Annotated in this window: 186 protein-coding genes, 6 tRNA genes, 1 rRNA gene, 1 pseudogene and 1 CRISPR repeat array (2 of these 195 only partly in view); of the genes and pseudogenes, 89 read left to right on the top strand and 105 right to left on the bottom strand. The window is 46.1% G+C overall.

Annotation, left to right across the window (positions count from 1 at the left end; genetic code table 11):
• Both ZMOB_RS09070 and ZMOB_RS09065 read right to left on the bottom strand, forming a co-directional pair.
• Positions 1-1,614 carry the 5' portion of an alpha-keto acid decarboxylase family protein gene (locus ZMOB_RS09070; protein WP_011241152.1) on the bottom strand. It extends 93 nt beyond the left edge of the window, so the window shows 1,614 of its 1,707 coding nt (coding positions 1-1,614); the start codon lies at positions 1,612-1,614; the stop codon falls past the left edge of the window.
• A 74-nt stretch (positions 1,615-1,688) separates the two neighbouring features.
• Positions 1,689-1,871 (bottom strand): hypothetical protein, encoded by a 183-nt coding sequence (locus ZMOB_RS09065; protein WP_014501241.1) that lies wholly within the window; start codon positions 1,869-1,871, stop codon positions 1,689-1,691.
• A 690-nt stretch (positions 1,872-2,561) separates the two neighbouring features.
• On the opposite strand from ZMOB_RS09065, the gene hemN reads away from it, so the two are divergent.
• The 8 genes from hemN (at position 2,562) to ZMOB_RS09025 (ending at position 10,850) form a co-directional block, all read left to right on the top strand.
• The gene (gene hemN / locus ZMOB_RS09050) at positions 2,562-3,923 is read left to right on the top strand and encodes an oxygen-independent coproporphyrinogen III oxidase (RefSeq protein WP_014501238.1); all 1,362 of its coding nucleotides are present in this window, start codon (positions 2,562-2,564) and stop codon (positions 3,921-3,923) included.
• A 333-nt stretch (positions 3,924-4,256) separates the two neighbouring features.
• The gene (locus ZMOB_RS10425) at positions 4,257-4,877 is read left to right on the top strand and encodes a two-component regulator propeller domain-containing protein (protein ID WP_252507282.1); all 621 of its coding nucleotides are present in this window, start codon (positions 4,257-4,259) and stop codon (positions 4,875-4,877) included.
• Positions 4,874-7,393, top strand: a complete 2,520-nt coding sequence (locus ZMOB_RS09045) for a ligand-binding sensor domain-containing diguanylate cyclase (protein ID WP_252507281.1) — start codon at positions 4,874-4,876, stop codon at positions 7,391-7,393. Before ZMOB_RS10425 ends, ZMOB_RS09045 begins: the two co-directional genes overlap by 4 nt.
• 180 nt (positions 7,394-7,573) lie before the next feature.
• Entirely contained in the window at positions 7,574-8,188 is a 615-nt protein-coding gene (rpsD, locus tag ZMOB_RS09040) for a 30S ribosomal protein S4 (protein WP_011241155.1), read from the top strand.
• A gap of 142 nt (positions 8,189-8,330) precedes the next feature.
• Positions 8,331-8,462, top strand: coding sequence for a hypothetical protein (locus tag ZMOB_RS10500; RefSeq protein ID WP_282553784.1), 132 nt, complete (start codon positions 8,331-8,333; stop codon positions 8,460-8,462).
• A 234-nt stretch (positions 8,463-8,696) separates the two neighbouring features.
• Entirely contained in the window at positions 8,697-9,677 is a 981-nt protein-coding gene (locus ZMOB_RS09035; protein ID WP_014501237.1) for an agmatine deiminase family protein, read from the top strand.
• 11 nt (positions 9,678-9,688) lie between these two features.
• Positions 9,689-10,537, top strand: a complete 849-nt coding sequence (aguB, locus tag ZMOB_RS09030) for an N-carbamoylputrescine amidase (RefSeq protein WP_011241157.1) — start codon at positions 9,689-9,691, stop codon at positions 10,535-10,537.
• A gap of 237 nt (positions 10,538-10,774) precedes the next feature.
• Positions 10,775-10,850, top strand: a tRNA-Val gene (locus ZMOB_RS09025).
• 273 nt (positions 10,851-11,123) lie between these two features.
• Here the strand turns inward: ZMOB_RS09025 and ZMOB_RS09020 are convergent.
• Entirely contained in the window at positions 11,124-11,969 is an 846-nt protein-coding gene (locus tag ZMOB_RS09020; protein WP_014501236.1) for an SDR family oxidoreductase, read from the bottom strand.
• A 443-nt stretch (positions 11,970-12,412) separates the two neighbouring features.
• On the opposite strand from ZMOB_RS09020, the gene ZMOB_RS09015 reads away from it, so the two are divergent.
• Complete coding sequence (locus tag ZMOB_RS09015) at positions 12,413-12,925, top strand: hypothetical protein (protein WP_011241159.1); 513 nt, start codon at positions 12,413-12,415, stop codon at positions 12,923-12,925.
• 284 nt (positions 12,926-13,209) lie between these two features.
• Here the strand turns inward: ZMOB_RS09015 and rnc are convergent, their stop codons facing one another.
• Positions 13,210-13,950 carry a ribonuclease III gene (rnc, locus tag ZMOB_RS09010; protein WP_011241161.1) on the bottom strand — a complete coding sequence of 247 codons (741 nt, stop codon included), beginning with the start codon at positions 13,948-13,950 and terminating at the stop codon, positions 13,210-13,212.
• A 153-nt stretch (positions 13,951-14,103) separates the two neighbouring features.
• On the opposite strand from rnc, the gene ZMOB_RS09005 reads away from it, so the two are divergent.
• Positions 14,104-14,179 (top strand) — tRNA-Thr (locus tag ZMOB_RS09005).
• Positions 14,180-14,248: 69 nt separating this feature from the next.
• On the opposite strand, the gene ZMOB_RS09000 is transcribed toward ZMOB_RS09005, so the two are convergent.
• The 4 genes from ZMOB_RS09000 to ZMOB_RS08985 form a co-directional block, all read right to left on the bottom strand.
• Entirely contained in the window at positions 14,249-15,682 is a 1,434-nt protein-coding gene (locus ZMOB_RS09000) for an outer membrane beta-barrel protein (RefSeq protein WP_014501235.1), read from the bottom strand.
• Between the two features lie 44 nt (positions 15,683-15,726).
• Complete coding sequence (gene eat / locus ZMOB_RS08995; protein WP_014501234.1) at positions 15,727-17,136, bottom strand: ethanolamine permease; 1,410 nt, start codon at positions 17,134-17,136, stop codon at positions 15,727-15,729.
• 319 nt (positions 17,137-17,455) lie between these two features.
• Complete coding sequence (gene qhpR / locus ZMOB_RS08990; protein ID WP_011241164.1) at positions 17,456-18,526, bottom strand: AraC-like transcriptional regulator QhpR; 1,071 nt, start codon at positions 18,524-18,526, stop codon at positions 17,456-17,458.
• 203 nt (positions 18,527-18,729) lie between these two features.
• The gene (locus tag ZMOB_RS08985) at positions 18,730-19,740 is read right to left on the bottom strand and encodes a phosphotransferase enzyme family protein (RefSeq protein ID WP_014501233.1); all 1,011 of its coding nucleotides are present in this window, start codon (positions 19,738-19,740) and stop codon (positions 18,730-18,732) included.
• A gap of 219 nt (positions 19,741-19,959) precedes the next feature.
• Here ZMOB_RS08985 and ZMOB_RS08980 point away from each other — a divergent pair, with 219 nt between their 5' ends.
• The 5 genes from ZMOB_RS08980 (at position 19,960) to ctrA (ending at position 25,370) form a co-directional block, all read left to right on the top strand.
• A complete protein-coding gene (locus ZMOB_RS08980; protein WP_014501232.1) occupies positions 19,960-21,300 on the top strand; it encodes an aspartate aminotransferase family protein in 1,341 nt (446 codons plus the stop codon).
• Positions 21,301-21,495: 195 nt separating this feature from the next.
• Complete coding sequence (era, locus tag ZMOB_RS08975; RefSeq protein WP_014501231.1) at positions 21,496-22,416, top strand: GTPase Era; 921 nt, start codon at positions 21,496-21,498, stop codon at positions 22,414-22,416.
• A gap of 83 nt (positions 22,417-22,499) precedes the next feature.
• A complete protein-coding gene (locus tag ZMOB_RS08970) occupies positions 22,500-23,774 on the top strand; it encodes a toxic anion resistance protein (protein WP_011241169.1) in 1,275 nt (424 codons plus the stop codon).
• 9 nt (positions 23,775-23,783) lie between these two features.
• On the top strand, positions 23,784-24,479 hold the full coding sequence (locus tag ZMOB_RS08965) for a hypothetical protein (RefSeq protein WP_014501230.1): 696 nt from the start codon (positions 23,784-23,786) through the stop codon (positions 24,477-24,479).
• Positions 24,480-24,665: 186 nt separating this feature from the next.
• Positions 24,666-25,370 (top strand): response regulator transcription factor CtrA, encoded by a 705-nt coding sequence (gene ctrA, locus ZMOB_RS08960; protein WP_011241171.1) that lies wholly within the window; start codon positions 24,666-24,668, stop codon positions 25,368-25,370.
• Positions 25,371-25,504: 134 nt separating this feature from the next.
• Here ctrA and ggt read toward each other — a convergent pair whose 3' ends face one another.
• Positions 25,505-27,196 (bottom strand): gamma-glutamyltransferase, encoded by a 1,692-nt coding sequence (gene ggt, locus ZMOB_RS08955; RefSeq protein WP_014501229.1) that lies wholly within the window; start codon positions 27,194-27,196, stop codon positions 25,505-25,507.
• A gap of 234 nt (positions 27,197-27,430) precedes the next feature.
• Between ggt and ZMOB_RS08950 the strand changes: the two genes are divergently transcribed.
• On the top strand, positions 27,431-29,611 hold the full coding sequence (locus tag ZMOB_RS08950; RefSeq protein ID WP_014501228.1) for a protein-disulfide reductase DsbD family protein: 2,181 nt from the start codon (positions 27,431-27,433) through the stop codon (positions 29,609-29,611).
• Between the two features lie 54 nt (positions 29,612-29,665).
• Here the strand turns inward: ZMOB_RS08950 and ZMOB_RS08945 are convergent, their stop codons facing one another.
• From ZMOB_RS08945 to ZMOB_RS08935, 3 genes are all read right to left on the bottom strand, one after another.
• Entirely contained in the window at positions 29,666-30,574 is a 909-nt protein-coding gene (locus tag ZMOB_RS08945; protein WP_011241174.1) for a hypothetical protein, read from the bottom strand.
• A gap of 70 nt (positions 30,575-30,644) precedes the next feature.
• The gene (locus ZMOB_RS08940) at positions 30,645-31,622 is read right to left on the bottom strand and encodes a diacylglycerol/lipid kinase family protein (RefSeq protein WP_011241175.1); all 978 of its coding nucleotides are present in this window, start codon (positions 31,620-31,622) and stop codon (positions 30,645-30,647) included.
• Complete coding sequence (locus ZMOB_RS08935) at positions 31,619-32,158, bottom strand: DUF2141 domain-containing protein (RefSeq protein ID WP_014501227.1); 540 nt, start codon at positions 32,156-32,158, stop codon at positions 31,619-31,621. Before ZMOB_RS08935 ends, ZMOB_RS08940 begins: the two co-directional genes overlap by 4 nt.
• Positions 32,159-32,285: 127 nt before the next feature.
• Between ZMOB_RS08935 and lptF the strand changes: the two genes are divergently transcribed.
• A complete protein-coding gene (gene lptF / locus ZMOB_RS08930) occupies positions 32,286-33,497 on the top strand; it encodes an LPS export ABC transporter permease LptF (protein ID WP_011241177.1) in 1,212 nt (403 codons plus the stop codon).
• The gene (gene lptG, locus ZMOB_RS08925) at positions 33,494-34,588 is read left to right on the top strand and encodes an LPS export ABC transporter permease LptG (RefSeq protein ID WP_014501226.1); all 1,095 of its coding nucleotides are present in this window, start codon (positions 33,494-33,496) and stop codon (positions 34,586-34,588) included. Before lptF ends, lptG begins: the two co-directional genes overlap by 4 nt.
• A 1-nt stretch (position 34,589) precedes the next feature.
• Here lptG and ZMOB_RS08920 read toward each other — a convergent pair whose 3' ends face one another.
• From ZMOB_RS08920 to ZMOB_RS08910, 3 genes are all read right to left on the bottom strand, one after another.
• Positions 34,590-35,435 (bottom strand): N-formylglutamate amidohydrolase, encoded by an 846-nt coding sequence (locus ZMOB_RS08920; RefSeq protein ID WP_014501225.1) that lies wholly within the window; start codon positions 35,433-35,435, stop codon positions 34,590-34,592.
• A gap of 2 nt (positions 35,436-35,437) precedes the next feature.
• Complete coding sequence (locus tag ZMOB_RS08915; protein WP_011241180.1) at positions 35,438-36,112, bottom strand: hypothetical protein; 675 nt, start codon at positions 36,110-36,112, stop codon at positions 35,438-35,440.
• Between the two features lie 329 nt (positions 36,113-36,441).
• Entirely contained in the window at positions 36,442-36,690 is a 249-nt protein-coding gene (locus tag ZMOB_RS08910; RefSeq protein ID WP_011241181.1) for a hypothetical protein, read from the bottom strand.
• A 154-nt stretch (positions 36,691-36,844) separates the two neighbouring features.
• Between ZMOB_RS08910 and ZMOB_RS08905 the strand changes: the two genes are divergently transcribed.
• Positions 36,845-37,666, top strand: coding sequence for a sterol desaturase family protein (locus tag ZMOB_RS08905; RefSeq protein ID WP_014501224.1), 822 nt, complete (start codon positions 36,845-36,847; stop codon positions 37,664-37,666).
• A gap of 135 nt (positions 37,667-37,801) precedes the next feature.
• The gene (locus tag ZMOB_RS08900; protein ID WP_011241183.1) at positions 37,802-38,959 is read left to right on the top strand and encodes a hypothetical protein; all 1,158 of its coding nucleotides are present in this window, start codon (positions 37,802-37,804) and stop codon (positions 38,957-38,959) included.
• Positions 38,960-39,037: 78 nt separating this feature from the next.
• Here the strand turns inward: ZMOB_RS08900 and xth are convergent, their stop codons facing one another.
• The 9 genes from xth to ZMOB_RS08855 all read right to left on the bottom strand — a co-directional run bounded on the left by xth (position 39,038) and on the right by ZMOB_RS08855 (position 48,566).
• Positions 39,038-39,823: an exodeoxyribonuclease III gene (gene xth, locus ZMOB_RS08895; protein ID WP_014501223.1), complete on the bottom strand. Its 786-nt coding sequence runs from the start codon at positions 39,821-39,823 to the stop codon at positions 39,038-39,040.
• The gene (locus tag ZMOB_RS08890; RefSeq protein WP_014501222.1) at positions 39,823-40,170 is read right to left on the bottom strand and encodes a HesB/IscA family protein; all 348 of its coding nucleotides are present in this window, start codon (positions 40,168-40,170) and stop codon (positions 39,823-39,825) included. The genes xth and ZMOB_RS08890 overlap by 1 nt, the downstream gene beginning before the upstream one ends.
• Positions 40,171-40,261: 91 nt before the next feature.
• Positions 40,262-41,275, bottom strand: coding sequence for a M23 family metallopeptidase (locus ZMOB_RS08885; RefSeq protein WP_014501221.1), 1,014 nt, complete (start codon positions 41,273-41,275; stop codon positions 40,262-40,264).
• 213 nt (positions 41,276-41,488) lie between these two features.
• On the bottom strand, positions 41,489-42,187 hold the full coding sequence (locus ZMOB_RS08880) for a sigma-70 family RNA polymerase sigma factor (RefSeq protein ID WP_011241187.1): 699 nt from the start codon (positions 42,185-42,187) through the stop codon (positions 41,489-41,491).
• Positions 42,188-42,254: 67 nt separating this feature from the next.
• Positions 42,255-43,049, bottom strand: coding sequence for a response regulator (locus tag ZMOB_RS08875; RefSeq protein WP_014501220.1), 795 nt, complete (start codon positions 43,047-43,049; stop codon positions 42,255-42,257).
• Between the two features lie 229 nt (positions 43,050-43,278).
• On the bottom strand, positions 43,279-44,031 hold the full coding sequence (locus tag ZMOB_RS08870) for an alpha/beta fold hydrolase (RefSeq protein WP_014501219.1): 753 nt from the start codon (positions 44,029-44,031) through the stop codon (positions 43,279-43,281).
• A gap of 217 nt (positions 44,032-44,248) precedes the next feature.
• Complete coding sequence (locus tag ZMOB_RS08865; RefSeq protein WP_011241190.1) at positions 44,249-45,274, bottom strand: aspartate-semialdehyde dehydrogenase; 1,026 nt, start codon at positions 45,272-45,274, stop codon at positions 44,249-44,251.
• 106 nt (positions 45,275-45,380) lie between these two features.
• On the bottom strand, positions 45,381-47,600 hold the full coding sequence (locus tag ZMOB_RS08860) for a S9 family peptidase (RefSeq protein ID WP_014501218.1): 2,220 nt from the start codon (positions 47,598-47,600) through the stop codon (positions 45,381-45,383).
• Between the two features lie 165 nt (positions 47,601-47,765).
• Complete coding sequence (locus tag ZMOB_RS08855) at positions 47,766-48,566, bottom strand: inositol monophosphatase family protein (RefSeq protein ID WP_011241192.1); 801 nt, start codon at positions 48,564-48,566, stop codon at positions 47,766-47,768.
• Positions 48,567-48,823: 257 nt separating this feature from the next.
• Here ZMOB_RS08855 and ZMOB_RS08850 point away from each other — a divergent pair, with 257 nt between their 5' ends.
• Complete coding sequence (locus tag ZMOB_RS08850; protein ID WP_011241193.1) at positions 48,824-48,997, top strand: (2Fe-2S)-binding protein; 174 nt, start codon at positions 48,824-48,826, stop codon at positions 48,995-48,997.
• Positions 48,998-49,108: 111 nt separating this feature from the next.
• Entirely contained in the window at positions 49,109-49,600 is a 492-nt protein-coding gene (gene bfr, locus ZMOB_RS08845) for a bacterioferritin (protein WP_014501217.1), read from the top strand.
• A 119-nt stretch (positions 49,601-49,719) separates the two neighbouring features.
• Here bfr and ZMOB_RS08840 read toward each other — a convergent pair whose 3' ends face one another.
• From ZMOB_RS08840 to ZMOB_RS08820, 5 genes are all read right to left on the bottom strand, one after another.
• Complete coding sequence (locus ZMOB_RS08840) at positions 49,720-50,151, bottom strand: Fur family transcriptional regulator (RefSeq protein WP_011241195.1); 432 nt, start codon at positions 50,149-50,151, stop codon at positions 49,720-49,722.
• Positions 50,152-50,398: 247 nt separating this feature from the next.
• Positions 50,399-50,812 (bottom strand): Ros/MucR family transcriptional regulator, encoded by a 414-nt coding sequence (locus tag ZMOB_RS08835; RefSeq protein WP_011241196.1) that lies wholly within the window; start codon positions 50,810-50,812, stop codon positions 50,399-50,401.
• 175 nt (positions 50,813-50,987) lie between these two features.
• The gene (locus ZMOB_RS08830) at positions 50,988-51,464 is read right to left on the bottom strand and encodes a GNAT family N-acetyltransferase (RefSeq protein WP_014501216.1); all 477 of its coding nucleotides are present in this window, start codon (positions 51,462-51,464) and stop codon (positions 50,988-50,990) included.
• Positions 51,461-52,087, bottom strand: a complete 627-nt coding sequence (tsaB, locus tag ZMOB_RS08825; protein WP_014501215.1) for a tRNA (adenosine(37)-N6)-threonylcarbamoyltransferase complex dimerization subunit type 1 TsaB — start codon at positions 52,085-52,087, stop codon at positions 51,461-51,463. The genes ZMOB_RS08830 and tsaB overlap by 4 nt, the downstream gene beginning before the upstream one ends.
• A complete protein-coding gene (locus ZMOB_RS08820) occupies positions 52,087-52,638 on the bottom strand; it encodes a NifU family protein (protein WP_014501214.1) in 552 nt (183 codons plus the stop codon). The genes tsaB and ZMOB_RS08820 overlap by 1 nt, the downstream gene beginning before the upstream one ends.
• A 450-nt stretch (positions 52,639-53,088) precedes the next feature.
• On the opposite strand from ZMOB_RS08820, the gene ZMOB_RS08810 reads away from it, so the two are divergent.
• On the top strand, positions 53,089-54,465 hold the full coding sequence (locus ZMOB_RS08810) for a DEAD/DEAH box helicase (protein ID WP_011241200.1): 1,377 nt from the start codon (positions 53,089-53,091) through the stop codon (positions 54,463-54,465).
• A 275-nt stretch (positions 54,466-54,740) separates the two neighbouring features.
• Here the strand turns inward: ZMOB_RS08810 and ZMOB_RS08805 are convergent, their stop codons facing one another.
• Positions 54,741-54,941 carry a hypothetical protein gene (locus tag ZMOB_RS08805; RefSeq protein WP_041573409.1) on the bottom strand — a complete coding sequence of 67 codons (201 nt, stop codon included), beginning with the start codon at positions 54,939-54,941 and terminating at the stop codon, positions 54,741-54,743.
• 82 nt (positions 54,942-55,023) lie between these two features.
• Entirely contained in the window at positions 55,024-55,980 is a 957-nt protein-coding gene (gene ubiA / locus ZMOB_RS08800) for a 4-hydroxybenzoate octaprenyltransferase (protein WP_014501213.1), read from the bottom strand.
• 236 nt (positions 55,981-56,216) lie between these two features.
• Between ubiA and purE the strand changes: the two genes are divergently transcribed.
• A complete protein-coding gene (gene purE / locus ZMOB_RS08795; RefSeq protein WP_014501212.1) occupies positions 56,217-56,756 on the top strand; it encodes a 5-(carboxyamino)imidazole ribonucleotide mutase in 540 nt (179 codons plus the stop codon).
• Complete coding sequence (locus ZMOB_RS08790) at positions 56,753-57,841, top strand: 5-(carboxyamino)imidazole ribonucleotide synthase (protein ID WP_014501211.1); 1,089 nt, start codon at positions 56,753-56,755, stop codon at positions 57,839-57,841. Before purE ends, ZMOB_RS08790 begins: the two co-directional genes overlap by 4 nt.
• Positions 57,842-57,917: 76 nt before the next feature.
• Here the strand turns inward: ZMOB_RS08790 and ZMOB_RS08785 are convergent, their stop codons facing one another.
• Both ZMOB_RS08785 and ZMOB_RS08780 read right to left on the bottom strand, forming a co-directional pair.
• The gene (locus ZMOB_RS08785; protein WP_014501210.1) at positions 57,918-60,824 is read right to left on the bottom strand and encodes a M16 family metallopeptidase; all 2,907 of its coding nucleotides are present in this window, start codon (positions 60,822-60,824) and stop codon (positions 57,918-57,920) included.
• 130 nt (positions 60,825-60,954) lie between these two features.
• The gene (locus ZMOB_RS08780; RefSeq protein WP_014501209.1) at positions 60,955-63,801 is read right to left on the bottom strand and encodes a M16 family metallopeptidase; all 2,847 of its coding nucleotides are present in this window, start codon (positions 63,799-63,801) and stop codon (positions 60,955-60,957) included.
• Positions 63,802-63,994: 193 nt separating this feature from the next.
• Here ZMOB_RS08780 and clpB point away from each other — a divergent pair, with 193 nt between their 5' ends.
• The gene (gene clpB, locus ZMOB_RS08775) at positions 63,995-66,589 is read left to right on the top strand and encodes an ATP-dependent chaperone ClpB (RefSeq protein WP_011241206.1); all 2,595 of its coding nucleotides are present in this window, start codon (positions 63,995-63,997) and stop codon (positions 66,587-66,589) included.
• Positions 66,590-66,695: 106 nt separating this feature from the next.
• On the opposite strand, the gene ZMOB_RS08770 is transcribed toward clpB, so the two are convergent.
• The gene (locus ZMOB_RS08770) at positions 66,696-67,286 is read right to left on the bottom strand and encodes a thiamine phosphate synthase (RefSeq protein ID WP_014501208.1); all 591 of its coding nucleotides are present in this window, start codon (positions 67,284-67,286) and stop codon (positions 66,696-66,698) included.
• 173 nt (positions 67,287-67,459) lie between these two features.
• On the opposite strand from ZMOB_RS08770, the gene ZMOB_RS08765 reads away from it, so the two are divergent.
• Together ZMOB_RS08765 and ZMOB_RS08760 are read left to right on the top strand one after the other, a co-directional pair.
• Positions 67,460-67,885: a JAB domain-containing protein gene (locus ZMOB_RS08765; protein WP_011241208.1), complete on the top strand. Its 426-nt coding sequence runs from the start codon at positions 67,460-67,462 to the stop codon at positions 67,883-67,885.
• A gap of 256 nt (positions 67,886-68,141) precedes the next feature.
• Positions 68,142-69,035, top strand: a complete 894-nt coding sequence (locus ZMOB_RS08760) for a diacylglycerol/lipid kinase family protein (protein ID WP_011241209.1) — start codon at positions 68,142-68,144, stop codon at positions 69,033-69,035.
• A gap of 125 nt (positions 69,036-69,160) precedes the next feature.
• Here the strand turns inward: ZMOB_RS08760 and ZMOB_RS08755 are convergent, their stop codons facing one another.
• From ZMOB_RS08755 to ZMOB_RS08715, 9 genes are all read right to left on the bottom strand, one after another.
• Positions 69,161-70,864: an efflux transporter outer membrane subunit gene (locus ZMOB_RS08755; RefSeq protein ID WP_011241210.1), complete on the bottom strand. Its 1,704-nt coding sequence runs from the start codon at positions 70,862-70,864 to the stop codon at positions 69,161-69,163.
• Positions 70,861-71,958, bottom strand: coding sequence for an efflux RND transporter periplasmic adaptor subunit (locus tag ZMOB_RS08750; RefSeq protein ID WP_011241211.1), 1,098 nt, complete (start codon positions 71,956-71,958; stop codon positions 70,861-70,863). The genes ZMOB_RS08755 and ZMOB_RS08750 overlap by 4 nt, the downstream gene beginning before the upstream one ends.
• A gap of 8 nt (positions 71,959-71,966) precedes the next feature.
• The gene (locus ZMOB_RS08745) at positions 71,967-72,200 is read right to left on the bottom strand and encodes a DUF1656 domain-containing protein (protein WP_011241212.1); all 234 of its coding nucleotides are present in this window, start codon (positions 72,198-72,200) and stop codon (positions 71,967-71,969) included.
• A complete protein-coding gene (locus ZMOB_RS08740) occupies positions 72,197-74,227 on the bottom strand; it encodes an FUSC family protein (protein WP_011241213.1) in 2,031 nt (676 codons plus the stop codon). The genes ZMOB_RS08745 and ZMOB_RS08740 overlap by 4 nt, the downstream gene beginning before the upstream one ends.
• A gap of 448 nt (positions 74,228-74,675) precedes the next feature.
• Positions 74,676-75,689: a DNA polymerase III subunit delta gene (holA, locus tag ZMOB_RS08735; protein ID WP_014501207.1), complete on the bottom strand. Its 1,014-nt coding sequence runs from the start codon at positions 75,687-75,689 to the stop codon at positions 74,676-74,678.
• A 9-nt stretch (positions 75,690-75,698) separates the two neighbouring features.
• Positions 75,699-76,298 (bottom strand): LPS assembly lipoprotein LptE, encoded by a 600-nt coding sequence (lptE, locus tag ZMOB_RS08730; protein WP_011241215.1) that lies wholly within the window; start codon positions 76,296-76,298, stop codon positions 75,699-75,701.
• A gap of 11 nt (positions 76,299-76,309) precedes the next feature.
• Complete coding sequence (leuS, locus tag ZMOB_RS08725; RefSeq protein ID WP_014501206.1) at positions 76,310-78,850, bottom strand: leucine--tRNA ligase; 2,541 nt, start codon at positions 78,848-78,850, stop codon at positions 76,310-76,312.
• A 17-nt stretch (positions 78,851-78,867) separates the two neighbouring features.
• Positions 78,868-79,308, bottom strand: a complete 441-nt coding sequence (locus ZMOB_RS08720; protein WP_011241217.1) for a DUF3576 domain-containing protein — start codon at positions 79,306-79,308, stop codon at positions 78,868-78,870.
• A 398-nt stretch (positions 79,309-79,706) separates the two neighbouring features.
• Positions 79,707-80,339: a LysE family translocator gene (locus tag ZMOB_RS08715; protein ID WP_011241218.1), complete on the bottom strand. Its 633-nt coding sequence runs from the start codon at positions 80,337-80,339 to the stop codon at positions 79,707-79,709.
• Positions 80,340-80,539: 200 nt separating this feature from the next.
• On the opposite strand from ZMOB_RS08715, the gene ZMOB_RS08710 reads away from it, so the two are divergent.
• Positions 80,540-81,001 carry an Lrp/AsnC family transcriptional regulator gene (locus ZMOB_RS08710; protein WP_011241219.1) on the top strand — a complete coding sequence of 154 codons (462 nt, stop codon included), beginning with the start codon at positions 80,540-80,542 and terminating at the stop codon, positions 80,999-81,001.
• 2 nt (positions 81,002-81,003) lie between these two features.
• On the opposite strand, the gene ZMOB_RS08705 is transcribed toward ZMOB_RS08710, so the two are convergent.
• Together ZMOB_RS08705 and ZMOB_RS08700 are read right to left on the bottom strand one after the other, a co-directional pair.
• Entirely contained in the window at positions 81,004-81,789 is a 786-nt protein-coding gene (locus tag ZMOB_RS08705; RefSeq protein ID WP_252507331.1) for a deaminated glutathione amidase, read from the bottom strand.
• A gap of 58 nt (positions 81,790-81,847) precedes the next feature.
• Positions 81,848-82,678, bottom strand: a complete 831-nt coding sequence (locus ZMOB_RS08700) for a porin (RefSeq protein WP_014501204.1) — start codon at positions 82,676-82,678, stop codon at positions 81,848-81,850.
• Between the two features lie 490 nt (positions 82,679-83,168).
• On the opposite strand from ZMOB_RS08700, the gene ZMOB_RS08695 reads away from it, so the two are divergent.
• Positions 83,169-84,266: an NAD(P)/FAD-dependent oxidoreductase gene (locus ZMOB_RS08695; protein ID WP_014501203.1), complete on the top strand. Its 1,098-nt coding sequence runs from the start codon at positions 83,169-83,171 to the stop codon at positions 84,264-84,266.
• 47 nt (positions 84,267-84,313) lie between these two features.
• Here ZMOB_RS08695 and ZMOB_RS08690 read toward each other — a convergent pair whose 3' ends face one another.
• Positions 84,314-85,207, bottom strand: coding sequence for a glucosamine inositolphosphorylceramide transferase family protein (locus ZMOB_RS08690; protein WP_014501202.1), 894 nt, complete (start codon positions 85,205-85,207; stop codon positions 84,314-84,316).
• 97 nt (positions 85,208-85,304) lie between these two features.
• Here ZMOB_RS08690 and ZMOB_RS08685 point away from each other — a divergent pair, with 97 nt between their 5' ends.
• Positions 85,305-86,708 carry a lipopolysaccharide biosynthesis protein gene (locus ZMOB_RS08685; protein ID WP_014501201.1) on the top strand — a complete coding sequence of 468 codons (1,404 nt, stop codon included), beginning with the start codon at positions 85,305-85,307 and terminating at the stop codon, positions 86,706-86,708.
• A gap of 381 nt (positions 86,709-87,089) precedes the next feature.
• On the opposite strand, the gene glyS is transcribed toward ZMOB_RS08685, so the two are convergent.
• On the bottom strand, positions 87,090-89,138 hold the full coding sequence (gene glyS, locus ZMOB_RS08680; RefSeq protein WP_011241225.1) for a glycine--tRNA ligase subunit beta: 2,049 nt from the start codon (positions 89,136-89,138) through the stop codon (positions 87,090-87,092).
• Positions 89,139-89,141: 3 nt separating this feature from the next.
• Positions 89,142-90,014, bottom strand: coding sequence for a glycine--tRNA ligase subunit alpha (locus tag ZMOB_RS08675; RefSeq protein ID WP_014501200.1), 873 nt, complete (start codon positions 90,012-90,014; stop codon positions 89,142-89,144).
• A gap of 330 nt (positions 90,015-90,344) precedes the next feature.
• Here ZMOB_RS08675 and ZMOB_RS08670 point away from each other — a divergent pair, with 330 nt between their 5' ends.
• On the top strand, positions 90,345-91,406 hold the full coding sequence (locus ZMOB_RS08670) for a TraB/GumN family protein (RefSeq protein ID WP_014501199.1): 1,062 nt from the start codon (positions 90,345-90,347) through the stop codon (positions 91,404-91,406).
• 73 nt (positions 91,407-91,479) lie between these two features.
• On the opposite strand, the gene ZMOB_RS08665 is transcribed toward ZMOB_RS08670, so the two are convergent.
• The 3 genes from ZMOB_RS08665 to ZMOB_RS08655 form a co-directional block, all read right to left on the bottom strand.
• Positions 91,480-91,556: transfer RNA gene (locus ZMOB_RS08665), tRNA-Pro, on the bottom strand.
• Between the two features lie 54 nt (positions 91,557-91,610).
• Positions 91,611-92,003 carry a hypothetical protein gene (locus tag ZMOB_RS08660; RefSeq protein ID WP_011241228.1) on the bottom strand — a complete coding sequence of 131 codons (393 nt, stop codon included), beginning with the start codon at positions 92,001-92,003 and terminating at the stop codon, positions 91,611-91,613.
• A 234-nt stretch (positions 92,004-92,237) separates the two neighbouring features.
• A complete protein-coding gene (locus ZMOB_RS08655; RefSeq protein WP_014501198.1) occupies positions 92,238-93,749 on the bottom strand; it encodes a mannitol dehydrogenase family protein in 1,512 nt (503 codons plus the stop codon).
• A gap of 418 nt (positions 93,750-94,167) precedes the next feature.
• On the opposite strand from ZMOB_RS08655, the gene ZMOB_RS08650 reads away from it, so the two are divergent.
• From ZMOB_RS08650 to ZMOB_RS08625, 6 genes are read left to right on the top strand one after another with little or no spacing between them, the layout of a single operon-like run.
• On the top strand, positions 94,168-95,571 hold the full coding sequence (locus ZMOB_RS08650; RefSeq protein WP_014501197.1) for a cryptochrome/photolyase family protein: 1,404 nt from the start codon (positions 94,168-94,170) through the stop codon (positions 95,569-95,571).
• A 37-nt stretch (positions 95,572-95,608) separates the two neighbouring features.
• Positions 95,609-96,661: a dTDP-glucose 4,6-dehydratase gene (gene rfbB, locus ZMOB_RS08645; protein ID WP_014501196.1), complete on the top strand. Its 1,053-nt coding sequence runs from the start codon at positions 95,609-95,611 to the stop codon at positions 96,659-96,661.
• Positions 96,661-97,551, top strand: a complete 891-nt coding sequence (gene rfbA, locus ZMOB_RS08640; protein WP_014501195.1) for a glucose-1-phosphate thymidylyltransferase RfbA — start codon at positions 96,661-96,663, stop codon at positions 97,549-97,551. Before rfbB ends, rfbA begins: the two co-directional genes overlap by 1 nt.
• Positions 97,552-97,565: 14 nt before the next feature.
• Positions 97,566-98,117, top strand: coding sequence for a dTDP-4-dehydrorhamnose 3,5-epimerase (gene rfbC / locus ZMOB_RS08635; RefSeq protein ID WP_014501194.1), 552 nt, complete (start codon positions 97,566-97,568; stop codon positions 98,115-98,117).
• A gap of 4 nt (positions 98,118-98,121) precedes the next feature.
• The gene (gene rfbD, locus ZMOB_RS08630; RefSeq protein WP_014501193.1) at positions 98,122-99,015 is read left to right on the top strand and encodes a dTDP-4-dehydrorhamnose reductase; all 894 of its coding nucleotides are present in this window, start codon (positions 98,122-98,124) and stop codon (positions 99,013-99,015) included.
• Between the two features lie 31 nt (positions 99,016-99,046).
• On the top strand, positions 99,047-99,856 hold the full coding sequence (locus tag ZMOB_RS08625) for an ABC transporter permease (protein WP_014501192.1): 810 nt from the start codon (positions 99,047-99,049) through the stop codon (positions 99,854-99,856).
• A gap of 13 nt (positions 99,857-99,869) precedes the next feature.
• Here ZMOB_RS08625 and ZMOB_RS08620 read toward each other — a convergent pair whose 3' ends face one another.
• Together ZMOB_RS08620 and ZMOB_RS08615 are read right to left on the bottom strand one after the other, a co-directional pair.
• A complete protein-coding gene (locus ZMOB_RS08620; protein ID WP_252507278.1) occupies positions 99,870-100,967 on the bottom strand; it encodes a purine-nucleoside phosphorylase in 1,098 nt (365 codons plus the stop codon).
• Between the two features lie 154 nt (positions 100,968-101,121).
• Positions 101,122-102,351, bottom strand: coding sequence for an MFS transporter (locus tag ZMOB_RS08615; RefSeq protein ID WP_014501190.1), 1,230 nt, complete (start codon positions 102,349-102,351; stop codon positions 101,122-101,124).
• A gap of 170 nt (positions 102,352-102,521) precedes the next feature.
• Here ZMOB_RS08615 and ZMOB_RS08610 point away from each other — a divergent pair, with 170 nt between their 5' ends.
• The 4 genes from ZMOB_RS08610 (at position 102,522) to ZMOB_RS08595 (ending at position 107,385) form a co-directional block, all read left to right on the top strand.
• Complete coding sequence (locus ZMOB_RS08610) at positions 102,522-103,118, top strand: recombinase family protein (RefSeq protein WP_011241233.1); 597 nt, start codon at positions 102,522-102,524, stop codon at positions 103,116-103,118.
• Between the two features lie 305 nt (positions 103,119-103,423).
• Positions 103,424-104,080, top strand: a complete 657-nt coding sequence (locus tag ZMOB_RS08605) for a LysE family translocator (protein WP_014501189.1) — start codon at positions 103,424-103,426, stop codon at positions 104,078-104,080.
• A gap of 217 nt (positions 104,081-104,297) precedes the next feature.
• A complete protein-coding gene (locus tag ZMOB_RS08600; RefSeq protein WP_014501188.1) occupies positions 104,298-105,572 on the top strand; it encodes an MFS transporter in 1,275 nt (424 codons plus the stop codon).
• Positions 105,573-105,672: 100 nt separating this feature from the next.
• Positions 105,673-107,385, top strand: a complete 1,713-nt coding sequence (locus tag ZMOB_RS08595) for a hypothetical protein (protein ID WP_252507277.1) — start codon at positions 105,673-105,675, stop codon at positions 107,383-107,385.
• 20 nt (positions 107,386-107,405) lie between these two features.
• On the opposite strand, the gene ZMOB_RS08590 is transcribed toward ZMOB_RS08595, so the two are convergent.
• The 5 genes from ZMOB_RS08590 to typA form a co-directional block, all read right to left on the bottom strand.
• Positions 107,406-107,591 carry a hypothetical protein gene (locus tag ZMOB_RS08590; protein ID WP_237331429.1) on the bottom strand — a complete coding sequence of 62 codons (186 nt, stop codon included), beginning with the start codon at positions 107,589-107,591 and terminating at the stop codon, positions 107,406-107,408.
• A gap of 274 nt (positions 107,592-107,865) precedes the next feature.
• Positions 107,866-109,194, bottom strand: a complete 1,329-nt coding sequence (locus ZMOB_RS08585; protein ID WP_014501186.1) for an SLC5/6 family protein — start codon at positions 109,192-109,194, stop codon at positions 107,866-107,868.
• 203 nt (positions 109,195-109,397) lie between these two features.
• On the bottom strand, positions 109,398-110,207 hold the full coding sequence (locus ZMOB_RS08580; protein ID WP_014501185.1) for an alpha/beta fold hydrolase: 810 nt from the start codon (positions 110,205-110,207) through the stop codon (positions 109,398-109,400).
• Between the two features lie 573 nt (positions 110,208-110,780).
• Positions 110,781-111,677, bottom strand: coding sequence for a transglycosylase SLT domain-containing protein (locus ZMOB_RS08575; protein WP_011241247.1), 897 nt, complete (start codon positions 111,675-111,677; stop codon positions 110,781-110,783).
• Between the two features lie 226 nt (positions 111,678-111,903).
• Complete coding sequence (typA, locus tag ZMOB_RS08570) at positions 111,904-113,721, bottom strand: translational GTPase TypA (RefSeq protein ID WP_011241248.1); 1,818 nt, start codon at positions 113,719-113,721, stop codon at positions 111,904-111,906.
• Positions 113,722-114,215: 494 nt separating this feature from the next.
• Between typA and ZMOB_RS08565 the strand changes: the two genes are divergently transcribed.
• From ZMOB_RS08565 to ZMOB_RS08555, 3 genes are all read left to right on the top strand, one after another.
• A complete protein-coding gene (locus ZMOB_RS08565; RefSeq protein ID WP_014501184.1) occupies positions 114,216-114,902 on the top strand; it encodes a DUF6624 domain-containing protein in 687 nt (228 codons plus the stop codon).
• Positions 114,903-115,395: 493 nt separating this feature from the next.
• On the top strand, positions 115,396-117,858 hold the full coding sequence (locus tag ZMOB_RS08560) for a TonB-dependent receptor plug domain-containing protein (RefSeq protein WP_014501183.1): 2,463 nt from the start codon (positions 115,396-115,398) through the stop codon (positions 117,856-117,858).
• Positions 117,859-118,204: 346 nt separating this feature from the next.
• On the top strand, positions 118,205-118,417 hold the full coding sequence (locus ZMOB_RS08555; protein ID WP_014501182.1) for a hypothetical protein: 213 nt from the start codon (positions 118,205-118,207) through the stop codon (positions 118,415-118,417).
• 69 nt (positions 118,418-118,486) lie between these two features.
• Here the strand turns inward: ZMOB_RS08555 and pgl are convergent, their stop codons facing one another.
• The 6 genes from pgl to ZMOB_RS08520 form a co-directional block, all read right to left on the bottom strand.
• Positions 118,487-119,194 (bottom strand): 6-phosphogluconolactonase, encoded by a 708-nt coding sequence (pgl, locus tag ZMOB_RS08550; protein WP_014501181.1) that lies wholly within the window; start codon positions 119,192-119,194, stop codon positions 118,487-118,489.
• A 332-nt stretch (positions 119,195-119,526) separates the two neighbouring features.
• On the bottom strand, positions 119,527-120,459 hold the full coding sequence (locus ZMOB_RS08545) for an electron transfer flavoprotein subunit alpha/FixB family protein (RefSeq protein ID WP_014501180.1): 933 nt from the start codon (positions 120,457-120,459) through the stop codon (positions 119,527-119,529).
• Entirely contained in the window at positions 120,456-121,205 is a 750-nt protein-coding gene (locus tag ZMOB_RS08540; RefSeq protein ID WP_011241255.1) for an electron transfer flavoprotein subunit beta/FixA family protein, read from the bottom strand. Before ZMOB_RS08540 ends, ZMOB_RS08545 begins: the two co-directional genes overlap by 4 nt.
• Before the next feature lie 62 nt (positions 121,206-121,267).
• Positions 121,268-122,464 (bottom strand): ADP-forming succinate--CoA ligase subunit beta, encoded by a 1,197-nt coding sequence (sucC, locus tag ZMOB_RS08535; protein ID WP_011241256.1) that lies wholly within the window; start codon positions 122,462-122,464, stop codon positions 121,268-121,270.
• 531 nt (positions 122,465-122,995) lie between these two features.
• Positions 122,996-126,196 (bottom strand): autotransporter family protein, encoded by a 3,201-nt coding sequence (locus tag ZMOB_RS08530; protein WP_014501179.1) that lies wholly within the window; start codon positions 126,194-126,196, stop codon positions 122,996-122,998.
• A gap of 305 nt (positions 126,197-126,501) precedes the next feature.
• A complete protein-coding gene (locus ZMOB_RS08520) occupies positions 126,502-129,645 on the bottom strand; it encodes a UvrD-helicase domain-containing protein (RefSeq protein WP_014501178.1) in 3,144 nt (1,047 codons plus the stop codon).
• 104 nt (positions 129,646-129,749) lie between these two features.
• On the opposite strand from ZMOB_RS08520, the gene dgt reads away from it, so the two are divergent.
• Positions 129,750-131,090, top strand: coding sequence for a dGTP triphosphohydrolase (gene dgt, locus ZMOB_RS08515; protein ID WP_014501177.1), 1,341 nt, complete (start codon positions 129,750-129,752; stop codon positions 131,088-131,090).
• A gap of 9 nt (positions 131,091-131,099) precedes the next feature.
• Here dgt and ZMOB_RS08510 read toward each other — a convergent pair.
• From ZMOB_RS08510 to kdsB, 4 genes are all read right to left on the bottom strand, one after another.
• Positions 131,100-131,189 (bottom strand) — tRNA-Ser (locus ZMOB_RS08510).
• A 220-nt stretch (positions 131,190-131,409) separates the two neighbouring features.
• Positions 131,410-132,186: an EAL domain-containing protein gene (locus ZMOB_RS08505; RefSeq protein ID WP_011241261.1), complete on the bottom strand. Its 777-nt coding sequence runs from the start codon at positions 132,184-132,186 to the stop codon at positions 131,410-131,412.
• 132 nt (positions 132,187-132,318) lie between these two features.
• Positions 132,319-133,197, bottom strand: a complete 879-nt coding sequence (kdsA, locus tag ZMOB_RS08500; protein ID WP_011241262.1) for a 3-deoxy-8-phosphooctulonate synthase — start codon at positions 133,195-133,197, stop codon at positions 132,319-132,321.
• A gap of 16 nt (positions 133,198-133,213) precedes the next feature.
• Complete coding sequence (kdsB, locus tag ZMOB_RS08495; protein WP_014501176.1) at positions 133,214-134,014, bottom strand: 3-deoxy-manno-octulosonate cytidylyltransferase; 801 nt, start codon at positions 134,012-134,014, stop codon at positions 133,214-133,216.
• A 392-nt stretch (positions 134,015-134,406) separates the two neighbouring features.
• On the opposite strand from kdsB, the gene ZMOB_RS08490 reads away from it, so the two are divergent.
• Positions 134,407-135,021 carry an outer membrane protein gene (locus tag ZMOB_RS08490; RefSeq protein ID WP_014501175.1) on the top strand — a complete coding sequence of 205 codons (615 nt, stop codon included), beginning with the start codon at positions 134,407-134,409 and terminating at the stop codon, positions 135,019-135,021.
• A gap of 294 nt (positions 135,022-135,315) precedes the next feature.
• Positions 135,316-136,128 (top strand): outer membrane protein, encoded by an 813-nt coding sequence (locus ZMOB_RS08485; RefSeq protein WP_014501174.1) that lies wholly within the window; start codon positions 135,316-135,318, stop codon positions 136,126-136,128.
• Positions 136,129-136,412: 284 nt separating this feature from the next.
• On the opposite strand, the gene ZMOB_RS09970 is transcribed toward ZMOB_RS08485, so the two are convergent.
• The 4 genes from ZMOB_RS09970 to ZMOB_RS08465 all read right to left on the bottom strand — a co-directional run bounded on the left by ZMOB_RS09970 (position 136,413) and on the right by ZMOB_RS08465 (position 139,139).
• Positions 136,413-136,595, bottom strand: coding sequence for a hypothetical protein (locus tag ZMOB_RS09970; protein ID WP_080558562.1), 183 nt, complete (start codon positions 136,593-136,595; stop codon positions 136,413-136,415).
• 336 nt (positions 136,596-136,931) lie between these two features.
• Complete coding sequence (locus ZMOB_RS08475; protein WP_014501173.1) at positions 136,932-137,510, bottom strand: YqaA family protein; 579 nt, start codon at positions 137,508-137,510, stop codon at positions 136,932-136,934.
• Between the two features lie 20 nt (positions 137,511-137,530).
• The gene (gene argB, locus ZMOB_RS08470) at positions 137,531-138,436 is read right to left on the bottom strand and encodes an acetylglutamate kinase (protein ID WP_014501172.1); all 906 of its coding nucleotides are present in this window, start codon (positions 138,434-138,436) and stop codon (positions 137,531-137,533) included.
• 133 nt (positions 138,437-138,569) lie between these two features.
• A complete protein-coding gene (locus tag ZMOB_RS08465; protein WP_011241268.1) occupies positions 138,570-139,139 on the bottom strand; it encodes a cob(I)yrinic acid a,c-diamide adenosyltransferase in 570 nt (189 codons plus the stop codon).
• A gap of 507 nt (positions 139,140-139,646) precedes the next feature.
• On the opposite strand from ZMOB_RS08465, the gene ppc reads away from it, so the two are divergent.
• Entirely contained in the window at positions 139,647-142,304 is a 2,658-nt protein-coding gene (ppc, locus tag ZMOB_RS08460; protein ID WP_014501171.1) for a phosphoenolpyruvate carboxylase, read from the top strand.
• A gap of 144 nt (positions 142,305-142,448) precedes the next feature.
• Here the strand turns inward: ppc and ZMOB_RS08455 are convergent, their stop codons facing one another.
• The 7 genes from ZMOB_RS08455 to hisB all read right to left on the bottom strand — a co-directional run bounded on the left by ZMOB_RS08455 (position 142,449) and on the right by hisB (position 148,083).
• The gene (locus tag ZMOB_RS08455) at positions 142,449-143,945 is read right to left on the bottom strand and encodes an amino acid permease (RefSeq protein ID WP_014501170.1); all 1,497 of its coding nucleotides are present in this window, start codon (positions 143,943-143,945) and stop codon (positions 142,449-142,451) included.
• Between the two features lie 331 nt (positions 143,946-144,276).
• Entirely contained in the window at positions 144,277-144,654 is a 378-nt protein-coding gene (locus ZMOB_RS08450) for a histidine triad nucleotide-binding protein (protein ID WP_014501169.1), read from the bottom strand.
• A gap of 145 nt (positions 144,655-144,799) precedes the next feature.
• Positions 144,800-145,123 (bottom strand): phosphoribosyl-ATP diphosphatase, encoded by a 324-nt coding sequence (locus ZMOB_RS08445; RefSeq protein ID WP_011241272.1) that lies wholly within the window; start codon positions 145,121-145,123, stop codon positions 144,800-144,802.
• A 105-nt stretch (positions 145,124-145,228) separates the two neighbouring features.
• Positions 145,229-145,996, bottom strand: coding sequence for an imidazole glycerol phosphate synthase subunit HisF (gene hisF, locus ZMOB_RS08440; RefSeq protein ID WP_014501168.1), 768 nt, complete (start codon positions 145,994-145,996; stop codon positions 145,229-145,231).
• Complete coding sequence (gene hisA, locus ZMOB_RS08435) at positions 145,993-146,745, bottom strand: 1-(5-phosphoribosyl)-5-[(5-phosphoribosylamino)methylideneamino]imidazole-4-carboxamide isomerase (RefSeq protein WP_011241274.1); 753 nt, start codon at positions 146,743-146,745, stop codon at positions 145,993-145,995. The genes hisF and hisA overlap by 4 nt, the downstream gene beginning before the upstream one ends.
• A 104-nt stretch (positions 146,746-146,849) precedes the next feature.
• Positions 146,850-147,491, bottom strand: a complete 642-nt coding sequence (gene hisH / locus ZMOB_RS08430) for an imidazole glycerol phosphate synthase subunit HisH (protein WP_011241275.1) — start codon at positions 147,489-147,491, stop codon at positions 146,850-146,852.
• Between the two features lies 1 nt (position 147,492).
• Positions 147,493-148,083 carry an imidazoleglycerol-phosphate dehydratase HisB gene (gene hisB, locus ZMOB_RS08425; RefSeq protein WP_014501167.1) on the bottom strand — a complete coding sequence of 197 codons (591 nt, stop codon included), beginning with the start codon at positions 148,081-148,083 and terminating at the stop codon, positions 147,493-147,495.
• A gap of 87 nt (positions 148,084-148,170) precedes the next feature.
• Between hisB and ZMOB_RS08420 the strand changes: the two genes are divergently transcribed.
• Together ZMOB_RS08420 and ZMOB_RS08410 are read left to right on the top strand one after the other, a co-directional pair.
• On the top strand, positions 148,171-148,662 hold the full coding sequence (locus ZMOB_RS08420) for an SspB family protein (RefSeq protein ID WP_011241277.1): 492 nt from the start codon (positions 148,171-148,173) through the stop codon (positions 148,660-148,662).
• A gap of 222 nt (positions 148,663-148,884) precedes the next feature.
• Positions 148,885-149,223, top strand: a complete 339-nt coding sequence (locus tag ZMOB_RS08410) for a hypothetical protein (RefSeq protein ID WP_014501166.1) — start codon at positions 148,885-148,887, stop codon at positions 149,221-149,223.
• 71 nt (positions 149,224-149,294) lie between these two features.
• Here ZMOB_RS08410 and ppa read toward each other — a convergent pair whose 3' ends face one another.
• Positions 149,295-149,828, bottom strand: coding sequence for an inorganic diphosphatase (gene ppa / locus ZMOB_RS08405; RefSeq protein WP_011241279.1), 534 nt, complete (start codon positions 149,826-149,828; stop codon positions 149,295-149,297).
• A 205-nt stretch (positions 149,829-150,033) separates the two neighbouring features.
• On the opposite strand from ppa, the gene hisS reads away from it, so the two are divergent.
• The 4 genes from hisS (at position 150,034) to ZMOB_RS08385 (ending at position 154,603) form a co-directional block, all read left to right on the top strand.
• Positions 150,034-151,293 carry a histidine--tRNA ligase gene (gene hisS, locus ZMOB_RS08400; RefSeq protein WP_014501165.1) on the top strand — a complete coding sequence of 420 codons (1,260 nt, stop codon included), beginning with the start codon at positions 150,034-150,036 and terminating at the stop codon, positions 151,291-151,293.
• Positions 151,290-152,366 (top strand): peptide chain release factor 1, encoded by a 1,077-nt coding sequence (gene prfA / locus ZMOB_RS08395; protein ID WP_011241281.1) that lies wholly within the window; start codon positions 151,290-151,292, stop codon positions 152,364-152,366. The genes hisS and prfA overlap by 4 nt, the downstream gene beginning before the upstream one ends.
• Positions 152,359-153,219, top strand: a complete 861-nt coding sequence (prmC, locus tag ZMOB_RS08390) for a peptide chain release factor N(5)-glutamine methyltransferase (RefSeq protein ID WP_014501164.1) — start codon at positions 152,359-152,361, stop codon at positions 153,217-153,219. Before prfA ends, prmC begins: the two co-directional genes overlap by 8 nt.
• A 310-nt stretch (positions 153,220-153,529) precedes the next feature.
• Positions 153,530-154,603 carry a DUF4167 domain-containing protein gene (locus tag ZMOB_RS08385; protein WP_011241283.1) on the top strand — a complete coding sequence of 358 codons (1,074 nt, stop codon included), beginning with the start codon at positions 153,530-153,532 and terminating at the stop codon, positions 154,601-154,603.
• 59 nt (positions 154,604-154,662) lie between these two features.
• Here ZMOB_RS08385 and ZMOB_RS08380 read toward each other — a convergent pair whose 3' ends face one another.
• The 9 genes from ZMOB_RS08380 to ZMOB_RS08345 form a co-directional block, all read right to left on the bottom strand.
• Positions 154,663-156,450 carry an ABCB family ABC transporter ATP-binding protein/permease gene (locus ZMOB_RS08380; protein WP_014501163.1) on the bottom strand — a complete coding sequence of 596 codons (1,788 nt, stop codon included), beginning with the start codon at positions 156,448-156,450 and terminating at the stop codon, positions 154,663-154,665.
• Between the two features lie 76 nt (positions 156,451-156,526).
• Entirely contained in the window at positions 156,527-158,896 is a 2,370-nt protein-coding gene (gene pheT, locus ZMOB_RS08375; protein ID WP_014501162.1) for a phenylalanine--tRNA ligase subunit beta, read from the bottom strand.
• Positions 158,893-159,993, bottom strand: coding sequence for a phenylalanine--tRNA ligase subunit alpha (pheS, locus tag ZMOB_RS08370; protein WP_038259188.1), 1,101 nt, complete (start codon positions 159,991-159,993; stop codon positions 158,893-158,895). Before pheS ends, pheT begins: the two co-directional genes overlap by 4 nt.
• Positions 159,994-160,281: 288 nt before the next feature.
• Positions 160,282-160,659, bottom strand: coding sequence for a 50S ribosomal protein L20 (rplT, locus tag ZMOB_RS08365; protein WP_011241288.1), 378 nt, complete (start codon positions 160,657-160,659; stop codon positions 160,282-160,284).
• A gap of 13 nt (positions 160,660-160,672) precedes the next feature.
• Positions 160,673-160,876, bottom strand: a complete 204-nt coding sequence (gene rpmI / locus ZMOB_RS09965) for a 50S ribosomal protein L35 (protein ID WP_011241289.1) — start codon at positions 160,874-160,876, stop codon at positions 160,673-160,675.
• A 145-nt stretch (positions 160,877-161,021) separates the two neighbouring features.
• The gene (locus ZMOB_RS08360) at positions 161,022-161,801 is read right to left on the bottom strand and encodes an inositol monophosphatase family protein (RefSeq protein ID WP_014501161.1); all 780 of its coding nucleotides are present in this window, start codon (positions 161,799-161,801) and stop codon (positions 161,022-161,024) included.
• A 45-nt stretch (positions 161,802-161,846) separates the two neighbouring features.
• Positions 161,847-162,782, bottom strand: a complete 936-nt coding sequence (locus tag ZMOB_RS08355; protein ID WP_011241291.1) for a ribose-phosphate pyrophosphokinase — start codon at positions 162,780-162,782, stop codon at positions 161,847-161,849.
• Positions 162,783-162,986: 204 nt separating this feature from the next.
• Entirely contained in the window at positions 162,987-163,217 is a 231-nt protein-coding gene (locus ZMOB_RS08350) for a DUF2093 domain-containing protein (protein ID WP_014501160.1), read from the bottom strand.
• Between the two features lie 148 nt (positions 163,218-163,365).
• On the bottom strand, positions 163,366-163,944 hold the full coding sequence (locus ZMOB_RS08345; RefSeq protein ID WP_014501159.1) for a hypothetical protein: 579 nt from the start codon (positions 163,942-163,944) through the stop codon (positions 163,366-163,368).
• 505 nt (positions 163,945-164,449) lie between these two features.
• Here ZMOB_RS08345 and ZMOB_RS08340 point away from each other — a divergent pair.
• On the top strand, positions 164,450-167,485 hold the full coding sequence (locus tag ZMOB_RS08340; RefSeq protein WP_014501158.1) for a TonB-dependent receptor domain-containing protein: 3,036 nt from the start codon (positions 164,450-164,452) through the stop codon (positions 167,483-167,485).
• A gap of 456 nt (positions 167,486-167,941) precedes the next feature.
• Positions 167,942-168,871 carry a DMT family transporter gene (locus ZMOB_RS08335; protein ID WP_011241295.1) on the top strand — a complete coding sequence of 310 codons (930 nt, stop codon included), beginning with the start codon at positions 167,942-167,944 and terminating at the stop codon, positions 168,869-168,871.
• Between the two features lie 68 nt (positions 168,872-168,939).
• On the opposite strand, the gene ZMOB_RS08330 is transcribed toward ZMOB_RS08335, so the two are convergent.
• The 4 genes from ZMOB_RS08330 to ZMOB_RS08315 all read right to left on the bottom strand — a co-directional run bounded on the left by ZMOB_RS08330 (position 168,940) and on the right by ZMOB_RS08315 (position 179,823).
• On the bottom strand, positions 168,940-171,939 hold the full coding sequence (locus ZMOB_RS08330; RefSeq protein ID WP_014501157.1) for an efflux transporter outer membrane subunit: 3,000 nt from the start codon (positions 171,937-171,939) through the stop codon (positions 168,940-168,942).
• Positions 171,940-172,093: 154 nt separating this feature from the next.
• Positions 172,094-175,393: an efflux RND transporter permease subunit gene (locus tag ZMOB_RS08325; protein WP_011241297.1), complete on the bottom strand. Its 3,300-nt coding sequence runs from the start codon at positions 175,391-175,393 to the stop codon at positions 172,094-172,096.
• Positions 175,390-178,488, bottom strand: coding sequence for an efflux RND transporter permease subunit (locus ZMOB_RS08320; RefSeq protein ID WP_014501156.1), 3,099 nt, complete (start codon positions 178,486-178,488; stop codon positions 175,390-175,392). Before ZMOB_RS08320 ends, ZMOB_RS08325 begins: the two co-directional genes overlap by 4 nt.
• 39 nt (positions 178,489-178,527) lie before the next feature.
• Entirely contained in the window at positions 178,528-179,823 is a 1,296-nt protein-coding gene (locus ZMOB_RS08315; protein ID WP_252507276.1) for an efflux RND transporter periplasmic adaptor subunit, read from the bottom strand.
• A gap of 481 nt (positions 179,824-180,304) precedes the next feature.
• Between ZMOB_RS08315 and ZMOB_RS08310 the strand changes: the two genes are divergently transcribed.
• The 5 genes and pseudogenes from ZMOB_RS08310 to ZMOB_RS10590 all read left to right on the top strand — a co-directional run.
• Positions 180,305-181,315 (top strand): KpsF/GutQ family sugar-phosphate isomerase, encoded by a 1,011-nt coding sequence (locus ZMOB_RS08310; RefSeq protein WP_011241300.1) that lies wholly within the window; start codon positions 180,305-180,307, stop codon positions 181,313-181,315.
• Between the two features lie 172 nt (positions 181,316-181,487).
• On the top strand, positions 181,488-181,721 hold the full coding sequence (gene purS / locus ZMOB_RS08305) for a phosphoribosylformylglycinamidine synthase subunit PurS (RefSeq protein ID WP_014501155.1): 234 nt from the start codon (positions 181,488-181,490) through the stop codon (positions 181,719-181,721).
• The gene (gene purQ, locus ZMOB_RS08300) at positions 181,721-182,386 is read left to right on the top strand and encodes a phosphoribosylformylglycinamidine synthase subunit PurQ (protein ID WP_014501154.1); all 666 of its coding nucleotides are present in this window, start codon (positions 181,721-181,723) and stop codon (positions 182,384-182,386) included. The genes purS and purQ overlap by 1 nt, the downstream gene beginning before the upstream one ends.
• Positions 182,387-182,865: 479 nt before the next feature.
• Complete coding sequence (locus tag ZMOB_RS08295) at positions 182,866-183,414, top strand: HdeD family acid-resistance protein (protein WP_041573457.1); 549 nt, start codon at positions 182,866-182,868, stop codon at positions 183,412-183,414.
• 359 nt (positions 183,415-183,773) lie between these two features.
• Positions 183,774-184,165, top strand: a pseudogene (locus ZMOB_RS10590) (transposase); the annotation flags it as partial.
• Positions 184,166-184,875: 710 nt separating this feature from the next.
• Here ZMOB_RS10590 and dnaE read toward each other — a convergent pair.
• Complete coding sequence (gene dnaE / locus ZMOB_RS08285) at positions 184,876-188,400, bottom strand: DNA polymerase III subunit alpha (RefSeq protein ID WP_014501152.1); 3,525 nt, start codon at positions 188,398-188,400, stop codon at positions 184,876-184,878.
• A gap of 353 nt (positions 188,401-188,753) precedes the next feature.
• Here dnaE and ZMOB_RS08280 point away from each other — a divergent pair, with 353 nt between their 5' ends.
• From ZMOB_RS08280 to ZMOB_RS08270, 3 genes are all read left to right on the top strand, one after another.
• Positions 188,754-189,056 carry a FeoA family protein gene (locus tag ZMOB_RS08280; protein WP_011241306.1) on the top strand — a complete coding sequence of 101 codons (303 nt, stop codon included), beginning with the start codon at positions 188,754-188,756 and terminating at the stop codon, positions 189,054-189,056.
• A gap of 5 nt (positions 189,057-189,061) precedes the next feature.
• Complete coding sequence (gene feoB, locus ZMOB_RS08275; protein ID WP_014501151.1) at positions 189,062-190,987, top strand: ferrous iron transport protein B; 1,926 nt, start codon at positions 189,062-189,064, stop codon at positions 190,985-190,987.
• Between the two features lie 94 nt (positions 190,988-191,081).
• Positions 191,082-191,576 carry a single-stranded DNA-binding protein gene (locus tag ZMOB_RS08270; protein ID WP_014501150.1) on the top strand — a complete coding sequence of 165 codons (495 nt, stop codon included), beginning with the start codon at positions 191,082-191,084 and terminating at the stop codon, positions 191,574-191,576.
• A 74-nt stretch (positions 191,577-191,650) separates the two neighbouring features.
• On the opposite strand, the gene cobT is transcribed toward ZMOB_RS08270, so the two are convergent.
• Genes cobT through ZMOB_RS08255 form a run of 3 tightly spaced genes read right to left on the bottom strand, consistent with a single transcriptional unit; the run spans position 191,651 to position 195,155 of the window.
• Positions 191,651-193,495, bottom strand: coding sequence for a cobaltochelatase subunit CobT (gene cobT, locus ZMOB_RS08265; RefSeq protein WP_041573456.1), 1,845 nt, complete (start codon positions 193,493-193,495; stop codon positions 191,651-191,653).
• Between the two features lie 24 nt (positions 193,496-193,519).
• A complete protein-coding gene (gene cobS, locus ZMOB_RS08260; protein ID WP_011241310.1) occupies positions 193,520-194,503 on the bottom strand; it encodes a cobaltochelatase subunit CobS in 984 nt (327 codons plus the stop codon).
• 28 nt (positions 194,504-194,531) lie between these two features.
• Positions 194,532-195,155 (bottom strand): J domain-containing protein, encoded by a 624-nt coding sequence (locus tag ZMOB_RS08255; RefSeq protein WP_014501148.1) that lies wholly within the window; start codon positions 195,153-195,155, stop codon positions 194,532-194,534.
• A gap of 134 nt (positions 195,156-195,289) precedes the next feature.
• Between ZMOB_RS08255 and ZMOB_RS08250 the strand changes: the two genes are divergently transcribed.
• The 10 genes from ZMOB_RS08250 to purF all read left to right on the top strand — a co-directional run bounded on the left by ZMOB_RS08250 (position 195,290) and on the right by purF (position 206,936).
• Positions 195,290-195,856 carry a TetR/AcrR family transcriptional regulator gene (locus ZMOB_RS08250; protein WP_011241312.1) on the top strand — a complete coding sequence of 189 codons (567 nt, stop codon included), beginning with the start codon at positions 195,290-195,292 and terminating at the stop codon, positions 195,854-195,856.
• Positions 195,857-195,886: 30 nt separating this feature from the next.
• Complete coding sequence (gene shc, locus ZMOB_RS08245; protein WP_185737969.1) at positions 195,887-198,049, top strand: squalene--hopene cyclase; 2,163 nt, start codon at positions 195,887-195,889, stop codon at positions 198,047-198,049.
• 369 nt (positions 198,050-198,418) lie between these two features.
• Complete coding sequence (locus tag ZMOB_RS08240; RefSeq protein ID WP_375804114.1) at positions 198,419-198,718, top strand: BolA family protein; 300 nt, start codon at positions 198,419-198,421, stop codon at positions 198,716-198,718.
• Positions 198,719-198,806: 88 nt separating this feature from the next.
• Positions 198,807-199,475 (top strand): ATP phosphoribosyltransferase, encoded by a 669-nt coding sequence (gene hisG / locus ZMOB_RS08235; protein ID WP_011241315.1) that lies wholly within the window; start codon positions 198,807-198,809, stop codon positions 199,473-199,475.
• Positions 199,465-200,757 (top strand): histidinol dehydrogenase, encoded by a 1,293-nt coding sequence (gene hisD / locus ZMOB_RS08230; RefSeq protein WP_011241316.1) that lies wholly within the window; start codon positions 199,465-199,467, stop codon positions 200,755-200,757. Before hisG ends, hisD begins: the two co-directional genes overlap by 11 nt.
• Positions 200,757-201,230, top strand: coding sequence for a transcription antitermination factor NusB (gene nusB, locus ZMOB_RS08225; protein WP_011241317.1), 474 nt, complete (start codon positions 200,757-200,759; stop codon positions 201,228-201,230). Before hisD ends, nusB begins: the two co-directional genes overlap by 1 nt.
• 18 nt (positions 201,231-201,248) lie before the next feature.
• A complete protein-coding gene (thiL, locus tag ZMOB_RS08220) occupies positions 201,249-202,214 on the top strand; it encodes a thiamine-phosphate kinase (RefSeq protein ID WP_011241318.1) in 966 nt (321 codons plus the stop codon).
• 307 nt (positions 202,215-202,521) lie between these two features.
• On the top strand, positions 202,522-203,292 hold the full coding sequence (locus tag ZMOB_RS08215) for a 16S rRNA (uracil(1498)-N(3))-methyltransferase (RefSeq protein ID WP_014501145.1): 771 nt from the start codon (positions 202,522-202,524) through the stop codon (positions 203,290-203,292).
• 306 nt (positions 203,293-203,598) lie between these two features.
• Positions 203,599-204,987: a glutamate--cysteine ligase gene (locus ZMOB_RS08210; RefSeq protein WP_014501144.1), complete on the top strand. Its 1,389-nt coding sequence runs from the start codon at positions 203,599-203,601 to the stop codon at positions 204,985-204,987.
• A 422-nt stretch (positions 204,988-205,409) separates the two neighbouring features.
• The gene (purF, locus tag ZMOB_RS08205) at positions 205,410-206,936 is read left to right on the top strand and encodes an amidophosphoribosyltransferase (RefSeq protein WP_014501143.1); all 1,527 of its coding nucleotides are present in this window, start codon (positions 205,410-205,412) and stop codon (positions 206,934-206,936) included.
• A 485-nt stretch (positions 206,937-207,421) separates the two neighbouring features.
• Here purF and ZMOB_RS09955 read toward each other — a convergent pair.
• Positions 207,422-208,185, bottom strand: a protein-coding gene (locus tag ZMOB_RS09955) for an IS5 family transposase (RefSeq protein WP_099045773.1) whose coding sequence is annotated in 2 segments (ribosomal slippage) — positions 207,422-207,852 and positions 207,852-208,185 — 765 coding nt in all. Because the reading frame shifts where the segments join, the coding sequence is not laid out codon by codon here.
• Positions 208,186-208,260: 75 nt separating this feature from the next.
• Positions 208,261-208,711: a CRISPR direct-repeat array (repeat unit 28 nt; unit sequence GTTCACTGCCGCACAGGCAGCTTAGAAA).
• A gap of 380 nt (positions 208,712-209,091) precedes the next feature.
• Between ZMOB_RS09955 and ZMOB_RS08195 the strand changes: the two genes are divergently transcribed.
• The 4 genes from ZMOB_RS08195 to ZMOB_RS08180 all read left to right on the top strand — a co-directional run bounded on the left by ZMOB_RS08195 (position 209,092) and on the right by ZMOB_RS08180 (position 211,545).
• Positions 209,092-209,796: an SDR family NAD(P)-dependent oxidoreductase gene (locus tag ZMOB_RS08195; RefSeq protein ID WP_014501142.1), complete on the top strand. Its 705-nt coding sequence runs from the start codon at positions 209,092-209,094 to the stop codon at positions 209,794-209,796.
• Positions 209,797-209,862: 66 nt separating this feature from the next.
• A complete protein-coding gene (locus ZMOB_RS08190; protein ID WP_011241323.1) occupies positions 209,863-210,330 on the top strand; it encodes an RNA pyrophosphohydrolase in 468 nt (155 codons plus the stop codon).
• Positions 210,331-210,354: 24 nt separating this feature from the next.
• Positions 210,355-211,338, top strand: a complete 984-nt coding sequence (locus ZMOB_RS08185; RefSeq protein ID WP_011241324.1) for a DUF481 domain-containing protein — start codon at positions 210,355-210,357, stop codon at positions 211,336-211,338.
• Between the two features lie 131 nt (positions 211,339-211,469).
• Positions 211,470-211,545 (top strand) — tRNA-Lys (locus ZMOB_RS08180).
• A 17-nt stretch (positions 211,546-211,562) separates the two neighbouring features.
• On the opposite strand, the gene pnuC is transcribed toward ZMOB_RS08180, so the two are convergent.
• Positions 211,563-212,129: a nicotinamide riboside transporter PnuC gene (gene pnuC / locus ZMOB_RS08175; protein ID WP_014501141.1), complete on the bottom strand. Its 567-nt coding sequence runs from the start codon at positions 212,127-212,129 to the stop codon at positions 211,563-211,565.
• A gap of 469 nt (positions 212,130-212,598) precedes the next feature.
• On the opposite strand from pnuC, the gene ZMOB_RS08170 reads away from it, so the two are divergent.
• Positions 212,599-212,922 carry a YnfA family protein gene (locus tag ZMOB_RS08170; RefSeq protein WP_011241326.1) on the top strand — a complete coding sequence of 108 codons (324 nt, stop codon included), beginning with the start codon at positions 212,599-212,601 and terminating at the stop codon, positions 212,920-212,922.
• Positions 212,923-212,928: 6 nt separating this feature from the next.
• Here the strand turns inward: ZMOB_RS08170 and ZMOB_RS08165 are convergent, their stop codons facing one another.
• The 4 genes from ZMOB_RS08165 to pflB all read right to left on the bottom strand — a co-directional run bounded on the left by ZMOB_RS08165 (position 212,929) and on the right by pflB (position 219,786).
• Positions 212,929-214,080, bottom strand: a complete 1,152-nt coding sequence (locus tag ZMOB_RS08165) for a phosphotransferase enzyme family protein (protein WP_252507274.1) — start codon at positions 214,078-214,080, stop codon at positions 212,929-212,931.
• 33 nt (positions 214,081-214,113) lie between these two features.
• The gene (locus ZMOB_RS08160) at positions 214,114-216,537 is read right to left on the bottom strand and encodes a TonB-dependent receptor (protein WP_014501139.1); all 2,424 of its coding nucleotides are present in this window, start codon (positions 216,535-216,537) and stop codon (positions 214,114-214,116) included.
• Between the two features lie 158 nt (positions 216,538-216,695).
• Entirely contained in the window at positions 216,696-217,487 is a 792-nt protein-coding gene (gene pflA / locus ZMOB_RS08155; RefSeq protein ID WP_011241329.1) for a pyruvate formate-lyase-activating protein, read from the bottom strand.
• Positions 217,471-219,786 (bottom strand): formate C-acetyltransferase, encoded by a 2,316-nt coding sequence (pflB, locus tag ZMOB_RS08150; RefSeq protein WP_014501138.1) that lies wholly within the window; start codon positions 219,784-219,786, stop codon positions 217,471-217,473. Before pflB ends, pflA begins: the two co-directional genes overlap by 17 nt.
• A 763-nt stretch (positions 219,787-220,549) precedes the next feature.
• Between pflB and ZMOB_RS08140 the strand changes: the two genes are divergently transcribed.
• From ZMOB_RS08140 to ZMOB_RS08100, 9 genes are all read left to right on the top strand, one after another.
• A complete protein-coding gene (locus ZMOB_RS08140) occupies positions 220,550-221,980 on the top strand; it encodes a cytochrome ubiquinol oxidase subunit I (RefSeq protein ID WP_011241331.1) in 1,431 nt (476 codons plus the stop codon).
• Positions 221,981-221,986: 6 nt separating this feature from the next.
• Entirely contained in the window at positions 221,987-223,009 is a 1,023-nt protein-coding gene (gene cydB / locus ZMOB_RS08135) for a cytochrome d ubiquinol oxidase subunit II (protein WP_011241332.1), read from the top strand.
• Position 223,010: 1 nt separating this feature from the next.
• Positions 223,011-223,175 carry a DUF2474 domain-containing protein gene (locus ZMOB_RS08130; RefSeq protein ID WP_224452966.1) on the top strand — a complete coding sequence of 55 codons (165 nt, stop codon included), beginning with the start codon at positions 223,011-223,013 and terminating at the stop codon, positions 223,173-223,175.
• 143 nt (positions 223,176-223,318) lie between these two features.
• On the top strand, positions 223,319-224,248 hold the full coding sequence (locus tag ZMOB_RS08125) for a Dyp-type peroxidase (protein WP_014501137.1): 930 nt from the start codon (positions 223,319-223,321) through the stop codon (positions 224,246-224,248).
• A gap of 125 nt (positions 224,249-224,373) precedes the next feature.
• Complete coding sequence (locus ZMOB_RS08120; protein ID WP_252507273.1) at positions 224,374-225,282, top strand: LysR family transcriptional regulator; 909 nt, start codon at positions 224,374-224,376, stop codon at positions 225,280-225,282.
• Positions 225,283-225,474: 192 nt separating this feature from the next.
• Positions 225,475-226,221 (top strand): SDR family oxidoreductase, encoded by a 747-nt coding sequence (locus ZMOB_RS08115; RefSeq protein WP_014501135.1) that lies wholly within the window; start codon positions 225,475-225,477, stop codon positions 226,219-226,221.
• Between the two features lie 257 nt (positions 226,222-226,478).
• Positions 226,479-227,699 (top strand): MFS transporter, encoded by a 1,221-nt coding sequence (locus ZMOB_RS08110; protein WP_014501134.1) that lies wholly within the window; start codon positions 226,479-226,481, stop codon positions 227,697-227,699.
• 46 nt (positions 227,700-227,745) lie between these two features.
• The gene (locus ZMOB_RS08105) at positions 227,746-228,510 is read left to right on the top strand and encodes a glucose 1-dehydrogenase (protein WP_014501133.1); all 765 of its coding nucleotides are present in this window, start codon (positions 227,746-227,748) and stop codon (positions 228,508-228,510) included.
• A 63-nt stretch (positions 228,511-228,573) separates the two neighbouring features.
• Positions 228,574-229,695 carry an alpha/beta hydrolase gene (locus ZMOB_RS08100; protein ID WP_014501132.1) on the top strand — a complete coding sequence of 374 codons (1,122 nt, stop codon included), beginning with the start codon at positions 228,574-228,576 and terminating at the stop codon, positions 229,693-229,695.
• A gap of 809 nt (positions 229,696-230,504) precedes the next feature.
• Here the strand turns inward: ZMOB_RS08100 and ZMOB_RS08095 are convergent.
• Both ZMOB_RS08095 and rrf read right to left on the bottom strand, forming a co-directional pair.
• Positions 230,505-230,581 (bottom strand) — tRNA-Met (locus ZMOB_RS08095).
• 68 nt (positions 230,582-230,649) lie between these two features.
• Positions 230,650-230,686, bottom strand: a 5S ribosomal RNA gene (rrf, locus tag ZMOB_RS08090); it runs 79 nt beyond the window's last position.

Here is a 230,686-nt window from a genome sequence, read left to right as displayed (position 1 = left end):
GAAGCATTCGATCAGGGTTGGGCCGTCGGTGTTTGCCAGAGCAACCTTGATAGCTTCTGCCAGTTCGCCACCGGTTTTAGCCTTCAGGCCTTTACCAGCACCGCTGTCATAACCACCGTTACCGTTGAACACTTCCATCAGACCGGCATAATCCCAGTTCTTGATGTTGTTGTACGGACCATCATGGATCATAACTTCAATGGTGTAACCATAGTTATTGATCAAGAAGATGATAACCGGCAGTTTCAGGCGAACCATCTGAGCGACTTCCTGAGCCGTCAGCTGGAAGGAACCATCACCAACCATGAGGATGTTGCGACGTTCCGGAGCACCGACGGCATAACCGAAGGCGGCAGGAACAGACCAACCAATGTGACCCCACTGCATTTCATATTCAACGCGAGCACCGTTCGGGAGCTTCATGCGCTGAGCATTGAACCAAGAGTCACCGGTTTCAGCAATAACCGTCGTGTTCGGGGTCAGAAGAGCTTCGACCTGACGGGCGATTTCTGCGTTGACCAACGGAGCACTCGGATCAGCCGGAGCGGCTTTCTTCAGTTCACCTGCATTGAGGGATTTGAAGAAGTCCAAAGCACCGGTTTTCTTGGAAACTTTCTGAGCCAAACGGGTCAGATAGTCTTTCAGATGGACGCTGGGGAAGCGAATGCCGTTAACGACGACAGAACGCGGTTCAGCGAGAACCAGTTTCTTAGGATCAGGAATATCCGTCCAACCAGTGGTGGAGTAGTCGTTGAAGACAGGAGCCAGAGCGATAACCGCATCGGCTTCTTTCATCGTCTTTTCAACGCCCGGATAGCTGACTTCACCCCATGAGGTGCCGATGTAATGCGGGTTTTCTTCTGGGAAGAAGCTTTTTGCAGCAGCCATGGTAGCAACTGCGCCACCGAGAGCATCAGCAAATTTGACAGCAGCTTCTTCAGCACCAGCTGCGCGCAGCTTGCTGCCGACGAGGACGGCAACTTTGTCGCGGTTGGCGATGAATTTCAGGGTTTCTTCAACCGCTGCATTCAAAGAAGCTTCGTCGCTGGCTTCGTCATTGAACAATGCGCTTGCCGGTCCAGGAGCGGCGCAGGGCATGGAAGCAATGTTGCAAGCGATTTCGAGATAAACCGGCTTCTTCTCACGAAGAGCAGTTTTAATCACGTGATCGATTTTAGCCGGAGCTTCTTCCGGGGTGTAAATCGCTTCAGCGGCGGCCGTGATGTTCTTGGCCATTTCCAACTGATAGTGATAGTCGGTTTTGCCAAGAGCGTGATGCAACACGTGACCAGCAGCGTGATCATTGTTGTTCGGAGCACCGGAGATCAGGATAACCGGAAGGTTTTCTGCATAGGCGCCACCGATAGCATCAAATGCGGAAAGCGCACCGACGCTGTAGGTAACGACGGCTGCTGCTGCGCCTTTGGCACGAGCATAACCTTCTGCACTGAAACCGCAGTTCAGTTCGTTACAGCAATAAACCTGCTCCATGTTTTTGTTCAAAAGCAGGTTGTCAAGAAGGACGAGGTTGTAGTCGCCCGCGACTGCGAAGTGATGCTTGAGACCAATCTGGACAAGCCGCTCCGCTAAATAGGTACCGACAGTATAACTCATTGCTTACTCCATATATTCAAAACACTATGTCTGAATCAGGATGACCCAGAAACCTCTAAAGTGTCGTTCCGGATTTAGCTATAGGCATTTTTAAAAATGCCGAATTTTTGTTCATGATGAACCTCTTCTGCCGAAGCGAAAAGACTTTTTATCTTTTTTAGAGGAAAAATATCAGAACATGCCGCGATCATGAGCGATAAACAACCATGATGGACAAAGCTAAACGCCCGTTTCTGGATTAAGTGATTATAGGACATAACCAACCTCCAAAAAGGGGAAAAAGGAACGGGACACCTTGAAAAAGGTAAACCGGGAATCAGAACCAGATGTAGAAACGTAGCCGAGACCTAAAGCAGCCGAAGACGCCTGTTTTAAAATTTTTCCGGCTGTTGTCATGAACGGCCTCATCAATTCCAAACAAGACAGGGCAGGATCAATCCAAAACTGCCCGAGGCGAGCGACCGGCTTTATCAATGAGCTGTTACAGATATTATACCGCAACACTGACAAAGCCTTTCCCTCCGTCTGAGCTATCAAAGCGGAAACGTTTCCGTAACCGGTCTGCCCCTCTGGTGATATTTTATTGTCGCCAAGTCAACCCAAAGTTGTGCATAAACAAAATTTGTTAAGCCCAAGCCAACCCTTAACCACGCCCTAAGAGAGGATAAAAAAGGGCTTCTTCTTTTGAAGGATAGCCCGTGAATCTTGTGGTCAAAACCGTTGTTTTCAGTATTTATTTTTCGCTTTCGAAAGAAGATGAAAGGGATATTCTTTGGATAAAAAAAGGTGGTCTTGTCCCGAGTAAAAACAGACTCAATTTTTTTCGATTAAAGTTAATATTTTTTCGCGACCCAAAAGAGATGAAGATCCGATATCGTCGCCGTCATCTTGTTACAGACTATTGCAAAGAGTTTGGATAGAAAAGAAATAAGGAACCGTGTGACTTTATGACAATCCAGCCGCCTACAATTTTAAAACAAAATTTTATTGACCGTTATGCCGGACGTAATGTGCCTCGCTATACTTCCTATCCGACGGCGGCTGATTTTCGTAATGACCTGACGCCCAAAGAGCATGCGATCCGAATCAAAAATATTGCGCCGGATAGTCGAATATCGGTTTACCTTCATGTCCCCTTTTGTCAGCAGCTTTGCCATTATTGTGGTTGTCACACCAAGGTTGTCCGCCGTCAGGAAATCATTACAGCCTATGTTGATACTCTGGTTAAAGAGATAGAGACTGTCGGTAATCTGGCACCTAATCATCTAAAAATAGGTCATCTCTCTTGGGGTGGTGGAACCCCGTCCATCATCGGAATTGAAGGTATCCGTAGGGTAATGAAGGCCTTGCAACGCTATTTTGATGCGGCTGAGGATATGATCCATGCGATGGAACTTGACCCGCGTTTACTGGATGCCGAATTCGCTCAAAATCTTTTTGATATTGGCATCAATCGCACCAGTCTTGGGGTTCAAGACTTTAACCCGCATATTCAAAAAGCGATCGGCCGCGTTCAACCCATCGAGCAGGTTGAAAAAGCTATTCTGGCCTTGCGACAAGCGGGCATCAGTCAGGTTAATTTTGACCTTCTCTATGGCCTGCCCCATCAAGGGTTGGATGAGATACGTCTTAATTGTCAAGAAACGCTGCGCCTGTCGCCTGACAGAATTGCCTGTTTTGGCTATGCCCATTTGCCAGAAAGGAAAGCCAATCAGAAATTGATTGATGAAAGCGCCCTGCCCCAAACCAAAGAGCGTTTTGAGCAGGCGGCTTTGATTGCCGAAATATTGCAACAAAATGGATATCAAGCAATCGGTATTGATCATTTCGCTAAAACCGATGATTTATTGGCCGTAGCTGCATGGGAAAAGAAGCTACGCCGCAACTTTCAAGGTTATACCACCGATAACGAGCCGGTATTGATCGGTTTAGGGGCATCGGCCATCTCGACTTTTTCAGATGCCTATATCCAGAATATCGCCGATATTAAAAATTATAGCCGAGCTATTGAAGAACAGGGTTTAGCGTCTTTTAGAGGTATCGATATATCGCAAGAAGATCATCTTAGAGGTGAAATCATTAGCGCCCTTATGTGTCATTTTGCGGTTGATTTAACGCCTTATGATAAAAGCCTATCTCTTGAAGATGAGAAAAGAGAACTGAGTCATCTGGAAGAAGAAGGATTGATCCAGTTTCAGCAGAACCGAATAGAGATGACTGATGCAGGACGCCCCTTTGTTCGTATCGTCGCGGCGGTGTTCGACAGTTATCGTAAGCAGAAAAAACAAGGCTTTAGCCGCGCTATCTAAAAATAATAAAAGTTACAAAATTTAACAAAATAGAATAAATCTACTAATCATATTAGGTGGAATAATTTTGACAAATTTTATTTTTATTTTTAGGAAAACAGGCGATAACACTATCAAATAAACCCGCAATTTTTTATCTATATTTTATTTTTAAGGAATTATTTTTTTAAAATATTTATGATAAATTTCTTTCTATAGAATGTTAGTTTAGTTTTTTATTACATGACACTGTTCAACATGAGAATATCGGGCAAATCGAAAAGGCCAAAATTCTATCGGTTTTTATTACCGATATTTTTATGGTGTCTTTTTTTAGGAATACCAGTTCAGGCAATGCTTGCGAATGGTCGCCCGCTATTGTCTCATTGGGAAGGCATATCTTCGCGTTCGGCGAATGAAGACGTCAAATGTCGGGCAGAAAAAACCTTTCACTTGCCCGGTGTTATCGATTCTATGCATGGTTGGCAGAATTTCCAGTCTGCTTTTTTTACCGACATGGGTGCTATCCCGAATCTGCCGCAAACAACGGTCAATGCAATTATGCAGGATTCGGATGGCTTGATATGGATCAATATTGCGAATGGCTTATTTCGCTTTGACGGGCTCCATATCCAGCTATTCAGGCCGCAAGCCAATCAGCCCCATAGTTTGCCCGATAGTATTATTCGCACGATGCGTCCCCAAAATAGTGGGGGTTTTCTATTAGGAACGGCAACAGCGGGTGTTATCCGTTTCGATCCTAAAACCAATTATTTTGATCCGATATCTTCGGATGCCCCGACCGGGCGCGGCCTATCTATCCAAGTTATTGCTTCGGATAATCACAATGGCTTTTGGGTTATTTCCGATGCCGGAATTGGACATCTGAAAGCTGGCAGTAATTCTATTCATTATGAAAAAAGCTGCCTTTTTCGGATAAGGGGGACATTCATCATATTACCGATCTTTTGGTGACAAAGGATAATCGCCTGTGGATTGCCAGTAATGATGGTCTATTTTTCCGCCGAAAAGAGAATGACGCTTTTACCGCGCTTCGTTCTTCGGAAAAGGAAATAGATACCCTTTTAACCAGCCAGATTACGGCACTCTATCAAGATCGCGACGATAGATTATGGGTTGGATCAGCCTTTCATGGTGGTCTTTATATGACTGCAGATGGCCGTTTTTATCAACCCAAACCGTTAAAAGCCTCATCACCCTATTTGAATTACAGAAGTATTCACGGCTTTGCCGAATTGCCGGATAATCATATCTGGATTGCGACCATGGGTGGCGGTATTATTGATTATGCCTTTTGGACTGCCGGAACCAAGGGGAAGTTATGTGCGCCTCCGGGAGAAGAATATACCGGATATGTCAGGACATGGACGCATAATCCGCTGAATGACCATTCTGTAAGCGGGAATAATATTCTGTCCCTTATGGCTGACCGTGATGGCGGTATCTGGATTGCAACCGATCGCGGTGTATCCAGATGGGATCCCCATCCGTCTATTGCCTTTAATCTGCCTGATATTCTGGTCGATAAAAACGGCATGATTAGCGATTCGATTGAAGCGCTGTTGGCTGATGAAAAAGGCCGTATATGGGTTGGTCTTCAAAATGGCATGATCAATATGATCGACCAACAAAGAAGCCAGATTAAAAAGATAAGCCTAAAAGGCTTACAAATGGCGCAGCCGGTCAGAGCCTTTTTACAGGCAAAGGATGGCGCTATTCTGGCCGGTTCTTTGGGTCTTGCCCGTATTGATCCGAATGATTTTTCAACGACCGCTATCATGGATGATATTTTAGGCAAGGAGACGATTACAGCCCTAGCCGAAACCAAATATAATCTTTTTATCGGAACGAATAGCGGCCTTTACGTCAAAGACAGAAGCACTGAAAAAGTTACTCATTTTACCCATAATATCGATGACAGAGACAGCCTGATTGGCGACCATATCAAAGACATTGCCGTGCGGTCAGATGAGGAAGTCTGGATTGCAACCACCGATGGTATCAGTATCCATGACACGCATCGCTCTGGATTTAATAACCTATTAGGAAAGCCGGACGATCGGCTGCTTTTTTCGCATAGTTTTGTAACATCTCTCGCTACAGACAATGATAACAGCATGTTGGTCGGTAGTTTTAATGGGATTAGCCATCTCTTTCCGACAAAAAATGGATATAATCTCAATAATATCTACCGGAAGAATAAACCTTCATCGAATGAGATTAACCGTCTGATTGTTGATAAATTCGGTCATATCTGGTCATCCAGTCCCGACGGTATTTCGGTTTTTGATTCCGTGAACAGACAAAGCCACTTTTTGGGGCAGCGTGACCATGTTTCGAGCGGTCATTTTAGCCAGAGAGCGTCTGTTTTAACCGAAGACGGGTCAATCCTTTCCGGTGGCACCAACGGGTTAACAGTTATTGCGCCGGAACAAATCCTGTTTTCGCCTGCCCAATTAGGCAATGGCGGAAATAGTGCGACGAAAATTCAGATAACAGCCCTTGATCTGAATGAAAAAACGCTGCCTTTTGGATTGTTGCCCCATACCGACCAGATGTTCGATATTCCGCCGGGAACCCGCTCGCTTCGCGTTGGCTTTATCTTGTCGGATTATAGTGCGCCTAATGATGTCAGATATAGTTACAAACTGGAAGGCATCGATTCCGAGTGGATTAGGATACCGGACAATACGCCGCCGGTGGCCATCTATACCAATTTGCCGAGTGGTCATTATGCCCTGCATATGCGGGCAGAAGTTCTTGGCCTGCATTCCTATCAGAAAGAAGCGCGTTTTCTGTTTAAAGTCGCACCGCGTTGGTATGAGCATTGGCAAATTGGGATTGCGGTCGCAGCATTGATCTTGCTGGCTTTATATTTGGCGGTCTTGTTTCGCACTTTCTTACTAGAAAGGCGCACAAGGCGACTGCAACATTTGGTTGATGGCCGCACCCATGAATTGCAGCAGGCGAATAAACAATTAAGTGAACTGGCCAATACGGATGTTTTGACGGGGCTTTTAAACCGTCGAGCCTTGATGGCTAAATTGAGCGAATTGCATCAAGATGCTTTGTTGAATGAGAATGCTATCTCAATTGCAATGCTGGATGTTGACCATTTCAAAAAAATCAATGACCGTTATGGCCATCTGGTCGGTGATGATGTCATGCGGAATGCTGCTTCAATTATTCGCAATAATATCCGTCAGGAAGATTTTGCCGGTCGCTATGGAGGCGATGAATTTATCATAGCGATTTCGGCTTCGATTGAGATGTCCCGCCATATCGCTGAACGGATACGCAATGAATTCACGAAAATAGTAATTAAAAATGGTGAAACAGAATTAAAAATTACGGTTAGCATTGGTCTTTTTGAAATAACAACAGAGGAATCCATTTCGATTGCCCTCGATAAGGCCGATAGTTTGCTTTACTGGGCCAAAAATAATGGCCGAAACAGGGTCGAATCCTAATATTTCTTGGCTGCAATCTTGACGAATAAGTTTTCGGTCGTCATAAGACATCCCGCAATTGGCTCCGCACTCCGGTGAAGCGGTAGTCCTGCCCGCCTAAGTTTCTACTTGGCAGCGCGGTTCCGGATCCGTCTTTCGGTTATTCCGAAATTTGATAACAACGCAATTGAGGTTATATCTATGTCGAAGCGTCATAGTTCAAAGTATAAAATTGACCGCCGTATGGGCGAAAACATCTGGGGTCGTCCTAAATCCCCAGTCAATCGTCGTGAATATGGCCCCGGTCAGCATGGTCAGCGTCGCCGTTCCAAAATTTCTGACTATGGTCTTCAGCTGAAAGCAAAGCAGAAGCTGAAGGGTTATTATGGCGATGTGACCGAAAAGCAGTTCCGTCGTTCTTATGATGACGCTTCCAAATTAAAGGGCGATACGTCACAGAATCTGATCGGTATTCTGGAACGTCGTCTGGATATGATTGTTTACCGCGCAAAATTCGCTCCGACCATTTTTGCTGCCCGCCAGTTGGTCAGCCATGGTCATATTCGCGTCAATGGTGTGAAGTGCAACATCGCTTCCCGTCGCGTAAATCCGGGTGATGAAATCTCCTTGGGCAGCAAAGCACAGGAAATGGCACTGGTTCTTGAAGCTCAGAGCCTCGCAGAACGCGACATTCCTGACTATGTTTTGCCTGATGGTAACACGAAAGTGACCTTCGTTCGCATCCCAACGCTGGACGAAGTACCTTATCCGGTGAAAATGGAACCGAATCTGGTCGTCGAATTCTATTCACGTTAATTTTTGGTTTTTTCCCGAAAGAAGAAGGTCAGCAGAAGTTATTCTGCTGGCCTTTTTTTATGGGCATTGAGGTTGTGGTAAAGAGGCGTTGAGCGATCGGAACAAGGCGAGAATATAATGGGGGCAATGTCAGGATGTCAGGATGTCAGGATGTCAGGATGTCAGGATGTCAGGATGTCAGGATGTCAGGATGTCAGGATGTCAGGATGTCAGGATGTCAGGATGTCAGGATGTCAGGATGTCAGGATGTCAGGATGTCAGGATGTCAGGATAATAGCCCTAAAATGATCTGGGCAAGCTCTTTTTTAATGATCCGCAATCTAACCTTCAAAAATAAAAATAATTTACTTCTGCGGGGAATCGGGTTGTAATAATGCATCTCAATAGCCGGACAGCCTATGCTAGAAACATTTCCGAATATCAGATAGATTTTATTTTTCCTGTTTTGTTATTTATTCCGTTATCTTAAAGCGCTTGTCTTTGAATTCTGTCGAGGAAGAGTTCCCTTATGCCTTACCATCAGCCTGCCGAGTGGATGCCGCATGATGCGGTTTGGATCGGTTTCCCTAGTGATGCTTCTCTTTGGCTTGAAGATTTGGAACCGGCACAAGCCGAGGTAGTTGCTTTTGCCAAGGCTGTTGCAGCGCAGGGCGAAGGGGAAAAAGTTTATCTGGTTGCCGCCCATAAAGAAGCAGCCGATCAAGCTGTAAAAATGGCGGGATCGGATATTGAGGTTATCTGCCATCCTTTCGGTGATATCTGGTTGAGAGATAACGCCCCGCTTTTCGTCAAAGAGGGTGATAAAAAGGCGCTGGCTTTATTCCGTTTCAATGGTTGGGGCGGAAAATATAATCTTGATGGCGATCAGACTATTGGACGTGATCTTGCCAAAGATACAGCCCTGCCCGTTTTAGAAAAAAATTGGGTTTTGGAAGGCGGTTCCATTGATGGTGATGGTCATGGATTGGTCGTTACAACCGAAGAATGTCTGTTAAATCCAAACCGCAATCCTGAATTATCGCGGGGCGATATTGCCCGTCATTTGCGGAATGATCTGGGTTATGATCGTGTGTTGTGGCTGAGAAAAGGCCTGCATAATGACCATACTGATGGGCATGTCGATAACCTTGCTCGTTTTGTCGGTGAAAATCATTTGGTCGTCCCTATCGCGACGGATCAGGATGATCCTAATCGGGAAGTCTATGACCAAGCGGCTCAAATCGCGACAGAGTTTGGCGTAAAAGTAACCCGCATCCCCTCAACCGGACGGATTACGATTGATGATGAAGTCGTTCCGGCTTCCTATATGAATTTCTATATTGGGAACAAGGTCGTTGTTGTTCCGGTTTATGGTGCCAAAAATGATAGCGCGATTGTTCAAGCCTTGGAAGCCTTATTCCCAAGCCGGAAAGTCGTCGCCTTGCCAGCCGGTCATATTTTGACAGGGGGTGGCAGCTTCCATTGTATTTCCCAGCAATGGCCAGCCTGAAGGAATTACTGATGACTGAAATCACTGTAGCGGCATTACAGCTGGCTTTGACGGATGATATCCAGACCAATATTGATCGTGTTTCAGTATTGGTCGAAGAAGCGGCGGCGCAAGGTGCCAAAATTATTTTACCGCCCGAATTATTTGAAGGGCATTATTTCTGTGCGACCGAAGACGAGAGCTGTTTTGCACGCGCCAAGCCAGTGGAAAAACATCCCGTTGTCTTAGCGATGCAAAAGCTAGCTAAGCGGTTGAAAGTGACTATTCCAACCAGCTTTTTTGAAAGCGATCCGCCCCATTATTATAACAGCCTTGCCATGATCAATTCAGATGGCGAGGTTATGGGCGTTTACCGGAAAAGTCATATTCCCGATGGCCCCGGCTATGAAGAAAAATTCTATTTCCGCCCCGGTAATAGCGGTTTTAAAGTCTGGGATTGTGGCGGCATCAAGATAGGTGTCGGTATCTGTTGGGATCAATGGTATCCTGAAACGGCGCGTGCCATGATGCTGATGGGTGCTGAGTTGCTCTTTTTCCCGACAGCGATTGGAAATGAGCCCCATGATCCCGATCTGGATACCAGCCGTTTGTGGCGGCGAGCTATGATTGGTCATGCCGTTTCTAATGTCGTGCCTGTCATCGCATCGAACCGGATTGGTCAGGAAGCTACGCTATCTTTTTATGGTCATAGCTTTATTGCCGATCAGCGTGGCGATTTAGTGCAAGCCTTTGGCAAAGATGAAAGCGGCGTTTTGGTCGCTCATTTTGATATTGAGCAAATAAGACAACATCGCGCGGCTTTCGGCTTTTTCCGTGATCGGCGACCAGAATTATATCATCGGATTAGCGAAGACCGCTAAATTAAAATTTAGACGTTCTATTTTGATCTGATTGGAAGAGGCTGGCATTATAGAAACAGGATGCCAGCCTTTTTTATGCAGACTATCTTCCGCCCTAGGCAGCGGGAGCGTCCGATGTCTTTTCTTCGCCTTGGCGTTCATTCAGGTAAGAATAAATTTAGCCCTAAAGCTATAATTTTTAATAATTTCTCTTGCACCAAGCGCGATAGTCTGGCATCGGGGTCTGGCAAAACGATAGGGCGATTAGCTCAGTTGGTAGAGCGCCTCCTTTACACGGAGGATGTCGGCAGTTCGAGCCTGTCATCGCCCACCAGTCCTATTTTATTTCCTTAAAATTTATCATGCAACTGCGGCTATCTATAGCGGCATCGGCTAGACTTGCTTTGTGTTGAGAGCAAAAAAAAGACCCTGCAAAAGCAGGGCCGAATTAAGAGAATTGAGAAAGCTACAACTATCTGCTTACAAAAGGGGGATATCTTTTGTAGTTCGATATTATAAAAAACTGTTATTTTTGTAAAATGGAAATATGTCCGTATTGCTTCATACTGTTTCTTAATTTTAAACCAAATTGCAGTAAATTACCGTCTTAGGCAGGCGTTCCGGGCCTTATTTGATAGGCTTTCTGCACCAGAGGATCTTTCGCGCCCCCTTCTGGATTATTTTGCAATTTATCCCAGACATGATTGATCTGTTTTTCAGTATCCTTTTCCATTTGGGCAGGCACCAGATTGCGATAATGCTTGGTTTTTCCCGTCAGAACAGAAAGCGTTGTTGTGATAACCTCTTCTGGGTCGAATTGTTCATGCGGGAAAGCAAGTTGGCTATAGTCAAAAACCCTATCTTCAGGGGTGTCGCGCCAGCTTTTCCATGTTTCAAACATCCGGTCATTGAAACCCGTTAGGAAAGGCCCCGGGTTAATAGTTGCAATTTGGATGCCAAAATATTTCAATTCTTTATCCAAGGCGATCGCAAAGGCTTCTATCGCATGTTTGGAAGCCGAATAGGCTCCCGTAAAAGGGTCAACGGTAAGACCCGCGACCGAGGACATAAAAACAATTCGGCCTTTTTTATTTTTGACCATCTCGCGAGCGAAGCCTTGCGTAAGCAAGATTGTACCTATCACATTGACTTCAAATTGTTTCCGAAGATTTTCTGCCGGAATATCGGTAACCGAACCGCCTTCGGAAATGCCAGCATTATTCAGTAAAATATCAACGTCCCATTGCCATGCTTTGGCACGATCAGCCGGATCGGTGATGTCCAGTTTTTCTATTGATAAAGAGAGGCCGCGTTTTTGCGCTTCTTGCTGCAAGGCAAATATCTGGGGCTGGATTTCGACCGCAGCAATAACGTCATGTCCTTGTTCTGCCAGACGGAAAGCAATTTCTTTCCCAAAACCGCTACCGGCACCCGTAATCAGAATATGTCCCATGATGATTATATCCTTGGTTGTTCTTCCTATAACAACAAAAGGGACAAGATTTTGAGCCAAGTGGCTGGAATGTAAGGAAACGAAACAAAATCCATTTTCAAGGCATGGGGACAGACCAAAGAAAAATGAAGAGCGGTTAGATTTTGTTTTTGATTACACGGGGATAGCTAGTTTTTGGCGAACAAAAATTCTGATTATGGGTTTCTAAATAACAAGATAATAGTCTGCGCCCAATCGTGCGAAAAAATAGATATATAACGAGAAAAAATGATCTAAATTTCATGTCATGCGTTTAACCCCATAGTAGATGTTGAAATGGTTTGGTCTTTTTTAAAAGATAATTTCGTATCTTTGTGAAGAACTTTTGTATCTGAAATTATTTGAATATTTTAAAATCAGGATAACCATTTTCATCATTATCTGTCCCTGAAAGGATCTGGATTATGGTTAACCAGACATCAGAAGCCTCTGCCTATTCCGCGAATTGTAAGGCTGTGGCTCAAGTTTTTGTTCAAACCAGCTATCATGGGGGCGAATTCGATCAGCCCATTTCCATGGATGAATTGGTTAAACGCACCGGATTATCAAAAGAAGATGTCAAAGACGGTATTGATGATTTAGGCTCTGAAATGGTGTTATTTCAGGATGATGGTCATTCCATTGCCCCCCATGCCAAATTATACGCCGTTTTTGACAGCTTTTGGATGGCATGGCGGCCAGCTGATGACGCTTTGACCTTGGCGAAAGCGATGGTCAGTGAGAAAAATTTTCCGACTGATCCATCACAAATTAGTGATTTTATGGCTTGGGAACCGCGTCGGTTAAATCCGGCAATGACCTATTTGGCTTGCCATCATCTGGCTGAAACCCATGAAAGTGGCAATGGATCGCCGTGGATCTACAATCTTTTGATGAAAAATGCGGAAACATCCCGCTATGTTCATAACATGGCATAGCCATTAAAATTTTACGAAAAATCGGCAACGAACAGCAGGCTGTCTTTTAAAAAGGCAGCCTGTTTTAATGAGCGTTATATCATACACTACTGTTGAATAAAAAGCTGTGAGTAAGCCAATATGCCCTCACCTCTGGCGTCTAATTTATTGGGCGAGATCCGGCTATAATCGGAATAAAGAAGGCAAGAATAGCCGGAAAGATAGCTTTTTACACAAGAATAGAGCTGTTCCCTTGGCCTGTATTCGGTCAATGGTAAAAGCGGGCAGGCTTTAAGCCGTCCTTGTTATTGCGCCAAAATATCCAAAAGCGCTTGAGCAGCAGCCGTTTGGGCTTCCTGCTTTGAAGAGCCTTCGGCACTGGCTTCACCGACACCGGCAATAGAAACCTGAATGGTAAAGCAAGGATTATGCTGGGGGCCTGTCCGACTGACAATTTCATAAACAGGCGGGCGGCGGTTATGGGCGGCTGCCCATTCCTGCAAAGCCGATTTCGGATGTTTCGGGGCGGATTCCTGTCCCGTCACCAAAGGCGCCCAGTATTTATGAATAAGTTTGCCTGCGGCTTCGATACCGGATTCCAAGAAGATGGCACCAATCATGGCTTCCATCACATCGCCCAAGACATTGTCAGAGGCCGCCGCGCCGTCATCGCGCGCCTGTTTTCCCAGACGGAGCCATTGAGGAAGTCCGACAATCCGCGCAATGCTGGCGCAGCTAGCCCCTGAAACAAGGCTGTTTAATCGTCGGGACAATTTGCCTTCCGGTTCGCGAGGGAACAGGTCGTATAACCAATTGGCAATGACCAATCCTAAAACACGGTCGCCTAAAAACTCTAATCTTTGATAATCGCTGTTGCCATGACTGGGATGAGTCATGGCTCGTAAAAACAAGGCCGGATCTTTAGGCCGATGGCCTAAATTTTTTTCAATCCAGCTTATGAAAGCATCATTATTCATAATCTTAGCTTTTAAAGCCTTTTCTTGATTAGGAAACGTCTTTGTTCCAAAAAAGCGTTTATCAGCCAAAAAAGATGCCTCCTCTCTCGAGGAAAATGTTTTTTATGGAGAGGAATCCTGCAACAGCTTGAAAAGTTATAAAAATTTGGAAAAAATTGATTTTTTTTGCGAAGTAGCGATTCCCTTTTCTATCAAAATGCTTTACTGGAAAGACGAATCACTGCCGGGTTGGCCGAATGGTTAGGCACCTACCTTGTAAGTAGCGACCATGGGGGTTCGAGTCCCTCACCCGGCACCATTTATTTGATACCACCTTTATTCATTATCCCCCCTTTAAATTAAGATAGATGCCCTTTCTGTTCGAAGATCAGAAACTGAGGATCGCGTCACAACTGACCCAGAACATATTTCGGGTTCCGTTTGTAACCACCGGATTCATGACCGAAGCACTTCTGTTAAAGGGATGTGTGCCGTTTAAAGATCTATCCAGTCGGAGTTCTGGCCGTAAAGTGAAAGTCCCCTTCCCCAGATGATCGTTGATAACCGGCGGTTTCCATGACACGCCAGCGGTCAGCTCGCCATAAGTGGTCGCGGGGGCGCTGTAATAAGCATAAGGCCGATTTCTGAGGTAACTTCTGTAGGAATCGCTACCAATAAATTGGGTAATGACCCCGCCAGTATTATCACGGAAGATTTCTCCACGGAAATTCAGAGTTAGGTTTTTCCGTAAATCCCATGCCACATAAGAGGTGAAGCCATAAGCGGTGTCGCGGATGGATTCATCCCGATCGACGATGATGTCTTCTGTAAAGGTGACTTTATCCGTGAAGCGATAGCTCATGCTGACTTCAACATTATATTGCATCAGTTTATTGGCAGCCGAACCGATACCAGCACTCGTCCAGCCATCAGCCGAGGTTACAGCGGTGCCGGAGTTACCCGCGGGCCCTAAATGGGAAATGGCGCGGATGGTCATTTTGTTATCCATCAGGTTTTTAAAGACGAGACCCGCATAACCTTTGGGTTGTTTATTGACGGTCGCATTACCGAAAGTAGACGCGTTACCGGAATCAATACCAAGCAGGAAATCAATATCGCGAGAGACATGCATTGTCGCGACGATCCCTACCGTTTCAAAGGGAACGATATAATCCGAACTGTAGTTGTAGCTGTAGAAGGGACGTGCAAGGGCTGGGATACCTTCGACCCCCATCAAGCCATACATCTGCCCGATTTGGAAATCGATACCATGTTTGAAAAGCCAAGGGGTATGAACATCAATATGCGCCTGAGTTGGCGCCCATTGATAGCCGCCTTTTAAAGCGCCGTCCCCCATGCCTAAGGTAGGATCGACCCGCGCATCGGAACCGTAGAGCATTTCCACAACAAAGCCGATGCCATAGCCTTTTCCGATTGGGGTTACGGGATGAGAAATAGAAGCCGTGATCTGGTTAAGCGTACCTGTATTGGATTTATCAGTAAAATACTGCCCGAAGTTGCGGCCTGAATGGGTAACAGGGTTTCCATTCGCACCCCCTTCGATCATGGCATGACCGACAAGGCCGTCCCAATAAGAAAGTTTTCCGCCTTTACTATGAAACAGATTTCCCGCTTCAAGAGCGGGTAAATCAGGGTCTTGTGACTGTTCATAGTCAGCTTTGTCAGGAGCAGCCTTTTGCAAAAGTTCGGCCGGTGGCGTTGGCGTATCGCCCGTTTGGACTTCTGCCAAGGCAGGCGATTGCACGCCGACCATGCCGATAAGACAGCAACCAAAGCAAAAAGATAAGGTGTAATAGCGCATGTCGGACATCCTTTTTTCACAAAAACAGTCGCTGCGTTGACCGCTTATTCTTCCGCCCCCTCGGCAGCGAGAATAGCAGATGTCGTGATATCGTTTTCTTCTGTTTTTTTGTTTTGGCTCCGCTTGTAGCTGTAAAGGCAAAGCGGGCAGGCAATGCACATTAAAAGCGCATAGATGAAGGAAATGCCGGCATTATAGTAAATAACGGCGGCGAGCAGGAAGAAAGCCCCAATCAGCGCCAAGGCAGGCAAGAAAGGATAAAGAGGCGCTTTGTAAGGGCGTGGTAAATCCGGCATGGTTTGACGCAAGCGGAACAGGCTGGCCATGCTCAACACATACATGGTAAGCGAGCCAAGAACCGACATTGTTACCAGAATAGCCGTCAGAGAATGACCGCCGAAAGAAAGAACATCATCGGCAAAGATAGCGGCGATACCGACTAAACCACCGGCGATAGTCGCGGCATAAGGGGTTTGCAGTTTGATATGTAATTTCCCAAGCGTTGCCGGAAGAAAACCTGCCCTTGCCAAGGCAAAAATCTGGCGACCATAGCCCATGATGATACCATGCAGGGAAGAAACTAGCCCGAACAACCCGAGGAAAACAAGCATATGCAACCAGCCGCTATGCGCGCCGACCACATGTTTCATCGCTTGAGGTAGTGGATCGTTCAAATTGGCAAGCTGATGCCAATCCATAGAACCACCAGCAAAAACCATCACACCGAAAGCAAGAGAAACCAGCGTTAAGATACCAGCGGTATAAGCGATCGGGATAGAACGGCGGGGATTTTTGGCTTCTTCAGCGGCCATAGCGACCCCTTCAATTGCCAGAAAGAACCAGATCGCAAAAGGCACAGCAGCAAATATCCCGCCAATGGCCTGAATGTCGAAATGGCTGGCAACACCCCAGCCGTCATGCAGGAATTGTTCCCATGAAAAAGCAGGTGCAACGACCCCCATGAAAACCAGTAATTCAAAAATAGCGGCAACAGTGATGAAAAGCTCGAATGTCGCGGCGATTCTGACACCCACGATATTCAAAGCCATGAAAACGATATAAGCACAGGCCGCCGCCATTTTGGGAGAAAGTGACGGAAATTGCACATTGAGATAGGAACCAATGGCTAGAGCAATAGCCGGAGGGGCGAATAAAAATTCAACCAAGGTTGCCATACCGGCAATGGCACCACCCCATTTACCTAAAGCCCGAAAGCTATAGGCGAAAGGCCCCCCTGCCTGCGGAATAGAGCAGGTGAGTTCTGTAAAGCTGAAAATGAAACTGGTATAAATAGCCGCAACAATAACCGTCGCGATCAGAAAACCCATGGTTCCCGCGGTCGCCCAGCCATAGCTCCAGCCAAAATATTCACCTGAGATCACAAGGCCAACGGCGATGCCCCAGAGATGAAAAGAGCTAAGCGTTTTTGAAAGCTTCGGAGATTTTTCTGGCATCTTGGAGGACTCTCCCCTTACCGGATTTTCTATAGTCACAAGAAAACCATATCGGCAATGAAAGCATATAAACTTGACCCTTAATGACAATTTGTTGTTTATTGAAAATAAATTTTAATCTTTCGTGATAATTTACCGTTTTTAAAGAACTCTGTCGATTAAGAGGAATAACCCAAAAGCGGCTTATCAAAAGGGTTTTCTGGTAAGTGAGAGGGACGAAATAAGGATGCGAGAGGCGGTATAAAAATTATCCCGCACGGAAAAATTCCGGTGCAGGATCAAAACAAAGCCCTATTATGTGTTATCAGCGACCTTTTATTCAGGCCTTGGCATTACTGGCATAATTTTTACGCCATGCACGGGGGCTGACACCGAACCAGCGCCGAAAAGCCCGTGAAAGCGCGCAGACCTCGGAATAGCCCAGCATAAAAGTAATATCTGAAATCGTTAGATGAGGTTGCTTCATATAGTCGATAGCCATTTCTTTGCGGACGGAATCTATCAACGTGAGAAAAGTGACATTTTCTTCTTTCAACCGCCGTTGCAAAGACCAAGGCGTCATCGCCATTTTTTCGGAAATCTTTTCAAGAGAAAAGTCGTCTTGGGGCAGCATGATACGGATGATCGCCCTCACCCGTTCAGGGAATGATTGCGGCACATTATGGCGATTTAGACGGCGGATGGTTTCCCGCATTACCGTTAATAAGACCGGTTCATAACCCGGCATCGGGCGCATCAAGTCTTTTTCAGAAAGCACAATAGAGTTGCAGGGTTGTTCAAACCAGACTGCCGCACCAAACACTTTTTCATGTTCATGTGCCTGTTCTGGCCGATAATGTTCAAAATTGACCTCTTGCGGCGTCCATTTAGAACCAAGCGCGCTGCGGATGATATTCAGAATCATCCCCATAGAAAGCTCGGCATCCTGCCGCCGTCTTGTAATGGCACCATGTCTGACCTGATATTCAAAATGCCATTGATTTTCCCGTTTTACAAAGCGGGTTAAGGTATCATGTTGGTGCCAGTGAAAATCTTTTGCAACATTGGAAAGGGCGTCACCCAATGTCGGAGAAGAGAGACCGATATAACCGATTAACCCAAGATTTTGTGGCTGGAATTGCTTGCCATAATGCAACCCGAAATTACCATTTTGGGAATCGATTGCGGCTTCTTCCATTAAGCGGCAATAATTGGTGAGGCTAAGGCTGTGTGTTGGGCGTTCCATAATCGCCGGATCCACGCCGCATGACCCAAAGACACGGTCAGCATCGCCGCCTGTTTTTTTAATAAAATCGCCAAGTCCGCTTCCAGCGGCGGCAAGAACACCATGATGGACTTCTTCAAAGGAAGAGAGGGTTTTCGAGAAAGCTGTATTTAGAGAAGATGTCATATTTCCAGACTTTCCTTGGCATGCGGTTCATCAGGATAATGAGTCTATGAATATGCCCAAAATTATATCCTAAATGGATAACATCATATTATGTCATCAAATTGCAATATAAAATTTAAAAAAATCTCTTCCTTATAAAATAGTGAAATTTTATGAAGGAAGAGATTGGAAGTCTGAAAAGAGAGTCTGGATTGGATCGTTTTTTAGGCAGCACCAAGCGGTGTTTTTCCGTCAAGATAGTCACGGCATAAGCGCACCGTATGTGCCAGCCAGTCGCCCCCTAAACTGCGCGCCATATCGGTATCCGCATGAGATCCAACCCATGCCGTCATTTGGATTCTTCTTTGGGCGAAAAGCGCTGGAAGAATATCAATTTCTTCCCGAGAAAGGGACTGAACTCGATCATAGCCTTTCAGCCAATTTTCGACCCATAAAGGCGCGGCCGGATTATGTTCTTCAAAACTGATCGCCGCAGCGAGATCATGCAGAAACCATCCAGTGCCGCAGTCATCAAAGTCAATCGCCCTTGTATCGCCTTCATGGATAAGAATATTGGTTAATCTTAAATCCGCATGGATAAGGCCGTAACGGTCGGAAGATTGGCCAAATTTTTCCAAGGATTGCCCGATTTGCTCCATAGCTTCACGCATAATGATAATGCCGTTTGAATCTAGCCCCGGAGTGGCGCGCCAATCGCCCCAATAGCCGTCGGCACCCACCATATTTTCATGATTCCAGATAAGACGTTTGAAATTATCCGGCTTTTCCCAGCGTTGGCTATGCTGATGCAGATGGGCGGTCACTTCGCCCAGTCTTTGGAACAGCGAAGGGTCAAGATCAGCCGTTGGCATTTCGCCTTCGACCCAGTTGAAAAGCACCGCATAGCGCAGCGCGCCATCGGGCGCTTTTAGGGTTTGAATCACTTCCCCATCGCGGTCAGGAATAGCTTGCGGCACCGTTAAACCGATATCTTCCTGTAACGCTTTCAGCCATGCCAATTCGCCCGTAATGCTTTGTTTATCGTGATAATGGGGACGGTGCAGGCGCAGGGCATAATTTTCACCGGAAGATGCCGCAATGTGAAAAGTCGCATTTTCCGAACGCGTTAAAAGCCGGATTTTTCCCTGATAGGCTTTAGGATAGGCCTCCATTGCTTGCGCTGCCAATTGGGAAAGAATGGAGGTGTCGAGATTATCGGCATGTCGGGAATTCATGTGGCAGACTCCTGAACGTTTATTTTCTGGAGTCATGATAAGAAGAGGTTGAGATTTATAACTTGGCTGGAGACGACCCTTTTTTGACCGCAAAGAAATAAAAGACGAAACTTTTGACATAAAAAAATTAAGAATGTCTTCTGCCGTCAAGTTTGTTTCAAGGACGACTGACATAATTGGAACATTAGTTTTCTTTTTAATCCTGAAAAGGAGAATACTGTGTCAAGTCGCTCTACCATTATGGACACGAACAGTTTTCGGGATGAACATGCCGCCGCTTTGGATGAGGCAACGCGTTCCCTGACCGAGCGCCGTAAAGATCTTTTGGGCGCATCCTATCGCCTTTTTTATCGCCGTCCTGTCCATCTGGTGCGCGGAAAAGGGGCTTATTTATGGGATGCCAATGGTGATAAATATCTGGATGTTTATAACAATGTTGCCAGCATCGGTCATTGCCATCCTGCCGTTATCGAAGCGGTTTATGAGCAGATGGGCCGGTTGAATACCCATACCCGCTATTTGCATGAAACGATCCTTGATTATTCCGAAGCGATTTTGGCAACCATGCCGGAAGAAATCAATCGCGCTATGTATATGTGCACCGGATCCGAAGCCAATGATCTGGCAATGCGGATCGCATGTGAATGGTCGGGTGGAACCGGCATTATCGTGACGCAGGAATCCTATCACGGTACCAGTTTTCTGACCTCTGGCGCATCCCCTGCCCTTGGTAGCGGTCAAAATTTGTCCCCGAATACGCGTTTGGTGCCTGCGCCTGACCATTATCGTTTGGCAGGACAAGATGCCGGTGCATGGTTTGCCGCCGAAATGCAAAAGCAGATTGATGATATGGCTGCCCATGGCATCAAATTTGCCGGATTTATGGCGGATTCGATTTTCTCTTCGGATGGTGTCTTGCCAGGTGAAGCCGGATTTTTGAAAGAGGCGATTGATGTCGTCCACAAAAATGGCGGTATTTTCATTGCCGATGAAGTGCAGCCGGGCTTTGTTAGAACCGGTGAATCTTTCTGGGGATTTGGGCGGCATGGCTTAATTCCCGATGTCGTAACAACGGGAAAACCGATGGGGAATGGTATTCCGGTTTCCGGTCTTTTCGCCCGCAAGGAAGTGATGGAAGCCTTTAGTAACCATGTCCCTTATTTCAACACATTCGGCGGCAATCCGGTTTCAATGGCGGCGGCCTCTGCCGTTTTGAATGTCATCAAGGAAGAAAATCTTCAGACCCATACCCAAAAAGTCGGGGCTGAACTTTTGGGTGAACTGAAAAAACTGCAAGATAAGCATGAATCCGTTGGAGATGTTCGGGGTGCCGGTCTGTTCATCGGTTTTGAATTGGTGAAAGATCGCAACAGCAAAGAACCGGATAAAGAATTGGCACTCGATCTGATCGAAGCGCTTCGCGACGAACATGTTCTGACCTCGGTTGCTGGGCCTTATGGTAATGTTCTGAAATTGCGGCCACCTCTGGCCTTCCAGAGTGGCGATATTGATTGGTTAACCGGAGCGCTTGATCGCAGTCTGACCAAATTAGGTCGGTAACAGTCGTCGGCTTGCTTCTATTTAATCTGAAAAGGCCGTTCTGTTGTGGCAGGCGGCCTTTTTATCAACGTCTTTGCGAAGAGAGCCTGTCATTTGAATGGTGATTATGCCTCTATCACAAATAAAAAGAGAGAAGGATAATACCGGAAAAGAAGCGGTATTCCTTTCCGTCCCGCTTCTCTCTATGAAGAAAGAATGAAAGATACGAATACGCCTTCAGAGAATACCCAGCATTGCGGTCTGGTCGCCATTGTGGGTGCGCCGAATGCTGGTAAATCAACCCTTGTTAATGCGTTGGTTGGCCAGAAAATTGCCATTATCAGCCCCAAGGCGCAGACAACCCGCGCCCGTTTAATGGGTATTGCCTTGCAGGATCAGACCCAGATCTTGTTAGTGGATACGCCCGGTATTTTTACCCCGAAAAAGCGTTTTGATCGCGCGATGGTTGCCGCCGCTTGGGGCAGTGCCGAAGGTGCCAATCTCGTGGCTTTGGTGGTGGATGCCTCTTCTGGTCTTACCCGCCGAATTGAACCTTTGGTGGAAGCTGTTGCCGCCCGTAAAGAACCCAAAGTTATTATTCTGAATAAAGTCGATATCACCCCGAAAGCTGAATTACTGGCTTTGGCACAAAAGCTTTATGAAGCGATCAAGCCGGAAGCCTTGTTTATGGTTTCGGCCACAACCGGAGATGGGGTCGCCGATCTTAAGCGTTCTTTGGCGGATATGATGCCGGAAAGCCCATGGCATTTCCCAGAAGATCAGGTGTCAGATGTCACGGATCGTATGTTGGCAGCAGAAATTACCCGCGAACAAATCTTTTTACAGCTTCATGATGAATTACCCTATGCCGCCGCAGTTGAAACCGAAAAATATGAAGAGCGGAAAGATGGTTCGGTCGCTATTCATCAGCAAATCTTGATCGCCCGCGATTCCCAAAAGGCGATTGTTGTCGGTCATCATGGTGCAAGGCTGAAAGAAATCGGCAGTAAAGCCCGTGCCGAATTATCCCAGATTTTAGGCTGCAAAGTTCATCTATTCCTGCATGTTAAAGTCAGCCCGAGATGGGATGAAGATCGCGACATTTATAATGAAATCGGTTTGGAATGGGTCAGGTAAAAGCGTTAAATTTCTTTTCGTCTCTTGAAGACCGGAAATAAAAGGCCAGATTTTACAGATGGATAGTTGGGGAGTGCCGCTTGATGGTTACAGAAAATAATGCCGCTGGTCAGAATAATGCTGATTTAAAGCTAACTCCCCCTGATCCTGTTCCACCCGTTTCGACAGAAAAAGCCGATGGTTTAGTCCCATTGGATGATGGCAAAAAAAGCCAGCTTGAAGCCAAGGTGAGCGGCTTTATTGAAGAACTGGTGGCCGAAAATCCCAATAGCCCCGAATTTGGCAAAAAAGTTGATTCTATCATCAATCTGGGACGCAATGAAATTCGGGAAGCCGCCAATCAATCTAATCGTTTTTTGGATCGTCCGGTTAAAGCCATGGATGGCAGTAGCCCCATTGGTTCCAATCTTGCCCAGTTGCGGCGGGTGATCGAAGACCTTGATCCCGGAAAACGCGGTGATTTAACGGCGCCCAAGAAGATTTTTGGTATTATTCCTTTCGGAAACAAGCTCCGCGATTATTTCGACAGCTATAAATCGGCGCAATCCCATATCGGCACCATTCTTACCAGTCTTGAAAGCGGTAAGGATGAATTGTTGAAAGATAATGCGGCGATTGACGTTGAGCGCCAGACCTTATGGGCGACGTTGGAACGTCTGGAACAGATGATTTATATGGCGAAAACGCTGGATAGCCAGTTGGAAGCCAAAAGTCATGAGCTGGACATCAGCGATCCAGCCAAAGCCAAGACCTTGCGGGAAAGCGCGCTGTTCTATGTCCGGCAACGGGTAACAGATCTTTTGACCCAATTAGCCGTGAGTGTTCAGGGCTATCTGGCATTGGATCTGGTCAGAAAGAATAATATCGAACTGATTAAAGGGGTTGATCGCGCTTCGACAACGACAGTGGCCGCCCTAAAAACAGCCGTGACCGTGGCGCAGGCTTTGACCAACCAAAAGCTTGTTCTGGAACAGATCAATGCTTTGAACAGCACGACGGCGAATATTATCGATTCCACTGGCGAAATGTTAAGAAACCAGACCGGAGAGATTCAGAAACAAGCGGCATCGGCAACGATCCCACTCGATGTTCTGAAGCGTGCCTTTAGCAATATCTATGCAACCATGGATTCTATTGACCAATATAAAGTCCAAGCCTTGTCTTCGATGAAACAGACGGTCGATGTCTTGTCTGACGAAATTGAGAAATCACGCGGTTATATTGCGCGGGCGCAAGGTTCCGGCCAAGGTCAAGACCAAGCAATGAAACAGTTGATGCAGGCAGAGGACAAAAATGCACCGCCTGCGGCGGCGGCTTCTAAAACGGTTCCGACAGGAGATCCGTTCAAGCCTTTGTAAGGGAAATAAATGGCCAGTAATCAGCAAATACTTTTGGAAGCGCAGGCTGTTTTGGCAAGGCTTCGGGATGGTCAAGAAGCAAGCCGCGCCTTTGCAAAGAAAAGCCTGTTAGGACGGCGACTAAAGCGGCTATGTGTAACGGATGCGGCGATTATACTGGCCGCCTTTATTATTGGTTTTATCCATCCGCTGGGCATTTCTGGTATTATCCTGACTTTTGCGGCCTTGGTCTTGGGGAGTATTTTGGCACCTTTGACCCTGCCCTTGCCGCGTCCGGTTAAAATTGAAAATTTGCAAAAACAGTCTTTAAAACAATTACCGTCGCAGGCCGCTTCATGGCTGTCAGCCCAGAAACAGGCTTTGCCGCCGCCTGCCCGTCCTTTGGCAGAATCGATCCTTGATAAATTATCGCATTTGTCCTCTGTCACCGAAAAACTGCCGGAAGATGATCCGACAGCGACCCAGATGCGAAAATTGGTCAGTGAAGAAATGCCGGAATTGGTTAAAGGCTATGTCGAAATACCCGTTAACTTAAGAACACAGAAACGCGCTGGTCTGGATAGCCCTGATTCACAGCTTGCAACCGGCCTAGATGTGATCAATCAGGCACTAGGTCGCATAGAAGAAGAGCTTGCCCATCATGATCTTGATAAATTGGCTACTCAGCAGCGCTTTTTAGAGTTAAAATATAAAACAGAATCTTGATCGTAAATTATTATAGATGTCAGCATTCTTCTTTTTGATCACATAATAAAAATTCATGGAATGCTGGCTTTCTTTCTTTTTCATCAAAGATACGGAGATATCTAGGAAAAAGATAGTTGATGGCAGGGGGCGTAGTTAACCTGTCAACTATAATAATAGTATGACAGCTATAACGGGGAATGGAGAATGCGTGTTTTATTGATAGAAGATGAGCCGACAACGGCGAAATCTATCGAATTGATGCTGACGAAAAAGCGTTTCAATGTCTATACGACAGACCTTGGCGAAGAAGGCATCGATCTGGGCAAGCTGTATGATTATGATATCATTTGTCTTGATCTCAATTTGCCCGATATGCATGGCTATGAAGTATTAAAGACGTTACGGACGGCGCAGGTAAAAACGCCGATCATTGTATTGTCTGGTATTGCCGAAATGGAATCCAAAGTGCGGGCTTTGGGCTTTGGGGCTGATGATTATTTGACCAAGCCTTTCCATCAGGAAGAATTGATTGCCCGTATTCAAGCCGTTGTTCGCCGTTCCCAAGGCCATTCCCAGTCAATTATTAAAACAGGCCGTTTAACCGTCAATCTTGATAGTAAAACAGTCGAGATTGATAACAAGCCTGTTCATCTGACCGGTAAAGAATATGCCATATTGGAATTGCTGTCTTTGAGAAAAGGCACCACCATCACGAAAGAAATGTTCTTGAACCATCTTTATGGTGGGATGGATGAACCGGAATTAAAAATTATTGATGTCTTTGTCTGCAAACTGCGGAAAAAGCTGAACAAAGCCTATCCTGACGAAAATTATATCGAAACGGTCTGGGGACGCGGTTACATCTTGCGCGAAGCAGAACATGCCGAATTGGAAGGCCAGCAGGCTTAAAATTTCCGTTGCGAGTGGATTTACTTTAGATCGGTTACGATAAGAATCGTATCTATCAGCAGGATATTTTGACCGATTTAAACACCCCTGTAGCCAGAGCGTTATCGCTTTGATTACAGGGGTGTTTTGATGTCTTAGAAGCCGACGGCCGTGCCTTCTCTTCTGATATCGGCACCGCCTTCGTAATAGTTACCCCGTTTGATAATCGCTTGAAGGCCGGATTCTTCATGCTCTGCCGGTGTTAGCGTAACGCCTAAATCCTTCAGGCCTTGTGATACCTTGGCAGGAAACGGGTCGGAAAGAAAAAGCGTGCCATGGGCGACCAGATTGGGAAGCGCCAAGGCTTGATCAACCGGCATATGCCAATCGAGAAGGGCCACAATCGCTTTCAGATTGTAGGCCTGAATAGAGCTGCCCCCTGGTGAACCCAAGGCAGCGACAAATTGGCCTTTCTGGTTAAAGACCAGTGTCGGTGCCATCGTTGAACGGGGACGTTTGTCACCCGCAACAGCATTCGCGGCCGGTGTATTGTCATAGGCCTGTGGCGAGAAAGAAAAATCTGTCAATTGGTTGTTTAGGAAGAAACCGCCCACCATACGACCAGAGCCAAAGATATTTTCAACCGTCGTCGTCATCGAGACAGCATTTCCCTTGCTATCGACAATAACAAGATGGGTTGTGCCGCCCGGTTCAGCCGTTGCATCCATGCTATAGCTGGGCGCGCCTTTGGGATTACCGTGGCTGGGGGCTTGGGGATTGGCTTTATCGCCAATCAATTTTGCCCTTTCGGCGATATAATGAGGGTCTAATAATCCGGTGACCGGCACTTTTACAAAATCAGGATCACCGACAAAATAATCGCGGTCAGCATAGGCAAGACGGCTAGCTTCGGCAAATTCCAACCATGCTTTCGGATCATCGGCATTGCGGCGATCAATATCGGTATGTGAGAGCAAGCCTAAAGCCTCTTGCAACCCAACGCCACCTGAAGGCGCATCGGGAGTGCAGACGACATAGAGATGATAGCCTTTACATAAAGCGGCGCTTTCTTTCGGGCGATAACCCGCAAGATCAGCCATCGTCATACTGCCCGCCAAAGGCGCTTGATGGACTTTATCTACAATCGCCTGTGCAATCGCCCCCGTGAGCAAGGCAGCCGAACCTTTTTCGGAAATGGCCTTCAAACTATTCGCATAATCAGGATTCTTTAAAATATCACCGGCCTGATAGCGTTCTCCGTTAGCTTTAACAAAATAGCGGATAGCGTCTTCGGTATAGGCTTCGGGGGAATGGCCGTTAATCATGCTGGCAAGGCGTGGCGAAACGGTAAAGCCTTGCTCGGCTAGGGCAATCGCAGGCGTAAATAATTGACGCCATGGCAAAATACCATGTTCTTTTTGTGCCAATTCCAGCATAGCAACAGCCCCCGGAACACCCGTGGCGCGACCGGAAACAACCGCCTGTTTAAACGGAATCGGGTTTTTATTATCATCCAAAAACATATCAGGCGTAGCATCAGCCGGAGCGGTTTCTCGCCCATTATAGGCCGTTACTTTATGGGTTTTGGCATCATAATAGGTCATGAAAGCACCGCCGCCGATGCCTGAACTTTGTGGTTCAACCAGCCCCAAAACGGCTTGGATAGCAACCGCTGCATCAACGGCACTGCCGCCTGCTTTCAAGACATCATATCCAGCCTTTACCGCCAAAGGATTGGCCGCCGCTACCATAGCGTGAGAGGCGGTTGATTTTTTAGGCAGATGGGCAACATCAGACCAGTCGATTTCTTTTGTGACCGTCACCGGTTTTTGGGTTTGACGTGCCATGGCCAGATGGCTGCTTGAAAAAGCAATAAGCGCAGAAAAAGCCGTCAGAAACGGACGGTGCCGAAGAGAAACCATTTTTGATCTTTCTGTCTTGGGATGGGGCTTTGAAAAACGCCGATGGGGGGAGCCTACAAGAAAGATTTCTGAACGACCAGCCCTTAATAAACTTGCGATAGAACTATCTTAAACTTGTTCTTTCTTGCTTTCATGAAAAGAAATGTTACCGTGAGGGTTATGACGATATTGGCCTCCGTTTACCGCGCCTTTGGCTGCCTTTTTTGCTGGGCTTTAGCCCTTTTCATCTATCCCCTTTCTGCCGCGACTTTGTCCGATAGCGATTTGCATATCGAGCCACAATTTATCGCAGAGACCTTAACCCCTAAAGCAGGGACAAAGGTGACCGTAGCCTTGGAAATGAAGCCCCATCAGGGCTGGCATGGTTATTGGAAAAACGGGGGTGATGCCGGACAAGAAACCGAAATAATCTGGCATTTTCCTTATAAAATTAAAACCTCGGCTATCCAGTATCCGATACCGGAAAAGATGAAAGTCGCCGGTTTAATGAGCTATGTCTATCAGCATGATTATCGCTTGTTGATTGATCTGGATATTCCGGCCGGCTTGCCTGTGGGAACAGCTTTGCCGATATCGGCGCAGTTAAATTGGTTGGCCTGCACCGATACCAGCTGTGTGCCAGAAACGGCCGAACGTCATTTGTTGCTGCATATCGGTAAGGGTGAAATTACAGCGGATAATAGCCAACTATTTCAGGCCTTTCGACGGGCTTTACCAGAAACAACTGGAAGGCAGGCTTTATTTGCCCAACAACAGAATCAAATCATTCTGAAACTGGATTATCCCGAAACCGAAAAGCTTGATACCACGATCAATGGCGTGTGGTTTTTCCCGTCACAAGATGGCGTGTTTGACTATAGTGCCGATCAACGCTTGCTTCGTGAGGGTAACGCCCTTTTTCTGACCCTGCCCTTGCGGGAAAAAGCCTCTATTCCCTCCGCTATAACCGGCGTTTTCCGTTTAAAAGACGGAAAGGGTTTCTTGGTCAATGCTCAAAAAGGCAATATCTCTCTACCGGACAAAAATCCCGTTATTTTGACGGCATCAAGTGAAGAAGGCCAAGCCAAAGCGACAGCTTCCCCGCAACAGAATACAGCACAAAATGAAACTCCCTCTGTAGGAAAAGGACATAATGGCAAGCTGTTATGGTTGGCTTTGGCAGGGGCGTTTTTGGGTGGGCTGATTTTAAATATCATGCCTTGCGTCTTTCCTATCTTGAGCCTGAAGGCCTTGAGCCTTGCCCGCACCCATGCCCCTGAAAAAGCCCATCGGTTAGAAGCCTCAGCCTATAGCGCTGGTGTGATTATGGTCTGTTTGGGATTGGGTGCGGCACTTCTTTTGTTTCGAGCGGGAGGGCATGCCGTTGGATGGGCATTCCAGTTGCAATATCCCCATATCGTTTTGGCTTTGATGGTTTTAACCGCCATGATTGGTTTTAATCTGGCCGGATTATTTGAGCTTCCGAGTTTTAACGGCGGAGCTAATCCAAAACAGGATAGCCTTTTAGGTGCCTTTACCACGGGCGCTTTGGCCGCCTTTATTGCGACCCCTTGCACGGGTCCCTTTATGGCGGCAGCGATCGGGGTTGCCTTGGTCTTGTCACCGATTGAATCCCTGATGGTTTTTGCCGGATTGGGTATTGGTATGGCACTGCCCTTTTTGGCGATTGGTTTTGTCCCGCCGATACGGAAATTATTGCCAAGACCCGGGGCATGGATGGCCACGATGCGCCATATTTTGGCTATTCCGATGTTTATCACTGCCTTGTGGTTGGGATGGACATTAGGGCATCAGATCGGAACGGATGGTTTAATTGTTGCCTTCGGTATCTGTCTGATATCGGCAACAGGGTTATGGTGGACAGGAAAACGCCAACATAAGGGAAAGAATTACAGCTTTTTACCTGCGGCGATAGCGATCCTATTTTCAGTGGTGATTGGTTCTTTTACCCCTGCCCATCCGATTGCAAGTGAGACAAATCCAAAAGTCGAAAACGCTAAAGATGCGCCGGAGATAGAGCCTTTTAGTGAACAAGCGGTTGAAGAATTACATCGCCAGAAAAAACCGCTTTTCATCTATTTTTCGGCAGATTGGTGTCTGACTTGTAAGGTCAACGAGAAAATGGCGATTGATCGTGATAGCACTCGTCAGGCTTTCCGGCAGAAGGGTATTGTTACCTTGCATGGCGATTGGACAAATGGTGATCCTGAAATTACCCGTTTTCTGTCCAAGATGCATCGTTCGGGTATTCCGCTTTATCTCTATTATCCCGCCGATGGCGAAATTCAGATATTGCCGCAAATTCTGACAACAGGCTTATTACAAAATCTTGGAAAATAAAAAAGAACCGGCTGTCTAGGCCGGTTCTTTCCATTTCAGATGCGTTTAAAGCTATTAGCGCACGGTGCCTTTGGCAAGTAAGCGGGGCAGAAGTGTTAATGCCCCAATAATCGGAAAACGGCGTTGCCAAGGCTTGATCATGATTTGAGTGCCTGCATGGCGGTTGATTTTCCATGCAAGATAATCAAGCCCACCTGCGAAGGTGAAACTAGCCTTGGCCAAGCGGAAAATACTAAGCCATTTGCCGCGCCATCTTCTTTTTGCCCATAAGCGCAAAGCCTGCTTACGGCTCGGTAAATTTCGGCTGATATGAGCGACAACCGCTTGGGTAATATGGCGGTAATATTCGGGATTGCTGTCCACGATCAGATCAGCCCGACCGTCCGATTTTTCAACCCGCAATTCGGCTTGATAGGTCAAGCGGAAGGCTTCGCGCCAGCGGTCAAGGGGATCTTTTGATCCCGAGAAGAGCGGTGCCGCTGCTTCCAAAAGAGTGGGTGCCGCACAAGCCACAACAGCGATTGTTGCGGTGACAGAATCTTTGTCTTTTGCCCAGACCAAGCGACTGGGTTGGGCAAAGCGCGCCCAGACCGAAACCGACAAGGTTTCAAGTGACGCCAGCCGCCGGAAATCCGAAAGCGTCAGCACCGCATATTTGGCGACAAAATCCTTGTAACGGAAAAGAAAAACATTAGGTGGCAGTGCTTTATTCGCCCATGCCAACCAGCGATGAGAATAAGCCTGATGATAATCATCAACAATCAGGTAAAAATCCAGCATCAGGCCATCAAGATCAGTCGCGCGTAAAGCCGAGCCGTAAAAAAGAACAGCCCGTGAAGAGCCATGCCGTGCAGCAATAGCGGCCGCCATATCGGATATTTCCGGCAAAACCGTCTTTGTCAGTTCTTCACCAATGATGCTTTTTAGGCCATGCACATCCGTATTCTTCCATTTTTGCATCATATATTTATAGCATATTATAACCGCCAAAAGCGGTTATAGTCCCCCTGCTTTTAGATCAGTGCAATAAAATTTAGACGGCGAGTTTCACAAAAGAAATCGGCTCGGTATGCCGCAAAATAACCGGATGTTCGTTATCCGCGTAAAAGACTTCGCCATCCAAGATTAAATGTGAGCGTTCACCAGCAATTCTGATTTCATCATCCTGTTTGAGATGAACGCCTTTGATACGGCTTTTCCCGAGCCGCCCCACAATACCTGCCGCCACCGCATGGATAAGATGAAACGGATTTTGGTCAACCATCATCAGTTTCATTGAGCCTTTGTCTTGCGGATCTTGTTGAAACACATGTGTCCCGACCAAGAGCCGTTCCAAAGTCGTCACAACCAAAAGAGAGAAGTTACCCTTGATCTGGCCTTGCTGCATCAAGGAAACAGAAATAGGCCGCGCTGCACGCGGTAAAAAGGATAAAGGCGCGCGAATAAACATGGATATCAGAAGCGCAAATGCCGCGATGACATGACTGATACCATTCGGTAAACCAAGCGGATAAATCGTATCACGACAATAGATGATAAGATCAGCCAGTCCTGCCCCGCCGAGAAACATCCCGAGAACCGGTGGTTTATCACTGCTATCCGATAAGGCGATCAATTCGCGTTTAACGATATGGCTGTCGAGATCACCGCGTGCAATATCCAGAATTTTTTGCAAGGCCACCACCGGGTCGCCTTCTGCCCCCAAATCCAAGGCAATCAGATTGGTTTTGCCGTTTGGTAGAACCGCAACCGGCGGCACCATATGCTTTTCAAAATATTTGCCGGTATAAAGAGCCGTCAAAACAGTTTGGACAGTGCCGTCCCCGCCATTCACGACCAAAATAGATGGCCGTGTTTGAGCGATACTGGATAACGCCTCCCCTATCTGATCCACCTCTTCCACTTCGTAATGAAAGACATCGTCTTCCTGAATACAAAAATGCCTGATGTCGGGTAACTTTGCCCGATTGCCGGTAGACTGTGGATTAGACAGCAAGGCAACTGAAGTCATCGCGTACCCTCGCTGTTCTTCTTATCGTCAAGAGACGCAATTGGTTTAAAACTTAATCCCTGAATATATTTCATAATAATTTTAATATCTAAGACGCCATTGCCAACGGTAATAGTCGAGGCTTTTAGAGGGGGTTTATGCTTTAACGCAACATCCATTAACGACATTGAAGGATTACCGGAAAAGCCGCCGCCATCTTCGCGGTCGGTATCACCATTTTTATGGCGCACCAAAACCGTGTAATCGCCTGCTTTTGGCACAGTCAGGCAGACATCAATATTACCTTCTTGGGGAAGCGGGGTTTCTACCCGCGTGAGGTATTTTCCCTTTTCAAAATAGACCTTTTGATCGGCATCATAGGCTTGCACCCGCAAGGTGCCGCTACGGTTTTTCAGGCCTTCGACATGCACCAGAATAGCGGGTTTTTGTCCGCCCTTTTGGCAGGCGGCGGCATCTGCCCCTAAAATAGCGGCATTGGCCGCATTTACGCCTATTATCAAAGGAATGGATGCGATAAAGGCTGTCAATTTCAGCATGACCTATTTACTCCGCAAAGCTATAGCCCGAAAATAACGACGCACGGTCATAAAGATTCGGCGTCTCCGTGGATGGTTACTTTTGAATGGTGATTGCGGCCATAAAATGGTGAGGAGCGCAGAAAGCTTGAGAATTTTTAATGCTATTGATCGTTATCTGATCCGTCTTATCACTGTTCCTTTGGTCACAACCCTGATTGTGTCGGCCATGTTAATGGTGCTGGACAAGATGTTAAAGCTTTTTGACTTCGTCGCCAATCAAGGAGGCCCCGTCAGTGTTGTCTGGCGGATGCTGGCGAATATGTTACCGGAATATATGTCCTTGGGCATTCCGATTGGTTTGACATTGGGTATTTTATTGGCGTTTCGCAAATTGGCCTTGCAGTCAGAGCTGGATGTGTTTCGGGCGGTCGGGATAAGTTATAGTCGGTTATTACGGATTCCCTATATTTTTGCCTTCTTCTTTGCGTTGGTTAACCTTGCGATTGTGGGCTATATTGAACCCTATTCCCATTATGCCTATGAAGATTTGCGCTATGAATTGCGGTCGGGCGCGTTGGGGGCCGCGATTAAAGTCGGTGAATTTACCAAATTAGGCACCCATATGACTTTGAGAGTTGAAGGGAGCCAAGATAGCGGCCGAAATCTTTCTGGTATTTTTGGAACCAGCGAAAATCCTGAGAATGGTCAAAAGCTGACGGTTACTGCCGATAACGGACGTTTCATGCCGTCTGATGATCCCAATGTCATTCTTTTGCGCCTCAATCATGGTTTGCTTATTCATAACCGCCCTGATTTTACGACCCCACGTGTATTGACCTTTGAAAACCACGATATGCCGATCAAATTACCGGCAGTTGAGAGTTTTCGTGGTCGCGATGGTAATCAGCAGGAAATGACCCTGACTGAATTATTTTTTATTCTTCATCAAAAGCATTTACCGAAAAAACTCCGCAATCAGCTACAGGCTAATCTCCATTTCCGTCTGGTTGAAGTGGCGACGATGTTCCTGTTACCAATGTTGGCTTTGACTTTGGCGATACCGCCCAAGCGTTCGACATCCTCTTTAGGGGTGTTTTTATCGATCCTTATTCTGGTGACCGATCATAAGCTGAACCAATATTGTCAGACTATCGGAGGATTGGGGAAGATCAATCCGGTTCTTATGATGTGGCTGCCTTTTATTTTATTCAGCCTGTTGGTTTGGCGAATGTATTATACCTTGGCGTATATTCCAGGTGGTCAGCCTATCGGTGCGCTGGAATGGTTTTTTGCCCGTATTTCGTCGCGGATTGTTCAGTTTTTCAAAAGATTTTCATCAGGAGGGGTTAAGGCATGATAAAAAGGCTTTTCGCATCACGCCAGATTGCCTTTTATCTGTCGAAGCTATTTGTTGTCAGATGTTTTGCGGTTTTGGCAGCCCTTATCTTTATTCTCCAAACCCTTGATATGTTGGGGGAATCCGCGCGTATTTTGGCGGTTAAAGGGAATGGTCAGGCTGAATTATTTCACTATGTCTTGCTAAGAACCCCCCAATTGATCGCGCGGTTTTTACCTTTTGCGGTTCTGTTGGGCGTGTTGATTACGTTAAGCACCCTGAACCAGAATAGTGAAATCATCTCCATGAAGGCGGCGGGTATCTCGGCACATCAAATTTTGATGCCGCTGATTGCCAGTTGTTTTCTGATTGGATGCGTCAGTTTCGTCTTTAATGACCGTCTTGTCACCCGCGCGACGGCAAAGCTGGATGCTTGGCAGGCTGTTGATTATGGCCAACCGCCCCCAGCCGCTACCAGCGGGGTGAATATTTGGCTTCGCGATGGCGACCATCTTATCCATGTCGATAATGTCCAAGGCTATGGCGATAATGTCCGTTTATCCGGTATTACCGTTTATAATCGCTCCCAAAAAACGCTGGTCAGTATTTTGTCTGCCGATACGGGACAGTGGACAGGGCATGGTTGGCATCTGAATAAAGTAAAATCTTTTGATGTCGCGGCTGATACCGTCACGGAAAAACCTGTTTTGGATATCAATACAGATTTACCGCCAGAACGCTTTACCCTTGCCGATGTTAAAGCCGATGAAATGGAAGTTGTGCCGTTATATCGTGCTATCAAGGCTTTGGATGCTGCCGGAAGGCCAACCGACGAATTGAAAGCCAGTCTTATCCATCGCTTTACGGGCGCCTTTGCCGCTATTTTAATGCCTATTCTGGGTTCTGTTGCTGGTTTTGGATTAGCGCGTTCAGGTCGGCTTTTTGTCCGTATCGTTATCGGAATGTCGTTGGGTTTTGCTTATTTTGTCGCGGATAACTTCGCCCTCACTATGGGGAATTTAGGAACCTATCCGCCTTTATTGGCATCATGCTCGCCTTTCATCTTATTCCTTTTAATCGGGGAAGCCGTTCTTATCAGGACAGAAGAATAATTTAGCGAGATAATTCGATATATTGGGCAACGCCTTCGGCTATATCATGGACAAGCTGCCGAATAGCCGGAAGCGAAGCCGAAGGATGATATAAATCCTCGTCCAGATAAAGGGCGCGGTCGATTTCTATTTGTAAGGCATGGCGCGAGGAAGACGGTTTTCCATGTCTGTCCACGGTATAGCCCCCTGCATAAGGCTTGTTAAAAGCCGGTTTCAGGCCATGTTTTTCGACTATTTCAGCAATGACAGCGGTTATTTCCGAAGAGGCGCTGTGTCCATAGGCCGTCCCAATGACGATATCAGCGGCTTCTCCCTTCTCATCCGGTATCAAAGGCGGCATGGAATGAATATCGAGCAAGATTGCGGAACCATAACGGGATTTTATATTGCCTAAAATATCAGCGATATGGCCATGCCACGGAGCATGATAATTTTCGATGCGATGGCGGGCTTCCTGATAAGGTAAAAGATGATGATATAGCCCGCCAAAGCCAGCAAGATAATTCGGGAATAACCCCAAGCCGTTACGCGAGCGGGACGTTAAAATAACGCTATCCAAAGGCAAAGGGGGATCAATCATCATCGGATCAATTTCCAGATGATGCCTGTTTAAATCTATTAAAGCACGGGGTGAACAGGCGACCAAGGCTGAAAAACCGGCAGAAACCGCGTTATCTACGAGAAGATCGGCAAAGCGGTCTTCAAAGATAATCAGTTTTTCCGGCTCACAGCGTAATTTTTCAAGCAAATCTTCGGGGTAGAAACGGCCTGCATGAGGAACCGTTAATAAAACCGGCCTTTTAGGTGGCCACTCTCCTAAGGGGAGAATGGCCGGCCTGTCTTTCACTTTCAGCCAGCCTGACATTTACGGCTGAGGCGATCTTTATCCCAACATTCATTATTGAAAGGCGGTAAAGGCGGCTCGGAAGTCAGTTTTACGGTCGGTGCAAGAATGTCTTTTACCGGAACGAGGCTGTTTTTAAATTCCTGCATCCGTTTTTCAGCCAGAGTGAACAGGCTGCCTTTCGGATGAATCATCGCTTCGTGAGCGATAGAAGCGGCCGTATCGCAGAAGCCCAACTGTGCCTGCATAGTTGAAAAACGGTTGTAGGTCTGGGTCGAATGCTGGTCAAATTTGACCTGACCAAAACGGCCACCTGTCCGCCGGAAATAGCCACCCAAAGCCGTATAAGCAGAGGCCAATTCCCGTTTATGCGTTGCCAAAAGCTGGTTATACACATGCGCGGTTTCGAGAATAGGGGCAAATTGGCATTGCAAAGCGGCGACATTCAACCCTGACCGCAATGTCCAGACCAGATTGGCGCGTTGTTCTGCCGGTGTAGCATTAACAAGGGGAAGAACGACCGAAGGATCATTGTCTTTGACCGGTTTACCGGAAAAATCATGCGGAGACCAAAACAGGTATCCAGTATTTGCAGAGGCCGGTGCAGAGGCCAGCAATCCGGCTGAAATAAACCCTGCCGTCAGAAAAGAGGCTATCCGACGACCGAAAGAAATGACCATAATATACGCTCTCCCGATGTAATAACGTGCTAGCCGACCTGAAACATCTTGATAGGAAAGAAGGAAGGTCGGAATAGATAAAGGCTGCTTATACAGTCTGGCTTAATAAGTGATTTATGACAGCTTTTAAAACGCTGTCCGATTTATAAACCATCTGGACAGGAAAGAACATATTTTAGCGTGTTTGGCTATTCAATTTTTTCTTTTTCGGAACAAAAAAGCTGAAAGTAACCGGAGACGAAAATATCCCCGCCTTGCCAGCTATTTTTAAGAAAATTTATTGCTTTCATCACCCCAAAAAACATCCATCATCAAGCTAATTACCGTCTTTAATTTGCAGGTAAGCTGGTGGCTTGTATGCTGTTATCGCTTTCCTCTTCAAAAATGCTCTCGCTGGCCATTTCGTCATTGATTGTTCCCAAAGCGATATCGGTATCGGGATGGAGAGTCGCATTTTGAAGATCGCGCGTTTTGTCTTTGCAACCGGAAACGGCCATATTCCCAAGCACAAGGCCAATTATGGCTGTGTTTAAAAGAACCGTTTTTGAAAGTGCAGACATGCAACGGTTGATTTTCATAATAATGCCTTTTGGAAACTTTCGGGTTTTTATTGTTTAAATTTGCCTCAAAAAGGCCTTATTGCGCCTTAATAAAAGCAACAACCTTCTGAACTTCGGTTCCGATTGTGACCCGATTTGACGGGTGTCTTTCGGATCTGCGAGGATTATGACGATGAACACAACTGATGCCAAGACATTAAAAACAGCTTCCCGATTCTGGAAAAAGTCGCATTATCTTGGACGGATGACATTGAAAGAGTTGGTTGTCGTCTATTTCCAATATTATACGATTTTGACCTATCTGACATTGGCCGCTGTTATGATCGGCCTTTATATTTGGAAGCCTGCGCCTCTTTTACCGACTATCGCCTCAATCGCTGTCGCTATTTTGGGTTTTCCATTGGTTTGGTATGTCACCCATCGCTGGATTATGCATGGTCATTGGATGTTTAAAGTCCCTTTCCTGTCGGGACTATGGAAACGGATTCACTATGACCACCATCTTGATCCCGACCATTTAGAGGTTTTATTCGGGGCGCTTTATACGACACTGCCTTCGGTTGCTTTGGCAACTGCCCTCCCCGGCTATCTTATAGGGGGTTTCGGAGGTGCCTGTATCGGTTATGCCGTTGGTTTGTTAAGCACCTGTTTCTATGAATTCTGTCATTGCATCCAGCGTTTGGGGTATAAACCCAAGAACAAAAGGCTGGCTTTGATGAAGAAACGTCATCTGGAACATCATTTCCATGATGAAGATGGTAATTTCGGTATTACCAATTTCTTTTGGGATAAATTACTCGGGACATATTACGTTCGCCGTGAGCGTCCGAACAAAAGCTCGACGGTCTTTAATTTGGGCTATACGCCAGAAATTGCCAAGAAATATCCGTGGGTTGCCGAACATTCTGGCGGTGAAGTTTTATGTAGCCCAAAAGAAAAAGACCGCTATAAAAGCTCTTTTGAAGAAGTGGATAAAATACAGGATATCCGCTGATTTCGCATCATTTCTGTGTCAGGATGCTATCGAGGGGTAGTATTCCGTTTCCGATTGTCTTTCTACCGCTTGTGCCAAGGTCAAGCCTTGCGCCTCAAAGCGTCTTTTGAAAATGAAGAGGCCTGATATATCCTTATGGCTGATCTGAAAATCTATCCTATTGGCACGAAGCAAAACCGTGACCTGAACCGCTTTATTGAAGTTGCTTATAAGCTGAATAAAGACAATCCAAACTGGATTGCGCCTTTGCGTAGCGAATTAAGAGAGCAGTTGAACAGTCAGAAAAATCCGTGGTTTGAACATGCCACGGCAGAATATTTTCTAGCTGAAAGAGATGGCGAGCCGGTGGGCAGGATATCAGCACAGATTGACCGATTGGTGCAAGAATCCCCGCCCGAGCAAGGGGGTGGCAAAGATGTCGGTATGTGGGGCATGTTTGAAGCGGCTGATGAAGAGGTTGCCTATGCCTTGCTGAAAACGGTCGAGGAATGGCACGAAAAACGCGGCAATAAAAAACTGATTGGCCCCATCAGCCTTTCGATATGGGAAGAGCCGGGTTTGCTTATCAAAGGCCATGACCATGCCCCGACTATTATGATGGGACATCAGCGTCCCGAATATCGCGGATGGATTGAATCCTACGGTTATCAGGGCATCAAAGACCTGTTTACCTATGAGCTAGATATTACCAAGCCTTTCCCTGAAATTATTCAGAAAATTGTGGCGTCAGGCGAGAAAAATCCCCGTATCCGAATCCGGCAGGCGCAGAAAAAAGACTTCATTAGTGAAGCCAAAATCCTGATGGATATTTTGAACGATGCTTGGTCAAAAAACTGGGGTTATATTCCGTTAACCGATCATGAAATCGAACATGCCCGTCATAATCTTGAGCCTATCGTTTATAACGAATTGGTGATGATTGCTGAAATTGACGGCGAACCCGCAGCCTTTATGATGACTTTGCCAGATGTGAATGAAAAACTGGCTGAGTTTAAAGGTAAGCTGTTCCCCTTCAACTTTGTTAAAATGTTGTGGTGGCTCCGACATCCTAAAGTAAGAACGATGCGCGTGCCTTTGATGGGGGTCAGAAAAAAATTTCAAGCCTCGCGTTTGGCTGGGCAGATGGCCTTTATGATGATTGAATATATCCGGCGTAATTCAGTAAAAGACTTTGGCGCGACCAGAGGCGAAATTGGCTGGATTTTGGATAATAATCAGGGAATGCGGTCGATTGCAACGGCGATTAAAAGTGAAGTGAACCGCATTTACCGTATTTATAGCAAAAGTATTTAAAACAAATCTTTCTTATCCACCCGACCGATTGTCAGGGGATAAGAAAGATTTTCCTAGAAAACAGTAATTTCTCGACGATTATTTTTTATCGTCAATTTCTATCCAGACGGGGGCGTGGTCGCTGGCCTTTTCTTGCCCTCGCATCTGGCGATCGACACCAGAATCGGTCAAGCCATCGGCCAAATCAGGCGTAAGCAAAATATGGTCGATCCGCATACCGTCATCGCGCGGCCAGCTTTGTGCCTGATAATCCCAAAAACTGTAAAGAGGTTCAGATGGGTGGCGGACACGCAAGCTATCTGTCCATCCCATGGCCAATAATTGCCGCCAATAAAAAAGGCTGTCGGGGGCTAACAGCGCATTATCGGCAAGCGCGGCAGCATTCCGAATATCTTTTATATCGAAAGACGGCACGACATTATAATCGCCAGCAAGAATAACCGATTTTTCTTGCTGCCATAAAGAACGGGCATGTGCCAAAAAGGCTTTGAACCATGCCAATTTATAGTCATATTTGGAGCTGTTGAGTGGGTTGCCATTCGGAAGATAAAGACTGGAGACCGTTAAATTATCAATCGCGGCCTCAATATAGCGTGATTGTGTCGGGTCAGGATCGTCAGGAAGGCTTGTTCTGATAAGTTTAGGCTGTTCTTTTGAAAGAATAGCGACGCCATTATAGGCTTTTTGTCCGTGATACAGGCAGTAATATCCCGTTTTTTCAATTTCTTCTTGAGGAAAACGGGCATCATCCGATTTTAATTCTTGCAGACAGAGAATATCGGGCTGAAATTTTTCAAGCCATTCTATCAATCGGGGTAAACGAGCATTGATACCGTTTACATTAAAGCTAGCAATCTTGCGCATTAGATCGAAAAACTGGAGCCACAACCACAACCGGAAACGGCATTAGGATTGTCGATTTGAAAAGCTGCACCATTGATAGATTTTACAAAATTGACGGTGGCACCTGCCAAAAGATCAAAGCTGACAGGATCGACGATAAGCAGAGAGTCACCTTGCGGTGCCTGATAATCATCAGCTTCTGGTTTATCAGCCAAATTATACTGATAACGGAAACCGGAGCATCCTCCGCCTTCTACGGATAAGCGTAATATGGCGGGCTTTTTTTGCTGATGAGCGATTTCCGCAACGCGTTCTGCGGCTTCTGGGCTGAAAATAATCGCTGCTTTGTCGGTTGGGTTGTTTGTCATTTCTTTAAAATAAGCCGGAAATCATGACAGACAAGCTGTCATGACAAGGCTATTGAAAGTGATTTTCGATCTTAGCGATATCCATTTTCGATTATTTATGATGATGGACTTTGACATCCTTGACGTCTTTTTCAGGTCCACCCTGCGCACCGGCAGAGACATTATCCAGCATAGCCATATGATAGGAATCAACAGCCAGAAAAGGCACCGGATTAACAGCTTCGCCCTGAATACGGACTTCGTAATGTAAATGGCTACCCGTGGAACGTCCCGTTGACCCCATTAAAGCGATAAGATCGCCGCGTTTGATCGCTTGGCCTTCGTGAACCATAATACGGGATAAATGGCCATAACGGGTCTGGATCATATGACCGTGGTCGATTTCCACCAGATTACCATAACCAGAAGCGCCCCCTGCCCGATCAACAACGCCATCAGCACTGGCATAAACGGGGGTACCGTAAGGAGCGGCCAAATCAACGCCCGCATGCATAGCGGCATGGCGGTGGAAAGGATCGGAACGAACCCCGAAAGGACTGGTCAGCAGGAAACGGGAATTCACCGGCGTAGCAGAAGGCACAACAGCGGCTTTTTCCGTTTGTGCCGTATCAGCCTTTGCCCATGAGACGAAAAGTTTATGATACTGGTTATCGCGATTGATGGGTTCTTCCTGAGAGGCGTTTACCATCTGAAGCGACGGGTCAATCGAAATTGGCTGGAAGCCATGATAAAAACTTCTATGAGCAACGGCATAACGGGAGGCGTTGCGCGACATAGCGTAATGGCTGCCATAACGACCGCCTTGATGCTGCGCCAAAAAAAAGTGACCCGTTTTTGAAGAAGCTGTCTTGCTTGACGAAGAAAAATGACTGGAAGAGGTATGGAAAGCAGCACTCTTTTTCTGATGAAGCGTTGCTGCATGAGAAGAAGAGTGGGAGCTGGATTTAGTCGAAGCGTGATGTTTGGATGCCAGCGCCGGAGAGGAAATCATAACCGCCAATAAACTTGCTTTTAACCAAAAACGATTATTTTCAGATTTCATACCTTTTTCATCCTGCGCGGCGACATTGGTCGCTCTATTTTTTATAGAGTCTTTGGCGATCATTACCTTCTCCCATCAGCCTTTTTATTGATACTGTTATTCAACAAATGGGCAAGGGGATGCGGTCACAGATACGCTGAATAGAAGCTCTGATGCGTTCAAATCATTTTCAGGAAAAGAGAGACGCTCTTTTTACAAAAAAAGCAGGAAAAAAGGGCATTTCCTGCGCGGAAATTTGACCTTTGTCCTGCAATTTTATTACGCCAAAAGAACGGCCTAGCGGCCGTTACTAAGGTCGCTTACTTCATCCATAATCATATCGAGCGCAGAGCGTGTTGAACTTTCGGAATTATGACGGGAAGCCAGCGTTTCACCATCCACCAATTTTTCTAAGGCTGCACGTCCGCGCGCCACCCGACTTTTGATCGTACCAACCGCACAATCGCAAATGTCAGCCGCTTCTTCGTAAGAAAAGCCCCCTGCCCCGATGAGGATCAAGGCTTCGCGTTGAGCGGTAGGAAGATGTCCCAAGGCACGCTGGATATCGCCCAAGATCAAATTCTGATCTTGTCCGGCAGAAACAACCAATTGTTTGGCAGCAGCCTCTTCATTCCATTCACTTCTGAAGCGAGAACGCCGCATTTGAGACAGGAATAGGTTACGCAAAATAATAAAAGTCCAAGCCCGCATACTGGTGCCAGCCTGAAATCTTTGACGTGCGCCCCATGCCTTTAACAGCGTTTCTTGCACCAGATCATCGGCAACGTCACGATTGCCCGAAAGTGAGCGGCCGAAAGCACGGAGATGGGGAATGACTTCGGCAAGCTGGATTCTGAAATCTTCGTCGGATAAGGAAATATGTTCCGGTTTATCGCCCGTATCATCAGTAATTGGAGAAGAATCCTTTTTGTCTTTTGCTAATTTTGAAGAATCAAAAGCCGGAGAATTTGTCTCTTTTTCATGATTTTCGATCATGCTGTCCTCCGTCAAAATCTTGAGATACGGGCGCAATAAACAAGCCTTTTTATACCCCGTCTGAAAATCAGGCGGCGAGACTTAGAGGATTACAGAATAAAGCCTGTGCAATAGTAGCCTTAATTGTATCCACTTGAAACGGTTTGGTAATCAAAAAAGTCGGCTCTGGACGTTCTCCGGTCAAAAGACGTTCGGGGAAAGCCGTGATGAAAATTACCGGAACATCAATTTCTTTCAGAATGTCTTGAACCGCATCGATACCGGAGCTGTCATCAGCGAGCTGAATGTCAGACAAAATCAATCCCGGCGGGTTCGATTTGGCCATAGAGACCGCCTCATCGCGGGTCGTTGCGATGCCAATGACATCATGTCCCAAATCGCGGACAAGACTTTCAATATCAAAGGCGATGATCGGTTCATCTTCGACAATCAGCACCTTGCTGTGAATCTGGCGATCAATTTCGGAAATTGCTTCTTGCAGCCATACGTCAATCTGATCTTCGGATACATCCATCAGATAGGCGGAATCCTTGGGCGAGAAACCTTCCATTGCCGTCAGAAGCAGAGCCTGCCGTGATTTTGGCGTAATCGGTGCAAGACGGCTGTAGGCAATACCGGCCTTGCCTTCTTCGTCATGATTGGCAGCGGAAAGGCTGGCGGTATGCTGCTGCCATAAGCGGTGGAAAACCGTATAAAGACCAAGACGCGGGTCAACATCATGCGGGAAAATTTCAGGAGCGGCAATGATGGCTTCCAAAGTAGCCCGAACCAGCCGGTCACCCGAGGTCTGATCTCCGGTAAGAGCCCGCGCATAGCGACGGAGTAAAGGGAGATATGGCGCTATTTGCTGTCCCAATGGCATAAAGATAAATACTCCTGCAAAAAAACAAAAATTGGGTAACTGAATTCATGAAGACGACATTATAAAGCCATTATATCTCTATCCGAGAGCAGCAGAATTCGCGAATCAACCATTCTAACCTAGCAAAAACAATGATTACTGTTGAGCTGTATAAAATTCATCTATCCCTGAAAAAAGTCAGTTCATTCACTTTCTGAATTTTAGAAAATCACTGATGGAAATACATCCATTATGACTTTTTCATAAAATCGACGATATCAACAGCTAAAGATCGTTGTCCAACCGCGCTCATATGATCGCCCTTTACCCATGCGATCGCCGCATTGGGTAACATGTCTTTCAGTTTGAGGGGGGAGCCGTTAAATTGATCTTGCTTCCCTGATAAGACTAATGTCTTTGCTGATATTTGTGATACCTGATCCGGCGATAGCGGGGATTGGCTTTCAAGCAAAGCGATCATGGCCTCTTTGTTACATCCGCTCTGGCGAAAAAAGCCTTGTATGAAACGTTCAATAGAGGCTTGGGGAAAATCATCCTGCTCGATCGCGCGCCGGAAAAGGTCGAGATTGAGATAGCTATTTGTTAGGCCTTCTAGTCCCATACCCGCAAGAACAAGCATTTCTGGATGGCCATTTTCCCAGTAGAAATGGGCAGAAATACGAGCGCCAAGTGAATAGCCGCCAAGAACCCAGTTTTTTAAGCCGAGCTGCTCGACCAACTGGCGACAATCCTGTGTCAGGATAGTTTTTGGCCAAGCGCCGGTTTGATAACCGCTTTCCCCATGACCTCTTAGATCAGGCATAATGACCCGAAAACCGGATTTTGCTAGAAAATCGGCATGGCCGGGTTTTATCCAATTGGTTGCGGCTGAAGAAAAAAGTCCGTGAAGCAAGACAATCGGGAAGCCATCGCCCATTTCATGCCATGCTAATTTAACGCCGTCATCGGCTGTAAAATATGCCGTTTTCAAGGAAGCGGCCATAAGATCATTCCAGTTTATAGAATAAAATCATAATAAATTATCAGGATGACTTATAGGACAAAAATAGACATTGTAACACTGCATTTCCGGTAAAACGGGAAAATATTTCTGTGTCTTTAGACTTATAGCGGGCGGTAAGTTTATCTGTAAAATAAAAGGCGGGCTATTGAGATAACCCGCCTTTTGAATAGCTATTATGGTGATAGCAAAAAGCCTATCAGCCTTTTTTCAGGTGACGACGACCCAGCAATTCAGCGATCTGAACAGCATTCAAAGCCGCACCTTTACGCAGATTGTCGGAAACAACCCAGATAACCAATCCGTTATCAACCGTCGGGTCTTCACGAATACGGCTGACATAGGTAGCAAATTCACCAACCGCTTCGACCGGCGTGATGTAACCGCCATCTTCATGTTTATCGACAACCATAACGCCCGGAGCTTCGCGCAGGATTTCGCGTGCCTGATCGGCGCTTAATTCATTTTCAAATTCGATGCTGACGGCTTCGGCATGGCTGACGAAAACCGGAACACGAGCGCAGGTCGCAACCAATTTGATTTTGGGATCAACGATCTTTTTGGTTTCAACCACCATCTTCCATTCTTCTTTGGTGAAACCATCATCAAGGAAGACATCAATATGCGGAATGATGTTGAAAGCGATCTGCTTGGTGAATTTTTTCGGTTCGATCGGGTCACCAACGAAAATCGCGCGGCTCTGCTCGAATAATTCGTCCATGCCCGCTTTACCCGCGCCAGAAACCGACTGGTAGGTCGTGACAACAACGCGTTTGATCTTTGCCGCATCGTGCAATGGCTTTAAAGCAACCACGAGCTGGGCAGTCGAGCAATTCGGGTTAGCGATGATATTCTTCTTTGTATAAAGATCAATCGCGTCTGGATTGACTTCCGGCACCACCAAAGGCACATCCGGATCCATACGGAACAAAGAAGAGTTATCAATAACCGTGCAGCCTGCTGCGGCAGCAATGGGAGCATATTTTTGGGTGGCTTCTGAACCGACGGCGAACAGCGCGATATCCCAGCCCTTCCAATCGAAATTTTCGATATTCTGGACTTTTACAACTTTGCCGCTATCGCCAAATTCGATTGGCGTACCCTGACTGCGTGCCGAAGCCAGAACAGCCAGTTCGTCAACCGGGAATTCACGTTCAGCCAGAATCGCCAACATTTCACGGCCTACGTTACCGGTAGCGCCTGCGACTACGACCCGATATCCCATTATTTTCTCCACTTATACTTATCAGTCTAAACCGTATTAACGCGCCATCCTTTATATTATTTTATCAAGGATGGAATGACCGATATAAAAAAAGAGTTAATTAGCGTTACTCACGACATTTTGTTGTTCTATCGAGAAATTTCTCAATCATATGCCAGAGGTGACGTTGTTTTTGTTCACCCGCGATTCGATGGGTTTCACCCGGATAGGCCATAAATTCGAAAGATTTATCACCTTCCTGCAATTTCGAGACCAGAGCAACCGAGTTGTCGAATACAACATTATCATCGGCCATGCCATGAATAAGCAGCATCGGATCAGATAATTTTAAGGCATCACTAAGGGCATCGGATTTTTGGTAAGGCTGTGGATCAAGAGCCGGATTGCCTAAAAAACGTTCCGTGTAATGGGTGTCATACAAGTCCCAACGGATCACCGGCGCACCGGAGACCCCTGCACTATATTGTCCGGGGGCTTTTTGAAGCAATTTTTGCACCATATAGCCGCCATATGACCAACCAAAAACAGCGATCCGTTTGGCATCGACATAGTCTTGTGATTTAAGCCAGTTGAGACCTGTTAGCTGGTCTTCGACTTCGACGGTACCCATGGCTTTGTAAATCGGTTCTTCAAAAGCCTTGCCCCGTTGTGGTGAACCACGGCCGTCTATTGAAAAGACAATCCAGCCTTTGGATACCAGATATTGATGCAAGGGGGACGTCCAGCCCTGTGTTACCTGCCGTCCGACATCAGGCCCATTATAAACCTGAATAAAGACCGGATATTTTTGACCGGCGACTCTCTTGGGTGATAAAATCTTGTAATAAAGCCTTTTGCCATCATTGGCCTTGAGGCTGCCAAATTCGGTTTTAGCATGTTCAGCCAAATAAGGCGCATAGGGATGGCGAGCATCCAGCTTGTTTTCTTCAATCCAGCTCAGCCGTTTTCCTTTGGTATCCGCAAGATAAACCTGTGGCGGCTGTGATGTATTGGAACGACCAATCAAAAGGCGGTTCGCGCCTTTATCCATAACCGCATTATTATACCATCCAGCTTCGGTAAGCTGCCGAGGTTCTGACGGGTGATGGTAATCAATAACGTAAAGATGCTGTTCGATCGGGGTCGATTTATTGGCTAGAAAATAAAGCAGGCCTTTTTTCTGATCGAGACCGACAACCCCCAAGGTCATCCAGTCACCTTGGGTCAGCGTTGTCCATTTACCTTTTTGCCAGTGATAGAGATGGCGATAGCCGCTTCTTTCCGAAGCCCATATCAGGCTGTCATCTTTTAAAATCTGGAGATCATTATTGAGATTGATCCAGCTTTTGGAGGTTTCGGAGAAGAGAAGCTGGCTTTGACCGGTATGGCTATCGACTTTTAATAAATCCAGCTGTTGCTGATCGCGGCTTTCGCGCTGGACGTAAAGCGATTGGCTATCGGGCGACCAATTAACCCGTGCCAGATAAATATCATCGTTATTGCCGAGATCGACCGTTACCTTCCTCGAGCCATCGGGATTCATCAGGTAAAGTTCAACCTTGGCATTGGGCGTGCCTGCCATAGGATAACGTTGCTGATAGGTTTGTGTCCCGTTGGCACCAATAGCCGCACGGGTAACGATATGAACCTGACTTTCATCAACCCGCGCCACGGCCAGACGACTGTCATCCGGTGACCACCAATGGCCTTTTGTCCGGCTCATTTCTTCTTGTGCGACAAATTCGGCCGAACCCCATGTCAGGCTACCGCCGCCATCCTGACTTAAGGCCTGTTCCTGATTATTTTTCAGGTCGATGACGAATAAATTCTGATCGCGAACAAAGGAAAGATAGTGGCCTGTTGCAGAAACTTGTGCATCAACTTCGGTGGCCGCCGTATGGGTGACTTGTTGCACCGAACCGTCAAGAGAGGCGAGATAAAGATCGCCGTCCAAAGGCACCAGAATAGTTTTACCATCAGGCGACCAATTATAGCTGACGATGCCGAGACTACCCCCGACCCGCGCCCTTTCCCGTCGCATTTTTTCAGCTTCGGAAATTTCGGCACCAGAGCCAACTTTTTTGGAATCAATCAGCATCCGACTTTCGCCGGTGGTGGTGTCAATCGCCCATAAATCATAACGATTAAGATCGTCAGGACGAGAACGCAGCAAAGTCGCATAACGCCCGTCAGGCGAAAGCGAAAGCGCGCGCGGCGCAGAACCAGATAAAGACGGGCTGGCAAAAACCCTGTCTAGCGTTAAACGGTCTGCTAAAGCAGGTGTGGACATCATAACAGCAGCAATAGCGCCTATCAGAATTTTGGACATGGGCATCAGGTAAAGCATGGCATTGGCCAAAACGCAATTACCTGACCTGAAATAATGGCAAAGCAGAATGAAAGCTTGTTTTTCTAAACTGTAATTTAAATAAAGATCTTGGAATCCCTATAGACAAAGCGGACTTTTAGAAAAAAGCCCGCTTTTATGCCCAGAAGCGTCAAGGATACGCTATTAACGCAGCAGGGATTCGGCCACCTGATCCCACATCGCAGGAGAATTGGCACCTAACATCCCATGACTGCAATCAGAGGTGTCATAGGCCGAGCCATCAAAGCGTGCCAATTTACCGCCCGCTTCTTCCAGAAACAGAGAACCCGGGGCATGATCCCAAGGCCAGCTACGCCAAAAAACCGCAGCATCATTTTCACCCAAAACAATGCGAGGATATTGCTCACCGGCACAAAGAGGCGATGGCGCCAAGGTGATGCCATGGCTGAGAGGGTGATGTTTATCAAAATCTGGGCGGAGATTATCAGAGGTCACCCGCGCGGACAGAGCCACCACGGGAATATCTTGTCCGGTGCTGCGCGTTGTTACCCGTTCACCATCGACAAAAGCCCCCTGCCCTTTGGAAGCATGGCACATCCTGCCGGAAACAGGGTCAAGAATCCATCCGGCCTGTGGCTCACCATCGCCTAATAGCGCGATCATCATGGCATAGGGCGTTTGGCCAGCGGCATAATTACCGGTGCCATCCAGCGGATCCACTGTCCAAGCCAAGCCTTTTTTGAGATTTTTGAGCAAGCTCGTATCGGCAGCGGTTGCTTCCTCACCCACAATATAAGCCTCTGGCAAGAATTTGGCTAATTGCTCGGTAATCCGCTTTTCTGATTCCTTATCGACCACCGTCACATAATCGCCGGGTTCTTTCTCTGCGATTTCATTTTCTGATAAATGACGGAAACGCGGGACAAGTAAATCATTCGCAACTTCATACATTAAAGTTGCAACAGCTTTATAAAGTGGGTGCATCAGCTTCCTCCGGCACATAGCCTGATCTTTTCTAGCCCTTTTCCTCTATTTTCAGGATGGCAATCAAGGAAATTATAGGGGGCAGCCCTCGTTATTTTACGGGTTAAGGCCTCATCCTTTTGGAACAAGCCGCTATTCTAAGCATCACTCTTTTAATTTTTGTTATATTTAATATTGATACTTGTTATCATTATCATGGGAGTTATATCTAAGAAGGAAGGCGATTTTAAGCCATTCGAGGATAAAGGGGTTTGAGAGTGATTATTTGCCATTGTAACACTGTAAGCGATCAAGCGATCAAAGCTGCTGTGCGACAAGGTGCGGTCACGCCGGGGCAAGCCTATAAAAAAATAGGTGTTAAATTCTGCTGTGGTAAATGCGGAAAATGTGTCCAAAAAGTTATCGCAGAAGCACAAGAAGAGACTGTTTAAAATATTATCAGACGCCCGATTTCGCGCAGAATAAAGAGAATCTGTGCAACCTGATAGCTGTTACCTCGTTTATATCCTAATTAGGGTTGTAAAAAGCAAAAGGTAGCATCCATGAAGGGCCATAAAGAGGTCATTGACCATCTTAATACGCTGTTAAAAAGCGAACTGACATCTATCAATCAGTATTTTCTGCATTATCGCATTGCTGAAGATTGGGGCATCGACAAGCTCGCTGATCTGGAACGGTCAAATTCCATTGATGAAATGAAACATGCCGACAAATTGGCCAAGCGCCTTTTGTTTTTAGAGGGCTTCCCGAATTTTCAGGATATTGGCCATCTTAGAATTGGCGAAAATGTCGAAGAGATCATTAAAGCTGATTTAGCTTTGGAAGTGGATGATGCAATTCCGCTCTATAAAGAAGCGATCCAATGCTGTGAAAAGCATAGCGATTTCGGAACAAGAGATCTTCTTTTGTCTATCTTGAAAGAAGAGGAAGGCCATGCTGATGGTCTTGATACCCAGTTAAAATTGATCGAACGGATGGGTATTCAAGGCTATATTCAGCTTAACAGCCAGACGGCTGAAGCCTCTGAAGAATAATCAGCGCTTTAAAAAGCGATAAGAAGGGCGACAGGCTGAAAAGTCTGTCGCTTTTTTAGTGCTTTTATTAAAAATCACGACGGAATCGTCATCAAAATAACTAAAACCCGATCATTATTTTATTTCGATGATTTAGGCGAACGATTCAACGGGACACCGTATAATTCCAAGCGGTGATCGACCAATTTATATCCCAAGCGTTCGGCGATTATTTTTTGCAGGCTTTCCATGTCTTCATCTGAAAATTCGATAATCTTTCCAGATTCCACATCTATAAGATGATCGTGATGATCTTCGGGGGAAGCCTCGTAACGCGCGCGGCCATCGCCAAAATCATGACGTTCAAGAATACCGGCTTCTTCAAATAAGCGCACGGTACGATAGACGGTAGCAATCGAAATACCGGAATCAATCGCAGATGCCCGTTCGTAAAGAGACTCGACATCGGGATGATCTTCGGCTTCAGATAAAACCTGAGCAATAACCCTTCTTTGACCTGTTATCCGCAGACCTTTTTGCGCACAAAGCGTTTCAATATTGATCTGCCGCACAACATTTCTCCGTCAAATTTTGAATTACCCCAGTAAAAAATCAGAGAAATCTGCGCTGTTTAAAGGCGCAGGCTCCAACTATTTCTCTTTATAAATTCACGCTTACTTTGGCAATTTAAAATCATACGTCGCCCCCAGACGTTGTGATTTTTATAAACGCCACGGATAGAGTTGCCCCTATATATAGCGAGAATTAAGCCACATTTGTGGTAATGCTTTGTTCTTTTTTATTTATCAAAGCAGGTTATTAGCGTTTGCGACGCTGGGTACCAAGACCGATTTTTTTGGCCAAAGAACGACGCTGATCAGCGTAATTCGGGGCGACCATCGGATAATCTGCCGGCAAATTCCATTTAGCGCGGTATTGTTCCGGCGTCAGCTGATAATGGGTTGCAAGATGACGTTTCAGCATTTTCAGCTTCTTACCGTCTTCGAGGCAGATGATATAATCGGGTTTAACAGAGGCGCGGACAGAGACAGCGGGTTCAGGCCGTGCTTCCGGTTCTGCGTTAGCTTCGCTTAAAGCAGAAAGTGCATGATGGACATTCTGGATAAGCTGGGGAACGTCGGCAACAGAAACGCTGTTGTTGCTGACATGGGCTGAAACGATATCAGCCGTTAAGGTAATCAAAGTTTCAGACAAAGCATTGTCATCGCTCATAGAACAATCCTTTTTTAGGAAAAAAGTGGGAGAATATTCTATCTTTCCAGAGAAGCTTTAAAGCTTTTACCTTTGGAAAGATCTCGGTTGATCTCCCAACGTTTACGGTCTTTATGATTGAACAAATTCTATAGAAAATGCAACTAAAATTATTACTTCTTCTAGGTGATTTATATTAAATAACAATGAAGCGGAGAGTTATCGCATTGTATAAGTCGCCATTTAACGATTTATAATAATTGATTCGACGGCCAACCTCTCTAAAGCCAATCTGGTAATAAAGGTTTAAGGCCGGATTTTTTTCTCTGACTTCAAGATGAAGATATTTAGTATCTTCGATTTTGGCTTTGGCGATCAGCTTTTTAAAAAGGGCTGTCGCGACCCCTTCGCGGCGGAATTCCGGTTTAACTGCTAATAATAATAGCTCGCACTCGTCAAAAACAGTACGAGATAACAAGAAACCCGCCGGTTTCCCTTCTATTGTTACAACAAGAGCATAAACGCCCGGTAACCCCATAATGCTATTACATTGATGACGATTCCACGCCTCGCCATAGAATGGGTCAAAAGCATCCGTCATGATTTCCATGACATAATCGAGAAGAGAATCACCTGTATCTACAAACGCCCAGCCATCATGATACTGTATCATGACGGTATTTTCGCATCAGGCAAACGGCCGTAAATCGGCGTAGCAGGTAGTGTCGTCGCTGTTTTTTCTAAAAAGCGGGCTTCATCCGCAAAAGGCCAAGCCTCTTCCGATTCGCCCCAGCCTCTTACCTTTATCAAATTGGCCGCCGCCGAACCGACCACGAGTGAGTCTTGCACTAAGGCAGCAGCGGCTTCGGGTCGCAAGGATTGAAGTTCTGTGGTGGTGGTCAAATGAAGTGAAGGCCGATCGCAGGAAAAAGACTGAATAAACAATTCACCATGACCGCCAATAAAAGCAACCGTCAGTTGCGACACATCGCTGTGCCGTCGGAAAGCCGAGGCCGCAACAATATCTAAGGAGCCATAACCAGAGACAGGAATATCCCATCCCAAACCTAAAGCCAGGGCAGCCGCAATCCCGACGCGGATGCCGGTAAAACTGCCGGGCCCGCAATCAACAAGGATACTATCAGCGCGACCTTGATCCGGTAAAGCAGCGACCATAGGCAAAAGTTTTTCAGCGTGACCGCGACCCACAATTTCCTTCTCGCAGGCAAGGACGCGGTCGCCTTCTATCAAAGCAACAGAACAGGCCGCTGTGGCTGTATCAATGACCAATTGCATTAAATCGCCCGAACTTCTTTAATTTCAGGGACAAAATGTTTCAGCAAGGTCTCGACCCCTTGTTTCAGGGTCGCAACAGAAGAAGGACAACCTGCGCAAGCGCCCCGCATCGACAAATAGACAATGCCGTCTTCAAATTTCTGGAAAACGATATCCCCCCCATCACGAGCAACAGCCGGACGAACGCGGCTATCGATCAGATCTTTGATCTGAAGAATGACGTCATCTTCTTCATCATGATCTTTTGTTTCATTCTTTTCGGAATTTTCTACCAATAACGGAATGTCATTATCGAAATGATCCGAAATGATCATAATGATCTTGGATTCGAGGTTAGACCATAATGAAGGTGAATCGAGGGTGACGGAAATAAAATCCCGTCCGTAGAAAACAGCCGTCACATGCTGCAAGTCAAAAAGCGCTACGGCCAAAGGCGAATCAGCGGCTTCCTCTTTATTGACAAAATAACGGGATTCACGTTCCATTACGGGACGGTGAAGCAAAAATTTAAGGGTAGCCGGATTCGGCGTCTTTTCTGTCTCGATCAGCATGTTTCTTATTTGGTGAAACCACGCCTTCCAATCAAGATTATTTATGTTGCCTTTTTATGGTTTTTTGAATGATATCTTCGATTTCTTTCAATAATTGTCCTTTTTGGCGATAATATAATAATATTTTATTCGGCAATGAGGAAAAGCCTTGCCTTTCTTCTGTCCTATGGTCATTATTAACGGATAAGCATCTGTGTCCGCGAGACTAAACGGGCATATGCACGGAATTTGCGTGTTCCACCGCACATAATATCTGACATCTATTTTTGTCATTTCGGAAGTCATAAAAAGCCTTCCTCACTATGGTGCGTTGCCAAGTATTCCTCTTTAGATGCCTAATAGCAGCAGGCTTTCCCGTTCACGCAAGCCTGTATTTTCAGGTCTTAAACGAGTTTTAACTCGTCTCTTAGTGCGCTTCATCGCGCCTATTTCAAAAACGGAAAGCCTTTTATGACGGAAACATCTGTTTCGTTCAAAACCCTTGGTCTCGACTCGTCACTTGTGCAGGCTCTGGATGGTCTCGGTTATAGTAAGCCGACCCCGATTCAGGCACAAGCTATCCCCCATTTATTAGAAGGCAAGGATCTTTGCGGTATCGCCCAGACCGGCACCGGTAAAACCGCAGCCTTTGCTCTGCCTTCTATTCATTATCTCGCAACCAACCCGCAGGCACGGCCTCAGCGTGGTTGCCGTATGCTGATTTTATCACCGACGCGCGAACTGGCCAGCCAGATTGCCCGCGCTTGCAATGACTATACCCGTCATCTGCGTATGTCGGTTAATGCCGTATTTGGTGGCGTTCCTATTGGTCGTCAGATGAGAATGCTGGATCGTGGCACCGATATTTTGGTTGCAACACCCGGTCGCTTGCTGGATTTGATCGACCAGCGCGCGCTTGTCTTAAAAGACGTCGAAGTTTTCGTCTTGGACGAAGCCGACCAGATGCTGGATCTTGGTTTTATCCATGCGTTGCGCCGCATTGACAAATTGCTGCCGAAGAACCGCCAGACTTTGTTCTTCTCGGCTACGATGCCAAAAACGATTCAGGAATTGAGCAGTCAGTTCTTGTCTGATCCGGTAACCGTTTCGGTTGCGCCCCAGTCTTCAACGGCTGAACGGGTTGAGCAATTCGGTATTTTCGTTAACCAGTCTGAAAAACAGGCTTTGTTGACGATTACGCTGAAAAATACCCCTGGCCTTGATCGGGCTTTGGTCTTTACCCGTACGAAGCATGGTGCCGATAGAGTGGTTCGCCATTTGGAAGCCGCTGGTCTGCCTGCTGCCGCCATTCATGGTAACAAAAGCCAGCCGCAGCGTGAACGCGCTTTGAATGCCTTCCGTAATGGCCGGTTAAAAATTCTGGTGGCCACCGATATTGCTGCCCGTGGTATTGACGTTCCGGGTGTCAGCCATGTCTTCAATTACGAATTGCCGAATGTCGCCGAACAATATGTCCATCGTATTGGCCGCACTGCTCGTGCTGGTCGTGATGGTCAGGCTATCAGCTTTATTGCCAATGACGAACGCTCTTACTTGCGCTCTATCGAACGTTTGACTCGTGTCAAATTGCAGATTTTGCCGCTGCCTGAAAACTTTGTCATGGAAAAAGAATTGCTGCCGCATCCGGCTCCGATGCGTCCAGAACGGGATGGCAGAGATGGTCGCGGTGGTCGTGGCGGTGGTCGCGGTCGCTTTGGCGGCGGTGCAAAACCGGGTTTCAACCACTCTCATGGTAAAGGTGATGATCGTGGTGATCGCGGTGGTGAACGTCCGCGTCGTCCGCGTCGTCCGCAGATGCGTGGTGTTCGTGCCGTTGCTCGTAGCTAATCGCTAGAGTTAGCATCTTAAAAAGAGAAAAGAGGCTTTCCCGAAAAGGGGAAGCCTCTTTTTTTATGTTGTTTTTGAGGGAGGGTATTGAAAGAATAAATGGCCTTCAATCCTTATCCATTTCGTCGTGATCCTAGGCTGTTTTCTCTCTTGGTTAGCCAAGAAATTTTTATCTATGAAGAGATTATCGTTTAATCATTTTAAGTTAGATTTTGCAGCCAGCCTTATACGTCGCAAGAGTGAGGAAATGTCAGTTCCGACATCATATAAAGGCTTTATGGGGCATTTTCACCATTACCAAAAGCTATCCAATAAAACAGAAAAACCGCAGCAGGTTGTTTCAGATGGACGCGTTCGGTTTCATTTTTATCAATTTCACTCCGAAGGCGGTCACCTATCCATGCCAGATCAGTCGCCAACCAGCGTTTTCCTAAAGCGACCAGATGTTTAAGTCGGATACAGCCATGGCTTTCCAAACGGCCATAACGACTAAAAGCCCCCGCCCCGACGTGTTATAGATAACGACAAAGGATTGCCCGATCGCGTTCTATCGCGGCATCAATATACCGAAAAATTATTAGCCATACCGATGGTTGCACAAGCCAAGAAAAGCAAGAAGCCAATCTGACGATTGGAACGGAAACGCATCAGAGCATTTTGCCCGTCATTGACATCCAATGTTGTCATTTGCCAGATGAAATGCAGGACTACAGGCAATAACGTTAGTAAAACTAAAGGCTGGGGACGCGTGAACCAGATAGCCGCGCCCCATCCCAAAACAGCTAAAACAAAAAACAAACTAACCCCAAGACGCAAATGACTTTTTAATGCCCTTGCCGAGGATTTGATACCGGCCAAGGCATCGTCTTCAATATCTTGAATAGCGTAAACAGTATCAAAACCGATTACCCAGAAGATACAACCGCCATAAAGAAAAATACCCGGCCATTCGAAACGATCCCAAATGGCAACGCTTCCAACCAAAGCCGCCCAGCTAAAAACAAGACCAAGCCAAGCCTGAGGCCACCAGCTTATCCGTTTCATGAAGGGATAAGCTGCCACTAAGGCTAGGCTAGCGATCGCTGTAAAACGGGCTATGGGATTGAAAAAGGTCAAGCAGCCCAATCCGATCAGGCAAAGAAAAGCGATAAAGAGACAAGCCGCTTTGACTGAAATAAAGCCGGAAGCTAGTGGACGGTTTCGGGTTCGAGCAACTTTTTTATCAAGATCGCGGTCAACGATGTCATTATAAACGCATCCGGCTGAACGCATCACAAAAGCCCCGATAAAGAAAGCGGGTAGTAAAAACCAATGTGAGAGAAGGCCACCTGCCAAAGCGACAGCCGCCGCCCCCGGCCAGAAAAGTAGCCAAACCCCAATAGGTCGATCCGCGCGGGCAAGCGAAATATAGGCGGCTAATTTAGGCGGCAGGCGTTTGACTATTCCCTTAGCCTCGCTATCGGACACAATTCTGGAATCTGACTCTGTTGACACGCTATTGCCTTGTTCGACCATAGGAAGGAGAAGCCCTTCTCTTTCACGAGAAAGAACTATTATCGATATAATAAGTCAAATCCCTCAAGAGAAAATGGCTTATCCATCTAGCTATTCGCTTTTTTATCGGAATATAAGACAACAATTTTGATATCAGGAATTGCCGCTTTTCGCATCTTACCGTAGAGCGTCTATTCAAATTTCACAGGATTTATCATTATTTGCCTGCACGTTCCAATTGAGAGCCGGAAAAATATATGAACAACCAGCCCCCCTCTATAGACGAATCTAGCCCTGCCCCGATCATTGCCTTGATTATGGGCAGTCAATCCGATTGGGAAACCATGCATCATGCGGCAGATGTTTTATCTGCCCTTCAAATTCCGTATGAAACGCGTATCATTTCAGCGCATAGAACCCCGAAACGGTTATATGACTATGTCGGTTCGCTGGTTTCAAAAGGGTTTAAAGCCGTTATTGCGGGTGCTGGTGGGGCGGCACATTTGCCGGGCATGTCCGCGGCTATTACAAGATTGCCTGTTTTCGGGGTGCCGGTGCAATCAAAAGCCCTAAACGGCATGGATAGCTTGCTTTCTATTGTTCAGATGCCCGCCGGAATTCCGGTTGGAACCCTTGCGATTGGCCGCGCAGGTGCTATCAATGCGGCTCTTCTTTCTGCTGCCATACTTGCCAATAATGATGATGATCTGGCCGAAAGGTTGGATCAGTGGCGGCAGCGTCAAACGGCTGATGTTCAGGATCAGCCAGATACTCTGCCAAGGATCTCTTCTTTATGACCCAGACACTTCCGCCCGGTTCTAAAATTGGCATTATTGGTAATGGCCAGTTAGGTCAGATGATGGCGATTGCGGCGACGCAATTGGGATATTTCTGTCATGTCTATGCCCCCAATCAATCGGGGCCAGCCAATGTCGTGGCTGCTAAAAGTTTCGTCGGTGCATATGATGACGGCGAGAAACTGAAAGAATTTGCGGCCTCGGTTGATGTTATCACCTATGAGTTTGAAAATATTCCAGCCGCGCCGTTAGTCGAAATTGCCAAGCGGGTTGCGGTTTATCCACCACCCCAAGCCTTGAATGTAGCGCAGGATCGTCTGACCGAAAAGAATTATGCGTCAGATTTGAAGATACGGCCTGCGCCCTTTCGGCCTGTGAGCTCGCTCCGTGAATTATCCTATGCCCTTTTGGAATTAGGTATTCCGTCTATCTTGAAGCAGCGCACTCAAGGCTATGACGGTCGCGGGCAAATGGTTGTTAAAAAAGCAACCGATTCCCATTTGGCCGAAATATGGAGTGAGCTTTCTTGTAAAGAAGCCATTCTTGAAGGCATGGTCAAATTCGAGCATGAATTTTCTGTTTTAGCTGTTCGTGATATTAAAGGTCAGTTTTTGACTTGGGATATTCCAGCCAATACCCACAATAATGGTATCTTGGATCATTCGGTCGTACCGGCGAATGACTTCATTTTACAGCAGGCAGATGCCGCGATTAAGGCCACGCAAAGAATTGCCGATTCCTTGAATTATGTCGGTGTTCTGGCCGTTGAATTTTTTGCGACCCAATTTGGCCCGATCTTTAACGAGATGGCTCCGCGTGTTCATAATAGCGGTCATTGGACGATTGAAGGCGCAGAAACCTCCCAATTTGAAAATCACATTCGTGCCGTTTGTGGTTTGCCCTTGGGCTCAACCGCTTTGACGGCGGAAAGAGTCGAGATGAAAAATTTGATCGGGGCGCAGGTCAATACATGGGAAAAAATTCTCTCTCGCCGGAATAACTATCTGCATGTTTACGGCAAAGGTACCGCCAAACCGGGACGAAAAATGGGGCATGTGACCAAATTGATTAAACGAATTATCTGATGTTTTAAAAAGTCAGATAATAAAAAAGGTGGTTCTTAACGAACCACCTTTTTTTATAACTAGAGTATCAATCCGATTATTTTACATCATCGGCTGACATGGTTTCGATCGGAAGGCCTGTTTTTTCCAATTGTGGTTTAACCACATTAGCATCGCCGACCACGACCCATAAGAATTTATTAACATCGAGCCAACGCCGTGCGGTTGTATCCAAAGTCGCCGCATTCAGGCCACGATAGCGGCTGGCGAGAGTATCAAAATAGTTATCGGAACGCCCGAATCTATTTAAAGTCATCATACCGCTTAGGACATCATCGCCGCTTTCAAAACTACCCGGAAGCTGGCGGATATCACCTGTAAGGGTACCTTCCAGTTCCTTGGCCGTAATGCCTTGATCGGTCAGGAAGCTGACCGTATCCGCTTTTAAGGCAGAAACAGAAGGACCGGTTTGGTTCGTTTGAACAGGGGCGCGGATCATAAAGGCAGAAGGCCCGACCATCCGGTAGATACGGCTGTGGACGCCATAGCTCCAACCTTTGCTTTCGCGCAGATCCATATTCAGTCGTGCCAAAAATTGGCCGCCCAGAATATCATTCGCCACCGTTAAATCGAATAACGTAGCATCATCCGCTTGCCCTTTCAGAGGAAGCGCCGAACCTGCCAAGATAAGCGATTGTGGAGAATTTGGTCGATTGACCAAAAGGATACCCGACTTCTGAGGCACCGGTGCTGCATTGATTTCTTTGACACCCGCTTCTTCTTTCGGATTTTGCCAATGACCGAAACGCGTATTCAGCAGAGGCAAAATGGCAGAAAGCGGTTGGTCGGAAACAATGAAAATATGAGCTTTATCAGGGCGCAACCACTGGTTTTTAAAGCGGATGATATCTGCCTTGGTAATCTTTTTAACAGAATCTTCCGTTCCAGAAGGCGACAAGACATGGGCATAAGGATGGTTTTCACCATAAATATTGGGGCCAATCACACGCGCGGCTAAGGGTGCCGGAGAACTATGCTCCATAGCGATGGTGGCAAGCTGTTCTGACCGGACGCGTTCCAGCTCTTTATCTGGGAAAGCGGGTGATAACAGCATCTGTGATGCCAGAGAGAGCGTTGCCCCGATATTGGGAGTTGGGCTCCGCAAGAGCATATTGGTGCGGTCGGCATCGCTATCAAAAGCGATAGTGGCGCCCAATCTTTCACGATCGACAGCCAATTCAATCGCATTTTTGCCCGGCGTGCCTTCTGTCAGCATAGAAAGCATCAGACTTTCTGTCCCGCGCAAATCCTTCAGATCAGCGGCATTACCCGCATCAAAGTTAAAGGCAATCCGCGTCAACGGCACAGCAGAGCGCTGGGCATAGCTGACTTCTACCCCATTACTTAATTTGGCATGCTCGATTGTCGGGAATTTCAGATCAGGAATAGTCCCGATTTCTGGCAAATGAGAGCGATCAATACCTGCCGAAGTCGTTTTTTCAGCCGCAGCAACCATTTCTGGCGTTGGAGCGGCGGTTGGAATCGGCTTGATAGCAATCTGGTCATTACCCGAATGACCGCCCTTTTGTGATTCCTGATAGGCTTTTCTTTCTCCCGGAAGAACGGTCAGAGCATAAACCGGACGAGAAAGCCATTTTTTCATGGTTGCCGTAACGCTGGCTGGGGTGGCCGTGGCCAAAGACACTAATTCTTTTTTATAATGATTGGGATCATTGGCATAAAGCAGGCCTTCGGCCAGCGTGGGTGCCTGACCACTGAAACCGCCAACGGTTTCTAACCCTGCGATTTCAGAAACCATCGTTTGCGTGGCAGCCCGTTTGACTTCATCGGCAGTCGGTCCCTGATTGATAAAGTCATTCAGGATTTTATCTAGCCGTTGCGAGACATATTGCGGGTTTACGCCCGGTTTTACATCTACAGTGATTTCAAAGCGGCTTTGATTTTCAAAAGGCTCTAATTCAGCGGCAACGCTGACCGCTAATTGTTCCTGCCGCACCAGAATTTGATCAAGGCGAGAAGATGCCAGCCCCCCTAGCACCTGTGCCGCGATATGAAGATCCGGCAATTCGGAACTGGCAAAACCTGGCACCGTCCATGTGCGATAAAGGCGCGCCAGCGCGACATTATCGGTTAAAACTTCGTCTTTTCTAGCTGGCAATGTCCAGATCGGGGCAGCCGGATGAACAACATCGCGACCCCGAGGAATATCACCAAAATAACGGGTAACCAGCGTTTTAGCTTTATCAATGTCAATGTCACCGGCCAGAACCAGAACGGCATTGTTGGGCCCGTAATTCTGACGGAACCAATCTTTCACCGTATCCAAGCTGGCAGCATCGAGGTCTTCCATCGAGCCGATGGTAGTATGATGATAAGGATGGCCTTCTGGTGACAAGGCTTCTGTCTGAGCATATTGCACCAAACCATAAGGCTGGTTATCGCCCTGGCGTTTTTCATTTTGGACAACGCCGCGCTGATTATCGAGCTTTTGTTGGGTAATACCGCCCAAAAGATGCCCCATCCGGTCACTTTCGAGGAACAAGGCCAGATCAAGAGCAGGCGTTGGCACCGTTTCAAAATAATTGGTGCGGTCAAACCATGTTGTGCCGTTGTCATCGGTTGCGCCCGCCTGACGCAAAGGTTCGAAAACACCGCTGGGCGCATTTTCGGAGCCATTAAACATCAGATGTTCGAAAAGATGCGCAAAACCGGTTTTGCCCGCCGGTTCATCTTTGGAACCGATATGATACCAGACCGAAACCGCGACAATCGGCGATTTATGATCGGCATGAACAATGACCTGCAAACCATTTGGCAAAGTAAATTTTTGCCATGAAAGGCTGATCTGATCGGCCAAAGTTGAAAGAGGCACTGCCGTATTTTTGTTATGGTCAGCCGTCGGTTTTGCCGCATTCGACGTTATTGGGCTGAGAGCGGTTGCGGCCAAGGCCGCCGCTGCCAGCCAACGATGATTAACCCCCATGAAAAACTCCTCGCTATCTATTGAGAAAAGACCGTGACAACAGGACGTAGCGCCGAGGAAACAACAGCCTCTTTTCAATGTCAAACACTCTTTGCATTATTTTGTTATCAATATTTATAGTATAAATATCTTATTTTATTTTATCGCTTTCCACCTGTTCTACGGAAAGGCCTCTTTTCTCGAGCTGAGGTTTGACCAGATTGGCATCCCCGACAACAACCCATGACAAAGCCTGACTGCTTAACCATTGCCGTGCAGTTTTATCCAATTCTGAAGGGGTTAAAGCGCGATATCGCTGATTAAGCGTATCATAATAATTGTCCGGTCGATTCATAAGTGCGAGATCAACCATTCCGCCCAAAATATTACTGCTTTTTTCATAAGCGGCCGGTGTCCGGTTGATAATACCGGTGACCGTTTCCCGTAATTCCGCATCGGTTATGCCTTTATCCGTCAGGAAATGATTTATATCCTCTTGAATGGCATTGATTGACGCCGCCGTCTGGTTGGTTTGCACGGGGGCTGCGAGCGAAAATTCCGAAGACAAAGTTCTGGCATTGATTTGGCTACCTACGCCGTAGCTCCAACCTTTATTCTGTCGCAAATCCATATTCAGGCGAGACAGGAAATTGCCTCCGAGAATACTGTTAGCGACATCAAGATTAAACAGCGTATCCTGATCTTCCTTCTCTTTCAGAGGAAGCACGCTTGCCGCCATAATGACAGATTGCGGTGATTGTGGGCGGTTAATCAACAAAATATCAGATAAATGTCCAGCTTTGGCTGTGGAGGTTGGCTTCAATTCTCCAGCATCATTGGGTATCTGCCAATGCCCGAAAACATTATTCAGGACGGGCAAAATCTGATCCAAAGATTGATCGGAAACAATAAATATATGGGCTTTGTAAGGCCTTATCCATTTTTGTCTGAAATCAAGCAAATTCTGGCGCGTTATCTTTTGGATATTTTCTTCGGTTACCAGATGGCGATAGGGATGGCCTTCACCATAGAGATTTTGACGGAGCGCACGGGTTGCGAGCCATGCCGGAGATTGGCGGCTGGCTGCCATATTCGCTAAGGTCGAGGCCTTTAGTCTTGCCAATTCCTTTTCAGGAAAAGTCGAGCCGAACAGCATTTCCGAAGCTAATCCCGTTGTCTGACGGAAGGTCACACTGGGGCTTAGAAAGGTCATTGAGCTGTAATCATCCCCTGCCCCGAAGCTGATGACGGCACCAAGGCGTTCTTTCTCTTTGGATAACTCGATAACGTCTTTCTCTTTTGTCCCTTCGGTCAGCATGGAGAGCATCAGACTCTCTGTCCCCGGTAAGGCCGTATCGGCCGTAATACCGCCATCAAAGCTGATTAAAACAGTCGTTAAAGGCACCGCTGGACGTTGCGCATAGCTGACAGCGATACCGTTTTTAAGCTGGCTATGGGTAATCGTTGGGAAGCGAACATCAGGGACTTTTCCAACTGCAGGCAAGGCTTCTCGGGGTGAAGCTATTTCGGAAGAGGCTGGCTGGGGCGCTGTTGGAAGGATCAGATTATTGTCAGTTTTCGGAGTGGATTTACCCGATTGGCTTTCCTGATAGGCTTGGCGTTCGCCGGGTAAAACTGTCAGAGCATAAACGGGACGGGAAAGCCATTTTTGTGTGGACTTTTGAACCGCTTCCGCTGTGCTGGTTGCGACAGCATAGAGCGCTTTTTTGTAATAATCGGGGTCTTTTGCATAGAGCAGCCCCTGAGCCAGAATGGGACCTTGAGCGCTGACAGATTCCGCGACGCTTTCTGAAAGAACATCCATCGCTGCCCGATTGACTTCATCTTGGGTCGCGCCTTTTTCAAGATACTCTGCCAAGATTTTATCCAAGCGTTGCGACACATATTGCGGGTTTACCCCCGGTTTTACCGTGACCGAGACGAGAAAGCGCCCCTGCCCTTCAAAACTTTGGGTGGTGGCGCTGACATTGACGGCAAGCTGCTCTTGATGCACCAAAATTTGATCAAGACGAGAAGAGGCTAGACCGCCTAGAACCGCCGCACTGAGATCTAAAGGAATGGAGTCAGGGTTATTATAGCTAGGGATGCTCCATGCCCGATAAATTTTCGACAGGGCAACCTTGTCCGTTATCACTTCGTCTTTACGGGTGGGTAAAGTCCAAATCGGCGTTTCTGGATGAACAATATCGCGACCACGCGGAATAGCACCGAAATAATGGTTTACCATTGTCTTGGCTTTATCAATGTCAATATCACCAGCCAAAACCAAAACGGCATTATTGGGCCCGTAATTCTCGCGGAACCAATCTTTCACTGTGTCTAAGCTGGCCGCATCAAGGTCTTCCATCGAGCCAATCGTATCGTGATGATAAGGATGACCTTCGGGCACAAGCGCTTGTGTTATCGCATAGCCGACAGTGCTATAGGGGCGATTGTCTTTTTGTCTCTTTTCATTTTGGACAACGGCGCGTTGGTTATCGAGCTTTTCCTGCGTCATGCCTTGCAGGAGATAGCCCATACGGTCGCTTTCCATGTAAAGCACCCGATCAAGCGCAGAGGTCGGAACTGTTTCGTAATAATTGGTGCGGTCAAAATTGGTTGTGCCGTTGCTGTCCGTTGCACCTGTTTCCCGCAAAGGCTTCCAGAAGCTGCCTTGGATATTTTGCGACCCTTCAAACATTAAATGTTCAAAAAGATGCGCGAAGCCGGTCTTGCCCTTGGGCTCGTCTTTGGAACCGACATGATACCAGACCGAAACACCGACTACAGGGGCTTTATGATCGGTATGCACCAGCACCCTAAGCCCATTGGGCAGCGTAAAACTTTGCCATGGTAAGTTAATCTGTTTTGCCAGTGATTGTAACAATGCTGAAGTGTTTTCAGCTTTCTTGATGGGGGGATGCGCCATGATAACAGGAGGCGTTAGCAGAGTTGAAGACAGAATACAGCATGCCAGAATACGCGTTAGTTTTTTCACCCATCCGCCCCTATTAAAGAAGAAAATATAAATAAAACAAAATAATAAGTAATTTTTATGTCGATTTATAATAAAACCATGTTTTTTATATTCAGACAATATCCATCAAATGAAATCGTAAATTTTTACATCTGAATACTTGAGATGTCGAATATCGCCCCCATCTTGCCTGTTAAGTCAGGAGACGGTCATTATGAATTTTGAGAAATTAACAGATCGAGCAAAGGGCTTTATTCAATCAGCGCAAACGGTGGCGATTCGTCTCAATCACCAGAGAATTGCGCCTGAACATCTATTAAAAGCCTTGTTGGAAGATGATCAAGGGATGGCATCCGGCCTTATTCGTCGCGCCGGTGGCGATCCCATGATAGCTGTCCGTGATACCGATGCGGCTTTGGCCAAGATTCCATCTGTCTCGGGTAGTGGTGCCAATACACCGCCGGGATTGGATAACGATACTGTCCGTCTTTTGGATCAGGCCGAGCAGATTGCAACAAAAGCCGGTGATTCCTATGTCACGGTTGAAAGATTGCTTTTGGCAATGACATTGATGCCGGAAACGCAGGTTGGAAAAATCCTCAAAGATTCAGGATTGAAAGCCGAAGCGTTGAATACGGCTATCAATGAATTGCGTTCGGGACGAACCGCCGACACCGCAACCGCCGAAGACCGTTATGACGCCTTGAAAAAATTCGCTCGTGATCTGACAGCCGCCGCCCGTGAAGGCAAGTTGGATCCGGTGATCGGTCGTGATGAAGAAATCCGCCGCACTATCCAGATTTTGGCACGTCGAACCAAAAATAATCCGGTTCTGATAGGTGAACCAGGGGTGGGTAAAACCGCGATTGTCGAAGGTTTGGCATTGCGGATTGTAAATGGCGATGTGCCGGAAGGCCTGCGCGACCGCGTTTTGATGGGGCTTGATATGGGTTCCCTGATTGCAGGTGCCAAATATCGCGGTGAATTCGAAGAACGTCTGAAGGGTGTTCTCGACGAAGTTAAACAATCGGATGGTCAGATCATCCTTTTCATCGACGAAATGCATACCCTGATCGGGGCGGGTAAATCCGATGGGGCGATGGATGCGGGTAACCTGCTGAAACCAGCTTTGGCGCGTGGTGAGCTGCATTGTATCGGTGCGACAACCCTTGCCGAATATCAGAAATATGTCGAAAAAGACCCTGCCCTACAGCGGCGTTTTCAGCCGGTTTATGTTGGTGAGCCAACGGTTGAAGACACGATTTCGATTTTGCGTGGGTTGAAAGAAAAATATGAAGCCCATCATGGGGTTCGTATTACCGATGCCGCGTTGGTATCGGCAGCGACTTTATCCAATCGCTATATCACCAATCGCTTTTTACCAGACAAAGCCATCGACCTTGTTGATGAAGCCGCCAGCCGTTTAAGAATGGAGGTCGATTCCAAACCGGAAGAAATCGAAAATCTTGATCGTCGGATTATTCAGCTCAAGATTGAACGCGAAGCGTTATTAAAAGAAAATGACGATGCTTCCCGCGATCGTTTGGCGACGCTTGAGCATGATTTAAGTGATCTCGAACAGCAATCTTCCGAATTGACGACACGTTGGAAAAACGAGCAGGATAAAATCAAAGCGGAAGCCCGCTTGAAAGAAAAGCTGGATCAGGCACGTATTGCTTTGGAGCAGGCTGAACGGTCAGGCGACCTCACCAAAGCGGGTGAAATCAGCTATGGTATTATTCCTCAGCTGGAAAAACAGTTGGCGGATGCCCAGAATGCTGCCCAAGGGGCGATGTTGCGCGAAGAAGTGACCAGCCAGGATATTGCTTCTATCGTATCGCGTTGGACGGGTATTCCGGTTGATAAAATGCTGGAAGGCGAACGTGAAAAACTCATCCATATGGAAGATTGGCTGGGTAAACGCGTTATCGGTCAGGAAGATGCGGTCAAAGCGGTCAGCCGAGCTGTTCGGCGCGCCCGTGCTGGTTTGCAAGACCCAAGTCGTCCGATAGGTTCCTTCCTGTTTTTGGGCCCGACCGGTGTCGGTAAAACCGAGTTAACCAAGGCTTTGGCCAGTTTCCTGTTTGACGATGATCGAGCGATGGTTCGTATCGATATGTCTGAATATATGGAGAAACATGCGGTTGCTCGCTTGATCGGTGCGCCTCCCGGATATGTCGGCTATGAAGAAGGCGGCGTTTTGACAGAAGCCGTGCGGCGGCGGCCTTATCAGGTCATCCTGTTTGATGAAGTCGAAAAAGCGCATCAGGATGTTTTCAATATCCTGTTGCAGGTCTTGGATGATGGTCGTCTGACAGATGGTCAGGGTCGGACAGTTGATTTTTCCAATACGCTTATCATTCTGACGTCCAATTTAGGGGCACAATATCTAGCCAATTTGGGCGAGGATGAACCCGTTGAAAGTGTCGAGCCGAAGGTTATGGAAGTCGTGAGAGCGCATTTCCGACCAGAATTTTTGAACCGGCTTGATGAAATCATCCTGTTCCACCGCTTGGGTCAGAGCCATATGGGCCCGATTGTCGATATTCAGGTTCAGCATCTTTGCCGCTTGCTGGCGGATCGGAAGATCACTTTGAAATTGAGCGACAAGGCACGGGCTTGGTTAGGACGGGTCGGTTATGATCCGGTCTATGGTGCGCGTCCGTTACGGCGTGCTGTTCAGAAATATCTTCAGGATCCTTTGGCTGAAGATTTGTTGAAAGGCACTATTCGTGATGGTCAGACGGTCGATGTCGATGAAGGCGACAGCCATCTGATCTTTAAAACTGAAGATTCAGTGTCAGCCTAAATGTAAAAAACAGCCCTTTCCTTTTTTAAGGAAGGGGCTGTTTTCGCTTTTTATACAGAAAGCCTTCGGGTTTTTGGAAAATAATCTGGATAACAAGGGCAGAATATTAGCGTTGCTGGTTCGCCCAAAAAGACCATAAGCGATGATGGCGAAATTGGTCATCTTGCCAGATATCAATACCCGAAAAACCATCACATGCGGGTAAAGCCCGAATAGTTTTGGCGTTAATTCCCCCTAAGGCAAAGACTTTTTGTCGAATTGAGCGTTTAAGCTGAAGAAATTTTACACGTCCCAAAAACGGCTTTCCGGGATGGGAACGGGTTGAAAAAAGGGGAGATAAAAAGACGAAATCAACCTTGCGGCACATAATGCTATCGCGCCTGTTATGGACGGCCTGACTGCGGAGTAAGGGGCGTGCAGTTCTCTGACTGGAAAAACGGCCATGGACACCATCCGCTTTCCATGCCGCAGCAAGACGAGCCGAACCAGCCAGAAATAAAACGAGTTTTCGTTTCTTCGCTATGCGTTGAATTTTTTCGAACAAATTTTTTCGAATTTTGAAGGGCAAGCGATAATGACGAAATACAATGCCACTACCTTGCGGTAGTTTTTTTACGGCCTCTAGCAGACCATCACCGAACCGTTCGTCTGTCATAAGCCATAGCCGTGGCCATGTATTTTTTAATTTATCATTCATCCTAGGTTCCGAAAAAATCCATTATGAAGCAAAAAATGCTGCATAAATGCAGCGCTTAAAAATAAAAAACATTATCTTTCGTCATTTTGTTAAAAAGATTTCCAAAATGGATAGTATCCTACTAGCAAATTTTTTAAGAAGACCAATAAATTAGACATAATAAATTAGACATTATGAAACTTTCATTTGCCATTGACGATCGGCATATTATGAAGCGTTATCAAGGATGCGTCCGGTGCCTTGAAGATGCGATCGATTTGTTTAAGTGGCGCTTCGTTGGGTTAGATATTGAACAGATTTATATCGCTTATCTGACCGCCGAAGGTAATATTCTTGCTGTTATCGGAGAAAATGTCGGCGACTGCCTGGCATCCTATTTGGACATCCGGAATATTTTGAGACATGCCATTATTTTGAGTGCTGATAGTCTTATTCTGGCTCATAATCACCCAAGTGGTGACCCTACGCCTAGCTATATGGATAGGGATACAACAAAAAGATTAGCCCTTGTAACGCGTATGGCCGGTATAAAATTATTGGATCATCTTATTTTTGCGAATAAAAAATGCCAGAGCTTTCATAGCATAGGTCTTTTATAAGCAGAGATAGCTTGTGATCTTATTTGAAACAAAATCACTATTTTTGAGATAGAAATAGTGAACAGCTTTTTGCATTTTTTATTCTGGATAGTGTGACGGATTAAGGTCTTTTAGCAAAACCTCTCAATAATCTTAAAATTTAACTTTTGTGGAAAGAGATAACCCATCGGGATTATATTCCACAAAATGATGAAAATTGCTTTTGATAAGAAAAAGCGGGCGTTATTGAAACCGTCAAAACGGAGTAACGTCATCAATGGTTAATCAACGGATTGCGGTTATTGTTAATCCAACCGCAGGGAAAAGACGGCATCATTCCGTGCAGCGTTTTGTTGATTATCTCGAAAAGGCAAACTGCGAAGTTCTGGTAAAAAAAACCCGTTTCCAAGGTCATGCGACTGAATTAGCGAGAGAGTTAGCGGATTCTGGAGAATACACCCATATTGTCGCCGCTGGTGGTGATGGAACGATTGCTGAAGTGGCAGAGGGTATTGTCGGTTCAGGCGTTATTCTTTGCGTGCTTCCTATTGGGACAGCCAATGTCTTTGCCCATGAATTATCCATAGCTTTTAATGAGATTCAAAATGCCGCTGATATTATCAAAGGGCATTGGGTAAGGCTTTGGCCTGCTTGTCTTTTTAATGACGGGAAACGAAGTCTTTCAATCCAAATGATTGGCATCGGCATAGATGCCCATATTGTTCACCATATTTCATCTCGATTAAAGCGGATGATCGGTAAAACAGCCTATCTGTTCCAGACGATACGCTCTCTCTGGCAATATCCCTTTTATGAAATGTTGGTATCAATAGAGGGACGCGCAACAGAGAAGGCAACGGCTGTCATTATTTCAAAAGGCGCTTTCTATGCTGGAAATTATAGATTGCTGCCTTGGTCAAAACAGAAAGAAAAAGCCTTTTCTGTCCTGTTATTTCAGTCGCCTAGCAAAATGAGCTATCTTTATGCGGTTGCCGCTTTTTTTATGGGGAAGATTGCTGATTGTAAGCATATCAAGATTGTGAAGGCTGAAAAGGTAAAGATTGAGGCTAATACAAGAATTCCAATACAAAGCGATGGCGATGCAAGAGGATGCACCCCTGCAACGATAGAAATTTCAACCAAGGCTTTGAAAGTCGCCATTCCTGCGTGATCTTGTTCTGTTTAGGCCGAAAATCCTATCAGTTTTCGAATAGAGTCTTATTGATAAAAGAAAGCCTGCCATTTTCATGGCAGGCTTTCTTTGTTGTTAGGCGAAATAACTTGAAAGAATAATGACTATTCTTTTGGTCTTTCCAATTCGCCCTCTTCATTGAGAACCCCTTGCGTATTGGTCAGAGGTTTCGGGGGCTGAACCGGTTCCGGTGCTTTGTTGCTGTTATTGGTATGAGCGTCCTTCTCGTGAGATAAGTCGCCACCCTTGCCAATTTCAGCACGAATACCCGTAATATCGCCAATTTGCTGGATGATACCCTTCGCTTTGACAATTCGAGGTGACGGCGCCGTACCCGTCTTCTGTTCGCGTTCGATCTCGGCTTTATCCCGTGACCAACCGCCACCTAATGCCAAGAAGATTCTGATCTGATCATCTGAAATCTTGCCATCAGAAGAGACGAGCTGTTGCTCATATTGTAACAGCGTCCGGTCAGCATCGAGAACGGGTAACGCATTGATACGACCAAGAGAGAAAAGACGATGGATGTCTTTATCCGCTGCCGCAGCGCGATCACGGGCTAAGGCAACCTCTGCCCGATGATCAAGATCATGGGTATAGGTTGTAAGAGCGGCTTCGGTTTCTTTCAGCGCATTTAAAACAGTCTGATCAAATTGAGCCGCAGCAATGCGGGTTTCAGATTTGGCCGCCAAAATTTCAGCGCGCGCCCGATTTCGGTTAGGCACCTGCCAGCTAAGACCCGGCCCCAAGTTAAATTCTCTGGTATGACCACCGAACATATGGCTGGCCATACCGGTTGAGCCTGCGGTGGCGCCTAGAGTAATTTTAGGCCACATTTCACCCATAGCGACGCCAATTTCAGCCGTGGCTGATCTTAAGCGATATTCAGCACTGCGAATATCGGGGCGACGATTAAGCAGGCTTTCACCATCACCAACCGGTATTGGTTGACGCAAAATCGGCTCTTCTTCGCAATTCGCGACTTCTGCCGGAAATTCTGCCGGTGGACGACCGGTTAAGACGGCAAGACTGAAAAGAGCGACCTGTTTTCTAGCAACCTGTTGCGGCAAGGCAGCCTTGATTTGGGCTTCCTGTGCCATCTGCCGTCTGACATCCGTGGTCATAGCGCGCCCTTCCGAGCGCATACGGGCAATCAACGCGGTTGAACGTTCAGCAAGAGCAATCAGCTCTTTGGTAATCGCAATATCATGACCCGTGGCACAAACCTCGACATAGGCCTGTGCCGTATTCGCGGCTACCGTAACACGCGCCATATCATAGGCAGAACGGACGGCTTCTTCATCAGCATTCGCCGCTTCAATAGCGCGATGCAGCTGACCGAGATAGTCAACCTGATAAGAGATAATAGCGTCTAAAGAAGTAGCAAAGGCATCGGGGATATGCGGTCGATTAACACTATTGACCAAATATCGTTGATCCGAAAATTCGATATAATTTGCCCATGTGTTCAGATTGGTGCCGATGCGTTTGGCATCACGCGCCCGTGCCAAGGCGGCCGTTGAACGCGTAATATCGGCGGCCGCCACCTTCAGATCATTATTATGGGCAAAGGCTTCTTCGATAAGCTTATCTAATTGAGGCTCGTCATAAAGATGCCACCAATGATCCGGCAAATCCGGCATTCTTGTCAGCGCTTTATTCTGGCTACTGACAAAATTGCCTTTGGCTGTCGGACGTTCAATAGCCGCATTTTGTGAACGCTTGTATTTAGGCCCCAGAATACATCCGGCTGTCAGTGACGCCAAGACGGTTACTGTCAGCAGTGATGATAGCCGCCGCAATTTCACCTTGCATGCTCCTCAGTTTTTTTCACTGTCTTTTGGACAGTGGTTACCTGGCGGCTGGGAGCCTGCGTTTGCGCCGTTTTTGGGTCTACCGTTACCTTGGTTTCCGAAGTGTTGGTGACAGTTTCAGTCGCATTATTTTCAAGCGTCTTGACCACACTATCAGAGACAGTTCTGTCTTCTAACACTTCAGGCACACCACCTGTAATAGAAGGCGGCAAAATCGGCCGAATATGTGAGTTATAGTGAACGGAGACAGTCGCCGTTCTACCTGCGACCAAACGAATACCTTCCGGCACATGGTCGATAGCAATACGAACAGGAATACGTTGCGGCAAACGAACCCATGTAAAGGTTGGGTTGACGTTAGCCATCAAAGATGAAGTGGGGTTAAGTTCACGGTCAGCAATACCGCGAGCCAGTGAATCCACATGGCCTTCGATGATCTTCTTTTCACCCATCAAGCGGATGGAAACTTTATCACCGACACGGATACGGGGTAATTTGGTTTCTTCAAAATAACCGACAACACGCAAAGAATGGCGATCCAAAAGCGCGAATTCAGGCCGGCCTGACGTAGCATAGTTACCGGGGCGAAGGGAGAAATTCGTGATCCAGCCATCAACAGAGGCGCGAACAACTGAACGAACCACATTAACGCGAGCCGTATTGAGATTGGCTTTGGCTCTTTCGAGTTCAGCAGCCAGCTCATCGACCTTGGAAGCGCCTTGTTCCAGAATTTCGGTCGAGACCAAATCGCCAAGCCGGATATTACGCCGGTTTTCACGTTCAGCCTGTTCGAGACGGGAAGCGACATTGGCAACTTCGGCCTCGGCGGCTTCTAAGGCCAAACGAAAACGAACCCGATCAACGATAAAGAGTGGCGTTCCTGCTGTCACATATTGGTTTTCACGGACAAGGACATCCGTGACCAAACCGGAAACATCGGGCGTCACATTTTCAACATCGACCTGCACGCGACCATCGCGTGTCCATGGTTCACGTTCATAGTAGAACCACATTCGCAGGCTGACCCAAACGGCCACTAAAACGACAAACAGCGTTACAAGAACGCGTAGGACGGATCTCCGATCCATGCCTCCCCCTACAAGCGAAAAAAAGCCATAGGGTTACCGGCCACAGCAATATAGCCGGTAATTATACCCCAAACAACGATCAGCATTGCGGTATCAAATAAACCGCGATGCCAGACGAAACGATAAAGATTTAGTTTACTGAGCAACAAAGTAAGAAGCTGAGTAATCATGATCGCAATAGCGGCGCCTACGACAAGTGGGTGCATATAAACACCCACAATATCAAATTCTCCCGTTATCATGCCGGACTCCGTTGTTTTATGAACCCTGGTGCATCAGGAAACATATTGCGACGTAAGCTGACCAAGGCGGTCAGCCCTTCGCGGCGATCGATTGAATTATGTAGATCCACAAAGCTATCAATAACACGATCGATATCTGTCAAAATGATATCCGAAGATTCAGCATTCGGTGACCGTGACAATTCGTCATAATAGCCAGCAATGGCTTGCGCCAAAGTGGATATTTGATGACGGACATTTTCATCAACACGAGCAGCCAGCTGCCGCAAGCGCAGCATACAGATACCGATACGCAAATCGCGAATACCATCATCGCGGATAACATTCTGATCTGTCCCTGTTGCTGAAACGCGCGGTGCCATAAGACCGATACGATCGAGCATACGGCTTGACCAATCAACGATATCGGGCGCGCCCGGTCGTTTTAAGGTTGCCGAAAGATCACGCCACCCAGATTGCAGAAGCCTTCTGACCATCACATCGGCACCGATAACGCGCATTACTTTGAAACCGACAAGGGAGATGCCGCAGCCGGTAATAATGGCCAAACCATTGTTAAAATAAAGCTCGAAATCGGCAGAATAAGCCGGATGGATTGCCATTGTTAGGTTGAAGACAACCATAAAGGGTCGAACAATCGGCAGGTAGTTCTGATCGGCAGTAAGATAGCCGATAATAAACAGCACAGGGAACATCGTCAGCATGACCAATTCAAATTCATGAATTTGTGTCATGATGGCAAACACATAAAAACCAGCGACAATCACCCCGATGACAGCCCCGAGGAGATAATGCCCTTGTTGTTTAACAGGGTCACCTGCCTGGGCCGACAGACCGAATGACATCGCCGCCAAAAGGCAACCGGTCGAACCATTTGGCCAACTGGTCATGATCCAGAAAATGGATGAGGCCATAATGACCATAAACAATGTCAAAGCGGTTAAAGCGGCCATACCATAGTCGCGATGCATTGAGCGAACGCGATGGGCGCTACTTAAAGCGGCAATCATGGCGGGTGGATGATCTTCTGGATGGCTGACGGCTTCGACCAGCAAACGGGTCGATTGCAAGGCTTCGATCAAATGACGCAGTCGCCCGATCATATTCAGCTCGAGCAGTTCGCGCCAATTTTCAACCTTTAGTTTTTCACCCAAGGCATTGCCGCGCGCAATCAAACGACTGGCTTCTGCCGCATCATCAACGGGGGGATCTGCGACCCATTGCCGAACAGATTCGACATAGGCGGTAATCTCTTCCGACATACCGCCTGCATCGTCAATTTCTCTTGTTCGATCTTCCATAGCGGCGATAACAGGCATCAAAAGAATAATCTGATCCTGAACCGCGGCCAAAGCCATACGCGTTGGCCGCAATCCCGCTGTATCATAGGGGATATGTGTCCCAAGGAAATGGACATTGGTAAGGTCAACGGTCAGATTTTGGCGGTCTTTCGCATCAATATCCGTCATATCTCCGGCCAAGGCATGGTTAGCCCAGCGTTCGCAATCATGGAGAATCTGATCCAATTGACGCGATAAAAGATTACTGACGGAATGGGGAAAAAGCACGGAATGAACAAAGCCTGCCGATACAACCCCAAAGCAGATTTCCTGAAGTCGAAGAGAGGCTATATGGAAAACATTGATAGGGTTTTCTACGCTAAGAAAGCCGATAACAGAGGCCGTAACGATACCAAGAAAGAAAATATAAGAGCGCGGTGAGCGGTCGAGAACAACAATAAAAATACAAAAAGACGCCCACAGCCCTAAAATCATACAGAGAAAAAGGGGCGCATTATCAAATTTTGGCACAACGGCCAGAACAAAAGTAGCGCCAAGGAAGGAACCAATGACGCGATAAAATGATTTAGAACGTATAGCCCCCGTAAGGGGATGACTGACGATATAGACAGTCGTCATCGCCCAGAAAGGACGTTCAAGCCCAATCCGCATAGAGACATAGAGGCCGAGCATTGCAGCTATATAACAATTAAGCGCAAAAGCTGCCTGCCGTAAATTAAACAGCATCGCAGTCGCCTATCATAGCAAGAGTCGATAGGCGCAGTGGCCTGTCCTTTACCCTTGTGCAATGTTTATAGTGTAAAACGGTCATATCATACATAATCGGGCAGACATCACCTGTTAAGAAAAGCGTTTTATGCCTATTTGTAAAAAAATAGGGAATAAAAATCTTCCTAGTCCTCTCCCCCCCCTTTAATCCAGTGGTTTTATACAGTCACTTAAATTTAGTGGCAGGAAAGCGTTGTAGGGCTTAAAAAATTGTGTTTGATAGGTCTTTTTTAAAAAGAAAAGCTGTAAAGCCCTAAAATTAGGGCGGTTTAGAATGGTATAATTTATTGAAACCATCCTTGTGATATTTTCGATTGATAATTTACAAAAAAATAGAGAGAATGAAAATTATATAATGATATATAAAATTATTATTTTAATTTAAATTATTAAATAAATAAAACTTTTATGAAAGACGACTTATCAATAGCAATAATTGCTGTTCCACATAAAATGCCCCAATCATCTTTCCCTGTTTTATCTGACATTCCAGAGAAACCAGAAAAGTAATAAGTTGGTTGATTTGATGAATCCGCCAGAGAGATAAGGCTTTGGCGATTTCGCCCTTTTCTTTCCAGAAAATTTTTCGGCCAGCAGATTCGATGACCTTTTGAATCGAAAGCCCTTTTGACAGTAATCCAGCTAAATCAGCCAGCAGTAAGGCTCGACGCAACAAAACCCTAATAAGTAGGATCGGTTCAATCCCGACATCTGAAAGGCTTGCTAATTCTTGCTCAAGAAGCGCTGTATTTTTTGAAAAGAATATTCCCGTCAAGCGTGCCAAATTGCCTTCATTGTTATCAGCCCCAATCAAGCTGATAACCTCATGGGTCAATTCTTGAGGGTTATTTTTGTCACTATTGAGATAGAGGGCGTATTTTTCAATTTCAGAGACCAGTAATGCCCGATTATTTTCTGCATATATCGCCAGTTTTTGCGCGATATCCGGCCTGATCCGCAGGCCTTTTTCTTCCCCAAGTGCTATAACTAGACGGTTGGCATTCTCTCCTTCGGGAAGATAACTCGCACAGGCCAATATCTTTTTATCAGCCAAAGCTAGTTTCAGGAGTTTGGATTCTCGTTTGAGATTACCTGTGACAATAATTACCGAATTATTGATAGCTGGAATATCTATCAATAATTGAAGCGCAGCCAGAATTTCGTCGCCACTTGCTTCCACCCGAAGATAACGTGCGGCACTGAAGAGAGAAATCGCCGCCGCTTCATCCGTTAAAATAGCCGGATCATTTTTGAGTACCGCCCCTGAAATTTCTATTTTTTCAATTTCAGGAAAGCGGTTCATTTGGTCAGCGATGGCGCGAGATTGTGCGATATCGGGCCCGTAGAGAAGAATAACAGCATTCTGCCCGCGGCCAATAGCCGCAATAGCAGCATCAATTTGTGAGCGGTTACTTTTCACTAACTTTCTTTAGGAAATATTTTGCGGTTTGACAGCCTGAACCGCCTGATTATGCGGCGTTTCAGAGGGGGCTGGCGTAGCCGCATTCGGAAGATGATCGGCTTTGTCGCGTCTTTCGGCGTAAAGCGCCAAATGGGTTACAATCTGATCGGCCACATTTTCAGTGATCTGCTCAAGGGCAGTATCTTCTGCCGCGATAGTTGCATATTCGGAACTGACCACGTCAATACCAGAGTCCGATGAAGCCGTGGCATCAACAACGACCTGATTATCGCGAAGATCAATCAAACGATAACGCGCCCGCAATGTCCGTCTTTCACGGTTGACCGTGTTATCTCGTCTGACACCCAAACCTTCGATGTGATCGTCAACTTCAACTTCTAGTTGATAACGAGGACGCAGGCCATTTTCTGGCATAAGTCGGTCTTGCAACGCCCCATGTAACAAATAGCCCGGTTTTCCGGGGATCGACGCAACATGGACGGCACCTAGGGTTTTAGCAACCGGACCAGATTTGCCCCCCTTGTAAAGAGGATGCAGGCCACAAGCAGGCAGTGGCATGCAAAGAAACAACAGAAGTGCTAATCTGGACGGTTTGCTAAAATCCATTATTCAGGCCTTTACGCGACAATATTGACCAGTCGGTTAGGCACAACGATCACTTTTTTCGGTGAGCGGCCTTCCAACATTTTAATCACTTTTTCCGAAGCCAATGCCAATTTTTCGGCTTCATCCTTGGGCATATCCCGAGCGACGGTTAAGGTGTCCCTTAATTTACCATTGACCTGAACGGCAATAGTTATTTCGTCTTCGACCGTCAGTGCCGGATCAAATTCAGGCCAACTGGCTTCGGCAACAAAACCTTCTTTCTCCAGAAGATGCCATGCTTCTTCCGAAAGATGCGGCACCATCGGAGCTACCAAGCGGAATAAAGTCAAAGCAGCTTCCTTGCGGGTTGCTGAAGCCTTGGCTTTTTCGATCGCATTGACCAGATCATGAATCTTGGCGATGGCTTTATTGAAAGACAGGCCTTCGATGGCTTCGCCAACTTCTTTTATCGAGCAATGAAGGCGATGCTGTAAATCCTTGTCGATTCCAGCGGAAGCCTCTTCGCTTGCGATAGCAGCGACACGCCACAAACGCTGCATAAAGCGCCAGCAGCCTTCAATACCGGCTTCTGTCCAAGCCAGATCACGTTCGGGCGGGCTGTCGGAAAGCATGAACCAACGCACCGCATCCGCCCCGTATTGGTCGAGAATAGGCGCCGGTTCGACCACATTCTTTTTCGATTTGGACATCTTTTCAACGCGGCCGACGGTCACTTTTTCGCCGGATTCTGTTAAGAAGATACCCGCTTCATCTTTATGAATCTGTTCGGGTGACAGCCAATGGCCTTCGGGGTCTTTATAGGTTTCATGGGTTACCATGCCTTGAGTAAACAGACCGGTGAAAGGCTCTTTGATATCAAGCCGTCCAATAGACTGTAAGGCGCGTGTCCAGAAACGGGCATAAAGAAGATGCAAAATGGCATGTTCTACGCCGCCGATATACTGCCCGACTGGCAACCATTTTTCAGCGGTTGCTTTATCAAAAGGTTTGTCATCTGGCTGACTGGCGAAACGAATGAAATACCATGAAGAATCGACGAAAGTGTCAAGCGTATCCGTTTCCCGACGGGCAGGCTTCCCACATTTCGGGCAAGTGACATTCTTCCATGTCGGATGACGTTCCAGCGGATTGCCCGGTTTATCGAAATTGATGTCATCAGGTAAGGTAACCGGTAATTGATCTTTGGGAACCGGAACCGCGCCACAACTATCGCAATGGATAATCGGTATTGGGGTACCCCAATAGCGCTGACGAGAAACGCCCCAGTCTCTTAACCGGAAAACCGTGGTGCCTTTACCCCAGCCTTCTTTTTCGGCGCGAGCAATAACCGTTTTTTTAGCTTCTTCGCTGGAAAGACCATCGAGGAAAAACGAATTGACTATAATGCCCGCGCGGGTGTCAGCTTTGTCGCCAATGGCTTCGTTGCTTTCAGCTTCGGAAGGCGCAACGACCCGTTTAACCGGCAGGTTATATTTCAGCGCAAAATCAAGATCGCGCTGATCATGCGCCGGACAGCCGAACACTGCCCCCGTGCCGTAATCCATCAGAACGAAATTGGCGACAAAAAGCGGCAATTTTAATTCAGGATTCAGCGGATGAACAAGTGACAGGCCAGTATCGAAGCCTTTTTTCTCGGCGGTTTCGATATCTTCCGCGGCGGTGCCCATTTTCTGGCAATCGGCGATAAATTCGGGAAGAGCTGCGGTTTTTTCTGCCAAGGCTTTGGCGATCGGATGATCGCAAGCAATAGCGACAAAGCTGGCACCAAAAAGCGTATCGGGGCGCGTGGTAAAGACTTCGATTTTGTCAAAGCCTTCCGGTGCCACTTCAAAATTGAAATGAAACTGCATGCCCTGACTGCGACCGATCCAGTTTTCCTGCATCGACCGGACTTTTTCAGGCCATTGATCGAGGTCTTTCAGGCCATCAAGAAGATCATCCGCAAATTCGGTGATCTTTAAGAACCACTGATTGAGTTTTTTTCTTTCAACCAAGGCACCGGAACGCCAGCCGCGCCCATCAATCACCTGTTCATTGGCGAGCACCGTATTATCAATGGGATCCCAGTTAACTGCCGATTCTTTGCGATAAACGAGGCCAGCCTTGTAAAGGTCAAGGAACAAGGCTTGCTCTTGGCCATAATAGGACGGTTCGCAGGTCGCGAGTTCACGGCTCCAATCGATAGCAAAACCAATGCGTTTTAACTGTTCCCGCATCGTCGCAATATTAGACATCGTCCATTCACGCGGATGGATTTTCCGTTCCATCGCAGCGTTTTCAGCAGGCATACCGAAAGCATCCCACCCCATCGGGTGCAGGACTTCATGGCCTTTCATCCGGTAATAACGCGCCAGCACATCGCCCATGGTATAGTTACGGACATGTCCCATATGAATCCGCCCCGAAGGATACGGAAACATTTCGAGAATATAGCTATGTGGCCGGTCTGAATTGTCTTTCGCGTGGAAGCAGCCGCTTTCTTCCCATTTTTTTTGCCAGCGGCCATCAACTACATGCGGATTAAAACGCTGGGAAAAACCAGACTCACTCATCAATCGAAAACCTTTTCTTATTCACCGGACATAGCTGTCCGACGGAGATCGCGGGCACGGGTCAGCACAACATCTTCCAGTTTTTGTATCGTGCTGGCATCTACAGGATCATCGACCCAGACGCCTTCCCGCAATATCTGGCGGGATGCAGAAACCCGTAAGGCATCAGCGCGAAGATCATCTCCGAAAATGGCAACAGCCACCCGCATCCGTTCATTGGGACTGGCCGGATTAACATACCAATCGGTAATAATAACACCGCCATTCGCATCGGTCTGAATCAGGGGCATAAAGGAAAAAGTTTCCAAGGCTGCCCGCCAGATATACGCATTAATGCCGATGGTGGTTACTCTTGAAGGTGCCATACCCGCAACTTTCTTTTGCTTACCATGTCCACAAGCAGCCAAAGGTAAAATGGCAACAGCCATAAAAAGAGTCAAAAAGCGGCGACAAGGCATAAAATAACAATCCCCAAGAATAATGGCGGTATGACCGCTTTGCTTATAAATGCTCTTCTATTCCTAGCAAGAGGAAGAACGCATCAAGCGACTGTTTCCAAAAATTTTCAACCGGATATAGGATGAAACCTATATCGAATATGAAGGATAGTATCCGAAGAGCCTATGTAAATAGAACCGGATGATATGTCAGGCGAGGCTGTCAATTAGCCAAAGCCTTCCTACTCCATAGCGCATTTTGCCCTGTTTCCTATGGCGTTTTCATCGAAACAGCGCATTTATTTTATAAGGCGTGTTCTTTTAACGCGTGTCATCAAAAACGGTTAGACCTTCGAAAGAAAGTTTTTTACCAAAAAATCTTGGGGATTGGGATATTCCGACATTCCTTTTGAGGCGCGTTACATTTCACCAAGAATATACCGTTCTACCAACAGGATGATGGATATCGTCATCATGGAAACGGCTGAAAAACGGCTGAGTGCTAGATTGATATGCGGATATTTTTTCAGCAAAGCCCGCGCCAGAAAGCCGATCAGTAGATAAATGCTGCCACAATTGAAAGTATGGACGATACCTAAGGCCAAAATCTGAATTGAAAAAGGCCAGTCGGCTTTTGCCGATGTAAATTGCGGTAAGAACATCAGAAAAAAGAGAAACATTTTGGGATTTAACCCGCTGACACAAAAGCCTTTTTTAATCCACTGGCTATAGCTGGCTTTCTGAGCAACGGAGAAAGTCTCATCTTGTAAGACAGGCGGATGGCGCAACAGGCCAATGCCTAAGAGGAAAAGATAAATAGCGCCTGCGCAAGTGAGAAAGTCCAAAGCAAAAGGCGTTTTGGCAATTAAGGCGGCGGCACCGATAGCAACAAGAATAGTCGCCGCAACATAGCCCAGCACTAAGCCGAAAACAGCCGCGACAATCGATTTATGATTGGTGCCAACAGAAAGGACATATGCCCAATCAGCCCCCGGAATCACAACAAAAAGAACAGAAACAGCCCAAAAAGCAACCAATATTTCTATTGGCATATTTTTATCTCCTTGAGATCCAAGGCGAAACGCCTTGAAAAAAGACCATCCGAATATTTTGAAAAATTTCAGGGGAAAGAGGGCTATTGAAGCGAGAAAATCCCCCTTAACCGCTGTTAGGCGGGATAATATCCCTGACAGAGCGCAATATCTTTCTAATTTATTGCTTGTTAGCGAGATTGTGAGGTATATTTTTTCACATGGACCAAATAGACCGAAAAATACTTGCTGAACTGCAAAGTGATGCCCGCCTGACTCTGACTGAATTGGCTGACAGAATCGGTCTTAGTCTCTCACCTTGTCATAGGCGGGTGCATGCTTTGGAAAAATCCGGTGCGATACAGGGTTATCGCGCCTGCATCGATTACAGAAAGCTAGGTCTGACTTTTTCGGCGATTGTTTTTGTGACCTTATCCGAAAGCAACAAACAGCTCGTTCAAATATTTGAAGATGCTTTATTGACGATTCCCGAAGTCATCAGCGCTGAAAGATTATTCGGGACGCCTGACTATATCCTTCACATTATTACGAAGGATCTGTCTTCTTTTCAGAAATTATATGACGAACAGTTATCGTCCCTGTCCTGTGTCAAGAAATTGACCTCGACCATCGTGATGAAGGATATTTTCCAAGGAAAAAAAGCGTCTTACCCCGTTTTCTGACCCTAGATAAATTTGGGGGGCAGGAAACGGCGATTATGAAGCACGGGCAAGATGTCCCGTGCATGAGCAATCCGTTTGTGGAAGAGTTCAGCCATAATCAGGGCGGGCTCCTCCCCTGCCCTTGCAATGGCAACGCCTAGCGGATCAACAACCATGCTATTTCCGATATTGCGTTGGCCACATTCCCCGACCGCAATCATATAGCAGGTATTTTCCAAAGCTCTGGCCTTGACCAGAATATCCCAATGCGCTTCTTTCCCTGAACCTTTGACCCAAGCTGCGGGTAGAATAAGTGCATCGGCACCTTCCAGCACAAGGCGTCTAGCTAATTCAGGAAAGCGAAGATCATAACAGATCATCAAGCCAACCTTGAATCCAGCAATTTCGACCAAAGGAGGCAGACTGTCACCAGCGGTAATTGAGCGGGATTCTTGGTGAGAAAAGGCATCATACAGATGCAATTTCCGATATTGGGCAATGATCTGCCCATTTTTAATCACTAAGAGCGTGTTATAAAATCGGTCTTTCCCATCGGGGATGGGCAAGCAGCCTGCAATCGTCAACGTGGGATATTTCAGAGTTTCCGCTGCCAAACGCGTAATAAAAGCCCCATCGAGCGGTTGTGCCGTTTTGGGGATAAGATCGGGGTCAGCCATATCCTGTGCCAGAATACCTTCTGGCAACACAAGCAGGTCAGCTTGTTTTCCTGCTGCCCGTTTGATCAAGTCAAAACAGATGTCGAGATTCTCATGCCAATCAGGCTGAACGGCAAATTGCCCCAGCGCCACTTTCAAAGGAAAAACTCCCTTATTGGTTATTCTGCTCTTTTGAACAGCTTAGAATATATCAGAAATTAAAACTGGTACCCAGATAAACAGCCTGCCCATCCCTTTGGACATCAGGGGCAGAAGGCACAATATGGCTATTCCGTTGCATCGTATAACGAAGGCCACCGGAAATCTGGAAGCGATGGTTAATCATATAAGATCCAGCGACATCAAGAGAATAATTGCTATTATCCCCGATGGCGTTTGCCCTTTCGCCGCTATTATGGGCAGCATTCATCTGTAACCGTGTTGACCAATTGTGATGGGTATAATTCACCCCAACATCAAAAGCATCACGGCCGCCTATAATGGGACCATCATTGATATGACCGACATCACCATTCAGCGTGAATTCTTTCCAGCTGAGGGATGCCCCCATATTGTAAGCGGTATTCGGAGAAATACTTAAGCTCTGGGGCGTTCCGTTTTTCTCGCCGGTCGGAGGAAGAATATGCGTCCGAACTGCAACGGTGACAGCCCGCTTATGCCCCGGAACCGAGGAGGGCGTAAATTGGAAACCAGATGACAAGCCATTATTCGAAGATTGGGCAAAGGCAGCGGCCAAGCGTGGATCACCGATAGACGGCGTAAAAGAACCAATCGGCGCGTTACTGCTTACCCGCCCCAAGAGGCGATTGCCTTCTTTCGATTCAGAATGGCGGCTGTGCATAACCCGAACCGGCTGCAAACCACGGCTGGAAGAAACTTCAGGACGTGGTGGTCCAATAAGCGATGCAGGTGCAGCTATCGCCATCGGCTGAAGGAAAAAAGATAAAAAGCATCCCCCCAATGCATATGCAAAGGTCTTCTTCCCCCTCGTCAAGCCGATATCAAGCTTGCCCCATGTCATTGTCTGATTTTTATCCCCTTATCCGAATGAAAACTTTCTAACTAAAGATTGATATATTTTCTATATTTATAAGGGGATTCTCACTTTACTTTTATAGAAAAACATCAAACTGTGGCTCAACTGCACTGTAAATATAGCACAATTTATAAAATATTGGATATTTCTGTTATTTTTAATAATTTTTTAATATTTCCAAGATAGAATTTAAAATTTAAATAAAAATTTTGTATATTTTTTGAATTTTTAATCTATTTTATCGCTTATTTTTGAAAATTTCTTATCGCAACAAGCGATTGGACTCAGAATCATTCTAATCGTCAAAGGCTGTTTTTTAAGTGAACAGCTATTCGAGAATAATAACTTTCCTTCCTATTTTTACTCCAAGATGGCAATGAAACCCTTGTTTGTCGAGATATGAGATCGACAGCCGATTTTTTAAGATCAGGCTGGGGTCACATATCCCGTCCGAATGGTCGAGATGGAGAAAAGAATGTCAGAAATTTTCGATATCGCCATTATCGGAAGCGGAATTGCCGGCGCTGGTTTGGCAGCTATGCTTGGAGATAAGGCCAATATCTTACTATTGGAGGCAGAATCTGCCCCCGGTTATCATGCAACGGGAAGGTCGGCCGCCTTTTGGTCAGAAACCTATGGAGGCCCCGCTGTTCAGCCGCTTACCAGCGCAACGGGCCCGAAATTGAAGGCCGGTGGATTTTTGTCACCGCGCGGGATCGCTCATGTTGCCGATAAAGACGGTCTGGAAGCCTTAAAACAGCTACAAGACAATTTTGCCGATACGTCAGTTGTTTTAACGCCTCTTGATCGTAAAGACATCGAAGCGACAGGTGGTCGTCTGAAAGAAGGCTGGGATCTAGGTTTAAAAGAAGGCAGTTGTGAAGATATCGATGTCGGTGCTTTGCATGCCCATTTTCTATCCATTGCCCAGAAAAGTGGCACCCATTTAAAAACCTATAATCGCGTGACAGGCCTTAAACGTCTGGATGGTTATTGGCAGATCAAAACAACACGCGATGAATTCAAAGCCAAACGGGTTGTCAATGCAGCCGGTGCATGGGCGAGCGAAGTAGCCGCATTGGCAGGGGCTTTGCCCATTGTCATTACGCCATATCGTCGCACCATGATTCAGTTGCAGGTTTCCCCTACCCCACCGGCAGAAATGCCGTTGATCATGGATGCCTTGACCCGTTTCTATTTCAAGCCGGAAGACGGTAATCGTATTTGGTTGACCCCTCATGATGAACACGCCCAAGCTCCGGCAGATGTCGCGCCGGAAGAAATCGATATCGCCTTGGCTATTGATCGTTTTAGCAAAGCCGCCGACTGGAAAATTGAAAAGGTAGAACGCTGCTGGGCTGGATTACGCAGTTTTTCACCTGATCGAGCCCCCGTCTATGGTGCAGATCCATTGGCAGAAGGCTTCTTTTGGTGTGCCGGACAGGGTGGCTTTGGTATTCAGACCTCGGTTGCGGGATCAATGTTGGCAGCTTGCCTGTTATTAGGCGAAGAGCTGCCTGACTGGATGGCAGAGGTCGATCCGACGCGCTATCGCCCTAATCGCTTTCGCTAATTTCTGTTGAATAGGCCTCATACAGACAATTATAGTCTGTATGAGGTTTATTTCTTGAATTCTCTTATGATTTGTAACCCGATGCCTTTTAATGAAAGATCGGTTTTCTTTGCGTCTATAAGAGTCATATCCCCGATAGCAGATAGGGTATGCATCCCCTCGGTATAGGGTGACAAAGAAGCCGGAATATCGATCGCTTTTCCAACCGAGTATTGTATTAAATCAGGACTTAAATGATCGAATAATAAAGAGCGGACAGCACGGCCATAGGTTGTTACACAATCTTGAACCGGCAGGACTAATTTGCCCTCTTTGTTGATAACAGCACTTCCACCGGGACGACTATAGGCAAACCCTTCAATGACCGGATTGTTTTTGTAAACTGTCCATTTTCCGGTTAGTTCACGAGCATAGGCGGCATGAAGTTCTTGCTTCTTACGGGCTTTGGCATATCCCGACATATAGAATAACCACCACATGCCATCATGGAAAACCGGCGTAGCATCAATGGCGATATCGCCCCCCAAATCTATATCGCAGAGCCGTTCCCAATGATCAGGAAAAGATATGGCATGATAAAGCGTCAGTTTATGATTACGGGAAGCCTCTGGCAGCATATAGATTTGGTTATCGGCTTCAAAAACATAGGGATAGGATAGGTGCCAATCTTCAGAAAGCACCGTTTTTTGAGAAAGAAGCTGTAACTCTTTATTAAAGCTTTGACATTCGATGACCCCTTTACGGCTCCTGTAATCATAATATTCGGAAAAAACATAAAGAGTATTGTCTTTTTCGAAGCCAAAGGGATCCGCAGAAAAGCAATAGAAATTCAGATCGCGGGTAATATCGAGTATTTCGCCGCGGATTTTAGAAGACTGCAAAATCTCGGTAATAGGCTGTTTTACAAGGAAAATTTTCCATAGATCTTTTCTGATACCCATCAATATGCTTTCAGCCTATTTTGAAAATATGATCTATTATAAGCGATACCGTTATTAACAATATAGATATTGCTTATGAAATAGCCTTCTTTAAAAGATGGGCTATCAAAAGACCCTTTTTATTAAGGCAAGACTGACCTTTGACTGCCTTTCTGTCAGTGATGCCTGTTTGGATATCATGCCCCAGAAATCCCGATCTGTCTTTTCCCGTATTATTGGCAATACCGGCATTCTGATTACAGGCCGTGTTTTGAATGCGGTATGCAGTTTTGTCTATGTCGCATGGACATCCCAGACATTGGGATTGAACCTGTTTGGTGTCATGCTTTTGATTACGACTTTTGCTACCCTGATTTCGGATATTACCCGTTTTCAGTCATGGCAAACCTTGCTGCATTACGGTTCAAAAGCTTTTCAGGAAAAAGATTTTAACCAATTTGATGATGTCCTTGCCTTTTGCATCAGAGCCGATTTTTTTAGTGCGGCGATAGGTATGTTGGTAGGGTTAGGCGGTATCTTGATTTTAGGCACTTCAAGATTGGGATGGCCTGCCGAGGTCAAGCCAGATGCCTTGCTTTGTATGCTGATTATACTTTTTATGAATATCGGCTGGTCAACCGGGATGTTGCGGCTGTGTAACCGCTTTAAACTGGTCACTATTTATGAATTTATTACGACCTGCGTCAGAACCGGAGGTTGTGGCATTGGTTATTGGCTTCATATGCCTTTGGGGTATTTTTTGTTTATATGGTGCCTGACGCAATTCACGCTTTTTGTCACCTGTAGTTACGCTGGCATTTATCTCTTTCACCAATATACGGAACGAGCTTTTCCGATAAGAAAAATATTTCAGAGAAAAACGCCCGTTGAAGGGATGTGGAAATTCACTTTAAGCGTCAGTTTTAATGAAATCCTAGACTCCATTTTCCAGCAGGGTGGCACCCTTGCTATTGGTAGTTCACTGGGGGCTGGGGAAGCCGCTGTCTATCGGGTCGCGCGCCAGATTAGTAACGGTTTATCCAAACCAGCCCAGATGATGATCCCTACCCTATATCCTGAATTTATTCGTTTTCGGGATCAGGGCGATTGGCATGGTATGCGCCTTGTTACCTTAAAGATATTCGGTCTTATTTTGGGCTTTTCTCTATTGGTGTTTTTCCTGACGGTCTTGGTTGGAGAACGTCTTTTTACCTATATGTTGCATTATAGCTGGCCAGGCGAAAAAACTATTTTAGTTTTGCTGGTTTGTAGTGCTTTGTTTGATATCTGCCTTGTGCCGATTGAGCCGCTTTTAACAGTGATGAAACGGATATCCTTTGTTCTTAAAGCTAGAACCGCAATTATTGGCTGCTATTTTGTATTCTTATATGGAATGATGCGCGTGGCCGGTATCAATGGAGCGGCATTATCCAGTGTCATTTCGTCTTTTTTGATGCTTATTATTTGCGCCATACCTGTCGTTAAATGGTTCACGCGATTAAGTGAAAATGATGAAGGGTAGTCTTAAGGCTGGCCCTCTGATTCATGAATCATACGCTATGCTTCATTTTCGGATCACAAGCGGATCAAGAAGCACCTATTTTTTTGAAATAAAATTATTAAAATGAGAAATAAGATGCATATTATTTATAGTCAAAATTCAATATTAAAAACGCTATTTCAGTAAATAATATCAAAGATAATCTGTTTTATAAATCGCGTTAAAATAATATCTAATTTTAGAATCAAATAATCCAAATTGGGAATATTTTTATTTCATTGTAAAAAATAATTTTATTTTTAAATTTGGTATTTTGTTATAAAGAACAACTATTATTACACATAAAAAAAGACGGTTCAAAATTCTGAACCGTCTTTCCTTAATGCGTAAGCTCTATTGTATTTAGCGTTTACGCCCCGAAGCTTCAATAGTTAAAGCTTCAACAACTGAAAAATCAGCAACCTGATGCATAGCTGTGCGGATTTGTTCTAAGAGCGCCAAACGGCGTGAGCGGATACCAGCTTTATCGTGATTGACGATCACTTTATCAAAAAACTGGTCAATCGGCTGACGTAAGCTTGCCAATGCCGTCATCGCGGCGGCGTAATCTTCAGCTTTCAGCGCCTGTTCTAGGGGCGCTTCTATCGCCTGAAGAGCCTTTTGTAAATCCTGTTCAGGTTGTTCGATATCTTCCTGACTGATATCGCCTTTTTCAGAGGCTTCGCTACCCTTCAGGATATTGACTGCCCGACGATAGCCCGCCAGAAGATCACTTCCGTCTTCGCTTTCAATAAAGCTTTGCAATGCCTGCACCCTTGCCAGAAGACGAATAACATCATCTTCGTAACCCAGTGCCAGCACGGCATCGATTAAATCATAGCGGATACCGGCTTCACGCTGCTGCACCTTTAACCGTTCGGTGATAAAGGCCAACAAACTTTCAATCTGATCGCCTGCCCCTGCTTTTTCAAATAAAGGCGTTAAGGGCAACCGCAATTGATGTGCAATAATGGTCTGAATAATTTGAACCGCAGCACGCCGGAGAGCAAAAGGATCTTTCGATCCGGTAGGCCGGATATTACGGACAAAGAAGCAGGCCAAGCTGTCGATACGATCAGCAAGCGAAACCGCTGCTGCAACGCCAGCTCCAGCTTCGGCCTGATATTGGCCGCTGACAGCGGAGACGACATCGGGCGCTTCATTACCGGCTTTGGCATAATAGCCACCCATAACGCCCTGTAATTCAGGGAATTCGCCAACCATATTACTAGCAAGATCAGCCTTGGCAAGAAGTCCTGCCCGTTCAGCCTGTTTCCGGTCTGCACCGATCTGGTCGGCGATATAGCCGGACAGATGAGCGATCCGTTTGGCTTTGTCGCCAACTGATCCCATACCTTCATAGAAAAGGACGGAATCAAGTCTTGGGAGCCAATCTTCAAGCGGGATTTTTAAATCCTGTTCCCAGAAGAAGCGGGCATCAGCGAGGCGGGCGGACAGCACCTTTTCATTGCCTTGCGTGATTTCTTTACCGCCATCTTGCGCTTCCATATCAGCAACACAGATGAAAACAGCGGCCAAATCTTGGTTGCGATCGGTGCAGGCAAAATATTTCTGGTTTGTCCGCATCGTGAGCTGAATGACTTCTCTTGGCACAGCCAGATAAGCCTCATCAAAGCGACCCAAAAGCGGAACTGGCCATTCTGTCAGCCCAGCATTTTCTTGTGCCAAGGCCGCATCTTCGATCAAGGTTAAGCCCGCCTTTTGAGCAGCTTTTCTTGCCTCATCGGTAATTTTCTGCACCCGCGCATCAAAATCTATCATGACATGTGCAGCGGCCATTTTTTCGGGATAATCCGAAGCTTTGGCAAGAGTGACGACATCAGGGTGATGGAAAGGATGCCCTTTCGTTTCTGTACCTGAAGTGATGCCGTCCAATTCGATTGGAATAAGTTGCTCATCAATAAGGGCAACAATACCCTTTAAAGGTCTGACCCAACGCAAGGACTCGCTGCTGGCAGAGAAATTGCCCCAGCGCATCGATTTTGGCCAAGGAAAAGTCTTGATAATAGCCGGTATCGCCTCACCCAATAAAGCAATCAGCGTTTGGCCGGGCTTTTCAATATGAGCATAATAGAAATTACCCTTGGGCGTTTCGCGTAATTCCAGTTCTTCTTTTGTAAGACCGGTTGAACGCAAGAAACCAGCCAAGGCTTTTTCAGGCGCGTCGGCACGAGGCCCACGCCGTTCTTCCTGAACGGCTTCGGTCTTTGCCGGTAAATCGCGCATCAATAAAGCGATACGGCGAGGCGTTGCGTATTTTTCGATTTTTGTCGGGTTGATACCCGCTTCTTTCAATTTTGCAGAAAGAAGTTCAGCCAGTTTTTCAACCGCCATTTTTTGTAGACCGGCCGGAATTTCTTCGGAACGGAGCTCAAGCAGAAAATCAGCCATCGGTTATGCCTCCCATCCGTTATAGGCCATCCATGCCGCCGCAACAGCCTTGGTCAATTCCCGCACGCGTCCGATATAGGCTTGCCGTTCGGTTACAGAAATCATGCCGCGTGATTGCAACAGGTTAAAGATATGACTGGCTTTGATCGCCTGATCATAGGCCGGTAAAGGCAACGGTTTTTCGCGTTCAAGCAAGGCTTTACATTCTTGCGAAGCCTCTTTGAACCAGCGGAAAAGCGTTTCTGTATTCGCGGCTTCAAAATTATAGGCTGAAAATTGGCGTTCATTTTCAAGGAAAACATCGCCATAGCTAACACCTGCATCATTAAAACGCAGGTCATAGACGTTATCAACGCCCTGTATATACATAGCCAGACGTTCAAGGCCGTAGGTAATTTCGCCGGAAACCGGTTTACAGTCAAATCCACCGATCTGTTGGAAATAGGTAAACTGCGTTACCTCCATCCCATCGCACCAGACTTCCCAGCCTAAACCCCATGCGCCTAAAGTTGGGCTTTCCCAGTCATCTTCGACAAAGCGGATATCATGTCGGCTAAGATCAATACCGATGGCTTCCAGTGAACCTAGATAAAGCGCCTGAATATTATCAGGCGAAGGCTTCAAGATAACCTGATACTGATAATAATGACAAAGCCGGTTCGGGTTTTCCCCATAGCGCCCATCGGCAGGACGGCGGCAAGGCTGAACATAGGCCGCTTTCCATGGATTGGGCCCAAGAGCTTTCAGGCTGGTGGCCGGATGAAAGGTTCCCGCCCCCATTTCCATATCATAAGGTTGTAAAATGACGCATCCTTGCTGACTCCAGTAATCATGAAGTTTCAGGATGAGGGCTTGGAAGGACAGACTATCTGGCATTTTTCCTCGAATGTTACCCATGGTAACAGGGACAAATATGTGCCGGATATACCGGCGGAAAGAACACGTTATTCCTCTTTTCGATAAGAAAACGGAACTTTTACGCTCTAACCAGTAACCGGACAGAATTGAAGCCTATTCCGTTAAAAATCTGTTTTTCCTTGCTTTCTCAAAAGAAAAACAGAGTGAAACAAGCTCCTCCCCATTTTCCATTCAGCCATTTATCAGGCAGAATAGCCTAAAAATCGCAAATATTATCGTCATCCCCCTTGTCATAGGCGATGGTGCAAGCAAGAAGTAAATCCAAAGAGTATAGCAGGAGAAGATAATATGATCGCACCGGTAATATCGTGTATCGGGATAGTATTCGCCCTGTTAGCCTCTTCAGCACATACCCATCCTCACCCTTTAAAAACACCGGCGGTTAGTCGGGTCAAAAAAATATCACCGGTTAAAATATCCGGTAAAAAAACGGTAAAACCCCAAAAGGCCGCTACCGCTTCAAAAAAGAAAACATTACCCGAGCCCGCCAATAATAATATCCCAGAGAATACGCCAGCGGCGGCCACATCTTCTATGGTGGTGGATGCGCATCCAGCCCTGTGGATGATCCACAAAAATAATACGACGATTTACCTTTTCGGAACGATTCATATGCTTGATCCACGATATAGCTGGTTCAAGAATCATGTCCGTGATGCTTTTGAACAGTCTTCTGAATTGGTTATCGAAACGAAAGCACCGCCAGCAGACCAAGTGCAGGCTATTGTTTCAGAATTGGCAACTGATAAATCAGGTTTACCGCTTGAGAAAAGGCTACCACCTGCTTTGAACCGGCGTGTTCAGGCAGAGTTGGCGCATTTCCATATAGCAAAAAATAGTATGGATCGCTTTTCACCTTGGTTTGTCGCAGTGACTTTGACCCTGTTACACTATCAAAAAAGCGGTATCAAAACGATGGCGGGTGTAGAACCTGTCCTTATTGCGCAGGCGCAAAGCGAAGCCAAAAATATCGGTGAATTAGAAGACTTTAAACAACAGCTTTCTTTTCTGTCTAATTTATCCTCTGCTGATCAGATATCTTTCCTGCAATCCAGCCTTGAAGAAGACGAGCAAAGCTCTTTTATCATCCGGTTGTTGATAAAGGCATGGGCCGGTGGTGATGAAGATCGCCTCGCCAATATTGTGAACCAGAGTTTAAACCAAATTCCGCATTTACAGACCATTCTTTTAGAAAACCGGAATAGAAGATGGGCGGATTGGATTGAAAATAGGCTAAAAACACCGGGAACGGTCTTTATGGCGGTCGGTGCCGGACATTTGGGGGGCGCGCATAGTTTAAGAAAAATTTTGGCAGAACGTCAAATTTATGCCGTCAGAATTGCCAATTAAATTTTAAAGGAAAAGCCGTTTTTTTCTGAAGCGATCAGATACTGATCTGAAAAAAGATTTTAATAGAAAGGAATGGTCGGGGAGACAGGATTCGAACCTGCGACCCTCTGCTCCCAAAGCAGATGCGCTACCAGGCTGCGCTACTCCCCGATCGCTGTCTTCCTTAATGAATTTTTGATGATAGTCAATCACAAAAGCATAATATTATTTAGAAAGCAGCAAAGACTGCATTCTTTTCAGGTCTCTTTCTATGGCAGAAGCCAAACTTCCGGCAGCTAAAGCCGGAGACGCACCAGCTTGGCGGGCTTTTATAAGCACCTCTATCCCCGCTTGTGCCATATTAAGGCATTCATCTAGCAATATTTTGAGTTGGTAAGCCAATAGATCCGAAGCTTTTTGATAGGCTTGATTGAGTTCTTTCACCTGATCGTTAGAAAAGATTTCCGTTTCATAAGGCTCATATTGTTGCCCGTTTGGCATGTCGAGTGCTTGTCTTGCCTGTTTTTCTGCGCACCATTTCTGAAGAAAATCAGCAATATACTGCATCTGTTGAAGGCTTGTTCCGATATTCAAGTCATTCTTATCAGTCACCGACACAGCTTCTATTCCTGTTATGGCACAATAACCAAGGGAGGCAATAACACCAATTTTTGCTATTATAATATTGATCTTAGGCCAATATCCTAAAGCAGTTGGTCTTTATATAACGCTTTTGGATTAATTTTATATTTATCTACCCCAGAATATCGCGGTTTTGACTGGTCGATATTTTAATAAAGAAAAGGGTGTCGAAACAGACACCCTTTTTAGATTATCTAGTTTTTGCCTGACCTAAAGATGTCTTAGCGCACCCAAAACCCCTTGCGGTTTAAGTAAGGAAACGGCGTGATTAAAGGCTTTCACAAAGGCTTCATTATCAGCCAACCCCAGAGATTCCAGAATACGACAATTCAAAAAGCCTTCGGTGTTTTCACTGCCCCATTCGGCGCGTTCTTCCTTGGAAATATGAGGCTCTATAGGTGTGAATTTATGGCCTTTATCGTCAATACCGCGAAGATAACGACGGAAACAGGCCAGAATAAAGGCCATACGACGTAAATCGCGACTGCTGGTATCTTCGTCTTCGGTATGTTCGTTAATGGTAGGCAGTAAGAAAGTTGGCAATTTATTCGCACTATCACCCGCGATACGAACCAGTTGATCTTTTAAGGCTGGATTGCTGAAACGACTTAAAACCATATCACGGTAATCCGTCAGAGAAATGCCATCAGGCCCTTTCGTAACCGGAATAACATCTTTGGTCATGAAGTCGTAAACCAGCCGATGAATTTCAGGATCGCCCAAGGCTTCATGAACATATTCATAGCCAGCAACTACCCCCGGAAGAGCAATCGCCGTGTGGGATGCGTTAAGCATCCGCCCTTTCATATGCTCGTAAGGGGCAACATTTTGAGTAAATTCGGCACCGACCTTTTCAAAAGGCGGACGACCATTACAAAATTCGTCTTTTATAACCCATTGTGAGAAATTTTCGGCAATAACAGGCGATTGGTCGTCGATACCAGTAAGTTTTCTGACGGCTTCAGCTTCTTCTTCTGTGACTGTCGGCGCAATCCGGTCAACCATGCTATTGGGAAAGCTGACATTTTTTTCGATCCATTCTGCCAATTCGGGATCGCGCAATCGAGCAAAGCTCAGAACCGCTTGTTTGGCGACATCACCATTGCCGCGTTGGTTATCGCAAGAAAATACAGTGAAGGGTTCCGTGCCCGCTTTCCGGCGGCGTGCCAAGGCTTCAACAATATAGCCAAAGGTATCCTTGGGATGTTCTGGGTCTTTTAAATCAGCTTGAACGGCTTCGGCATCGGATTGGAAATTACCTTCACTATCCAGATGATAGCCCCCTTCTGTGATGGTCATTGAAACGATACGGATCGCCGGATCAACCAGCATCGTCATCGTCGTTTCAGGATCTTCAGGGGCATGGAGATATTGGATAATAGAACCAATAATACGGGTTGAAGGCTTACCCTTCGCATCATATTCGGTCAGCGTGTAGAGACAGTCCTGATCTTTCATCGCTTTGGCTTTGGCTTTCGAAGAAGGGCGGTCTCCGAGGCTAATGCCAACGATCCCCCAGCTTTCATTGCCCGGAATAGCCAAGCAGTCATCAATATACCGTGCCTGATGCGCGCGATGAAAATTCCCGACCCCGATATGAGCGATACCTGCCGTCACCTTGGAACGGTCATATTTGAAAATTTTTACCCGTTTAGGATCAAGATTTGCCAGTGCTTTTTCATTAAGCTTGATAGCTGTTTTTGATTCAGCGGTTGCTGTCATAATCTGTCTCCTTGAAATGTAATAGGCGCAAAACGCGCGTGTGATTTATCCTTCTCTTAAGAAGAGGAAGCTTTGGCCGGAAAGATTGTTCCGGCAAGGAATAGAATGAGATTTATATAATATAAATTATCTTAAAAATCCAGAAGTGCCTCTTGGGATTTTATTATATAACTCATAATTATAAAATTAAGTTTTTTAAATAAAAACATAATTAACCTAGAAATTTTATTTTCTATATATTAAATAATATTTAGTAAATATTTTTAATATATATTTGTGTTTTTATTAAATTATAAATTATTTTTAGGGTATTCTATTTTTGTTTCAGCAAGAAAGACATGTTATCTTAAAAAAGCTGTTAAGAGATATCCCCAAACATCGATGATTGTTTTTCGCAAAAAATGGAAGCACGCTATTTATGAGTGATACCCGCCCTATTTTGATATGGTTTCGTCATGATTTTCGTCTGCGTGATAATGCAGCGGTCACTGCGGCAATTCAAAGTCGGAATCCTGTTATCTGTTTTTACATACAGGAAAGCGCTGACGCAAAAACGGAAAGCGCAGCAGATTGGTGGGTAGCCGAAAGCCTTTTAGCCTTGAATCGACAATTAAAGGAAAAAGGAGGGCAACTTCATCTTTTTGAGGGCGATGCTGAAAAAATAATCCCCGAAATTGTGCAGCAATCTCATGCCTGTAAGCTGTTTTGGAATAGGCGATATGATTTCAAGGGGAAAGAGACTGACCAGATTTTAAAGAAATCAATTAGAGCTATGGGGCTTGAGGTTCAAAGCTTTCCCAATAATCTTTTAAATGAGCCATGGACTGTAAAAAACGATAAGGGGCAGCCCTTCCGAATATTTTCTGCCTATTGGCGAGCAGTACAGCGCTATATGAATATTCAGGCAGTTTTGCCTTGTCCTGAAAATTGGGTCTTTTCCACTAGGGAAATTCGGCATTGCTTGGGCTATAAAGATATAGCGATCTTAGCTAAGGAAACGCAGGATTCTTCATGGAAGATCAAGTTAAAGCAGAGCCATCGCTTTGGAGAAAATGAAGCTCATAAGCAGTTAAAATCATTTATTGAAAATGATCTCGCGCATTATGCCAAAGAGAGGGATTTCCCTGCCAAAGATGGGACATCTTTACTATCAGCTTTTTTAAGAAGCGGACAAATATCCTCAAAACAGATATGGCATGAAGTCACAAAAAACGGTTCTGGTGAAGGGACGAGCAAATTTCTGGCAGAATTAGGCTGGAGAGAATTTGCGTGGTCGGTTTTATGGGAGCATCCCGATTTAAATCAGCATAATTTGCGCCCTGAATTTGATAAAATGCCCTGGAAAAAGGCTTCCGACAATTTGCAACGTTGGAAAGAAGGACAGACAGGATATCCTTTCATTGATGCGGGTATGCGAGCGTTATGGCAAACGGGCTTCATGCCCAATCGGCTGCGAATGGTGACAGCTTCCTTCCTCGTTAAACATTTGTTGATTGATTGGCGCGAGGGTGAAAAATGGTTCGCCCAAACCTTGGTTGATTATGATCCGGCCTGTAATGCGACAAACTGGCAATGGGTTGCAGGAAGCGGCATTGAATCTGCGCCTTATTTCAGGATAATGAATCCTATCTTACAATCACAAAAATTTGATCCTGATGGGCAATATATTCGTGAATGGGTCAAGGAATTAGCGGATGTATCAACTGCTTTTATCCATACGCCATGGAAAGCAGATAAACAGCCTGCCAATTATCCACTGCCGATTATTGCCCATGAAGAAGGTCGGGATAGAGCCTTGAGAGCATGGAAAGAAACGCATTAATTTTATTTATAAAAAAATTCAAAAAAGGCAATAAAACATGGTTATTTTGTTAACAGGCGGGTGTGGTTTTATTGGATCAGCCGTTATTAGATATTTAATTAAATACACTGAACATAGCGTTATTAACGTAGATTGTATGACATATGCAGCATCAAAAGAGGCTGTAACTCAGGTATCTACATGTGATCGCTATCGACATGAAAATATTAATATTAATAATACATTAGAATTAGATAAAATTTTTGAAAAATATCATCCCGATGCAGTAATGCATTTAGCTGCGGAAAGTCATGTTGATAGATCGATAGAAAAACCAGAAAAATTCATAGAAACCAATATCTTGGGAACATATAACTTATTAGAGTGTTCTCGAAAATATTGGGAAAAATTAAATAAATCAAAAAAAATATTTAAATTTCATCATATTTCAACGGATGAAGTTTTTGGTCATCTAGACATAAATGACAAACCATTCACGAGACAAAGCCCTTATAATCCTCGCAGCCCCTATTCTGCGTCAAAAGCATCGTCAGATCATCTAGTCCGCGCGTGGCGGGATACTTATGGGTTACCCACGTTTATTACAAATACAGCTAATAACTATGGTCCATGGCATTTTCCAGAAAAATTAATTCCACTTATAACGCTTAATGCGATCCATGGGAAAGAGCTTCCGGTTTATGGTGACGGGACAAATATTAGAGATTGGCTATTTGTAGAAGATCATGCAGAGGCGTTAGTAAAAGCCATAGAATATGGTGAGCCCGGTGATACTTATACAATTGGCGCACGTCAACCACGAACGAACCTCCAAGTCGTAGAAGCTATTTGCGATATATTAGATGAAATACAGCCTACCCCTGAAGGGGCACGAAGACAACTAATCCGTTATGTTGCAGATAGACCTGGTCATGACTTTCGTTATGAAATTGATCCTACCTATGCAGAACAAAAATTAGGTTGGAAGGCTAAACATAATTTTGAAGCAGGCATCAGGAAAACAATTCAATGGTATTTAGATAACCGAATGTGGTGGCAGAAGATTCTAGATCAGAGATGCGCAGATCAACGCTTAGGAGAAACAAATTAATGTCCGATAATAAAAACCCAATGAAGGGTATTATTCTAGCTGGAGGAACGGGATCACGTCTACATCCTATCACATTTGCGACTTGTAAACAGCTACTGCCAGTCTACGACAAACCGATGATATATTATCCTCTTTCGACGTTAATGTTAGCGGGAATCCGTGATATTATGATTATCACGACACCGCACGATATGGATCAATTCCAGCGTTTATTAGGTGATGGTTCCCAATTTGGTGTTCATTTCGAATATCGAGCACAACCATCTCCTGATGGACTGGCTCAAGCCTTTATTATCGGAGAAGATTGGCTAAATGGAGCACCTTGTGCTTTAGCACTTGGAGATAATCTTATTTTTACAGATCACATAGGTGATTTATTACAAAAAGCAGCGAAACGGCAGCATGGCGCAACCATTTTTGCATACCAAGTCCGTGACCCTGAGCGTTATGGCGTCATTTCCTTTGATAATAAAGGGAAAGCGATAGATCTAGTAGAGAAACCTGAGTATCCTCAATCAAATTGGGCCGTTACTGGGTTATATTTTTATGATAACAATGTCGTCGAATTTGCAAAAAAAGTAAGACCAAGTGATCGAGGTGAGTTAGAGATTACAGATCTTAACAAGATATACCTTGAAGAAGGTATGCTGCAGGTAGATCAACTAGGAAAAGGATGCGCATGGCTTGATGCTGGCACACCTGACAGCTTGATGCAGGCAAGTAATTTTGTTCAAACCATTCAATCTCGGCAAGGTATGTTAGTAGGATCCCCAGAAGAAGTAGCATTCCATATGGGATATATTGACACAGACGAGCTTCTAAAACTTATAGATCAAATGAAAAAAACCAATCTAAGTAGAATGTTATTCGATTTGACTAAGAAAAATTAAAAAAGGTAAATTAAATGCAATTTAAAAGATTATCTATTCCTGAAGTTATTGTGATAGCACCTCCTAAATATATTGATAGTAGAGGTTTTTTTTCAGAGACATATAATGAAAATTCTATGAAGAAAATGGGAATTGATACCCCTTTTGTTCAAGATAATCAAAGCTTATCACGAAATAAGGGCGTAGTTAGAGGTCTTCACTGTCAGATATCTCCCTATATACAAGGTAAATTAGTCCGTTGTCCCAAAGGCGCGATCTGGGATGTTGCAGTTGATGCGCGTTTTGGATCACCAACTTATGGGAAGTGGGTCGCTGCTGAAATTTCTGAAGAGAATTGGTCTCAGATTTGGATTCCACCTGGTTTTCTTCATGGCTTTGTAACACTTACTGAAAATACAGAAGTGCAATATAAATGTACTAGCTTTTATAATAAAGCTTCAGAGCGAGCTGTAATTTGGAATTGTCATCGATTAAATATACCTTGGCCAATTAATCATGCTGAGATCCTATTATCAGAGAAAGATAAAACCGCTCCGTCATTTGACGAAACTAAAAAGTGGTTTTGACATAATGATCAGTAATTTTGAAAATAGTATCCTTGTAATTGGTAGGAATGGTCAGCTGGCTACTTCTTTATCTAAATTAGGTAAAGAAAGTATTACTTGTATAGGTCGACCTATTTTAGACTTTAATTATTTAGATTCTATCTTGGAAATTATAAAAAGACATAAACCGCGTATAATTATAAATACAGCAGCATGGACTGCAGTAGATCTTGCGGAAAAACAAAAAAAAGCAGCAATGCAAATCAACTACTTAGGAGCCAAAGAGCTAGCTCACGTATGTAATAACATACAGATTCCTCTAATCCATATTTCAACAGATTACGTCTATGACGGTAAAAAAGGCAGCCCTTACATCGAGACAGATCCAATTAAACCGCAAACAGTCTATGGACGGAGTAAGGCAGCAGGTGAATTGGCTGTTCTATCTGAAAATCCTAACAGTATCATTCTTCGAACTTCTTGGGTTTACTCATCCTGTGGAGAAAATTTTGTTTGTAAAATTATTAATGCTTCAAAAAAACAATCTTCTCTAAAAGTTGTAGCTGATCAATATGGTAATCCAACCAATTCTGACGACTTGGCAAATGCTATTATTCACATCATCCCTCAAATTTTTTATAAAAGCCCGAAGAAATGTCAGGGAATCTATAATGTTAGTGGCACAGGATCTGCTTCATGGTATGAATTTGCTAAAATTATATTAGAAGAGTCTAAAAATTATGGATTATTATTACCAAAATTAACACCTATTTTTACTTCAGATTGGCCTACATTAGCTAAGCGCCCCAAAAACTCTTGTCTCGATTGTAAAAAATTTAAAGATATATTTGGAATAAGATTACCTTATTGGAGAAGCAGTATTAAAAAAACTATTTCAGAGATTTTTAATAAAAATTAGCCACTAATATATTCATTTTTTGGAAAAAAACATGGAATTTGATGGTAATAAAATTACACATTTCTTCTGCGGTTTAAAAGTTCAATTCCGGGTTATAGGCGCTCTTATCTTAAGGGAATTACATACTCGCTATGGTCGGGAAAATATTGGTTATCTCTGGATAATTCTTGAGCCAATGCTGTTTGCAACAGGAATTGGTATACTCCATGCTGGTTCGAAAGAAACCGCATTTTCAATGACAGATATTAGGCCTATTCCTTTTGCAATTGTTGGATACGGTACATTTATTATCTTTAGAAACATTGTAAATAGATCAGCGGGTACAGTTGAAGCGAATGCACCCTTACTTTACCATAGAATGGTTAGTTTATTTGATATGTTATTTGCTCGTGTTATCTTAGAGGCTGCCGGTATTATGTGCAGCGTTATTATTCTGCTATTTTTGTCTTATTGCATCGGATTAGGGACTCTCCCAGTAAGACCTATTTATCTCTTGCTTGGTCAAGTTTATATGACTTGGCTATCCCTAGCTACCTCTATTATAGTATGTGCAATTACCTATGAAAATGCAACTGTTGAACGTTTAATTCATCCCATGACATATTTTTGTTTACCTATATCTGCCATTTTTTTTATGCTTGAATGGATACCCAATCCTTATCGTACATGGCTAGAATGGGTTCCGCTAGCTGAATGCACAGAGATGGTTAGATATGGTCAATTTGAGTCAGCAAGCGGTCATTATTTTCACTTCGGGTATCTTTCTCTATCCTGTAGTGTGCTAACTTTGATTGGACTTTTATCTTTAAGGATTGTTCGAAAACACATTTCCATTAACTAGAACAATTATTATTTTAAAATTGAAATCTACTATCAGGAAGTTGGGTGAAATATTTATTCCAATTTTTGACCAATTCTTTGACAACGGGTTCTCCGGCTCTTTCGTTATTGTCAAAGGCGATCACTTGGCCGGATTCTTCGTCACCCATGGAGTCTGTAATAGCGACTCCTTTGGGTGGCATACTGAAATTACTGCCCGAACGAAGCACAAGAATACGGTCGGGATCAATATAACCTAATTGGGCTAAAACGCGCATTTCACGCTGGTTGATCTGGCTTTCTTCATTGGTCATGACGAAACGTCCCTGCCCTTTCGTCCATAATTTAACCCAGTTTTCTGCCCATTGATTGCGTCTTTCACCATGCCAATAGCGATGCGCGCCAAGTGTTTCGCCTTCCAAAATCATCGGCGCTTTTTGAGCATAAGGGTAATCTGTCCATTTTTGCCGTTGGCGGGCAATCACGGGATCATCTTTTAAGGGAACATTTCGGCTGATTGTGTAAGCCCATTGTTCTAATCCTCGGTTAAGAGGATAGGCTTTGGTTAATTGGGCGACATCTGTGACCGATCCGTAATGATTAGGATCCACTGGAAGGCTATCAGGTCTATCCGCGCCAATAGCATATAATCCATATGGCCAATCTTTTGGGATGTCCCGATCATCAATTTCACGAAGTGCGTCCCCGTCAACGACCCATCGTGACCATGCGACACTCCCAACAGAGGCAAGATTGGGATTTACGCCGGAGATACCTGTAAAAATCCAATAGCTGTGCTTGAGATCGAAATGTTTGTCCAAAGCTAAGGCAGTGAGATCAGTCGCGCCATCTTTCAAAACGAGAGCATAAACGCCATCGCTATTTCTTCTTAGAACTTGTGTGGATATGCCTTCGATGGGTAATTTCTCATCAAGATGCATCCGTTCGACCCAGAATTGATATTCGCCGGGTTTGTCACCCGTATCAGCCCCATTTTCCCAGCCAGCCACAATGATGACTTTGGGTTCAATTTTAGCGGTATCAGTCTTTGCTATGGCAGGCGCAATAAGTCCCATAGCCGCCATTCCTAATGATGTCCCCAAAGTCAAAAGCTTTACTATTTTTGTCTTCATTGTCAGCTTTCATCATAATTGTGGCTATACAGACTGATAACCTAATGCATTATTCAATGTTAAAATATTGATACGAAAATTTCTCTCTTTTCGTATCAACAAAGATATAAAATTACCTCAATAAAATTTTGGAATAGAGAGAGCGATATCGAAGTCAAAGCTTTTCTTTGATTTTTTGTGACTGGAGATAGCCGGAAAGACAGACCAAGAGAACGCCAGCAGCCAGAAAAGCGGATGCTAAAATCGGCAATTTTTCATAGGTTGAAGGTAAAGTTCCAACCAACAAGCTACCCGACCAAGATCCTATGGCATTGCCCAGATTAAAAGAGCTTTGATTAACAGCGGCAGCAATATTGGGGGCAGATTCTGCACATGTTACAACATAAGATTGTAGCGGAGCCATCGGGGCGTAGATAAAAACACCCCAGAAGAAAAGCAACAATATGCAACTCCAGACATGGAGGCTTCCCGAAATCAATAATAGTTGGATGATAATCGTCATCGCTAAAAGGCCACCGCAGGAAGGCAGCATTTTCCAGTCAGCCAAGCGTCCGCCCAAAAGATTACCCAAGCAAAGACCCGCGCCAATCAATAACAAAACCCAATCGGTAGCATGTGCCGAAAGCCCAGTCCTGATTTCTAGAAAAGGCGTGATATAAGTAAAAAGCCCGAACATACCGGCAGAGGTACACATCGACACCAGCATCATCAGAATGACCATCGGATGCGTTAGAGAGCGGAATTGGTCATAAAGACGAATGCTTGTATTGGTCTGGTTATCATGTGGGATTAAATACCAGATGCTGATCCATGCCAAGCTACCAACGCCACCAATCAACCAGAAAGAAACCCGCCAAGACGTAAATTGCGCTACCAATGTACCAAGCGGAACCCCTAGCACCATCGCTAAAGTCAGCCCGATATAAACGATAGAAAGCGCCTCGGCTCTCTTCTGGGGAGGGACAAGCTGACAAGCGACAATCGAAGCGGCGCCATAGAAAGTCCCATGCGAGAGCGATGTCAAAAACCGACTAGCCATCAGCAGGTTATAATTCGGAGCCAGAGCACTACAGATATTACCGACAACAAAAATGGCCATCATCAGCAGCAACGTTTGCCGCCGCGAATAGCGATTGGTTATAATGGCCATAAGAGGCGATGCGATTGTCACGCCAATGGCATATCCCGAAACGAGGAGGCCTGCTTTCGCGATAGAGACATGCAGATTATCGGAAAGCTCGGGCAAAATGCCCATCACGATGGTCTCGGTCGTCCCCAAACCAAAAGCACCGATGGCCAAGGCTAAAAGCGCAATAGGCAACGCAACGTCACTCCCTATAAAACGGCATTTGATCTGCCGTTCTGTTGGCAGCTCCTCAAACACTTATTGCCTTAAAAGGCAACAGAAATGATGGCGGTTATTGGAAATCAAAATTTCAATATTTTGAGCGTTGTTTTTTAGCGATATTCTGAAAGTGGCTATTATTTGCATGATAAACAAAGTCGGATTGGTTAATGATATCCCTATATCAAATTTCATGGGGTTCTTGATTTATGCTCATTGGCTATATGCGCGTGTCATCAGCAGATGATCGCCAATCTGTTGATCTACAACGAGATGCTTTGATTGCGGCGGGCGTTGATGAGCGGAATCTGTTCTTTGATAAGGCTTCGGGCGCAAAAGATGATCGCCCTGGTTTAAAAAAATGCCTTGAATATTTGAAATCGGGCGATGAATTGATAGTCTGGAAACTGGATCGCTTAGGGCGATCTCTGCCTCATTTATTATCGATCATCACAGATTTAAAAGCGCGTGATATTGCCTTTCATTCCCTGACTGAACAGATGAATACGAATACACCCCATGGTGAATTGCTGTTTTCGTTATTTGGTGCTTTGGCGCAATATGAACGCGCTTTGACCCGTGAACGCATTATGGCGGGGTTAGAGGCGGCAAGAAAACGGGGACGGCGTGGTGGTCGGCCACCAACGATCGACAAGGAACAGTTAGAACAGATTAAAATCGCCCTTGAAAGCGGTGCCAGCAAGGCTTCTGTTTGCCGGAGCTTTAAGATACCTCGCTCAACCCTCATTGACACCTTGAAACGCAATGGATGGTTGGCTTCATTCCAGAAGGTAAAAGAGCCTTAATCTACGATAAAGACAAGGCATATCCCATAGGGATGAAACGTAAAAAAGCTTCATGTCTATGGGGGCTATCTGATTTCAATGGAAGCCAAATGACAGAATTATTGATAACAAGAATGTTCATTTTTGCGATTTGGCACCCTCTATTTTCGTCATTATTCGTGCGATAAGATTCAGAAAAAACGATCTTTCTTATAGAAAAAGTAATATCTGATTCAGAAGATGTTGCTATTCATTGACCGCAATAATGTTCTATTCCGTCAGCCTTAAAAAATAAAATGATCTAAAAGGGGGCGACGATATCAACCATGCTATCTTTTCTTATGCCTATATTAGCCTTTGGAGCGGCATGGGGGTTAATCCTTTTAACGCCCGGCACTGAAACGGCCTTGATTATCAGGTTAAGTCTAAGCGTTGGGCATCGTGCGGCTATTGGGGCTGTGGCGGGTATTGTCACGGGGGTTGGTCTATGGGGCTTTGGCACTATTTTCGGTGTCAGCGCTATTATTTCTGCCTCGAAAACAGCCTTTACGGTAATACAATGGGCAGGCGCGCTTTATTTGCTCTATCTAAGTCTGAGGCTGATTTGGCAATCGGTTAAGGGTTTTTCAAAAAAAGAAGCCGAGCAGTTATCTGAAGAACAATCTGAATCTGATATCAAAACATCGGATTCCTTCAATGCTGGTTTTCGGCGTGGGTCATTAACAACGCTTTTAAACCCCTTGGTCGGGGTTTTTGATATGACCGCCTTTCCTCATTTTATTCCTGTCGGGCAAAATGCGGTTACCTATTCCTTTGCCTTGGTCGTTACTCAAATGGTTACGACCCTTTTTTGGTATTCGATTGTGGCGGGAATGGCGCTTTCTTTAGGAAGGTTTTTTGCCAATCCTAAAATTATCCGAATTTTGGATATGATTACGGGAATATTTTTTCTATTTTTTGCGGCAAAACTTGTTTTAATTTAAAATTTAATTATTAAAATATTTATTATTTTTTCCAAAAATTATTATAATCTGTTTAACCAGCCAACCAATAACGTTGGCTGGTCTTTTTTTTATTCAATCAAGACTCACAAATCGATCGGAGCAATCATCTTATATTTCCAATTTTTATAAAGAAAATTTTTTACTTTTTCTGAATTGTAACTTAGTATTTCAAAAAAACACAAAAAGGCATTTATCCGTGTCAAGCCATACCGACTTAAATGCACAAAAAAGCGAACAAGCCTTGAATCCTGTTTACGTTCTTGCCTGGCTTTTATGTGCGGTTTTCTATTTCTATCAATATGCGATCCGAGCGACCCCCGGCATTATGCAAGGGATTTTGACTGAAAATTGGGGGCATAATCCTTTAGGTATTATGGTGCCGCTTTATTATGTTGCCTATGCAGGCATGGCACTGATTGCCGGTTTTCTTCTCGATCGTTATGGCGCGCATAAAACTATTCCTGCTGGCATCGCCCTTGTGACAATAGGTAGCCTATTTTTTGCCCGTGGCTATGAATGGCTGGCTATTACGGGTTTCACCTTGCAGGCAGTCGGCTCCATTTTCGCTTTTTTGGGGGCATCCTATATCGCTGCCCGATATTTACCTCAGAGAATGTTGGCTATTTTTGTCGGCTTTACTGAATGTCTGGGGATGGCAGGTGCAGCCTTTGGTTCAAAATTGGTTTCTATTTTTCTTGATCCAGCGGGTGCTTTCCATGTCCAGTGGCAAAAAATCTGGATAGCTTTTGCGATTATTGGCGCGATTTTAACGGTATCGACTTTTATTGTTATGCCTCATGGCAAAAAAGACGAAGAAGAGGAACAGCGTCAGAAGCTGGATTTCTCAAGTCTTATCCAGCCATTCCGGCTTATCTTTTCTAATCCGCAAAGCTGGCTGGCCGGTGTGATCGGGGGATTGCTGTTTGCTCCAACAACAATCGGGATTTTAGCTTGGGGAGCCTCTTTCTTTTCTAAAGGAGAGCATATCAGCATTGCAGAAGCCGCCACCTTGGTTTCAATGGTGCCATTGGGATGGGTTATCGGCTGCCCCCTGATTGGTTATATTTCTGATAAAATAGGCCATCGTCGTCCGGTGTTAATCGGCGGAAGCAGCTTGTTACTTTTAAGTTATATAAGCTTGCTTTATTTGCCAACAGCGATCTTGCCCGCCTATATGCCGCCCCTTTTGATGGGCATTGCTTCCGGTGCAGCAATGTTACCTTTTTCCGTCATGAAAGAGGTCAATCCGCCAGAAGTTAAAGGCACCGCCGCCGGTATTATGAACTTTCTGGTTTTTCTTACCAGCAGTTTGATGTCCCCTGTGATTACCGGTTTGATCGGCTCGCATAACCAAAACCTGACTCTCGCGGATTTCCATCGTGGCTTTATGCCCCTGATCGTGGGAATCGCGTTGGCTATTTTTCTCAGTTTCTTTTTGCGGGAAACTGGCTGGAAACATAGTCAGAAATAAACTTCATCACATATTTGGGATGTAGGTTTTCGTGTTTTTTCAAGAAACATTTCGATTATTAAAAGGCCGGTTAAAATCCAGTAGAACCGGCCTTGGTAGTATGATTGCGCTTCTTTTGATCGGCGCTTTTCATCAACCAGCTTTGGCTGATGAAAAGGACGACCAAGAGTTAGCCGCGATCAAACTACAAATCCGTCAGCTTATGGAAAAAGTGGATGCGATCGAACAAAGAAAAGAGAAGGAAAAATCGGCCGTTATTCAAACCAATACTGAGCGTCAGCTGCCCCCCTCTAGTTCTTCTGATAGCGGTGCGAAATCGCTGTCCCCTGCCCCGCATTGGATGTCTTTACCGCCCCCGAATACCGCGCCCATCAAAGCCAGTAGTCAAAATAGCCCCCCTCATTCCTCTATTGATTTAAAATCATCTAGCCCTGCAGCTATCACCCAGACGGCTGTTGACAGGTTGCCGCCGGTTTTCAGTATTGGGAATGTGTCTGTTAAGTTAGGAGGCTTCGTCGAGCTATCGAATATTTGGCGTAGCTCGAATATGACCAGTGGCCCTGCCACCGCATGGAACAATTTCCCTTATGCGAATAGTCCCAATCATGGGTTAGATGAAGAACGACTGTCGTCTCAATTGACCCGCAGTTCGGTTTTGTTAGAGGCCGATCCGACAAAATCCATTCAATTACAGGCCTATCTGGAAAGTGATTTTGGAGGCGCGGCCAATACGACCAATAGCATCCAGATTAGTGGTTACACCCCGCGTTTGCGCCAAGGCTATTTCACCTTCACTCAAAATGAGTGGGGTTTCCATGTTTTAATGGGGCAAGCATGGAGTTTGGTCACGAATTATAGCAAAGGCCTATTACCGAGACAGGAACAATTACCCCCTGTAACCGATAACAACCAGATACCGGGTATCAGCTTTACCCGTGTGCCCCAAATCCGTTTTGAAAAAGACTGGAATAAAAAATATTGGGTAGGCCTTTCTTTGGAAGATCCCCAAGCAACCGTTGCCTTTTCTTCGTCCGTGCCTTCTGGTGGGCGTTTACCGGCGGCCTATGGCGAGACAATGGGTCCTAAAATATTTTATGAAAATTCCGGTGGTGTCTTGCTGAACAGCAATACGGTTTACACCTATAATCCGGCACCGGATATTGTGTTAAAGACGGCGGCTGATACGCGGTTCGGGCATTATGAAATCTTTGGACTTGCTCGTTGGTTTCGCTCTTTGTCTGTCCCCGTTGGGGCGACGACTAGTGAAAAACACACCCATTTCGGGGGCGGTATCGGTGCGGGCATGACTGTCCCGTTAATAGCAGATAAATTACAGCTTACCGGTAATATTTTGGCTGGAGAAGGTATCGGGCGATATGGCCCAACGATGTTGCCAGATACAAGTTTTAATAGTCGGGGGTTACTATCCCCTGTCCCCGAAATTATTGGAGCAATGGGTTTAATTGGACATCCAACGCCGTCCATTCTGTTATATAGCTATGGCGGGGTCGAGACGGCTGGTCGTCGCCGTTATATGGGTGCCGATGGTTCCCAATATGGATATGGCATAGACGATCAGGATTTAAGCGGCTGTAATGTCGAATTTGGTGTCTGTAATGCCCAGACCCATACGTTAGCGTCTTTTACCTTGGGAGGCTGGTGGCATATGCTTCATGGCTCTTACGGTAGCGTCATGGGTGGGCTACAATATACCTATATCAAGAAATTTGCTTTCTCTGGCGCTAATGCCGTTCGTCCAACAACATCCGGTAACACCCTCTATGTTACCTTCCGTTATTTTCCTTTCCAGTAAACCAAAGCTAGCCTTCAGAGCTATTCATTCTCTAGACCGTCTTGACGGCCTTCGGATAGAGCGCTGATAATTTTTTTGGCTTTGATATTGCCTAAATTGGCTTGCTTCTGGATTTCTAATAGATGTTGTTTATTGGGCGCTTTGGGTAACGCAGAACGCATATCTTGATGGGTAAAAAACGGCATAAGCGCGAAAAGACTAATCACGCCCAATCTGATGCAAAAATTACGCCGAGAAATCATATACACGTCTTATGATATGTAATTTTTTGTAAAATATAATTAAATAATGAATGAATCAAGGATTCAAAAATATAAATTTTATTTTCAAAATAAATGTTGCGAAATCAGTGCATTATGGTGTTTTTTTGTAAAAAATAAGGAGGAAATGGATAAATCATTCCCTCCTATATCAATTGGAAGCATTTATCTTAAAAACATACCTATACAAGATAGATAGGTTGGATTGTCGATGATCAATCTATAGCCATGTCACAAAAGGTGACAGGCATAAAAGAATACCAATGATCGCGATGAAGATAAGACCTGCTCCACGATATTTTGACAGGGCTGGCCGCTTCATGACGAGCCAAACGGGAATAAGGCATCCGATGATCCCGAAAATCGGACTGCAAAATGTCGTGAAAGACAACACCGGCAAGTTAACGATAACAGCACCCCATGCCAGTAAAACGGCAAAAATCATTACACCATATTGAAGCCAGTGCCCTTGCAATTTTTCAGAAGGCACCCAGCGTGACCATATCGTTGTAAAAATTCCGACGCAGGCTTCACGAAAGCCAAGATAGACCCCGAAAAAGGCTGTCATCACTGCAAATATATTCAGAACAACACCAATCAGGCCAACTGAACTGGCTGGGAATATTTGTGCCATGATGGCGAGAGCCGAAATATTCTGTTGATAGGCGGAAACCGCGCTTTCATGGCTCATCGCAAGTGTGAAAGATATCGCGTAGAAGAAAACCGTTATAAACAAAATGGCAAAAGCAATATTCATTGCCCGCAAGGCTTTATGACGGGCAACTTCGGGCGATTTTTCACGGGCTCTATAAGAAATAACCATCGGGCTTAAAGTCTGAATAAACAGAATAGAAGTCAGCGTAAAAGGTAATGTGATAATAGCTTTTGAAATCAAGCTGCCCGTTGGTGGAACCGAACCAAGGTTAGCAAAATTCCATTGTGGAATCATAAATATTCCCAAGGCAGCCACGATAAGCAGCTTGGTCAGAACCATTAATCCCGATAATTTAAACAGCATCCGTTCGCCACGCGAAGCCAGTGCCACCAGAATAATCATGAGAACAAGCGGATACCATGAAGTTTGGGACAGGAGTTTATGGGTAACACCAAAACTCTGTAGGTAAGAGGCGCTATCCCGTGTGATGGCAGTAGCGTAGATGAACATCCAGATGGTTAGCATGACGAAATAAAGCGCACCCAGAAAAAGCCCCCATTTGCGCCCTAAATAGCTAGAAATCATATCTGGATAAGTTTGACTGACGGTAGCCGATGCCAGCGTATTTATAAATAACCGCTGAAACATATACATGCCGGGATAACCGACAACGGCAGAAAGCAGGAAAACCCAAATGCCCATCAAGCCGACTTGAACTGGGAGGAAGACGATCCCTGCCCCGATTGCCATGCCGATACTCATAACAATCCAGCCGATATCTGTGCTGTCGAAGCGTATGGCAGCGCGCCATTCTTCTTTGGTCAATTGAGAGGCTGCATTATCGGACGTATCTTGCGAATGATTTGACTCTGTCCGGTCTCGTTTATTCGACATAACCCTCTCTAAAATTTTATATATCAAGAACGTAATTTTTTAATAATTTTGATATAGGAAAATAGCTTGTAAATATTTTGCCGTATTAAAGTTTATCTTTTAGCGATCAACCGGAATATTTTTTGATAGTAGCGAGTGGTAGACGTAAAAAAGCAGGTGTTTTGAGGCACCTGCTTTTATGTGTGGCTTGGAAAATGATTATATCATCCTGAAACGGACATAAAATCTTGAAGGGCGGCATTAAATAGATTGGGTGCCTGAATAAAGGCAAAATGAGTTGTATCAGGTAACAGCATAAAAGAGCTGTCCGGAATATGTTGGAACAGATATTCAAGATGTGACCTGTTAATCATCTCATCCCGATCACCATCAACAATCCACGCCGGACAACGGATGGAAGAAAGTTGATCTATCGTGAAGGCAGAATCATGCTTCCATTTCCAGAGTTGTTGCACATTTTCGTAAAATTGATCGAAATTATCCGGTGTTGGTGAAAGGCGGTGATATTCTTCTTCAGCGCGTTCGAGGAAGCTACTGACGACTTTATTACCCCCAAAATTCTGGTTTAAGCCTGCAAGAGACATATGCGCGCCATAAGCAAAAATGCGGGTGATTTTTTCGGGAAATAAAGCGGCAAGCATAATGCTTTGTATGCCGCCATCGCTCCAGCCGACAATGCTGGCTTTGGCAATGCCAAGATGATCCATAAGGCTGGCGATGTCATGGGTCATCTGGTTGTAACTTAGCGGTTTATCGCCCGTAGAACTGCGACCATGCGCGCGACTATCAACAACAATGACACGATAATATTGCATCAGAAAAGCGGCTTGAATACCCCAATAATCTGAATTTGCCATACCCCCATGCAGTAGGATGACAGTTTCCTCACCTGTGCCACCCATGGCATAGTAGAGGGAACAGCCATTGATTTCAGCATGTTGTCCCTTTAGGGCATCAACCATTTTTGGGGTATCAGCCAGAGTTTGCCAACGCATCGGAATAGTTTTGGCCATTTGCTTCACTCCTGTGAGTGCTGTTCAGCTTGCTTCAAAAATCAGTAGTCAATCTAGTATACTGATACGGATCACTATTGTTGTGTCGAGGAGAGCGCACCAACAGCAAGGCCTATTTGTGTCGTATTGTTTCAGAGTCAATGGAGAGTAGATAGAATAAAATCTTTCTTATCATTGAATATAATTTCTTATTATAAATGCTATTATTCTATGGCATATAAATATTCATTATAGGTTTTATTGATTCATATATAGAAAAACAAATAATAATATTATTGTGTATAAATATTTTTTAATGAAGAAATATATTTATTTATTATGGTTGTTTAAAAACAAATAGAAACAGCCATATTATAAAAATAATATATAAAAAATACCGCAAATAGACAGCATTCAAAATGCTTGCGCAAAATGGCATAGCCGATAACCAAGAGTAAAAACGGTAAAACCCGTTAGAATATCCTATTGGAATATTCTTTATTTTCTTTCAGATGATGATCGGGAAAGAGATGAGTGCATATCTTTTCCCGACTGGTTTTTGGTCTAAATATGGTCAGATTTAGAATTTTAGGGTTAGATATTGCTCAATGAGGAAGAAATCAGAGCATAGGCCATTCTGGCATCATTAGAATATTTATGGGCATCAGCATTGGTAGCGCTATGAGTATTAGGACGGTGGCTTAGCATCGCAGCAGCCGTCATACCATCGACACCCTGCATCGCCAGAGAAATAAGACGGGCGTTATTTTGTGGAGATTCAAAGCGGTCGGGGATGACCTTATAATGGGCAGCGTAGTGAAGATTACCTTTTTTCAGCCATTCGCTATCGGCATCATTGGCATTCCGGTCAAGACGTGAAGCCAGCATATGATAAACCTCATCAAAGCTACGTCCCTTCCCTTCATGAGTATAGAATACTGCCCGATTGGCTTTAGCTTCTTTGGGGAAATGAAGTGCAGCGCAAGCATTCCCATCAGCGGCTCTTTTTGTCAGGAAACGGCTGGCACCTGCTGCCCCGAGAAAATGGGCAAAATATAATTCACCCCGACTGGCCGGACGACCCAGACATTGTTTTAGTTTTTGGGCATTGTCAGCAGCAAAAGCCCCCGCCATCGCTGCTGCCGCCGCAGGTTCTTCCCGAAGTTCAAAAATACGGGATTTTAATTCCTGATTATGGACAACCCAACGTCCTCCTTCTCGGCTAATTGCATCAGCCGCCCAGCCATAGCCATATTCATCGCCATGCTGTTTTAGAACACCAAGCCAGCTTTGATTGAGGAATTGGAACAGACCAGCCGCTGTTGACCCTTGCGCTTTGGCATGAGGATTAAGACCGCTTTCGCAACGGGCTTGTGCCATAAGATAAGAGAAATCAACACCGGAATCCTGTGCTGCTTGGTCAATGGCCATGCGGATAGATTCCATGCGACCTTCAATTTTTTTTGAAAGCGAAACAAAATTGGTTGTCACGCTGGATAGTCCCCCTGTTATTCTGTCCAGACTGTTATGATAAGGGCAGTCGATCAGGATAAAGCAAGAATGATGCCATGCTTTTTATATGGCAAAAAACAACAATATCTTAAAAGAAAAAAGCGCCTTCCTGAACAGAAGGCGCTTTTTCATAAAACTCTGACGCGAGCTATCAAAGGGGCTGTTATTTTTTTGACAGTCCTAAATTTGACAGATCGAAAATCAGCTAGAGGTTTTTACTGGCACGAGCATGACGCTTGCGTTCATTCGGATCGAGCCAACGTTTACGCAGACGAACAGATTTGGGCGTCACTTCGACCAGTTCATCATCAGCGATATAAGCGATAGCCTGTTCCAGCGTCATAGCGCGCGGTGGCGTCAAACGAATGGCATCATCCTTACCGGAAGAACGCATATTGGTAAGCTGTTTTGCACGGAGCGGGTTGACTTCTAAGTCACCTTCACGAGCATTTTCACCAATGATCATGCCTTCGTAAACGGTTTCGCCAGCACCAATGAACAGAACGCCGCGTTCTTCGAGAGAACCAAGGGCGAAAGCAACAGAAGCGCCGGTACCAAGAGAAATCAGCACACCATTCTGACGGCCAGAGATCGGGCCTTTATAGGGGCCATATTTCTCAAACAGGCGGTTCATAATACCGGTACCACGGGTATCGGACAAGAATTCACCATGATAACCGATCAAACCCCGTGACGGAGCCGAGAAAGTGATACGGGTTTTGCCGCCACCTGAAGGACGCATGTCGACCAGTTCAGCTTTACGCAGTGACATTTTTTCGACGACCGTGCCGGAAAATTCGTCATCAACATCGATAACGACCGTTTCATACGGTTCTTCGCGGCCATTTTCACCTTCGGTGAACAGCACGCGCGGACGGCTGATGGAAAGTTCAAAACCTTCGCGGCGCATCGTTTCGATCAAAACACCCAGCTGCAATTCACCACGACCGGCGACTTCAAAGCTGTCTTTTTCGTCGGATTCAGTGACGCGGATAGCCACATTGGATTCAGCTTCGACCATCAGACGGTCACGGATCATCCGGCTGGTGACCTTGGTGCCTTCTTTACCCGCCAAAGGAGAATCGTTCACAGAGAAACGCATGGACAAGGTAGGCGGATCAATCGGCTGAGCAGCGATCGGTTCTTTGACGGATGGGTCAGCAATCGTATTGGCAACCGTTGCGACCGTAAGACCAGCAAGGCTGATAATGTCACCGGCAGAGGCTTCTTCAACCGGAACACGTTCCAGACCACGGAAAGCCATAATTTTTGAAGCACGGCCAGTTTCAAGAATATTACCGTCCATATCAATAGCATGGATAGGTTGATTCAAAGAAAGCTTACCGGCATCAATACGACCCGTCAGAATACGACCGACGAAATTGTCGCGATCAAGCAGCGTTACCAGAAAACGGAACGGTGCATCCGCGTCAACTTTCGGGGCATTGACGTGACTGACAATCTTTTCAAACAACGGTGCCAAGGTGCCTTCACGAACTTCTTCGCTTTCACCCGCGTAACCATTACGACCGGAAGCATAAAGAACCGGGAAGTCCAGCTGTTCATCGCTGGCACCTAAGGTCACGAAGAGGTCGAAAACTTCGTCCAGGACTTCGGCTGCACGCGCATCGGGACGATCAATTTTATTGACGACCACGATGGGTTTCAGACCGAGTGCCAAGGCTTTGCTGGTCACGAATTTGGTCTGTGGCATAGGGCCTTCTGCGGCATCTACCAGCAGAATAACACCGTCAACCATAGAAAGAATACGTTCTACTTCACCGCCAAAGTCAGCATGGCCGGGCGTATCGACGATATTGATACGTTTGCCGTTCCATTCAATCGAGGTGCATTTGGCGAGAATGGTAATACCGCGTTCTTTTTCAAGATCGCCGGAGTCCATTGCTCTTTCATCGATCCGCTGATTTTCACGGAAAGTACCTGATTGACGAAATAACTGATCGACAAGCGTCGTTTTGCCGTGATCGACATGCGCGATGATGGCCACGTTGCGCAGGCTCATGTGTTTCCTGTCCATTTAGAAAGATTAGTATCTATCTTTTATCTTTTTTCCGACCTGTTATCCTGTGAAAAGGCATGAGGGGGACTATAAAAAGATTCGATACCATAACCAGAATTAACACGTGAACCGCATTAATTCTCTGACGAATGAAGGCTTCCATAGCTGAAAAAGCCTCATTCAACAAGTATGATGTCCGATAATAGTAATGAAAGAATAATGGGAATAAAATAAAATATTGGCATTTTCTATAATAGAAATTTTCTTTTTATAAAAAAAATTTTGAAAAATATTTCAACATTTTTATAGATATCATTTCTTCTTTTGAAGAAAATAATTTATGTATAAATTTACCTTAGAAATAAAAGTAGACTATGCTTTGGTAAATATAATTTTTCTTCAAAAAACATGATTCTTTACCAAAATAAAAAGAGATACATTGGACAATGATTAAAAAGGCATTGAACGCTTTTTCATATTTATCAGGTCATCGCCCTATGACGAATGATAAGATGCCTGTTGGGCTGTCTGCTTTTCAAAAGAAAATCATTTTTCTGATATTTTCATCTTTTTCGGTTATCGCTCTGGCAGAGCAGCCTTTTACGAAGCCAATAGAATCTGTAGCCGAGAGTTGTGACCTTTCCTTCCCCGGCGCAGAATTAAACAGTCGGCATTTTCAGGATGTCAAAGCAGCGGATTCATTTAAAAAGCAGGCAAAAATCCTGATTGCGATGAGTGAGCATGAACAGGCGGTTCGGAACCATTTTACAAAAGGTCAGCCGATCGACTGGAAAGAAGTCGAAGAAACAGACCGCAAAAACACTCGAGATTTTAAAAAAATGATCGAAAAAGAAGGGCTTTTTTCGGTATCTCAAATTGGTGGTCAGGGGGTCGCGGCTGAGTTTTCTTTAATTCAACGGTCTCGTGATTTTGCTTTTCAAAGAAATGCCTTGGATATGATGCGGCGTCTTTTTGCACGACAAGATTTTCCCGGTGATTATCTCGCTATTCTCGAAGATCAGCTTTTGGCAAAAGACGGTAAGCCCCAAATCTATGGAACAAGAGTAAAGCCGGATGGCTCCCTGTATCCTGTGATTGATAAAGACCAGTTGGATGCCCGCCGTGCTAGTCGAGGTCTTGCGCCTTTACGACAGGCTATCTGCCCAATGTCTAAAGCCGAATAGTTCTCTGGCCTTAAAGGGTGTTCAAAGCACCCCAAGGCCAAAGTGACCTTGAAGAAAAAATTCAGATTATTTCGGTTTTTTTATACATTCAAAACAAAATGAAGCCTTTGAAATAGTGTTTTGATGTCCACAAAGGGAAGAGAATTTTTACATAAAAACGTTACTATTCAATAACTAAGCGAAAAATACATAGCAACAACAGGCCATATTCTTTCTCGCGAAAGTGGCATAGCTATTTTTCCCCACGTCTAATTAAACAAGATAGATGCGTTATATTTTTACATTTTGGTATTTTGTATTAAAAAAGACACAATATATGCAAAATTAAAATTACATCACTAGACATTTGAATAAATTTTTTATAAAATATCCTTCTCTTTCACAATAATATTACGAGAAAAATGTTTCCTTTAGCTCTGAAAACAAATCTTTTCTTTAAAATCATCTCACAAAAAGGTCAGATGCAAGACTAACAAATTATGGGGGGCGTGTTATGAAGCGAGTATTCCTCAAGGGTGGCTTTTTTGTTTGCCTTTCCTCAACCTTTTTACAATATCCGACGATCGCTTTTGCAAGTGAAACGTCGGAGACAGCCGCCAAGCCGGCACTTGATAATATAGCTGAGAATCCTTCGAATGTTGCTGGGAATGCAGGGGATGCGATTATTGTCACCGGAACCCGCGAAACCGGTAAAAAAGCCCGCGAAAGTATTTCCCCCATTGATATTATTTCCGCAAAACAGCTTGCCCAGACAGGTATGCCCAGTTTGCGTGATGCTCTGACACAGCTATTACCTTCTTTGACCGTACCAAACGGTGGATATGATAGCGGTGCGTTAACAGATTCCTTAAGTTTAAGAGGGCTTAGCCCGAACGAAACCCTTGTCTTGGTCGATGGAAAACGTCGCCATACAACTGCCAATATCTATGCCAATCCGGGTCCACAGCAGGGATCCACGCCTGTCGATATTGACATGATTCCGATGGCAGCAATCGACCATATCGAAGTGTTACGTGACGGGGCTTCGGCGCAATATGGCTCTGATGCTGTTGCAGGGGTTGTTAATATTATCCTGAAAAAACAGGATCACGGCTTCCATGCCCAGACTTTGACCGGTATTACTGCTGCTAAAGACGGTTTCCAGCAGGGTGTGTATCTCGATGGTGGCACCAAATTGGGGTCTCGCGGCTATCTTCATGTCAGTGGTGATTTCCTGCGCCAAAACCATACCTATCGCAGTGCAGCTGATTTGAGAACCGGCACTAAAGACAACAAATTACTAGGACAGCCAGAACAGACCCGAGAAAGCTTTGCGATTAAAGGTGGCTATGAAATCACTGATAATATCGAGGCCTATGGTTTAGCCACTTATGCCCATCGTTCTGCCGGTGCTTATCAAAATTATCGTCTGCCGAGTTCATTAACCAATTACCCCGGTTATGCGGCTATTTATCCCAATGGTTACTCGCCTATTGAGACCATCAATGAAAATGATTGGGAAATCATGGCCGGCTTAAAGGGTAAAATCAAAGGCTGGAACTGGGATGTTTCCAGTGTTTATGGCCGTGACTATGATAATATCGGTCTTAAAGATTCTGCCAATCTGCAATTGTCACGGGATACAGGCAGAACACCGACTACCTTTAAAGGTGTTCAGCGGTTTAATAATCAGCAATGGAGTAATGCCATTGATTTCAGCAAGGCTTTCCACATTGATGGTTGGCCTCACGAAATCAATGTCGCTGGTGGGGCAACGCATCGTTATGAGAGCTATACCATTGGTGCGGGATCAGCAGATTCAACCTATGGAAGCGGGTCAGATGCCCTCCCCGGCACGGCGGCTGCCAATGCGGGCAAATTTAGCCGGAATGTCTTTGGTGGATATTTTGATGTAGCGACCCATCTCGTCAAACAGTTACAAATTGATGTTGCTGGCCGTTACGAGCATTATTCTGATGTCGGGGATACCAAAACCGGAAAGGTGGCGCTGCGCTATGATCCTTTCAAATGGTTGGGATTCCGAGCAACCTTGTCCAATGCCTTTCATGCTCCAACTTTGGCGCAGGAATATTATAGCGCGGTTACCTTATCTCCAACGGCTGCCCACGGTATTATCAGCGCTAGCTCGCCCGGGGCTTTGGCGAATGGCGCTCAGAAACTAAAACCGGAGCGGTCAACCAATATTACAGCGGGTGTAACCTTTGAACCGATCAAAAGATTGGTCATTACAGCTGATCTTTATCAGATTAAGCTGCGTGATCAGATTTTGCCGGGGGGTAATGTCTATGGTGATCAGGCTTTAACCGCCTTGGCGATGAACGGTTTTACCTTGCCATCTGATGCCTCGAGTTGGGCAACGGCTTCGCTATCGACCCATTGGTTTGCCAATGTCGCTAGCACCCGCACCCGTGGTATTGATATTACGGCTACCTATCCGACCTATCTGGGCGATATCGGACGGATTGATTGGAGCGTCGCGGCGAATGTCAATCGCACCATCTTGACCCATCAAAGCACAGATGCCCAAGGAAATGACCTTCTGACGGCGCAGAGTATTGCTTATATCACCACGGCTTATCCGCGTAGTAAGATTATCTGGGGCGGTCAGTTCACTAGCGGTGACAAAAAATGGATTGTCGGTTTACATGAAATCCGCTGGGGAAAGACCACGTCTCAATTGGCTTATTACAAAGGGGTAGCCAATACATCGGTGGCATCGGCCTATGATTTCTTCAAATTCCTGAACCAGCCTAAATTTGTGACCAACCTCGATATTACTTATCGAGTAAATCCGAAGCTGGCTTTGACGATAGGTGCCAACAATCTGTTCAATGCCCGTCCTAGCCGTGTGCCTGTCGCACATCGCTATTTGGGCGTGCCACAATATAATATGAGCACGTCCCAATTGGGCATGAATGGGGGCTTCTATTATTTTAAAGTCGATGTTTCTTTATAATTAACTATGATTGAAGCCTATCAAGGATAGGACAGATTTTGAGAAATAGGGAGGAAAGGTATTCTTTTCTCCCTATTTTTATAGCAGCGGATTTTTCAATTAAGGCTTTATAAAGATAGCCTTTGGATAAAAGAGTGCTTCACTCACAGCTTTATTCAGCATTGTTTTTATCTATTTTTACTAACGAATAGAATATGATATGCTTTCACGATAGCTTTTTTGAAATGGAATACCCTTGTTTCGTTTATCTGCTAATAGCGTAATCTGTCTGGCTGCCGTGTTACTTTCCTCTTTAACGGCAGTAGCTCTTTGTTTACTCTTGGTTATATCGGCGCCATCAAGCCATATGTCTGTCCGGCATAAATCGGGAATAGAGGCTCCCGTTGTTATAAATACCGCCTTGCCGACAGAAGGAACCTCTCAAAGAGAGCAAAAATTTTTAGAATGCCGTTATCTGGCACCTAAATCACCCAAAGACGAAAAAATGAAAATCCTTTATCGGGAATGTTTGCGCCGAATTGCCTTTGATGGTGATTTGCCGCCAGAACATCGGCAGTAAAAAAACCCGCATCCAAGAATGGATACGGGTTTTTTAATAGGGTTATTAAAACAAAAAAGCAGAGCTTGCTTATTTGCTCCAGTACACATCGATGGAGGCTTCGGTTTCACCGAGAACGCGGCCAACCGGAAGACGGCTGGAAGCGCCTTCTTTCAAAGCATCGGTCAGAACCGTGCGTTTATGATCGCCAGTGATAACCACCATAACAGTATGAGCAGAAGCCAGCGTGGACAAGCTAAGGGTTACGCGGGCAACCGGTGCTTCTGGCGGTAACGGAACCGGAAGAAGGCCAAGAGCGCGGCGTTCACGGGGCCCGTTAACAGCTTCGTCGAAATTAGGTCCTGGGAAAATAGAAGCGGTATGGCCATCATTCCCCATACCCAACCAAACGAGATCGGCAGGCCATTTATAAGAAGCCAGTTTCTGGTCTGCGGCACGGCCAGCGGCAGCGCGGTCATCCAGATAATTTTCATCAATCAAGGAGACCAGTTCAGCACCGCTATTGCCGAAATGTTTGGTCAGAAGGCCAAAATTGCTTAACGGATTATCTTTGGCAACCAGACGGTCATCGGTCAGCATCAGCGTTACTTTTGACCAATCGAGGTCACGGGCCGCGAGCGTCGGGAAAACCAGTTTCGGTGTAGAACCACCCGGAACGATGATTAAAGCACGGCCTTTTTTCTCAATGGCTTGCTTGATAATAAATTCGATGTCGTCGGCAATCTGTTTTGCCATAGCTTCGACATTTTCAAATTCCCACCATTCGGCTTCGGTCATCTTCTTCTCCATTGATACCTGCCAGACATTAAGGACTATCGGCATTTCTGCCTTTTGAGCAGGTTTATCTATCTCACTTACAGAACGGCGTCGTCTTAGAACAGTTTCAAACTATTTTGACGACTCATTGCCAGACTATTGAGAATATCGAACTTTATTAGAACCGTAACGGCGAGGATGGGAAGCGAAGATAACAAATTGACCAAGATTATCTCTTTGAAAAAAGAGAGGCGTGAAGCCAGTTGATATAAAAAATCCGGACAACAAGCCTTTGTCTTGTCATCCGGATTTCGTTTATTGAATAGCCTTGTCTTGCGACAGGGAAAAAGGATTTAGAATTTTTCGATCAAGGCTGGCATGACTTCGAAAAGATCACCGACCAGACCAATATCGGCAATCTGGAAAATCGGGGCTTCGGGGTCGATATTGATAGCCGCAATCTTGCGGGAATCTTTCATGCCAGCGAGATGCTGGATAGCGCCAGAGATACCGACGGCGATATAGACTTCCGGTGCCACGATTTTACCAGTCTGTCCGACCTGACAATCATTGGGGGCATATTCGGAATCGACCGCAGCGCGAGAAGCCCCTACTGCCGCATGGACACGGTCAGCAAAACCTTCGATCAATTCGTGGAATTTTTCAGGCGAACCCAAAGCGCGACCGCCAGACACAACAAGAGGTGCTGTGCTGAGATCAGCGCGACCGGATTGCTGTAGATCTACTGAAATAAAGCGGGAAAGACCGCTATCTTCCGTAGCATCGACAGCTTCAATAGGAGCATCGCCACCTTCAGCTTCGGCCTTTTCAAAAGCCGTTGCCCGAACCGTAATAACTTTTTTGCTGTCAGCCGATTGCACTGTCGCAATGGCATTACCCGCATAAATCGGACGGCGGAAAGTATCAGAGGAAACGACCGTGATGATTTCCGATATTTGTTGGCTATCCAATAACGCCGCGACGCGAGGAGCAATATTTTTACCGTTGGAATTGGCAGAGGCGACGATCGCCTGATAGGAATCGGCCAATTTCACGACCAAAGGTGCGATATTTTCAGCCAAAGACGAAGCATAGACTGGAGAATCAGCCAGCAGGACTTTATGCACGCCTTTAATCTTGGCAGCTTTTTCAGCAACCACACGGATATTGTCACCAGCGACCAAGAGATCGACTTCGCTGTCAATCTGAAAAGCGGCGGTGATAGCTGACAAGCTGCCTTCGTCGAGGACATCGCCGCTATAATCAATCAGGACAAGAACGCTCATGCTCCGACTCCCCATTCTTTGAGTTTCGCTGCGAATTCTTCTACGGATTCCACTTTTTCACCCGCCTGACGCACAGGAGGCTCTTCGACTTTTAGGGTTTTTAAACGGGGCGTGATATCAATACCGAAATCTTCCGGCTTTTTGATTTCAATCGGCTTTTTCCGTGCTTTGATAATATTGGGAAGTGAAACAAAGCGTGGTTCGTTCAAACGCAAATCGGAAGTAACCACTGCCGGAAGATTGAGGCTGATGGTTTCAAGGCCGCCGTCAATCTCGCGCGTAACTTCAATTTTATTATCGGCAATCGTCAATTTGGAAGCAAAGCATCCCTGTGGCCAGCCGAGTAGCGCTGCCAACATCTGCCCAGTCTGATTGGAGTCGTCATCAATGGCCTGCTTACCGGCAATAACCAAATCTGGTTTTTCCTGATCGACAACAGCTTTTAGTAATTTGGCGACGTGAAGCGGTTCAACATTTTCTTCGGTTTCGATCAAGATGCTGCGGTCGGCCCCGATGGCCATACCGGTTTTCAACTGATCCTGTGCTTTGGAAACGCCGATAGAAACCAGAACGACTTCTTTGGCGATGCCTTTTTCTTTCAGCCGAACGGCTTCTTCGACCGCGATCTCATCAAACGGGTTGAGAGACATTTTAAGATTGGAAAGATCGATTCCTGAGCCATCAGTTTTCACCCTTGGTCTCAAATTATAATCAATCACACGTTTAACGGGCACTATTACTTTCATCAGAATCTCCCTTTGCCGATTTATGAAGCATGCTGGAGTTAGTGTTACCGAAAGCTGAAATATCAGGCAGTCTGCCGGATAGCGGCTACGATTTTTTGAGCGGCATCGCCGAGATCACTGGCTGTAATAATAGGCAATCCTGAAGAGACAAGAGCGGCCTTACCTTCGTTAACATTGTTGCCTTCTAACCGGACGACCAAAGGCACTGTTATATCCAGTTCACGAGCGGCGGCGATAATGCCTTCTGCGAGGATATCGCAACGCATAATTCCACCGAAGATATTGACCAAAATACCTTTGACGGATGGGTCAGAAAGAATAATCCGAAAAGCGGCAGCCACCTTTTCTTTGCTGGCACCGCCACCGACATCCAAGAAGTTGGCAGGCATCTCGCCATGAAGCTGGATTATATCCATCGTTCCCATAGCAAGCCCTGCACCATTGACCATGCAGCCGATGCTACCATCCAGCTTGATATAGGATAAACCGGCCTGACGGGCTTCTTGTTCCAAAGGATCAGAAGCACCTGCTTCCCCTAAGGCCGCAATATCAGGGTGGCGGAATAGCGCATTATCGTCAAAGCTGATTTTGGCATCAACGGGTAAAAGTTTACCGTCATTGGTTTCGACCAAGGGGTTGATTTCAAGCAGACTCATATCCGAAGTCGTAAAGGCTTTATACAAGCTGGCGGCTAATTTGATGCCTTGTTTGAAGACATCACCGGACAAGCCCAGCGCAAAACCAATCATCCGACCATGATGTGGTTGGAAGCCTGTTGCTGGATCAATAGCGATACGGTGAATAGCTTCCGGTTTTTCTTTGGCAACGGTTTCGATATCCATACCGCCTTCGGGTGAAGCGACAAAGGTCACCCGCCCCGTCTGGCGATCAACCAACAGGGAAAGATAAAATTCGCGAGCAATAGAGACAGCTTCGGTAATCAACAGTTTTTCAACCGGAATACCCTGATCATCCGTCTGGGCAGTGACCAAATGCCGACCGAGCATTGATTCTGCCTGTTTTTTGACAGCGGCGATATCAGAGACCAAACGGACGCCACCGCCCTCTTTCGGAGATTCGCGGAAATACCCCTTGCCGCGACCACCGGCTAGAATCTGGGATTTGATGACATAAGGAGGAGAGGAAAGCTGTTCTGCCGCTTTGACGGCTTCTTCTACATTGGCGGCCATATAACCGGGGACAACCGAGACACCCCGTTCATTCAAAAGAGCCATCGCCTGATATTCGTATATATTCACCTGATTCCGGCCTTTTTTACTGGATAAGACAATAGAATAGTCGTGACAAAATCAGCCGATTTTATCCGGCCATTGATCTGATTGATAGCTATGATAGTCGATAGAAAGCGGAACTTCTATAAAAACAAAATCAGGGAATAAAAGCGATCAAAGCCAAAAGAGGACGTGCGGGTGGACTTTATATTTAATTTTTCATGATGGCTTAAAAAAAAATTTACGTAAAAAATATTACATCCATAATTGAACTATCTTTTATTTTTGTTACAGGGATTAGGTGGATTTAAACGATTTTAACCGTAATAAATCCACTTTATGCGGCAATTAGCTCCATATTGCTGTGTATAATCGTCAGGTGATTGAGTAAGCCCCCTTGCTCACTGGCAAAATAATGGCCGCTCCTTATTCTAGGGAGCGGCCTTTTTTATACATCATGATAGGCAGGATTATCTGTAATAGAGAATCACCTGCCCGAAAAAAGAATGTATAATAAACGCGTATTTCTGTTTGTTATCTTGAGGACATGGTTCTCTATCAGAAATGATAGGTTATCGATCCACGATAGGCGTTATAGGCCAAATCCTGACGACCAAAGACCGTGCCAGCCGAAATGTCGAAATCAATACGACGTCCTTTTATTTTAAGACCGCCTTCAACTTCGCCCCAGTTATGATCGCTATTGGGGAGTATAAAGGCAGCATTGCCACCAACACCATTGACAAAACGGGCTGCTACCGATTGCGATGGATGCAATAATTCATGGACATAATGGGCGCTGGTATGAGGAACCAAGGTCACGCCGCGCGTTTTGACTTCACCAGAGATGTCAAAACCCGCTCTTGTCTGAACAGAATTATAAGCCTTGCGGTATAATTCTAAGGCCGCGCTGCTGTCGCTTCCATCTAAGGCCCGATCGGTCAGATTGTTCCCATCGGTTTTTTGCCCTCGAACGGCGATATTAGGCGTAATGATCAAATGGGATAGATCAATATCTCGTCCCAAGACGACTTCAGCTGAACCACTGAAAGAAGAGCCTTTTTGCCTAAAATTGTAATTCAGGCTGTCGATGCTCCCCCGTCTTTTATTCGTGCTGCTGAAAACGCCGCCGCTAACCTGACCGGATAAAATTAATTTAGCCGGTAATTTATAAGAAGCGTAAAGCGTCGCTTGAGTCAGACTGGCTTTACTAGTCTGTCCGCTGGAACTGTCTCCATTCAAATTACTATAGGAAAAGCCGATACCTGCTGTCACCTTGGGAGTCGCCGCTATTTCGGCACCGCCTGCCAAAAACCAGCCATTAAAATTGTCATGGCCGGACAAGCTGGAAGAGGGCATCGACTGGTTATGACCGTTGAGATAGCCACTAGCAACAAAAGCGCTAACCGTATCGACAAATTTAATATGGGGAGACAGGGAAACCATGTCCGAGATATCCGAAGCCTGTCTTTGTCCCAAACTACGAGAAGAGGAAGCTGAGGCGAAAGCTAAAGGCTGCCCATAGAAAGCTAAGCTACCACCCATATCTTCATGATTGATCCGATTGAGGCGTTGCCGGAAAAAACGGGTCATATTTTCGCTACCCGCTCGATCTAACGCACGAATGGTAGCTTCATTTCGAGGTGCCATCGATTCAAGCGTCGATTGCAGATGGGCAGCATCCATCAAATCCAAACGCGTATAAAGATTATCCAATCCTGTGCCATTCGCTTGGCGATTTTGATCGAGTAATTGAGCATAGGCTTTTTGTACCGAAGAATGGCTATCAACAATATCCTGATAGTTATTCATTTTTATAATCGCAGTGACGCTATTTTGGTCATAGCTTAAAATCGGATTGAGGATGCCATCTATACCGGAAGCATTAGCGAACTGCCCCGATAAGCCGTCACTGGCTGTAAGAAAGGTAAATTTGTCACCGCTATGCGGTTTGTACCCCGATAAAGCTGAAAAACGAACAGCGCCCCCAAGATTAGCCAAGCCGTTAATGGTCAGCTTGTCTGATGTTTGATCTGCGCCTAGCCGAATGGCAAGCTGGCTACCTGAAGACAGAACAAGATTACCATTAACCGCAAGATTACCCGTCGGAGCAATAACGCCCGCCACATTGGTCAGATAGGGTGTGGTGATGCTGCCGCTACCTGTTAATAGCCCTGTGATAATGGCATAATCACCCGATGTTGCCAGCGCACCATCAACATTCATCCAGCCATTATATTGGGTGACATCTATCAAGCTATTTAAACGGTAACCTTTTTGGATATCGAGCTTTGCTCCTGCCCCATCTATCGCAAAGCGATCGACCGTGGCATTCATATCAAGCGTGGTTGTCCCGTCAGCCGAGAGCGTAATATCAAAATAGCGCGCTTTGGCACCGCTTAATCGGTCAGATTCTTGATTATCTGGCACAAAATTACTGGCATTGGGAAGACCATTTTCCAAGCTGGCTTGGGGCAAGGCATCCTGTCCACTGCTATTATTTCCTGTCGCTAAGGTCTTGCAATAGCGGCTGGTCCCGTTGTCGTAGCAAAGGCTACCGAATTTCGGGCTGTCCCCTTTTTCTCCAGCTTCGGCCGTAGACGGAATACCGTTTACCAATTGGCCGTTGCTGTCGAGTATCTGATAATGGGGATCCACCTGACTTAACCAGTGGTCGGGATCGCTCCATTTCCCATCACCGGCTTTGGCTGTGGCATAATGATAGGGATTATTAGCCGCTATCCATTGCCAATAAAGATAAAGCGGCTGGTAAAAGGCAGATGTGCCATAACTGCTTTCTGCCTGATCTGGAAAATAGCGGTTGTCACCGGACAAAACGCCGATCACAACCTCTTTCGAAAAACTTTGATCCAGAATAAGGGGCCCGCCGGAATCACCGGAAGCTGTCATCCCTTCTTTCTGGAGCGCAGTATCACCGAACAAATCAATATCGTTCGGATTGCGCCCTTGCTGCCCTTTCTTCGGATCATCAAAATCAAACTGATAGAGGTTCTGTGCTGAGCCATTAGCTGTATTCGATAAAAATCCTGTGACATCATTCATAGAAGCCAAGGCACCCAACATATTTTCGGCAGAACGCCGTCGGTAATCTATGGCTTCTGTAGCGCCTGTCGAACCGATGCCGGACATCCCGTAACCACTGATCGAGACATGATAACCCGTGCCATTTTTATCCGCACTGCCGCTATTTCCGGTCAGTGGAGAAAAAAGCAACGACCATGTCGGAACATCAGAGGCCGGTGTGTCAAGCGTAGCGGTGGCGATATCGCTATGCAGATAGTTTTTGCCGGAAGGATCAATCGAGGCAGGGTTATAATTTACCTGCTCGACTGTATAGATTCCTTGCCCGACATTGGTTTGATAACGTTGCCCCGAAGATAACCAGTTTGTAACGGCGTCTTTATTATCCACTGCGAAACCAAAGCTGACCGGTGTCCCGCCCTGCCCTGAACCATAGCTGGTCGCCGCTTCATTATTGACACAATGTGCCGAGAACAAAACGGTTCTTGGATTGATTAAAGTGCCAGTGCATGTCGTCAGATTACCGTTTTTTGTATCGGTGACCATTTGACCAATGCCTGTGAAATTAGTCTGATCCAAAACACTGTCCGGTGTTTCGTTATCATTGATAACAATAGCTTCAGCAGATGAAGGAAAAGCTAACGTAACCCCCGCTTGAATAAGAAAAGTGACCCCCGCTAGCCAAAGGCTACGCTTTGAAAGTTTTCGCTTCGTCATAATCCCCCATGCTGTTCAATAAATGACCAACTGATTTTCTAAGAAAAGAAGTCCTTATTTATAAACAGCATGAAGTGTGGTTTTATTTAGGGTTTTTATTTGTAATTTTTCATCATTTTATAAAGTTTATTTAATTTAATAGTATTATTTTCATATTTTTCATTTTTTGAAAATTTATATAATATTCTTTTACATTGTTTTTGTTTTGCATTTTTTAACAAATAGGCATTTTTATCTGTGAATAAAAAATAAGTCGATGCCCTAAGAAAGAGCATCGACTTGGAAATTTTAAAGAAATTGCTTTTCTAGAATAGGCTGTATTGCGCCTTTCTATCATTAAATAGACGTTTTTTAGGTGTCTCGGTCACAAGCATGTCTTTTAAAAGATTGAGAAAAGCGGCAGTGGTCTGTTTTTGATATTCGCCGTAGATAAAGCGTTTTTTAGCATAGCTTAGAAACAGATAATCACGAGCGCGCGTTAAAGCGACATAGAAGAGGCGTTTTTCCTCGGCTATTTCGGTCGGATTATCAGGCTGATGATGCAGGTTAAAATTTTCTTCCTCGAGACCTGTGACAAAAACAGCTGAGAATTCCAGTCCTTTTGATGCGTGCATCGTCATCAGAGAAACTCTGTCGCCTCGTTGATCATGAAAATCGACTTCATTTGCCAAGGCAATCTGCTCCAAGAAAAAAGTATGGCTTTGTTGTCCAGATTTTTCCGCTATGATTTTGAGCCATGAATAGGCTTGTTCCCTGTCTGCCGGAGATAGAACCGCCTCTTCTCCTTGATTTTCCTGTGCTAGTTCAGTGGTGATATTTTTAAGCACGATTAATCGATCTTGAAGTGTTTCTTGCGGGCTTTGTTCAATTTTCTCGATAAAGGCTTTCACTGCGAGATGGCAGGTAATCGGAATGGGGGCTGTTTTACGGAAAGGGATGCCAGCCTGATTGAAGGCTTTCTCAAAAGCTTTGGCTTGAAAATTATGGCGATACAGCACGGAGAAATCTCGAAAACCGAAAGCTGTTTCCTGGCTTTTCGCAGTGTTCTTCCCGTTTTGGGCAGTGAGCATGTCATGGCCGCCCATCAATTCTTCTATCTTTTGGACAACAAAGCGGGCTTCATCCGCCTCATCACTTGCTAGATAAAGTAGAATTTTATCCCCCTGCCCTCGTAACGCCTGCCCCTTGTTCTCTGGCATGATACGATTGGCCGCCGCCACAATATCAGCCATAGAACGGTAATTGCGATTAAGACGACGACAGACAATCTCAGGAAAATCTTGTTGTAAGCGGGTGAAGCATTCGGAATCCGCCCCACGAAAATGATAAATAGCCTGATCGGGATCACCGATCACGGTTAGCTGGGTATTCCTCCCCGTCAGAAGCCAGACAAGGCGATATTGCCAGATGTCGATATCCTGAAATTCGTCTACTGACAGAAAAGAAAAGGCAGTTGCCCATTTTTCTCGCAAAGACGCATTATTTTCCAAACCATTAACGACCTTGATGAGAAGATCATCAAAGTCGAGCCAGTGATTGTCTTGTTTCAGATTTTCAAGGCTTTGACGGAGTATTTCTTCTTCGAGGTCACCGACCTCTCCCGATTTTTTCAGAAGAGAAAAGCGTTCCAATGCTTCATCTGCTCTTTTAGAAGATAGATTAGACATTTCCATGAAGGCTTTTTTCAAACTCTGTGGATCCACGATGCGGAAATCAGCAGCAAGACCAAAAGCCTTGCTATCTTTTTTGAGCATATCGAGAGCCAAAGAATGGAAGCTATGAATAATCGGCGGGCTCTCCGTTTCTGGCAGAAGTTGCTTCACCCTTGCCTTTAATTCGTCAGTGGCTCGTCGTGTAAAAGTGAGAAGCAGACATTTTTCAGCAGGGATAGCCTTTTTCTGTATCAGATGGGCGATGCGCTGGGTCAGCATTTTGGTTTTGCCGGAACCGGGTCCCGCGAGAACCATCAAGGCTTTGTCCGTTATCAAAGCAGCAGCCTTTTGGTCGCTATCCAAAGTCGATAACATCGGATAATTAGGGATATCTCTAGCGAGATCTTCTCGATCGACATTGGGGAGGTTAGGACTGGCTTGAAAGGCGCGATTATCATCCGAAGGTAAGGATGTTTTTGTTATCGGACGGCGTGAAGGCTTGACCATCTCGGTAACCGGAAAAAGCAAGCCGCCCTTGGTCAGTTTTTCCATTTCCTCTTTTTCAAATAAACGAATAACGCCATATTCCCCGTCATATCCGGCCTGACGGATGACTTTGCCCGCCCGCAAACGACGAATAGCCTCTTCCAATAAAGGATGGATGGCCTGCATCTCTTCCAAAGGAACATGGTGCAAAATCGCCATTTCAGAACCTAAGACCCGCAAACTTTCGGTGTAGCGTTCCGCAACTTTGCGACTGGTGGAGCCTACACCCAGCAATTCCCCCAGAATTTCAGGTAATGGAATCAGGCTGCTAACCTCGCCTGCAGTCGCGGGTGGAATGGCTTCTTCGCGGTCAGCTAGCATCTCGACCCGATGGGCAACACCAATCGTAAGAGGTTTGCCACAAACCGGACAGAGGCCATCCAAAGCTAAAGTTTCTTTGGGATTAAGGCGAATATGACAATTACGATGCCCATCGGCATGGTATTTGCCTTCTTCAGGGAAGAATTCAACGGTACCCACATAGCCTTCGCCTGTTTCCAAGGCGTGGCGGAGAGGCTGGAATCCCATTTCGCAGGAAAAAAGCGTGGCCTCTCGTCCCAATTTTGCCGGAGAATGCGCATCAGAACTAGAAATTAGACGATAACGGTCAAGCGATGAAACGCGCCAGTTCATTTCAGGATCAGATGACAGACCGGTTTCGGCGGCGAAAATATGGCTGGCCAAGTCGCCATAACATTCTTCGATAGAATCAAAGCCTGATTTTGATCCCAGCGCAGAAAACCACGGCGTCCAGATATGAGCCGGCGCGAGCCATGAATCTTTTCCAGATTCTAGGGTTATTTCGAGTAAATCCCGTGAATCTAGACCCAGAATTGGACGGCCATCTGAAACAATATTTCCGATCTTTGCCAATTTTTCTGCAAAGCGATCAGCCGCATCAAAGGAAGAATGATACACCAGATGATGCACTTTTCGGGTTTTATCGCCTTTTTTATAAATAGTCGAAATTTCGCCCGAAATAATAAAGCGGACTTCTTTTTGGCAACCAGAAGGCAGTGTTGCCATGAGGGGACGTTCGATTTCAGGCTTGAGGCGAAACAGGCCATTCCCTTCAGCGTAAAGCCTTTCTTTCATTTCCTGCCGCCATGCCGGATAGGTGCAATCCCCCGTTGCAACAAGCTGGATGCCTTTTTCCGCTGAACCTAGGGCGAGATGCTCAAGATCAAGATTACGGCTGGTGGCACGGGCAAAACGGGAATGAACATGGAGATCAGCCCAGAAACGCTTCATTGGAATACCTTGATCAAATTAAAATAGGGAAGACCGACTGTTTTCTATCCCGAAGCGACCTATTTTATAGTGATATTTGAATAAATCTCTTTGGAATAGACGAAATGAAATGGGAAAGACTACTGAGCCACAAGCGGCTATCGGCACCTGATTATCAGCAAAATCAGGATCGCCCTGCTTTTATTCAAGATGCAGACCGGATTACTTTTTCATCCGCTTTCCGGCGGTTGGCGAATAAAACGCAAGTTCATCCGCTTTATGAAAATGACCATATTCATCATCGTCTTATTCATAGCGTTGAAACCGCCAGTGTTGGAAGATCTTTGGGTATAAAAATCGGTCATTGGCTAGAAAATCAAAAGGAAATTACAGAAGGAGAACGCCACACTATTGCTGGGATTGTTCAAGCGGCTTGTCTTGCCCATGATATTGGCAATCCGCCTTTTGGTCATGCCGGAGAAAATGCCATCGGCGCGTGGTTCGCTCAAAAAATGGCAGAATCATCCCCTTTGTTAAAAGCCATTGCGCCTGAAGACAGAGAAGAATTTAAGAGTTTTGACGGCAATGCCCAAGGCTTTCGTTTGCTGACCCAGCTTGAAATGTACCGCTATGAGGGAGGGATGCGCCTGTCTTATGGTGTATTGGGAGCTTTTGTTAAATATCCGGTAACAGCTGATATTCAAAAGCAGGCCTTTACAGATCACCCCTATTGCGGTCTTAAAAAAAGCGGTATTTTTAAAAGTGAATTAGCTCTTTTTGAAGAAGTGGCTGAAGCCCTTGAGCTAAAATCTGAAAAGACGAATGATCGCTGCTGGTGGCGGCGTGATCCGTTAGTTTTTCTGGTCGAAGCCGCAGATGATATTTGCTACAATATCCTTGATCTTGAAGATGCCTATGCTTCAGGCGATTTAGGTAAAGATGAAATTATCCATCTTTTCAAAACAATCGCTCCAGACCTCCTTCCTCCTAAGCAGCCAGATTATAATAACACCGAAGAGATTGCTCATGCTCGGGCTGTTTGTATTGGTAGAGCGATTGATGCCTGTGTCGAAGCGTTTAAAGCCCATTATGATGCATTGATGTCAGGACAATTTTCGACATCCCTGATCGAAGAATCTAGCATCAAAGAGGGTTTTAAGAAAATCAGAAATATAGCGGAAGATCGTTTATTCACATCGCGCAGAAAGACTGAGTTAGAAGTCTATGGCAGAAATGTAATCCACCGAATTTTGAATGGTATTTTGCCTATCCTTGATGATTTGATGCAAAAAAATTGGGATAGTGAAAAACTGGAAGCTTATCATCGACAGTTATGCCGGACAGTCGGGATTGATATAAGAGGCGTCGGAACCCCTTATGAGGCGCTTCATGCTTTAACGGATTGTGTGTCTGGCATGACTGATCGTTATGCCGTTAAAATCGCTAAAAATCTTTCAGGGAATTAAGCTGTTTTATGGCGGAGAGGGTGGGATTCGAACCCACGGTACCCGTAAGGGCACAACGGTTTTCGAGACCGTCCCAATCGACCTCTCTGGCACCTCTCCGCAAATGGCAGCAACCATTATTCTAGTCGATATGAAGCGGGCTAGTAACGCAATTATTCATTTTTGCCAAGGGTAAATGGCAATATCGACCTTAACTTTTTATCTGGAAGGAAGAGAGTTTAGCTTTCTTCTATGGAGAATAGGATTATCTCATCTGTTTCTATTCTTCTGGGATAGTCAAAAAATAGACCTTTCATTCTATTAAGGTAACGCCCTTTTCTTAAGGGGGCATCGTTGCCTGTGGCATTTGCATCAATGCAGGGCGAGCCAACAAAAAACCTTGCATCAAATCAACACCAAGGTCTTGCAAAACTTTAAATTCTTCTATTGTTTCGACGCCTTCGACGACAAAATCGATACCAAGATCGCGACATAGACCTACCATCGCTTTGACAACGGCACGCCGTCTTTTGTCATGTTCGATGCCAACAACATAATGCCGATCGAGCTTGATGATATCGGGATGATAGGCTGTCAAAAGATTAAAATTCGAATAAAGGCCGCCGAAATCATCAAAAGCAACTTTAAAATTTAAATGCTTATAGCGTGAGATAACATGGCGAATATGGTCATATTCGGTGAGATATTCTTTTTCCGACCATTCAAAAATAAGGCGAGCAGGATTGATCCCCAGCTTTTCACAAGTGGATAACGTCTGGCTAAGGCAATATTCGGGATAATAAACGGCATTCGGCATGAAGTTGATACTGATAGCACCATCCCAATTACAAGATAATGCCGATTGCAGAGCTTTATCACGGGCTTTCTGGTCAAAACTATAGCGATTATTTTCATCAATTCGGGAAAGAATGCTGTGAGCCCCCTCGCCCTTTAATCCACGAACTAAGGCTTCTTGCGCGTAAATGTGGCCATTCTTGATATTGACGATGGGCTGGAAAGCAAAAATAAAATTGAAGTCGAAAGGCTGTGGGTCTCGATTGTCGCCGCAAGGTGACGTGCTGTCATACCCTTGTATCGGTTGTTGAATCTGCCCCATCCTCATCGCTCCTTTTTGTACCAAAGCCCAATTGGCTTTTAAGGTAAAAAAGTTACTTACATATTGACGGGACAGATTCTTTCTTAAAATAGCGCTGGATAAAAATCAGATATAATCAAATGATTGACCTTCTTATTGATCAATCAAGTGGCGTTCTTTCACAAAGCTATCAAGATCAACCAGATTGGTCAGTAACGGTTCCAGATGATCAAGCGGCACCGTATTAGGCCCATCCGACAGAGCATTGGCCGGATCAGGATGCGTTTCCAAGAACAATCCGGCAATACCGACAGAAACAGCAGCACGCGCCAGAACAGAAACAAACTGCCGCTCGCCACTGCTCTTATTCCCAAGACCACCCGGGAGTTGGACAGAATGGGTCGCATCAAAAACCAACGGACAGTTGGTTTCCCGCATAATCACCAATCCCCGCATATCGGAAACCAGATTATTATAGCCGAAACAGGCACCGCGCTCTGCAACCATAATAGAAGGGGCAGCGATACCCACTTCGGCAGCGGCGACCCGTGCTTTGGCAACGACATTGGCCATATCGCCCGGAGCCAAGAACTGTCCTTTTTTGATATTAACCGGACGGCCAGAGGCCGCGGCCGCTTCGATCAAGTCAGTTTGACGGACAAGAAAAGCAGGAGTCTGCAAAACATCTACAACTTCGGCAACAGTTTGCACCTGTGAGGCGGTATGCACGTCGGTCAAAACCGGCAGACCAACATCTCGTTGCACTTTTTCAAGAATACGAAGGCCTTCATCTATACCGGGGCCACGGAAAGATTGGCTGGAAGAGCGATTCGCTTTGTCAAAAGAGCTTTTGTAGATCAAAAGAATGCCCAGCTTTTCAGCGATCTTTTTCAACCGCTCGGCTGTTCTTAGGGTCAGATCCTCGGTTTCAATGACACAGGGGCCTGCAATCAAAAATAATTTATGCCCAAGCCCAACCTCCTGACCACAAAGATTAAGGCTCGGATATTGGTTATTTAGTTTGTTAGACATAGCATGTTGCTTTCGCTTATTTTATACCACGCGCCATTAAAGTGGCTTCAATCAGGTCACGATCAACCGGATTGTTCAATTCCCATAATTCAAGATCAGGTTTGTCGATGAGCGGAACCTTAACCGCTATTCCTTCATCCAAAAAGCGTAATTGTTCCAGTCCTTCAATCAATTCCAATTTTGAAGGGGCTCGGGACGCATATTGCCGCAAAGTATCCGGTCTGTAAGCATAAAGGCCGATATGTAAGAAAACAGGTAGATCAGGATCGGCGCGATCTGCCTTGGAAAGATGAGGAATGACTGATTTCGAAAAATACAGCGCTTCACCTTTCTTATTGCGAACCACGGTTGTTCCCCCAACCAAACCTTGCTTCTGGTCATCGAACAACTGAAACCGAACGGTGGGCGAAGTCGTCACGGCAGGAGTCGCAATACCATATTCCGGTGAGTCTTTCATAATATCGATCAGCTTTTCAACAATAAAAGCGGGTGTTAAGGGCGCATCTCCCTGAAAATTGATAATCAGGTCATAGTCATCGCCAAGCTGATCGAGAACAGCTGCACAGCGTTCGGTTCCATTTCGGCAAGATGTCGGGGTCATTAAAGCCTCGCCACCCGCTTTTTGCACAACATCCGCAATACGCTGATCATCTGTTGCAACAACGACACGATCGACACCACGGACGGAAGATGCCGCCATCCAGCTCCGTATAATAAGGGGCTTTTTGTCACCATCTGCCCCCGCCAAGGGCACAAGAGGCTTGCCCGGATAACGGGTTGAGGCGAAACGAGCGGGTATAACAATTGCCACGGCCATGAAAATATTCCTTAAAATGACAACTTTGAATATTGATAATTATTATGCCTTTGGTATAGAGGCGGAACATTCATAATATTATTGTATAAATATTATCTAATTTTTAGAAATTTAGTTTTAAAAACGGGGCCTTTGTAAAGAAAATAATGAGGAGAATTTCTTCGTTACCATCTGTTGCACGATGGCAACATAATCATTGTTTTATAGTATATTTTACTAATCAAGTCTAAAAATAAACAATACAACCCCGATATTATGCAATAATATTTTAAACATGCTATTTACGAAACTATAGGTTAATAGATATCTCGTGAATGGGTGCATTAGCTTATCGTTTTGCTTATGTGTAAAATGATATAGAGACCATGCCGAGTTCGGAAGTGGAGTAATTTATGCGTAAGATAATTTTTGCTGCCGCCGTTGCAACGGCTGCTATTGCGGCGCAGGCACCGGCTCAGGTTATAAATACCCCGACAACCTTTCGTGGTTTCCGTATTGAAGGTGACATCGGATGGGATCGTGCGCGGGCAAATGGCGTCGGCCAGAATAACATGGGCTATGGTGGTACCGCTGGTATCGATGGTCAGATCGGTAAATATTTCGTAGTCGGTGCAGAAGGTACCTATTGGAACCCCAGTAAAATGTGGGGCGACAATAACGGTAACAACATGGCAACCAACGGTAATGGCGGTAGTGTTTCTACCAAAGCTTTCCAGGAGTGGGATGCTTCTATCCGTATGGGTTTCCTCGCACAGCCTGATATCCTGCTTTATGCAGTTGGTGGTTATGCAACGACCCGTGAACGCACCCTTTATACCGGTGTTGGCGGTACTGGCGTTGGCGGTTACCGCAATGTTGGCTGGAGCGATGGTTATTCCGTCGGTGGTGGTGTTGAATATTCCATCAGCAAGATGTTCTTCATGAACGCCCAGTATCGTTACTCTCAGTTCTCTAATCACACCTCCCGCCAGCGTGCTACGCTCGGCTTCGGTGTGCGCTTCAGATAATTTTTCATAAATAAAGCTCCGGTTATCTTTTTAACCGGAGCTTGAATGTTGCTTTATCTTCAAATAATTGTTGCGTCATTACCACATAGGAATGGGCAATATAAGATAGAGCGGTGCATAACATTGGATTTATGTGTAAAATCGTCCATGTCAGCAGAACCGGAGAGTATAAACACAGTAAGTTGGGTCAATAACTAACTTTGTTTAGCACTTTTTTCTTTGTATAAAACTTTTCCGACAGCGACTACGGACGATCAATATTCCCGAAGTCGCATGTGAAATGGAGTATATTGCATGCGTAAGCTTTATCTTGCAGCAACAGCCTTGACCACAGCGGTTGCATCACAGGCATGGGCACAGGATACTGTACCTCAGCCTGCGACCCCTTCCTATGGCGCCCCAGCAGTATCAGACACATCCGCTTCGGATGGTAGCGCACCTGTTCAGGATGCGCCGGTTGTCGCTCAGGATACTGTCGCACAGCCTGCTGTTCAGCCCGTTCCGCTGACCCCAGACCCAAATGAAGTTGCTAACCACAGCGGCATCAAATTCCGCGGTCTGCGTGTTGAAGGTGATATTGGTTGGACTCGTGCCCAAGCAAACCACACCACTGGCCGTAATAACATGGGCTATGGTGGCACGCTCGGTGTTGATGCTGTTGTTGATAACTTCTTCGTTTTCGGCGTTGAAGGCAGCTACTGGAACCCCAGTAAAATGTGGGAAAAGAATGCTGGTAACAACATTGCTCTCGGTAGCCAGGGTAATAATATCGGACAAATTGGTACGGACAGCTATTCTGCCCGCAAAATGTTCCAGGAATGGGATGCAACTTTGCGTATGGGCTTCCTTCCGACCAAAGATCTGTTGATCTATATGGCTGGTGGTTATGCTTCTGGTAAACAGCGGAATGTATCTGTCAATGGTGCCGGGGTGGCTGCTCCAAACAGCAAATATGTCGGTTGGAGCAACGGCTATTCCGTTGGTGGTGGTATCGAATATTCGATCACCAAGAACTTCTTCATGAACGCCCAGTATCGCTGGACGCAGTTCGGTAACCACACGTCTCGTTCGCGTGCAACGCTTGGTTTCGGTTTCCGTTTCCCCTAGGATTCCAGCCTTATAAATCTTGTGATTTAAGGCACAAAATATCTAGGCTATAGATTATATTTGAGGCAGCGCCGGTTCATAACTGGAAGCTGCCTTAAATATTTTTGGAGCAAATTATTTTTATCTTAAGGATGATTGGCTCGATCGTATTTCGATAATGTATTGAGCTTCGAGCATAGAGGATATGGCTTGCCAGTAGGGTGGATTCGTTGGAAATAAAATAGTGGAAAGCTAACAGCTGGCCAACATTGACCCGGTTCGGATCAAGCCATCAGCTTGGACTTCTAACGCACCTGCCCCATAAAATAGTTATTCTTGAGACAAGCAGACGGGCAGACGGGCAGACGGGCAGACGGGCAGACGGGCAGACGGGCAGACGGGCAGACGGGCAGACGGGCAGACGGGCAGACGGGCAGACGGGCAGACGGGCAGACGGGCAGACGGGCAGACGGGCAGACGGGCAGCATTCTTTGTTTTAAGAGGATGTCTAGCCCTATTAGCGATTGATCTCGAATATCTTTGATGACATTTCTAAACCAACAGATATTGATCAAGTATATAAACAATAGATGTAATAAAGTACTTATTTTAATATCATTTTATTATAATTAAATTATTTAAATTTTCTAAAAATTACAATAAATTATTTTTTATATAATTAAGAAGATGCATTTTTCTGTGTTTTTACATCCCTTCAAATTAGGGAATTACTGCATATAGAGATTTTAATTAAATATCTAAAAAATATCATGCCTAAATAAATGATTAAGCATGATATCTTCAGATTTTATTATTGTTATCTTTTATAAGACTTTCACCAAAGCGAAGCCGCCAACCAATAATAATAAGCAGGCGGAAGCAACTAAGGTCAGCCTTTTTTCAATGAATTGTTCAATCGGTTTGCCATAACGGCGTAAAAGCCCTGCGACACAGAAGAAGCGCAATCCGCGACTAACAAAGGCAGCGGCAAGAAAACTCAAAATATTATAATGAGCAAAACCGCTTGCAATCGTGACCAGTTTAAAAGGTATTGGGGTCAATCCCTTTACCAGGATTACGATAGCCCCATATCGGGCATACCAATCCTGAAAGCTATGCGCTTTTCCTTCCAAACCATAAAGATGGATAAGCCAACCGCCAAGGCTATTATAAAGGTAATAGCCTATCGCATAACCAAACAAAGCCCCGACAACAGATGCCAAGGTAGCGAGCCATGCCATCAACCATGCCTTTTCCCGACGAGCTATAACCATAGGCACGAGCATGGCTTCGGTCGGGATAGGAAAGAACGAGGCTTCGGAAAAAGACAGCAGCACGAGCCATAATAAGGCATGCCGATCGGCTGCTCTTCTTAGCGTCCAGTTATAAATCCGACGTAGCATAATCTCTATCTATTCTTTTTTTAATCAAGCTTCACAAGGGTTCCAGCCCCTTGCTCGGTAAAGAGTTCAATCAGAATAGAATGTGGCACGCGACCATCCAGAATAACAGCAGCATCAACACCACTTTTGACGGATTCGATACAGGTTTCCAGTTTAGGGATCATACCGCCTGAAATAACATCCGCCTTCGTTAAGCTATCAATCTGGGAAGGCGTTAATGTCCGTAGAAGTTTCTTATCGGCATCAAGAACGCCTGCAACATCCGTCAATAAGAAGAGGCGTGCAGCTTCCAGACCAGCGGCTAGAGCGCCTGCCATGGTATCCGCATTGATATTATAGGTTTCGCCATCAGCGCCTACCCCGATAGGGGCAACAACCGGAATCATACCGGATTGTGTCAGCGTATCAATAAGGCGACGGTCAACTGAAACGGGACGCCCCACGAAACCAAGATCAATATTTTCGTCTTGCCCGTCAGTAGAATTCTTTCTGGTCTTTTTGACTTTTTCGACTTCGACAAGTTTGGCGTCTTTACCGGAGATACCAACAGCGCGGCCACCAGCGCGGCCAATCCAAGAAACAATATCTTTATTGATAGCGCCTGATAAAACCATCTCGGCAATCTTGGCTGTTTCGTTATCGGTGACTCGTAAACCATCAATAAACTGGCTTTCGACACCTAAAGCCTTCAGCATCTTACCGATTTGGGGCCCGCCCCCATGCACAACAACGGGATGAATACCGATCGCCTTTAAAAGAACGATATCTTCTGCGAAGTCTTGCGCTGCATCGGGATTACCCATGGCATGGCCGCCATATTTGACGACAAAAATCTTACCGGCATATCGCTGAATATAAGGCAACGCTTCGGATAAGGTCTCTGCCTTTTCAAGCAGGATTCTATCGGGGGCATAAGTAGCGGACATGCACAGGCTCCGAAAACAAGAGAATTTTACGTTAACGTCGCTTTTGCGGAAAAAAGCCTGATCCACAAGGGAAAAATAAAAATAACGACGTTTAATTGCCTAATGATGTCTAAAGCTGTAAAATAAAAACCTGTTAGCTATTGCCTTTTCGGGGTTCCCAAAGCTGTTCTTGCTCTAGTTTTTGCCCTAACCATCGAGCCATCACAAAAAGATAGTCAGACAAGCGGTTTACATAGCAACGGATCCCAGCGTTGATCGTAATGTCACTGTCATTCAGTCTGATAAGCGCTCTTTCAGCCCGTCTAGCAATAGCACGCGCAAGATGAAGTTCAGCAATTCCCCCCTGCCCTTGCGGCAAAATAAAACTTTTGAGAGCCGGTAAATCTTGGTTCATCCTGTCTATTTCCAGTTCTAACCTTTCAACTTGAGAAGCTGTGATCCGGAGAGAAGAGGAAATCTTATTTTCAAAAGGCGTCGCTAAATCTGCACCAAGATCGAAAAGATCATTTTGAATAAGGCCTAATCTGTCCTGACAAAAAGGATCAGTTATTTTTGCTAAAGCGACACCGATCGCGGCATTGGTTTCATCAATTTCACCAATGGCGTCTATGAGAGCATGGCTTTTAGAAAGACGGATATCACCGATTATACCAGTTTTACCATCATCCCCGCCGCGAGTATAAATGCGATTCAGAAAGACCATGTCTTACTTTATGAGTGAAAAAAAGATTGTGGTATAGAAACTAATTTTAATCGCTCTGATAAATTCTATTGCAGCGATGATAGCGAAGCTGTCTTCTTGAAAAGAAGAATAATTAATAATAATCAATATCAATGCATATCTTATTGTTTATAGGGTAAAATTTTTTATTTTTTCTACTTATTGTGTTTCTAACCATTAAATAATCTTAATATATTTTTATCGGGAAGCTGAAATTTTTTAAGCATAGCCAGAATGGCGATTCAGAATCTGTCCCTAAATTTCAAAGTAAATAGAATTGATTCTTTCTTATTCAATATTTCAAATGACTTTTTGGTTATTTTATAACCAAAAAATAAATAATTATTATACAATAGAGTAATTCTTACAAAAAAAGCCTTTAAGAAATAATTTAGGATACTTCTAATCGAAAAGACTAACCATTTTTTTGAGGCATAAGGCCAGAAGATGGGTTGTCTCTCTTCGGTAAGCTAGGCAAAGGGATGGTTTATGACCAAGCCGCGCACAATTAATCAGAACCCAGACCTTCGCTATTTTGGTAACCTGCTCGGTCAGGTTATTAAGGAACAAGGCGGAGAGTCTTTATTCAACCAGATCGAGCAAATTCGCTCTGCCGCGATTAGACGCCATCGGGGTATTGTTGACAGCACCGAGCTAAGTTCTCGCTTAGCCGATCTTGACCTTAATGACATGTTCTCTTTTGCACATGCCTTTTTGCTGTTTTCAATGCTGGCCAATTTGGCTGATGATCGTCAGGGAGATGCCCTTGATCCTGATGCCAATATGGCAAGTGCCCTTAAGGACATAAAAGCCAAAGGCGTCAGTCAGCAGGCGATCATTGATATGATCGATAAAGCCTGCATTGTGCCTGTTCTGACAGCACATCCGACCGAAGTGCGTCGGAAAAGTATGCTTGACCATTATAATCGCATTGCAGGTTTAATGCGGTTAAAAGATGCTGGACAAACGGTGACCGAAGATGGTCTTCCGATCGAAGATGCGTTAATCCAGCAAATCACGATATTATGGCAGACTCGTCCGCTCATGCTGCAAAAGCTGACCGTAGCCGATGAAATCGAAACTGCCCTGTCTTTCTTAAGAGAAACTTTTCTGCCTGTTCTGCCCCAGCTTTATGCAGAATGGGAAAAATTGCTTGGTAGTTCTATTCCAAGCTTTATCAGACCTGGTAATTGGATTGGTGGTGACCGTGACGGTAACCCCAATGTCAATGCCGATACGATCATGCTGTCTTTGAAGCGCAGCTCGGAAACGGTATTGACGGATTATCTCAACCGTCTTGATAAACTGCTTTCCAATCTTTCGGTCTCAACCGATATGGTTTCGGTATCCGATGATATTCTACGTCTAGCCGATAAAAGTGGTGACGATGCTGCGATCCGTGCGGATGAACCTTATCGTCGTGCCTTAAATGGTATTTATGACCGTTTAGCCGCTACCTATCGTCAGATCGCCGGTCGCAACCCTTCGCGCCCAGCCTTGCGTTCTGCAGAAGCCTATAAACGGCCTCAAGAATTGCTGGCTGATTTGAAGACCTTGGCCGAAGGCTTGGGTAAATTGGCAGAAGGTAGTTTTAAGGCATTGATCCGTTCGGTTGAAACCTTTGGTTTCCATTTGGCTACCCTCGATCTGCGTCAGAATTCGCAGGTTCATGAAAGAGTTGTCAATGAACTGCTACGGACAGCCGTCGTTGAAGCCGATTATTTATCTCTATCGGAAGAAGATCGCGTTAAGCTGTTAAGAAGGGAATTGTCGCAGCCGCGCACTCTATTCGTTCCGCGCGCCGATTATTCCGAAGAGACGCGTTCTGAACTTGATATTATTCAGGCGGCGGCACGCGCCCATGAAATTTTTGGCCCTGAATCCATTACGACTTATTTGATTTCGAATGGCGAAAGCATTTCCGATATTCTTGAAGTCTATTTACTTTTGAAAGAAGCAGGGCTGTATCAAGGGGGTGCCAAGCCAAAAGCGGCGATTGAAGCTGCGCCTTTATTCGAGACGGTGGCCGATCTTGAAAATGCGCCAAAGGTCATGGAGGAATGGTTCAAGCTGCCTGAAGCGCAAGCCATTGCAAAGGCACATGGCGTTCAGGAAGTGATGGTTGGCTATTCTGACTCCAATAAGGACGGCGGATATCTGACCTCGGTTTGGGGTCTTTATAAGGCTTGCCTCGCTTTGGTGCCGATTTTTGAAAAAGCCGGTGTGCAGATCCAGTTTTTCCATGGACGGGGTGGTTCCGTTGGTCGCGGTGGTGGTTCCAACTTTAATGCCATTCTGTCGCAGCCAGCCGGAGCCGTCAAAGGGCGTATCCGTTATACAGAACAGGGTGAAGTCGTGGCGGCCAAATATGGCACCCATGAAAGCGCTATTGCCCATCTGGATGAGGCCGTAGCGGCGACTTTGATTACGTCTTTGGAAGCACCGACCATTGTCGAGCCAGAGTTTAGTCGTTACCGTAAGGCCTTGGATCAGATCTCAGATTCAGCTTTCCAGACCTATCGCCAATTGGTCTATGGAACGAAGGGCTTCCGCAAATTCTTTAGTGAATTTACGCCTTTGCCAGAAATTGCTCTTTTAAAGATCGGGTCACGCCCACCTAGCCGCAAAAAATCCGACCGGATTGAAGATCTACGCGCTATTCCTTGGGTGTTTAGCTGGTCTCAAGTTCGGGTCATGTTACCCGGTTGGTTCGGTTTCGGTCAGGCTTTATATGACTTTGAAGATACCGAGCTGTTACAGGAAATGGCAAGCCGTTGGCCGTTTTTCCGCACGACTATTCGTAATATGGAACAGGTGATGGCACGTTCCGATATGACGATCGCCAAGCATTATCTGGCCTTGGTTGAGGATCAGACAAATGGTGAGGCTATCTATGATTCTATCGCGGATGGCTGGAATAAAGGTTGTGAAGGTCTGTTAAAGGCAACCCAGCAGAATTGGCTGTTGGAACGCTTTCCGGCGGTTGATAACTCGGTGCAGATGCGTCGGCCTTATCTGGAACCGCTTAATTACTTACAGGTCGAATTGCTGAAGAAATGGCGTGGAGGTGATACCAACCCGCATATCCTCGAATCTATTCAGCTGACAATCAATGCCATTGCGACGGCACTTCGCAACAGCGGTTGATACATCAACCCTATTTTAAAGACAAAAAAACGGCAGAGATTGATTCTCTGCCGTTTTTTCTCGGGTATGTATTCTCTTGGTAATGAATTTTAGCCCGCTGCCTATCCGCTAAGAGCAGAGGAGGCAGGAGAACCGTGGTTCGTTTTAGGCCTCTTCATCATCTGAAATATTGCGAGCAATATTACTGTGACGATAGCCATAGAGAAAATAGACAACCAGTCCGACGACCGTCCAGCCAAAGAACATTTTTAATGTCATTAAAGGCAGACTGACAAAAAGATACAGACAGCCCAAGGCGGCCAGAGGCGCAATCAAATAAATACAAGGCGTTTTGAAAGGCCGATGTCTTTTCGGATCGGTATGACGCAAGACCAAGACAGCAATAGCAACCATAGCAAACGCGAATAACGTGCCTGCATTGGAAATGTCAGCAAGAATACCAACAGGGAAGAAAGCCGAAAAAGTAGCAACGGCCAAGCCGGTCATGACAGTCACGATATAAGGCGTTTTGAAACGGGGATGCACTTTAGCAAAAAATCCCGGTAACAAACCGTCACGGCTCATCACAAAAAAGATGCGGGTCTGACCAAAAATCATCATCAGAATAACGGACGGCAAGGCAAAACCGGCTGCCAACGCAATCAGATTGCCGACTTTATTCCATCCGATTTTACGAAGGCTCCATGCTAAGGCTTCATTAGAGCAGACGACATGGCTGTCTTTCAGAGTAGAACAGGCGGCTGCCATTTCACTACTACCTGCGGGTAACGCATGCTGATGAGCGGCATCAAAAACAGGTTGCGCCCCCACGCCACCAATAACGCCTGCCGAAACCAACATATAAAACAAAGTACAAATAGCAAGTGAGCCGACCAAGCCAATCGGCATATTCCGTTGAGGATCCTTGGTTTCTTCGGCTGCCGTAGAAACAGCATCAAAACCGACATAGGCAAAAAAGATAGAAGCCGCCGCCGCAGATATACCTGAAAAACCCAAAGGTGCGAAAGGATGAAAATTTTCTATCTTCATAGCTGGAATAGCCAAAAAGATAAAAAGAGAAAGTGCCGTTATTTTGATAACAACCAGAATAGCGCTGGCAGTAGCGCTTTCTTTGGTACCACGTATCAATAAAGACATGATTAAAAGAGCAATAAAGGCAGCGGGAAGGTTGATAATACCGCCATTAAAAGGCCCTTTGGTAAAAACAAGGACGGAAGCTGGTAAATGAGAGCCTGTTAGATGCTCAATTAAACCGACAACATAGCCTGACCAACCGACAGAAACCGCACTGGCCGCCACAGCATATTCAAGAATAAGCGCCCAGCCGACCATCCATGCAACAAGTTCGCCCATGACGGCATAGCTATAGGTATAAGCTGACCCTGATACGGGTACCATAGCGGCCATTTCAGCATAGCAAAAAGCTGCCACCCCACAAACGCAGGCAGCAATAATAAAGCTCAACATCATTCCGGGGCCTGCTTTTTGTGCGGCTTCCGCCGTTAACACAAAAATACCGGTACCGATAATAGCGCCAATACCCAGCATAGTTAGCTGAAAAGCGCCTAAAGAACGATGGAGAGATTTCTTTTTAGCTGTTTCTAAAATGGCGTCGAGAGGCTTCACACGCCCGAATATCATTCATTATCCCCCGATAAGAAGCGGTCTGTACCGCACTTTGATTTTATCTATAGATTAACCGTTCCAGGCCAAATTTAATTGATGTTCTCAAATAGTTAGCCCGAACGACCCACCTCGATAGACAATAGAAGGCGTTTCCCGACAGCTGGCAAGAGAAAAAGCGTCTTTTCTGACATAATCTAGTTCTTTTCATCCTCCTGATAGTAAGGAAAGACTATATCCAGCTGATACAATATTATAATATTATTATTACATAAGGCTTATTTTGATTTTGATCAAATAAAATTTAAACCAAAAACGAAATAAGCCTTTTATTGCAAAATATTGCGAATTATGACTGGATGAGCTTGGCACCCAATTCTTTGCCGGATAAAATATGAATATGTAAATGTGGCACCAACTGGTCTGCATCATGGCCACAATTCACAATCAGCCGATAGCCGTTGTTTAAGGCTGGATCGCGGCTGATCTGACCCACTGCCTGCGTTAAAGCAGCAATCTCTGTATCTGAAGCCTTTTCAGAAAAATCATCCCATGAAACATAGCGCCCTTTGGGAATAACCAAGATATGAACAGGCGCCTGAGGATTGATATCATGAAAGGCCAATACTTGGTCGTTTTCAAAGACCTTTTTGCAAGGGATTTCACCGCGAATAATGCGGGCAAAGATATTGTTATCATCATAGGGTTGATGAATATCGACAGTCATTATTCGTTCCTTTCAGATAAAAGAAATTTTTAAAAATATTGATAATAAATTTCTTAAAAAAGGTCTTAATTCTTATTCTGATTATACAAAAGAATATAAATAAAGCCGATCTTGGGAAGACCGGCTTTATTCGCTATTCTATTATTTAGGATTTTGGTCGTGCCGCTTTTTCAGCATGACCGGAGACGCCTTCACGTCGTCTTAATTCCGAAAAGACATTTTCAAAGCTGCTACCACGGTCAGCTAATAAAACAGCTAGATGAAAAATGAGATCAGCCGCTTCACTCTCCAGTGATTTTTTATCTTGAGCCAAGGCCGCAATAACAGTTTCTACGGCTTCTTCGCCGACTTTCTGGGCGATATGGGCAGTGCCACGATGAAAGAGAGAAGAAACATAGGAATCTTCTGGAGAGGCTTTGCGCCGTTCAGCAATAACGGATTCGATATAGGCTAATGTTTCTTCAGACATAACATTTTTGTCTTTCTTTATCCCCTGCCCTTTTTGAACAGGCTATTTTAAAAAACGGGAAGTAACCTTGTTAAGAGTAACCCACCTTAAACGTGGATTAATCGGTTATTCGGGCGGATGCCGCACGGTTAATCCAGCCTTTGCCAAGGCTTCATGGGCTTCTGCCAAGCTATATTGGCCAAAATGAAAAATAGAGGCAGCGAGCAACGCGCTGGCATGACCTTTGGTCACCCCTTCGACCATATGATCGAGATTCCCAACCCCACCACTGGCAATAACAGGAACGGGCACGGAATCAGCAACCAGACGCGTTAATTCCAGATCATAGCCGTCTCTGGTCCCGTCCTTATCCATGGAAGTCAGAAGGATTTCACCTGCTCCCAAACGCGTCAAATTAAGGGCATGATCGAGCGCGTTGATACCCGTCGGACGACGACCGCCATGGGTATAGACTTCCCAATGATCGCCATTACGACGAGCATCAATGGCAGCAACCACACATTGCGCCCCGAAACGGTCAGCAATCTCTGCGACCAATTCTGGTCGAGTGACAGCAGCGGAATTAACGGCGACTTTGTCAGCTCCAGCTAATAGCAAAGCACGAGCATCTTCAACCTGACGCACGCCGCCGCCAACTGTGAGGGGCATAAAACAGACTTCAGCCGTACGAGCGACGACATCCAGCATAGTGCCGCGCCCTTCATGGCTGGCCGAAATGTCCAGAAAGCATAATTCGTCAGCCCCAGCAGCATCATAGACTTTGGCTTGCTCGACTGGATCGCCTGCATCCATTAAATCGGTAAAATTAACGCCTTTCACGACCCGCCCATCGGCAACATCCAGACAAGGGATAATTCGGGTACAAAGGGTCATGCGCTAGCTCCTCCTTGGCGGGCAATAGCTAAAGCCGCTTTCAGATCAAGTGAGCCGTCATAAATAGCTCGACCACAGATAACACCTTCGATGCCGTCTTTTGTATGGCGTGCCAGCAATTCGATATCACCAATATCTTTGACCCCACCGCTGGCAATAACCGGAATGTCCGTTGCGGCGGCCAAAGCTAAGGTGGCCTCGCTGTTACAGCCCTTTTTTAAGCCATCCCGACCCACATCCGTGTAAAGTAATGCAACGACACCTGCGTCAGCAAAACGTTCAGCCATATCAGTGACAGAAATTTCTGACTGCTCTGCCCAACCTTTGGTAGTGACCATACCATCACGTGCATCGACCGCGACCACGATCTGTCCCGGATATTTTTGGGCGGCTTCCTTCACTAGATCAGGGTTTTCAAAAGCCGCTGTCCCAATGACAACGCGGCTGATGCCCCGAGAAAGCCAGCCATCAATCGCGTTCATATCCCGAATACCACCGCCAAGTTCGATAGTGCCGGGAAAGGCCTTTACAATAGCGTCAACCGCCGCCGCGTTCATGGCATGGCCGGCAAAAGCACCGTCAAGATCAACTACATGCAAATAACGGGCACCCGCCTCATAAAATTGGCGGGCGCGAGCGGCTGGATCATCATCATAAATGGTAGCACGATCCATATCGCCTTCGGACAGGCGAACAACATGACCTTCTTTCAGATCAATGGCAGGAAAAATAATCAGTGAATCCGTCATGGATTTCTCCAATATCCGTTCTTTTATGTTCTTTTGATGGGGGGACATAAAAGATAAAGGGGGAAGCCAGACAGTATCATCTATCTGGCAAGATGTGCGTTCTATTAGGGATTCCAGTCCAGAAAACGGGACAGAAACTCTAGACCATAGCTCTGGCTTTTTTCAGGGTGGAATTGGACACCCATAATATTATCCCGTCCGACTGCGGCCGTCACAAGACCGCCATGTTCAGTTGTCGCTAATAAGGTCGATTCGTCTTCTGGCACAAAAGCGTAGCTATGCAGAAAATAGGCTTCACCCGCCCGAAGAAGAGGATGCGAATCTGTGGTCAGCCCAATCTGGTTCCATCCCATATGAGGCACCTTACAAGAAGGATCATTCGGGCGGAGTGGTGTTACCTTGCCTTTGATCCAACCCAAACCTTGATGGACACCATATTCTTCACCTTGGTCAGCGAGAAGCTGCATGCCGACGCAGATACCCAAAAAAGGCCGTCCTTTTTCAAGAACAGCCTTTTCCAAAGCGGGCACCATATCAGGAATAGCCTTTAACGCCTGCATACAGGAAGCGAAGGCACCTACCCCCGGCAAAACAACACGGTCTGCCTGAAGAACCTCATCGGGATTGGCGGTAACAACTAGATTTTCGCGAGCTAATCCCGATGCCAATAATGCATTGGCAACTGAACGGAGATTACCCGCACCGTAATCAATAAGAGCGACTGTTGAAGATGCCTGATTTTTCACGTTACAAACTACCCTTTGTCGAAGGTATTTGGCCTTGCTTCCCTGCATCAATAGCAACGGCCTGACGTAAAGCCAGAGCCAAGGCTTTGAACAGGCTTTCGGCAATATGATGGTTATTGCGCCCGTAAAGCGTTTCAACATGAAGGGTAAGTCCTGCCCCTTGAGCAAAACTTAGAAACCAATGTTCCAGCATTTCGGTATCAAGATCACCCAAACGTGGTTGAGTGAAAGCGGAGTGCCAAACCAGATAAGGGCGGCCAGAAATATCAATGGCAACCCGACTCAAGGCTTCATCCATAGGTGCATAGGCGTGAGAAAAGCGAGTAATGCCCGCTTTGTCACCCAAAGCCTGCTGAACAGCCTGCCCGAGAGCAAGTGCACAATCTTCTATAGTATGATGGGGATCAATATGTAGATCGCCTTTGACGGTCACATCGCAATCAATAAGTGAGTGGCGAAAAAGCTGATCTAACATATGATCAAAGAAACCAATGCCAGTTTTGACATTATATTGCCCATGTCCATCCAGATTAAGGTGGATATGAACATCGGTTTCGGCGGTTTGACGATGGATTGAGGCTATACGCTGCATAAAATCGCTATAGCCTACCCGCGCTTTCATGCAAATATACTCAATCCCATCTTGACCGATAGCTTTGACACGTCCACCTAAGGCTTTATGAATGAGGAAAGCTTTGACAGTCTGATTCCGTATGATGAGATCGTCCAAGAAGCCCTGCGCGCTGTTGTTGGTCGCGTTTTAGGGACAGTACAGGCAGAGGGCGGCCTCCCCGGAGATCATCATTTCTATATCACCTTTAAAACACAGGCATCCGGTGTTTCTGTACCGCCGCATCTGTTAGCCCGATTCCCTGAAGAAATGACGATTGTCATTCAGAATCGCTTTTGGGATTTGGTCGTAGAATCCGATCATTTTAGTATCGGTCTTTCTTTTGGTGGTATCCCGTCCAATCTGGTTATCCCCTATTCCGCGATCACCAATTTCGTCGATCCTTCGGTTCACTTTGCCTTGCAATTTGAAGCCCAGTTCGAAGAAGTCGTTGATTCGGAAGAGAATGAACCGGAGCCGGAAAAACGGCCATTGCCTGAAGCCAAACCTATCGAAGAAGGGTCGAATGTCGTTTCGGTTGATTTCAGCCGTAAAAAATAGATTTTACTGTCTATCGAATATCGCTATCCTGTGTTTGGTCGTAAGACAGGCCAAAAAAGCAGGATAGCCCCAGAGAAAGAACCGAATTTTTATAAAAATTCGGTCATTTTAAATTTTACGGCTCTTTTTAGAGTTTTCTGCGTTCTTCAAAAAACCGATGATGTAGAAAAGGCGCTTGCCGGTCGGGTTATTATTGTAATTTCATTCAGGGAATGAGAAGGCATGGTTTCAAGGATTGTCGAGACGTTGGTGCAGGCTGAGATCAATCGCGCCGACCAAGGTGACAGTCTGAAGAATCTGGTAGCAGGGGCTTTGGTTGTTGGCGCTATTCGCCGTTTGGGGCCTGTTGGCCTTATTCTTGGCACCGGATATGTTCTAGGGAAAGCCTATATCCGGCGGCGGGCTTTGGAACGAATAGAACAGAAAAAATGGCTGGAAGCACATCCCGAACAAGAAACAGAAATCTACGCTGAAACAGCAGGCATGTTACCTCATCAGCCAGAGACACCACTTGATTTTCAGTCGAAGAAAAAGGCTTCAGTCAAAAATAACCCCGCATAACAAAAGAAATTTTGTCATGCGGGATAAAATTTAATCTGAATATCCAGCAAAAAAGCTGGATTTAGCTAAGATCAGGCTGATTTCTGAGCGCGTTCGATCGCTTCGACGATGATTTTACGAGCATCGGCAGAACTGCCCCAACCTTCGATCTTGACCCATTTTTTAGATTCAAGGTCTTTATAATGTTCGAAGAAATGACCGATCTGATCGGTGATAATCGCAGGTAAATCGCTGGCTTCTTTGACAGAAGAATAAAGCGGGATGATGTCGTCAACAGGAACCGTCAACAATTTTTCATCTTCGCCTTTTTCATCCTTCATCCGCAAAACAGCGATAGGACGGACGCTGACAACACTACCCGGAACGAAAGGCGTCGGGGCAAGAACCAAAGCATCCAGAGGATCGCCATCATCTGACAAAGTATGCGGAACAAAGCCGTAATTGGCCGGATAACGCATAGGCGTATGCAATAAACGGTCAACAAACAAGGCACCGGATTTTTTGTCAAATTCGTATTTCACCGGTTCGCCGCCCTGCGGTACTTCGATGATAACATTCAGCGTTTCGGGCGCATTATCGCCTGTGGGAATAAGATTGATATCCATAATAAAATTGCGATAATGCGGGCTTGTTTTTATCACAAGCCTCTTTTTCTGTCTTTTGAGGAAGAAAAAAGTCTTTTTGGATGAAAAGGCAACAGATGATCTTTCTGCATCAGCTGCGCATACAAAATTTTGCACAACCAGAAAAATAGGTTAGACGCGGGCAACTCTTGAAAAACATCTTTATTTTATTAGCCGGATGAATGGCATGAAAATTAAAACGCCCCAGCCGATTCGTGGCACACAGGATATTTTTGGTGAAGATTCACTTCGCTTTAACCATGTCGTCAACAAATTTGATGAGATAAGAAAGCTATACGGTTTTAAACGGGCAGAAATTCCGGTTTTCGAATCAACTGCCGTCTTTGCGCGTTCTTTGGGTGAAACAACGGATGTTGTTTCCAAAGAAATGTACAGCTTTCCTGATCGTTCTGGTGAGCAATTGACGCTTCGGCCCGAATTTACTGCCGGATTGACCCGTGCTTATCTCACAAGTGGGTGGCAGCAATATTCACCCTGCAAAATTGCAACCCATGGCCCCGTCTTCCGTTATGAACGTCCCCAAAAAGGACGTTATCGCCAGTTCCATCAGATAGATGCCGAAGTCATCGGGGCTGCAGAACCAGAAGCGGATGTTGAATTACTTTCTCTTGCCGATCAATTGCTGGAATCGCTTGGGATTAAGCAACACGTGACCCTTCACTTGAATACTTTAGGGGATAGTGCCAGCCGTGAGGCTTGGCGTGCTGCCTTGATCGAGTATTTTCAAGGGCATTTTGACAGTCTGTCGCAGGAAAGTCAGGAACGTTTAACGCGCAATCCTTTGCGGATTTTGGATTCTAAAGACCCCAATGATAAAATTATTGCCGAAAAAGCGCCGATCATTGATGACTATCTGACAGAAGAAGCCGCTTCTTTTTTCAAGGCGGTAACAACCGGACTCGATGCTGCTGGTGTGGCATGGACGCGCGATCCTAGATTGGTGCGCGGTCTGGATTATTATCGTCATACGGCTTTTGAATTTATTACTGACCAGTTGGGTGCGCAAGGCACGGTCCTGGCTGGTGGGCGTTACGATGGTCTTTCTGAAGCTTTAGGCGGGAATCTGACACCAGCTATTGGATGGGCAGCCGGTATTGAACGTCTAGCCATGTTAATCGATGAACCTAAAGAGGATACCATGAATGTGGCGGTTATTCCTCTAGGTGAAGAGGCCAAGAATCCAGCGATTTCTATTCTTTCTAAGTTAAGACATGCCGGTATTTCTGCCGATATGTCATGGCGTGGAAATATGAAACGGCGGATGCAAAAGGCCAATGGTTGGGGTGTCCGTTATGCCGTCATTTTGGGCGAAGAAGAATTAGCCCGAAACGAAGCAACCGTTAGAAGTATGGTGACAGGTGAGCAGCAGGCTATTGCGCTTGATCAGATTGTTGACCGGATTTTATCAGAATTGAGGAATAAATGATCGCAATTTCACCTGATCGTTTGGCGGCTATTATTGCCAGACGGGAAGAATTACAGGCCGAGATGGCACGGCCTGATCTGGATTCTAACCGTTTGGTTGCATTATCCCGCGAATATTCCGAAGTCGAACCGGTTGCTTTGGCAGCTGAAAATGTCGGGCGTTTACGGGAAGAAGGCGAAACGCTGGAAGCCATGACCAAGGATGACGATCCTGAATTACAGGCCATGGCTGTCGAAGAATTAGAAGCTAACAAAACAGCTTTGGCTGAAGCCGAACGGGCTTTGGCTCTTAGCTTATTACCTCGTGATGCGGCTGATGAACGCTCGGCTATTCTAGAAATTCGTGCCGGAACCGGCGGTGATGAAGCGGCTTTGTTTGGCGGTGATCTTCTTCGGATGTACAGCCGCTATGCCGAGGAGCATGGGTGGCGCGTTGAAATGATTTCTGCCAGTGCCGCTGAATTGGGTGGTTATAAAGAAGTCGTTATCAGTATCACTGGCGCAGGTGTGTTCGCCCGTTTGAAATTTGAGAGTGGGGTGCATCGCGTACAGCGTGTACCGGTTACCGAAAGCGGTGGCCGTATCCATACATCGGCGGCGACTGTAGCAGTTCTGCCTGAAGCCGAAGAAGTCGACGTTGATATTGATGAACGTGACCTGCGTATTGATATTTTCCGTTCTTCGGGACCAGGTGGACAATCTGTGAATACAACGGATTCTGCTGTTCGTATCACCCATATTCCTAGTGGTATTGTTGTTAGCCAGCAGGATGAAAAATCCCAACACAAGAATAAAGCCAAGGCAATGAAAGTGTTGCGAGCAAGGCTTTATGAAAGAGAACGGGAAAGGTTGCATTCCGAACGGGCGGGCCAGCGTAAATCTATGGTAGGATCCGGTGACCGTTCTGAACGTATCCGCACCTATAATTTTCCACAAGGGCGAGTAACCGATCATCGTATCAATCTGACCTTGCATCGTTTACCGGAAATCTTGGCCGGTCCTGGTTTAGACGAAGTAATCTCGGCTTTGATTGCAGAAGATGAAGCCGAAAGACTGGCAAGTCTGGATGATTAAATCTTCCGAGAGTCTGGTAAGACCGCTCTCTATTACCGAAGCTTTGCGTGAAGCCGCCCGTGATCTGGCAACTGTCAGCATGACGGCGCGGCTTGATGCCGAATTATTGATGGCGCATAGCTTGGGCATAGAGCGGGATGCCCTGCTATTAGGATCATGGGGCGAAAAAGAAGCGCCCCTTTCCTTTTTTGAAGCCATAAAGCGCCGTAAACAAAATGAGCCGGTAGCCTATATTTTAGGATATCGGGATTTTTGGACTTTGCGTCTGACTGTAACGCCTGATGTTTTAATTCCCCGTCCTGACAGTGAAACCCTTATCGAAACGGCCATTGCCTATTTTCGTGAACAGGCTTTTTTACCAGAAAATATTCTGGATCTTGGCACTGGTTCTGGTGCCTTGTTGTTAGCAGCTTTAGATGAGTGGAAAGACGCGAAAGGGCTTGGCGTTGATGCCTCAACTGAGGCTATAAAAATTGCCCGCCTCAATGCTGATAAATGCGGTGCTCTACCTCGCGTGGAGTTCAAGATCAGTCATTGGGGAAGAGGGATTCAACAAAAATTCGATCTTTTATTATGTAATCCACCCTATATTGCCAGAGATGCCATGATGCCTGCTGATGTCTTGCATTATGAACCACATCTGGCCTTATTTTCGGGAGATGAAGGGTTAGATGATTATCGTGAGATTATACCGGAAATCCCTTCTCTTTTAACCGAGCGTGGTATTGCTTGTCTCGAAATCGGATTCGATCAGGCCGAAAATGTTAGCATGATTGCTAAAGAGACCGGATTGAGGAGTCGAATTTTTTACGATCTTGAACAAAGGCCACGCTGTGTTTTGCTATCTAGGTGATAATTTTTCAGTTTTTTTCGAAAAATTTATAGATATCTCAATATAATGCTTGGATTTATCCCTGAGACTGCTTAAGAAAGAAAGAGGCAAACAAAAGTAAGCTGGCATTAACGCCCGACTTTTTAAGCCAATTCCCAATGGTAGCTTCATGGCGTTCCCGATGTTCCTTTTCGGGGCAGATATCAAAACGTCGTAACGGCTCCAGAAGTTATGACATTGACTTTGGGCAATGTCTTCAAGGGGGAATAACGTAGCCCGCCATTTTCGGCATAGCGGATGAAATAGTTTTACTCCCCGTTATCCGGTCGCAATGGCGGATGGTGACTTAACCACCAGTAGTGACGAAGGCAGCGAACAGTTGATCAATAATCGTCAGAACGGCCGACGCCGTGGGCGTAGCGGGGGCTTGCCCCGGTCTAATTCCAATAACGGAATAGATCGCAATAATCGTATCGATAACCGTGCACGCGGAAATGCAAGTCAGCTTCATGAGAAATACAAGGCTCTGGCTCGTGATATGCAGTTGCAAGGTGATCGGGTAATGACCGAATATTACCTTCAATTCGCAGATCATTATTTCCGCATTTTGAATGATAATCGGCTTCGTTATGAAGAAGCGCGGATGCGTGATCGTAATTTATCGCAAGAAGGCGATAATAACGAACAGATCATAGACAACCGTTCATCCATGGATAGCAGACAAAATGCTGATAATTCACGTCAGCCTATGGATAACCGGTTTGATAATCGTCGTCCCTCTTCTTCTTACAATACGGAAAACCGTGTCGTTAGACGGCCTCGTCGGGTTGTAGGTGAAAGCCGTTTGGCCGGCGATGATCGTAATGGCGCTGATAACGGGTATAACACCAATTTCGGAAATAATGACTATAACAGCCCAGTTCGGTCGCGACGAATTGTAGAGAATAATGATCGCACCGATATCCGTGCAGATTTTATGGATAGAGAAGATAACCGGATGACTGAAACGGCGATGCCGATTCAAGCTCAACCCTCTATTCCAATGGACGTTTCATCAGAAGAAGCCGTAACACCGCCAGTTCGTCGTCGTGGCCGGCGACCGAAAGCTGTCGTTGAAGCGGAAGCACGGAAAGCAGCAGAGGCGCAGCGCTATACTGAAGGCGACCTGCAAGAAAACAATGCAGAGGCTATTCCGGCAATCGATTCCGATACAGTAGCAGAAGCTCCTGTTCGCCGTCGTGGCCGGCGACCAAAAGCTGTTATTGAAGCAGAAGCACGATTAGAAGCAGATCGTTTGCCCCCTGCTATCAATCCAGTAGAAAATGCTGATCAGGAAGAAGAAAAGCCACGCCGTCGTGGACGGCGCCCGAAAGCAGAAGTTGAAAGCGCCGCAGCTGAAGCCTAAGAGCATTTAAGAATAAATAAAAAAGGGGGAGATTTTATCCCCCTTTTTTGCATTTGGCATTACCCCTTTTGACTTTGTCGTTTCCACATCGTGGCATAGAGACCATTTTGAGCCAATAAGGTTTGATGGTTGCCACATTCTGCAATTCTGCCATGATTAAGGACTATAATCTGATCAGCGTGAACAATCGTAGATAAGCGATGGGCAATAATAATCGTTGTCCTGTTTTGAGCTATCTGATTGAGAGTAGCCTGAATATCAGCTTCACTATGACTATCAAGCGCGCTGGTTGCTTCATCGAATAATAAAATAGGTGGATTTTTTAGCAGCATCCGAGCGATAGCAATGCGTTGTTTTTCTCCACCCGATAGTTTCAATCCGCGCTCTCCAACAGTCGTTTGATAACCTTGCGGCAGGGAGTTAATAAAATCAGAGATAGCAGCTCCCCGTGCTGCCTGTCTAATCTCTTCAAAGGAAGCATTGGGACGGCCATAACGAATATTATATTCGATAGTGTCATTAAAGAGGACTATATCCTGTGGCACCATACCTAGAATTTGCCGTAAAGAATGCTGTGTAACCTCTCGTATATCTTGATGATCAATCAATATTCGCCCACCGGTTACATCATAAAAACGGTATAATAGGCGTACTAAAGTTGATTTTCCGGCACCGGAAGAACCAACAATAGCCAAGCTTTGACCAGCGGGGAGGATAAAATCGATATCCTTTAAGATCGAGCGATCTGCATGATATTGGAATTGCACATGCTCAAAACGTAGCTCGCCTGTCTTAATCTGTAAGGCTGGAGCATGGGCTTTGTCTTCTAATGTCGCCTTTGTATCTATCAATCGGAAGACCGCAGCCATATCGGTTAAACCTTGTCTGACCTGACGGTAAACGGTTCCTAAAAAGTCTAATGGTCGAAAAAGTTGCAACAAAAGGCTATTAATAAGAACGACATCCCCAACCGAAAAACGATTATGGCTCCATCCCCAGACAGTAAAAATCATACTTCCTGCCATCAGAATATTGGTAATTAGAGATTGGCCAATATTAAGAAAGGCCAGAGAGCTTTCAACTTTGACCGTAGCATCAGAAAGATGCGTAGCTATTTTGGAATAGCGTTTAGTCTCTAAACTCTCGGCATTAAAATACTTAACAGTTTCATAGTTAAGCAGTGAATCAAGCGCATATTGCCCCGCCTGTTGGTCATATTCTGCCCATTCCCGACGTAGAGCAACCCGTTTTTCTGTTATGATACGGGTAAAGAGAATATAAATAGCGATCATAGCTAAAGTAGCCATCACCATACCCCAACCCCAGCCAGAAAGAACAAAAATAATGCAGGTCGCTATCAATTCAAAAATTGTAGGACCTATATTGAAGATCAAATAATAGAGCATTGAATCAATGCTTTTTGTGCCGCGCTCAATAATGCGCGTCAAAGATCCTGTCCGTCGTTCAAGATGAAAAGACAGAGGCAAATCATGCAAATGTTTGAATAATTCTACGGATAATTCTTTTGCTGCATTTTGCCCTACAGCCTCAAAGATAGCGTTTCGTAAATTATCAAAAAGAACGCTTCCGAATCGACTGGCGGCATAAGCTACTGCCAAGGCCATTGCGATGCCTGTCCCCGTTTTTTCAGGAGCCGTCATGTGGTCTATGACCCCTTTATATGCAAAGGGCATCAATAGAATAATAGCCTTTGAAAAGAGAACCATGACCAAAGCAAGCAACAGTCTTGTTTTGAGATCTCGCCGATTTTTAGGCCAGAGGTAACGTAAAAAACGCCTCAGATTGGTTAGTGAATCATGAGGGTATTCCTTACCTTTAACAGCCATCAATTTTCCTCAAAAAGACAAAAAAGAGGCGGATATGATGCCATATCCGCCTTGAATAAAACAAATTTTTCTAATTTCAGGCCCTTAAACGAGCCCCCTTTTTGGCAGCCGCTGCGACGATTTTATCGCTAATGGCCTGCAATTCAGCATCAGTGAAGCTTTTTTCTGCAGGTTGCAGCATGACTTCAATGCCCAATGACTTTTCATTCTCGTCTATCGTTTCGCCTGTAAAGACGTCAAAAATACGAGCCTCGACAATCGCATTTTTGTCGGCACCGGCGATGCTGCGCACTAAATCAGCTGCAGGAACGTCTTTTGGTAGCAAGAAGGCAAAATCACGGAAAACAGGCTGTAGCATACTGGGTGCGTAAGGCTGCCGCAGCTGCCCCGAATTTTTGCGAAGCGGCAAGGCATCCAAGAATATTTCTGCCCCGATGACAGGCCCTTCCATATTGAATTCAGCCAGAATAGCTGGATGAATTTCACCAAAAACAGCTAAAGTGTTTTTGGGTCCAAGACACAATCGGCCTGAACGCCCCGGATGATAAACATCACCGGCATCACCCAGCAACTGCAATTTTTCAACGGGCATGCCGACTGAATCCAGCATAGCAGAAACAGCGGTTTTGGCATCATAAGCGTCGAAATTCTGGCTTTTTCCGTATTGCCAATCGCGGCTCATCCGCTCACCAGCAAAAATCAGCCCCAAAGTTGGACGTTCAGCTTCTTGCAAATAACGACGTCCAACTTCGAATAAGCGAATAGTAGACTGTCCCCGATCCCGATTACGTTTGGCAGCGGTAAGCAACCCCGGCAATAAGGAAGGTCGCATCACCTTCATATCTTCACTAATCGGGTTAGCAAGTTTCCAGAAAGCACCACCAAAAATATTGGCATCTTTTTCGGAGATGAAGCTCCATGTAACGGCTTCATTCATACCAAAAGCAGCCGCTGCGCGACGCACCCGCCGTTCTGTCAACTGACCATGGGTTGCAATCGGGCGAGCCACACCATCACCACGATCAAGAGCAGTTGAAGGCACATTATCGAGCCCTTCAATTCTCACAATATCAGCGACGATATCGGCAACAACGCTGACATCGCGACGGAAGCTCGGCACACGAACACGCCAGCCTGCATCAATCGCAAAACCCAATTGTTCAAGGATTTCCCGTTGGCGAGCTGGTGCAACATCCATTGCGGCAAGCGACGTCACATAAGAAGGATCATAAGAAATGACCGGAACAGCAGAAGGCGCTTCGCCTAACGTGACCGCCTGTGTGGCTTTACCACCGCAAAAATCGAGGACCATGCGGGCAGAGATCTGTAAGCCTTCATTCAAAAAGGCTGGATCAACGCCTCGTTCAAAACGAATCCGAGCATCTGAAGCCAGTCCTAATTTTTGACCAGCCTGTGAGACAGCTGCCGGATCAAAATAGGCACATTCAATAATGACATCTGTGGTTGAGCCAGAAACGCTAGCTTTTTCAGCGCCCATGATACCAGCGATGTTTTTGACACCCTGATCGTCAGCGATCACCGTGATCGAAGGATCAAGATCATAGCTTTTGCCATTCAGAGCTTCTATTTTTTCGTTATTCTGGGCTTTCCGAGCTGTCAATTTACCTTTGATAGCTCCTGCATCATAGACATGAAGCGGACGCCCCAAATCAAACATGATATAATTGGTGATATCGACCAAAGCCGAAGTCGGTCTGAAACCGATAGCCCGTAATCTTCTTGCCATCCATTCCGGCGAAGGGCCGTTTTGGATCCCGTGAATAAGCTGACCAAAAAAGGCAGGACAACCCTCTTTATCTTCGATAGTGATTTCAGCGGGAGCTGCATCCGTGACAGGAACCCTTGGAATAGCCAAAGGCTTTAATCGACCGATACCCGCTGTTGCCAAATCACGTGCTAAGCCACGAACACCCATACAATCTTGACGATCGGGGGTGATAGCAACATCGAAAACGGGATCATCTAATCCTGCCCATTCGACATAAGATTGGCCGACGGGAGCCTCATGCGGCAAATCAAGAATACCCTCATGTTCATCGCCAAGGCCGAGTTCGCGGATGGAACACATCATCCCGCGGCTTTCAACGCCACGGATAGAAGCAATCTTCAGGGTAACATCAATACCCGGGACATAGACACCAGGGGCAGCAAAAACGCCAACCAGACCAGCGCGCGCGTTAGCTGCGCCGCAAACAACCTGTAGTGGTTCGGATTCACCGACATCGACCGCCAAAATCTGAAGGCGATCTGCCTGTGGATGGCGTTCAGCAGTGAGGATGCGTGCAATCCGAAATGCTTCCAAACCGTCAGCCGGATTATGAACCGATTCTACTTCGTGACCGATACGAGTCAGCGTATCAGCAATTTCCTGAACAGAGGCTTCTGTTTCCAGATGCTCTTTTAACCATGAAAGCGTGAACTTCATGCGCCGACTCCTCCTGAAAGTGTGGGCACGTCAAGCGCGGCAAAGCCAAAGTGACGCAACCAGCGCAAATCGCCGTCAAAGAAAGCCCGTAAATCATCCATGCCATATTTCAGCATAGCCAAACGGTCGATACCGCAACCAAAAGCAAAACCTTGCCAGACATTGGGATCAAGGCCGCAAGCGGTAATCACATTGGGATGAACCATACCGGATCCTAAAATTTCCATCCAGCCATCCGGTTGTTTTCCGCCGATAATACGACGCCCTTTTTCAAGGGTATAACCAACATCAACTTCCATAGAAGGTTCAGTGAAGGGGAAATAACTGGGACGTAAACGGAGAACGATATCATCACGTTCAAAATAGGCGCGAACAAAAGTTTCAAGCGTCCATTTCAAATGTCCAAGATGCACTCCCTTATCGATGACTAGCCCTTCGACTTGATGAAACATCGGCGTATGAGTTGCATCTGAATCCGAACGATAGGTGCGTCCCGGTGCAATGATGCGTATAGGGGGTTCCTGTCCCTGCATCGTTCGGATCTGAACCGGAGAGGTATGCGTCCGAAGCAACATCCGGCCTTTATCGCCTTTATCCGAAGCCCCTTCCTGAGGTTCGAAATAGAAGGTGTCGTGCATAGCACGAGCCGGATGACTTTCAGGGATATTCAAAGCGCTAAAATTATGCCACTCATCTTCGATTTCGGGCCCGCTTGCCACCGCAAAACCAAGGTCAGCAAAAATTTCAGCCAGCTCATCCATAACCTGACTAACCGGATGCAGTGATCCCTTCGGCATTTTGGGAGAAGGCAAGGAAAGATCTATGGTTTCGCTTGCGAGCTTTTCATTCAGTAAAGCTGTTTCCAAAGCCTGTTTACGATCGGCAATCCCTTGCGCCACTGCTTGTCGTAGGCTGTGGATGACAGGCCCTTTTTCTTGCCGCTCTTCCGGAGTCATCTTTCCGAGCGATTTTAAAAGCGCCGTAACAACCCCTTGCTTACCGAGGGCATGGACGCGCACAGATTCCAAGCCGGCCAAATCCCCTGATTGAGAGATCTGGCCGATCAGATCGGCTTTCAGATTATCTAGATCGGTCATGCTTTCCATCATTTTTGTGACCATCGCCTGTTTAACGCGCTGTTCATGGGAAGGAGATATTTAATATCACCCTATTATAGCGTAAAAAATCCAAAAGATTTTTGCCATATTCAGCCGATATCAGACAGTAAATCATTAAATTTTTCCAGAACGCATCTTCATACGGTTTAGCCGAATGAAGATGCGCACTGGACTGTATAACAAAAGAAGGCATAGAAACGCCCTGAAGAGTGCTCCTATGCCTTTCTCAATCACCTTAAAGAAAGCGATTATTTAAAAGCTTAATCATCAAGCTGCAACGCGTGCGCCTTCCGGTAAAGCTGATTTGACCTGAGCAATGATAGCGCCGAAAGCAGCCGATTCATTCATAGCCAGATCGGCCAGAACTTTGCGATCAAGATCAAGACCGGCTAATTTCAGACCATACATGAAAACACCATAGGTCAAGCCTTCTGCGCGGACAGCAGCGTTGATACGCTGAATCCAAAGTGCGCGGAAAGAACGCTTTTTAACCTTACGGTCGCGATAAGCATACTGACCGGCTTTTTCGACTGCCTGACGGGCAATACGAATGGTGTTTTTCCGGCGACCGTAGTAACCTTTGGCCTGATCCAGAATCCGATTATGTTTTGCCCGCGTGGTGGTACCGCGTTTTACACGTGCCATCTATCAGCCTCCCTTAGTTTAAACCGTATGGTGCCCACGCCTTGATGGTGCGGTTTTCAGTTGATGAAACTACATCGGTACGGCGGTGCTGACGGATGTATTTGGCGTTATGGCTGATAAGGCGATGGCGCTTACCGGCGACACCATGTTTTACTTTGCCATTGGCGGTGAATTTAAACCGCTTTTTGACCCCACTTTTGGTCTTTAACTTGGGCATTTTCGTCTCCTTGATTTTGACGATCGACCACCGCCACGGCAGCCCATAAAAAGCCGGGCAGTGTAGAGCAGATCGTGGAAGAAAGGCGGTTTATAAAGAGGGTATCCCTATTTGACAAGCCGCTCTTTCTTAAACTTACAAAGGCTTATAATTCCATGGCAGACAATGCTGGTTCGATCAAGTGATGATCGCCTGCGGCAATGACTTCGCCAACGCTGTTTTTATTGAGTGGACGGTTCTGCCAATCACGCATGATACCCCCTGCCCCTTCGACAATAGGCACAAGGGCAGCAAAATCGTAAAATTTTAGTCCTTGTTCGACCACAAGATCGCAGTGACCAAGAGAAAGAAGACCATAATTGTAACAGTCCCCACCCAATAAGGTATCCCGACACTTTAAGCGGATTTTATCAAAATGGACTTCGCCTTCTTTTTCAAACAGCCAAGGCGAGGTTGTCGCTAACAGTGCATGATCAAGGGCTGGACAAGACCGCGTATGAATAACTTCCCCATTAAAGCGGGTAGGTAAATCTTTAACTCCGACCCAACGTTCTTGATGGATAGGCTGGTTAATAATTCCAAGAACAGGTCGACCATCTTCAACCAAAGCAATCAATGTTCCGAAGCTAGCCCGTCCACCAATAAAGGCTCGTGTTCCATCTATTGGATCCAAGACCCAAAGGCGGCGAGCATCAGGACGGGAGACACCCATTTCTTCGCCAAAAATGCCGTCTTCTGGCCGTTCTTTTTCAAGAATAGCCCGCATAGCCTGTTCGGCACCACGATCGGCTTTTGTCACCGGTGAATGATCAGCTTTGAGGTCAATCGTTAACGGTGCACGAAAGAAAGGCCGGATAATATCCGCAGCAACATCAGCTAGCCGATGAGCAAGACGAATATCATCTTCATAAGCGCTTCGGGACATGATTATCTCCGAAATAGAAAAAGCCTGCTTACGCAGGCTTTATTTTTAGTCAAACAATGAAGAAACCGAAGTTTCATCAGCGATACGCCGAATAGCCTCGGCCAATAAAGGCGCTAAGGATAATTGGCGAATTTTGGCGCATTGTTCAACTTCTGGGCGCATTCCGATAGAATCGGTTACAACCAGTTCCTGAAGTGACGATTTTTCAACTCTGGCAACAGCGGCACCCGAAAGAACACCGTGGGTCACATAAGCAATAACGCCTTCAGCCCCTGCATTCAAAAGAGCTTCAGCCGCATTGCACAAGGTCCCAGCAGAATCGACGATATCATCGATCAGAATACAGAAGCGACCAGAGACGTCACCAATAATATTCATCACTTCTGATTCGCCCGGACGTTCACGCCGTTTATCGACAATGGCCAAAGGCGCATTATCAAGACGCTTTGCCAGAGCTCTTGCACGAACAACACCGCCAACATCAGGTGAAACAACCGTCAGTTTTTTATCGGGGAAGCGCGCAAGGATGTCTGCTGACATCACGGGAGCAGCATAGAGATTGTCAGTCGGGATATCAAAAAATCCCTGTATCTGACCTGCATGGAGGTCAACCGACAGGACACGGCTTGCACCGGCGACTGTTATCAGGTTGGCAACCAGCTTTGCCGAAATCGGCGTACGAGGTCCTGGTTTACGGTCTTGTCTGGCATAGCCGAAATACGGAATAACAGCCGTAATACGACGAGCAGAAGCCCGTTTCAGAGCGTCAATGCAAATTAACAGCTCCATCAGGTTATCATTTGTCGGCCAGCAAGTTGACTGGATAACAAAGACATCCTGTCCGCGGACATTTTCGCGGATTTCAACAAAAATTTCTTCATCTGCAAAGCGACGCACGGACGCTTTGGTCAGATCAATTTCAAGATAGTCGGCAATAGCCTGACTAATCGGCAAATTAGAATTACCGGCAAGCAGCTTCATGGATCCCTCACGCGAGTAACCGGAAAGATGCGTGTCCCTTAGACATTTTATGCTGAAATGAAAACCTTCTGCTGAAAATAAGAACCAAAAATTATCATTTTAACGATATCAGCTTCCCAAATATCACGACAACGCGCCTTTAATCCCTATAAAATTCTAAAAAAATGCAAGCCCTTATTCTGCAATAATCCTACAGGAGAATAGCTACGCGTTATCTTTTTTAGCTTCTTGCTCACGAGAATAGGCTATTTCTGCTTCGTAAGCAGAGGCATAGGGTTCCTGTTTTTCAACGCTCCAATAATGAAGGGAATCAAGGTCAATCGATTTCCCAGAAATCGCGCAAATTACGTGGCTTCCTCGTGAGAGAAGGCGAAAATGGCCATCAAGATATTCAACTTTAGCCGGTTGGTCTTTTTTAAAACCAGGTATTAACATCAATTTTTGTCCAGTTAAATCGGTCAGTTAGCATGCTATAACGCAAAAATAACCTATCCTGCCATGAGAAAATATTTCAGCAGCCTATTACGCCTAAATGCAGGATTCAATTCGTGAACCTTAATAGGATTACAATTTTAACGGGTGCTTATTGAATTCGTCTCATTTTTATTGCTGATTGCTTATCAATATTCGCCACAAAAGAACCCAAAGCAGCTTTCCTTAATCGAACAACTGAGCCAACATGGGGTTCATTGGGAACAGTTTGGTCATCTATTTGCCGCCAGCGAGCCCCATTTGAAAAACCGATAATCCAATGGCCTTCGCTATCTTGGCTAACAAAGCTGGCTTTATCTGTGATTTCGTGAATAACATCATCTGCTGCCTGATCTTTTTTTATCGAATGAGAATATGCATTATCTTTTTTAGGCAAAGCTAAAACAGGCGGTGCAAAACCAAAGCTCTGCTTTTGTCGAGCAACAATCGCTTCTCTATCAACCACTAGAATATCATGATGCGTGTTCGCATCATCTAATGCTTTTATATTTTCATCGAAACAATGCAGCCTTGAAATATCGTCATTAAGGGAACGACAAGCCAATAATTTGTCGAACAAAACGCTATCTTTAAAGTTATTTTGATTCTTCGCAGCCTTTGCAGAGAATAAAGTAATCGCCATGCTGAGGCACAAAAACATTCCCATTTTTTTAGACAAAAAACTTTTCATATGATTTTGTAGCTCCAGCCAGTAGCCTGATGGCTAAATAGATAAATACTTTCATCGTATAAAATAAATTATTTTATATGCCATTTGACAAAAATTAAACTTTTTATTTAATAAAATTATATCATATTTTTAATATTTAAATTTATTAAAAAATATTTTAATTTTTTAAATTTATTATTTAATTTTAAATTAAAAACTATTCGTTTACTAAAATGAAAAATAATATCTTTATATTAACAGCAAAAATTAAATTTACGTATTAAAACTTACATCAAGCTACCATGTTGCAATTTTGTTACATTTTTTGGGTAATGAATGGTAAACATAAATTTCTTTATTTCGACGATTGCAGAAACATAAAAAATATTATTATCTGTGTTGAGTAGGAAAAATGCGGCTTTGTTCGGGGCAGCTCAAAGCAGACCGCAAAGAGATGCACGATAGACATCTGTCTAAAAGAAGATGTTGGTTTTGGGGACGGTGCATATCTCAAAAAGGGGGAATAATGATCAGAAGACATCTGAAAAATGCCTTCATGACCACGGGTATGGTCGCGGGCGTTATTGCATGGTCAACGCCTGTTTTTGCGCAGGAAACTTTACAGGATACGCCTCAACAATCAGGTGCATCATCTGTCGGCAGTAATTCAGCCAGCAATCCTGTAGCTGATAATGCAAGCATTCCAACAATGGCGCCAGCGCCGGCTGCTTCTGAATTAGCGCAGCCAAGCGGCACAATCACTGTTACGGGTTCACGCCTTCCACCAGGTATCACCTCGACCAGCCCAATTACCTCTGTCAATGCGAAAGAAATAACCAAGCAGGGTTATACGCGTATTGAAGATATGCTGAACAGAATGCCACAATTTTATGGCACCCAAAGTAGCGCTGTAGCCAATGGCTCGAGCGGAATTTCTACAGCAAATTTGCGTGGGCTGGGATCAAACCGAACATTGGTTTTGATTAATGGTCGTCGTTTGATGCCGGGCGATCCTAGCTCTCAAGCAGCCGATTTGAACTCTATTCCGTCCTCTCTTATTAAACGAGTTGATGTCTTAACTGGTGGTGCTTCTGCTGTTTACGGTTCTGATGCTGTCGCCGGTGTTGTCAATTTCATCATGGATACAGATTATGAAGGCTTCCATGCGGATGCCCAATATAATGTATTAAATGGCGACAACGATAGCCGAACCATGCGAAATATTCTACGGAATAGCCCGATAGCAGGCACAAAAACGCCTACTAATACACCATTCGATGGTTGGGGATTTAATGCTAATCTGAAATTTGGCGCTGGCACCAAAGATGGCCGTGGCCATGTAGTAGCTTATCTCGGCTATCGCCGCCAAGCTGCTGTCACGGGTGCGGATCGAGATTATAGTTCTTGCGCTTTGTCTGGTAATGGCACAAGCGGGGCTATTTGTACTGGCTCTCCAACTTCTGCAGAAGGAAACATATTATTGAATGATGGTAATTATCATTTAAATAATGGTCAACTTGTTTCCGGGATGTCGCAATATAATTACGCACCGACTAATAATCTACAGCGTCCTGACCAGCGTTATACTGCGGGTTTTTTCGCTCATTATGATGTCACAGATGGTTTCAAGCCTTATGCAGAATTCCAGTTTATGGATGATCGCAGTTCGGCTCAGATAGCGCCTTCTGGGACTTTTGGATTTGGCACTGTTAACTGTGACAATCCTTTCTTAACGGCGCAAGAATCCTCAATTATGTGTTCTGCCGCTAATATAGATAATACTACACATACCGATAGTCAGGGTAATACCTACAACAATTCTTCAGCACAAATATTAAAAAGGAATGTTGAAGGCGGGCCTCGTATCAATACGATGCGACATACCTCTTATCGAGGTGTTATCGGCTCGAAAGGCGAAATTGTTAAAGGTTTAACCTATGATGTTTATGGTCAATATGGCTCAACAGTTTATCAAAATCGATATAGTCGAGATTTTTCTGTCAGTAGGTTGAATAACGCTCTCAACGTCGTAAATTACAATGGAACTGCTACTTGCCGATCTGTCATTGATGGGACAGATCCAAGCTGTGTTCCTTATGACATTTTTAGCGGTAACAAGCCAAGCCAGAATGCCCTCGACTATCTCCAAACCCCAGGTGTCGCGACAGGTTCGACACAAGAAACTGTTGTTAGTGGCTCTTTAACTTTCGATGGTTCTCAGTATGGCGTTCAATTACCGACCGCAAGCCAGGGTTTAAGTGTCAATGTCGGTGCAGAATATCGTCGTGAAAAAATGAATTATGATGTTGATTCTGCATATGCAACTGGTGATTTGGCTGGCCAAGGTGGTGCAAACCCATCTTCTCATGGTAAATATGATGTAAAAGAACTTTTCATTGAAGCTGCTTTGCCAATCATGGATCATCGGCGTGGTGTCAATGAGTTAACTCTAACGGGTGGTTTCCGCTATTCAGATTATAGCTCGACTGGCTCAGTTCAGTCATACAAAGGGCAGATGGTTTATTCACCTGTGAAAGGCGTTGCCTTACGTGGTGGTTATAATAGGGCTGTTCGCGCTCCAAATATTCAAGAATTATATGGTCCAACATCGATCGGGAACGATGGTTCTACAGACCCTTGCGCTGGGACTTCTCCAACTATGTCAGCTTCACAATGTGAGTTGATGGGAGTCACCAAAAATCAATACGGCAACATTTTGGCAAACCCAGCTAGCCAATATTATGGCAATCAGGGAGGAAATCCTAACCTAAAGCCAGAAACAGCGAATACTTTTACAGGTGGCGTGGCATTAACGCCCTTCCGTCGCTTTAGTTTTACGGCTGATTTTTTTGATATCAAAATCAAAAATATTGTCTCACAGTTAGGTGCAGATAATATATTGCAGCTTTGCGGCACCCAAGGTCGCTATTGTGACCGTATCCACCGTGACAAGTATGGATCATTGTGGCGCAATCAGTCTGGCTATGTAGACGATGTTCTGATGAACATTGGTTCTTTAGCCACGCGTGGTGTCGATTTTGGGGTCAATTATAGCTATCCTTTGGGCAACAAATATGGCTCGTTGACCGCTTCGCTTAATGGTACTTGGTTGCTAAATTACAAGACCAACCCTGGTGGTGGTGCAACTACTTATGACTGCGCAGGTCTTTATGGTGCAGTTTGTGGTATGCCTATGCCGAAATGGCGCCATCAAATGCGTGTCAGCTGGGATCTTCCTGCTGGTTTTGGTTTTTCGGCTATGTGGCGCTTTGTTGGTGGGACAAAAAGCGACGCAGGGTCAACTGCGAACCCGTATTCTTCAGCAAAGTCTAGCTTTGATAAAAAAATTGGTAATGTCAGCTATCTTGATTTGACAGCCTATTATAAAGTTACAGATAAAGTTACTCTAAATGCTGGTGTCAACAACGTTGTAGGTACGAGACCGCCACTGATTACTTCTCAAAATGGAGGTGCTGGCGGTATTTATAACGGTAATACTTATGTTACCACGTATGATATCTATGGTCGGTATATCTTTGCTGGCCTGAGCTATGACTTCTAAGTTATAATTCAAAAATTAAACAAAAAAGGCAGATAGTAATATCTGCCTTTTTTGTTATCTTTAAAGTTTTTTAGAAAATGTTATTGAGATTAAGTTTTATATTTTAATTATTAGCTATATGACTTCAAAAATAGTTAATTGATTTAAATTGTAAAATAAGTCCAATAATTGAATTTATTAAATTATATTAATTTATAATTAAAAATATATTGGCAATTTTATTATATTTTAATTTTTATAAAAATTGAATTTAAATATTTTTTTGCTGATATTTAATTTTGGGGGCTATTTTTTAGATCAAAAAAATATAAGCAGCCATTCTTATATTTGAATCATGCTCTTTCAAAATTCGATTCCAGAAATTGTTGATTGCCGGACATCGACATTCACATCAGGCTGATACCGATAATGACAAGAGCTGCCTAAAATAAAAGTGATGGCGGAGTTCACGTTACCATGGAAAAAAAAGGCATCACCATAGCCCTTATAGCCTATCTGGCTTTTACGATCAGCGATGCAGGATCGAAACTGCTGGATGGGAAAATAAACGCTTTTGAAATTGCTTTCCTTGGGGGCGTTATTGCGGCTCCGGCAATTCCTTTGATGCGAAAACCGCATGAGAGCTATCTCAATATCTTTGGCTTTTACGACTTTAAGATCTGGCTTATAAGAGCTGTATGCGTTGCGCTTTGCACCTTCTTTAGTGTGGTTGCTTTTACGCGTTTACCGATGACTGAAGCCATGGCGCTTTTGTTTCTGTTGCCGTTTTTCGTTAATCTTATTGCTCTTATTTTTCTGCATGAAAAAATATCTTTTGCAAAATGGGTAGCTTTGATTATCGGCTTTATCGGCACGGTAATTATTTTGAGGCCAGGCATTCGCCCTTTGGGCGTAGGGCATTTGGCAGCCTTAGCCGGTGCTTTCTGCACGGGTGCATCATGGGCGGTTTTCAGAGCCACTAATAAGAAAAAAGGCGGATTGGTAACGAAACCGTCTCGTTTGTCACTTTATAGCGCGAGTGTTGTGGGACCTATTGTTATTGATGGGGCAATGACATGGAATAGCTGGGTTACGCCAACTGCACTGCAATGGTTCTATCTGTTAATCTATGGCTTATTTGCGGCTTGGGGGCAGATCATGATGATGATTGCAGCTGAATATGCTGAAGCTAATACCATCGCTTTGCCTCAATACAGCCAAATGGTTTGGACTGTGATTTTCAGCTATCTTGTTTTTCATCAGCCCGTTGATTTTATCTCTTTTGTCGGAATTGCCGTTATCTTTTTATCTGGATATCTCACCTGGCGCAGTGGAAGAAAGTTAGTCACAGCCCCGTTGCCACCGATCGCTAATCAAATTGAGAAGACACTAGAAGCAGAAGAATAATTTTTAAGAATAGTCGCCAGACCTTAAACTAAGGGTCTGGCGATAATTTTTGATTTTAAACGGTCGTTTTATGACCTCGTTTTTTGCTTCTCAGCGATAGCCTTCTCTGCTTTTTCATCAGCGAGACGCTGTTTCTTTGCTTCGTGGAAAACTTTGTGATTGGGAGGCATGCGAGGAGGCAATCCTGTCCATCCCCCACCTAGAGCCTGAATAAGCGAAACCGCCGCTGTCTGACGGGCAAGTTGTGTTTGCATCAGACTGCGTTTGGCTGATAGAGCCGATGTTTCAACAGTAACCACATCAGTATAGGCGACTAATCCGACCTGATAGCGCTTTAATGTCGCCTGCTCGCTCCGATCGGCATTCTTGAATGCATCATTGAGGTGTGTTTCTTGATTGCCGTATATCTGCGTTGCAGCGATTTCATCTGCTACATTTTGATAGGCCTGCAAAACGACTTGCCGATAATTGGCAACCGCTTGGGAATAGGCCGCACGAGCCTGATGCAATTGCGATAAATGTGATCCCCAGTCGAGAACAGTGAAGGCCATCGAGGCGCCGACAGACCAAATACTGGAAGATTGTGCCAAAAGCCGTGTAATGTCGCCAGCCGTATCACCCGCATAAGGTGACATGCTGAAGCTAGGATAAAAAGCAGCTTTCCTGACTCCGATAGTAGCAGAAGCCGCTTCTATCTTGCGTTCTGCGGAAGCAATATCTGGTCGTCTCTGCAACAAAGTAGAAGGCAGATCTAAAGGCACGTCAGGAACAACAGGGCTCCAGTCATTCCTTGGCTCGATATGAAAATCACCAGCCGGAATACCGACATAGACAGAAATGGCATCTTCATAGGTGCGGCGGTTCTGTCTTAGGCTTTCGATTTGGGAACGCGTATTCGATAGCTGTGTTTCTGCTTGGAATACATCGCTTTCAGGCGCGATGCCTGCATTGAAACGATTTCGGGCTACTTCTAAGGCATGTGTATAAGCGGCAATGGTTTGTTCCATGACTGCAATTTCGGCATCAGCTTCTCGTAATTGCAGATAGCTGCTGGCAACACCGGCATGAAGGGCAAGCCTTGCAGTTTCGATGTCGGCCATATTGGCTTCGGCAGTTGCCCGTGAATTCTCGATCTGACGCCGCACACCACCAAAGAAATCCGGTGTCCAGCTCATAGAAAGACCGGCGCGGTAGTTATCACTGATATTGCTGCGGCTGACGGTTGAAGAACCACCGCCCGCAGTGTTGACGACTTCGCTACCACCGCCGGTTACAGTGTGCTGGTTTGAAGCACTAAGACTGATGCTTGGCCACATGGATGAACGGTTCTGCCCCATAACAGCTAAGGCGTTACGCCATGTCGCTTCGGCTTGGGCGACGCTTTGGCTGGCGACATCAGAACGTTCGATCAGTTTGTTTAATTCGGGGTCGTTAAATAATTCCCACCAGCGATCTTTAATTTGGCGATCCATAGGCTGGGCTTCTTGCCAGCTGATTTTTTGGCCGCTGGGTGTGATCTGATCGGGGGGAAGTGGCGGATTATTTTCAGTGGCAGATTTCTTTTGATCGGATTTTGGATCAGCCGATTTTTTCGGGTCGGAAGCGGCCTTACTAGAAGATAATGTCGCACCGGTGGCGCCCCTATTTCCGGCGATATTTGTTACCTTGTTGTTATCGGCACCGCTATATTGATGCGGTGTTGGAGCCGAAGGGCGAACATAGTCGGGCCCGACTTCGCAGCCTGCCAAAACCAGAGCAAGAGGCGGTAAAAGAAAAAGCGCTTTAACTGATTTTCTAATTTCGGAGGACGAAAGGAAAAAGGCTTTAGTGCTTTTTCTTACTTTGAATGATGAAGAAGAAATAACTTTAGTAGTTTTTCCAACTTCAGGCACAGAAAGAGAATAAGCAGTAGCAGATTTTTCAGCTTCAAGTGGTGAAGAAAGCGTAGCTTTGGCAGCTTTCCCAGCCACGGGCGAGGAAAATGAAGAAGCGGTAGTGGCTTTTTCAGCTTCGAGCCGTGAAGAAGGAATAGCTTTGGTTGATGTTCCAACTTCAGACGATAAGGAGGAAAAAACTGTCATGGCTTTTCCTGCTTCAAGCGGTGAAGAAGCCGTCGCCTTGGTGGCTGCCCCAACTTCAGGCACAGAAAGAGAATGAGCAGTAGCGATTTTTTCAGCTTCAAGTGGTGAAGAAAGCGTAGCTTTGGCATCTTTCCCAGCCACGGACGATGAAAATGAAGCAGCGATAGTGGCTTTTTCAGCTTCGAGCCGTGAAGAAGGAATAGCTTTGGTTGATGTTCCAACTTCGGGCGATAAGGAGGAAAAAACTGTCATGACTTTTCCAGCTTCAAGCGGTGAAGAAGCCGTCGCCTTGGTGGCTGCCCCAACTTCAGGCGCAGAAAGAGAATAAACAGTAGCGGATTTTTCAACTTCGAGTGGTGAAGAAAGCGTAGCTTTGGTAGCCTTCCCAGCCATGGGCGAGGAAGAAGAAAGACCTTCGGTGGCTGCGACATCCGATGGCGAAAGAGAAAGGGTTTTGGCCGTTTTTTCTATAGCCGTGGCTGTCTTTCTCATTTTAGACAGACAAAGAGATGAGGTCTTCACGGTATTCCCAACTTTGGAGGAGAGAAGACAGGAAGACTTCTCGATATTTCCAACTGTGGACGAAGGAAGAGAAGAAGATTTCGTGATATTTTCAACTTCCGATAAGGAAAAAGAGGAAGCCTTGGCTGTATTTTCAGCGTTGGATGGTAAAAGAGAAAAGGCCTTCATACTATTTCCAATTTGGGGCTGACCGGAGATTTCGAGCTGACACGGAGTGGAGATTTCAGTCTGGGAATAAGCGGCCGTAATGGGCGAAGCCTTTATAAGATAATGTGACCGGCAAGAACGGGTCAGCTTAGTATCGGATTTTAAAGAAAGAAAAACCCTCATAGCGTCTCTGATTTTAGAGTGGCGGGATATTTGGGGGTGAAGCTCTGCCAAAAATTCGGCCTCTTCATGATTATCGGATTGGATGGAATGAACCGTTTTCAGACCTGATCCAAAAAGAGAAGAGAAAGCCTTCATCAGCACCCCCATACCCAGCAGGAAGAGGCCGGATCGTCCAGCCTTTTAGATATCTTTTGAGATACCATTCGCAAGCGTTCTGACCTTCTATCCATCTGCGGCCTATCCATCAGCAGCAAGGATAGTTGATGGATCAGCGAGGAGGAGAAGGCCGTCATGCTTTCTCCAACCTATTTTCAGCTTTGGCCTTTCGCCGCCATGGCCGCCAATGAGATAAGCGGTCAAAATAGATATAGATAACCGGCGTTGTAAACAGCGTTAACATCTGGCTGACCACCAAACCGCCGATAATCGTAACACCCAGAGGTTGGCGAAATTCTGAACCTTCACCGAAACCGATAGCCAAAGGCACAACCCCGAGAGCCGCTGCCAAAGTAGTCATAATGATAGGACGGAAGCGCAAAATACAAGATTGCCGCATGGCTTCTTCCGCAGATAAGCCCTGTTCTCTTTGGAGGTGCAAGGCCACATCAATGACCAGAATAGCATTCTTTTTGACGATACCCATCAACAGGAAGACCCCGATCAAAGCGATGACAGAGAAATCCATATGGATGAGCATGAGAGCCAAAACAGCCCCTACCCCCGCCGCTGGTAAAGTAGAAATCACCGTAATCGGATGGATCAGATTTTCGTAAAGAATACCCAAGACAATATAGATGGTTATCAGCGCCGCTAAAAGGAGCAAGGCTTGGCTGCCACTATCATTCCCTAATTTGGCCGTTCCGGCAAAATTACCCCGAATATTGGCAGGCACCATCAATTGTGCCATTTTTGCCTTAATCTCGCTTTGTGCTTCATTGAGATTATGGCCGCTTTTCAAGTTGAACGAAATAGTGGCGGCAGCCTCTCCATTATCATGCTGGATAGATAAATCCGTGGCATGAAGCGAGAATTTCGCAATGGCAGGCAATGGCACCATTGTGCTGGCCGAGGTGTTCAATGCGCTACCTGTCGAGGGATCACGCAAAGACGGATTAGCTGAATTGGCATCACCGCTATTCCCGCTGCCTGTAGAATTGACCGAAAGAGCCGAAGAGTCATTGGCAACCGAAGTGGCACCTGCGGCATTGGTTCCCGTTCCGGCAATAGCCGTGGTATTCGTACTGGAAGCCGAATTAGTCGAACTATTCGCCGGAATATAAAGATTTTGGAGCGCTTGGGGCCCCTGTTGATCTTTGGGAGCCCATTCAAAGACCACCGGATATTGGTTAATATCTTCGTAGATCGTTGCAATCTGGCGCTGACCAAAGCTGTCATAAAGCGCATTATCGACATTGCGTGCGCTGATACCGAGGCGACTGGCGCTGTCACGGTCAATATTGACCATTGATTCAATACCATTCAAAGCCAAATCATTATCAACATCTGTCAGGATATTAGACGTTTGCAAGGCTTGTGTCAGTTTAGGCACCCAGTCTTGGAGCGCTTTACTATCGTCAGAAATGAGCGTGTATTGATAGGTGGCGTCAGAAGAACGCGCCCCCATCCGCAAATCCTGCATTGGAGACAGAAAAACCGAAATACCCGTAAGCTGCGCCAATTTGGGACGAAGCCGATTGATAACCGTTGTCGCCTTTTCTTTTCTTTCACCCCATGGTTTCAGTTCCACCATCAAAAAAGCACTACCGGAGCGTTTACCGCCCGTAAAACCGATGACCGTTGAAACCTGTTTTTCTTGCCGCAGGATATTAACCGTTTTGGTCAGTTTCTTTTCCATTGTTTGGAAAGAAGAAGAACGGTCAGCGCGCACCCCTGCCATCAGGATGGGTGAATCCTGTTGCGGGAAAAAGCTTTTGGGGACGACAGCGTAAAGATAAACCGTCAGCACCAAGACCAATAAGAAAAGCACCAGCATCAAAGGCTTCATGGATAAAGCCCAATTCAAAGCATAGCTGTAGGCTTTTTCGACATGAGCAAATGATTTTTCAAAGAAATCAGCAATGCGTCCCTGTTTTTTGTCTTCTTTACGCGGGGACAGCATCCATGCGCACATCATGGGTGTAGTGGTCAATGAAATGACCATCGAGATAAGCACGGCAGCCGAAAGGCTGACCGCAAATTCACGGAACAGCCGTCCCCCGATACCGCCGAGAAAGAGCAAGGGAATAAAGACCGCGACCAAAGACAGGCTGATCGACAAAACGGTAAAACCGACTTCCTGCGCCCCGAGCAAGGCGGCTTCCATGCGTCCCATACCATTTTCAAGATGGCGGGCGATATTTTCGAGCACCACGATGGCATCATCAATCACAAATCCGGTGGCAACAATAATCGCCATCATTGAAAGATTGTTGAGCGAGAAGCCCGCAAAATACATCACCGCAAAAGTGCCGAGCAACGAGACCGAGGCCGCCACCGCCGGAATGACAACCGCACTAAGATTCCGAAGGAAAACCCCGACGACCGCAATCACCAAAACCAGCGAAATAATCAGCGTGAGCCGGACTTCATTTAAGGTCGAACGGATGGAACTGGTGCGATCATTGGCAACCGTAACATGGACATCCGATGGCAGCATTTTTTCAAGATGCGGCAATTCAGCCCGAAGTGAATCCACGAGATTGATAAGATTGGCACCCGGTTGTTGGGTAATCAACACGATGACCGCAGGATGACCGTTGAAAAGACCGAGATTACGGGTATCGGCCACCCCATCAGTGACAGAGGCGATATCTTTTAACCGGATGGCCGTTGTCCCGTCGCGCCACGCCACCACCAGATCGCCATAAAGTTTGGCATCGCGCCCCAGTTGATTAGTGTAAATCTGGAAATGATGTCCGTCTGGACTTTCCAAGGCACCTTTTGGGCGGTTGGCATTCGCGCTTTCAATGGTAGCGCGGACATCTTCTAGGCTAAGGCCAAAACGACTAAGGGCATAAGGCGACACATCGATCCGAACGCCCGGCAGGGAGCCGCCGCCAATTTCAACTTCACCAACGCCGGAAATCTGTGACAGTCTTTGTGAAACGAGATTGGAAACCGTTTCATAAATTTGTCCCGGTGTTTTGCTGTCCGAGGTCAAGGCCAGCACCATCACCGGCATCATCGAAGGGTTTACTTTGAGATAGCTGGGATTGCTCTGTAAAGTGGAAGGTAAATCAGCGCGGGCCGCACTGATCGCCGCCTGCACTTCTCTCGCCGCGCCATTGATGTCGCGATCAAGGCCGAATTCTAACGCGATTTGAGTTGACCCGACCGAACTGGTGGAAGTCATTTCAGTGACATCAGCAATCACGCCCAAGCGCCGTTCCAAAGGCTGGGCAATACTGTTTGCCATAGTATCGGGGCTGGCACCGGCCATGCTGGCCTGCACCACGATCACGGGGAAATCAATCTGTGGTAATGGCGCGACCGGTAATTTGAAATAGGCAATAATACCGGCAAGCGCGATTCCGATGGTCAGAAGGGTTGTCCCGATCGGGCGTGAGATAAAGGGTCGCGACAGATTCACGCCGATGTTACCTCGTTTTCAGAATCTTTGTGACGGCGGAAATGCGCTATTTTCTGTCCCAGACGGTCAAAGAACAGATAGATCACCGGCGTTGTAAAGACGGTCAGCATTTGCGAGGCCAAGAGCCCTCCGAAAATCGCAAGACCAAGAGGACGGCGCAATTCCGCCCCGCTGCCATGACCGATCATCAGAGGAATGGCTGCAAAAAGGGCGGCCAAAGTGGTCATCAGGATAGGTCTGAAACGCAAGGTTGCCGCATTAAAGATCGCTTCTTCGGGGGATTTCTTTTCCTCCCTTTCGGCGGCAATCGCAAAGTCGATCATCATGATAGCGTTTTTCTTGACGATACCGATCAACAAAATGATGCCGATAATCCCGATGATATCGAGATCGTGTCCAGAGACCCATAAAGCGAGAATGGCACCGACACTGGCGGAAGGTAGCGTTGAAAGAATAGTCAGCGGGTGAATATAGCTTTCATACAGAACACCGAGGACAATATAGACGCAAACCAAAGCCGCAAAGATAAGGAGTATCTGGTTGCCGAGGGCTTTTTCATAAGCACTGGCCGCGCCAAGCAAGGTCGTCGTAATACCAGAGGGGAGATCAAGTCTGGCAATTTGAGCGCGGACAGCCTTTACCCCATCACCCAAAGCGGTATTAGAGGCCAAGTCAAAGCCGACCGTTGCGGCTGGGAATTGCGCCACATGCATAATTTGCAGCGGGGCTTGGCCTATTTTTAGAGTTGAGAAGCCATTTAAAGGCGTCGGTAATGTTCCACTGCCCGCGAGATTGAGATGTCCCAAAGATTCAATACTATTTAAAAGATTGGGACGGGCTTCGAGAATAACGCGATATTGGTTGGTTTCAGTGAAAATCGTTGAGATAATACGCTGACCAAAAGCGGAATAAAGCGTGTCATCAATATCGGCAACGGTTACCGATAACCGGCTGGCTGTTTCGCGGTCAATATTGACGTAAACCGCATCCCCTTTGGCATCGGCATCAGTATAGACATCTGTCAGCTTTTTGCTTTGACCCAAGCTATCAGCGATAGCGCGTGCCGCTTTATGCACGCTGTCGGTATCGGCACCTTCGACTGACAAACGAAAACGGGTGGGCCCCGTATCGGTATCGACCGTTAAATCCTGAACCGGTTGGATATGCGCGCGGATGCCTGCAACAGCACCAACCGCCTGATAAAGGCGTTTGATAACCGGCTGTTCATCTGAAATGCCCTCTTTCAAATTAACCAGCATAACCCCTTGGTTAAGAGCGCTATTGGTGACACCATCAACACCGCTCATCACCGATAAATTTTCAACCGCTGGGTCTTGTAATATTTTGGCCGCTGCCTGTTTTTGCAATTCGGCCATCCGGCTGTAGGAAACATCGGGGCTGGTATCGGTCTGTATCCGAAGCTGTCCGGTCGCCTGTAACGGGAAGAGACCTTTTGGAATGGCAACATAGAATAAAGCCGTTCCGATGAAGGTAACAATCGTTAAGACAAGCGTTAATGTTTGATGTCCCAGCACCCATCTAAGGCCATGTTCGTAATGATATTCGAGCCGTTCAAAGCCTTTTTGAATACGATCACCGATAGGATTTTTATGACGATGGGCGACCAAAAGGCGAGCCGATAGCATCGGGGTCAATGTCAGCGAGACAACCGCAGAAATCAGGATAGTGATAGCCAAGGTCATCGCAAATTCACGGAAAAGCCGCCCGACGACATCGCTCATAAACAAAAGCGGGATTAAAACCGCAATCAGCGAGATAGTCAGCGAGATAATCGTAAAACCGATTTCCTGCGCCCCCTTTAACGCCGCCTGAAAAGGCGCCACGCCGGCCTCGATATGGCGTTCGATATTTTCGATCATCACAATCGCGTCATCAACCACAAAACCAGAGGCAATGGTAAGGGCCATCAAGGAGAGGTTATTCAGGCTGTAATTCATCATATACATCGCAGCAAAGCTGCCGATCAGCGAGATCGGCACCGCGACCGCCGCAATAAGCGTTGCCCGTATAGAATGAAGAAAGAAGAAAATAACCAGAATGACCATGACGACGGCCAAGACAAGCTCAACCTCGACATGTTCAATAGAGGCGCGGATACCCGTTGTCCGGTCAGCGACGACTGATACTTTGAGACCAGCCGGTAATCCGGCCTCCAATTCGGGAAGCTGTTTTTTAATATTATCGACCGTGGCAATCACATTTGCGCCCGGTTGCCGCCGGACATTGATGATAACCGCAGGTGTAATATTATAATAAGCACCAAGATGATTATTTTCAGCCCCTGCGACAACCTGTGCCACATCGCTCATCCGAACCGGACGATTATTACGCATAGCGATGATTAGATTTTTATAATCTTCAACCGTCAAAAGCTGGTCATTGGCGTTGATTTGCCATGAACGCGTGGGCCCGTCGAAGCTACCTTTAGCAGAATTAGCATTGGCATTATCAATCGCCGTTCGAAGCGTTGAAAGCGAAATGCCATAGCTGGCCAAAGCTTGCGTATCGGCTTGTATCCGCATGGCTGGCCGTTGGCCGCCGGATAATTCGACCAAGCCGACACCGGAAACCTGTGAAATCTTTTGCGCTAGACGGGTTTGAACCAGATTTTGGACATCCGTCAGTGGCATCGTATCAGAGGTTGCCGCCAAGGTGAGAACCGGAGAATCTGCCGGATTGACCTTGGCATAGACAGGAGGCGCGGGAAGATCCGCAGGTAACAGGGCGTTCGCGGCATTGATGGCCGCCTGCACTTCCTGCTCTGCAACATCCAAGGCTTCATTAAGGCCAAATTGCAAGGTGATAACCGATGCCCCAGCCGCACTTTTGGTGGTCATACGGGAAAGGCCAGACATCTGCCCGAATTGCCGTTCCAAAGGCGCGGAAACCGTTTGGCTGATAACTTCAGGTGAAGCCCCCGGATAGAGGGTTGAAACCTGAATAGTCGGATAATCGACCTCGGGCAAAGCCGAAAGCGACATATAGTGAAAGCCGAGCAGGCCAGCTAGCACAATCGCAATGACGATCAGCGAGGTTGCGACAGGCCGCAAGATAAAAAGACGTGAAGGGTTCATTCAGCCAATTCCTTGCGACCTTTTTCTTGACGGATCATCTTATGATTTAGCCTGCGTTTTTGTCGCGTTATCCCGTGGTTTGATATTCATTTCCTTGGAAGATTCCGCTGGAGTCTGCACCTCGGAATTTTCAATCAGGCGATCGCCCCCTTCGGTAACAACCAACTGATTGGCATCCAGACCTTTCAGAATGACGATATTATCGCCATAGCTGTTGCCTGTTGTTACAAAATGGCGATGCACTTTCCGTTGTTTATCGACCAACCAGACATAGCTTCCATTGTCAGCTTCCCGAATAGCCGTTGACGGCACGGTGACGACCTGACGCAGGGTTTCAACATTCAAATGGATATTCACAAACTGGTTCGGGAATAATTTCCCCGTTGCGTTATGAAAACGGATTTTGCCCTTCACTGTCCCGCTGGTGGTGTCGATGCGGTTATCAAGTGTCAGCAACCACCCTTCCCCAAGATTTTCGGTTTTTGTCCGGTCATAGGCGGTGCCGGTTAGCTGGCGACCTGTCCTGACCTGCTTTTCGACTTCGGGGACAAAATCTTGTGCCATAGTGAAAACGACATCAATCGGATCAAGAGACGTGACAACCGCAACGCCACTGCTATCGCCAGCGGCGATATAGTTCCCCTGATCGATTGGCCGCAAGCCAACCCGTCCGGTAACCGGAGAGGGAATTGTCGTATAACCGAGATTGACTTTGGAATATTCAACAGCACCGCGATCCGCTTCGACCGTACCTTCTAACTGATGGACGGTAGCGGCCTGTGTATCGACATCCTGCTTTGCAATAGAATCAGAGCCTAACTGCCGATCGCGGGCAAGCTGGATACGGGCATTCTCAAGCTGGGCAATATCGCGACGTAATGCGCCTTCATTCTGGACAAGCTGGGCTGAGTAAAGGCGAGGATCAATCAGGGCAAGCGGTTGGCCTTCTTTGACCATCTGTCCTTCGGTATAGAGAATTCGTTTAATATAGCCGGAGACCTGTGGCTTTACCGTAATCGTCGAAACCGGCGTGACCGTCCCCAAAGCTTCGACCACGATTGGAACATCTGCGGTTTTGCTTTTGACGATGGAGACCGTTACCGGCATATCGCCATCATCCCCCGGGGGCCCCATTTTTGAGGATTTTCCATGATGACCATGGCTGGCGGATTTCTGGGTATTTGCCTTGTTGTTATGGGTGATATAGGCGATTAAAAGAAAGATCAAAGCCAAGACGATCAGTGAAATGATCCAGCTTTTTAATTTTCCTTTTTTGGAGAGAGAAGGAGCAGAGGACGGCTCGATTGTCTCTTGTTTTTTATCCGGGTGAGGCATGTTCTGACCGTCTGTTTCTTCTTGCATATGGCTAGCTGACCCTCTCCTCAAATCACAATCACTACGATCACAGGCTGTTTTTACCGAAAGGCCACGATAGGAAGCCTTTTATGACTTGGAAATGAATAAAAAATGACAATTTTGCAGGTAACTTTGTTATTTGTCGCTCTTTAAAAATGTCCTATTAAGCTTTTCATAACCGTTTCAAATCAGCCAAGGCAAGGCCAGAAAATTTCTTGCTTAATGGATGATGTTTTCACTTTGTTAATTTATGCAAAGTTAATAATATCCGTTATATTCTGCAATTAAGACAAAATTTTTCGAAAATTTCAAGGGTGTTTTATTATTTTTAACTGTAAAAAAATAACAAAAATACCGCAAAAGAAAATAACAAAAAGTCAACCTGACCGGAGCTGCAATTTCATTCGTTATAAGAATTAAATCATCCGGTTATGGTCACAAAATTTGGCAGAGGCTTTATATGCAACAATCCCTTCAGACAGTCGATGACTCTACCCCTTATCAAGACCCCTCCTTTAGTCAATTTATCAAGCATGGGCGAAATGTCATCCTGTCCGAAGCCACCGCGATGCATCATCTCGCCGCCTCAATCGGTGTCGATTTTGCAAAAGCGGTCTCGATGCTGCTCGAAACGCGTGGCCGAATTATTGTAAGCGGTATCGGAAAATCCGGTCATGTCGGGCGGAAAATAGCCGCAACATTAGCTTCCACGGGTTCTTCCGCCTTTTTCATCCATCCGGCGGAAGCTGCCCATGGCGATTTGGGAATGATGATGAATGGCGATATCTTGATCGCCATTTCTTTTTCCGGTCGCACCCGCGAATTATTGCCAATGATCAGCTATGCCCAGACGCTTCAAGTGCCGGTCATTGTTATCACCTCTCAGAAGGGTGATGTGTTACCGAAAGAAGCGACTTTGAGCTTGCGCTTGCCAGAGTTAAAAGAGGCTTGTCCCGCGAATATTGCCCCAACAACGTCAACGACCCTAACAATGGCTTTGGGTGATGCATTGGCAGTCAGCATGATGCGGCATCGCGGTTTTTCTCGTGACGCCTTCAAATTACTGCATCCCGGTGGCCAAATAGGATTTCGGTTACAATCGATTAGTCGTTTGATGCATGAAGGGGCTGCCCTCCCCCTAGTACATTGCAAAGAACCAATGCGCGATGTTCTGGTAACCATGAGCCGGAAAAGTTTTGGAAGCGCAGGTGTCGTTAATGACGAAGGCGAATTGATGGGTGTAATTACCGATGGCGATTTGAGACGTCATGCCGATCACTTGATGGAAAGCGCGGCAGAAGATGTCATGACGTCTGATCCTGTAACCATGCGGGCAGATGATATGGCCGAAGATGCCTTGATTCTGATGACTGAAAAACGAATCACCAGTCTGTTTATCTTGGGTAAAAATGGTGCGAAACAGCCTGTTGGTCTGCTTCATATCCATGATCTGACCCGAATGGGTCTCTAAACCGGATAGCCTTGCCGTTTTTTATCCTGCCAAGCCCTTCTCTTTTTAAGCGGTATAATTTAGAGGAGGGCTAAATTTTGATGAGACAGTTTAGCTGTCTATTGTGTAAAAAAGGCGGATGGCTATGAACGCTTTCAAGCCTGTTACAAATTAGATTAGGGAGAAGGCGGTAGTGAAAGCTAATGTTCATGTGACGCTGAAAAATGGCGTTCTCGATCCTCAAGGCAAGGCTATCCATCACGCATTGGAACGGCTTGGTTTCTCCGGCGTGAATAATGTTCGGGTTGGCCGCTTAATCGAACTTGATCTTGGTGATAACGTCTCCGATCAGGAGATTGAGGATATGTGCCGGAAGCTGTTGGCTAATATGGTCATCGAAAGCTTTCGTATCGAGAAGGTTGCCTGATGAAAGCTGCTGTCCTTGTCTTTCCGGGGTCGAACTGCGATCGCGATCTGGCTGTTGCTATTGAAAAAATCTGTGGCACCAAGCCTCTTATGGTCTGGCATCAGGAAAGCGAATTGCCGGATGACCTCGACCTTATCGCTGTACCGGGCGGATTTTCCTATGGGGATTATCTGCGATCTGGTGCCATGGCTGCCCGTTCAGCGGTCATGCCTGCGGTAATTAAACAGGCTGAACGTGGTGTGCCAGTTCTCGGTATTTGTAACGGTTTCCAGATCTTGACCGAAGCGGGTTTGTTGCCCGGTGCTTTGATGCGGAATGCTGGTCTGTCCTTTATTTGCCGGAATGTCGGGTTAGAAATTCAGAACACGACATCGCCTTTCACGCGTCTTTACAAGAAAAACCAGAAAATCCATCTGCCGGTTGCCCATCATGACGGGAATTATACCGCGGATAAGGCGACTTTGGATCAGCTGGAAGACGAAGATCGGGTGGCGTTGCGCTATACCGAAAACGTCAATGGTTCTGCCCGCAATATTGCTGGTGTTCTTAACAAGAAAGGCAATGTTCTTGGCTTGATGCCGCATCCTGAAAGAATGATCGAAGATGCCCATGGGGGCAAAGATGGCTATAACATGTTTGCATCTTTGATGCAGGTTATGGCTTAAAATTAAAGAAGGGCAACCGGCTTTTTATGTTTTTGGTCGGTTGCTCATCTGTTTGAATGTTGAGACTATTTGTAGGGTTTATATTTATTCCTTTGCTATAAATATTTTATAGCTTTCTTGGTTCGACTAGTTTGTTTTTTGCCGAGTTTTCATCACAGGGACGGCCTGATATTTTTGATTGGCTTCAGATTGGGAAGCCGGATTCTAAGCCCGCATCTAGGCTAGATCTGGGTGTCTTACTCTCAAGTAACGAGTAATTAGGCATGTGTTTTTTTAAAAAACGCCTGATATTAAAGACCAGTCTTGTAAATAAAGCACCAACCTTACAGAATATCAAATCGTCAGGCTTTTTTAGCCTGTTCGTCATCGGGCAGGAACAATCTGTCTCTTTTTTCTTTATTACTAGCAGGATTATACTGCGTTTATTCGACTGTGTTTTAAGCGTGAAAATCTTGTCGAATCTCTGCGGAGAAGAAAAAATGAGACGTCTGTTTTCTGAAAACCGCAGTTGGAGTTGGACAATGGCCTATGCGGTCTGCCAAATCCTCTTCGGTATTGCCGCTATCTGTTTTCCCTTTACCATGTCGATTGCCAGCGGATTATTTTTTGGCTGGATTTTGATTGTTGCGGCTATTTTCGCGATTATTTCCGGCTTTAGCAGCCGTCATATCAGAGGCCATTGGCTCGATATTGTCTGTGGTGTTATCGCCTTTATCACCGGTGTGATTGCGATCGAATATCCGGTAGCGAGTGCGCTTACTATCGTTTGGCTGATCGCTTGCTGGTTGCTGTTAGTCGGTTTGACCCAGCTTTTTATCGCTTTCCGTATTGTGACGGAAAGAAATTGGCTGCTTTTACGGGGTATTGTGAATAGCTTGATCGCATTGTTCCTATTCTTTTCAAGCGACAAGACATCTTTGGCCTTTTTGGGTTTGGCCGTCGGCTTCGCTTTTGTCAGTGAAGGCGTTGGTATGGCAATGCTGGCCTTGCGCCTGAAACGCTTACAAGAAGAGGATATTATCCTTTAGATTTAGAAAACACTGAATTGTTTTAAATATAACAGGTCGTCTTGTGTAAAAGACGGCCTGTTTTGGTGTTGTTAGGCGTTTTTTGAGTAGCTGGCTCAAGGAAAGAGACACCGCGATTTTTATAAAATTGAGAAAAGGCTCATCATCGAAGTCAGCGGAATCTGTGGAACGCTTTGAAAGCTGGGGAAGCTGTTTTTTTAATTTACTGGGAGATTGTCTTGCCTAGGGGCATAACTATAGCCCTAATTAAATTAGTATTCTTTTGTCATCCGCCCCACTGCTCACAAAGCAGTCGATAAAGGAGATGGCGACGGAAAGGATAGTTATTGGGAACAAGGGGATGGTCAAAATCTGCCTTATGCGTCCGTTCTGATGGCGGTTCTCTACCTCTAGCTTTCATACTAACCAGTGGTGAGGTCTCTGATTATTCTGGGTCTGATAGCTTGATAGATATCCCTGTGACAACGCCCCGCTGTTTTCTCGCCGATAAAGGATATGATAGCGATAGGTTCCGCGAAAAACTACTCTTTCGAGGCATCCTTCCTATTATCCCGCCTCGTTCCAATCGAAAAAAGCCTATTCTTTATAATTGACAGAGCCACAAAGACCGTCATTGTATTGGATGTTTAATAAGCTGAAGCAGTTCAGGCGCATTGCCACACGCTATGACAAAACCAGAAAATCTTTCCTCGCCTTCCTTCATCTCGCGGCCGTAAAATTGTGGTTGCCTTCCTTTGTCAACAAAACCTAGTTCAAAGGCATAAGGATCACTGTGCTGACGGCAAGGCGTTTGAAGGAACGTAAAGTGTTCCTAAGCGGCCCACGTTGAAATAAAACCGGCACTAGGTTCTGTTGACAAAGGGTATAATTTAAGATTTTTAGAGATAAATTGAGAACAAGTTTTGTAGGGAAGCCTGTTCGAGGCACATAAAGTATCCCATTAAAAATATAACAATATAACCGATTATTTTGGGATGAGCGCGACCGGCGGCATCGTTCGGTCAGGGGAAAAAACTAAAATTTTTTATTCCTCGTTTGTTGAGTCTCAACCTATTCTATCTTTGTCCCCAAAAATGCGATTTCAAATTATCGCTTCAAAAATGTATAAAATTTTTGGCAGCGAAACCTAGATAAAAGGCCTTACATGGCAGGCTTTAAATAGTCTTGTGGCGAGAAAGAATAAAATAGCTGAAATGTGATGACCATGCCCCCTATAGGAGAGGCAAGTATTCAAAAGAGGTAAAAGATTTTTTTATCTTCCTTATAATTTTATCGTCTTTATGAATAGGCTTCTGAAAATGACAGCAGGGTGACAATAAATCCCCGATAAGACGGGGTTAAAATGCCTATCTTTAAGTCATGATGTGAGGTTTTACCCCGCGACATGGCTTTTCGTGGCACCGCCTTTTGTCGCAGTGTTTCCCACTGTGAGAGGCTTTTTTTTTGATTGCCGCATAACCTTTAGGCATAGGCGGGCTGTTTTTGGCTGTTGGCCTGTTTTTCTTCGACAAAAGATTTGAGATCGACAGCTTGGATGCCGGACAGGCGTTTGATTTTGGCTTTTAATTCGGCGCTTAGGATATAATGGCGACCAACCAGAAAATCGGTGGAAGCGCCATCAGGCAAAAGCGCGCGGATATATAATTCCCCTTGCCCGCCGCGATAGCGATTAACCAATTCCGATAGGGCTGGTAGGGCTTCGGCTTCGCCTGTTGCGACCGTCATTTTCAGGCGGACAGAGGGGGCTAAATTTTCGCAAAGCTGAATGGCACGGATAGAGACACGGGGAGCTTCGTCGCCCGGTCGCCAATCCAATTCGACATCCATGAGAACGCAGGCTTTTTCCTTGGCCGCCTGTTCCAAGTCTTTGGTCGCTTTTTCATCAAAGCAACTGGCAAAAAATTGGCCGGAAGCGTCCGAAGCTGCGACCATCATATAGCGCCGCCCACGAGCAGAATCCCGCCAGCGGACATCTTCGATCATCGCCGCCATTTGGGTCGCGATCCGTTTTTTACGATAATCTTGTGGATTTTCATCATCTTGTGGATAGGAAGGCGGTGCCAGACGGTTAATATCAGCGCGGCTTCTGATCCGTAAGCCGGAAAGCAGAGAGCGGTAATTGTCGATCGGATGCGAAGAGAAGAAGAAACCGAAGGCTTCCTTTTCGGCATTCATCCGTTCGGTCAGGCTCCATATTTTGTCTTCCGGTAATTTGATGGAAGGCATCGCCATTTCTTCCATACCGAAAAGGCCACCCTGCCCGCTTTTCCGCATACGGTGGATATTAGCCGCCGTGCCAATGATCATTTCGCTGCTCTGTTTGACAGCGCAGCGATCCACCCCAAGAGAGTCAAAGGCACCAGCGGAAGCAAGACTTTCCAATTGCCGCCGGTTAAGATGTTCGGGATTGATGCGATTGGCAAAATCATCAAGGCTTTTAAACGCGCCGTTCTTTTCACGTTCCTGACAGATATCATCCATCGCCTTTTCACCTACCCCCTTCAAAGCACCAAGGGCATAGCGAACGCAGCCATCTTCCACCGTAAAATCGGATTGGCTGCGATTGATATCAGGCGGGAGATAGCGCAAACCAGAGCGGCGCATATCATCAACAAAGACCTGTAATTTGTCGGTCAAAGCCATATCGAAGCACATCGCGGCGGCATAAAATTCGGCGCGGTAATGGGCTTTTAGCCATGCGGTTTGATACGCAACAAGGGCATAGGCGGCAGCGTGGCTTTTATTGAAGCCATAGCCCGCGAATTTATCAATCAAGTCGAAAAGTTGGTTCGCTTGATTTTCTGTAATATCGTGTTTTTTACTGCCTTCGACAAAACGCGAGCGTTGCGCGTCCATTTCTGATTGAATCTTCTTACCCATGGCGCGCCGCAACAGATCGGCTTCCCCAAGGGAGTAACCGGCCAAAACCTGCGCGGCCTGCATCACCTGTTCTTGGTAAACGATGATACCATAGGTTTCTTTCAAAACAGGTTCGAGCAGAGGATGGGGATAGACAATCTCTTCGCCACCATTTTTACGCGCGCCAAAGCTGGGGATGTTATCCATAGGCCCCGGACGATAGAGCGCAACAAGGGCGATGATGTCTTCAAAACGGGTCGGCTTCACCGCAGCAAGCGTGCGGCGCATCCCTTCGGATTCCAACTGGAACACCCCGACAGTGTCACCCTGTTTCAGCAATTCAAAAACGGCTTCATCATCCAAGGGGATATGATCGAGGTCAACTTCTACCCCGCGCGCTTTCAGCATTTGAACCGCTTTGTTCAGCACCGAGAGGGTTTTTAACCCCAAAAAGTCGAATTTCACCAATCCGGTTTTTTCGACATATTTCATATCGAATTGCGTCACCGGAAAATCAGAACGCGGATCGCGATAAAGGGGCACTAATTGATGTAACGGCCTGTCCCCGATGACCACCCCTGCGGCATGGGTTGAGCTGTGACGCGGCAGACCTTCGAGCTTCATCGCGAGATCAAGAAGGCGATGGACATCTTCTTCATTTTCATAAGCCGAGGCGATTTCAGGCACGCCGTTTAATGCCCTGTCCAATGTCCAAGGATCACTGGCCTGACTGGGCACCAATTTAGCCAGACGATCCACCTGTCCATAGCTCATTTGTAAAACGCGGCCCGTATCTTTCAAAACGGCGCGCGCCTTCATCCGTCCAAAGGTGATGATCTGTGCCACATGGTCGAGGCCATATTTATGCTGGACATAGCTGATTACTTCGGAGCGCCGCGTTTCGCAGAAATCGATATCGAAATCCGGCATAGACACACGTTCTGGATTCAAAAAACGTTCAAACAGCAAGCCCAACCGCAAAGGGTCAAGATTGGTAATCGTCAATGCCCATGCGACAACCGATCCGGCACCAGAACCGCGTCCGGGTCCGACAGGGATCTGGTTACTTTTTGCCCATTTGATAAAATCGGCAACGATCAAGAAGTAACCCGGAAATCCCATATTTTCGATGATATTTAATTCATATTGCAGCCGTTCTTCATAGGCTTTGCGATCGACGGGCGTCGTCATAGCCGCCAATCGTGCTTCTAGCCCTGCCCAAGCATCTTTCCGAAGCATCAGGGTTTCGCCTTCGCGGTCACCGGCAAGGCTGGGCAAAATCGGTTTGCGGACTGGAGCCGCAACCGCGCAGCGTTGCGCGACCACCAAGCTGTTTTGAATGGCCTCTGGTATATCTTCAAATAACCGCGCCATTTCTTCGCCGGATTTCATCCATGCTTCGGGAGAACTATGCCGCCGATCAGGGCTGTCCACATAAGCGGAATCAGCAATGCAGAGCATCGCATCATGGGCAGGATGAAAATCGGCTTCCAAAAAACACACTGGGTTAGTGGCAACTAACGGAATATCCCGATCATAAGCCAAGTCGATCAGCCCCTCTTCGGCGGCTTCCTCGATTTCTTCGGAACGGCGGGAAAGCTCGATATACAAACGATCGGGAAATATTTTTTGTAAAAGGGTCAGATAGGCTTCGGCTTCGCTTTGCTGTTCTTCCGCCATTAAGCGTGCCAAAGCGCCTTCTTTACCCCCCGTAAGCGCGAGAAGCCCCTGACTATGCTGTTCCAGAAATTCCATCGAGACATGGGGCGGCAATTCGAGCGGACGGCCAAGATGGGCATGGGATACCAAGGCACAAAGATTGTTATAGCCGTCTTCATCCTGTGCATAGAGCGACAGCCAATCTATTTTTAATTCCTGCCCACTGGCTTCCCCGCCACGCAGCGGACGAGCGACGGCAAGCAGACTGCCGATGATCGGCTGAACCCCGTCTTTTTTCCCGCTGTCGGAAAAAGTCATCACGCCATAAAGGCCGTTACGATCACAAATACCCGCCGCCGGAAAACCCATTTTTTTGGCATGTTGGGTGATGTCTTTTGGCTCGATCGCTCCTTCCAACATGGTAAAACCGGAAAAAATCCGTAACGGAACGAAGGGAGTATAAGGCATAGAGTGACCCAAGGCTAAAAAGACAAAATAAGGTGGTGCCTGTCCTAAGAACAGTTTTCAACCGTATTTTTTATATGGAAATATTTTGATTTGAATAGCAAAGAACGGGGTTTGATGAAAATCTTTCCTCGTAAAAGAAAGTAACTTTGTGAAGCCAGATTTACCTAACATTGTTATGTTATAATATTACATTATATTGATAAGCAGTTGCATTATCCGCCCATTTATGACAAGGCATGTCTTATATCGGATATTGTCATTATAGATAAAGAGAATGACTTTTGGATTATGGTTTTGGCGTTAATAAAGAGCGAAAGAACAGAACATAATCTGGTTTGAACAGGATAATAACTATGCGCCTTAATGAGATGCCATTAAAGAAAGCAACGGTTATCACGGATATCGATTGGTCTGCGTTACCCCCAGAAATCGGACGCCGTTTGCGGGATTTGGGTTTTCATAAAGGTGCCGAAGTCGAATTACAGCATTTTGCCCCGATCAGTCGTGACCCGATTGCCTGTCGAGTTGATAGAATATTGATTGCTATTCGACAGCAAGAGGCTTCGGTTATTTCTGTTAAAGACCCTGATGCCGCACCGGAACCAGCCCTTTCGGAAAAAGCGTCCTCTTCCCGATCAACTGTAGGACAGGCCTGACTTCCATGAACGGACATTGCGAAGATAATTCGCCCCCCTCTATTGACAACCACAACCCTTTGATTGCCATGGTTGGCAATCCGAATACGGGGAAATCTGCCTTATTCAACGCCTTGACCGGCGCGCATCAGAAGGTCGGCAATTATCCCGGGGTGACGGTTGAACGAAAATATGGCCACATGGCTTTGCCGGATGGTCGCCCTGTTGAAGTGGTCGATTTGCCCGGCACCTATAGTCTTGATCCCGGAAGTGCCGATGAACGGGTGACCCGTGATGTTTTATTCGGCCAGATGCCGAATGAAAAAATACCGGATATCTTGCTTGTCGTTTTGGATGCAACCAATCTTGGGCTTCATTTGCGTTTTGCCTTGCAGCTATTGAGCTTGAAGATTCCAACTGTTTTCGCGCTGAACATGGTCGATATGGCCGAGCGTGATGGTTTGAAGATTGATATCAATCTGTTGTCTGAAAAGCTGGGCGCCAAGGTTATCCCAACGGTAGCGGTCAGACGGCGCGGTATTGAAGAAGTCAAACAGGAAGTTGCCCATCTGGTCGATCAGATGGCCGAACAACCTTCCGACAAGAGCGAAGCCGCCGCCGTCTTGGCCGCGAGTGGAGCGCCGGTTTTAAAAGATATTTCTTCTTACCAACCGGAAGCCCAACGTCTGACCAAGGAAGTCACCAAGGTCGTTCACAAGCCCAAGGGTTGGACGCAGAAAATCGATGATATTGTTTTGCATCCAATTTTGGGCCCGATCATTCTGGCTGGCCTGATGTTTTTTATGTTTCAGGCGGTTTTTGCTTGGTCGCAAACCCCGATTGGTTGGATTGAAGACGGATTCACGGCTTTTGAGGCCTATATCAGGCCGTTACTGCCAGAAGGTCTGATCCGTTCCTTGATTGTCGATGGGGTGATTGCCGGTGTCGGCTCCGTTCTGGTCTTTTTGCCCCAGATTTTAATCCTGTTTTTGTTTATCCTGCTTTTGGAAGGTTCCGGCTATATGGTGCGGGCAGCCTTCTTGATGGACAGATTGATGGCAAAAGTGGGCTTGACTGGCCGTGCCTTTATTCCGCTGTTATCCTCTTTTGCCTGTGCCATTCCCGGCATTATGGCGACCCGTTCGATCGAAGACCCGAAAAGCCGTTTAACGACGATTTTGATCGCGCCTTTGATGACCTGCTCTGCGCGTCTTCCTGTCTATAGTGTTCTTATTGGTGCTTTTGTGCCTGATAAGGAAATCGGTTTGAAGATTGGCTTGCAAGGCTTGGTAATGTTCTTGCTGTATGTTGCGGGTATTGTTGCCGCTATGCTGGTGGCTTTGATTTTCCGCTATACCCTCGCTAAAGGCAAATCCGGCCTGTTTCTGATCGAAATGCCGCGTTACCAAATGCCGATCTTGCGCGATATTATGTTAGGATTATGGCAAAGAGCGATGATCTTTTTAAAGCGCGCTGGCACGATCATTTTGACGGTATCGGTCGCTTTATGGGCTGTTTTGGCCTTTCCGCGTGCGCCGGAAGGCGTGCCGCAAAGTGAATATTCTATTGCCGGACGGGTGGCGGCAGCCCTTGACCCAATCATGAAGCCTGCCGGTTTTAATCATGCGATGACCATGGCCGTTATTCCCGCTATGGCGGCGCGTGAAGTCGCGGTTAGCGCCTTGGCAACAGTCTATTCAATTGACAGTAGCGATGAAGAAAAAACGCAAGAATCCCTGATCGAAACGCTTAGAAAAGCCTGGCCATTATCGCAAGCCCTGGCTTTTCTGGCGTGGTTTGTTTTTGCGCCGCAATGTCTGTCCACTATCGCTGTGATCCGTCGTGAAACCAATGGTTGGAAATGGCCGTTATTCACCTTGGGTTATCTGTTCACCCTTGCCTATGTTGCTTCGACAATCGTTTTCCATGTTGCCCGAATGTTTGGGCTTTAAAATGTGTTTTTGCCGAGGGCTTTTCAGGAAAGCCTTTGGAAAAACCGAAAAAAACGGCTATGGAAAGAACAACGAATAGTGTCGAGGGAATTTTATGGCAGGCAGTGTCAACAAAGTTATTTTGCTGGGTAATTTGGGGCGTGACCCCGAAATAAGAAGCTTTAGCAATGGTAACAGAGTGGCTAATTTACAGATTGCGACCTCTGAAACATGGCGTGATCGCAATAGTGGTGAACGGCGTGAAAAAACCGAATGGCATTCTGTCGCCATCTTCAGTGAAGGTTTGGTGAAAGTTGCCGAGCAATATTTGCGGAAAGGCAGCAAAGTCTACATTGAAGGCCAGCTGCAAACCCGTAAATGGCAGGATCAGTCCGGTCAGGATCGCTATTCAACCGAAGTTGTTTTGCAAGGATTTAATGCCAGCCTTGTGATGTTGGATGGTCGCAGTGGCGGCGGTGATTTCAACGGCGGCGGCGGTTTTGGTGGCGGTAGTAATGCCGGATCGTCTAACAATGAATTGGGCAAAAGCAGCGTCGGCTTTGATTATGCGCCTTTTGACGATGATTTGGATGATGATGTGCCTTTCTAGGATTGGCCTTTCTTATAATAAAAAAGCCCGATTTTATCGGGCTTTTTTTTGTGGCAACCATCATGATTTTCCGGCTATTTTTTATCGTCAAAAAGCGCCGCCAGTTGTTCGACAATAGCGCCGCCCAGTTGCTCAGCATCCATCAGCGTTACAGCCCGTTTATAATAGCGGGTCACATCATGGCCGATACCAATCGCCAGCAATTCTACCGGTGATTTATTCTCAATCCAGTCGATGACTTTCCGAAGATGCTTTTCAAGAAAGCTGCTACTGTTGACGGAAAGTGTGGAATCATCCACCGGCGCACCATCGGAAATCACCATCAGGATACGGCGATCTTCTTGCCGTGCCAAAAGGCGATTATGCGCCCATAATAAGGCTTCGCCGTCGATATTTTCTTTTAACAACCCTTCCCGCATCATCAGGCCAAGCGAATTTTTCGCTCGCCGCCACGGTTCGTCTGCTTCTTTATAAATAATATGCCTTAGATCATTTAAGCGCCCCGGGGCTGCTGGACGACCATTATTCATCCAATCTTCGCGGCTGTTGCCGCCTTTCCATGCCCGCGTTGTAAAGCCGAGAATCTCGGTTCTGACCCCGCAACGTTCCAATGTCCGAGCCAAAATATCCGTAGAAATCGCGGCGATTGAAATAGGGCGTCCGCGCATCGAACCAGAATTGTCGATCAGGACGGTAACGACTGTATCTTTAAAGCTGGCCTCTCTTTCGATCTTATAGCTAAGAGGCAACAAAGGATTGGCGACCACGCGTGATAAACGAGCGGAGTCCAACAGGCCTTCTTCCTGATCGAAGTCCCAATGGCGGTTTTGCTGCGCCTGTAATCGGCGTTGAAGGCGATTGGCCAGCCGTGTCACCATGCCATGAAGGGCGTTTAACTGCTGATCGAGATAAGAACGCAGCCGCCGCAATTCCTCTTCATCGCAGAGATCATGGGCAGCGACGACCTCGTCATAGCGCGTCGTATAGATTTTATAATCAAAGGCATTAGGTGAAAGCATTTTCTGGCCGGAGGCATCGGGAGATAATCCTTCACCTTCGTCATCGCCGCCGCCATTTTCTTGTTCTTCACCGTCTTCACCGTCATGACTGGTAGAAGAGGTTATTTCCTCCGAGTCATCGGCTTGTTGCCCCTGCCCCTTCATTTCGGTGGCTTCGCTGCTGCTGTCTTCATCGCCTTGATCGGGTTTGCTTTCTGCCCCTTTCGGTGTTTCATCCTCATCTTCGCCATTGGCATCATCAGAATCCGTGGGCTTGGTTTCCGGCTGATCTTGTAGCGAGATGATTTGTAAATCTTGCAACAGATTTAAGGCTTGAGAGGTGAAACTCGATTGATCGGAAGCCGATTGCGCCAACGCATCCAAGGCTTGATCGGCCTTTTCTGCTACCCAAGGGCGCAAGAGCTCCAAGGCTTTTTTAGCCGATTCTGGCGGGGCATCGCCGGTCATTCTTTCCCGCAATAACAGCGGCAGGGCGATGTCTAACGGCACTTCTTCCCGAATTTTGATTTGCGACAAATTGGTCTTGGATAATTCGGATTCCAAGGCCACTTTCAAATTTTGCCGCACGCCATCCATCGCTTGCGCGCCAAGCGATTCTACCCGTGCTTGTTCCAGCCCATCGAGGATATGGCTGGCTTGGGCATCTATCGGTCTTTTTTCGGCATGTAACAGCGGATTATGCCATTTTGCTTTCAAGGCGAAAGCGTCGGTTACCCCACGCGCCAAAGCTACATTTTCAGGCGAAAGCAATCTGTCGGGCATCGGCACCGAGATCACACTATCCTTCATTGAAGGCGTTTGGGTCGTAAAACGGACATCCAGACCAGGCTTATCCGCAATCGCACGGGCAACACCGCTTAAATACTGCCGGAATTTATCGAATTGGGTATCGTCAGCCATGGTGCGCGGCTCTTTCATTACATATTAGTCCAGCGGTAAATCCTGACCAAAAACACGTTGGTAATATTCAGCCACCAGCGGTCTTTCGGATTCGTCACAACGATTCAGGAAAGAAACCTTGAAGGCAAAAGCCGTGTCTTTGAAAATGGATTCATTTTCAGCCCAGCTTAAAACGGTTCTAGGACTCATCACGGTTGAGATATCGCCGTTGATAAAGCCTGCGCGGGTCAGGTCTGCAACGTTGACCATACGGGCAATCAGCTTTTTACCTTCTTCGCTGTCATAGTCGGGGCGTTTGGCAAGGATGATCTTTTCTTCCGTTTCAGACGGGAGGTAATTCAGCCTTGTAACGATATTCCAACGATCCATTTGGCCTTGGTTAATTTGTTGCGTGCCGTGATAAAGGCCGCTGGTATCGCCCAAGCCAACGGTATTCGCGGTTGCGAACAAACGGAAATAAGGATTGGGGCGGATAACACGATTTTGATCCAGTAAAGTCAGCTTGCCACTGGTTTCCAAAACGCGTTGGATCACGAACATCACATCAGGACGACCGGCATCATATTCGTCAAACACCAAGGCTGTTGGCGTTTGCAAAGCCCAAGGCAGGATGCCTTCTTGAAATTCGGTGATCTGCTGACCATCGCGCAGCACGATTGCATCGCGGCCGATTAAGTCGATACGGCTGATATGGGCATCGAGATTGACGCGCATGGTCGGCCATTTCAGCCGTGCAGCGATCTGTTCGATATGAGAAGATTTACCGGTGCCGTGATAGCCCTGCACCATTACCCGCCGATTATAGGCAAAGCCTGCCAAAATCGCGAGGGTCGTTTCTTTGTCGAAGATATAAGCTGGATCAAGATCCGGCACCCGTTCATCGGCAATCGAAAAAGCAGGGACTTCCATATCGGAATCAATGCCGAAGACATCCCTTACCTTTACCTTGATATCCGGCGCGTCGAGAACCGTTTCACTGTCAGATTGAAAATTGTCGAACTCAGCCATGATCTTTCCTTGAGAATAACTTGTGATATTAGGCAAAAACAGCAGAGGATTTCAAATGCGTATAAGCGGCGATAACATCCTGTAATGCCTTCTCATAAGAGCGGTTGCCTCCATTGCGGTCAGGATGATAGCGCCGCAGTAATTCGGCATATCTTTTACGAAGTTTACCCCGATCGGCTCCGGCTTCAAGTCCTAGCGTTTTTAAGGCCTTTTCATCAGAAGGGGAAACACGCTTTCCGCTTTGGCGATGAAAAAAACCTTTATCGCCTGATCGTTTAAAGCGGGCAGCCACCGCATCAAGGGGGTCTTTGAAATCAGCCCAGCGTGGCGGGGGGGTGCTGCCATTGGTGGCGAAGGCACGGCTTTCTGTTTCCCAACCACTATAGGGACGCTGTTCGTGATAGATTTCTTCCTCGGACATGCCTTCAAAATAATTATAGCTATTATTAAAGGCGCGCACATGTTCGAGGCAAAACCAATGCCAGCGGCTATCGCCCCCTTCGGGGGGTGTTTCGCCCGCTTGACGAGGCGCTTTAAACTCGCCGAGCTTGGTGCAGCCGGGATGCTCGCAAAGGCGATCCTGCCCTGATACCCGTCCGTGGAATCGTTCGGAAGTGCTTTTTCTGTCTCTTTCCGCCAAACTTGTCCCCATATTCCGGCTCTTGGAATATCGAAGTTAAAGAGCCTTGTCCTTTCCTGTCTCGCGATATCCTTCTTAGATATAGCTTGAAAGTAAAAAATTTCTAGTTTAATTCCAGCCGGATGGAATGAAATAATGAGGTATTTATGGCACGCCCCAGAACCATTGACAGGGAAAGGGTCTTGAAGTCTGCGGAACAACTGGTTCAAAGAGCAGGCGCAACCGCAATGACTCTCGAAGCAGTGGCCAAAGAGGCGGGCATTACCAAGGGCGGATTACAATATTGTTTCGGTAGCAAAGACGATTTGATTACGGCTTTGATTGACCGCTGGTTTGCTGCTTTTGATTGTGAAGTAAAGGAATATAGCCAATCGGATGATAGTCCCGCCGGAGAAGCCCGTGCTTATGTGCAGGCATCCAGCCAGATTGATGATGCCACCAGCGCCCGCATGGTAGGCATGTTGGTGACGTTACTGCAATCGCCCAATCATCTGAAGAAAATACAGGCATGGTATGCCAGATGGATGGAGAAAAATTTGGGACAATCCGAAGAGGCAAGGCATATCCGCACCATGCTTTTTGCGGCCGAGGGCGCTTTTTTTCTAAGAAGCCTCGGCTTTATCAAAATGTCGGAAAGCGAATGGGCGACGGTGTTCGACGATATCAAAAAACTGGTGCCGTCAGCGCAAGCTGGCCGTGCATCATTCAAATAAATTTGTCTGTTTCGTATGGGTATTGACAGAATGAATAGCTTAAGTCGCTTGTTAATGAAGAAGATTTTCGGGGCTGAAAAAACCTCGTATAAACCGGCTTCCGATACCATAATCGGAACGGATACCCTGAGAAGACCGAATCGGCGGCCTGAACCGACGGCAAAAGTCGACAAAACGATATTCAAGACTATGGGGAATAGTCTGAATAATACCCTTGTTTCAGCCTGTGACTGGTTGATCGGACAACAAAAGCCCGATGGTCATTGGGTCGGTGCCGTGGAATCCAATGCTTCGATGGAAGCAGAATGGTGTCTGGCCTTGTGGTTTTTGGGTCTGGAAGATCATCCGCTTCGTCCAAGATTGGGCAATGCTCTTTTGGAAATGCAGCGGGAAGATGGCTCTTGGGGGGTCTATTTTGGCGCTGGAAATGGCGATATCAATGCCACGGTTGAAGCCTATGCGGCTTTGCGGTCTTTGGGGTATTCTGCCGACAATCCTGTTTTGAAAAAAGCGGCAACATGGATTGCAGAAAAAGGCGGATTAAAAAATATCCGTGTCTTTACCCGTTATTGGCTGGCGTTGATCGGGGAATGGCCTTGGGAAAAGACCCCTAACCTTCCCCCTGAAATTATCTGGTTCCCTGATAATTTTGTCTTTTCGATTTATAATTTTGCCCAATGGGCGCGGGCAACCATGGTGCCGATTGCTATTCTGTCCGCGAGACGACCAAGCCGCCCGCTGCGCCCCCAAGACCGCTTGGATGAACTGTTTCCAGAAGGCCGCGCTCGCTTTGATTATGAATTGCCGAAAAAAGAAGGCATCAATCTTTGGTCGCAATTTTTCCGAACCACTGACCGTGGATTACATTGGGTTCAGTCCAATCTGTTAAAGCGCAATAGCTTGCGTGAAGCCGCTATCCGTCACGTTTTGGAATGGATTATCCGGCATCAGGATGCCGATGGCGGTTGGGGTGGAATTCAGCCGCCTTGGGTCTATGGTTTGATGGCGTTACATGGTGAAGGCTATCAGCTTTATCATCCGGTGATGGCCAAGGCTTTGTCGGCTTTGGATGATCCCGGTTGGCGACATGACAGAGGCGAGTCTTCTTGGATACAGGCCACCAATAGTCCGGTATGGGATACAATGTTGGCCTTGATGGCGTTAAAAGACGCCAAGGCCGAGGATCGTTTTACGCCGGAAATGGATAAGGCCGCCGATTGGCTTTTGGCTCGACAGGTCAAAGTCAAAGGCGATTGGTCAATCAAACTACCTGATGTTGAACCCGGTGGATGGGCATTTGAATATGCCAATGATCGCTATCCCGATACCGATGATACCGCCGTCGCTTTGATCGCCCTTTCCTCTTATCGTGATAAGGAAGAGTGGCAAAAGAAAGGCGTTGAGGATGCCATTACCCGTGGGGTTAATTGGTTGATCGCCATGCAAAGCGAATGTGGCGGTTGGGGAGCCTTTGATAAGGATAATAACAGAAGTATCCTTTCCAAAATTCCTTTTTGTGATTTCGGAGAATCTATTGATCCGCCTTCAGTCGATGTAACGGCGCATGTTTTAGAGGCCTTTGGCACCTTGGGACTGTCCCGCGATATGCCGGTCATCCAAAAAGCGATCGACTATGTCCGTTCCGAACAGGAAGCCGAAGGCGCGTGGTTTGGTCGTTGGGGCGTTAATTATATCTATGGCACCGGTGCGGTTCTGCCTGCTTTGGCGGCGATCGGTGAAGATATGACCCAGCCTTACATCACGAAGGCTTGCGATTGGCTGGTCGCACATCAGCAGGAAGACGGCGGTTGGGGCGAAAGCTGCTCTTCCTATATGGAGATTGATTCCATTGGGAAGGGCCCAACTACGCCGTCCCAGACCGCTTGGGCTTTGATGGGGTTGATCGCGGCCAATCGTCCCGAAGATTATGAAGCCATTGCCAAGGGATGCCATTATCTGATTGATCGCCAAGAGCAGGATGGTAGCTGGAAAGAAGAAGAATTCACCGGCACCGGATTCCCCGGTTATGGCGTGGGTCAGACGATCAAGTTGGATGATCCGGCTTTGTCGAAACGATTGCTTCAAGGCGCTGAACTGTCACGGGCGTTTATGCTGCGTTATGATTTTTATCGGCAATTCTTCCCGATTATGGCGTTAAGTCGGGCAGAGAGACTGATTGATTTGAATAATTGATAATATTGGGGCGGAGGAGTCTTTTTAAAAGAGACTACTCCGTCCTATTTTCGAGGATCGAGGGTAAAAGGATAATAACCGCTTTCTTTGATCGGACAGATTGCTGAATATTTTAAAATGAGAAGCCGTTATCCCTCGAAATTTTTACCGATCCATTAAAACCCTCATTTGCGAAGAGAAGCGCGATGACGGCCTTGTCATTCAGGCCATTTTTCCAAGAATTTTCTGTAAGAATAGCCATTAAAATCCCGTTATTCTGGCATCCTTCGAGCCTAAAAATAAAAATTAGTCTGGAAAATTTTCAAATCATCTCAATTTAGAATAGGCTGTTATAGCGATAAACCCAAAGCCGAGGGAAATTTTATGAATATGTCCAGTCCATCCGACAATAATGAAGGCCCCGTCACGCGTTTAATGCGGGAACGTTTAGAGGCTGCTTTCTCGCCGGAGACACTGGTCATTGAAGATGATAGCAACAAGCATGCTGGTCATGCCGGTCATCCGCATCGGAGCGAAAGCCATTTTACGGTAACCCTTGTTTCCCAAGCATTTGAAAATGAAAGCCGAATCAGTCGGGAAAGAATGGTCCATAAGGCGCTATCAGACCTATTACCTGACCGGATTCATGCTTTAAGACTGAAACTGGACACGCCTTTAAGGCAGGAATAGCCTGACTTCTCTTTTATCTGTTTTTTTTCGCCTTTTTATGTCGCCTTTTCTTGCTGAATAGGGCTTCAAGGGGTATGGAACCTCCATCATGACTAAACCGCTTGTCTTTGCTATCCCGAAAGGTCGTATTCTGAAAGAGGCGCTTCCTATGTTGGAAGCCGCCGGTATCATTCCTGAGCCGGCCTTTCTGGATAAAGAAAGCCGGTTGCTGCGCTTCAAAACGAACCGCCCCGATATCGAAATTATTCGGGTTCGCGCCTTTGATGTTGCAACCTTTGTTGCGCATGGGGCTGCCCAGATGGGTATTGTCGGTTCCGATGTTATTGAAGAATTCAGCTATCCCGAGCTTTATGCGCCAGTTGACCTTGATATCGGTCACTGTCGTCTTTCTATAGCGGAGCCGAAAAGGCTTGCGAAAGATGATGACCCACGGGAATGGAGCCATGTCCGTGTTGCTACCAAATACCCGCATTTGACGCATCGACATTTCGAGGCTCGCGGGGTTCAGGCTGAGTGTATTAAGCTCAATGGTGCGATGGAAATCGCCCCTGCTCTGGGTCTTGCGGGCCGGATTGTCGATCTCGTCTCGTCAGGGCGCACCTTGGAAGAAAACGGGTTGGTTGAAGTCGAAAAAATTATGCCGATTTCCGCTCGTCTGATTGTCAACCGTGCCGCGTTCAAAATGCGGGCGGGCGATATTGCGCCCTTGGTTGAAAATTTCCGCCGTTTGGTAGGAGTTGCGGATAATGTTGCTTAAATTAGATAGCCGTAAGGCTGATTTCCAAGCTGATTTTACTCGGTTAGTTGATGAAAGACGGGAAAGCGAAGGCGATGTTTCCCGTGATGTCTCGGCCATTATTGCCGATGTCAAAAAACGGGGTGACGTTGCTATTGCCGAATTGACCCAGAAATTCGATCGTCATGATCTGAATAAGGGTGGATGGCAGCTGACCCAAGAAGAAATCAAGAAGGCTTGTGATTCCCTGCCTTCGGAATTGATGGACGCTTTAAAACTGGCTGCGACCCGTATTCGTTACTGCCACGAAAACCAGCTGCCTGAAAGCAGCGAGATGACCGATGCCGCTGGCGTTCGTATGGGTGTTCGTTGGCAGGCCGTTGAAGCCGCCGGTCTTTATGTTCCGGGTGGACGTGCCGCTTATTGTTCTTCTGTTTTGATGAATGCCGTGCCAGCAAAGGTCGCTGGTGTGAAGCGTCTGGTTATGGTGACCCCAACTCCAGATGGCTTTGTCAATCCAGCCGTGATTGCCGCTGCTGTGATTTCCGAAGTCGATGAAATCTGGAAAATTGGTGGCGCACAGGCTGTCGCGGCTTTGGCCTTGGGAACTGAAAAGATCAAACCGGTTGATGTCGTTGTCGGCCCCGGTAACGCTTGGGTGGCTGAAGCTAAGCGTCAGCTTTACGGTCAGGTCGGCATTGATATGGTGGCAGGCCCGTCTGAAATCGTGGTGGTTGCCGATAAGGACAACGATCCCGAATGGTTGGCGGCCGATCTTTTAAGTCAGGCTGAACATGACCCGACCAGCCAGTCAATTTTGATTTCTGATTCCGAAGATTTGATCGAAAAAACGATCGAAGCCGTTGGAAGAAGACTGGAAAAACTGGAAACCCAAAAGGTTGCCCGCGAAAGCTGGGACAAACACGGCGCCACTATTTTGGTGCAGTCTTTGGACGAAGCCCCTGCTTTGGTTGACCGTCTGGCACCGGAACATCTTGAATTGGCGGTGGCCGATCCTGATGCTTTATTTGCCAATGTGCACCACTCTGGTTCGGTCTTCCTTGGCCGTTATACGCCGGAAGCCATCGGCGATTATGTTGGTGGCCCGAACCATGTTTTGCCAACCGGTCGTCGTGCGCGCTTCTCTTCTGGATTGTCGGTTATCGACTTTATGAAGCGCACCACTTATCTTAATTGCTCGCAAGAGGCTTTAAGTAAGATTGGCCCTGCGGCCGTGACTTTGGCAAAGGCTGAAGGCCTGCCTGCTCACGCTGAATCTGTGATATCAAGGCTTAATAAATAATGGCGCAAACGCAAAAACGCCCTCATAAAAACGCCCGTTCGGCAGCCAGATTGGCTGCCGTTCAGGCACTCTATCAACGCGAAATGGAAAAAACGCCGCTCAATATTCTGTTGGATGAATTCCATCAGTATCGTTTAGGCGCGACGATTGAAGATGCGACCTATACCAAGGCCGAACCGAGCTTTTTTGACGATATTGTCAGAGGGGTTGGTACGCGTTGTGAAGAAATAGATCGCGTTATTTCTGAAAATCTGTCGGAAAGATGGAGCCTCGATCGCTTAGATCGTCCGATGCGCCAGATTTTGCGCGCCGGAACTTATGAATTATTGGCTCGTCCCGATGTTCCAACCGCAACGGTTATCAGCGAATATATTGACGTTGCGAATGCCTTCTATGACCGTCAAGAAAAGAATTTCGTAAACGGTTTGCTGGATACGGTTGCCAAAAAACTGCGTTCATCAAATAACGCTTAATATATCATAGGGATGACAATGTCCGGTCGGGAACAGGCTTTTATCACGGCGTTACGCCAGATTGCCGGAGATCCGGCCGCCCGAAATCTGTCCGATGATGCGGCGGTTCTGCCTCGCCCATCGGGTGATTTGGTGTTGTCCCATGATATTATTGTGGAAAATGTCCATTATTTCCCCAGTGATCCGCCGGAAACTGTCGCACAAAAGCTGGTCGGCGTTAATCTTTCTGATCTGGCAGCCAAAGGGGCAAAGCCTATCGGGGCTTTGATGGGCTATAGTTTGGGCCCCGATTACAAATGGGATCAGGCTTTTTTAAAAGGTCTGGAATCTGTCTGTCATCAATATAACCTTCCTTTATTAGGCGGTGATACCGTCGCGGTTCCCCGGCATACGGGTCATTTTTCGGCAATGACCGTGATTGGTCTTGCGCCGTCTTGTGGTGTGCCTGATCGGCGCGCGGCCAAAGAAGGTGACGAGTTATGGGTGACCTCGCCTATTGGTGATGCTGGTTTTGGATTGAATCTTCTTAAACAGAAAAAAAATATCAACCATTCGGCTCAAGAAAAATTGGTGCAGGCCTATCGTTCGCCAGAGCCTCGTTTAAAAGAAGGCATTTGGTTAGCGCCGCATGTCCATGCCATGGCTGATATTTCCGATGGTCTACTGATTGATGCCGAGAGAATTGCCAATGCCAGCGGCTTGGCGGTTCGTATCCGTTTGGATAGAGTGCCGCTTTCATCCGAAGCGATAAGCTGTTTTGGTGATACAAAATCGACCCGACTACAGGCTGTAACGGCAGGCGATGATTATCAGCTGATTATGGCTTGCGCAGCTAATAAGCGACAAGAGCTATTAAAGCTGTCCAAAGAAAAGCAATTCGACCTATATAGGGTAGGACAATTAACGGCAGGCAGTGGCTTGTCTCTTTTTTATGGTGCGGAGCCGATTAAACAGCCTGACCGGCTTGGCTATTTGCACGGTTAGATGAGGGGCATGTTAAAAGAAAGGTAAAAAGGCCTTTCTATTGGACGCCGCATTGCGAGCATTCAGTTTATTGAGATGTCGCGTCTTCCCTTTATTGGGCTTGAAATATGTACAATACCTTATTTTAAGATTTTTCGGTTTTAAAACCGCTTAAGATAAACCAATAAGCATAAATAATAGACATTATTGTAATATTGTCTTGCTGGTAGAATGCCACGCCGAAAAAGCTGAAAAAGGATTACGGTTGAAGCCGTTATGACCTTCCTTTAGGTGAGGGCAAAGATGTTAACGAGAAGAAGAATTTCCTATGGTCGCTGAACCGGCTTGGCCTGTAAACACCCTGCCCCGCCTCTATGTTGAAGAAAAGCTCTCTTTGGAGGCGGTTATTACCCCTGATCGGGCGCAGGCGCATTATCTTCTGTCGGTTATGCGTTTTAAAATGGGAAGTCAGCTTGTTCTTTTCGATAATCTTACCGGCGAATGGCTGGGCGAAGTGATTGAGGCTGGCCGGAAACATTTACAGCTGAAAATTACGCATCATCTCAATGAAAAAGAATCTATTCCTGACTTATGGCTATTGACCGCGCCTATTAAAAAAGGCCGGATTGATTGGATTTATGAGAAGGCCTGTGAATTAGGTGTAGCTCGCATCACACCGGTTATAACTCAGCGGACAATTGTCGATCGGGTCAATCTTGAAAGATTACAGGCACATATTGTCGAAGCCGCAGAACAATGCGGTCGAACCAGCCTATCAGAAGTGACAGAGGCCTGTTCTTTAAAATCTCTGTTAGCGGAATGGCCGGAAGATCGGGCGCTTTTCTTTGCTGATGAGACGGGTGGCGAACCTATGATTGAAGCCCTTTCCAAAAGGAAAATGGCGGCGGCTATTTTGGTGGGTCCTGAGGGAGGTTTCACCGATCAAGAACGGGACATGATTAACGCCGTAAAACAAGCCGTTCCGGTATCTTTAGGCCCCCGTATTCTTAGAGCGGATACGGCGGCTATTGCAGCAACTGCTTTATGGATGGCCGCCGCCGGAGATTGGCAAAAACAACCAAGACAGGCCAATCTGTAAAAACCATTGGTAAAAGATAGCATTATCAGAAAAGATTTACTGAAAGCGGCCTAATATCTTGCCTTGATATGGTGCGGGATGCGTGTTTTTTGATAGGCTTTGTTCAAGCCCGTTGGGGAGTGCGATCCATTTCGGGGAAATCCGAAGATCAGGCGGCAACAAAGCAATATCCTTGCTATGCCTTTAAATAATAATTTTCACTCTAGTATAATTCAATCCATCTATAGAAAAAATCTATCAGAGCGGACTAAAAGTTGCGACTAAATAGATTGGCAGCCTTTGGATAGAGGGACTATATCTTGTGTTATGAGCACGCGTCAGACATCCAGCAGCCAAAATCATCCGATTGAAAGTCGCGATGATCTCTTACGGATTTTTCAGGCTGGTGAAAAACCGAAGGCGCAATGGCGCGTTGGCACAGAGCATGAAAAACTGGTTTATAAAAAACAGAACCATCAAGCCCCTTCCTATGAAGAAAAAGGCGGCATTTGTGATCTGTTACAAGGATTTACCCGCTTTGGTTGGCAGCCGATTTACGAAAATGATAAAATTATCGGCCTAAGTGGAGATGACGGCGCGATCAGCCTTGAACCAGCAGGCCAGTTTGAACTTTCGGGCGCGCCTCGTAGCACTATCCATGAAAGCTATGACGAAATATGTCGCCATATCCAGCAAACACAAGAAGTTGGCGATGAATTAGGATTAGGCTTTTTGGGATTGGGTCTTTGGCCTGACAAAAAGCGTAGCGACCTGCCTTTAATGCCTAAAGGCCGTTATAAAATCATGACCAAATATATGCCAAAAGTTGGCAAGCTCGGTCTGGATATGATGCTTCGCACCTGCACTATTCAATCCAATATCGATTATGGCAGCGAAGCGGATATGGTCAAAAAATTTCGAGTTTCCTTGGCATTACAGCCTTTGGCAACCGCTCTTTTTGCTAATTCGCCTTTTTTGGAAGGACGCCCTAACGGCTTTTCATCCTATCGCAGCCATATATGGACGGATACTGATCCCCATCGCACGGGTATTTTGCCTTTCGTCTTTGATGATGATTTCGGCTATGAACGCTATATTGACTATATGCTGTCGGTTCCAATGTATTTCGTCTATCGGGATGGCCGCTATATTGATGCGTCTGGTCAGGATTTCCGCGCTTTCTTGAGGGGCGAGTTACCTGCCCTCCCCAACGAAAAGCCAATATTATCAGATTGGGTTGACCATCTTTCTACGGCTTTTCCTGAAGTGCGCCTGAAAAGCTATCTTGAAATGAGAGGGGCAGATGGGGCTTCGGCGATGATGTCGCCCGCTTTAAGCGCTTTTTGGATCAGCATCCTTTACGATTCCGAATTACTGGATACCGCTTCAGATATTATCAAAAGCTGGAGCATGGATGACTATCGAAACTTGCGGAATGAAGTGCCGAAAAAAGGTTTAAAAACCCTGATTGGAGGTCGCCAATCTTTGCTTGATTTGGGACGACAGCTTTGGCCACTGATGAATGACGCTTTGAAAAGACGGGCTATTTTGAATGACAAAGGTCAGGATGAAAGCCGCTATTTGGCTCCGATAGGTGAGATTTTAGAAAGCGGTCAAAGCCTTTCTGACAGATTATTGGCGCGCTATCACCAAACCGGAAATCTCGATTTTATCTATCAGGAATGTGATTGGGCGCAGCCTCATATCTTGTCTTGATGAGAATGGTTTTTAGAAAGAATATTGATTACTATAATGAAAAAATAACGCGGTAAAATTTTAAAATCAAAAAAGAATCAGGGTATCTTCTCTTTAAAAGAGACTATATCCTGATAGCGGGTGAGCATCAGATATTTTTGTTTGTCTTAAATCTGTCATACTATTTGAGTGCTTCCTAATCACGCGTAAGTAACAAAAATATTCCCGATTTTTTGTTTTTGAAAAGAAAAACGGGATATTATTCAATCGCTTATTATAAAAAACGAGATTTTATGTAATGGGCGCTGTGATTATCTTATATCAGTAAAGTGGCCTCCTTTTTTCTTGGAAATCGTTGCTTAAAAATTAATCAGAATGGGGAGGACAAATCCGTTAAAAAAGCGTATTATCCCCCAACCTGATAATTTCAGCCGGATTGAAATATGTCGCCTAGCCTTTCGAGCGAACTCTTTTCCGACTCTATCTCTACCCTGACGACGACAACTGAATCTTTAGATAATGGGGCATCTGATGATACCCTTCATGAAGAATGTGGTGTTTTCGGTATTTGGGGCGCAGATACAGCCGCTGCCGTCGTAGCTCTCGGACTACATGCTTTACAGCATCGCGGACAGGAAGCCGCCGGTATCACCAGCTGGGATGGGAAAAATTTCCACTCCCGTCGTGCTGTTGGTCACGTTGCGGGTAACTTTGACCGTGACGATGCTATCCGCAGCTTGCCCGGATCATGTGCTATCGGCCATGTCCGCTATGCAACCACCGGTGCCAGCACCTTGTGCAATGTTCAGCCGCTTTATGCCGAACTGGTTTCGGGCGGATTTGCGATTGCTCATAACGGCAATATTTCCAATGCCGAAACTTTGCGCCATCAGTTGGTGCGTCATGGATCTATCTTTCAATCCACGTCGGATACTGAAACGATTATCCATCTGGTTGCGACCTCAAGCTATCGCAGCCTGTTAGACCGATTCATTGATGCTTTAAAACAGGTTGAGGGCGCTTATTCTCTCGTCTGTCTGACGCCGGAAGGCATGATTGCCTGTCGTGATCCGCTGGGTATTCGCCCGCTGGTTCTCGGTAAAGTCGGGGAAACTTTTGTTGTCGCTTCCGAAACGGTTGCTCTCGATATTATTGGCGGAACCTATATCCGTCAGGTCGAACCGGGTGAGCTGATTATTATTTCGGAAAAAGGGCTGCAATCTATTCATCCCTTTAAAAAGCAGAAGCCTCGCCCCTGCATTTTCGAGCATGTCTATTTTTCGAGACCGGATTCTTTGATCGGTAGCACCTCGGTTTATTCCGTTCGGAAATCTATCGGGATCGAATTGGCGCGCGAAAATCCGGTTGATGCCGATATGGTTATTCCTGTGCCAGATTCAGGAACGCCTGCCGCTATCGGTTATGCCCAGCAATCTTCTTTGCCGTTTGAATTGGGTATTATCCGTTCCCATTATGTTGGACGCACCTTTATTCAGCCGGGCGATCAAGTCCGTCATTTGGGCGTGAAGCTGAAGCACAATGCCAACCGTGCCTTGATTAAAGGCAAGAAGTTGGTTCTAGTTGATGACTCTATTGTCAGAGGCACAACCAGCGTCAAAATCATCAGAATGCTTCGGGATGCGGGTGCCAAGGAAATCCATTTGCGGATTGCCAGCCCACCGACCCGTCATAGCTGTTTTTATGGTGTAGATACGCCGGAGCGGGCAAAATTGTTGGCGGCTAAAATGACTGTCGAACAGATGGCAGAATATATCGGCGCTGATAGTTTAGCTTTTATTTCGATGGATGGCCTTTATCGTGCGGTCGGTGAAGAGGGTCGCAATGATGCTCAGCCGCAATATTGTGATGCTTGCTTTACGGGTGCCTATCCCACGCCCCTGACCGATCTTGGCGAATTGGGTGCTAGCGAACAACTGGTTCGTTTATCCGAACAGGTGGCTATCGCCTAATCGCTCAAATATATTGAGATTTGAAAGAGGGAGTCCGTGAAAAGGCTCCCTTTTTTATTGATGATTATTGACGAGAAGTAAGTTTTAAGCGGCCAATTTTAGGCTTTTTTCTATTCTAGAAGTCGAGATAAAAAGGCCTATTCCTTTTGCAAAGGAGACAGTGAGAATGAGGTTTTTATGGGTCAATCGGAATAATTATGATCGGTAGGATATGGGGTAAATAGATAACCTAATTTCATTCTTGCCATAATTTCCGATCGTTTCCTTTTGTAAAAGCCAAAAGAAGCGTTAAGATCGCGATCTGTTTTTTGACATCGTGAAGTCTTTTTGACCCTTTATTTGACCCTCTTTTTTGGGCATGCAAAAAAAATCCTTTAAAATCAATAGGTTAAAAATAGGCTCTATTTTTAGGGTTATTTGGCTATTTTTGCCCGATATTCCTTTCATTTAGGGGGATTTTTAATTATTTACTCTAGGCTCAGGACTCATTCTTTGAGATAGAAGATGAAACTTGCTGCGATATGGATTGCTGACATGAATGTGTGAGCGCACCGGTCGTATCGTGTTGCGACACGCCGCCAGTCTTTGAGCTTTGCGAACATATTTTCGATGAGGTGACGCTTTTTATACAGATGCCAGTCGTAAGGCGGCTTTGATTTCCGGTTCTTCTTCGGCGGAATACAGGCGGTGATATTCCGGTCTGCGAGAGACTGTCTGATTTTATTACTGTCGTATCCCCGGTCCCCGAGAATTTCTTGTGTTTCTTCCGGCAGATTTGCCAGCAGAACATCCGCGCCTTTGAAGTCACTGACCTGACCTGCGGTCAGATGCAGCCGGACAGGGCGGCCCTGACTATCGCATACAGCGTGAAGCTTTGAGTTCAGTCCGCCTTTCGTGCGTCCGATATGGCGGGGAAAAGCCCCTTTTTGAGCAGGGAGGCCGCTGTCCGGTGTGCTTTCAGATGTGTTGCATCGATCATCAGACGCTTCGAACGGCCTGCCTGCTCCGTCAGGGCGACGAAGATCCGGTCAAAGACACCCAGGCGGCTCCACCGGATAAACCGGTTGTATAAAGTCTTGTGCGGGCCATACGCTTTCGGGGCGTCTTTCCACTGAAGGCCGTTGCGGATCACGTAAACGATCCCGCTCAGGACACGACGGTCATCGACACGCGGCACACCATGCGCCAGTGGAAAAAACGGCTTAATCCGTTCCATCTGGTGCTCAGACAGCAAAAACACGTCACTCACAGCTTCACCTCCATCGGTAAACCTGTGAATCACAACAGCCCGCTCAACTCAAGAAATTAACAGGTCCTGAGCCTAGTTCACTGCCGCACAGGCAGCTTAGAAAACCGCTTAAACTCCCTTGGATAATCGTCTGAAGTTCACTGCCGCACAGGCAGCTTAGAAAAAAACGGGGTAGTTTTACCCCGCTCCTTAAAAGTTCACTGCCGCACAGGCAGCTTAGAAAGTAAAAGTCTGGTCACCAACATGGTCAACCGTGTTCACTGCCGCACAGGCAGCTTAGAAAGCATCGAGATCATGTAACCGGTCAGCCAAATCGTTCACTGCCGCACAGGCAGCTTAGAAACTGAAGGGATGGTCGGCGACAGTGGCGCGACGAGTTCACTGCCGCACAGGCAGCTTAGAAAATAACAGAAAATGCAGATACGACCCCATCGCTTGTTCACTGCCGCACAGGCAGCTTAGAAACCCATGATGAGATTGCGCTTAAGCAAAATAGCTGTTCACTGCCGCACAGGCAGCTTAGAAAATATCCCAGCCTGATCCGGCTCCATCATTCCCGTTCACTGCCGCATAGGTAGATTGTACTTATTTAAGTGTTGTTCTGTTTCATGGTTGGGGGCTGTTTTATCGGAGGCTATTCTGTTCTCAAAATATGTCGCCGGTACTTCTTTTTCTTCTCTGTTTTCTCTTTTTAGTTATTCCGACCAGAATAAGATTATTTGTGGTTTCAAAATAGCGGTTAAAAAGTAACGCTTGCTCCGTCATTTTGAGTTATTGGCGGAATCTGTTTTTCATTTCTTTTTATGGCTCTTATGAAAATAGGGAAATGTATTTTTCTTATTTTCTATTTTGTTAGAAAATTTTTTATTCATTTTATTGAAATGATATTTTAACCATAAGAAGCCTATGACCCATCGACCTCTTTCCGATCAAATTGCCCTTGTCACCGGTGCCAGTCGCGGGATTGGTGCGGCAACCGCCAAAGCGTTGGCTGAAGCGGGGGCGCATGTCATTCTGGTTGCGAGAACGGCAACCGATCTCGATAAAGTCGAAGAACAGATTTATCAAAAAGGCGGATCAGCGACGATTGCCCCGTTGGATATTACGAATTCGGGCAGTTGCCATCATTTAGCGGCGGCTATTTCGGGTAGATGGCCTGCTTTGGACATTATGGTTTTTGCGGCTGCCCGATATGAGGCACAGCCTTCTATTGCGGCGGCATCCCCCGCCCTTCAACAGATGTTGGCGGTCAATGCGTTAGCGACACAAGATTTATTGAGCCGTTTTGATCCACTTATTCAAGAAAGCCGATCCGCGCATATCGTCGGTTTAACCCTTCCCAAGAGCCAAGCGCCCTACCCCTATAATGGCAGTTACTATGCCTCCAAAATGGCGATGGAGGCGATATTACTGTCTTATGGAGCAGAAAACGCGGAACGGGATACTATCAAAGTCGCTTTGGCTGAATTAGAAGCGGTAGCAACAGAAGGACGAAAGCGCGCTTTTCCCGATGAAAAGGCCGATTTGTTGCGCTCGCCCGATGAGGTCGCCAAGGCTATTGTTACCATGATCGTTCAAGATTATGCGAATGGATGGCAAGGCAAATTATAAATAGAAATAAGCGATTTTATTTCGTGTTATTTTAGCCTCATTACTTGGAAATAAAAGGAAGAGCCGATGGATAATCTTGAATACCGGTCTGGCGTGGGTATCATGTTATTAAATAAAGACAATCTTGTCTTTGCTGCCTGTAGAAATGACATGAAAGAAGAGGCATGGCAGATGCCTCAGGGGGGATTGGAAGCAAAAGAAACGCCAGAGGTCGGCGTTTTGCGTGAATTAGAAGAAGAAACCGGTATTCCGCCGCGCATGGTTGCCATTATTAGCCATACCAAAGAATGGCTGACCTATGATTTTCCAGCGGATTTACAGGCTTCTTTTTTTAAGAACAAATATCGCGGTCAGCGGCAATTATGGTTTCTTGCCCGTTATTTGGGACGGGATGAAGATATCAATATCAACACGGATAAACCGGAATTTCGGGCATGGAAATGGGTTGAACCCAAGCAGTTACCCGATTTGATCGTTGCTTTCAAAAAACCGCTTTACGAAAAAATACTGTCCGAATTTTCAGCCAGCCTTTAATTCTTTTTTCATCGGGAGGACAATTTGCAATCCAGGACGATCTCGCCTTGGTTACTTTGGAGAATATCGCAGGGTGCCGTTCTTCTATCGTTAGTTCCAGTCAGTGAGGTCTGGGCAGAAGAACCCCCAAAGCTGATTCAAGAAATGGTGACTAAGGCTTTAGCCCTTGATGATCCGAAAACGGTTAAATCTATCGTCCTGATTGCAAAAAAAACGGTTCCTGATTCTGCGGCTGAAATTGATGCGATGGTAGCGGATTACAACACCAAAGTTGAAGCCCGCGAAGCCGAAAAGAAACGCAAGGAATTACGGCGGGTTGCCGATTCTGGTATGTTTGAAAACTGGACAGGGTCTGTTGAGTTAGGCGGCGCAAAAATGACGGGTAACACCCGTCAGACCGCTATTTACGGGGCGGTCGCCCTTGAACGAAATGGTATCAACTGGACCCATACCGTCAAGGCAAGAACCGATTTCCAGCGCACCTATGGAACGACTTCCGCTGAACGCTTTACTGCTTCTTATCAGCCGCATTATAAATTTGACGAGCGGCTTTATATGTATGGTCTGGCTCTTTACGAGCGGGATATGTTCTTGGGCTATCGCACCCGTATTACAGGCGGTAGCGGTATCGGTTACAAAGTCTTTGATCAGCCTAATCTGTCATTGGCGGTTGAAGGGGGCCCGGCCTATCGTCATACGATCTTTATTGACAGTTCAAGACCGAATGGCCGCCGGATAAGAGACACCGCGGCTATGCGTGGATCTTTCACCACAAAATGGGTTGTGTCACCTTTGTTGACCGTATCGGAAGATTCTTCGATCTTCTTTGAAAGCAAAGATATTACCGCCAGTTCGACAACCTCGCTTGAGACCAAGCTGATCGGCAATTTGTCCACCAAATTGTCCTTTAGCGTTTATTATGAAAAAGATGTCTCGGCATCGAAAAATCCAGTCGATACGACGAGCCGGATTACCTTTGCCTATGCTTTAGGGAAAAAGAAAAAATAACGAAAACAGGCCTATAAAAGCGCTATTTTCAAAAGAATGGGCAAAGTTTTTGAAAAAAACATTTGCAAAGGCCGTTTTTTTTGTTAATAGCGCCCTCACAGGCCATTCTATGATGGTTTTGAAATAATAGTGGACGCATAGCTCAGTTGGTAGAGCAGCTGACTCTTAATCAGCGGGCCCTTGGTTCGAGCCCAAGTGCGTCCACCATTTACTCCCTTACAATATCAGTCACAAGCTACGGCAGGATTTTTATTCTGCCATTTTTTTAGCCCTATCACGGCCATCACCATAAAAACCGAATAAAGCCAAGCCGTCAGCCATAAGCCACGGTAGCAAAATAAAGCGGTGTAGCAAAAATCAATGACAATCCAGAGAAACCAATTCGCTTTATACAGTCGCGCTGCCCAAAATTGCGCGACAATGCTGTAACAGCTTAAAAGCGCATCCAGCCACGGAAAGGCATCATCGGTATAATTTTTGAGGTAAAAGCCAAAGATAGCCGAAAGCGCCCCCGCCATTGCGATATCGCGCAACAGGCTTTTGTGTGAGGCCGTTATCACCGTCATTTTGTCGGCTTTTTGATAATGATGCCAGTGAAACCAGCCGTAGATACTGGAAAAAAAGAAGAAGATTTGTAAGAGGCAGTCGGCATAAAGCTTTATCGAGAAGAAAATCTTGCCATAAAGCAGTGAAGATATTCCATAAAATAGCCAACATATCCGAATTTGTCGGGTCGAAAAAACAATACCTAAAAGACTGGTCAAAACGGCCAGCCATTCCAAAACGGACACGATGAAATCTCTTTTCTCAACAAGGCTGATACCGGCTTAGCCTTGGAAGCAAAGCGATGAAAGCGAATAGTATAACCGTTTGGATAGCAAAGGGAGCGATGCCGAGGCAAGCACAGGTGATTTAAGGGATAAAATTGGTTTTTGTATCAGCGACAAGAGGGCAATCTTGGCGGCTGGATAGGCGTTTTGAAATGGGAGCGGGACTGTCCTTTCTACCTTTTTTTATACATTTCGATCAAAGGGAAAGAATTTGCTCCTTTCACATGACGGCAGCATAAAAAATATTGGATTTTGATTTTTTGAGCCTTTTTCTTCGTCTTTAAAGCGAAGTCTGTTTTTCTGTCAGGAAGATGATTTTAAAAGGCGGTCGCTTGATCTATATAAAATCAGGTTGGCTATCACTGTTGGGGGGCGGGTTTTATTGAAAGGCCTGTCGGCCTCTTATCCCTTTCGATCCCGAGGTATTCCCATGTTAGCCCTTCTTTATATTCCGGCGGCTTTGGCTGAAATTACAGGCTGCTTTTCTTTTTGGGCGTGGATTAGGTTACATAAATCGCCATTATGGCTTTTGCCGGGGATAGCGTCGCTTTTGCTGTTTGCTTGGCTATTGACCTTTAGTCCGGCCGAAAATGCCGGTAAGGCCTATGCCGTCTATGGCGGTATTTATATCATCATGAGCCTGTTATGGTCTTGGAAAGTCGAAGCAACCCCGCCCGATCATTGGGATTTGATCGGTGCAGCCTTTTGCTTGGTTGGAGCAGCGATTATCCTATGGATGCCTCGCTCTTTATAAGCGAGATCACGCCTCGAAATGGATTATTTTTTGTAAAAGCTGCCGGCCTTCTTGCCCAGAGAACCAGCGGCTATGCCCCAACAAATAATCATAATAAGCGATATCAGCTGAAGTCCTGTCTTGGAGCAGCGCCCCAAAATAGACAATTTCAGACAAGGCATATTCGACATGCAACAGCGGCATAAAGGCGGAAAGTAGCTGTTTATCCATTTCGGATAACGGTTTGATATGATGATAGCCACGCAACAGGGCGAAAAGCTGATCATAAATCACGATATCTTGGCGGCTATCCATATCCAGCCATGCGATGACATTTCGTTCTATCGCCGTTGCAAGGTCAAACATCGCCGAACTATAATCAGCCATACCGAGATCAAGGACACAACTGACCTTGGCTTTGGGATTGCTTCCTGTCCACATCAGATTAGAGCTTTGCCAATCGCCATGCCCCCAAAGCGGGGTGATGTCGGCGATCAAAGGCTGTAATTGATGATGAAAAGGCAGAATATTTTCGGCGATGTCTTGCTGCCAGTTTTTGCCTTCAAGCTGTTTTAATAATTCCGGCTGCGCCGTTATCCATTCGGATAAAGCCTTGATAAAATCATCATGCAACAGCGTATCGCCTGCCGAGACTAATAACGCATGATGACGTGGGGATTCATTAAAACCTTGGGCGGCTTGATGGAAAAGTGCCAGCATTCGCCCAGCTTCATAAGCATGGTCGCGGTTAAAAAAAGGCTCCCATGACATCACATCCTGATAGAGATCTACGCCTTGGGCTTGGGGATGAATTTCATAAATCCACGGCTCTTTTTCAATAACCGTTTGGTTATGATCGGCCATCATAGGCGTGCTGATCGGGAAAGATTTTTGTGCCAGATGACGAGCAAAAAGATGTTCTTTTAAAAGTTCGGTCTTATTTCTGATTTTGTGATGATGGCGTTTGATAAAAAACGTCTGTTTCTGGTCAGTTTCAAATAAGGCCGCAGCAGAATAAGGCCGCCGGCTATGGGACAGGATTTTTATGGCTTTACCCTGCTCGCTGAAAGACGCCAAAACCGCGTTTATTTCCAATATTGTCAGATAAGGCCAGTCCCGTTCCGTCTGATAGCCGGAAACTCCAAACTGATGCACTGCCTTATGGGCTGCTTCTGTCATGCCGTCATCTTTTATTGCCATGACTGGCTGATATCAGAATGCGCTGCTGAGGGAAGCCAGAACCGCAAAGCCGCCGCCAATATAATATTGCGGAGCGCTGCCTGAAATGACGGTGCCATTCCGTCCAATCGTATCTTGGGCATTGGCGGTCGGGCTGGCAATCCCGGACAGATAATGGTTGTTTCCGATATTGATAAAGTTTAGCCGGATTTCAGGATGTTTCAGGAAGGCTTCCTGTGTAAAGCGATAGCCGACCGAAATATTGCCGGTGACATAAGCCGGAATTTTTTCATCATTCATGAAGCTGCCATATTGGGAGCCAGTATATTTGACGCTGGCCATGCCAAAGAAATGATGATCGTCATAGGTAACGCCTAAAGAGCCTTGGAATGCAGGGCTACGCACGGCTCTTTTGCCTTTGGTGGGCAAGAGGTCATCGCCAACGGTAAGATCGCTGGTCTGGCGCGTATATAAATATTCGCCCGATAGATAGGGGCTGATATGATGCCAAGGTGCAAGCCCGATTTCAAAATCAACCCCGCGAGAAATCTGGTTTCCGGCATTGATGGTTGACTGAATATGTGAGCCATTCTGGACTATCACGGTCTGTAATTGCCGATTGGAAAAATTGTAATTGAACAGGGTCAAACTGCCCGTCACCAAAGCATCGGAATAGCGATAGCCCAATTCTTCGGATACCGAATATTCGTTTTTCAGATTTTTATTACCGTTTACGATGATATCGCCACTAGTGGGATCGTAACTATTATAAAGGGCGGTTTCATCAGCGGTTCGGAAATTGGTTGAAGCACTGAAAAAGACATGGCTTTTACTGTCAATCTGGTAGCGCAGCCCTAACCTTGGCAGCGGTTCCGAGGTCGAGAAATTTGCCTTATGTTGCGAACCCGGGAGATAGTTATAGCCATGTCGCGTCATGATGACTTCTTTAAAGCCGATATCAAAAGTCAGTCTATTTTGCAGAAAAGTCATATGATCGCCGAGATAAACGGCATTCACATAAGTATGGGTGCGGTTATTTGTCCCCAATAAGGGCGAACCATCCGGCATTTTAATCAATGTCGAATGACGGTCTGCCCAGAGATTGGAGGCATGGCCGTTACTATCAACAGGGGTAAAGCTGTTCTGTTCTTTGTCTGCCGAATAGTCGAACCAATAGCCCAAAGTCAGATCATGATTTTTCAGTGACCAAGTGGCACTGGCATTCACCCCTGCCCTTGCCGAGCGTTGGGTATAGTTGGAGCGAACCGTTGCTGTGCCATCTGTCGCATTGGGAAGGTTGATTGTCCCCGCGATAGCTTCGGTGCCATTCCATAACCCGCTATTATTCAATGTCGAACCGGCTGGGACATTTCCCCTGTCCCATTGGCCATAAGGCGTGACTTTTAATTTGAGATTAGAGGCCAGTCGAACATCTATCGGAGCCGCCAGATAAAAGATTTCTTCTGGTGCGCGGTATAGCCGCCAATAATCGCTACCCGCTGCGTCATTATTGACATTGTAACGGGATGCCAGATTGTTACTGCCCGAAATGCCGTTTTCTTTCCAGCTTTGTTTATCGACTTGGGGATAATAGCTGGTGATGCCTTTATTCCATGTGCCTAATAGTGAAACATGGCTGTCTTGTCCCCATTCCTTTAGGAATTTGAAATCGACATGCTGTTTTTCATCATAGCCTGCCCCGCGCCAGTTATCGGTTCGGGCATGGGAATAGGAAACGAAGCCTTTCACACCGCTATGACCGATTTCGCCCATATCGAAACGCAGAAATTGGCGGTTGGTATTATAAGAACCATAAGAGAAATCGGCATAGCCGCCCATTTTATCAGCCGGTTTTCGAAAATTCAGATTCATCACACCACCGGCGGCGTTTAAAACCGGACTGTCGAGATCAGCAGAGCCTTGGGCGAGGCCAATCTGTTGGTAGTTTTCACTATCCGCGAATTGCGTGGGATAGCCGGTATAATAGGCGACATCATTTAGCGGCATACCTTCCAGCACATAGCCAATGGCATCGCCGCTTAATCCACGGATCGTGATATTGGTCTGGGTTGAAAAGCCTAACGGGTCGGAAGACGTGACATTCGCCCCCGGTAACATTGCTACCAGATCAAAGGCGTTCGCGGTGGGCGCTTGTTTTTGGATGAAATCGGTTGAGATATGGCTGACCGATCGGGTTTCGGTTTCTTTCTGTATCAAGCCGCCGCCAATATCGTTGACTGAAAAGCCATTGGCAGTTTTGAAAAGCGGACGGCCTGTCACAATAATCGCGTCATTTTTAGAGGACGTTTTATCAGAGGATTTTGGAGATTCTTGAGTTTCAGCATGAGCAGGGTGGATCGGAAATACCCCGCTTATTCCGGCTAGAAAAACAGAGGTTACCAAGAAATGCTGGTAATATTTTCTCCATTCGGATGCTGTCATATCCTGATAAGTCACCTTTTTCCCCCCGATAGGACAACAGGCATAGAAATGCCCTTTACTGGTTGCCGGACAATATCCCAAGCAACAGCAGTCACCCAATATAGGCTAGGCTATGATGGAAAGAGGAAGAAGCTGTCAAGATATTGCGATTGATTTTCAATAAGCTGTGCTTATCAGGACAGATTTAAGCCATTATCGCGAAAAATGCCACGGACATCTTCAACCAAAGCGGGCGATGGGGGTTGCGTATCACCCAATTTATAAGCGAGGCCGCTCGCTTTCCATTTATATTCGCCCATTTTGTGAAAAGGCAGCACGTCCACCCGCTCGATATTGCCTAAAGTGGCAGCAAAATCGGCAAGATTGGCGATCTCATTAAAATTGTCAGTTAAACCCGGCACCAAAACATAACGCAGCCAGACTGGCTTTTTCAGAGCGGCGAGCCGTTTAGCAAAGGCAAGAGTCGGTTGCAGTTCAACGCCGGTAAGTGCCTTATAGCGTTTATCGTTAAAGGCTTTGATATCCAAAAGAACAAGATCGGTATTGGAAAGCAAGGCATCATCCGCCTGTGCCCCCAGAAAACCGGCGGTATCAATCGCGGTATGAAGTCCCAGATATTTGGCAGCCTTTAAAAGCGCGCCTGTAAATTCGGGCTGAACCAGAGGTTCCCCACCGCTGATGGTGATGCCGCCGCCTGCCCGTTTTAAAAAATCGGCATAGGAGGCGACCTCTTCCATCATTTCGGCCAAGGTTACCGCACGACCATTTTTCAGAAACCAGCTATCGGGGTTATGGCAATATTGGCAGCGCAAAGCGCAACCCGCCAAGAACAGCACAAAACGCACCCCAGGCCCGTCTACTGCGCCGCCGATTTCAGTCGAATGAATTCGCCCTTTAAGCGTGTTGTCGCAACCAGCCTCTTCAACGAGGCTGGTTACGGCTGGTCTTTTAATTATCAAGGCCATGGAAAGTCCGGTGGATAACATCCATTTGCTGCTCACGGGTCAATTTCACGAAATTGACGGCATAACCAGAAACACGGATGGTTAATTGCGGATATTTTTCAGGATGATCGACGGCATCCAGCAAAGTATTCCGGTCAAACACATTGACATTCATATGATGCGCCCCTGCCCCGAAATAACCGGAGAGCAAGCCGATAAGATTATCAATCCGTTCTTCCTTGTTCATACCCAAAGCATTGGGGACGATGGTGAAGGTATTGGAGATACCATCCTGTGCATGGGCGTAAGGCAATTTGGCAACCGACGCCATCGAGGCCACGGGGCCTTTCAAATCGCGGCCATGCATTGGATTGGCACCCGGTGCAAAAGGTTCACCAGCCCGACGGCCGTCAGGCGTATTGCCGGTCTTTTTACCGTAAACCACATTGGAAGTGATCGTCAGAATAGACTGGGTCGGAACAGAACGGCGATAAGTCGTCTGCTTCCGAAGCATATTCATGAAGGTTTCAACCAGCCAAATCGCAATTTCATCGGCGCGGTCATCATTGTTACCATAAGCCGGATAATCGCCTTCGATTTCAAAATCGGTGGCTAAACCGCGCTCGTCACGGATGATTTTAACTTTGGCATGTTTGATGGCGGACAGGCTGTCTGCGGCGACAGACAGGCCAGCGATACCGCAAGCCATTGTCCGCAAGATTTCCAGATCATGGAGCGCCATTTCAACCCGTTCATACATATATTTATCATGCATGAAGTGAATGGCATTCAAAGCATTGATATAGACGCTGGCCAGCCATTCCATCATCTGAACCATGCGGCTTTTGACGTCTTCGTAATCCAGAATATCGCCCGTGACAGGCGCGAAGGCCGGCGCAACCTGCACACCGCTTTTTTCATCACGGCCACCATTGATGGCATAAAGCAGTGTTTTTGCGAGATTGGCGCGCGCCCCGAAGAACTGCATCTGTTTACCGATGCGCATAGCCGAGACACAGCAAGCAATGCCGTAATCATCGCCCCAATAAGAGCGCATCAGATCGTCATTTTCATATTGGATTGACGAGGTGTCGATCGAAATCTTGGCGCAGTAATCTTTGAAGCCTTTAGGCAGATTTTCTGACCAAAGAACCGTCAAATTCGGTTCTGGTGCGGGTCCCAGATTTTCGAGAGTATGCAAGAAGCGGAAGCTCGATTTTGTGACCAAAGTCCGGCCATCTATAGCCATACCGCCCAAGGATTCCGTGACCCATGTCGGATCGCCAGAGAATAACTGGTCATATTCAGGGGTACGGAGGAAGCGGACAATGCGGAGCTTCATCACGAACTGGTCAACCAGCTCTTGCGCTTCGGCTTCGGTAATCCGGCCTTCTTTCAAGTCGCGTTCGATATAGATGTCGAGGAAGGTCGAAACCCGACCCAAAGACATCGCCGCACCATTGGCTTCTTTAACAGCTGCCAGATATGCAAAATATGTCCATTGAACCGCTTGCTGTGCCGTTACCGCAGGCTGTGAAATGTCATAGCCATAGCTTTTTGCCATTGCGGCCAATTCATGAAGTGCCTTGATCTGTTCAGCAACTTCTTCCCGCAATTTGATGGTTTCTTCATCAAAGGGGTTACGTTCCAGACGCTTGCCCTGCTCTTTTTTGTCTTCAATCAGGCAATCAACGCCATAAAGCGCGACCCGACGATAGTCACCGATAATCCGGCCACGACCATAAGCATCCGGCAGACCCGTGATAATACCGGAGCGGCGGCAAGCCATGATTTCCGGCGTATAGACATCAAAGACACCGTCATTATGGGTTTTCCGTAAAGCCGGAAAAATCTTTGACAGGCTTTCATCTTCTTTGAAGCCATAGGCTTCCAGACCTTTTTTAATCATGCGATAGCCGCCGAAAGGCATGATTGCCCGTTTCAGCGGAGCATCGGTCTGTAAACCAACGACGACCTCAAGGTCTTTTTCAATAAAGCCCGGTGCATGTGCCGTGATATCGGAAACCGTGGAGGTATCGACATCGAGAACACCGCCTTGGGTTTTCCGTTCGGCCTCGAGAGAGACTTGTAATTTTTCCCAGAGTTTGGTTGTCTTGGGCGTGATACCGGCCAGAAAATCGCTGTTGCCGGTGTAGCTGGTGACATTCGACAGGATAAAATCACGCGTGTCGATTTCTCGCTGCCATTTACGCCCCTTAAAACCCCGCCACGGATCAAGGGCAGAGTCCATCCGTTGAGTTTCGGCATTCGATGCCTGTCCGGCGGCAATGTCAGGTTTTTCAAGGGTGGAAATGGTCATGTCGCTTCAACCTTTGATTCTATGAGCGAGGAAAGACTTAGGAGATATATCTAACAAAATTCGACCCGATCTGACAGCTATTATTAAAATGCAGAATAAGGTCGCGGGCTTTTTATCAGCTAACTCTAACAAAAAACAGAATCATTTGAAAAAGAATAATAGAATACTCTATATTTAAATTATAAATTGAGCCTTTTTCATATGGCTTTTTAATCACAACAGCCCTAAAATCGGAAAATATCTGTTCCCTCGGGTGGTCTGTTATCAGAGATAGAAAATAATTCGATTTCAAAAATCGTTATTTTCAATATTGAGACCTAAGCCCCTTTTCCCTTGTTCCTATCGTGACTTTCTTTTGAAATCGCCCCTATTCAGTGATTTCATGGGCAAGTTTTAAAATAAAGCCCTTAATCGCTTCATCACTATTTTATTTAAAAAATGTTATTGATTTATAAATAGATGCTATAACTACAGCAATATACTCAAAACAATCTGACATGGGCATATTACATTTTAAAATTTATCAAAAAAATAAATAAAATTAAAGAAATATAAAACGATAATTAAACCCAATTGAAGATAAATAGACTGTGGATAGAGATTATTACCCCCGAGGATCAAGAAATTCTCTATTGACACAATACCCGATGCTATCAATACACTGATAATATATAGGGGGCATTTTACAGATTCAGGAAGCTGATCCCTGAAGAAAAGCCCGTAGACCCTAATAATTCCTAATATTATCGACGGAGCCATTTCTATGGTACCAGATGCGACCGCTTTAATGCTCGCCCGAATACAATTTGCATTCACGGTGGGCTTTCATATTATCTTTCCGGCTTTTTCTATTGGCCTTGCAGCTTATCTGGCTGTTCTTGAAGGTTTGTGGTTGAAGACTGGCCGGAATGTCTATCTTCATCTTTTTAAATACTGGATTAAAATTTTCGCGCTCGTATTTGGTATGGGCGTGGTTTCCGGCCTTGTGATGGCCTATGAATTCGGGACGAACTGGTCTCTTTTCTCCCAGAAGGCTGGCGCGATAACGGGCCCGCTTTTGGGATATGAAGTGCTGACCGCCTTTTTCCTTGAAGCCGGATTCCTCGGTATCATGCTGTTTGGTCTGGGACGTGTCGGGAAAGGCCTGCATTTCTTGGCGACCTGTTTGGTTTCGATCGGCACCTTGATTTCCATGACTTGGATTTTGGCTTCCAATTCATGGATGCAGACCCCAGCCGGTTACAGCATTGATCCAAAAACCGGCCATTTCTTGCCGAAAAGCTGGTTTGAAGTGATCTTTAACCCGTCCTTCCCTTACCGTCTTGTTCATATGGGTATGGCAGCCTTTATCTGTGTTGCTTTTGTGGTGGGCGCTACCGCCGCTTTCCATATGCTGCGCGACCGTAAAAACGGGAAGCCGGTGACTGAACCTGTCCGCGTGATGTTTTCTATGGCATTGTGGATGGCCGCCATTGCAGCCCCCTTCCAGCTTTTGGCCGGTGATATGCATGGTTTGAATACCTTGAAATATCAGCCCGCCAAAATCGCAGCGATGGAAGGGGATTGGGAAAGCGAAGGCCCTGCCTCTGAAATCCTGTTCGGTATTCCGAATATGAAAACCGAGCGCACCGACTATGCCATCAAAATTCCTTATGCCGGTTCTTTGATCCTAACCCATAGTCTGAATGGTAAGGTTCCAGGGTTAAAAGATTATCCCAGAGACCAGCGTCCACCTTCCCCGATCCTGTTTTTCTCTTTCAGAATTATGGTCGGTCTCGGTGGTCTGATGATCCTGTTAGGTCTTTGGTCGCTGTTCCTGCGTTTCCGTGGTCAGTTATATAATAACAAAGCCTTGCAATGGGCGACGTTATTGATGGCACCGTCGGGCTTTATTGCCCTGTTATGCGGTTGGGTAACGACTGAAGTTGGTCGCCAGCCTTATACCGTTTACGGCTTGCTCCGCACCTCGGACAGTGTTTCTCCGGTTATGTTGCCGAGTATGATTTTCTCGATGACGGCCTTTGTGATCGTTTACTTCTTCGTTTTCGGAGCGGGTATGCTGATCTTGTTCCGGATGCTTTCGCATCAGCCTTCTTCCCATGAAAAAGGTGCCGATCCAGAAAATCCTCTCCAGAATAGCCATGCCAAAGGGGCAACCCAACTGGCTCAAGACCTTTCCGGTAAACGGAGTTAACTGACAATGACTGCAACAGAATATTGGCTGCCCGTTGTCTGGGCATGTCTTGCCGCAGTAGGTATCCTTATCTACGTTGTCCTTGATGGCTTTGATCTGGGTATCGGAATCCTATTCGCGACCCAAAAGGATGAAAAACATCGCGATGTGATGATGAATACCATCGCACCGGTATGGGATGGCAATGAAACATGGATGGTTTTTGGGGGCGCGGTTCTTCTCGGCGCGTTCCAGACCGCTTATTCTGTGATTTTGCCCGCCCTTTATCTGCCGCTTATTGTGATGTTGCTTGCCCTGATTTTTCGGGGTGTCGCCTTTGAATATCGGGTTCATGCCCATAGCAAAGAAGCGCGTTGCCTTTGGGGTGCCGCTTTTATGGGGGGGTCGACCCTTGCCACTTTCTGCCAAGGCATGGTTCTTGGTGGTTTGCTTCAGGGTATCAAAACGACGGATCACCATTTCACGGGTAGCGCGTTAGATTGGTTAAATCCCTTCTCGATTTTCTGTGGCGTGGCTCTGGTCATTGGTTACGGTTTATTGGGTGCTGGATGGTTGATCTGGCGGACGGAAGGCGAATTACAGGCCTATGCCCGTCGTGCCGCCCGTTGTTTGGGTAGCCTTTTGCTCGTCTGCATCGCGGTTGTTGCGGTTTGGACGCCTATGCTGCGTTCAACTTATCTCAACACTTGGACGAATAGTTCAAGCCATGCGGTGGCAGCGGTTGTCTTAGCCGTTCTTGCGGTGTTGGTATCTGTTATCTTCTTCCGTAGCCTGAAAAGCGGTAAAGATAGAACGCCTTTCCTTTGTGCTTTGGGATGGTTTATTCTTAGCTATCTCGGTCTGGCTTTATCCGCATGGCCGTATATCGTGCCGCCTTATATCACCATCTGGCAGGCCTCTTCCCCCGTTACCAGTCAGACCTTCTTGCTGGTCGGAACGGTCATCCTGCTGCCTTTGGTATTGGCGTACACCATTTATTGCTACAAAATCTTCCACGGCAAGGTTACCAGCAGTGACGGGTATCACTAGGATGAAGTGGTTTCAGCGTTTCAGATTACCCTTGGAAGCCGATGAGGCCGATCATGCCCCAAAAGCTTTTGGTCGACGGATGGGCTGGTTTATTGGGCTTTGGGCAGGCAGTGTTGTCGTCACCATTGTTGTGGCTAAACTTCTAAAAATGCTCATCCCTCATTAAAGGGTAACGATACGATCGAAAAAAGCCGCAGATGTTAGGTCTGCGGCTTTTTTATTATGGAAGCGCGTCTATTCTACGGTTTTTGCGCCAGAATTATGGCAGAATGGCTATAACCAGCCGTCCTTTTTTCAAGGAGAATTATTGTGTCTGAACCCCTGCCCCAAGCTATTGTTACGCCTGTCACGCCTGCTGCAATTTTTTTGGTTGTGACCCTTAAAGAAGGGAAAGAGGCAGAAGATAATATTCGTTCTTTCTGTCCTGATTTATCGGCTTTGCGTCGGACAGTTTCGCTTCGAGATCGAGATGCCCGTTTGACCTGCGTTATGGGTATTGGTTCCGAGGCTTGGGATCGTTTATTTCCTGATGCGCCTCGCCCAAAAGAGCTGCATCCGTTCAAAGAGTTAAAAGGCGTGCATCATGCGGTTTCAACCGCAGGTGATTTGCTGTTCCATATCCGCGCCCATCGGATGGATATTTGCTTTGAAATGGCATCGCTGATTATGGAGCGGATTCGGTCTGCTGTTCAAGTTCAGGATGAAGTCCACGGCTTCAAATATTTTGATTCCCGCGCCCTGATTGGTTTTGTCGATGGGACGGAGAATCCCGAAGATGAGGAAGCCTGTGAGGCTGTTCTTATTGGAGAGGATGATCCCGATTTCAAAAATGGTAGCTATGTTATCGTCCAGAAATATTTTCATAATCTGGATGCGTGGAATAAATTGCCGGTCGAAATGCAGGAAAAAATTATTGGCCGCAAAAAACTTTCCAATGTCGAATTGGATGATGAAACAAAGCCGGATTATGCCCATAACGCTTTGACCGTTATCGAGCGGGATGGTGAAGAATTAGCGATTTTACGGGATAACATGCCCTTTGGCGAAATTGGAAAAGGCGAATTCGGCACCTATTTTATTGGTTATGCCCGTTCGCCTTCTGTGACCGAAGAAATGCTGGAAAATATGTTTATCGGTCGTCCTAAAGGAAATTATGACCGTTTGCTTGATTTCAGTACGCCGGTAACCGGCTGTTTATTCTTTACGCCTTCTTCCGACTTTTTGGATGAGGTTGAATAAACACCCAAAATGGCTTTCTTGGGCAGGGGATGCCGGCATATTTTAGTCCCCTGCCGTCAGTGGGTCGTTTATTTTTTCGGTGGCAAAAACCAAAGTTATTATAAAACGAGAAAGATCCTGTGTTTATGTCCCGTGCAAATTTGAATGACCTGCAATCTTTTTTGATCGTTGCACAGGAAAAAAGTTTTACCAAAGCGGCGGCCAAATTGGGGGTGTCTCAATCAGCGCTTAGCCATACCGTCAGACAGCTGGAAGCCCGTCTTAATCTGACACTGTTAATAAGGACAACCCGCAGTGTTACCCCGACATCCGCCGGAGAATATTTAATACAAAATATGGCACCCCATTTTGACCAGATAGAAAAACAACTGGCCTCGATTGGGGAATTGCGTAATCAGCCTACTGGCACCATTCGGATTACGTCTACAGATGATGCGCTTGCCTATGTTATCCGCCCTAAAATTAAGGGATTTTTACAGAAATATCCGGGCGTAAAAATAGAATTGGTATCCGATCTGAAACTGGTCGATATCTTTACCGAAAAATTCGATGCGGCTATTAGATTGGGAGAAAATGTTACCAAGGAAATGGCATCAGTTCCATTAACGCCCGACATCCGATTTACAGTTGTGGGATCTCCCGAATATTTTCAAAACAAACCGATTCCAGAAACGCCACAAGATTTATTGAATCATCAATGTATTACTATCCGCTTGCCGACCCATGGCGGTATCTATGCTTGGGAATTTGAAAAAGCGGGGCGCGATATTAAAATTCGAGTGGATGGCCCGCTTGTTTTTAACAGCATTTTTCCTATTCGGAATGCCTGTCTTGATGGCTTGGGTCTTGCCCATATGCCGGAAATAATGGCCCAAAAATATATAGAAGAGGGGCGTTTAATTCCGGTGTTAGGGGATTGGTGTCCTTATTGGTCTGGATATCATCTTTGTTTTCCCCATCATTATGAGAATATTAGGCCTTTCTCGCTATTTTTAGAAGAAATGCGCTATCGCCCTGCCCCTGACAACGCATAATTCATGAGTAAAATTGCAAACTATCTTCTGAAAAAACTACCTAGTCGCCCAGTATAAGTCGGCATAGCCTTCTATCAGTTAAAAATTCAGAACCGGAAATGAGCATTGCCTCCTTTGGGTTTTTAAAAGCCCCATTTCTATCATCCGGTGCGAAGAATTTTGTCTTGGATTTTTTGAGCATAGAGGCTGATTATGAACCAGAATATCCGCAATAAAATTGTTGTCATTACAGGGGCTAGCAGTGGTTTAGGTGCTGAAACGGCACGGCATTTGTCAGATCTGGGGGCAACTGTTGTGCTGGGTGCAAGACGAGAGGAACGCATCGCAACATTAGCGAATTCTATCGTCGCTAAGGGTGGTCAAGCCTTGGCTATCAAAACCGATGTGACTGACCGTGAGTCGGTTAAAAATTTGGTTGATACAGCTGTAAAAACCTATGGGCGGATTGATATCCTTCTCAATAACGCCGGTGTAATGCCCCTTTCCCCGCTTGAGAAACTACGCGTCGATGAATGGGAATTGATGGTTGATGTTAATATCAAAGGCGTTCTTTATGGGATTGCAGCCGCTCTACCTCATATGAAATCCCAAAAATTTGGCCATATCATCAATGTCTCTTCGGTTGCCGGTCACAAGGTTATTGATGGGGGGGCGGTTTATTCGGCAACAAAATTTGCCGTTCGCGCGCTTTCTGAAGGATTACGAGCCGAAGTGAAGTCCTATAATTTACGGACGACCATCATTTCGCCGGGCGCCGTTCAGTCGGAATTGATTGATGGTATTCATGATGAAGAATCCGCGAAACAAATCCACGCAATAGTCCCAGATATGGCGATCGGTGCGGATTCTTTTGCCCGCTGTGTGGCCTTTGCGATCAGCCAGCCTGAAAATGTCGATATTAATGAAATTCTGTTCCGACCGACAAAACAGGCATTATAATTTTTAGATGTCATTTTATGCCTTGGGGGTCAATTGACCTTCAAGGCTTAATTTTTGCTTATTTCAATTCATGAATTTTGCTCATGATTAAATGATGATTTTATCGTCTAGTTTCTTAAACTTACGTCCTTATTGTATAGAATAAATTCTGGTTAGCCTGTTTGGATAGTTAAAAATCCAGTTTTTACTTTTTCTAAAAGTAAAAATTAAGAACCAAATAAATAACCCATAGAATATTTTCTAATATTGAGGATAGTATGAATAAAACATCTCCATATATCGAAAATATCCTGAATAATAAAAAGGGTGTTTCATCATGGAGTGCTGTTTTGGCTATGTCCCTTGGGGCATTTGCACTGGTTTCATCTGAGTTTATGCCCGTTAGTCTTTTGACACCGGTCGCTAAGGCGCTTCAGATCAGTGAAGGTCAGGCAGGGCAAGCTATTTCTATTTCAGGTGTTTTTGCTGTTCTCACAAGTCTTTTGATGCCTTCTTTTACGAAAGGCTTCAAGCGTAAAAGTCTTTTACTCGGCCTGACTGCCATGATGATTTTCTCTGGTTTGGTGGTCTCTTTTGCGCCGAATTATCTTATTTTTATGGTCGGGAGAGCCTTGATCGGTGTTGTCATCGGTGGCTTTTGGTCGATGTCGGTAGCTATTGCCATGAGACTTGTCGAGAAACATCATGTGCCGCGTGCCTTGGCGATTTTTAACGGTGGCAATGCTTTAGCAACCGTTGTTGCAGCTCCTGCGGGCAGTTTTTTAGGCGGTTTGATCGGTTGGAGAGGTGCCTTTTTCTGTATTATCCCCATCGCCTTGGCTGTCTTTATCTGGCTAATTTTTAGCCTGCCCTCTTTGCCCGATGAAAATAAAGCCGAACGCGGAACCGTTCTTTCTATTTTGAAATATCCTGTCGTGGCGACAGGCATGATGGCCGTCAGCTTGTTCTTTATGGGGCAATTTACCTTATTCACCTATGTCCGGCCATTTCTTGAAACCATAACGCATACAGATATTTCGACCCTGTCGCTTATTCTGCTGATGATAGGACTGGCCGGTTTTATTGGCACGATACTGATCGGCACCCTTTTAAAGCGGGGGACTTATCCGATCCTGATTGGCACGCCTCTCTTTATGTCGGTTTTGGCTATCCTGCTTATTCTGTTTGGAAAATCGGCCTTTTTCGCAGCGGCTATTCTGATGTTATGGGGATTTTTTGCGACCTCCGCCCCTGTTGGGTGGTGGACATGGCTCGCTCAAACTTTACCCCAAAAAGCAGAAGTCGGAGGCGGCCTAATGGTGGCAGTCATCCAATTGGCTATCACGCTTGGCGCGACCTGTGGCGGGGTTATTTTCGATACAAAAGGCTATCACGCCACTTTCATTACCAGTGCTTTTATCTTGGTGATTGCCTCTCTTTTCGCCTTTTTGACTGCTGGGATCGGAAGAAAAGACACAGCCGCATTAGTGAAACCATAAATTTTATTGGAAAGGAAATAAGATGTTTTATCGGAGAGGCAATAAGATGTCTGTCAGTTTCGATTATTCAGGCAAAGTGGCTCTTGTGACTGGGGCTGGGACAGGGATCGGACGAGAAACGGCCTTAGCCTTTGCCAAGGCAAAAGCCTATGTTGCCATTATTGGGCGTTCCGAAAATAACATACAAGAAACGCTTCGGCTGGTTACTGAAATGGGCGGGCAAGCTATCGCTATCCAAGCCGATGTTTCTCAAGAAGATTCAATAAAAGCGGCTATCGAAAAAACGGTAGAAACTTTCGGAAAATTGGACTTTGCTTTCAATAATGCAGGCATCGAGCATAAAGCTATCCCCGCCGCTGATATCCCATCAGAAGAATGGGATCGCATCATTTCGACTAACCTGAATGGTGTCTTTTTTAGCATGAAACATGAAATACCCGCGATGTTGAAGTCGGGTAGCGGATCTATCGTTAATACGGCATCAGGTGCAGGCGTAAAAGGATTTCCCGGAAATGGGGCTTATTGTGCTTCGAAATTTGGTCTTATCGGTCTGAGTAAAGCTGCAGCATTGGACTATGCCAAGCAGCATTTAAGAATAAATGTTGTTGCCCCCGGAATTATTGAAACCCCTATGATGCAACGCTTTACAGGCGGCACGGAAGCAGGCCGAGAGGCCGCTATTGCTCAAGAACCTGTCGGGCGCGCCGGTTATCCAAAAGAAATAGCGGGCACTGTCTTGTGGCTTTGTTCGGAGTTAGCCGCCTTCACAACGGGATCGGTCTTTGTCGTCGATGGAGGGCAGACGGCATAATTATTTCTTCAAAACCATAAAGCAAATGCCTGTAGTCTTGTGATCAGGGCAAAGGAATTTTCAATGCCAAATCCCACCGAAAAATATCCAAAGACGGAATCGCTTTCTTCCTTATTGCCGATGGAACGGCGTGACCTTTTGAAAATTTCAGGAGGGAGCCTTATGGCGATAGGGCTTACTTCATTTCTCGATATTTCATCAGCCAAGGCGCAAGATATGTCAAATGGTGCAGATAATTTCTATAAAAGTCGTAAGATCAACATAAGAAAAGTTGTCTTTTTAACGCAATATAAAACGAAAATAGCTGCTAATTTATTTACCCCTAGCCAGATTGATCTCAATAAACATCATTCGGCTATTATTGTTGGGCATCCGATGGGTGCGACAAAAGAGCAGAGTGCCAATCTCTATGCCACAAAAATGGCAGAGCAAGGTTTCGTGACGTTGTCTTTTGATTTGCCTTTTTGGGGTGAAAGCGAAGGTCAGCCCCGAAATGCAGTGGAACCAGAGCTTTATGCAGAAGCCTTTAGCGCTGCAGTCGATTATTTGGGGATCCAATCTTTTGTTAATAGAAACGCAATCGGCGCTATCGGTATTTGCGGAAGTGGAAGCTTTGTTATCAGTGCGGCAAAGATAGATCCTCGCCTGAAAGCCATCGCCACAATAAGCATGTATGACATGGGCGGTGTCGCAAGAAATGGGCTTCGCCATTCTATTTCAGAAGAACAACGCAAAGAAATTATCAACAAAGCCGCCCTGCAACGCTGGAATGAAGCAGAAGGCGGAAAAAGAGAATATACGGGGGGAACCGACAACCAATTGACCCGTAATAGTCCCGCTATTCAGCGCGAATTTTATGACTTTTATAGAACCCCAAGAGGTCAATATACACCTTCAAAAATCGCGGCTGATTTAACGACCCATCCTACGCTGACAAGCAACGTTAAATTTATGAATTTCTATCCATTAAATGATATAGAAATAATCTCACCACAGCCGCTGCTTTTTATCAGCGGTGACAAAGCTCATTCAAAAGAATTTAGCGAAGAGGCTTATCAGCGAGCCGCAGAGCCAAAAGAATTATTTTGGGTGGCAGGGGCTGGCCATGTCGATCTTTATGACCGTGTGGATTTAATCCCTTTTGATAAACTTACCGACTTTTTTAAACAGTATTTAAAGGCTTAATTGTGAGCATGATCGCGATATAGGGACAGAATTTTTAGAGCTTCGTCTGCATCTGGATATTAGTTCGGATGATTATATCAGTTTTGATATTCGCGATCATCTATCTAAGCGGTGACTATTGTGAATTGATGTCGGTTTAGGGTGGAGGTTTTGACTCTTGGGTTGGTTAATTGAGGGAGCTGTTCAACATACATAGCCCTTCCCCAAAAATTGAGAAAATTTGTGTGATCGGATCACTGTCTTTACAGACAGACATCATAAACAGAGCGGTTATGGAATGAAGTAACGATGCAGGAAATGCGTTTTTGCGCATCTTTTCTGATGTGGCTCCGCGTCCTTTTCCTACCCCCCTGACTTATCGAGGAATCCATGTCCTTTTGGTGGTCACCTCATCAACAGGTTAATAGGAATGCAGCAGGAATCTTCAAATAGAAAATGGGGTGATAGGCGAAGCGCTAAATTATCCTGATACGCGGCAGGAATTATCTGGGATCCTTGATGCGCTTATGGAGAAGATTACCGTCCGTCCCAGCATGCTTGCAGCCGGTTTCCAACCAGCCTGAGCCAACCATCGCGCGCCTCCGTTACTCTTTAAGCCGAAGATACATACAAAACTGCATGATGCGCCGTTTTGCTATATGGGGTTTCTTGCAATCAAGAGAATAGAGTGTTGAGAGAGGCTATCTAGCTGGAGAAGGATAGTTTCAGCTAGAGATAGGAAGACAGATACGGTGTATCTGGGGAGACTGTTCGGGAAAGGCTGCCATCAATTAGGCAAAAAAAAGCCGTTAGCTGGATGCTAACGGTGTTGGTTGCGGGGGCAGGATTTGAACCTGCGACCTTCAGGTTATGAGCCTGACGAGCTACCGGGCTGCTCCACCCCGCGACACTGGGCAAGAAAACGAGCAAGTAGCTAGTTAAAATTGGAATGGAAATTCAAGCACAAGTGACAAAGCCTGGCGACGACCTACTCTTCCGTTGCTTAAGCAAC

The sequence above is a fragment of the Zymomonas mobilis subsp. mobilis ATCC 10988 genome, assembly GCF_000175255.2.
GTDB lineage: Bacteria > Pseudomonadota > Alphaproteobacteria > Sphingomonadales > Sphingomonadaceae > Zymomonas > Zymomonas mobilis.
Note: the sequence above shows the minus strand (reverse complement) of the source record. Positions and strands in the feature narration are given on the sequence as shown.

Bases quoted from the DNA above. Each gene is read 5' to 3' on its own strand.
- rfbB (WP_014501196.1), top strand. From the start codon at position 95,609: ATGGTTATTTTGTTAACAGGCGGGTGTGGTTTTATTGGATCAGCCGTT.
- ZMOB_RS09000 (WP_014501235.1), bottom strand. From the start codon at position 15,682: ATGCGCTATTACACCTTATCTTTTTGCTTTGGTTGCTGTCTTATCGGC.
- pgl (WP_014501181.1), bottom strand. From the start codon at position 119,194: ATGACCGAAGCCGAATGGTGGGAATTTGAAAATGTCGAAGCTATGGCA.
- ZMOB_RS08970 (WP_011241169.1), top strand. From the start codon at position 22,500: ATGGTTACAGAAAATAATGCCGCTGGTCAGAATAATGCTGATTTAAAG.
- rpsD (WP_011241155.1), top strand. From the start codon at position 7,574: ATGTCGAAGCGTCATAGTTCAAAGTATAAAATTGACCGCCGTATGGGC.
- ZMOB_RS08295 (WP_041573457.1), top strand. From the start codon at position 182,866: ATGAGACGTCTGTTTTCTGAAAACCGCAGTTGGAGTTGGACAATGGCC.
- ZMOB_RS08620 (WP_252507278.1), bottom strand. From the start codon at position 100,967: ATGAAGACAAAAATAGTAAAGCTTTTGACTTTGGGGACATCATTAGGA.
- ZMOB_RS08700 (WP_014501204.1), bottom strand. From the start codon at position 82,678: ATGACATGGGGCAAGCTTGATATCGGCTTGACGAGGGGGAAGAAGACC.
- ZMOB_RS08210 (WP_014501144.1), top strand. From the start codon at position 203,599: ATGAGCACGCGTCAGACATCCAGCAGCCAAAATCATCCGATTGAAAGT.
- ZMOB_RS08450 (WP_014501169.1), bottom strand. From the start codon at position 144,654: ATGACTGTCGATATTCATCAACCCTATGATGATAACAATATCTTTGCC.
- ZMOB_RS08545 (WP_014501180.1), bottom strand. From the start codon at position 120,459: ATGAGCGTTCTTGTCCTGATTGATTATAGCGGCGATGTCCTCGACGAA.
- ZMOB_RS08280 (WP_011241306.1), top strand. From the start codon at position 188,754: ATGCGCCTTAATGAGATGCCATTAAAGAAAGCAACGGTTATCACGGAT.
- ZMOB_RS08745 (WP_011241212.1), bottom strand. From the start codon at position 72,200: ATGATAACGGGAGAATTTGATATTGTGGGTGTTTATATGCACCCACTT.
- ZMOB_RS08855 (WP_011241192.1), bottom strand. From the start codon at position 48,566: ATGCACCCACTTTATAAAGCTGTTGCAACTTTAATGTATGAAGTTGCG.
- ppc (WP_014501171.1), top strand. From the start codon at position 139,647: ATGACCAAGCCGCGCACAATTAATCAGAACCCAGACCTTCGCTATTTT.
- purE (WP_014501212.1), top strand. From the start codon at position 56,217: ATGAACAACCAGCCCCCCTCTATAGACGAATCTAGCCCTGCCCCGATC.
- aguB (WP_011241157.1), top strand. From the start codon at position 9,689: ATGACTGAAATCACTGTAGCGGCATTACAGCTGGCTTTGACGGATGAT.
- ZMOB_RS08320 (WP_014501156.1), bottom strand. From the start codon at position 178,488: ATGAACCCTTCACGTCTTTTTATCTTGCGGCCTGTCGCAACCTCGCTG.
- ZMOB_RS08485 (WP_014501174.1), top strand. From the start codon at position 135,316: ATGCGTAAGCTTTATCTTGCAGCAACAGCCTTGACCACAGCGGTTGCA.
- thiL (WP_011241318.1), top strand. From the start codon at position 201,249: ATGTCCGGTCGGGAACAGGCTTTTATCACGGCGTTACGCCAGATTGCC.
- dnaE (WP_014501152.1), bottom strand. From the start codon at position 188,400: ATGCCTTATACTCCCTTCGTTCCGTTACGGATTTTTTCCGGTTTTACC.
- ZMOB_RS08330 (WP_014501157.1), bottom strand. From the start codon at position 171,939: ATGAAGGCTTTCTCTTCTCTTTTTGGATCAGGTCTGAAAACGGTTCAT.
- ZMOB_RS09065 (WP_014501241.1), bottom strand. From the start codon at position 1,871: ATGTCCTATAATCACTTAATCCAGAAACGGGCGTTTAGCTTTGTCCAT.
- ubiA (WP_014501213.1), bottom strand. From the start codon at position 55,980: ATGGTCGAACAAGGCAATAGCGTGTCAACAGAGTCAGATTCCAGAATT.
- lptG (WP_014501226.1), top strand. From the start codon at position 33,494: ATGATAAAAAGGCTTTTCGCATCACGCCAGATTGCCTTTTATCTGTCG.
- ZMOB_RS08540 (WP_011241255.1), bottom strand. From the start codon at position 121,205: ATGAAAGTAATAGTGCCCGTTAAACGTGTGATTGATTATAATTTGAGA.
- ZMOB_RS08580 (WP_014501185.1), bottom strand. From the start codon at position 110,207: ATGGCCAAAACTATTCCGATGCGTTGGCAAACTCTGGCTGATACCCCA.
- hemN (WP_014501238.1), top strand. From the start codon at position 2,562: ATGACAATCCAGCCGCCTACAATTTTAAAACAAAATTTTATTGACCGT.
- ZMOB_RS08740 (WP_011241213.1), bottom strand. From the start codon at position 74,227: ATGCTGTTTAATTTACGGCAGGCAGCTTTTGCGCTTAATTGTTATATA.
- ZMOB_RS08335 (WP_011241295.1), top strand. From the start codon at position 167,942: ATGGAAAAAAAAGGCATCACCATAGCCCTTATAGCCTATCTGGCTTTT.
- ZMOB_RS08765 (WP_011241208.1), top strand. From the start codon at position 67,460: ATGAAACTTTCATTTGCCATTGACGATCGGCATATTATGAAGCGTTAT.
- ZMOB_RS08240 (WP_375804114.1), top strand. From the start codon at position 198,419: ATGTCCAGTCCATCCGACAATAATGAAGGCCCCGTCACGCGTTTAATG.
- ZMOB_RS08165 (WP_252507274.1), bottom strand. From the start codon at position 214,080: ATGACAGAAGCAGCCCATAAGGCAGTGCATCAGTTTGGAGTTTCCGGC.
- qhpR (WP_011241164.1), bottom strand. From the start codon at position 18,526: ATGACATCTTCTCTAAATACAGCTTTCTCGAAAACCCTCTCTTCCTTT.
- ZMOB_RS08695 (WP_014501203.1), top strand. From the start codon at position 83,169: ATGTCAGAAATTTTCGATATCGCCATTATCGGAAGCGGAATTGCCGGC.
- pheS (WP_038259188.1), bottom strand. From the start codon at position 159,993: ATGACCGATCTAGATAATCTGAAAGCCGATCTGATCGGCCAGATCTCT.
- ZMOB_RS08355 (WP_011241291.1), bottom strand. From the start codon at position 162,782: ATGAAGCTGCTTGCCGGTAATTCTAATTTGCCGATTAGTCAGGCTATT.
- ZMOB_RS08380 (WP_014501163.1), bottom strand. From the start codon at position 156,450: ATGGCTGTTAAAGGTAAGGAATACCCTCATGATTCACTAACCAATCTG.
- ZMOB_RS09020 (WP_014501236.1), bottom strand. From the start codon at position 11,969: ATGGGACATATTCTGATTACGGGTGCCGGTAGCGGTTTTGGGAAAGAA.
- ZMOB_RS08530 (WP_014501179.1), bottom strand. From the start codon at position 126,196: ATGACGAAGCGAAAACTTTCAAAGCGTAGCCTTTGGCTAGCGGGGGTC.
- cobS (WP_011241310.1), bottom strand. From the start codon at position 194,503: ATGGCTGAGTTCGACAATTTTCAATCTGACAGTGAAACGGTTCTCGAC.
- hisD (WP_011241316.1), top strand. From the start codon at position 199,465: ATGTTGCTTAAATTAGATAGCCGTAAGGCTGATTTCCAAGCTGATTTT.
- ZMOB_RS08880 (WP_011241187.1), bottom strand. From the start codon at position 42,187: ATGATCGAAAATCATGAAAAAGAGACAAATTCTCCGGCTTTTGATTCT.
- ZMOB_RS08610 (WP_011241233.1), top strand. From the start codon at position 102,522: ATGCTCATTGGCTATATGCGCGTGTCATCAGCAGATGATCGCCAATCT.
- ZMOB_RS08720 (WP_011241217.1), bottom strand. From the start codon at position 79,308: ATGCCTTGTCGCCGCTTTTTGACTCTTTTTATGGCTGTTGCCATTTTA.
- ZMOB_RS08605 (WP_014501189.1), top strand. From the start codon at position 103,424: ATGCTATCTTTTCTTATGCCTATATTAGCCTTTGGAGCGGCATGGGGG.
- ZMOB_RS08885 (WP_014501221.1), bottom strand. From the start codon at position 41,275: ATGATCGCCAAAGACTCTATAAAAAATAGAGCGACCAATGTCGCCGCG.
- pheT (WP_014501162.1), bottom strand. From the start codon at position 158,896: ATGAAGTTCACGCTTTCATGGTTAAAAGAGCATCTGGAAACAGAAGCC.
- hisB (WP_014501167.1), bottom strand. From the start codon at position 148,083: ATGCAGCGTATAGCCTCAATCCATCGTCAAACCGCCGAAACCGATGTT.
- ZMOB_RS08810 (WP_011241200.1), top strand. From the start codon at position 53,089: ATGACGGAAACATCTGTTTCGTTCAAAACCCTTGGTCTCGACTCGTCA.
- pflB (WP_014501138.1), bottom strand. From the start codon at position 219,786: ATGACCATTTCCACCCTTGAAAAACCTGACATTGCCGCCGGACAGGCA.
- ZMOB_RS08475 (WP_014501173.1), bottom strand. From the start codon at position 137,510: ATGCTACGTCGGATTTATAACTGGACGCTAAGAAGAGCAGCCGATCGG.
- ZMOB_RS08360 (WP_014501161.1), bottom strand. From the start codon at position 161,801: ATGTCCCGAAGCGCTTATGAAGATGATATTCGTCTTGCTCATCGGCTA.
- ZMOB_RS08950 (WP_014501228.1), top strand. From the start codon at position 27,431: ATGACGATATTGGCCTCCGTTTACCGCGCCTTTGGCTGCCTTTTTTGC.
- ZMOB_RS08215 (WP_014501145.1), top strand. From the start codon at position 202,522: ATGGTCGCTGAACCGGCTTGGCCTGTAAACACCCTGCCCCGCCTCTAT.
- ZMOB_RS08120 (WP_252507273.1), top strand. From the start codon at position 224,374: ATGTCCCGTGCAAATTTGAATGACCTGCAATCTTTTTTGATCGTTGCA.
- purF (WP_014501143.1), top strand. From the start codon at position 205,410: ATGTCGCCTAGCCTTTCGAGCGAACTCTTTTCCGACTCTATCTCTACC.
- rpmI (WP_011241289.1), bottom strand. From the start codon at position 160,876: ATGCCCAAGTTAAAGACCAAAAGTGGGGTCAAAAAGCGGTTTAAATTC.
- ctrA (WP_011241171.1), top strand. From the start codon at position 24,666: ATGCGTGTTTTATTGATAGAAGATGAGCCGACAACGGCGAAATCTATC.
- ZMOB_RS08830 (WP_014501216.1), bottom strand. From the start codon at position 51,464: ATGATACAGTATCATGATGGCTGGGCGTTTGTAGATACAGGTGATTCT.
- ZMOB_RS08670 (WP_014501199.1), top strand. From the start codon at position 90,345: ATGATCGCACCGGTAATATCGTGTATCGGGATAGTATTCGCCCTGTTA.
- pflA (WP_011241329.1), bottom strand. From the start codon at position 217,487: ATGGCCTTGATAATTAAAAGACCAGCCGTAACCAGCCTCGTTGAAGAG.
- ZMOB_RS08315 (WP_252507276.1), bottom strand. From the start codon at position 179,823: ATGCCTCACCCGGATAAAAAACAAGAGACAATCGAGCCGTCCTCTGCT.
- ZMOB_RS09035 (WP_014501237.1), top strand. From the start codon at position 8,697: ATGCCTTACCATCAGCCTGCCGAGTGGATGCCGCATGATGCGGTTTGG.
- ZMOB_RS08520 (WP_014501178.1), bottom strand. From the start codon at position 129,645: ATGAAGCGTTTCTGGGCTGATCTCCATGTTCATTCCCGTTTTGCCCGT.
- ZMOB_RS08890 (WP_014501222.1), bottom strand. From the start codon at position 40,170: ATGACAAACAACCCAACCGACAAAGCAGCGATTATTTTCAGCCCAGAA.
- ZMOB_RS08270 (WP_014501150.1), top strand. From the start codon at position 191,082: ATGGCAGGCAGTGTCAACAAAGTTATTTTGCTGGGTAATTTGGGGCGT.
- ZMOB_RS08940 (WP_011241175.1), bottom strand. From the start codon at position 31,622: ATGACTTCAGTTGCCTTGCTGTCTAATCCACAGTCTACCGGCAATCGG.
- ZMOB_RS08105 (WP_014501133.1), top strand. From the start codon at position 227,746: ATGTCTGTCAGTTTCGATTATTCAGGCAAAGTGGCTCTTGTGACTGGG.
- shc (WP_185737969.1), top strand. From the start codon at position 195,887: ATGAATAGCTTAAGTCGCTTGTTAATGAAGAAGATTTTCGGGGCTGAA.
- ZMOB_RS08445 (WP_011241272.1), bottom strand. From the start codon at position 145,123: ATGTCTGAAGAAACATTAGCCTATATCGAATCCGTTATTGCTGAACGG.
- ZMOB_RS08110 (WP_014501134.1), top strand. From the start codon at position 226,479: ATGAATAAAACATCTCCATATATCGAAAATATCCTGAATAATAAAAAG.
- glyS (WP_011241225.1), bottom strand. From the start codon at position 89,138: ATGGCTGATTTTCTGCTTGAGCTCCGTTCCGAAGAAATTCCGGCCGGT.
- hisG (WP_011241315.1), top strand. From the start codon at position 198,807: ATGACTAAACCGCTTGTCTTTGCTATCCCGAAAGGTCGTATTCTGAAA.
- eat (WP_014501234.1), bottom strand. From the start codon at position 17,136: ATGCCAGAAAAATCTCCGAAGCTTTCAAAAACGCTTAGCTCTTTTCAT.
- rfbD (WP_014501193.1), top strand. From the start codon at position 98,122: ATGATCAGTAATTTTGAAAATAGTATCCTTGTAATTGGTAGGAATGGT.
- ZMOB_RS08715 (WP_011241218.1), bottom strand. From the start codon at position 80,339: ATGCCAATAGAAATATTGGTTGCTTTTTGGGCTGTTTCTGTTCTTTTT.
- ZMOB_RS10500 (WP_282553784.1), top strand. From the start codon at position 8,331: ATGTCAGGATGTCAGGATGTCAGGATGTCAGGATGTCAGGATGTCAGG.
- ZMOB_RS08770 (WP_014501208.1), bottom strand. From the start codon at position 67,286: ATGAATGATAAATTAAAAAATACATGGCCACGGCTATGGCTTATGACA.
- ZMOB_RS08195 (WP_014501142.1), top strand. From the start codon at position 209,092: ATGACCCATCGACCTCTTTCCGATCAAATTGCCCTTGTCACCGGTGCC.
- argB (WP_014501172.1), bottom strand. From the start codon at position 138,436: ATGTCCGCTACTTATGCCCCCGATAGAATCCTGCTTGAAAAGGCAGAG.
- rfbA (WP_014501195.1), top strand. From the start codon at position 96,661: ATGTCCGATAATAAAAACCCAATGAAGGGTATTATTCTAGCTGGAGGA.
- ZMOB_RS08410 (WP_014501166.1), top strand. From the start codon at position 148,885: ATGGTTTCAAGGATTGTCGAGACGTTGGTGCAGGCTGAGATCAATCGC.
- ppa (WP_011241279.1), bottom strand. From the start codon at position 149,828: ATGGATATCAATCTTATTCCCACAGGCGATAATGCGCCCGAAACGCTG.
- ZMOB_RS08915 (WP_011241180.1), bottom strand. From the start codon at position 36,112: ATGGTCATTTCTTTCGGTCGTCGGATAGCCTCTTTTCTGACGGCAGGG.
- ZMOB_RS08585 (WP_014501186.1), bottom strand. From the start codon at position 109,194: ATGTCGAATAAACGAGACCGGACAGAGTCAAATCATTCGCAAGATACG.
- ZMOB_RS08555 (WP_014501182.1), top strand. From the start codon at position 118,205: ATGTCTGTCCGGCATAAATCGGGAATAGAGGCTCCCGTTGTTATAAAT.
- ZMOB_RS08565 (WP_014501184.1), top strand. From the start codon at position 114,216: ATGACGAATGATAAGATGCCTGTTGGGCTGTCTGCTTTTCAAAAGAAA.
- nusB (WP_011241317.1), top strand. From the start codon at position 200,757: ATGGCGCAAACGCAAAAACGCCCTCATAAAAACGCCCGTTCGGCAGCC.
- ZMOB_RS08650 (WP_014501197.1), top strand. From the start codon at position 94,168: ATGAGTGATACCCGCCCTATTTTGATATGGTTTCGTCATGATTTTCGT.
- ZMOB_RS08655 (WP_014501198.1), bottom strand. From the start codon at position 93,749: ATGACAGCAACCGCTGAATCAAAAACAGCTATCAAGCTTAATGAAAAA.
- ZMOB_RS08490 (WP_014501175.1), top strand. From the start codon at position 134,407: ATGCGTAAGATAATTTTTGCTGCCGCCGTTGCAACGGCTGCTATTGCG.
- ZMOB_RS08100 (WP_014501132.1), top strand. From the start codon at position 228,574: ATGCCAAATCCCACCGAAAAATATCCAAAGACGGAATCGCTTTCTTCC.
- bfr (WP_014501217.1), top strand. From the start codon at position 49,109: ATGAAGGGCCATAAAGAGGTCATTGACCATCTTAATACGCTGTTAAAA.
- cobT (WP_041573456.1), bottom strand. From the start codon at position 193,495: ATGGCTGACGATACCCAATTCGATAAATTCCGGCAGTATTTAAGCGGT.
- cydB (WP_011241332.1), top strand. From the start codon at position 221,987: ATGACTGCAACAGAATATTGGCTGCCCGTTGTCTGGGCATGTCTTGCC.
- ZMOB_RS08690 (WP_014501202.1), bottom strand. From the start codon at position 85,207: ATGGGTATCAGAAAAGATCTATGGAAAATTTTCCTTGTAAAACAGCCT.
- ZMOB_RS08790 (WP_014501211.1), top strand. From the start codon at position 56,753: ATGACCCAGACACTTCCGCCCGGTTCTAAAATTGGCATTATTGGTAAT.
- clpB (WP_011241206.1), top strand. From the start codon at position 63,995: ATGAATTTTGAGAAATTAACAGATCGAGCAAAGGGCTTTATTCAATCA.
- ZMOB_RS08985 (WP_014501233.1), bottom strand. From the start codon at position 19,740: ATGAATTCCCGACATGCCGATAATCTCGACACCTCCATTCTTTCCCAA.
- ZMOB_RS08710 (WP_011241219.1), top strand. From the start codon at position 80,540: ATGGACCAAATAGACCGAAAAATACTTGCTGAACTGCAAAGTGATGCC.
- ZMOB_RS08250 (WP_011241312.1), top strand. From the start codon at position 195,290: ATGGCACGCCCCAGAACCATTGACAGGGAAAGGGTCTTGAAGTCTGCG.
- ZMOB_RS08910 (WP_011241181.1), bottom strand. From the start codon at position 36,690: ATGAAAATCAACCGTTGCATGTCTGCACTTTCAAAAACGGTTCTTTTA.
- ZMOB_RS08420 (WP_011241277.1), top strand. From the start codon at position 148,171: ATGAATGAGGAAAGCTTTGACAGTCTGATTCCGTATGATGAGATCGTC.
- ZMOB_RS09015 (WP_011241159.1), top strand. From the start codon at position 12,413: ATGGTTAACCAGACATCAGAAGCCTCTGCCTATTCCGCGAATTGTAAG.
- purQ (WP_014501154.1), top strand. From the start codon at position 181,721: ATGAAAGCTGCTGTCCTTGTCTTTCCGGGGTCGAACTGCGATCGCGAT.
- ZMOB_RS08115 (WP_014501135.1), top strand. From the start codon at position 225,475: ATGAACCAGAATATCCGCAATAAAATTGTTGTCATTACAGGGGCTAGC.
- kdsA (WP_011241262.1), bottom strand. From the start codon at position 133,197: ATGTCTAACAAACTAAATAACCAATATCCGAGCCTTAATCTTTGTGGT.
- ZMOB_RS08820 (WP_014501214.1), bottom strand. From the start codon at position 52,638: ATGCTGATCGAGACAGAAAAGACGCCGAATCCGGCTACCCTTAAATTT.
- feoB (WP_014501151.1), top strand. From the start codon at position 189,062: ATGAACGGACATTGCGAAGATAATTCGCCCCCCTCTATTGACAACCAC.
- ZMOB_RS08310 (WP_011241300.1), top strand. From the start codon at position 180,305: ATGCAACAATCCCTTCAGACAGTCGATGACTCTACCCCTTATCAAGAC.
- tsaB (WP_014501215.1), bottom strand. From the start codon at position 52,087: ATGCAATTGGTCATTGATACAGCCACAGCGGCCTGTTCTGTTGCTTTG.
- rplT (WP_011241288.1), bottom strand. From the start codon at position 160,659: ATGGCACGTGTAAAACGCGGTACCACCACGCGGGCAAAACATAATCGG.
- xth (WP_014501223.1), bottom strand. From the start codon at position 39,823: ATGCGCAAGATTGCTAGCTTTAATGTAAACGGTATCAATGCTCGTTTA.
- ZMOB_RS08130 (WP_224452966.1), top strand. From the start codon at position 223,011: ATGAAGTGGTTTCAGCGTTTCAGATTACCCTTGGAAGCCGATGAGGCC.
- dgt (WP_014501177.1), top strand. From the start codon at position 129,750: ATGAAATGGGAAAGACTACTGAGCCACAAGCGGCTATCGGCACCTGAT.
- ZMOB_RS08900 (WP_011241183.1), top strand. From the start codon at position 37,802: ATGGCTGATCTGAAAATCTATCCTATTGGCACGAAGCAAAACCGTGAC.
- prfA (WP_011241281.1), top strand. From the start codon at position 151,290: ATGATCGCAATTTCACCTGATCGTTTGGCGGCTATTATTGCCAGACGG.
- ZMOB_RS08345 (WP_014501159.1), bottom strand. From the start codon at position 163,944: ATGAAAAGTTTTTTGTCTAAAAAAATGGGAATGTTTTTGTGCCTCAGC.
- ZMOB_RS08140 (WP_011241331.1), top strand. From the start codon at position 220,550: ATGGTACCAGATGCGACCGCTTTAATGCTCGCCCGAATACAATTTGCA.
- ZMOB_RS08865 (WP_011241190.1), bottom strand. From the start codon at position 45,274: ATGGGATATCGGGTCGTAGTCGCAGGCGCTACCGGTAACGTAGGCCGT.
- ZMOB_RS08350 (WP_014501160.1), bottom strand. From the start codon at position 163,217: ATGTTAATACCTGGTTTTAAAAAAGACCAACCGGCTAAAGTTGAATAT.
- ZMOB_RS08760 (WP_011241209.1), top strand. From the start codon at position 68,142: ATGGTTAATCAACGGATTGCGGTTATTGTTAATCCAACCGCAGGGAAA.
- ZMOB_RS08935 (WP_014501227.1), bottom strand. From the start codon at position 32,158: ATGCTGAAATTGACAGCCTTTATCGCATCCATTCCTTTGATAATAGGC.
- ZMOB_RS08875 (WP_014501220.1), bottom strand. From the start codon at position 43,049: ATGCCATTGGGACAGCAAATAGCGCCATATCTCCCTTTACTCCGTCGC.
- typA (WP_011241248.1), bottom strand. From the start codon at position 113,721: ATGAGCCTGCGCAACGTGGCCATCATCGCGCATGTCGATCACGGCAAA.
- ZMOB_RS10425 (WP_252507282.1), top strand. From the start codon at position 4,257: ATGCTTGCGAATGGTCGCCCGCTATTGTCTCATTGGGAAGGCATATCT.
- ggt (WP_014501229.1), bottom strand. From the start codon at position 27,196: ATGGCACGTCAAACCCAAAAACCGGTGACGGTCACAAAAGAAATCGAC.
- kdsB (WP_014501176.1), bottom strand. From the start codon at position 134,014: ATGGCCGTGGCAATTGTTATACCCGCTCGTTTCGCCTCAACCCGTTAT.
- ZMOB_RS08835 (WP_011241196.1), bottom strand. From the start codon at position 50,812: ATGAGCGATGACAATGCTTTGTCTGAAACTTTGATTACCTTAACGGCT.
- leuS (WP_014501206.1), bottom strand. From the start codon at position 78,850: ATGAGTGAGTCTGGTTTTTCCCAGCGTTTTAATCCGCATGTAGTTGAT.
- ZMOB_RS08965 (WP_014501230.1), top strand. From the start codon at position 23,784: ATGGCCAGTAATCAGCAAATACTTTTGGAAGCGCAGGCTGTTTTGGCA.
- ZMOB_RS08625 (WP_014501192.1), top strand. From the start codon at position 99,047: ATGGAATTTGATGGTAATAAAATTACACATTTCTTCTGCGGTTTAAAA.
- ZMOB_RS08785 (WP_014501210.1), bottom strand. From the start codon at position 60,824: ATGGGGGTTAATCATCGTTGGCTGGCAGCGGCGGCCTTGGCCGCAACC.
- ZMOB_RS08255 (WP_014501148.1), bottom strand. From the start codon at position 195,155: ATGGGGACAAGTTTGGCGGAAAGAGACAGAAAAAGCACTTCCGAACGA.
- prmC (WP_014501164.1), top strand. From the start codon at position 152,359: ATGATTAAATCTTCCGAGAGTCTGGTAAGACCGCTCTCTATTACCGAA.
- hisA (WP_011241274.1), bottom strand. From the start codon at position 146,745: ATGACGGATTCACTGATTATTTTTCCTGCCATTGATCTGAAAGAAGGT.
- ZMOB_RS08750 (WP_011241211.1), bottom strand. From the start codon at position 71,958: ATGGATCGGAGATCCGTCCTACGCGTTCTTGTAACGCTGTTTGTCGTT.
- ZMOB_RS08945 (WP_011241174.1), bottom strand. From the start codon at position 30,574: ATGATGCAAAAATGGAAGAATACGGATGTGCATGGCCTAAAAAGCATC.
- ZMOB_RS08560 (WP_014501183.1), top strand. From the start codon at position 115,396: ATGAAGCGAGTATTCCTCAAGGGTGGCTTTTTTGTTTGCCTTTCCTCA.
- ZMOB_RS08685 (WP_014501201.1), top strand. From the start codon at position 85,305: ATGGGCTATCAAAAGACCCTTTTTATTAAGGCAAGACTGACCTTTGAC.
- ZMOB_RS08860 (WP_014501218.1), bottom strand. From the start codon at position 47,600: ATGCTTTACCTGATGCCCATGTCCAAAATTCTGATAGGCGCTATTGCT.
- ZMOB_RS08385 (WP_011241283.1), top strand. From the start codon at position 153,530: ATGGCGGATGGTGACTTAACCACCAGTAGTGACGAAGGCAGCGAACAG.
- rfbC (WP_014501194.1), top strand. From the start codon at position 97,566: ATGCAATTTAAAAGATTATCTATTCCTGAAGTTATTGTGATAGCACCT.
- ZMOB_RS08675 (WP_014501200.1), bottom strand. From the start codon at position 90,014: ATGCCAGATAGTCTGTCCTTCCAAGCCCTCATCCTGAAACTTCATGAT.
- ZMOB_RS09970 (WP_080558562.1), bottom strand. From the start codon at position 136,595: ATGCTGCCCGTCTGCCCGTCTGCCCGTCTGCCCGTCTGCCCGTCTGCC.
- ZMOB_RS08455 (WP_014501170.1), bottom strand. From the start codon at position 143,945: ATGATATTCGGGCGTGTGAAGCCTCTCGACGCCATTTTAGAAACAGCT.
- ZMOB_RS08465 (WP_011241268.1), bottom strand. From the start codon at position 139,139: ATGGTCTTTCTGAATCGCATTTATACTCGCGGCGGGGATGATGGTAAA.
- ZMOB_RS08340 (WP_014501158.1), top strand. From the start codon at position 164,450: ATGATCAGAAGACATCTGAAAAATGCCTTCATGACCACGGGTATGGTC.
- ZMOB_RS08505 (WP_011241261.1), bottom strand. From the start codon at position 132,186: ATGGGGCAGATTCAACAACCGATACAAGGGTATGACAGCACGTCACCT.
- ZMOB_RS08870 (WP_014501219.1), bottom strand. From the start codon at position 44,031: ATGGCCGCTTCCTTGAAAACGGCATATTTTACAGCCGATGACGGCGTT.
- lptE (WP_011241215.1), bottom strand. From the start codon at position 76,298: ATGGATTTTAGCAAACCGTCCAGATTAGCACTTCTGTTGTTTCTTTGC.
- era (WP_014501231.1), top strand. From the start codon at position 21,496: ATGAAAGATACGAATACGCCTTCAGAGAATACCCAGCATTGCGGTCTG.
- hisF (WP_014501168.1), bottom strand. From the start codon at position 145,996: ATGACCCTTTGTACCCGAATTATCCCTTGTCTGGATGTTGCCGATGGG.
- hisS (WP_014501165.1), top strand. From the start codon at position 150,034: ATGAAAATTAAAACGCCCCAGCCGATTCGTGGCACACAGGATATTTTT.
- ZMOB_RS08595 (WP_252507277.1), top strand. From the start codon at position 105,673: ATGATTGCGCTTCTTTTGATCGGCGCTTTTCATCAACCAGCTTTGGCT.
- ZMOB_RS08170 (WP_011241326.1), top strand. From the start codon at position 212,599: ATGTTAGCCCTTCTTTATATTCCGGCGGCTTTGGCTGAAATTACAGGC.
- ZMOB_RS08905 (WP_014501224.1), top strand. From the start codon at position 36,845: ATGAACACAACTGATGCCAAGACATTAAAAACAGCTTCCCGATTCTGG.
- ZMOB_RS08190 (WP_011241323.1), top strand. From the start codon at position 209,863: ATGGATAATCTTGAATACCGGTCTGGCGTGGGTATCATGTTATTAAAT.